158 protein-coding genes and 2 tRNA genes are annotated in these 187,360 nt (G+C 45.0%); 72 read left to right on the top strand and 88 right to left on the bottom strand.

Annotated elements, in window-relative coordinates:
* Positions 1-347 precede the first annotated feature (347 nt).
* Positions 348-497: a hypothetical protein gene (locus K9J17_06530; protein ID MCF8276376.1), complete on the bottom strand. Its 150-nt coding sequence runs from the start codon at positions 495-497 to the stop codon at positions 348-350.
* Between the two features lie 410 nt (positions 498-907).
* Between K9J17_06530 and K9J17_06525 the strand changes: the two genes are divergently transcribed.
* The 4 genes from K9J17_06525 to K9J17_06510 are packed head-to-tail and all read left to right on the top strand — an operon-like array spanning position 908 to position 5,402.
* A complete protein-coding gene (locus K9J17_06525; GenBank protein MCF8276375.1) occupies positions 908-1,537 on the top strand; it encodes a response regulator transcription factor in 630 nt (209 codons plus the stop codon).
* A gap of 28 nt (positions 1,538-1,565) precedes the next feature.
* On the top strand, positions 1,566-3,326 hold the full coding sequence (locus K9J17_06520; GenBank protein MCF8276374.1) for a hypothetical protein: 1,761 nt from the start codon (positions 1,566-1,568) through the stop codon (positions 3,324-3,326).
* A gap of 37 nt (positions 3,327-3,363) precedes the next feature.
* Positions 3,364-4,656 carry a glutamate-1-semialdehyde 2,1-aminomutase gene (gene hemL / locus K9J17_06515; protein ID MCF8276373.1) on the top strand — a complete coding sequence of 431 codons (1,293 nt, stop codon included), beginning with the start codon at positions 3,364-3,366 and terminating at the stop codon, positions 4,654-4,656.
* The gene (locus tag K9J17_06510) at positions 4,653-5,402 is read left to right on the top strand and encodes a gamma-glutamyl-gamma-aminobutyrate hydrolase family protein (protein ID MCF8276372.1); all 750 of its coding nucleotides are present in this window, start codon (positions 4,653-4,655) and stop codon (positions 5,400-5,402) included. The genes hemL and K9J17_06510 overlap by 4 nt, the downstream gene beginning before the upstream one ends.
* A gap of 3 nt (positions 5,403-5,405) precedes the next feature.
* On the opposite strand, the gene K9J17_06505 is transcribed toward K9J17_06510, so the two are convergent.
* From K9J17_06505 to K9J17_06495, 3 genes are all read right to left on the bottom strand, one after another.
* Positions 5,406-6,029, bottom strand: a complete 624-nt coding sequence (locus K9J17_06505; GenBank protein ID MCF8276371.1) for a T9SS type A sorting domain-containing protein — start codon at positions 6,027-6,029, stop codon at positions 5,406-5,408.
* Positions 6,030-6,194: 165 nt separating this feature from the next.
* The gene (locus tag K9J17_06500) at positions 6,195-7,061 is read right to left on the bottom strand and encodes a hypothetical protein (protein MCF8276370.1); all 867 of its coding nucleotides are present in this window, start codon (positions 7,059-7,061) and stop codon (positions 6,195-6,197) included.
* Between the two features lie 30 nt (positions 7,062-7,091).
* The gene (locus K9J17_06495) at positions 7,092-8,075 is read right to left on the bottom strand and encodes a hypothetical protein (protein MCF8276369.1); all 984 of its coding nucleotides are present in this window, start codon (positions 8,073-8,075) and stop codon (positions 7,092-7,094) included.
* A 153-nt stretch (positions 8,076-8,228) separates the two neighbouring features.
* On the opposite strand from K9J17_06495, the gene gcvP reads away from it, so the two are divergent.
* From gcvP to K9J17_06460, 7 genes are all read left to right on the top strand, one after another.
* Positions 8,229-11,123 (top strand): aminomethyl-transferring glycine dehydrogenase, encoded by a 2,895-nt coding sequence (gene gcvP, locus K9J17_06490; GenBank protein ID MCF8276368.1) that lies wholly within the window; start codon positions 8,229-8,231, stop codon positions 11,121-11,123.
* A 117-nt stretch (positions 11,124-11,240) separates the two neighbouring features.
* On the top strand, positions 11,241-12,248 hold the full coding sequence (locus tag K9J17_06485) for a choice-of-anchor J domain-containing protein (GenBank protein ID MCF8276367.1): 1,008 nt from the start codon (positions 11,241-11,243) through the stop codon (positions 12,246-12,248).
* A gap of 101 nt (positions 12,249-12,349) precedes the next feature.
* Positions 12,350-14,188, top strand: a complete 1,839-nt coding sequence (locus K9J17_06480; GenBank protein ID MCF8276366.1) for a T9SS type A sorting domain-containing protein — start codon at positions 12,350-12,352, stop codon at positions 14,186-14,188.
* A 124-nt stretch (positions 14,189-14,312) separates the two neighbouring features.
* On the top strand, positions 14,313-16,238 hold the full coding sequence (locus K9J17_06475) for a T9SS type A sorting domain-containing protein (GenBank protein MCF8276365.1): 1,926 nt from the start codon (positions 14,313-14,315) through the stop codon (positions 16,236-16,238).
* Positions 16,239-16,313: 75 nt separating this feature from the next.
* Positions 16,314-17,225: a T9SS type A sorting domain-containing protein gene (locus tag K9J17_06470; GenBank protein MCF8276364.1), complete on the top strand. Its 912-nt coding sequence runs from the start codon at positions 16,314-16,316 to the stop codon at positions 17,223-17,225.
* Positions 17,226-17,381: 156 nt separating this feature from the next.
* A complete protein-coding gene (locus K9J17_06465) occupies positions 17,382-17,807 on the top strand; it encodes a phosphatase PAP2 family protein (protein MCF8276363.1) in 426 nt (141 codons plus the stop codon).
* A complete protein-coding gene (locus K9J17_06460) occupies positions 17,804-18,160 on the top strand; it encodes a CrcB family protein (protein MCF8276362.1) in 357 nt (118 codons plus the stop codon). The genes K9J17_06465 and K9J17_06460 overlap by 4 nt, the downstream gene beginning before the upstream one ends.
* A gap of 3 nt (positions 18,161-18,163) precedes the next feature.
* Here K9J17_06460 and K9J17_06455 read toward each other — a convergent pair whose 3' ends face one another.
* The 4 genes from K9J17_06455 to K9J17_06440 all read right to left on the bottom strand — a co-directional run bounded on the left by K9J17_06455 (position 18,164) and on the right by K9J17_06440 (position 19,410).
* A complete protein-coding gene (locus K9J17_06455; protein MCF8276361.1) occupies positions 18,164-18,436 on the bottom strand; it encodes a hypothetical protein in 273 nt (90 codons plus the stop codon).
* Between the two features lie 32 nt (positions 18,437-18,468).
* Positions 18,469-18,822, bottom strand: coding sequence for a hypothetical protein (locus K9J17_06450; protein MCF8276360.1), 354 nt, complete (start codon positions 18,820-18,822; stop codon positions 18,469-18,471).
* A 255-nt stretch (positions 18,823-19,077) separates the two neighbouring features.
* On the bottom strand, positions 19,078-19,230 hold the full coding sequence (locus K9J17_06445) for a hypothetical protein (GenBank protein ID MCF8276359.1): 153 nt from the start codon (positions 19,228-19,230) through the stop codon (positions 19,078-19,080).
* Between the two features lie 27 nt (positions 19,231-19,257).
* Positions 19,258-19,410: a hypothetical protein gene (locus K9J17_06440; protein MCF8276358.1), complete on the bottom strand. Its 153-nt coding sequence runs from the start codon at positions 19,408-19,410 to the stop codon at positions 19,258-19,260.
* A 587-nt stretch (positions 19,411-19,997) separates the two neighbouring features.
* Between K9J17_06440 and K9J17_06435 the strand changes: the two genes are divergently transcribed.
* A complete protein-coding gene (locus K9J17_06435; GenBank protein ID MCF8276357.1) occupies positions 19,998-21,176 on the top strand; it encodes a hypothetical protein in 1,179 nt (392 codons plus the stop codon).
* Here K9J17_06435 and K9J17_06430 read toward each other — a convergent pair.
* The 4 genes from K9J17_06430 to mutS form a co-directional block, all read right to left on the bottom strand.
* A complete protein-coding gene (locus K9J17_06430; protein ID MCF8276356.1) occupies positions 21,158-22,186 on the bottom strand; it encodes an aminotransferase class I/II-fold pyridoxal phosphate-dependent enzyme in 1,029 nt (342 codons plus the stop codon). The two genes, K9J17_06435 and K9J17_06430, sit on opposite strands and share 19 nt — an antisense overlap.
* Before the next feature lie 15 nt (positions 22,187-22,201).
* Positions 22,202-22,286 (bottom strand) — tRNA-Leu (locus K9J17_06425).
* A 45-nt stretch (positions 22,287-22,331) separates the two neighbouring features.
* Positions 22,332-22,404: transfer RNA gene (locus K9J17_06420), tRNA-Gly, on the bottom strand.
* A 43-nt stretch (positions 22,405-22,447) separates the two neighbouring features.
* Positions 22,448-25,030 carry a DNA mismatch repair protein MutS gene (mutS, locus tag K9J17_06415; GenBank protein ID MCF8276355.1) on the bottom strand — a complete coding sequence of 861 codons (2,583 nt, stop codon included), beginning with the start codon at positions 25,028-25,030 and terminating at the stop codon, positions 22,448-22,450.
* Positions 25,031-25,142: 112 nt separating this feature from the next.
* On the opposite strand from mutS, the gene K9J17_06410 reads away from it, so the two are divergent.
* The 4 genes from K9J17_06410 to K9J17_06395 all read left to right on the top strand — a co-directional run bounded on the left by K9J17_06410 (position 25,143) and on the right by K9J17_06395 (position 29,484).
* The gene (locus K9J17_06410) at positions 25,143-25,691 is read left to right on the top strand and encodes an RNA methyltransferase (protein ID MCF8276354.1); all 549 of its coding nucleotides are present in this window, start codon (positions 25,143-25,145) and stop codon (positions 25,689-25,691) included.
* Positions 25,692-25,883: 192 nt separating this feature from the next.
* On the top strand, positions 25,884-26,747 hold the full coding sequence (locus K9J17_06405; protein ID MCF8276353.1) for an RNA polymerase sigma factor RpoD/SigA: 864 nt from the start codon (positions 25,884-25,886) through the stop codon (positions 26,745-26,747).
* A gap of 21 nt (positions 26,748-26,768) precedes the next feature.
* Entirely contained in the window at positions 26,769-28,244 is a 1,476-nt protein-coding gene (locus K9J17_06400; protein MCF8276352.1) for a glyceraldehyde-3-phosphate dehydrogenase, read from the top strand.
* Positions 28,245-28,485: 241 nt separating this feature from the next.
* Positions 28,486-29,484 carry an acyl-CoA desaturase gene (locus K9J17_06395; protein MCF8276351.1) on the top strand — a complete coding sequence of 333 codons (999 nt, stop codon included), beginning with the start codon at positions 28,486-28,488 and terminating at the stop codon, positions 29,482-29,484.
* 238 nt (positions 29,485-29,722) lie between these two features.
* On the opposite strand, the gene K9J17_06390 is transcribed toward K9J17_06395, so the two are convergent.
* From K9J17_06390 to K9J17_06315, 16 genes are all read right to left on the bottom strand, one after another.
* Positions 29,723-32,098 carry a TonB-dependent receptor gene (locus tag K9J17_06390; protein ID MCF8276350.1) on the bottom strand — a complete coding sequence of 792 codons (2,376 nt, stop codon included), beginning with the start codon at positions 32,096-32,098 and terminating at the stop codon, positions 29,723-29,725.
* A 44-nt stretch (positions 32,099-32,142) separates the two neighbouring features.
* Complete coding sequence (locus K9J17_06385) at positions 32,143-33,231, bottom strand: AI-2E family transporter (GenBank protein ID MCF8276349.1); 1,089 nt, start codon at positions 33,229-33,231, stop codon at positions 32,143-32,145.
* 113 nt (positions 33,232-33,344) lie between these two features.
* Positions 33,345-35,396 (bottom strand): cell division protein FtsZ, encoded by a 2,052-nt coding sequence (ftsZ, locus tag K9J17_06380; protein MCF8276348.1) that lies wholly within the window; start codon positions 35,394-35,396, stop codon positions 33,345-33,347.
* A gap of 138 nt (positions 35,397-35,534) precedes the next feature.
* Positions 35,535-36,917, bottom strand: a complete 1,383-nt coding sequence (gene ftsA, locus K9J17_06375) for a cell division protein FtsA (GenBank protein MCF8276347.1) — start codon at positions 36,915-36,917, stop codon at positions 35,535-35,537.
* Positions 36,917-37,714: a hypothetical protein gene (locus K9J17_06370; protein MCF8276346.1), complete on the bottom strand. Its 798-nt coding sequence runs from the start codon at positions 37,712-37,714 to the stop codon at positions 36,917-36,919. The genes ftsA and K9J17_06370 overlap by 1 nt, the downstream gene beginning before the upstream one ends.
* Positions 37,711-39,078 carry a UDP-N-acetylmuramate--L-alanine ligase gene (murC, locus tag K9J17_06365; GenBank protein MCF8276345.1) on the bottom strand — a complete coding sequence of 456 codons (1,368 nt, stop codon included), beginning with the start codon at positions 39,076-39,078 and terminating at the stop codon, positions 37,711-37,713. The genes K9J17_06370 and murC overlap by 4 nt, the downstream gene beginning before the upstream one ends.
* Positions 39,075-40,181: an undecaprenyldiphospho-muramoylpentapeptide beta-N-acetylglucosaminyltransferase gene (gene murG, locus K9J17_06360; GenBank protein ID MCF8276344.1), complete on the bottom strand. Its 1,107-nt coding sequence runs from the start codon at positions 40,179-40,181 to the stop codon at positions 39,075-39,077. The genes murC and murG overlap by 4 nt, the downstream gene beginning before the upstream one ends.
* Positions 40,168-41,352, bottom strand: coding sequence for an FtsW/RodA/SpoVE family cell cycle protein (locus tag K9J17_06355; GenBank protein ID MCF8276343.1), 1,185 nt, complete (start codon positions 41,350-41,352; stop codon positions 40,168-40,170). The genes murG and K9J17_06355 overlap by 14 nt, the downstream gene beginning before the upstream one ends.
* A 200-nt stretch (positions 41,353-41,552) precedes the next feature.
* Complete coding sequence (locus K9J17_06350; GenBank protein MCF8276342.1) at positions 41,553-42,095, bottom strand: hypothetical protein; 543 nt, start codon at positions 42,093-42,095, stop codon at positions 41,553-41,555.
* Positions 42,096-42,115: 20 nt separating this feature from the next.
* Positions 42,116-43,447: a UDP-N-acetylmuramoyl-L-alanine--D-glutamate ligase gene (gene murD, locus K9J17_06345; protein MCF8276341.1), complete on the bottom strand. Its 1,332-nt coding sequence runs from the start codon at positions 43,445-43,447 to the stop codon at positions 42,116-42,118.
* Positions 43,447-44,697, bottom strand: a complete 1,251-nt coding sequence (mraY, locus tag K9J17_06340) for a phospho-N-acetylmuramoyl-pentapeptide-transferase (protein ID MCF8276340.1) — start codon at positions 44,695-44,697, stop codon at positions 43,447-43,449. The genes murD and mraY overlap by 1 nt, the downstream gene beginning before the upstream one ends.
* Positions 44,697-46,157 (bottom strand): UDP-N-acetylmuramoyl-L-alanyl-D-glutamate--2,6-diaminopimelate ligase, encoded by a 1,461-nt coding sequence (locus K9J17_06335; GenBank protein ID MCF8276339.1) that lies wholly within the window; start codon positions 46,155-46,157, stop codon positions 44,697-44,699. Before K9J17_06335 ends, mraY begins: the two co-directional genes overlap by 1 nt.
* Positions 46,154-48,253, bottom strand: coding sequence for a transpeptidase family protein (locus K9J17_06330; protein MCF8276338.1), 2,100 nt, complete (start codon positions 48,251-48,253; stop codon positions 46,154-46,156). The genes K9J17_06335 and K9J17_06330 overlap by 4 nt, the downstream gene beginning before the upstream one ends.
* Positions 48,250-48,618, bottom strand: coding sequence for an S-adenosyl-methyltransferase (locus tag K9J17_06325; GenBank protein ID MCF8276337.1), 369 nt, complete (start codon positions 48,616-48,618; stop codon positions 48,250-48,252). The genes K9J17_06330 and K9J17_06325 overlap by 4 nt, the downstream gene beginning before the upstream one ends.
* Positions 48,618-49,514, bottom strand: a complete 897-nt coding sequence (rsmH, locus tag K9J17_06320) for a 16S rRNA (cytosine(1402)-N(4))-methyltransferase RsmH (GenBank protein ID MCF8276336.1) — start codon at positions 49,512-49,514, stop codon at positions 48,618-48,620. The genes K9J17_06325 and rsmH overlap by 1 nt, the downstream gene beginning before the upstream one ends.
* Complete coding sequence (locus tag K9J17_06315; GenBank protein ID MCF8276335.1) at positions 49,501-49,974, bottom strand: division/cell wall cluster transcriptional repressor MraZ; 474 nt, start codon at positions 49,972-49,974, stop codon at positions 49,501-49,503. Before K9J17_06315 ends, rsmH begins: the two co-directional genes overlap by 14 nt.
* A gap of 248 nt (positions 49,975-50,222) precedes the next feature.
* Between K9J17_06315 and K9J17_06310 the strand changes: the two genes are divergently transcribed.
* Both K9J17_06310 and yihA read left to right on the top strand, forming a co-directional pair.
* On the top strand, positions 50,223-50,987 hold the full coding sequence (locus K9J17_06310; protein ID MCF8276334.1) for an alpha/beta hydrolase: 765 nt from the start codon (positions 50,223-50,225) through the stop codon (positions 50,985-50,987).
* A gap of 4 nt (positions 50,988-50,991) precedes the next feature.
* Positions 50,992-51,606 carry a ribosome biogenesis GTP-binding protein YihA/YsxC gene (gene yihA / locus K9J17_06305; protein ID MCF8276333.1) on the top strand — a complete coding sequence of 205 codons (615 nt, stop codon included), beginning with the start codon at positions 50,992-50,994 and terminating at the stop codon, positions 51,604-51,606.
* A gap of 51 nt (positions 51,607-51,657) precedes the next feature.
* Here yihA and K9J17_06300 read toward each other — a convergent pair whose 3' ends face one another.
* The 3 genes from K9J17_06300 to K9J17_06290 form a co-directional block, all read right to left on the bottom strand.
* Entirely contained in the window at positions 51,658-53,559 is a 1,902-nt protein-coding gene (locus tag K9J17_06300) for a gliding motility-associated C-terminal domain-containing protein (protein MCF8276332.1), read from the bottom strand.
* Between the two features lie 131 nt (positions 53,560-53,690).
* A complete protein-coding gene (gene gldC / locus K9J17_06295; protein MCF8276331.1) occupies positions 53,691-54,017 on the bottom strand; it encodes a gliding motility protein GldC in 327 nt (108 codons plus the stop codon).
* 1 nt (position 54,018) lies between these two features.
* Positions 54,019-55,032, bottom strand: coding sequence for a DUF2268 domain-containing putative Zn-dependent protease (locus tag K9J17_06290; GenBank protein MCF8276330.1), 1,014 nt, complete (start codon positions 55,030-55,032; stop codon positions 54,019-54,021).
* A 49-nt stretch (positions 55,033-55,081) separates the two neighbouring features.
* Between K9J17_06290 and K9J17_06285 the strand changes: the two genes are divergently transcribed.
* The 3 genes from K9J17_06285 to K9J17_06275 are packed head-to-tail and all read left to right on the top strand — an operon-like array spanning position 55,082 to position 58,003.
* Positions 55,082-55,903 carry a PorT family protein gene (locus K9J17_06285; protein MCF8276329.1) on the top strand — a complete coding sequence of 274 codons (822 nt, stop codon included), beginning with the start codon at positions 55,082-55,084 and terminating at the stop codon, positions 55,901-55,903.
* Between the two features lie 48 nt (positions 55,904-55,951).
* Entirely contained in the window at positions 55,952-57,592 is a 1,641-nt protein-coding gene (locus tag K9J17_06280) for an NAD+ synthase (protein MCF8276328.1), read from the top strand.
* 12 nt (positions 57,593-57,604) lie between these two features.
* Complete coding sequence (locus K9J17_06275; GenBank protein MCF8276327.1) at positions 57,605-58,003, top strand: hypothetical protein; 399 nt, start codon at positions 57,605-57,607, stop codon at positions 58,001-58,003.
* A 6-nt stretch (positions 58,004-58,009) separates the two neighbouring features.
* On the opposite strand, the gene K9J17_06270 is transcribed toward K9J17_06275, so the two are convergent.
* The 5 genes from K9J17_06270 to K9J17_06250 all read right to left on the bottom strand — a co-directional run bounded on the left by K9J17_06270 (position 58,010) and on the right by K9J17_06250 (position 62,799).
* A complete protein-coding gene (locus tag K9J17_06270; protein MCF8276326.1) occupies positions 58,010-59,035 on the bottom strand; it encodes a 2-oxoacid:ferredoxin oxidoreductase subunit beta in 1,026 nt (341 codons plus the stop codon).
* Between the two features lie 4 nt (positions 59,036-59,039).
* Positions 59,040-59,510, bottom strand: a complete 471-nt coding sequence (locus K9J17_06265; protein MCF8276325.1) for a hypothetical protein — start codon at positions 59,508-59,510, stop codon at positions 59,040-59,042.
* A gap of 1 nt (position 59,511) precedes the next feature.
* On the bottom strand, positions 59,512-61,368 hold the full coding sequence (locus K9J17_06260; GenBank protein MCF8276324.1) for a 2-oxoacid:acceptor oxidoreductase subunit alpha: 1,857 nt from the start codon (positions 61,366-61,368) through the stop codon (positions 59,512-59,514).
* Positions 61,369-61,448: 80 nt separating this feature from the next.
* Entirely contained in the window at positions 61,449-61,688 is a 240-nt protein-coding gene (locus K9J17_06255; protein MCF8276323.1) for a NifU family protein, read from the bottom strand.
* A 10-nt stretch (positions 61,689-61,698) separates the two neighbouring features.
* On the bottom strand, positions 61,699-62,799 hold the full coding sequence (locus K9J17_06250; protein MCF8276322.1) for an Mrp/NBP35 family ATP-binding protein: 1,101 nt from the start codon (positions 62,797-62,799) through the stop codon (positions 61,699-61,701).
* 390 nt (positions 62,800-63,189) lie between these two features.
* Here K9J17_06250 and K9J17_06245 point away from each other — a divergent pair, with 390 nt between their 5' ends.
* The 8 genes from K9J17_06245 (at position 63,190) to K9J17_06210 (ending at position 77,995) form a co-directional block, all read left to right on the top strand.
* Positions 63,190-63,534: a helix-turn-helix transcriptional regulator gene (locus K9J17_06245; protein ID MCF8276321.1), complete on the top strand. Its 345-nt coding sequence runs from the start codon at positions 63,190-63,192 to the stop codon at positions 63,532-63,534.
* Between the two features lie 71 nt (positions 63,535-63,605).
* Positions 63,606-64,586: a T9SS type A sorting domain-containing protein gene (locus K9J17_06240; protein ID MCF8276320.1), complete on the top strand. Its 981-nt coding sequence runs from the start codon at positions 63,606-63,608 to the stop codon at positions 64,584-64,586.
* 342 nt (positions 64,587-64,928) lie between these two features.
* Positions 64,929-66,620: a tetratricopeptide repeat protein gene (locus tag K9J17_06235; protein MCF8276319.1), complete on the top strand. Its 1,692-nt coding sequence runs from the start codon at positions 64,929-64,931 to the stop codon at positions 66,618-66,620.
* A gap of 88 nt (positions 66,621-66,708) precedes the next feature.
* A complete protein-coding gene (locus K9J17_06230; protein MCF8276318.1) occupies positions 66,709-66,879 on the top strand; it encodes a hypothetical protein in 171 nt (56 codons plus the stop codon).
* Between the two features lie 15 nt (positions 66,880-66,894).
* Positions 66,895-72,684 carry a T9SS type A sorting domain-containing protein gene (locus K9J17_06225; GenBank protein MCF8276317.1) on the top strand — a complete coding sequence of 1,930 codons (5,790 nt, stop codon included), beginning with the start codon at positions 66,895-66,897 and terminating at the stop codon, positions 72,682-72,684.
* A gap of 44 nt (positions 72,685-72,728) precedes the next feature.
* A complete protein-coding gene (locus tag K9J17_06220; protein ID MCF8276316.1) occupies positions 72,729-76,622 on the top strand; it encodes a T9SS type A sorting domain-containing protein in 3,894 nt (1,297 codons plus the stop codon).
* A 67-nt stretch (positions 76,623-76,689) separates the two neighbouring features.
* A complete protein-coding gene (locus K9J17_06215; GenBank protein ID MCF8276315.1) occupies positions 76,690-76,833 on the top strand; it encodes a hypothetical protein in 144 nt (47 codons plus the stop codon).
* A 127-nt stretch (positions 76,834-76,960) separates the two neighbouring features.
* Positions 76,961-77,995 carry a cytochrome c gene (locus tag K9J17_06210; GenBank protein ID MCF8276314.1) on the top strand — a complete coding sequence of 345 codons (1,035 nt, stop codon included), beginning with the start codon at positions 76,961-76,963 and terminating at the stop codon, positions 77,993-77,995.
* A gap of 10 nt (positions 77,996-78,005) precedes the next feature.
* Here the strand turns inward: K9J17_06210 and K9J17_06205 are convergent, their stop codons facing one another.
* The 5 genes from K9J17_06205 to K9J17_06185 form a co-directional block, all read right to left on the bottom strand.
* Positions 78,006-78,353: an MGMT family protein gene (locus tag K9J17_06205; GenBank protein ID MCF8276313.1), complete on the bottom strand. Its 348-nt coding sequence runs from the start codon at positions 78,351-78,353 to the stop codon at positions 78,006-78,008.
* 3 nt (positions 78,354-78,356) lie between these two features.
* A complete protein-coding gene (trmB, locus tag K9J17_06200) occupies positions 78,357-79,076 on the bottom strand; it encodes a tRNA (guanosine(46)-N7)-methyltransferase TrmB (protein MCF8276312.1) in 720 nt (239 codons plus the stop codon).
* Positions 79,051-80,619 carry an Rne/Rng family ribonuclease gene (locus K9J17_06195; GenBank protein ID MCF8276311.1) on the bottom strand — a complete coding sequence of 523 codons (1,569 nt, stop codon included), beginning with the start codon at positions 80,617-80,619 and terminating at the stop codon, positions 79,051-79,053. The genes trmB and K9J17_06195 overlap by 26 nt, the downstream gene beginning before the upstream one ends.
* 232 nt (positions 80,620-80,851) lie before the next feature.
* Positions 80,852-81,676, bottom strand: coding sequence for a tetratricopeptide repeat protein (locus K9J17_06190; GenBank protein MCF8276310.1), 825 nt, complete (start codon positions 81,674-81,676; stop codon positions 80,852-80,854).
* The gene (locus K9J17_06185) at positions 81,677-81,961 is read right to left on the bottom strand and encodes an integration host factor subunit beta (protein MCF8276309.1); all 285 of its coding nucleotides are present in this window, start codon (positions 81,959-81,961) and stop codon (positions 81,677-81,679) included.
* A gap of 106 nt (positions 81,962-82,067) precedes the next feature.
* Here K9J17_06185 and mutY point away from each other — a divergent pair, with 106 nt between their 5' ends.
* The 4 genes from mutY to gldD all read left to right on the top strand — a co-directional run bounded on the left by mutY (position 82,068) and on the right by gldD (position 85,599).
* Positions 82,068-83,132, top strand: a complete 1,065-nt coding sequence (gene mutY, locus K9J17_06180) for an A/G-specific adenine glycosylase (protein ID MCF8276308.1) — start codon at positions 82,068-82,070, stop codon at positions 83,130-83,132.
* Between the two features lie 34 nt (positions 83,133-83,166).
* A complete protein-coding gene (locus tag K9J17_06175; GenBank protein ID MCF8276307.1) occupies positions 83,167-83,613 on the top strand; it encodes a single-stranded DNA-binding protein in 447 nt (148 codons plus the stop codon).
* Between the two features lie 83 nt (positions 83,614-83,696).
* Positions 83,697-85,019 (top strand): gliding motility-associated protein GldE, encoded by a 1,323-nt coding sequence (gldE, locus tag K9J17_06170; GenBank protein MCF8276306.1) that lies wholly within the window; start codon positions 83,697-83,699, stop codon positions 85,017-85,019.
* 1 nt (position 85,020) lies between these two features.
* Entirely contained in the window at positions 85,021-85,599 is a 579-nt protein-coding gene (gldD, locus tag K9J17_06165) for a gliding motility lipoprotein GldD (GenBank protein MCF8276305.1), read from the top strand.
* Here the strand turns inward: gldD and K9J17_06160 are convergent.
* Positions 85,571-86,620 carry a COX15/CtaA family protein gene (locus tag K9J17_06160; protein MCF8276304.1) on the bottom strand — a complete coding sequence of 350 codons (1,050 nt, stop codon included), beginning with the start codon at positions 86,618-86,620 and terminating at the stop codon, positions 85,571-85,573. The genes gldD and K9J17_06160 overlap by 29 nt on opposite strands.
* 132 nt (positions 86,621-86,752) lie before the next feature.
* Entirely contained in the window at positions 86,753-88,957 is a 2,205-nt protein-coding gene (gene recQ, locus K9J17_06155) for a DNA helicase RecQ (protein MCF8276303.1), read from the bottom strand.
* 262 nt (positions 88,958-89,219) lie between these two features.
* Here recQ and K9J17_06150 point away from each other — a divergent pair, with 262 nt between their 5' ends.
* Together K9J17_06150 and K9J17_06145 are read left to right on the top strand one after the other, a co-directional pair.
* Positions 89,220-90,098 (top strand): glycosyltransferase family 2 protein, encoded by an 879-nt coding sequence (locus tag K9J17_06150; GenBank protein ID MCF8276302.1) that lies wholly within the window; start codon positions 89,220-89,222, stop codon positions 90,096-90,098.
* Entirely contained in the window at positions 90,091-91,014 is a 924-nt protein-coding gene (locus K9J17_06145; protein ID MCF8276301.1) for a sulfotransferase, read from the top strand. The genes K9J17_06150 and K9J17_06145 overlap by 8 nt, the downstream gene beginning before the upstream one ends.
* Here K9J17_06145 and K9J17_06140 read toward each other — a convergent pair.
* The 3 genes from K9J17_06140 to K9J17_06130 are packed head-to-tail and all read right to left on the bottom strand — an operon-like array spanning position 91,008 to position 95,889.
* Positions 91,008-92,981, bottom strand: a complete 1,974-nt coding sequence (locus K9J17_06140; GenBank protein MCF8276300.1) for a tetratricopeptide repeat protein — start codon at positions 92,979-92,981, stop codon at positions 91,008-91,010. The genes K9J17_06145 and K9J17_06140 overlap by 7 nt on opposite strands.
* A complete protein-coding gene (locus tag K9J17_06135; GenBank protein ID MCF8276299.1) occupies positions 92,978-94,912 on the bottom strand; it encodes a tetratricopeptide repeat protein in 1,935 nt (644 codons plus the stop codon). The genes K9J17_06140 and K9J17_06135 overlap by 4 nt, the downstream gene beginning before the upstream one ends.
* Before the next feature lie 2 nt (positions 94,913-94,914).
* Positions 94,915-95,889 carry a flippase-like domain-containing protein gene (locus tag K9J17_06130; GenBank protein MCF8276298.1) on the bottom strand — a complete coding sequence of 325 codons (975 nt, stop codon included), beginning with the start codon at positions 95,887-95,889 and terminating at the stop codon, positions 94,915-94,917.
* A 120-nt stretch (positions 95,890-96,009) separates the two neighbouring features.
* Here K9J17_06130 and tatC point away from each other — a divergent pair, with 120 nt between their 5' ends.
* Genes tatC through lptB form a run of 3 tightly spaced genes read left to right on the top strand, consistent with a single transcriptional unit; the run spans position 96,010 to position 100,160 of the window.
* Entirely contained in the window at positions 96,010-96,807 is a 798-nt protein-coding gene (gene tatC, locus K9J17_06125) for a twin-arginine translocase subunit TatC (GenBank protein MCF8276297.1), read from the top strand.
* 27 nt (positions 96,808-96,834) lie between these two features.
* Entirely contained in the window at positions 96,835-99,438 is a 2,604-nt protein-coding gene (locus K9J17_06120) for a DUF5686 and carboxypeptidase regulatory-like domain-containing protein (GenBank protein ID MCF8276296.1), read from the top strand.
* Positions 99,438-100,160, top strand: a complete 723-nt coding sequence (gene lptB, locus K9J17_06115; protein MCF8276295.1) for an LPS export ABC transporter ATP-binding protein — start codon at positions 99,438-99,440, stop codon at positions 100,158-100,160. The genes K9J17_06120 and lptB overlap by 1 nt, the downstream gene beginning before the upstream one ends.
* A 2-nt stretch (positions 100,161-100,162) precedes the next feature.
* Here lptB and K9J17_06110 read toward each other — a convergent pair whose 3' ends face one another.
* The 3 genes from K9J17_06110 to pssA are packed head-to-tail and all read right to left on the bottom strand — an operon-like array spanning position 100,163 to position 102,696.
* Complete coding sequence (locus tag K9J17_06110; protein ID MCF8276294.1) at positions 100,163-101,728, bottom strand: glycosyltransferase family 39 protein; 1,566 nt, start codon at positions 101,726-101,728, stop codon at positions 100,163-100,165.
* Complete coding sequence (purS, locus tag K9J17_06105; GenBank protein ID MCF8276293.1) at positions 101,709-101,960, bottom strand: phosphoribosylformylglycinamidine synthase subunit PurS; 252 nt, start codon at positions 101,958-101,960, stop codon at positions 101,709-101,711. Before purS ends, K9J17_06110 begins: the two co-directional genes overlap by 20 nt.
* A complete protein-coding gene (pssA, locus tag K9J17_06100; GenBank protein MCF8276292.1) occupies positions 101,944-102,696 on the bottom strand; it encodes a CDP-diacylglycerol--serine O-phosphatidyltransferase in 753 nt (250 codons plus the stop codon). The genes purS and pssA overlap by 17 nt, the downstream gene beginning before the upstream one ends.
* A 109-nt stretch (positions 102,697-102,805) precedes the next feature.
* On the opposite strand from pssA, the gene K9J17_06095 reads away from it, so the two are divergent.
* On the top strand, positions 102,806-103,762 hold the full coding sequence (locus K9J17_06095; GenBank protein MCF8276291.1) for a tetratricopeptide repeat protein: 957 nt from the start codon (positions 102,806-102,808) through the stop codon (positions 103,760-103,762).
* Positions 103,763-103,769: 7 nt separating this feature from the next.
* On the opposite strand, the gene K9J17_06090 is transcribed toward K9J17_06095, so the two are convergent.
* On the bottom strand, positions 103,770-104,900 hold the full coding sequence (locus tag K9J17_06090; protein MCF8276290.1) for an acyltransferase: 1,131 nt from the start codon (positions 104,898-104,900) through the stop codon (positions 103,770-103,772).
* Positions 104,901-105,058: 158 nt separating this feature from the next.
* Here K9J17_06090 and K9J17_06085 point away from each other — a divergent pair, with 158 nt between their 5' ends.
* From K9J17_06085 to K9J17_06070, 4 genes are all read left to right on the top strand, one after another.
* Positions 105,059-106,171, top strand: coding sequence for a hypothetical protein (locus K9J17_06085; protein MCF8276289.1), 1,113 nt, complete (start codon positions 105,059-105,061; stop codon positions 106,169-106,171).
* A complete protein-coding gene (locus K9J17_06080; protein ID MCF8276288.1) occupies positions 106,168-111,210 on the top strand; it encodes a hypothetical protein in 5,043 nt (1,680 codons plus the stop codon). The genes K9J17_06085 and K9J17_06080 overlap by 4 nt, the downstream gene beginning before the upstream one ends.
* Positions 111,211-111,381: 171 nt before the next feature.
* Positions 111,382-112,206, top strand: coding sequence for a T9SS type A sorting domain-containing protein (locus tag K9J17_06075; protein ID MCF8276287.1), 825 nt, complete (start codon positions 111,382-111,384; stop codon positions 112,204-112,206).
* Positions 112,207-112,267: 61 nt separating this feature from the next.
* The gene (locus K9J17_06070; protein MCF8276286.1) at positions 112,268-112,864 is read left to right on the top strand and encodes a YceI family protein; all 597 of its coding nucleotides are present in this window, start codon (positions 112,268-112,270) and stop codon (positions 112,862-112,864) included.
* Here K9J17_06070 and K9J17_06065 read toward each other — a convergent pair whose 3' ends face one another.
* The 7 genes from K9J17_06065 to K9J17_06035 form a co-directional block, all read right to left on the bottom strand.
* The gene (locus K9J17_06065; GenBank protein ID MCF8276285.1) at positions 112,865-113,305 is read right to left on the bottom strand and encodes a hypothetical protein; all 441 of its coding nucleotides are present in this window, start codon (positions 113,303-113,305) and stop codon (positions 112,865-112,867) included.
* Positions 113,305-114,294 carry a hypothetical protein gene (locus tag K9J17_06060; GenBank protein ID MCF8276284.1) on the bottom strand — a complete coding sequence of 330 codons (990 nt, stop codon included), beginning with the start codon at positions 114,292-114,294 and terminating at the stop codon, positions 113,305-113,307. Before K9J17_06060 ends, K9J17_06065 begins: the two co-directional genes overlap by 1 nt.
* On the bottom strand, positions 114,294-115,589 hold the full coding sequence (locus tag K9J17_06055; protein MCF8276283.1) for a hypothetical protein: 1,296 nt from the start codon (positions 115,587-115,589) through the stop codon (positions 114,294-114,296). Before K9J17_06055 ends, K9J17_06060 begins: the two co-directional genes overlap by 1 nt.
* Before the next feature lie 10 nt (positions 115,590-115,599).
* Positions 115,600-116,097, bottom strand: a complete 498-nt coding sequence (locus K9J17_06050) for a hypothetical protein (GenBank protein ID MCF8276282.1) — start codon at positions 116,095-116,097, stop codon at positions 115,600-115,602.
* A 2-nt stretch (positions 116,098-116,099) separates the two neighbouring features.
* Complete coding sequence (locus K9J17_06045) at positions 116,100-116,978, bottom strand: hypothetical protein (protein ID MCF8276281.1); 879 nt, start codon at positions 116,976-116,978, stop codon at positions 116,100-116,102.
* 105 nt (positions 116,979-117,083) lie between these two features.
* Positions 117,084-117,659 carry a hypothetical protein gene (locus tag K9J17_06040; protein MCF8276280.1) on the bottom strand — a complete coding sequence of 192 codons (576 nt, stop codon included), beginning with the start codon at positions 117,657-117,659 and terminating at the stop codon, positions 117,084-117,086.
* 111 nt (positions 117,660-117,770) lie between these two features.
* The gene (locus tag K9J17_06035) at positions 117,771-119,135 is read right to left on the bottom strand and encodes a dipeptidase (protein ID MCF8276279.1); all 1,365 of its coding nucleotides are present in this window, start codon (positions 119,133-119,135) and stop codon (positions 117,771-117,773) included.
* A gap of 156 nt (positions 119,136-119,291) precedes the next feature.
* Here K9J17_06035 and K9J17_06030 point away from each other — a divergent pair, with 156 nt between their 5' ends.
* From K9J17_06030 to K9J17_06020, 3 genes are read left to right on the top strand one after another with little or no spacing between them, the layout of a single operon-like run.
* Positions 119,292-121,364: a choice-of-anchor L domain-containing protein gene (locus K9J17_06030; protein ID MCF8276278.1), complete on the top strand. Its 2,073-nt coding sequence runs from the start codon at positions 119,292-119,294 to the stop codon at positions 121,362-121,364.
* Positions 121,365-121,379: 15 nt separating this feature from the next.
* On the top strand, positions 121,380-123,554 hold the full coding sequence (locus tag K9J17_06025) for a gliding motility-associated C-terminal domain-containing protein (GenBank protein ID MCF8276277.1): 2,175 nt from the start codon (positions 121,380-121,382) through the stop codon (positions 123,552-123,554).
* Positions 123,555-123,600: 46 nt separating this feature from the next.
* Complete coding sequence (locus tag K9J17_06020) at positions 123,601-126,720, top strand: choice-of-anchor L domain-containing protein (protein ID MCF8276276.1); 3,120 nt, start codon at positions 123,601-123,603, stop codon at positions 126,718-126,720.
* Here K9J17_06020 and K9J17_06015 read toward each other — a convergent pair.
* From K9J17_06015 to K9J17_06005, 3 genes are read right to left on the bottom strand one after another with little or no spacing between them, the layout of a single operon-like run.
* Positions 126,717-127,997, bottom strand: coding sequence for a hypothetical protein (locus K9J17_06015; GenBank protein MCF8276275.1), 1,281 nt, complete (start codon positions 127,995-127,997; stop codon positions 126,717-126,719). The genes K9J17_06020 and K9J17_06015 overlap by 4 nt on opposite strands.
* A gap of 1 nt (position 127,998) precedes the next feature.
* Positions 127,999-130,230 carry a hypothetical protein gene (locus K9J17_06010; protein ID MCF8276274.1) on the bottom strand — a complete coding sequence of 744 codons (2,232 nt, stop codon included), beginning with the start codon at positions 130,228-130,230 and terminating at the stop codon, positions 127,999-128,001.
* A complete protein-coding gene (locus K9J17_06005; protein MCF8276273.1) occupies positions 130,230-130,946 on the bottom strand; it encodes a glycosyltransferase family 2 protein in 717 nt (238 codons plus the stop codon). Before K9J17_06005 ends, K9J17_06010 begins: the two co-directional genes overlap by 1 nt.
* A 248-nt stretch (positions 130,947-131,194) precedes the next feature.
* Here K9J17_06005 and miaB point away from each other — a divergent pair, with 248 nt between their 5' ends.
* The 8 genes from miaB to K9J17_05965 all read left to right on the top strand — a co-directional run bounded on the left by miaB (position 131,195) and on the right by K9J17_05965 (position 138,919).
* A complete protein-coding gene (gene miaB / locus K9J17_06000; protein MCF8276272.1) occupies positions 131,195-132,637 on the top strand; it encodes a tRNA (N6-isopentenyl adenosine(37)-C2)-methylthiotransferase MiaB in 1,443 nt (480 codons plus the stop codon).
* Positions 132,638-132,647: 10 nt separating this feature from the next.
* A complete protein-coding gene (locus K9J17_05995; GenBank protein ID MCF8276271.1) occupies positions 132,648-133,895 on the top strand; it encodes a sigma-54 dependent transcriptional regulator in 1,248 nt (415 codons plus the stop codon).
* The gene (locus K9J17_05990; GenBank protein MCF8276270.1) at positions 133,896-134,537 is read left to right on the top strand and encodes a hypothetical protein; all 642 of its coding nucleotides are present in this window, start codon (positions 133,896-133,898) and stop codon (positions 134,535-134,537) included.
* On the top strand, positions 134,537-135,367 hold the full coding sequence (locus K9J17_05985; protein ID MCF8276269.1) for a hypothetical protein: 831 nt from the start codon (positions 134,537-134,539) through the stop codon (positions 135,365-135,367). Before K9J17_05990 ends, K9J17_05985 begins: the two co-directional genes overlap by 1 nt.
* A 1-nt stretch (position 135,368) precedes the next feature.
* Positions 135,369-135,689: a preprotein translocase subunit SecG gene (gene secG / locus K9J17_05980; protein ID MCF8276268.1), complete on the top strand. Its 321-nt coding sequence runs from the start codon at positions 135,369-135,371 to the stop codon at positions 135,687-135,689.
* A gap of 163 nt (positions 135,690-135,852) precedes the next feature.
* Entirely contained in the window at positions 135,853-136,131 is a 279-nt protein-coding gene (locus tag K9J17_05975; protein MCF8276267.1) for a co-chaperone GroES, read from the top strand.
* A 28-nt stretch (positions 136,132-136,159) separates the two neighbouring features.
* Positions 136,160-137,800, top strand: a complete 1,641-nt coding sequence (gene groL, locus K9J17_05970) for a chaperonin GroEL (protein ID MCF8276266.1) — start codon at positions 136,160-136,162, stop codon at positions 137,798-137,800.
* A gap of 129 nt (positions 137,801-137,929) precedes the next feature.
* A complete protein-coding gene (locus K9J17_05965; GenBank protein MCF8276265.1) occupies positions 137,930-138,919 on the top strand; it encodes a class A beta-lactamase-related serine hydrolase in 990 nt (329 codons plus the stop codon).
* Positions 138,920-138,931: 12 nt separating this feature from the next.
* Here K9J17_05965 and K9J17_05960 read toward each other — a convergent pair whose 3' ends face one another.
* From K9J17_05960 to K9J17_05950, 3 genes are read right to left on the bottom strand one after another with little or no spacing between them, the layout of a single operon-like run.
* On the bottom strand, positions 138,932-140,809 hold the full coding sequence (locus K9J17_05960) for a glycosyltransferase family 39 protein (GenBank protein ID MCF8276264.1): 1,878 nt from the start codon (positions 140,807-140,809) through the stop codon (positions 138,932-138,934).
* A complete protein-coding gene (locus tag K9J17_05955) occupies positions 140,802-141,098 on the bottom strand; it encodes a hypothetical protein (protein MCF8276263.1) in 297 nt (98 codons plus the stop codon). The genes K9J17_05960 and K9J17_05955 overlap by 8 nt, the downstream gene beginning before the upstream one ends.
* 58 nt (positions 141,099-141,156) lie before the next feature.
* On the bottom strand, positions 141,157-143,538 hold the full coding sequence (locus K9J17_05950; protein ID MCF8276262.1) for a TonB-dependent receptor: 2,382 nt from the start codon (positions 143,536-143,538) through the stop codon (positions 141,157-141,159).
* A 97-nt stretch (positions 143,539-143,635) separates the two neighbouring features.
* Here K9J17_05950 and K9J17_05945 point away from each other — a divergent pair, with 97 nt between their 5' ends.
* The 4 genes from K9J17_05945 to K9J17_05930 all read left to right on the top strand — a co-directional run bounded on the left by K9J17_05945 (position 143,636) and on the right by K9J17_05930 (position 145,850).
* Positions 143,636-143,923 carry a hypothetical protein gene (locus K9J17_05945; GenBank protein ID MCF8276261.1) on the top strand — a complete coding sequence of 96 codons (288 nt, stop codon included), beginning with the start codon at positions 143,636-143,638 and terminating at the stop codon, positions 143,921-143,923.
* Positions 143,920-144,288 carry a hypothetical protein gene (locus K9J17_05940; protein MCF8276260.1) on the top strand — a complete coding sequence of 123 codons (369 nt, stop codon included), beginning with the start codon at positions 143,920-143,922 and terminating at the stop codon, positions 144,286-144,288. Before K9J17_05945 ends, K9J17_05940 begins: the two co-directional genes overlap by 4 nt.
* Before the next feature lie 17 nt (positions 144,289-144,305).
* Complete coding sequence (locus K9J17_05935) at positions 144,306-144,752, top strand: hypothetical protein (protein ID MCF8276259.1); 447 nt, start codon at positions 144,306-144,308, stop codon at positions 144,750-144,752.
* Positions 144,753-145,031: 279 nt separating this feature from the next.
* Positions 145,032-145,850, top strand: coding sequence for a hypothetical protein (locus K9J17_05930; protein MCF8276258.1), 819 nt, complete (start codon positions 145,032-145,034; stop codon positions 145,848-145,850).
* Here K9J17_05930 and K9J17_05925 read toward each other — a convergent pair.
* The 4 genes from K9J17_05925 to dapF all read right to left on the bottom strand — a co-directional run bounded on the left by K9J17_05925 (position 145,813) and on the right by dapF (position 149,746).
* On the bottom strand, positions 145,813-147,222 hold the full coding sequence (locus K9J17_05925) for a phosphoglucomutase/phosphomannomutase family protein (GenBank protein MCF8276257.1): 1,410 nt from the start codon (positions 147,220-147,222) through the stop codon (positions 145,813-145,815). The genes K9J17_05930 and K9J17_05925 overlap by 38 nt on opposite strands.
* Positions 147,223-147,250: 28 nt before the next feature.
* Positions 147,251-148,315, bottom strand: coding sequence for an endolytic transglycosylase MltG (mltG, locus tag K9J17_05920; GenBank protein ID MCF8276256.1), 1,065 nt, complete (start codon positions 148,313-148,315; stop codon positions 147,251-147,253).
* A complete protein-coding gene (locus tag K9J17_05915) occupies positions 148,308-148,835 on the bottom strand; it encodes a GNAT family N-acetyltransferase (protein ID MCF8276255.1) in 528 nt (175 codons plus the stop codon). Before K9J17_05915 ends, mltG begins: the two co-directional genes overlap by 8 nt.
* 131 nt (positions 148,836-148,966) lie before the next feature.
* Positions 148,967-149,746: a diaminopimelate epimerase gene (gene dapF, locus K9J17_05910; GenBank protein ID MCF8276254.1), complete on the bottom strand. Its 780-nt coding sequence runs from the start codon at positions 149,744-149,746 to the stop codon at positions 148,967-148,969.
* Positions 149,747-149,851: 105 nt separating this feature from the next.
* Here dapF and K9J17_05905 point away from each other — a divergent pair, with 105 nt between their 5' ends.
* The 4 genes from K9J17_05905 to K9J17_05890 all read left to right on the top strand — a co-directional run bounded on the left by K9J17_05905 (position 149,852) and on the right by K9J17_05890 (position 153,449).
* On the top strand, positions 149,852-151,282 hold the full coding sequence (locus tag K9J17_05905; protein MCF8276253.1) for a Do family serine endopeptidase: 1,431 nt from the start codon (positions 149,852-149,854) through the stop codon (positions 151,280-151,282).
* Positions 151,283-151,393: 111 nt separating this feature from the next.
* The gene (locus tag K9J17_05900) at positions 151,394-152,662 is read left to right on the top strand and encodes a dipeptidase (protein MCF8276252.1); all 1,269 of its coding nucleotides are present in this window, start codon (positions 151,394-151,396) and stop codon (positions 152,660-152,662) included.
* Between the two features lie 3 nt (positions 152,663-152,665).
* Positions 152,666-153,043, top strand: coding sequence for a DUF1801 domain-containing protein (locus tag K9J17_05895; protein ID MCF8276251.1), 378 nt, complete (start codon positions 152,666-152,668; stop codon positions 153,041-153,043).
* Positions 153,033-153,449: an OsmC family protein gene (locus K9J17_05890; GenBank protein MCF8276250.1), complete on the top strand. Its 417-nt coding sequence runs from the start codon at positions 153,033-153,035 to the stop codon at positions 153,447-153,449. The genes K9J17_05895 and K9J17_05890 overlap by 11 nt, the downstream gene beginning before the upstream one ends.
* Here K9J17_05890 and K9J17_05885 read toward each other — a convergent pair.
* From K9J17_05885 to K9J17_05840, 10 genes are all read right to left on the bottom strand, one after another.
* Positions 153,443-153,913, bottom strand: a complete 471-nt coding sequence (locus K9J17_05885; protein ID MCF8276249.1) for a YdeI/OmpD-associated family protein — start codon at positions 153,911-153,913, stop codon at positions 153,443-153,445. The two genes, K9J17_05890 and K9J17_05885, sit on opposite strands and share 7 nt — an antisense overlap.
* 23 nt (positions 153,914-153,936) lie before the next feature.
* Complete coding sequence (locus K9J17_05880; protein MCF8276248.1) at positions 153,937-154,266, bottom strand: DoxX family protein; 330 nt, start codon at positions 154,264-154,266, stop codon at positions 153,937-153,939.
* Positions 154,267-154,295: 29 nt separating this feature from the next.
* Positions 154,296-154,880, bottom strand: a complete 585-nt coding sequence (locus K9J17_05875) for a hypothetical protein (protein MCF8276247.1) — start codon at positions 154,878-154,880, stop codon at positions 154,296-154,298.
* A gap of 9 nt (positions 154,881-154,889) precedes the next feature.
* Positions 154,890-155,936 (bottom strand): SMP-30/gluconolactonase/LRE family protein, encoded by a 1,047-nt coding sequence (locus tag K9J17_05870; GenBank protein MCF8276246.1) that lies wholly within the window; start codon positions 155,934-155,936, stop codon positions 154,890-154,892.
* A 35-nt stretch (positions 155,937-155,971) separates the two neighbouring features.
* Positions 155,972-156,325: a hypothetical protein gene (locus tag K9J17_05865; GenBank protein ID MCF8276245.1), complete on the bottom strand. Its 354-nt coding sequence runs from the start codon at positions 156,323-156,325 to the stop codon at positions 155,972-155,974.
* A gap of 27 nt (positions 156,326-156,352) precedes the next feature.
* A complete protein-coding gene (locus K9J17_05860) occupies positions 156,353-156,745 on the bottom strand; it encodes a hypothetical protein (GenBank protein ID MCF8276244.1) in 393 nt (130 codons plus the stop codon).
* Positions 156,746-156,854: 109 nt separating this feature from the next.
* Positions 156,855-157,730 (bottom strand): pirin family protein, encoded by an 876-nt coding sequence (locus K9J17_05855; protein ID MCF8276243.1) that lies wholly within the window; start codon positions 157,728-157,730, stop codon positions 156,855-156,857.
* A gap of 65 nt (positions 157,731-157,795) precedes the next feature.
* Positions 157,796-158,230, bottom strand: a complete 435-nt coding sequence (locus K9J17_05850; GenBank protein ID MCF8276242.1) for a nuclear transport factor 2 family protein — start codon at positions 158,228-158,230, stop codon at positions 157,796-157,798.
* Positions 158,231-158,320: 90 nt separating this feature from the next.
* On the bottom strand, positions 158,321-158,803 hold the full coding sequence (locus K9J17_05845; GenBank protein MCF8276241.1) for a Spy/CpxP family protein refolding chaperone: 483 nt from the start codon (positions 158,801-158,803) through the stop codon (positions 158,321-158,323).
* A 53-nt stretch (positions 158,804-158,856) separates the two neighbouring features.
* Positions 158,857-162,012 (bottom strand): hypothetical protein, encoded by a 3,156-nt coding sequence (locus K9J17_05840; protein MCF8276240.1) that lies wholly within the window; start codon positions 162,010-162,012, stop codon positions 158,857-158,859.
* A 184-nt stretch (positions 162,013-162,196) separates the two neighbouring features.
* Here K9J17_05840 and dnaE point away from each other — a divergent pair, with 184 nt between their 5' ends.
* Positions 162,197-165,178, top strand: coding sequence for a DNA polymerase III subunit alpha (dnaE, locus tag K9J17_05835; protein MCF8276239.1), 2,982 nt, complete (start codon positions 162,197-162,199; stop codon positions 165,176-165,178).
* 188 nt (positions 165,179-165,366) lie between these two features.
* Here the strand turns inward: dnaE and K9J17_05830 are convergent, their stop codons facing one another.
* The 10 genes from K9J17_05830 to K9J17_05785 all read right to left on the bottom strand — a co-directional run bounded on the left by K9J17_05830 (position 165,367) and on the right by K9J17_05785 (position 175,899).
* A complete protein-coding gene (locus K9J17_05830) occupies positions 165,367-165,975 on the bottom strand; it encodes a tetratricopeptide repeat protein (protein MCF8276238.1) in 609 nt (202 codons plus the stop codon).
* A 2-nt stretch (positions 165,976-165,977) separates the two neighbouring features.
* Entirely contained in the window at positions 165,978-167,156 is a 1,179-nt protein-coding gene (locus tag K9J17_05825; GenBank protein MCF8276237.1) for a tetratricopeptide repeat protein, read from the bottom strand.
* Positions 167,141-169,279, bottom strand: coding sequence for an urea transporter (locus K9J17_05820; protein ID MCF8276236.1), 2,139 nt, complete (start codon positions 169,277-169,279; stop codon positions 167,141-167,143). The genes K9J17_05825 and K9J17_05820 overlap by 16 nt, the downstream gene beginning before the upstream one ends.
* A 232-nt stretch (positions 169,280-169,511) precedes the next feature.
* A complete protein-coding gene (locus tag K9J17_05815; protein MCF8276235.1) occupies positions 169,512-170,870 on the bottom strand; it encodes a hypothetical protein in 1,359 nt (452 codons plus the stop codon).
* A gap of 45 nt (positions 170,871-170,915) precedes the next feature.
* Entirely contained in the window at positions 170,916-171,278 is a 363-nt protein-coding gene (locus K9J17_05810) for a four helix bundle protein (GenBank protein MCF8276234.1), read from the bottom strand.
* A gap of 46 nt (positions 171,279-171,324) precedes the next feature.
* On the bottom strand, positions 171,325-172,395 hold the full coding sequence (locus tag K9J17_05805; GenBank protein ID MCF8276233.1) for an ATP-grasp domain-containing protein: 1,071 nt from the start codon (positions 172,393-172,395) through the stop codon (positions 171,325-171,327).
* Between the two features lie 2 nt (positions 172,396-172,397).
* Positions 172,398-172,646 carry a PqqD family protein gene (locus K9J17_05800; GenBank protein MCF8276232.1) on the bottom strand — a complete coding sequence of 83 codons (249 nt, stop codon included), beginning with the start codon at positions 172,644-172,646 and terminating at the stop codon, positions 172,398-172,400.
* A gap of 125 nt (positions 172,647-172,771) precedes the next feature.
* Positions 172,772-173,347 (bottom strand): helix-turn-helix transcriptional regulator, encoded by a 576-nt coding sequence (locus K9J17_05795; GenBank protein MCF8276231.1) that lies wholly within the window; start codon positions 173,345-173,347, stop codon positions 172,772-172,774.
* A 127-nt stretch (positions 173,348-173,474) separates the two neighbouring features.
* Positions 173,475-174,230, bottom strand: coding sequence for a hypothetical protein (locus K9J17_05790; GenBank protein ID MCF8276230.1), 756 nt, complete (start codon positions 174,228-174,230; stop codon positions 173,475-173,477).
* Positions 174,231-174,345: 115 nt separating this feature from the next.
* Complete coding sequence (locus K9J17_05785; GenBank protein MCF8276229.1) at positions 174,346-175,899, bottom strand: hypothetical protein; 1,554 nt, start codon at positions 175,897-175,899, stop codon at positions 174,346-174,348.
* Positions 175,900-175,942: 43 nt separating this feature from the next.
* On the opposite strand from K9J17_05785, the gene K9J17_05780 reads away from it, so the two are divergent.
* Complete coding sequence (locus K9J17_05780; GenBank protein MCF8276228.1) at positions 175,943-176,632, top strand: response regulator transcription factor; 690 nt, start codon at positions 175,943-175,945, stop codon at positions 176,630-176,632.
* Positions 176,633-176,749: 117 nt separating this feature from the next.
* The gene (locus tag K9J17_05775) at positions 176,750-178,834 is read left to right on the top strand and encodes a penicillin acylase family protein (GenBank protein MCF8276227.1); all 2,085 of its coding nucleotides are present in this window, start codon (positions 176,750-176,752) and stop codon (positions 178,832-178,834) included.
* Positions 178,835-178,880: 46 nt separating this feature from the next.
* Here K9J17_05775 and K9J17_05770 read toward each other — a convergent pair whose 3' ends face one another.
* A complete protein-coding gene (locus tag K9J17_05770; protein ID MCF8276226.1) occupies positions 178,881-180,620 on the bottom strand; it encodes a Na+:solute symporter in 1,740 nt (579 codons plus the stop codon).
* Between the two features lie 244 nt (positions 180,621-180,864).
* On the opposite strand from K9J17_05770, the gene K9J17_05765 reads away from it, so the two are divergent.
* The 7 genes from K9J17_05765 to K9J17_05735 all read left to right on the top strand — a co-directional run bounded on the left by K9J17_05765 (position 180,865) and on the right by K9J17_05735 (position 187,213).
* Positions 180,865-181,710, top strand: a complete 846-nt coding sequence (locus tag K9J17_05765; GenBank protein MCF8276225.1) for a transketolase — start codon at positions 180,865-180,867, stop codon at positions 181,708-181,710.
* Positions 181,711-181,818: 108 nt separating this feature from the next.
* Positions 181,819-183,207, top strand: coding sequence for a VWA domain-containing protein (locus K9J17_05760; protein MCF8276224.1), 1,389 nt, complete (start codon positions 181,819-181,821; stop codon positions 183,205-183,207).
* Position 183,208: 1 nt separating this feature from the next.
* Positions 183,209-184,162, top strand: a complete 954-nt coding sequence (locus K9J17_05755) for a transketolase family protein (GenBank protein ID MCF8276223.1) — start codon at positions 183,209-183,211, stop codon at positions 184,160-184,162.
* A 9-nt stretch (positions 184,163-184,171) separates the two neighbouring features.
* Positions 184,172-184,717: a sigma-70 family RNA polymerase sigma factor gene (locus tag K9J17_05750; protein ID MCF8276222.1), complete on the top strand. Its 546-nt coding sequence runs from the start codon at positions 184,172-184,174 to the stop codon at positions 184,715-184,717.
* 58 nt (positions 184,718-184,775) lie between these two features.
* The gene (locus K9J17_05745) at positions 184,776-185,249 is read left to right on the top strand and encodes a hypothetical protein (protein ID MCF8276221.1); all 474 of its coding nucleotides are present in this window, start codon (positions 184,776-184,778) and stop codon (positions 185,247-185,249) included.
* Position 185,250: 1 nt separating this feature from the next.
* The gene (locus K9J17_05740; GenBank protein MCF8276220.1) at positions 185,251-185,721 is read left to right on the top strand and encodes a hypothetical protein; all 471 of its coding nucleotides are present in this window, start codon (positions 185,251-185,253) and stop codon (positions 185,719-185,721) included.
* A gap of 205 nt (positions 185,722-185,926) precedes the next feature.
* Positions 185,927-187,213 (top strand): citrate synthase, encoded by a 1,287-nt coding sequence (locus K9J17_05735; protein MCF8276219.1) that lies wholly within the window; start codon positions 185,927-185,929, stop codon positions 187,211-187,213.
* The last annotated feature ends 147 nt before the right edge of the window (positions 187,214-187,360 follow it).

The following is a 187,360-nucleotide window of genomic DNA, read 5'->3' as shown; positions in this document are numbered from 1 at the left end:
GATGAGGTGAGGGTTGTTTGAGGGCATTCTCCTAAGACCTCCGGGGTTTTGAAAACCTCGGGGGTCTGCTGAAGGAAAACCCTCGGAGGTCTTACAAAACGACTCCTTTTTACACTCCCTTTACAGAGAATGGCACGGGACAACTGTTTTGCCCCAATCCTTTTATTAGGAACGCCAGGGAGTAACTGTTTTGCCTCAATCCTTTTATTAGGAATGGCGCGGGACAACTCCTTGCTCCAGTATCAACTGTTTTGAATTCCTCGGATATTCAGCAACTCCGTCAACAAACCATCTGGCAGCCACAAACTCCGTTTACCGCGCAAGTAAAGAACCCCTTGCACGTACTGCTACAGTTCCTGCTCCGTATCTCGGTGGCTCCAGTAGCGCAGCAGGTCGTTCACCACGCCATCATACACACTAGGACACTCGGCCTGCAAGGGGTCGTGCCTGTGGAATACGTCTAACACCAACTGACGGAATGTGGGGTTACTGTGCATGATGAGACTGAACACTATTGCCGTGGCGTTGGTTCATTCATCCTTTCCGTATCAGGTAGGCCAAGGCTCCAAGGAATAAGATGGTGATAATGAAGTAGAGGAGTCCAAGTATCAATCTGTCTAAGGGGTCTTTCATGAACGTTGGGTTCTTCCAGTACAAATGTCATCCTTATCACTTGGTGCCGAAATAGCCCTATGGGGCCATTTCTGTAGCGGTAAGAGGTGTTTTTTTTAGCAATGAATAACCTTTTGTGGTTGATCATTGCGGCTAATGATCAATTCACTTAACAGGCTTCGGTTGTGAATTAGTGTTGACGTTTTTGAGACGTACTGGGTTAACAGAACCAATTCTGCTGTTGTTTGCCAGTCCGTTATGTAAGCACGATCTTTGTCCCGAAAAAGCAAAACAAGTGAAGAGCGTTTATATATGTGAAGATCATCCGCTTTTCAGGCAATCGCTTGAGGGGTTGATCAACATGTCGGAGGGGTTTGAACTTGTAGGTTCTTGTGGAGATGGAGTTGCTGCAGTTGATGTACTCACAGAATTTGCTCCTGACCTCGTTCTTCTCGATCTTAACCTGCCGAAGAAAGATGGATTCCAAATTTTGGAGTTCTTAAGGCGACATGCTCCTAAAACACAGGTGGTAATTCTTACCAGTTACAACGACAGGATTCTTGCTGATAAGGCGCGAAAAGCAGGAGCTAATGCTTACCTGTTGAAAGATACCAGTGGCGAAGACCTCGTTGCTGCGCTTCAGAATTTAAACTCAGCAAAATTCTACACGAACGTTTCTACGGCTACATCGTTGGAGTTTAAACCTGACGAAGGGTTCAAGTCTATGTTGAAGCTGACCAAAACGGAGAAGAAATTATTGACCGCTCTGATAAAGGGCACGTCTGTAGAAAATCTTGCGGGGCAGTTTCACATTTCAGAGAATACGGTCAAAAATCACAAGAAGAACATTTACCGGAAACTTGGCGTGAGTACGCAGCCAGAACTCATTTTACTATGCCAGAAACATGGGTTGTTGGATCAGTAGGTTCGCTTCATCATTAATTCCGTTAGCCTTGTTGCTGGTTTTCAGTATGCAAGGTTTTGCCGAGAGTGTCGATCTTGTTCCATTTTCCAAGGCCATAGAAACAGCCGAGAAGCTCAAGCCCGAAGAAGCGCTCAATCAATTTGCCGGATCTTCTGAACTCATTTCAGGGGAAACCACCTTCGGATTTTCACAGAACTACTTCTGGATTCTGGTTGATCTACCGCCCGAGATAGATACTTCGGCCAATTATTTTCTCGACATCGATAATCCGCATATCGATCGGATCGAAGCTTACAGATACAGCAATGGTCTGTTGCGATTTGTAGGAAGATGTGGAGACCGAATGCCGTTTGCTGCACGCACTTATGAGAACAGACGCAACGTTTTTCCAATTCATTTCAACAGTAGCAGAGACCGAATACTGCTTTTTGTTGACAAGCGCAACGCCTCGGTGGCCGTACCTCTGAAATTGTGGGAAAGCCACGAGTTCATGCAGCACGAGGCGCGATCCAACATGATCCATGGGCTCTATTTCGGTATGCTGTTGGTCATTATGCTCTACTCGTTGCTGATCTACGCGATACAGCGGTCTTCCATCTACATCTGGTATCTGGTCTATGTGGTCAGTTTGTTTCTGTACCTGTTTACACATGTCGGATACGGTTTTCAGTTCTTGTTTCCTGATCAGTTCGAGTGGAATAACTACCTCCGATTGATAATGATCGTGATCATCGTCATCTCGCAGATACGGTTCACGCAACTTTTTCTTCCGATCAGATCGGTTGCACGATGGGTCAATCGAATGTTGAATTTCATCATACTAGGACTCGTTGGCATCCTGCTGTGGTGGTTGTTGGTTCCGGGTCTGTTCACTGCAAATACGATCATCGTTATCAATGTGATCTACAGTTTCATTGCAGCTTCTGTCATTTTATTGGTCGCTGCGCTGATACGTTCGTGGAAAGCAGACCGTACCTCAGTGCTTTTTTACGCGGCAGCATTCGGAATGAATGTGGTTGTCACATTGATGTTGATTGCGCAAGAATATGGCGCCATTCACTTGGCATGGCTTCCGCTATCGCCCATTTTCATCGGTTCACTTTTCGAGATCATAATTTTTGCCATCGGACTCAGCTATCGCTCTAAACTGATTGGCGATGACAGGAAAAAGTTGCTCAGCAACATCAACTCATTGCAGCAGCAGGCCATGCAAGCGTTTGTCCGAGGAATGGAAGAGGAGAAGGTGCGTGTTGCCAACGAATTGCACGATGATGTGGCATCGCGGTTGTCACTTCTAAAAATGAAAGCTGCTGGTGGCGCGGAAACAGAACTGGCCGAGCAGATTGCCGAAATATCTGATGGCGTACGGAGAATCTCTCATCAGTTGAATCCGGTTTCGCTAAACAGCGAGACGGTTTTGCAAAAGATCCAAGAACTTGTTTCCGAGCATCGTCAGGCAGGGACGAATATTGATTTTCAGTTTTTCGATGTGGAGAAGTCCATTTCCGAAGAGGTAGGTTTACAGTTGTACCGCATCCTACAAGAAGCATTGAACAACATCCAGAAACACGCCAAAGCGCAGCATGTTGATCTGCAAATATTCGTTCATGGTAACGAATTGGTCATGACCATTGAAGATGATGGTTCTGGTTTTGATATGGCAAAGCAACGCACCGGTTTGGGCACAAAAAACATGCGTTTGCGAACAGAACAGGTGGGTGGCGAGTTCAGTATATCATCGGCAGTTGATGATGGAACAAGCATTATGGTCACGGTTCCGCTCAGCTAAAAAGTCAGCATTACATTTGCGCCACAAAATGGAAGGTATGAGCACAGAACGATCAGAACAATTATTCGAGAAAGCGAAAACGCTTTTCCCCGGTGGAGTGAACAGTCCTGTACGGGCATTTGGCAGCGTGGGCGGAACGCCACGTTTCATCACGAAGGGAAAGGGAAGTCGGGTTTGGGATGCTGATGGAAATGAGTACATCGATTTCTGCGCTAGCTGGGGCCCATTAATTCTTGGTCATGCAAATGAGAAGGTAGAGAACGCCATTATAACTGCAGTAAAAGACGGAACATCATTTGGTGCGCCAACCGTACAGGAAAATGATTTGGCTGATCTGATTCTTTCAAATCATCGCTATGTGGAGCGCATCCGATTTGTGAGTTCTGGAACAGAAGCCGTTATGAGCGCTATCCGTTTGGCGCGAGGTTATACAGGAAGAAACAAGATCATCAAGTTTGAAGGCTGCTATCATGGTCATGTTGATTCACTTTTAGTGAAAGCAGGTTCGGGATTGGTCACATTTGGCAATTCCAGTTCTGCTGGTGTGCCAAAAAGTTTTGTGGACGAGACCATTGTTGTGGCACTGAACGACATCGAAGCGGTGAAAGATGCTTTTGAGCAATTCAAGAATGAAATTGCGGCCGTCATCATCGAGCCGATTCCAGCGAATAATGGATTGCTTCTTCAGGATGGAAAATTCCTTCGCGCGCTCCGCGAAATCTGTTCGGATGAAAATTCGTTGCTCATTTTTGATGAGGTGATCAGTGGTTTTAGAGTTGGATTTGAAGGAGCCGCAGGTTTGTACGACATCAAACCCGATATCATCACCTTAGGAAAAATCATCGGTGGTGGAATGCCAGTTGGCGCCTTTGCTTCCAGCGAAAAGATCATGAACTCCATTGCGCCACTTGGTCCCGTTTATCAGGCAGGAACACTTTCAGGAAATCCAGTGGCCATGGCTGCCGGAAAAGCAGCTTTGGAACAATTGCTCGAAGCTGATTTTTATCCAGCCATGGAAAAGAAAACCAAGAAATTGGTTTCTGCCGTGTTAGAACATGTCGAAGAGAAAGAATACAAGGTTCGCATGTTCTCAGTCGGTTCAATTTATTGGATTGCTTTCTCAGATCGTCCAAGCATTCGGTCTTCGGCTGAGATCGATCCAGAGAGCATGAACATCTACCGCAAGTTCTACCATGCCCTGTTGGACAATGGATTTTATATTGGACCTTCTGGTTACGAAGTCGGATTTGTGAGTGCCGCGCATACAGACGCGGAAATTGAGGAAGCGGCAAGGATCATCAACCTTTCTTTGGACAAAGCCTTGACTTGAGACTTCTGACTGCCATATCAATTGCCCTTTTCCTTTTTGGATGTAGCACCGTTCCAGAAAAAAGAAAATCCGTGCTTATTTCCAAGTATTATCCAAACAATGCTTATCAGAATTGGCTGCTTCATTTCGATAGCACGCTTACCTTCTATCAGGCGTACGGAATGTCTGCTGATTCGTTGGATAAAATACTGGCAGAAGTGGATGGCGTGATCCTGACAGGCGGAACGGACATTCATCCATCTTTCCATGGAAAAGACACTGCCGTTGCTCAGTGCGGAACCATTGACAAATACCGCGATTCGTTGGAATTGGCTTTGGTTGAACATTCTTTTGAATTGAAACTGCCCACATTGGGTGGATGCCGAGGAATGCAATTGCTGAACGTAGCAAAGGGCGGTTCGCTCATCATCGATATTCCCACTGAACGAAATTCAAGCATTCATCAGCAAGAAAATGGCGATGCGCACCACATGGTTTATTGCCATCCGTGGTTGGTCAAAATTTTGGAACGCGATAGTGCCGAGGTGAATTCAAATCACCATCAGGCAATTGATTCGCTTGCGGTTGGATTCAAAATAATGGCAATGGCCAAAGATTCAATTATTGAGGCTTTCTATTGGGAAGACAAGGCGATCCATCCTTTTATTTTAGGAGTTCAATGGCATCCTGAAAGAATGGATAGAGATGACCCGATGGCGGCCAATGTGGCGCGCATTTTTTTAGATAATCTCCGTTCAGATCATTGAATATCACTGTTTCAGAATCGGAATCTGCCGACCCGAAATCCTGAGAAGATACATTCCTGTCTGAAGTGCGGAAATATCTGTGTACGAAGCGCCTGAAGGAATTTCCATCACTTTTTTACCAGAAAGATCTGTGATGAACACGGTTTGGTCTAGCTGTGTTCTGAATTGCAGCAAGCCCGAAGTTGGATTCGGGTAGACAAATTGATGTTCAAGGTCAGATTCATCGATGCCTACACTTGAGGAAACGGTAAACGTCAATTGATCGTTGTCGTCAGGTACGATTCCTGCCGTGCAACCCGCGCCACCAAATCCAGAGGTGAGTGTCATATCGAAGGTGTAAGTGCCAGCAGCAAGCTGACCGACCTCAAAAACATCGGTTCTATTACATAAGGCAGTAAGCATGCCTACGCAATGATGCGCAGATGCACCGATGTTGAAACCATTGACTGAGTGAGCCTGATTATCGATCAGGCAGTCCGAACTAGTAAACATCACCTCAGCGTATATTTCAATGTCATCATTGACGGTTGGGTTTTCGGGCATAACGCTCAACGAAACAATTGTTCCTTGAGCGAAGATTGGCAAGCTTGAAATGGAGAAGAGTATGAATGCTACAATCGTTTTCATGATTGTTGATTTTAATTAACAATACAAATGTGCAGAGCAATTTCTTTCCATAGAAGTAGTTTGTTGATTTTTCTTACTCGTTCATATTTCATATCACACCTAATATTTCAACTATCTGTTCTTATTATTTGTAGATATTCCTTACGCTGAAATGACGGAATGGATTTAGAATAGTTGTCTGGATAACACGAGCACAAGTACGAATTGAACAATCATCGTTCCTTCTACCCAGAAAGAACAATACATGTCGTTTCGTTGCGGGTTAGAAAACGCAATAACTATCATGGCAATAATGGAACTGATCAGATAACCAAGAAAGAACGGGTGATGGATACCGATCCGAAGACCAACGAATGAGACGAACGCAAGTAAGAGAACTTCGGCCAGCACAACAGACTGTTTCCAGCCGAGAATGGAAGGAATGGTACGCACACTTTTTTTTGCATCGTTTATAAGGTCACGGATATCGAAGGGAATAGTGATAGCAAGAATAAAAATGGAACGTTCAATTGCCAATTCCCAACTGAGTTTTTCTACCAATTGATCCAATCCAAAATATTCAACGGATGGTAGAATCACGGTCATTCCAGACCAAACCCCTGCAATGATGAAGATTTTCCAAAGCCCGATCTCGCGGATTCGGATCTTGGAAGTTTGTCGCTTTACAATTGGAATTGTGTAAGCCAAGGCTACAAAGGCTAGTGGCAACATAAATAACCAAACAACGCTGCTGAGGAACGATACAGAAACGGTAGATAGAATCAGCCCGACAGCAAGTGTAGCCTTCATCAAAAGTTCGTTATTCATACACCAATGATGGCGTTCGGAATGCGTGCCGATTCTCCTGAGTTCGGCAAGGCCAGAAAGCATGTTGAGGTTGTAAACCACAAGGGTGGAACCAAGAATGAAAACGAAAAGCGCGGCATTCCACCACGCGCCTGTAAGTTCAAACCATGTTAGTAGCCCGAGCAATGCAGCACACAAAGCAACCCACCAACTTCCGTAAACGATATAATTGAAAAGAATCTTCACGCAGTGGTGAAGATACACTTACGCAATTTATTACTGAAGATATGGGCTAGTAATAACCGCTACGGTGCCACCAACCACCAGTCCGCCCACAGCACCCATTGTGAACGCGAAGATTTTTCGCCCTTTGGCAGAACGTTGGTATCCATCCATGTATGGGTCGGATTCCAGAAATTCCTTTGCAATACCCAATTTTGGGCTTGGTTTGAGATTACGTAATCCGGCCATCACCGCAATACAGATCGCGGGAGGAATTGGTGCATAAAAGATGTCCCATGTGTATGTGAGTAGAAGCGAGGATGCCAATCCAACAGTAGCACCAATGTAAACATCATGGAAGCTGTGTTTTCTTCCGTCTTGCCTCCCTTTAATGTACAAGCGCATTTCGGCCACGTTGTATTCAACGTCTGCATCACCATCGGTCAAAAATCCAAGTGTATCAGCACTATACACGATAAGTTCGGTGGCGTCTGATTTCAGAATGGAGAACACAAGATCTCTCGATACTTGATACGAGAATTTGGCTCGTTCTCGTGCTTCCTTTTTTGCTTTTTTCGCTTCTTTCAATTGCGCGTTCACAGCAATTTTCAGATTGCTTTCCTGCTCCAAAGATTTGATTTTGGCCAATTCTCGGTTTTTCCACTTTTCAAAATCGGCTGGAGGAAGCGTTTCCAGTTTTTGTTTGACGGCAACTTCAAAATCTTTCTTTCGGTCTTCCAGTTTTGCCAATTGCTTGGCTTCCTTTCTGCGCTCTTTCTCGGCCAGTTTTTCTTGTTTGGCTAACCATTTCGTACTCGTTTCAAGCTGCTTTTTTGCCGCATCACGCTTTGCAAGGTGCTTTTCCATCTTCTGGCGCTGCCGAGCATTCTGGTAAAGAACTTGATCGTGGTCGTAATAGATAACGGTTCCTTTCAGTTTTTTGATCTTGCCGTTGGTCAGCAATAGTCGATCTTGACCTTTAGCATTTGAAGCTAAAAGCAAGAGGAAAAGGAAAGAAATGATGGAAAAGAATCTCATCCGTAATTGTAGCTTTCAAATATATCCAAATGGCATTTGTGGTCAGGTCTATCACATATGTATTTATACAGTAAGCTGTGCATAAAATGAACAAACGTCAGCTTTCTACATTGATAGCTATGGTAAATTTGCGCGACCGCTCAAAAAACAAGCATGAAACAGGACATATTTGTCAATCGCCACATCGGCCCAAGGGAACAAGACCTTAAAGAAATGCTCACCACCGTTGGTGTTGCAAGTTTGGATGAACTTATCGAAAAGACCATTCCGGCATCCATCAGGATGAAAGCCGACTTGGACCTTCCGCCAGCGATGACAGAGGTGGAGTATTCGGAGCACATTCATGCTATTGGGAAGAAGAACAAATTGTACCGAACTTATATCGGTCTTGGTTACTACGATACGGTTGTTCCTAATGTGATCAAGCGTAACGTGTTGGAAAATCCGGGGTGGTATACGGCTTACACGCCATATCAGGCGGAGATTGCACAAGGAAGATTGGAAGCGCTTCTGAACTTCCAAACCATGGTGAGCGACCTCACAGGGTTGGAAATTGCCAATGCATCGCTATTGGATGAAGCAACAGCTGCAGCCGAAGCTATGATCATGTTGTTCAATTCGCGCTCTCGCGAAGCAACAAAAAGAGGCGTCAACAAATTTTTCGTTTCTGCCGATTGCTTCCCACAGACGATTGATCTGCTGCACACGCGTTCAGCTCCTCTTGGAATTGAATTGACCATTGGAGATCATAATGATGTTCATCTTTCGGATGAATTCTTTGGTGTATTGCTTCAGTACCCGTCAGTAAACGGAGAAGTAAAAGATCTTTCTGCCTTTGTTGAAAAGGTGCATGGAGTGGGAGCACACGTAGCTGTGGCGGCCGACCTTATGAGTTTGGTGCTTTTGAAAAGCCCAGGAAGTTGGGGTGCCGATGTTGTGGTTGGAAATACACAGCGATTCGGAGTTCCGTTAGGTTACGGAGGTCCGCATGCGGCATATTTTGCTACGAGAGATGAATTCAAACGTACCATTCCAGGTCGAATCATAGGAGTTTCGGTCGATTCGCAAGGAAATCCTGCTTTGCGTATGGCGCTCCAAACAAGAGAGCAGCACATAAAACGTGACCGTGCTACATCAAATATCTGCACCGCACAGGCGCTGTTGGCCATTATGGCAAGTATGTATGCCGTGTATCACGGACCAACTGGGCTGAAGAATATCGCCACGAATATTCATCGTAAAACGACTGTTCTTGCCAGTAAATTGAAGGCAATCGGATATGAGATAAAATCAGATCGTTATTTCGATACGATTCAATTGGTGCCACCAGCTGGGGTTACCGTTACTGGAATCAAAGAGATTGCTGAGAACGAGAACATCAATTTCCGATATATCGACAATCGTTCGGTTGGAATCAGCTTGGATGAGCGTACCGACCTAGGGAAGTTGCAGCAGATTCTCGAAGTTTTTGCCCGTGCAGCAGATTGCGATCCGGTTTATGTGAAACTGGAAGAATTGACGCAATTTGATTTTGCATTACCAGCAGATCTATTGCGTGGAGATGATTATCTGACGCATCCGGTTTTCAACTCGTATCACTCAGAAACGGAGATGATGCGTTACATCAAGCGATTGGAGAACAAGGATATTTCGCTGGTTCATTCCATGATATCCTTGGGTTCTTGCACCATGAAACTGAATGCTGCAAGCGAGTTGTATCCTATCAGTATGCCAGAGTTTGCCAACATTCACCCGTTTGTGCCATTGTATCAGACAAAAGGCTACCAGATCGTTTTCAACGAATTGGAAAAAGCACTTTGCGAAATCACAGGTTTCGAAGCAGTTTCTTTTCAACCAAATTCTGGGGCTCAAGGTGAGTATGCCGGATTGATGGTTATTGATCAATTTCACAAGAGTAGAGGAGATGCACACAGAAATGTGGCCTTGATTCCTTCTTCGGCCCATGGTACCAATCCAGCAAGTGCTGTAATGGCGGGGATGAAAGTGGTTGTAACGAAGTGTGACGAAAGTGGAAATATTGATGTAGAGGATCTTCGTGCAAGAGCAGAAGAATATGCTGATACCTTATCGTGCCTCATGGTCACATATCCATCAACGCATGGCGTCTTCGAGGAATCTATTCAGGAAGTAACCAAGATCATTCATGATAATGGAGGTCAGGTTTATATGGATGGAGCGAATATGAACGCGCAAGTAGGATTGACCAATCCAGGTTTGATCGGAGCGGACGTCTGCCATCTGAATTTGCATAAGACATTCGCTATTCCTCATGGTGGAGGTGGTCCCGGAATGGGACCGATCGGTGTTGCCAAGCACTTGGCCCCGTTTCTTCCTGGCCACGCGGTTGTTCCGATGGGTGGGAGCCAGCCGATTTCAGCCGTTTCGGCAGCTCCTTGGGGCAGCGCACTCATCCTTCTTATTTCCTACGGATATATTAAGATGTTGGGTGCGTACGGACTTAAGAGAAGCACGCAGTTTGCCATTCTTAATGCCAATTACTTGAAAACCAAATTATCAGGAACTTACAATATCCTGTATTCAGGTAAGCACGGGACAGTTGCTCACGAAATGATCCTCGATTGCAGAGATTTCAAGAAGAATTCAGGTGTTGAAGCAGGAGATATTGCGAAGCGTTTGATGGATTATGGGTATCACGCGCCAACGGTTTCGTTCCCGGTTGCAGGAACCTTGATGGTAGAGCCAACGGAAAGCGAATCGAAGGCGGAATTGGACAAGTTCGTTTCTGCGATGGTGGCCATCCGTAAGGAAATTGCCGAAGTCGAATCTGGAGTTGCTGACCTTACAGATAACGTGTTGCACAATGCTCCGCATACTGCGAAAATGGTCGTTTCAGACAGTTGGAATCATCTTTATTCGCGCGAAAAAGCGGCATTCCCTTTGCCATTTGTTTCTGAAGCTAAAGTTTGGCCCTCAGTTGGAAGAGTGGATAACGCTCAAGGTGATCGTAATTTGATCTGTACTTGCCCAAGCATTGAATCATATTCCACAGAAACGATTGTAGCGTAAAACAATCAAGACCTGTCCGTGTTTTGTCTTTGAGGCGTCATAATCCAATGATGCTTCTTGACTTTACTTTTCGGATAGGTCGGAAATGAAGAAATTCGACAAACCAAATACGTGAATATGAAAAACCTGTACCTGACTTTTTTAAGTTTTGCTTTTGTAATTGCTTCGGCAAGTGCTCAGAATGACACCTTACTTTGGGAGAATTTTGAAGCTGAAACCATTGATTACATTCAAATTGATTATCCAACCGGAGACCCGAATCTATACCCAACTTGGTTAAATTTTGATGTTGACGGACAAGGAGATGGAAGTGGAGCAGACCGTCCAGGAGAATGGTTCTTGACATTGGGATTTGCTGATGTTGATAGTACAAACACAGTTCTAGCCAGCAACTCTTGGTTGCAAGGCGAAGTGAACGGTGCCGAGAATTGGTTGATTTCTCCTCAAATTTTCATCCAAGACGGGTTGGCATCGCTGTATTGGAAATCAGCACCTTATCAATTGCCACGCTACCTTGATGGTTACCAAGTGCTTGTTTCCACAACAGATAATTTAGAGACTAGCTTTATGGATACGCTAACGGTATTCTCAGAATTTGATGGTGACCTTACAACAGATAAGGAAGATACTTCAACATATGTTTTCTCTCCAGGAATAATGCATACTGATATGGAAGCGGACGTAACGGATTTTACCCGAAATCGTGGAGTGCTTCAGCAGTGGCAAGCATCATTGGCCGATTTTGAAGGACAGAGTATTTTCATTGCCTTCAGACACCGAAGTGATGACGACAACTTGATATCGATAGATGATATTTTAGTGCTTGGTACAGGTTCGGTTGGAATTGACGAAGTCTCTGAGATCAACACCATAGAGGTTTATCCAAACCCAATTTCATCAGGTAACAGTTTGACAATTGAATATTCTCTTGCCCAAACATCTCCTGTGTCTTATTCGGTAATGACGCTTGAAGGTCAATTAGTAATTAGCCAAACAGGACATGTTCAAATGGCTGGTCAACAACGAACTATTATCGACATGAGCGGTATTGCTCCAGGAGCTTACTTGGTTACCGTGATGACTGGAGAGGACTCAGCTACTGAAAAAGTTGTTATTTCGGAGTGATAAAACTCCAAATCTGTCTTTTATCATAAATGTCACGATTCCTCATTCATTAACTTTACACGTAATATTCTTCACTTAAATTTTAATCAATTAATAATAAAATGAAAAAGATCTACACTACTTTGTTGGCCTTTTCTATTGCTGTTGGTGCGAGCGCTCAATTCACATCTGCTCCAGCGCAAAAGTCTAGGCTAGTTGACAACACGGTTGCATTAGGGCTTCCTACTGAAACGCCATCAGTTGCTGCAACTGGAGATACAATCAACGGTTTATACTGGGATTTTTCCGATCAGAATGCTTGGACATTCGGTAATGCCGGTACCCCGTCTGCTAACTGGGAATTTACCACCACAGGTCCTTACGGAGATTTCTCAGAATCTTATGGAGCATTGGAATCTACAACGGCAGCCAACGGTTGGGCAATGTTTGATAGTGACGCACTCGGAACAGGATCTTCTGTGCAAGATGCTTGGGTTCAATTGGCCAATTCTGTTGATCTTACAGGTTATTCATCTGTGGCTGTCTCTTTTCAGCAGTATTACGGAAAGTTCAATGGCTTCTCTTACTTAGAGGTAAGTACAGACGGAAGCACATGGACAACATTCGAGGTTAATGGAAATCAAGGTAATAATAGCTCCACGGACAATCCAGATTTGGTAGTGGTTAATATTTCTGGAGCTGTGGCTGCTAATCCTTCAACGGTTTGGATTCGTTTCCGTTATGAAGGATCTTGGGATTACTTCTGGCAAGTTGATGATGTTGCGATCGTAGAAGGCGCAACAAACGACCTTGCCGTTACTAAGGTTTGGCATGGAGATATCAATGCTGCATTTGAATATCAGCAAATTCCGTTGGATCAGGCACAGGAGGTAGTGATTGGAGTTGCATCAACCAATCAAGGCGGAACCGTTCAGAACAACTTAGTATACGATTACGATATTTCTTTGGGAGGTTCATCGGTAGCGTCTGGCTCGTTTGGAGCGACAAACACGATTCTTAATTCTACTTCTAGCGACACTACTTGGTACTCAACCGGCTATACTCCAAGCGCATTGGGAACATACACGGTAACAGTAACAGTTAGCGCAGATGAAACGGACGAGCTTCCTTCAAATGATCAAGGGACTTCGACATTCAAAGTCACAAATTTCATCTATGCTCATGATGATGAGGACAATATTGAGTTCCAGATCTACGGTGGATTGGACGCTTCGGATTCTCCTAATGAGTATAAAGCGGCTATGTATTACGAGATTTTCTCTGACGTAACGCTGACAAGTGTTCAAACTGCCTTTGGCGCAAATACAACTACAAGCTCTTGTTATGTAGAAGTGTTTGACGCTGTAAATGATCAATCTTTTTCTAATCCATTGGTTACTGAGGTTTACGACCTTCAAAATGGAGACATTAGTTCTGGGGCGAATATCAATCTCGTAAATATTCTATTGAACGATGGTGATGGGATTGACCTTCTTGCTGGTGGAGTTTACCTGATCAGTATTGGTAACACAGGAGCTGGAGAGGACCTTTGGATTCTTGCTAGTGATGGTGATGACGATAGAGCTCAACTTCGTTATGGCCCTTTCGGTGCAGGTTCTGCAATTGATTGGTACACTGGGTACACTACTTCTCCAATGATTAGAGCCAACACAGATCCAAGTGTTGGAATTACAGAAAACGAAGATGTTTCTGGGCTTAGTGTTTACCCAAATCCTACATCAGATCTATTAAACGTTGCTTTCGTTTCTAAAGACAATCAGAATATCACTGTAAACGTATTCAATGTAACGGGCGCTTTGGTTCAAACAGAACAGAGAACTGTAAAGGTTGGACAACGTAACTTGATCACTTTCGATACAGAAAAACTATCTTCTGGAATGTACATGGTACAATTGGTAGGAGCAAATTCAACTGTTACCGAGCAAGTTGTAGTTAGATAATAGATTCGTTAAACTGATTCATGTGGAAAGCCAGCTCAATTATTGAGCTGGCTTTTTTCATTAACTATAATTGTCAATCGTAATTTCTCCAAAACAGTAAATTCGTTCTAGAAATCCTTTAACCATGAAACACACTTACATTACCATTCTTTGTCTGCTTAGCGCAGCAACATTTTCTTTTGCGCAAAAGAAACCGCTCACTATCCCTGTACAGAATTTTCCTGAACACTACATGGAATCAATTCAAACCGGAAACGGAATATTGCCAGATATGCCTGCACAGCCAAATAATATTGAGCGGACTTCCAATAACTCGGTTCGTGGAGGGTCACCAGCGCTGTGGCAAGAAGATTTTGGTGGAGGATTTCCAAATGGTTGGGGTATTGATGATGTTACTGGTTTGAATCCTTGGAAATGGACTACGAATGGTTCACATGGCTATTTCAATGGAAATAATAATGGTGGCGGTTATGCTGATCCGATGAATTCTACCACTGCAGGAAATGGATTCTTGATATGCGATAACGATTCGGCCAATCATTTCAATTATGGTCAACCATCTGGTACAACCTACCAATATTTGGAGTCATATTTTGTTACTAACCAAATTGACCTTGGGGCAAGCTACAGTAGTTTATTGCTAGAATTTGAGCAAAGTTTCAGATTCAATAATAGTGTTGATTTGGTAGTACAGGTTAGCGCTGATTCTGTGAATTGGACATCGTATAAGGTTCAGGAAGGAGTTGATAATAATACAGCTTCGGACGACCCGGATCTGGTAAGTGTGAATATTTCGGCTGCGGTAGGAGCTTCGCAATTCGTGTATCTTAAAATAGGTTGGAATGCACGAGTATACTACTGGATGATTGATGACATGAAAATTGTGGAAGGCTTGGATAACGATCTAGAGTTAACTAAGGCTTACCACGGAGATGTTGTGAATGATTTTGTCTATTCAAAAATACCATTGGAGCAAGCTTCCGAAATGGTTGTTGGTGCTGCAGTAACCAATTTAGGAGGTCTCACACAGACAAATGTGACAGTTGATTACGAGATTCTTCGAGGTGGAACTTCAGTAGCTTCTGGCTCGTTCACTTTTCTAAATGATATTGTAGCTGCTGATACAGACACTGCATGGCACGCAACTAATTACACACCTGACCAAACAGGTGATTATGAGGTGTTCATGACGGTTTCGGCAGATAATACTGACGAGAATTTGGACAACCAGTCTAATTCGTCAAATATGGAAGTCACTGAGTTCGTCTTTGCACATGATTATGACGAATCATTCGAGCTTCAAGTATGGGGAAGAGACGATGATAATGGATCGGCAAACGCCTACGGTCACGGAAGCGTATACATTCCTTATAACAGCGGAAGTTCTATTTATGCTATTCAAGCAGCATTCGGATCCAACACAACTACTGGAACCTCCATCATTGCAGAAGTTCATGAGTTGGGGTCAAGTATTCAGGATATCGTAGATTCATACATTACTGTTTTCGACCTTGTTCCAGGTAATGTGAATGGCGGATCGGGTTTCTTCTTCACCACCATTGTTTTAGACGAAGAAGTACCACTGAATGCAGGAACCGGTTATACGATTGCTCTTCAATCTGATGGAGGCGATGATCAACTTTGGTTGCTTTCAAACTCTGGCAATGAAGATAATAGCACTACTTTATACGGACCTTACGGAACAGGTGGCGCTACTAATTGGTACAATGGCTGGAATCACACACCTGGTTTGAGAATGAACTTGAATCCAAACATAGCAGGAGTTGATGAGGATATTGAAAAACTTGGATTCGGAATGTATCCAAATCCTGCAGCGAACTCAGTTTCTTTCTTGTTCGCATCAGAATCAGACATTAATTCAATTACCATCACGGATATGAACGGAAAGCTTGTCTCAAGACTGGCCGTCAACTCATCAAACGGAAGCAAATTGGATGTGGACGTTTCAAATCTATCATCTGGAGTTTATTTGGTCAGTACTGTTGGAACACAAACAATCAGCTCCAACAAGCTGATAATTCAACACTGATAAGGATTTTCTTAATTGAATGGAGAAGGGCTTCGATGGAAGCCCTTTTTCATTTAGCTTAAGTACATTTGCTGAATGAGAAATTGGATTGTCGCTAGCTGTTTATCGATTGTATCGCTAAACCTTAGAGCTCAGGTTACTGATACCTTAGGCTTATCTCAGTATCAATCTGGAACAGCGGTGCTATATGATTCGCCAAATGGAGGATATGCATTTGGTACTAATGGATACCATGATGTTGCCAAGGCGCAAACATATCAAAATGAAGCAACTTTTGTGCTCAAGGAAGTTTTAATGATTTTCGGGAATGTGACTTTCGAATCTGGCGATTCAAGTTCTTTCGTCCGAGTAAACGTGTACGATAATTTCGGGTCAGGCGTACTGATATCTGGCCCAGCCGATTCAATAGCACCAGACAGTATTCTCAGTTTTGTGGACCTGCCTGTGTACAGTTTACTTGCAGACGGGAGTTTTACGGTTGCTGATTTCCGTTTTGATACGTTGGTTGTTTCAGCGGGCACAAGATTTTCCGTTGGTGTTGATTTTAGCGGAGTAGCGCAAGGCGACACGGTTGGCTTGATGTCCACTACCGATGGCGATGCTGTAGACAGGTATGATGCGTGGGAATTGACTTCGAATGGATACTGGTTTGTTGTTGGTCAAGCAGCGTATTCTTGGGGATTGGATGTTGATCTAGCTATTTTTCCGGTAATCGATGAAAACGACCCTGCTGGGGTTTCGGAGCATGAAGATTTTCAGGTTTCATTATACCCGAATCCGTGTAGCAATCAGTTGTATTTCGAGCTTCCTTCAAACTCGAATGTTGCAACAGTAGAGGTGTTTGATATGTCAGGAAAACAGGTGAATTTGAGCTCAGTCAACTGGAGCAATAATTCGCTGGATGTCTCAGCAATTCAGCCTGGAATGTATTTCGTCCAATTATCGTCTAAGAAAGGTTTCTGGACTGAACGTTTCATTAAGTATTAGCTTGTATTGAATGTCATCGGATCATTCGTAGAACTCGATCGACAAATTCTGTTAGCGATAAACGGTTTCGCTGGCAATCCGAATTTGGACAACCTGATGTTACTGGTCAGTTCAAAGTGGATTTCCATTCCATTTTACGGATACATAATATTGAGATTGTATAAAGCGTTTGGGCTTGATAAAACCCTTTGGTTAGTCTTAGCAGCCGCAGTAATGGTGGTGGTCACTGATCAAGGTTCTGTCCATTTTTTCAAAGAAGTGTTTCAGAGATCAAGACCTTGTCATAATTCAGACGTTTTGCCATTCCTCACTTTAATAAACAACAAGTGTGGCGGAAATTATGGGTTCATTTCATCACATGCATCCAACGTATTTGGACTCGCCACTTTTGTTAGTTGCTTGGTGCTGAATAAGGATGGCCAAGCATTGACGATTGCACTGTTTACTTGGGCTGCATTTGTTTCGTTCAGTAGGATTTACCTTGCGGTACATTATCCAAGCGATGTACTTTTTGGAGCGTTTTTTGGCATTCTTGTGGGGTATAGCGTGGCACGTATCACCAATAAAATAGGAGTACAATGACGTATGCTTTGGTTTTTTTTGGAGGAGGGTTAGGAAGTCTGGTTAGATATGCAATTTCAGTCTTTACAATCAAAAACTATAGTGGTTCACTTCCCCTTGCAACCTTTGCAACCAACATATTTAGTTGTCTGCTAATGGCTGCTATTTTTTCGGTGCTGTCAAAAGATGTAGTTGACCATAGATTTGTGAAGGCTGGATTGCTTATCGGGTTTTGTGGTGGCTTCAGTACGTTTTCGACATTCAGTTACGAGACAGTTCAGTTAATGAAAAACGGCAACCATTTGGTTGCCGCTGGAAACGTACTATTAAGTGTCGGAATAAGCCTGATTCTTCTTTACAAGCTGACCAAATAAGAATCAGGTATGAAATACCTCGATGGTAATTTTCCTAGTTTCACCCCCATAAGCGAGTCGGCACTTAATTTTTTTTCCGATCAATAGTTCTCCTTCTTCGTAGTCGTTCCAAATGCTGGTATCGTCACGTTGCACCTGAATTCTTACTTTATCTGCTAGATCAGTTTCTTTGATGGCGATGCTACATGGGTAATGACTGTCGGAAGCAAAGACTTCAGAGCCCGGGCCAAAACCATAATCTGAAACTGGTAACTGAAAGATATCTGAAGGACACATGATGAACTGATTAGCTATTCGTATGTAATTATTTAGGCTACTTTATTTGCGAAGTAGAAGTCTTCGTCATTGTTGATGAATGCGTGAAGACCGTATTCCAAGGCAATTTTCGAAGCGTCTTTAGCGCTTCTTGCGCAAGACATTTCAATCTCATCCATAATATCATTCAATAGTTCGTCAATTACTTGACGAGCCATGATTCGACTAGAAAGATCCTCAGTCGCACCATTCTCATTCTGAAGTTTTGAGATGAATGGCTTGACATACACCAGTTTGTCAGATGAAAATGCTAAAGCTTCTTTCGGTGTGCATAGACCTTTTTGGTAAATGCTATTCAAAGTATCAACTCTTTGCTTGTCTGTTACTGTTGTGAATATTGCTTCCATTTTGCCTTTTGTTTGTCGCTGTTAAATCAATAGCAGCATGATTACGGCATCAAATGTAGGCCTGTATATATAGGTGCACAAGGAAATAGAATTAACTTGATGACACGATTTAATTGATACGCAAAAGACCAAGAAGTTGGTATACAACATCTTAGCCTTGCTAAATGCAATTAAATTTGACTCGGCAGACGCTTCGTCAGAATGGCGAGAATTGACTCGCTATATCAATACCTGATACTTAATCAGGTAGGTAAATCAAAAATCGTCTCCTTCAGCCCCCCAAATAATATAGTCTTTTTCAAGACCAGACTTTTTCACCAACACAGATGCTTCATCTTTTGTGATTTTCTGAGCATCCTTGCTGTTCACTACTCCAAAGGCGATTAAAAAAGCTACTAACAGTTCCATGTGTTCTAGTTTTTTTTAGTTGTTAAATCAGAAATCGTCTCCTTCAGCACCCCAGATGATGTAGTCTTTTTCAAGACCGTTCTTCTTTACAAGTACAGATGCTTCATCTTTTGTGATTTTCTGAGCATCCTTGCTGTTTACTACTCCGAAAGCGATTAAAAAAGCTACTAACAGTTCCATGTGTTCTAGGTTTTTTGGTTACAGTTTCAATTATTGGTTCTTTATGAATCTATCGATGAATCCTGATATTCTGTCGATAAGACTCATCAAATTTACGACAAACGAATCTTAATAACCAAACATTTTATGGTCGAGACGTGGTTTAAATGCTTAACTAACTGATTATCAGGTAGAAAAATTTTATATTATTTCGATGAATAGGGCACATTTGACGATAATGTTGATAAAATCAGTGATGAATCGATGAAAATAACCCATGAACAGAGGTGAGAAGTGTGATATTTGGAGCAATGGATGACTTGATGACTTTGGTCAAGATTCTAAGGACAGGAGAAAGGCGGATGCTGATTCATCTACTGTCTAGAACAACGAACGCAGAGGACAATCTGCGGCTGCAGTTGTTCAAACTTCTTGAAGTTGGTAATACAGATGAGCAATTTATTAAACGAAAATTAGGTGAGACTAGCTCTGCATCTTCGTTCGCGCACCTGAAGAGTCGATTGAAAGAAGATATTCTTAGTGTTCTATTGGTCAAGGAGTCATCGAAGAGAATTGCCCAAGCAAACAGAGCTGCTGAGTTCGAGTGTATGAAGAAAATTGCTCAGGCACATGTGATGATTTTTCGAGGAGCATTGGTTGAAGGGATAAAGGTTCTGAGGAAATCAATGCAAACTGCCGAAAGATTTGAGCTTGTAGGCGAAAAGCTTCAAATGAATCATTTACTGAGGGAATGTCTTATTAGCTCTGCGACTTCAGAGGAGTTAAAGTTGTTGAATGAAGAGATTACCAATGACTTTCAACGCTACGAAGCTTTGTTGTACGTGGAGGAGCAATCCATGCTCTTGTCCAGCCCTGAAATGAGTAAAACGCTGAAGGGCAAGAATAACGAGAAGAAATATGTCGAGTTGATATCCAGTTTGGGGCAATTATACAAGAAGCACAAATTAGCTCGAATTGGATTTTGGTACTATATGGCAGCCACTGAGTACGGAACCAGTAGAAAGGACTTTAACTCAGTCGTTGAATTAGGATTGAAATTCTTGAAACTCGTTGAAAAGAATCCGGCAGTACGTTCGAAGAACAACATTGCAGGGGTAAATCAAACGGTGGGTTTTGCGCAAATGGAGCTCCGGAATTTTAATGAAGCTACCAACCACTTATCTAAGTCAGAAAAATTCTTCCCTGCGGCAGGGTTCAATCGACTTCAGTGTCTGCAATTCCTTGTGCAAGCGCAACTTGCTTCAGGCAATTACTGTGGAGCAGAAGAAACGATCAGTCTTGCCTTGAGCCACCCTCGAATTGCAGCAAGAGAGCATCTTTTGCCACGATGGATTTATATCAACGGATGTGCTCAATTTCTACATTCTGACATGAGTGCGTCCTTCAAATCGTTAAATGCTGAAGGATACTTGCTTAAGCAGCAAGATACTTGGAATATGCAATTCCGATTGCTTGAAATGATGCTTTTGGTTGAAATGAAAGATGAGGAATGGTTGGAGTTTAAATTGGATACGACCCGGAAATTCGTGACGAGACACAAAGAACTTGGCACGCTAAGAGTTCAAGCAGCTCTTGATATTTTAGGTAATTTGCTTCGGAAAGAGTTGAATTTCGATGAACTAAGTCCCAAAAGTCTGACTGCGCTTAAAAATTGTTTGGATGAAACTGAAGGGTATGCTTGGGATCCTGGTGGTCCAGAAATTGTCAGGCTAGATAAATGGGTTGAAAGAAAGATGTCTCCTTCTATTTATCCTGCAGATGAATAAGAAGCTAAGGCCTTCTCTATAATAGAAAAACAATCCTGTGGAAGGTTCAGATGCGTTACAAAACGAATTCGTTGCTTGCCAACTTCAAACGCGTAAATGTCAGAATTACGCAGATGTTCTAAGAAATGAGGCGTTTTGACGCCCTCATTCAGTTTGAACACAACAATATTTGTTTCTACTTCAAGGACCGAGGAAACGAATTCGCAACCTTTCAACGACTTCTCCAGACTTTTCGCAAGAACATGGTCTTCCTGTAGCCGATTTACATTCTGAGATAATGCATACAGCCCAGCAGCGGCCATAAATCCGGCTTGACGCATACCTCCTCCAAGTACTTTCCGTATCCGTGTGGCTTGATGAATGAATGGTTGGTTTCCTATTAAAAGAGAGCCAACGGGAGCGCCCAGTCCTTTGCTCAAGCAGATAGAAATGGAATCAAATACATTTCCGAAATCTTTGGGGCTTCTGTTTTCTACTACTACGGCATTGAATAACCTTGCTCCGTCCAAATGAAGTTTGAGCTTGTTTCTTTGGCAGACATCCTTTATTCTTTCAATCTCATGAAAGTCAAAGATTTTGCCGCCTCCTCGGTTACAAGTATTCTCCATGCAAACCAAAGATGTTCTTGGGAAATGGACATTTTCAGGACGCAGAGAATCTAAAACTTGTTCTGCAGTGAAAACTCCTCTTTGACCAACGAGCGTTTTTGTTGAGGCTCCTGAGTTGAATGCAATACCACCGCCTTCATAATAGTGAACGTGTGCTCCCTCTTCACAGATTACTTCGTCTCCTGGTTGCGTGTGAGCTTTAATCGCGATTTGATTTGTCATTGTCCCGCTGGGACAGAATAGAGCGGCTTCCATTCCAAACATTTCCGCTGCAAAAGCTTGAAGCTCATTTACAGTCGGGTCTTCACCAAAAACATCATCGCCAACTTTAGCGCTGAACATGAACTCCAACATTTGTGGTGTTGGCCTCGTCACTGTATCGCTACGCAGATCGATGATCATGTTCGAGAAGTAATGTACCCGGGACGGGGGTCGAACCCGTACGGCCTCAACGGCCACAGGATTTTAAGTCCTGCGTGTCTACCAATTCCACCACCCGGGCCCAATGCACAAAATCCTCCCGTAGGAGGATTTTGGTTTGAGAGTGAGCGAGAAACGGGATTCGAACCCGCGACCCCGACCTTGGCAAGGTCGTGCTCTACCAACTGAGCTATTCTCGCGAAACTGGATTGCAAAACTAAATATTTTCCCGATTGAACAAAATCACTTTCTACTACCCAAAACTTTCTTGATTTCGTGCAATTTGAGAAGTGCCTCAACTGGCGTAAGTGTATCTATATCAATCTCTTCAATCTCTTCTTTTATCTGTTCCAGTACTGGGTCATCTAATTGAAAGAAACTCAACTGCATGTTATCGACTGAGGTTGTTTTGCTTGATTTCGACTTTTTGGCTCCCGTTACGTGAGATTCTTCAAGTTTAAGCAGTAATTCCTTTGCCCGATTAACAACCGTAGATGGCATGCCGGCCATTTTCGCAACATGGATTCCGAAGCTGTGCTCGGTTCCTCCCGGGACCAATTTTCGTAGGAAAAGAACTTTCTTGCCAACTTCTTTTACACTTACATTGAAATTCTTAACGCGCTCTAAGCGAGTTTCCAGTTCATTTAATTCATGATAGTGTGTAGCGAAAAGCACATTTGGATTCGCCTTGTTTCCCTCGTGCATGAATTCAACAATGGCCATGGCGATGGATATTCCATCATACGTACTTGTTCCACGACCGATTTCATCTAATATGACAAGGCTTTGCGAAGTCATATTATTCAGGATGCTGGCCGCCTCATTCATTTCAACCATGAAGGTAGATTCACCTTGAGCTATGTTGTCTGATGCTCCTACGCGACTGAACACCTTATCTACAATTCCTAACGTGGCACTTTTTGCTGGAACAAAGCAACCCATTTGGGCCATGATGGAAATAAGAGCAGTTTGTCTCAGTAGTGCGGATTTACCAGACATGTTTGGACCGGTAATTACCAAAATCTGCTGAGTTTGGTTGTTCAAATAAACGTCATTCGAAACATAGCTTTCCCCGATTGGAAGCGATTTTTCAATTACTGGATGCCTTCCATCTTGAATTTGAATAATGCTTTCGTCCGTAAATTTTGGTTGAACGTAATGATTGGCATCGCTAACTTCTGCAAATGATAACAGGCAATCGATCTGTGCGAGTAACGTGGCGTTCTGCTGAAGCGAAATGACGTATTTCCCCAAAGTGGCCGCAACTTCTTGATAAAGCCGTGTTTCAAGCGCTTGTATCTTCTCTTCAGCACCAAGTATTTTCTCCTCGTATTCCTTTAGTTCTTCGGTAATGTAGCGTTCGCAATTTACGAGCGTCTGCTTTCTGACCCAGCTTTCGGGAATCTTGTCTTTGTGTGCGTTGGTAGCTTCTAGAAAGTACCCGAAAACGTTATTGAATCCGATTTTCAAGCTCGTGATTCCAGTTGCTTCAGATTCTCGTTTCTGGATTCCAACCAAGTAGTCTTTGCCAGAATAAGCGAGGCTTCGTAATTGATCCAATTCTAAGGAGAAGCCACTTTTTATTACGGAACCTTTGTTAATGTTAATTGACGCTTCTTCCGAGATACTTGTAGCAATGGTATCCAAAGCATGCGAACACGGATTGATGAGGCTGGTTATTTCCGAAAGGCCATGGCTTTTAAGTTCAGCTATCGTTTCAATAACTGAAGGGATTTCAGCGAGTGATCGTCCTAGAGACAATAGTTCGCGAGGATTTACCCGACCAGTAGATAACTTGGATGCCAATCGCTCTAGGTCAGAAATGTTGTTCAGACTTTGAGCAAGTTGTCTTCTGACACTTTCCGACCGAAGGAGTTTGTCAACACTTTCAAGCCTTTTGGTAATCAGCGTTTTCTCTTTTAAAGGAAAAGAAACCCAACGTTTCATCATTCGAGAACCCATTGGAGTTTGGGTCTTGTCCAGAATGTCAATCAGGCACTTTCCATCGCGTTGGTTGGGCCGAAGAATTTCTAAGTTGGCAGCGGTAAACCCATCAACCCACATGTATTTTTCCTCTTCGATCCTTGAAAGGGAATTGATGTGCTCGGTTTTATTATGCTGAGTATCCGACAAGTACTGTAAAGCTGCTCCTGCTGCAACTATTCCCTCTTCTAGATGAGAGATGCCAAATCCCTTCAGGTTTTTTGTTCCAAAGTGATTATTGAGCGTTTCTGTTCCAAACTGAACGGTGTAAACCCAATCTTCCATGGTGAATGTGCAATGACCGTCACCGAACATTTCATGAAACTGGCTACGATAACTTTTTCTAAAAAGCACCTCGCTCGGCTCAAAGTTCTTGATCAGCTTTTTGATGTACAATTCATTCCCTCGAGCAACGAGAAATTCTCCGGTGGAAATGTCGAGGAAGGCGATGCCAATATTCGTTGGACTGAAATGCAAGCTGCACAGAAAGTTGTTTGACCGCTGTTCTAGAACATTATCGTTAAAGGAAACGCCAGGAGTTACCAATTCCGTTACGCCACGTTTTACAATTCCTATCGCCTGTTTAGGGTCTTCGAGTTGATCGCAGATTGCAACTCTGTGCCCCGCACGAACCAATTTTGGTAGGTAGGTTTCCAAAGAATGATGCGGAAATCCTGCCAATTCTATGTGAGAAGCCTTCCCATTTGCCCGCTTTGTAAGGACAATTCCCAAAACGCGAGATGCGCGAATGGCATCTTCTCCGAAGGTCTCGTAAAAATCACCAACTCTGAAAAGCAATAGTGCATCAGGGTATTTCGCCTTGATTGCATTGTATTGCTTCATCAAGGGTGTTTCCTGATCTTTTGTTCCAGATGTTTTGGCCAAGATTATCTGTTTTACTTTGCGTTCAGAATCGCGCTAAGTTAACCATATACGCAAGGCATCAAACAGTACAATGGCTAAAGAGAAAGGTAGAAAATTGACGATGCAGGAACTTGGCAGAAAGTCAGTTTCCGAGTTTCAAGGAGCTGATAAGATTCCGGTTGTGGTTGTTCTTGATGATGTAAGAAGCCTTCATAATGTCGGATCTGTTTTCAGAACCGCTGATGCATTTTCTGTTCAGAAGATTTTGCTTTGCGGAATTACAGCACAGCCACCGCATCGGGAGATTGAAAAAACAGCCTTAGGCGCCACTGAATCAGTAGAGTGGGAGTATGCAGATCGTTGCAGTGATGCCGTAGCGAAACTCAAATTAGATGGCTTTCGAATATTAGGTATAGAACAAGTTGCCGGAAGCATAGAACTAGGTAATTTTCAGTTTGCGAATGATGCTAAACTGGCACTAATTTTCGGCAACGAAGTAAAAGGAGTATCGCAAGATGTTTTGGATATTTGCGATGATTTCATTGAAATACCACAGACAGGAACCAAACATTCGTTGAATATTTCTGTCTCAGCGGGAATTGTTATTTGGGAGCTTTATCGGAAATCACGCCCTGATTGATCGTTTACTATCTTTCTAGCAGATTGGTCGTGCCACAAAAAAGAAACAATTGAGGCGATTTGTCGTTTGAATTATGACGGTTGCACAGCCTGTCTCTTTTATATTGTATAAAATAGCCTTTCTGTGTATCTTTGCAGCCCTTTTTGGGGATGGTGTAAAGAGCCGTCAGATCACTTAACTGAAATAGACAATATGAGACAACTTAAGATCACCAAATCGATTACTAATCGTGAGAGTGCTTCGCTTGACAAATACCTACAGGAAATTGGCAAGGAAGATCTTATCACTGCGGACATGGAAGTAATTCTGGCGCAGCGAATTAAAGCTGGTGATCAAGCTGCTTTGGAAAAATTGACCAAAGCGAATCTTCGTTTCGTTGTCTCTGTTGCGAAGCAATACCAAAATCAAGGGTTGAGCCTACCGGATTTGATCAACGAAGGAAACTTAGGATTGATCAAAGCAGCTCAACGTTTTGACGAAACACGCGGTTTCAAGTTCATTTCTTACGCTGTTTGGTGGATTCGTCAATCGATTCTACAAGCGTTGGCAGAGCAATCAAGAATTGTTCGTTTGCCTTTGAACCAAGTAGGTTCTTTAAATAAGATCAACAAGGCTTTTTCTAAATTGGAGCAGGAGTTTGAGCGCGAGCCATCTGCTGAGGAACTTTCTGAAGTTCTAGAAATTCCAGAAGAGAAAATTGCTGATACAATGCGCGTTTCTGGACGTCACGTATCAATGGACGCACCGTTCGTTCAAGGAGAAGACAACAGCCTTTTGGACGTGTTGGTGAATCACGATTCGCCACGTGCCGATAGTACGCTGATGAACGAGTCGCTTCAAAAAGAAATTGAGCGTTCACTTTCCACGCTGACAGAGCGCGAAAGAGATGTGGTGAAACTGTTCTTCGGAATTGGAATGAACCACGGATTGACCTTGGAAGAGATCGGAGCAAAATTCGACCTTACGAGAGAGCGTGTTCGTCAGATAAAGGAAAAAGCTATCAGAAGACTGCGTCACACTTCGCGCAGCAAACTGCTGAAAGCATATCTAGGATAATCTAACCACAAATCCATTTTCATGAGTATTGATACGATTGCTTCAAATTCCAAAGGGACTTTTGAGGCAGAGTTGAACAATTGGATCGGCCGAGAAAAAGCCGCTATCCAGTTGATGTCTATTGTCGGAACTTTGCGTTTTGACCGAGCTGTTGAATTGGTCATTTTCCGCCAGCAGTTGCATGACTGCAACGTGGGAGAAATTTTGGCCCATCACGAATATGCTCGTAAAATGGTGCGGAAACCGATCACCATTTTCGATAGTCTCCAAGTTGCCCAAGGATTGGTAAGCATGAATTTGGCACCTGCCAAAATCGACCTTGGAAAATTGACACATGAGTGGTTAGAAGCCCGCACCAAGGGTGAAACCATCGAGACCTTTTTAGGAGGAACTATTGGCACAATGGTAGCCGATGGTCGTGAACCATCAGCTCCGCAAGATGTAGTGCTTTACGGATTCGGACGTATCGGTCGATTGGCAGCTAGAGAGTTGATCTCTCAATCTGCTAAAGGCGATCAGCTGCGACTTCGTGCTATTGTTACGCGTTCAAACTCTGAACACGATATTTACAAGCGTGCCGATCTTCTCAGAACGGATTCCATTCACGGTCCGTTTCCTGGTACCATCGAAGCAGATGTTGAGAAAAAGGCGTTGATCGTAAACGGTCACACGATTCTTCTAATTGCAGCCAACAATCCTTCAGAGATTGATTACACTCAATATGGCATCAACGATGCGCTGATCATTGATAACACTGGTGTTTGGAGAGATGCAGACGGATTGGGTCAGCATTTGAAATCGAAAGGCGCGAGTAAAGTAATGTTGACTGCTCCTGGCAAGGGTGATATTCCAAACATTGTTCATGGCGTAAATCACTTGAATTTCAATCCAGATGATCACAATATCTGGTCAGCGGCTTCTTGTACGACCAATGCCATTTCTCCAGTTTTGGCTGTAATTGAAGCTAAATTCGGAGTGGAGAAAGGTCATATTGAGACCATTCATGCCTACACCAACGACCAGAATTTGTTGGATAACTACCACAAGAAATATCGTAGAGGACGTTCTGCCGCTTCAAATATGGTTATCACCGAAACTGGTGCCGGAAGTGCTGTTGCAAAGGTAATTCCAACACTTGGAGGCAAGTTGACCTCGAATGCCGTTCGTGTTCCGGTGCCAGATGGTTCGTTGGCTATTTTGAATCTTACTTTGAAGACAAAGGTTTCATTGGACGATATTGATGCTGCAATGAAAGATGCTGCATTGAACGGAAGCCTTGTTGAGCAGATTCGTTATTCGACTTCACACGAATTGGTTTCTTCGGATATTGTTGGCGACAGCTGCGCTTCTATCTATGATAGCAAGGCAACGATTGTTTCTCCTGATGGAATGAATGTGGTGATCTATGCTTGGTACGATAATGAGTATGGATATACACGACAAGTACTACGACTTTCAAAGTACGTGAGCAAGGTGCGAAGACTGCACTATTATTAAGAAAACAGACTTTTAAAGTAAAGCCGATGTGAATTTTCACATCGGCTTTTTTGTTTCTGTTATTCGTCAAGTGGCGTTCCATGCAAGTGCCTATCTTCATCGTCTTACAAACAAGAACATGACCCAATTACAGAGATTGAAATTTTCGCGCACTGCCGATGTGGAATTTGTGAAGACCCTTAAAGCACGTGTTGCTGATTATTTTGAAGACAAGCAGGTTTCTAAACAGGGGAATGCTGGAATGGTCGTGAAAACGGTTTCTCTTCTATTGCTTTATCTCGTGCCGCTCGGATTGATCATTTCAGGAGTGGTTTCACATTGGGCCATTCTGTTCGTGATGTGGGTGATGATGGCGGTTGGAATGATCGGCATTGGTATGTCTATTATGCACGATGCAAACCATGGGTCCTATTCAAAGAACCCGAAGGTGAATAAAGCTTTGGGCTATTTGATCAATATTGTTGGCGGCAGCGCTATTGTGTGGAAGATTCAGCATAATGTGCTCCATCATTCTTTTACCAATATTGATGGACACGATGGCGATATTGATACAGGCGGAATCCTTCGACTTTCGCCAAATACTAAGCGTCTTTGGATTCACAGATTGCAGGCATTCTATGCTTGGTTTCTATACGGAATGATGACCATCAATTGGGCAACGTTCAAGGATTTCCTGCAGATGTTGGATTTCCGTAAAAAAGGATTGACAGTGAAAGGTCGCGGTAAATTCACCATGCAGCTAACAAGAATGACCATTGCCAAATTGCTCTATTGGGGAATTGTACTTGCGCTTCCGATGTGGCTCAATCCAGCTTCGTGGTGGTTGACGTTGATCTTCTTCTTTACCATGCATTTTATTGCTGGCGTATTCAGTGCAACTGTATTTCAATCGGCACACGTGGTGCCGGATGCTGCATATCCGGTTGCTCCAGAAGATGGTAGAGTAGAGGAAAGTTGGTTTGTTCACCAATTGCGAACCACATGCAATTTCTCACCCAAGAGTCGCATTTTCTCTTGGTTTGTGGGTGGTTTGAATTACCAGATCGAGCATCATCTATTTCCTAGTATTAGCCATGTGCATTATCGCAAGCTGTCGCAGATAGTGCAGCAAACCGCCAAGGAGTATGGCATTCCATATCATGTGTACCCCAATTTTATGGTTGTGGTATGGCAACACACCAAGCATTTATGGCGATTGGGCAATTCTCCAAGACCAATCTTGGTACCAATACGTGAATAACATAGTTGTGCAGATAGTAGTTTGCGTAGAATTGGGCTACGTGATACACTGAAATTCAATCTTCGTTGTTAAAATGACCATTTTTGGTCATTAATAAGTTGGTAACATTGGTTAGGTTTGAATTAACATTCAACCCCCATTGATGAAACCAGAAGAACTATTGGTACTACGCGTCCTACGATTTGTGATTGTTATGAGCTTGGCAGCTGCTCTTATGTGGATGGCTTATAAAGGATAATCAGCCTTTCGCTTTTTTAGTGCCTCCTTTGCTGGCATAAAAATCGACCTGAAATGCCAAAATTGGAATCAATCCCATCTGATATTTGTACGCCAATTTATTATTCTGTTTATCGTAGTACTGACGCAAGATGTTCTTGTGGTCAATGAAGTTTCCAAGATTGAGCGAAAGTGTCCAAGAGTATTTGGGTTTGTTCTGCCTGTACGAAATTTGAAGGTCGGGTCGTATGTAGGTAGGATATGTTTTGGTAAAGGCCAACGAATCGATGGTGATGGCTTCTCGCGCAGCAGTGGAAGCCGCCAGATCGATAGGTGTGTAACGAAATCCGCCCATTACACCTAATCGGAATCCGAATTCCAAAGCGCTGTTCTTGAACTGAACTTCGTAACCGCCCATAACGGAAACAGTGAATCTGCTATCATAGGCTCCAGAGTAGGTTTTACCATTGAGCGGTGTATACGATGATCGGAACACCGAGCCATTGACCACAAAAAACCAGTGTTTGGCATAGTATCGTTGTATGGAAACATCCAGGCCATAATTCATGCCTATGCCTTTGTTTACCAAAGAATCTTTGGCGTAGCCAGAGCGCTCATTCAAGATCATGTAGGTGCTTGATGGGTCGGAACTCACCGGCAAATGATAGAGGTATTGGAAATAGGGCTCTATCTTGAATTTGTAATTGTGCAGAAAACTAAGCTCATAACTGAGCACGAAATGATGACTTTGCACCATTTTCAGGTCTTTGTTCGGGAAGTATATTGACCCGTCTGGCCGTGTGAATTGCGTGAAATAGGAACCCAATGGCAGATACTGGCCGTGCAAACCATAGCCAAAGGACAACTGCTGTCCGTTGTCCATTTTTTGAGTGATGCTCAATCGTGGTTCGATGGAGTAGGTATTGTTCAGTGATAGATATGTGGCATGCACGCCTCCAACGAGAGTGGTGTTTGCTGTTGGCCGATACTTGGCCTGAACGTAGGGCTGTAAGGTGGTGGCAGCACCCGATCCATCAATTAAAACCAAGGTTTGGTTAAGCGAATCGACAAATTTTGATTCGTGGAAGGAGTAGAAATTCTCATCGGCATGTAGTCCTGCCCGTAAGCTCAATTTACTGCTCAGTTTACGATTGTAATAACTGTGAATAACGGCTCGCGTATTATTGAAATGGGTGTCTCGCGTGGGATGTAGCACATAATTGAGGTCTAAAGTGTCATCTCCATCCACCACATCGTTGTAGGTGATGGCCATTACGGTTTTCAGGTACGAACGTTCATTGAGCAACTGGGTCCACGAAACACCCATCACACCCAAATTGGTTTTAAGTGTGGTCTTGAACCTGTTCACGTAATCAACCCATTGGGCTGTGTCTTTCTTCACAATGCCCTCTTCTTTGCTCAATCCACCAATGCCGAAAATGCTGATACGTGATTTTTTGCTGTTCGGTAAATTGATCTTGAATGAAAGATCCTGATAGGTATTGTTGGTGTTGGCATCAACCACATATAGCCCCATGGCGCCCAAAATCCCCAAGGTGGAATAGCGGTAGTTGAAGATATAGGAAGAGCCATCATTCTTTTTGGTGAGCGGTCCTTCTGCACCAGCATTGATGCCCAAAACCCCGGCCCGCACCATGAATTCGTGTCGTTCCGTATTTCCATTTCTGAAGCTGATGTCGAACACACCTGCAAATGCGTTTCCGTACTCGGCAGGGAATGCACCTGTGCTAAAATCGGTATTGCCCATCACGTGCGGAGAAAGGGCTGTGATGCCTCCGCCCGAAGAACCTGGTCGCGAAAAGTGGTTGAGATTGGGAACATCAATGCCTTCCAATCGCCATAGGATACCAGCTGCGGAGTTCCCGCGCACGATCACGTCATTATCATTATCCTGCGCTGCCGTTACTCCAGGAACATTTAGTGCCACACGGCCAGGGTCGTTGATGCTACCCGCAAAACGCTGGGTTTCCTTAATGCTGAACGAGCGTGAACTGATGGTCATCATTTCGTTTTTGGTCTGTCCATCCTGTGTGGCTACAACCTTTACTTCATCGGTCATGTGCACGCTTTCAGACAAGTCAATATCAATGCTCATTTCCTTGCCCGAACTGAGGGTTATGAGGCCACTGCTCCAAGGTTCATATCCGATGTAAGAGCACTTTACTTCCAATCGGCCAACCGGAACGTTTTCAATCTCAAACTTTCCATCAATATCGGTAGACGAGCCCAACACGCCATCCATCTCTACAAACACGGTAGCGCCTATAAGTGGCTGTTTGGAGTCTGCATCTACCACGGTTCCAATAATGCGCTGGTTGCGTTGGGCCATGGCCGAGAACGAAAGCAACAGAGCGGTAAGAAAGATCAACTGCTTCATGCAGGCAATTTAGTCAAAAGCGCTAGCTGTACAGATCTTTGGAATCAACCCTCCCCTGTAAGCGCCTTCACCACTTTGAACTGATTGAAGAATTCGCCCACGAACACGCGGCCGATGCTGTAGGTTGGTACTGCGAGGATCATTCCAGCAATACCTGCCACGTTGCCAGCCATCAGAATCACAAGGAAGATTTCCAACGGATGTGCCTTCACGCTTTGTGAGTAGATGTAGGGTTGTAACAAGAAATTGTCGAGCATTTGCGCGGCTGCATAAACGATGGCCATTTGTCCGGTAAGGGAAAGCATAGAAGCAAAGTCGAGGCCTTCGGTGTTGGTGCTTATTCCGATGATGATACCGATGGCTGCACCAATAATTGGACCCACGTACGGAATGACGTTGAAGAGACCTGCAAGGAAGCCGATGAGCAACGCATTATCAATTCCAACAATGGCAAGGCCAACGGAAACGATGGTCATGACAATGGCTACTTCGATGATCACGCCAATGAAGTAGCGCGTAAGTAGTTCTTTGCTTTTATGCAGCACCTTTCCAATGCGTTCTTCGTACTGGTCGGGCACGAGGGTCATGATCATGTTTTTGAACAGACCTTGGTCTTTTAGGAAGAAAAAGGTGATGAAGGTAATGGCGAAGAAAGCGATGAATATATCGCCTGTGAGGCCAAGTGCATATTGCACGCTATCGCCCACCGCAGAAATATCGAAAAGGTTGGTAAGCAGTTTTTTGAGTTCGGTTTGCAACACGATAGGTGCTTCAGTCAATTGGAATTGATTGAGGTAATCCTGCGCCAATTGAACGGGACCTTGGATGTTGACGAGTGTTTCTTCAACACTTACATTAGAAAGCTTGCGCGCTTCATCGGCCACCATTGGAATGAACGCACTAATGATTCCTCCGAAGAAGGAAAGTAAACCCAAAATGGTGAATGTTGCGGCCAACGCCCGTGGCATGTGACGTCCTTTGAAATTGATCTTTAGCAAGAATCGAATGATAGGTTCGCCAATAAGCGAGATGATGCCAGCGATTAGAATGTAGGTGATGATGGTGTGGAAATACCACGCCAGTAGTACCAGAATAATGATGATGGGAAGATAAATCCAGTTACTGAATTTCATGATTTGGAGCTGCGATTGGTCTACGAACTTAACAAAGCAAGCGTTAGAAGCAAAAAAAGAAGCAACCCCCATTTGATGGAGATTGCTTCACTTTAGTTGCTACCAGATGTTTCTTAATCTACCGATTGATGAAGGAAATCGTTTCCATCACTCAGTGCACCACGTCTGTTGCCGTTCTCATCGGTCTCGTCCGTGTCGCGTACGTCAAATCGTGTAACAGAACTTTCAGACGAATGTGGCGTGTCTGCAAGGTTCACGTTTCGTCTTTTAAAAGCAGGAACGTTCTCCAATTCGGCCAAACTGTTTGGCGAACGGAATCGTGCATTCATGCTTTTCAGACGCTCCATGCGCTCTTGTTGTTTGCGCTGCATTTCCTCTGTGTCGATTGAATTTTCGAACGGAAGACTGCGTGTCATCAACTTTGGCTCTTCTACAAGATTGCTGTTTGTAGTGCTGCTTGCAGTAGTCGGTTCGTCATCATACAAACTGAAGGTTTTGATCTCCGTATCAGCTGTTGGTGTCACGCTTTTTAGCTCAAATTCGATCTCTGTAGCTGTTTCTGTTGTAATGATGTTGTCATCAAAAGTGTCTTCTTCCTCTTCTTCAAATAACTCGTTCGTTAACTCTTGAACGGGTTTATCTCGGAATAGGCTGAAAGGCTGCATCGCAGGAGTTTCAGTCAACTCTTCTTCTTCCGTTTCTTCAGCTACTGGAAGTTCGTTCACTTCCTCTTTGGCTTCAACAGTAAGATTGGTATCGAACGTTGCAGCTATTTCAAAATCATCTTCGTCTTCTTCCTCATTGTAAAGCGGAAACTCTTCGCCTTCCTTAATTCCGATCATCTCAGGAGCTTCTGCATCAAGCAATGCGTTCAGTTCAAGGTCTGTTTCATCTACCTTGAAAGCCATAAGTGAAGCTGAAGCTACTTCGTCTTCCAACGTATGCTTGATCACAGGTTCTGTTGGTGTGATCTCCGCCTTCATGTTGGTGGTTGGAGGCGTTAGAAGATCTGCGTGGTCGGTAACCGTGGTCTTGTTCAATGGCGAATTGAACAGAACTGGTCGAGCTGTAAGGCCAGAAGGAATGGAGGATTTCTCTTCTGTTGTTGCCTTTGGTGCTTCGGCCATTGGTTTTGGAGCTTCTGTTCTAGTTGGGCGTGTGTCCAAGGTATGGCGGATCACATTCTCCTTTCCAGTAACTCTTTCCAGTTTTTCGCCAGAAAATCCAGTGGCGATGATTGTCAGTGTCAACTCATCGTTCAGGTCTTCATCGGTGCCGTTACCCCAAATAACATCAGCATCCATTCCAGCTTCATCCTGAATGTAATCAGTGATCTCTGCCACTTCGTCCATCGTAACTTCATCTTTACCAGAGCTGATGTAGAGGAGGATATTGCTAGCTCCAAAGATGTTGTTGTCGTTGAGAAGAGGAGAGGCCAATGCTTGCTCCACGGCTTTGATGGCGCGGTCTGGACCAGAAGTAGTTGCCGATCCCATGATGGCCACACCAGATTTGGTCATAACGGTACGGACGTCTTCAAAATCCACGTTCACATAACCTTCTACGGTAATGATCTCGGCAATGCCTTTAGCGGCAATGGTCAATACATCATCTGCCTGACCGAATGCTTCGCTAAGTTTCAGGTTTCCGTACATCTCGCGCAGTTTGTCATTAGAAATGATAAGCACAGTATCAACGTGCTTTTTCAATTCTTCCAGACCAAAATCTGCCTGCAGCTTACGTTTCTTTCCTTCGAAACCGAACGGAATGGTAACGATACCTACAGTTAAGATACCTAGTTCACGAGCGGCTTCAGCAATTACTGGAGCAGCACCTGTTCCGGTTCCACCGCCCATACCAGCAGTAATGAAAACCATTTTGGTACCGTGCAATACCTCTTTGATATCGTCTAGGTTTTCGATGGCAGCGTTGCGACCGACTTCCGCCTGTGCGCCTGCACCACGACCTTCCGTTAGACTCGATCCCAGCGCGATCTTCTTCGGCACAGGGCTCATGTCCAGCGCTTGTTGGTCTGTATTACAGACCACGAAGTCGACACCTCTGATTCCTTGTTTGTACATGTGGTTTACGGCATTTGAGCCGCCTCCACCTACTCCTATCACCTTGATGATAGAGGTTTCCTCTTTGGGGAGATTGAAATTCATCATTTCCTTAGCCATTTTTCCTCCGATTTTGGTTATGGGTTAATTGGGTTTCTGTTTAGGTTTTAGGTCTTAGGCGTTAGCCTTTAGGCCATTTTCTTTTTCATTTTACTTGTAGCAGAAGCTTAATACTTGCAGCTATTAATCTATTCCTTCATTCATCCATTTTTCGAGCTTGCTTCTGAAATTGGCAAGACCTGAAAATGGGCTGCTTGAGCTTTTTTCCTCGGCCACTTCTCGCGCCACTTCTTCTGCTTCAGAAATGGTATCGGTCGGTGCTTCTTCTTTCGGAATTTCCTTCTTCACAACTGGTGCGCCTTCGCGGCCTTCAGCCCAATCGTCAATGGTCAATCCGCGGGCGGCCAGTTCATCTCTGAACTCCAATCCTTTCATAACCAGACCAACGCCAGTAGAGAAGATCGGGCTCGTGACGTCATCCGGATTTCCAGCTGCTAGATGTTCATTCGGGTAACCAACACGCACATCCATTCCCGTGATGTATTCCATCAATTGTGGCAAGTGACGCAGGTTGGCGCCACCACCCGTGACCACGATTCCTCCGATGAGTTTTTTCTCGTATCCGGAATTCTTGATCTCGTAATACACATGCTCGATGATCTCTTCCATCCGTGCTTGGATGATGCTGGCCAGATTCTTCAGGCTGATTTCGCGTGGTTCACGTCCGCGCAATCCTGGAATGGAAACAATCTCGTTGTCTTTGGCTTCCGTAGCTAGTGCAGAACCGAATTTCACCTTCAGCAATTCTGCTTGATGCTTGATGATGGTGCATCCTTCTTTAATGTCTTCTGAAATGATATTTCCACCAAACGGAATCACAGCCGTGTGTCGAATAATGTTGTCTTGGAAAATGGCGATGTCTGTCGTTCCACCACCAATGTCAACCAAGGCAACACCAGCTTCCATTTCTTCATCGTTCAGTACAGCGGCAGAAGACGCCAATGGCTCCAGAATCAATTCGGTAACCGAAAGACCAGCCTTGTATGCACAACGATGAATGTTCTTTGCAGCAGCAACCTGACCAGTGATGATGTGGAAATTGGCCTCTAAACGGATACCGCTCATCCCTACAGGGTCTTTGATTCCTTGCTCGTTATCCACGATGTATTCTTGCGGAAGCACGTGAATGATCTCTTCGCCAGGTAGCATTTGCAGCTTGTACATGTCGCGGATCAGGTTGCGAACATCTTCCTTGCTGATCTCTGTTTCCAACGAATCACGTGTGTAAATACCACGGTGTTGCAGCGATTTGATGTGCTGTCCAGCAATGCCCACATTCACATACTTGATCTCAATTCCGGTCTTGTTCTGCGCTTCTTCCACAGCTGCTTGAATCGACTGAACCGTTTTATCAATATTGGCCACAACGCCACGGCTCACGCCTAGCGATTCTGATTTGCCGATGCCAAGAATCTCAATCTTGCCATGCGCATCTCGTCTACCAACAATGCAAGCAATTTTGGTTGTTCCGATGTCAAGTCCTACTACGATGTCTGAATTTTCCATTAGCTGTTCTTTTTGGTACAGATGACCTGGTCTTTGTATTTAAGATTGATGTGGGAATATTGATCCCATCCGGTTTTGTTGAGTCCTTTTCGATAGAACAAAAGCAGTTTGTTGAATTTCTGTTCCATCATATCCGTTCTTCCCAGTAGAATGTGGTGGTCGCCAACAGTCGGGATCAATGTCAGTTCACCATTCGGTTCCACTCTGATTTGTTGGATCTGCGCTTTCCAGAAAGCATCTTTTCGGATGAATGTGGCCAGTTCGAATAGCTCGTCCAAGCACGAACGTTTTTTCAAACTGTCGCTCATTTCAGCCACATTATAACGTTGCATGTCATATTGCTTTTCCATGATGAAACCGTTGGCAACGGGCACGCGTGCCGTGTAATTCTCGCTGGTCGGCATCACCGAACCCTCCTTATCCAAGTAGAAACTTTCGCCATCAGCGGTCATCACGCGGATGATCGGTTCGCGCTGATACACTTTCACGGCAAACACGCCATTGTGTTTGGTGTAAACTTCGGCCCGTTTCACAGAAGGATTGGCAGCAATGTGTCGTTCGTAAACCGCAATAGGAATAGAAGTGATCGGTCTTCCAACCAAACTATCGCCTTTGCTCCAGATCATCTCCAGCACATCATCATTTGTCACAAAGAAGTTGCCGCTGTTATTGTCAACCTCAATGCGAATATTCGAACACGGAATCTTGTCCGATTCGCGCGCGCTGAATGCCAACGAAACGAAGAGGCCAATCACCGCCAGAACGTAAACCGATATGTTCAGGATCTTCTTGATCATGACAGTAGTTTATGTTTAATAGGTGCAACCAATTGGTCAATATCGCCTGCGCCCATGGTCAAAAGCACATCTGTGTTTGCTGCCGAGATGGAATCTAAAACAGCCGTTTTGCTTTGTAGATTTTTGTGCTCCGCACTCATCCTTTCAAGCAATGCGCTTGAAGTAATTCCAGCAATTGGTTCTTCGCGTGCCGGATATATTTCGAGCAACGTCACTTCATCCAACTGCGAAAGGCTGTTGGCGAATTCTTGCATGTGATCTTTTGTTCGGCTGAAAAGATGTGGTTGGAAAATGCCTTTCACTTTTCTTCCTGGGTAGAGTTCGCGAACGGAACCGATGCAAGCCGATATCTCTGTTGGATGATGCGCGTAATCATCAATGTAAACCAACTCATCTGTGTTGATGTGCACTTCAAATCTGCGTTTTACGCCTTTGTAAGAAGCCAATCCAGTTCTGATCTCGTCTTCCGAAAGCCCCAATTGATCGGCTGCTGCGAATGCTGCCACTGCGTTCTCCATGTTATGCAAACCTGGCATTCCGAATGTCAGATCCTTCAGAATTCTTGAAGGAGAATGCAGGTCGAATTTGTATTGACCAGACTCAATTGAAAGTGCTGATGTGTAGTAATCGCACTTCTCGCTCAGCGAATACGTAAAGTTTCGTTTTTGCGTGTCGGAAAACGGAAGTCCAAGCCGGTAAATGAGCGTTCCATTTTCCACAAGGCACTCAGTGAAATCTCGGAACGAATTGAGCATTTCATCAGCAGAACCGTAAATGTCCAAGTGGTCGGCATCAACCGAAGTCACAATCGCAATTTCTGGCGATAGCGTGAGGAATGAACGGTCGAATTCATCGGCTTCAACCACCATCAAATTGCTGCTTGTGGATGTGAGCAGATTTGTGTTGTAATTCGTTGAAATTCCACCCAAGAATGCATTGCAATCTTTTGAAGAAGATTTCAGTAAATGCGCAATGATGGAACTTGTAGTCGTCTTGCCATGTGTTCCTGCAACAGCTACTGTATTGTAAGTTCTAGATAGTTCACCTAACACTTGCGAACGCTTTAGTACTTCAAAACCATTTGCGCGGAAATAATTTAATTCAGCATGGTTGGCGGGAACCGCAGGTGTGAAGATTATCAAGGTGTTTGCCGCATCCTTGAATGCATCTGAAATCGCGCTCACATCATCTTTAAAATGAACAGGAATGCCAGCAACTTCCAATTCCTTGGTAAGATCTGTTGGCGTGCGATCATAACCGGCTACGCGTTTGCCTTGCACCGCAAAATAACGGGCAAGTGCGCTCATACCGATACCACCGATACCGATCAGATAGACAGCTTGTATGTCTTTTAGCGCTTTCATGCAGCTTTCGCGATTTTCAAAATTTCCTTGGCTATTTCCTCATCCGCATTCGGAAGCGCAAGCTTCTTGATGTTGGTTCGGAATTTTGCCTGCGTTGCCTCATCTGACATGAGTTTCAGTGATTCTTCGCATGCTCTCGTTCCTGCTTCGCTGTCAGGCACAAGAATCGCTGCGTCAACATCCACAAGCGCTTGCGCATTCTTGGTCTGATGGTCTTCGGCAGCAAACGGGAACGGAACCAGAACAGATGGCTTCGCAACGATGCACAGTTCAGAAATGGAACTTGCTCCAGCACGCGAAAGCACCACATCGGCAACAGCATACGCCTGATCCATCGTGTAGATGAAATCAGACACGAAGAAGTTGCTTGCATTGGCATCAGCAACAGCTTTTTTGGCCTCTTCAATAAAGAGTTTGCCCGTTTGCCAAACCACTTGTACGTCCGCTTTTTTGAAAGCTTCGATGTGAGATTTGACAGCCAAGTTGATGGAACGAGCTCCCAAACTTCCACCAATTACCAGCAATGTTTTCTTGCTTGGGTCGAGGTTGAAGGTCTTTTGTCCTTGCTCGCGTTTTCCTTCCAAATTCAGAATGTCCTGACGAACGGGATTTCCTGTTCGGATGATGTTCTTGGCAGGGAAGAATTTATCCATGCCATCGTAGGCAACGCAAACTTTTTTGGCCTTTGCACCAAGCATTTTATTGGTGATGCCAGCGTAAGAATTCTGTTCCTGAATGACCGTTGGAATACTCATCGAGCTGGCTGCATACATCACAGGACCAGAAGCAAAACCACCAACTCCAACTACCACATCTGGTTTGAACTCCTTGACGATTTTCCGAGCTTTCATCAAGCTACCTATCAGTTTGAGTGGGAAGCCCAGATTCTTGAGCATGTTGCTGCGGTTGATTCCAGCAATATTGAGCCCCTCGATTTCGTATCCGGCAGCAGGAACTTTTTCCATTTCCATCTTGCCCAACGCACCGACAAACAGAATTTCCACATCCGATTGCAGCTTCTTAAGCGCATTGGCAATAGCAATGGCCGGGAAGATGTGTCCGCCCGTGCCGCCTCCTGATATGATCACCTTAACCTTCGACATTGACAAGTTCTGGTTGAGGTTCTTTTTCATTCAAAGAGCGACTTACGCTCAAAATCATTCCGATAGCGATGGAAGTGAACCAGATGGAAGTTCCGCCCATACTCAACAGCGGTAGCGGCTGACCTGTTACAGGGAACAGATTGACAGCCACGGCCATGTTTATGAATGCTTGGAAAATGAGGCTGAATGTGCAGCCAAAAGCCAAGAGCGTTCCGAAAACAGTTGTGCCTTTGTGCACAATTCTCAATCCACGGAAAAGCAGAATTAGGTAGAGAAATAGGATTCCCATTCCACCCACGAATCCCCATTCTTCAATGATGATGGCGTAGATGAAATCTGCGTAAGCACTTGGCAAACGATTTCGTTGAACGCTATTTCCTGGGCCAACGCCTGTTATTCCGCCTGTGGCGATGGCGATTTTTGCCTGCTCGGTTTGGTAATTGGCATCTGCTGTTTCTGGCGTTTCCTCGTTGCTGAAATACGTTTCAACGCGCTGCTTCCAAGTACCGAAACGAGGAAGGACTTTTTCTATTGGAAGGGCGAAGGAAAGAAGGAAAACGAAGGCGCCAGCCAAAGAAATGGCACCTATTAGACCAGCAATGTATTTCAGTTTAACCCGACCGATGAAAAGCACAACTAAAGATGTAGTGAAGAGTACGGCTGAAGTGGAGAAGTTGGCTGGTAGGATCAATGCGCATACCACCAACACGGGCCAAATGATCTGAAGGAATCCTTCCTTGAAATCATCCATTGAATCCTGTCGTTTAGAAAGTTGACGGGCAAGGAACGCGATGAGCGCCAATTTGGCCAAATCGGATGTTTGGAACGAAATATTGATGATCGGCAACGTCAACCATCTGGAAGCGGAGTTTACCGAAGTTCCAGCAATCAACGTTACGGCCAAAAGTGGTATCGAAACCCAGATAAAAATCTGCGCAACGCGCGAAAAGTAATTGTACGGAACCTTGTGTATTCCGTAGATCATGGCCCAACCCAGCACAATGATCATGAAGTGTTTGAATAGATAATATTCGGTGTTGCCACCGTGCTTGTAATGCGCCAAGTTGTTGGTGGCACTATAAACCGCAAGTATGGAAACCAGCGACAGCAGAAACACCACGGCCCAAATGACCATGTCTCCCTGTAGATATTTCCTTACAAATGCGTTCATTTCTTTAATGAGTAATTAGGAATGATGAATTAGGTGATTCATTAGTTCTTTTTCGTGTACATGGTTTTTGTAATTGATGCTAATATTTTCAAATCCTCCGTCTCGTTCCTCGACACCTCCTTTACAAAGGAGGAACCGCATTTGAGCAGCGCGAATCCCCCTTTTAAAGGGGGTGCCGAAGGCGGGGGATTTTTTCATTCCTAATTATTAATTAGCCGCAATACGGCTTTCGTGAATTGATTTCCTCGGTCTTCGTAGCTCTCAAAAAGGTCATGCGAAGAACATGCTGGAGATAGAATGACTTTGTCGCCTGGCTTTGCCAAAGCCACTGCGGCTTTCACGGCTTCATCGGCAGTACTTGCACCAACAATCACTTCAGCATCAGTCAAGAATGTTTTAAAAACCTGCCCATTTTCTCTTCCAAGACAAACCACTGCACGAACCTTGTCAGCCACAAGTTCTTTCAGCATGCTGTAGTCTTGGCCTGCTTGCAAACCGCCCACAATCCAAACTGCAGTTCCTTGCAAGCGCTCCAATGAATACCATGTCAGATCCACATTGGTAGCCTTAGAATCGTTGATGAATTCAATGTCGTTCCAAACACCGATCAACTCTTGACGATGCCGCGTGCTCTGCACATCAGACACACTTTCCTCAATGATCTGCTTTCTCAACTCAAGCAGGCTATTGAACATGGTCTGTTCTGGCGATTGCACTTCCTTATTCCAGTTTTTATCCTTCATTTCTGTTGGTTTTCCTTGGTTTATAGTGATCTGACAGCAGCTTTGAACTGGCGTCCTCGGTCTTCGTAATTTTCGAAAAGGTCGAAGCTGGCGCACGCTGGAGAAAGCAATACTGCGTCTCCTTTCTTACCCAAATAGTAGCTTGCTTTCACAGCTTCCTGTGCGCTTTGCGTATCTACAATGGTTTCAATTATTCCTTCGAATGCTTTATGTATTTTTTCGTTATCCGTTCCAAGACAGATGATGGCCTTCACCTTGTCTTTGACCAATTCCGCAACCATTGAATAGTCATTGCCTTTATCAACTCCGCCCACGATCCAGATCACTGGCTGGTTCATGCACTCTAGCGCATACCATGTAGAGTTGATGTTTGTGGCCTTACTATCGTTGATGAACTCGATTCCTTGAACCTTTCCAACTGGCTCAAGTCGATGCTCAACAGCGCTGAAATCGCTCAGACTTTCTCGGACGGTTTCTTTTCGAAGCTCCAAGAGGCGTCCAACAATTCCTGCGGCCATTGAATTGTAGGAATTGTGTTTGCCTTGTAGTGCAAGTTCGTGGATTGACATGGTAAGGTTTGAGTTATTTAGGTTTATGTTGAGATTATTCTGATCAATAAATGCTCCTTCGGCAACGGTGCCGTTGAGGGTAAAAGGGAATCGTTTTGCTTTTTGCGAGTCGTTCAGCGCAGCAAGGATGTTTGCGTCATCAGCGCAGTAGATGAAGGCATCTTCTTCGGTCTGATTTTGCGTGATTCGCATCTTGGAAGCGATGTACGCTTCCATGGTTCTATATCGGTCCAAATGATCTGGTGTGATGTTCATCAACACGGCCAGATTGATGCGGCTATCGAACATGTCATCCAGCTGAAAGCTGCTTAGCTCAAGCACGATGTAATCAAACTCCGTATCGGCCACTTGCCAAGCGAGGCTTTTGCCCACATTACCTGCCAATCCCACATTCAAGCCTGCTTTTGCAAGCATGTGATGAGTGAGAAGCGTGGTTGTGGTCTTGCCATTGGTCCCAGTTATGCCGATGGTTTTCGCGTTAGTGTATTTCATTCCGAACTCGATCTCAGAAACCACTTGAACACCCTTTGCGCGAAGTGCCTGAACCAAAGGAGCAGTCTCAGGAATTCCTGGACTTTTTATAACGAGGTCAGCGTTTAGGATTTTCTCCTCAGTATGCACACCTTCTTCAAAGTCAATATTCCAGCTACGAAGATTTTCGGCATACTTCTCCTTCAGCTTTCCTTTGTCTGAAAGGAATACTTCGTAGCCTTTTTTCTGACCCAAGTAAGCTGCGCCAGCACCGCTTTCGCCTCCACCCAATATGACCAATCGCTCCGCCATTATCTGAGTTTGAGGGTTACCACGGTGATTACTGCAAGCATGATTCCTACAATCCAAAATCGCCCTACGATCTTGGCTTCGTGCATGCCTTTTTTCTGGTAATGATGATGCAGTGGAGACATCAAGAAGATTCTTCTTCCTTCACCAAACTTCTTTTTGGTGTATTTGAAGTAGCTCACTTGCATAACCACGGAGAGGTTTTCCATGAGGAAAATGCCGCACAGAATCGGAATCAGAAGTTCCTTTCTGATGGCAAGTGCGAAGACTGCAATGATGCCTCCCAAAGCCAAGCTTCCGGTATCGCCCATAAAAACCTGCGCTGGATACTGATTGTACCACAAGAAGCCTACACAAGCACCAACAAATGCCGCGATGTATACAACCAATTCTCCCGAACCGGGGATGTACATGATATTGAGGTAATCGGCAAAAATGATGTTACCCGACACGTAAGCCAATATGCCCAAGGTGACGCCTGCAATGGCCGATGTTCCAGTTGCAAGTCCGTCCAAACCATCGGTAAGATTTGCTCCGTTGGAAACGGCTGTTACGATGAAAATGACGATTGGGATGAAGACCAACCAGCCCCAGTCTTTCGCTTTTTCTCCTAGGAAGAATAGGAGTGAGCTGTAATCGAATTCGTTGTCTTTTACGAACGGAATGGTGGTGACAAGGGAATGTTTTGCTTCGTCATAAACGGGAGTGCGTTGGAGCTCTACCGTTTTTCCATCAATAACTGTTTCAACCGTTTCGCCACCGCGAATCAATCGGTCTTTGATAGCTACATCATCATTGAAATAAAGCGTGCAGCCAACGATGATTCCAATGCCGATCTGCCCCATTATCTTGAACCTTCCGGCCAAACCTTCCTTGTCTTTTTTAAAGACCTTGATGTAGTCATCTGCAAAGCCAATGAGGCCCAACCAAACGGTGGAAACCAACATCAGAATGACATAGACGTTATTTAGTTGTGCAAATAGTAGCGTTGGAATTACTATGGATGACAGAATGATAATTCCGCCCATGGTCGGTGTTCCCTGCTTGGCTACTTGTCCGGCTAGGTCAAGGTCTCGGACAATCTCACCCACTTGCTTTAGTTGCAAGAATTGAATCACCTTTTTGCCAATAAGCATGGAAATGATCAGCGAGGTGATTATGCTTGCAGCAGCTCGGAATGAAATGTATTGGAACACGCCTGCTCCTGGCAGGTGGTAATGTGATTCTAGGAAGTCGAACAGATAGTATAGCATCAGTAGATCTGTTTCAGGTTTGTGGTCAATACTTCCATGTCGTCAAATGGCGTTTTCACACCTTTCACTTCTTGGTATTTCTCGTGGCCTTTGCCAGCAACGAGAATGATATCGCCTGGTTGAGCCAACATGCAAGCCGTGCGAATTGCTTCTGCGCGGTCAATGATGGTCACGGCCTTGCGGATAAGCACAGGGTCAAGACCCGCTTTCATCTCATCAATGATGGTTTGCGGATCTTCGCTTCGCGGATTGTCTGAAGTAAGTATCACCTTATCGCTTCCTTCAGCAGCGATGCGCGCCATTTCAGGTCGCTTGGTTTTGTCGCGATCGCCACCGCAACCCACAAGTGTCACCAGTTTCTCATTACCAGTTCGCAGTTCGTGAATGGTCGAAAGCACATTTTCCAGAGCATCTGGTGTGTGTGCATAATCCACAATTCCTAGAATATTGTTCTCGGTTTTAATGAACTGGAATCGACCATCTGGAGAATGGAGATTACTGAGTGTGGTCAGAATCTGCAACTTCTCTTCTTTTAGTTCTAGCGCTGCGCCATAAACGCTGAGAATATTGTAAGCATTAAAAGAGCCGATCAATCTTGTGATCACTTCCTGTCCGTCAATGTTTAGAATAAGTCCGGTAAGGTTGTTCTCAAGGATCTTTGCTTTGCGACCAGCCATCGATTTCAAACCGTAGGTCACAATCTTGGCTTTGGTGTTCTGTACCATCACCTCACCGTTCTTGTCGTCCATATTCACCACAGCAAAAGCCTTAGATGAAAGCCCATCGAACAGCATTTTCTTGGCAGCGATGTAATTCTTGAATGTCTCGTGATAATCGAGGTGGTCGTGAGTGATGTTGGTGAAAATTGCACCCGTGAATTCCAACCCGGCAACGCGATGCTGATGCAACGCATGCGAGCTCACCTCCATGAAACAGAACTCACAGCCAGCATCGACCATTTCGGCCAATAACTTGTTCAGGTTTACTGGGTCTGGAGTTGTGTGCGTAGCAGCCACAACCGTATTGTTGATGAGATTCCTTACCGTTGATATCAGGCCAACTTTGTAGCCCAATCCTTTGAAAAGTTCGTAAAGAAGCGTGGCCGTGGTTGTTTTTCCGTTTGTTCCCGTCACGCCAACCAGTTTCAGGTTCCGCGATGGATTGTCGTAGAAATTCGAAGCAATCACGCCTGCTGCGTAGCGGCTGTTCTTCACTTGAACGTAGTTGACGTCTTTCTTCAATACATCTGGAAGTACTTCGCAAACGATGGCTACAGAACCTTGCTCTATTGCTTTCTGGATGAATTCGTGTCCATCCGTCAATGTGCCTTTTACTGCAACGAAGAGCGAAAATTTCTTCGCTTGTCTCGAATCAATGCAAACGTTCTCGATGGCCACGTTTGTGGAACCGACCACTTCCTCAATGCCCGCCCTGTACAATATGTCTTTCAGTAATTTCATGATAGACGAATGATGATTTCGCGACCTTCGGTCACGCGGGTTCCAGGAATGATAGATTGATTGCGGACCACACCAGAACCTTGCATGTTCACTTTCAGCCCCGCATTTTCTAGTAGGAAAAGGGCATCCATTGCACCCATTCCAACCACGCGCGGAACAAGGTTTTCGATAACCTCTTGCTCGGTTATTTTAATCGATGAAGAATCTGATGAAGCGATTGCCCATTGAGCATCTGGATCTTTGATCTCAGTTTTGATGTTCAGTGTTTCGAATGCTTTTACCAGGTCTCGTTTCTCAGATACTTTCGAGAAAGGAAGGAGTTCGTTGTCTGAAGTCGGATCAGCTGCAATTTCATCCAACATTTTAACCTGAGTGGAGTAGACCTTGTCTGAAATTTCTTTGAAGATCGGGCCAGCCACCAAGTTGCCGTAATAGACAGAACTCGTTGGTGAATCCACCACTACAATGCAGGTGTATCGTGGTTTCTCAGCAGGGAAATAGCCTACGAAAGAAGCTTGGTAGCTCTTGTCGCGATGGTAGCTTCCGCCTTTGGAAATCTGTGCAGTTCCGGTTTTTCCGGCAATCTTATAATTGGCGTGTTTAAGGTTGCTTGCGGTGCCATGTTCCACAACTCCCTCCATCATTATTTTCAGCTTGTCAACCGTGCTCTGAGAGCAGATCTGCTTGTTAAGCACAACGGTTGGGAATTCCTTTTCAACGGTTCCGTGGTTGGTAATGTAATCCACAAATTTTGGACGCACCTTCACTCCGTTGTTGGCAATCGCATTATACATGGTCAAGATCTGCAAAGGCGTTTGCAGCACTTCGTAGCCGATACTCATCCAAGGCAACGATATACCTGACCAACTTGGGTCTTTTGGCGAAGGGATGGACGACACACCTTCTCCATTTATTTCAAGACCCAACGGTTCATTTAACCCCATGGCTACCAAGCGGTCAACAAACTTTTGCGGGTCTTTTTGGTAATACTGATTTACCAATTTGGATACACCGACATTTGAAGAAATCTCGAACACTTTTGCTACAGTGATCTTGTTGTAGACGCCTGTTTTGGAGTCTTTCATTGTGGCGTTGTAATACTTTTTGATGCCACCTTCTATGTCAACAGAATCCGTTAGGTCGATGTATCCATCTTCCAATAAACAAAGCAGGCTTGCCAACTTGAATGTTGACCCAGGTTCGGTGGCCGAGCCGATGGCATAATTGTAAGTTTCTGCGTATGATCCATCTTCTTGCTCGGTCAGATTTGCGATGGCTTTTATTGCACCCGTTTCAACCTCCATTAAGATGGCACAACCATGATGAGCGCGATGCTTTTCCAATTGCGTCTGTAGTGCATGCTCTGCAACGTCCTGAATATTGATGTCAATGGTTGTGACCAGATCCGATCCATCTTCTGGTTCTACTTCGTTCTCGTCATTCAGTGGTTTCCAGTTTCCACCGGCAATCTTTTGCATCAGACGTTTTCCGCCAACACCCGAAAGTTCCTCAGAGTATGCACCTTCCAGTCCAACACTAAAACCTGGTCGGTCGTAACCGATGGTTCTTGCTGCAAGCTGCTTGAACGGCTTCGCACGTTTGTTGTGCTGATTATAGATGAGTCCACCGCTGTATTTTCCAAGATTGAAAATCTCAAACTCGCGAAGCGCTTTCAACTCCTTGTGTCCAACTTGTCTCTTTAAAAGGTAATACTGGCTTTTGTTAAGTCGAGCCTGAGTTAGTTCGCGCCTGTAAGCAGTGGCCGATTTGTCCTTAAATAGGTTAGCTAATTGTTGTGATAGTTTATCGATATGGTCGTTAAAGTATTCGTCTTTTAACGATGGAACGGCTGCATCCCAGCGTATCTCATAAATGGGTTCTGAGGTTGCCAATAGACTTCCGTCAATAGCGAAAATATTACCTCTGGCAGCCTCAATGTTGCGAAATGCAGTGGTTTGAGTTTCTGCTTTTTGCTTCCATTGTTCGCCTTGAACGAATTGAATTTGAGCAACGCGAGCCACAATGGCAATCGCGAAAAGGCACATCAATCCATACGATAGATAAACGCGGTTTTTTATTTCCTTCTCGTGGCTCAAATCTCAGGATGTTCGTCTTGTTTAACCACGATTTTCTTTGGTGGAACCACGCTTTCGTAAATTCCCATTGGAGCAACTGCCTTTGCAACTTCGCTTTGCTTACTCAAAAACATCAGTTCTGAACGAGTTGAGATGAATTCAGATCGCAGTTCCTTGATCTCTCGGTTCAGTTTTTCCATGCCTATCACTGTACCTTCTCCAAAATGGCTGTTGCCGATATAGAAGATGCCAATGCCGAATAGGTATAGCAGGAACGGGATGTTGTTCAACACGTTATCGCGTGTCAGAAAACTTCCGTCAAGCACACCAAGAATGCGTTTTGCAACGCCTCTTTCCTCTGTGGTATTTTCTACTTCCTCACTCATCAGATTCGTTCTGCAATTCTGAGTTTTGCACTTCGTGCACGTGGATTCCGAGCTATTTCTTCATCGCTTGGAATAATCGGTTTTCTTGAAATCGCATTGAATGGAACAAGTGGTTTTCCGAAGAAATCCTTTTCCACTTTTCCCTCAATATTTCCGCTTCTTACAAGGTTTTTAACCATTCGGTCTTCCAACGAGTGGTAAGAAATTACCACTAAGCGACCTCCTTCATCTAAAATGTCTGGCATCTGTAGGAGCATATCCTTCAGCGCGTTCATTTCATCGTTCACTTCTATTCTAATGGCCTGAAACACGCGTGACAGGAAGCTGTTCTCTTTTCCCCATTGTGCCATTGGAGTGATCAGCGTTTTGAACGCTTCAATCGTCTCAATCGGCCTGGTGGCACGTTCAGCCACAATGGCTTTCGAAAGTTTCCAAGCTTCCTGTAGGTCAGCGTTGTCTCTGAAGATGCGAGAAAGTTCTTCAACTGAATATTCGTTGATGATCTTGTAAGCGGTGAGCTCAATCCCTTCGGACATGCGCATGTCTAACGGACCATCGGCACGTGTACTGAAACCTCTACTTGGCTCATCTATTTGAAAGGATGAAATACCAAGATCGGCAAGAACTCCATTGACAGGAATCGCCTTAAAATACCGCAGGAAGTTGCGCACAAACCTAAAGTTGTGTGGTATGAAAGTAAAACGTGCGTCCTGCAGCAGGTTCATTTGTGCGTCTTTGTCTTGGTCGAAGGCATACAGATGCCCGTCTTTCAAGTGCTTTAAAATCTCTCGCGAATGCCCACCCCCACCGAAGGTGAGATCCACGTAAATCCCGTTGGGATCGATCTTTAAACCGTCAACGCATTCCTGTAACAGGACGGGGTCATGGTAGGTCATCAGCCCCGTCTTTAAGGCTGCCCATGACTTCTTCAGCCAGTGTGGCAATGTCTGTTTCAGGATTGCTCAACGCTTTCTCATATGCATCCTTGTCCCATATTTCCACATAGGTTCCAGCGGATGCGAGAACGATGCTGTTGGTGATTGAGCTGAATCCCATCAGATCTTTTGGGATTAGCAACCGGCCAGTAACATCAAGTTCAACGATCTTGACCCCAGCGGTGAACAATCGAATGAACTCGACATTCTTGCGCACAAACCTGTTCAGTCTGTTCACCTTACTCATCTTGTCGTTCCACTCGCTCATCGGGTACAGTTCAATGCATTTCTCGAACATGCCGCGCTTCATCACGAAGCCGCTTTCGAGCTCAGACATCAATTGCTTCTTCAATGCTGTTGGCAGCATGAGTCGGCCCTTGGCGTCCACTTTGCATTCATATGTGCCGATAATATTGGTCACTCTACACTAGGATTTATCAGGTAAAGTAATGGATTATCTCCCACTCTTTACCACAGTTTACCACAACTGTTGAAAACTTTATAGCTCAAAAGTAGCTAAAGGTTACGATTTGCTGAAAAATGAATTCAGTTGAGATTGAAAGTGTGGTGGTAAAAAGTGGAGGTAATGTTGATAAACAAGCCATTTTCTGCTTGATCAAATCGATTCTTGCCCCCTTCATTTTTGGTTAATTTTGGCCATCAATCAAATTGGGAGTGGTAAAGGCGGAATCTGGACATAGATATATAGAGCAAGGCGAAGGCCCGGTTCTGCTTGTGCTCCACGGTCTCTTCGGAGCGCTGAGCAATTTTCAGGATGTGTTGGATGAATTCTCGAAAGATTATCGAGTGGTAATTCCGATCATGCCGATCTACGAATTGCCATTGCTCAAGACGAATGTGAGAGAATTGGCCGGATATATCCACGAATTCGTGGTTTTCAAAGGCTTCGAGCACATCACCCTTTTAGGAAATTCACTTGGCGGTCATGTATCTCTCGTGTATGTGGTGATGCATCCAGAGAAGGTTAAAGCGTTGATTTTGACAGGAAGTTCCGGGTTGTACGAAAATGCCTTTGGTGGTTCATTCCCAAGGCGCGAAGACCGAGAGTATATTCGCAAAAAGGTAGAAGCAACCTTTTATGATCCAGCCAATGCCACTGAACCTTTAATAGAAGAGGTGTTCGGAATCATCAACGATAGGAACAAGTTGATTCGTGTGTTGGCCATTGCCAAATCGGCTATTCGCCATAATATGAAGGATGATCTGCCGAGCATCCAAGTACCAGTTTGCCTGATCTGGGGAAAGAACGATGGCGTAACGCCACCAGAGGTTGCGCAGGAGTTCCATGACCTACTTCCCAATTCGGAATTGCACTGGATAGATAAATGCGGACATGCACCAATGATGGAGCATCCGAAAGAGTTCAATGGGATTTTGTCTCCTTGGCTAAAATCACATGTTCTGAAGGACTGACGCGATGATAATAAAGGAAATAGAGTTTGTGATGAGCAACTCTGATGTGCGAAAATGTCCGAAACCAGATAGACCAGAGTTTGCTTTTATCGGACGGTCAAATGTTGGTAAATCATCGCTTATAAATATGTTGGTGGGAAAGAAGAACCTGGCTAAAACCAGTTCTACTCCTGGAAAAACGCAATTGATCAATCATTACTCAGTGAATGACCAATGGTATTTGGTGGATCTTCCTGGCTACGGTTATGCGAAAGTGCCAAAGGCACAGAAGGTGAAGTTTGAAAAAATGATTGCCGATTATGTTCTACAGCGGGAAAACTTGGTGAATATGTTCGTGCTGATCGATATTAGGCATGACCCACAGCAGATCGATCTCGAATTTATGGAGTGGTTAGGCGTGTCTGGAATTCCGTTCGCGATGGTCTTTACGAAACTGGATAAGTTGAAGCGTGGCGAAATTGAGCCCAAACTCAAGAAGTACCGAAACAAAATGCTGGAAACGTGGGAGCAGCTTCCTATTCAGGTGTTGACCTCGGCAGAAAAGTTGGATGGCCGTGATGAGCTCCTCGAATACATCGGTTCGCTTAATTCTGATTTTCAATCAAAATTTTCAGCATAAAAAAAGGCTCCAATCATGGAGCCTTTTTTATTAATGACATTATTTCAGCGATTATCTGATCAACTGCAACCAACCTGTTTCTTTGAAATTAAAGTTCTCTTGTTGGTTATCAATAGCGTTACCTGAATTCATTTCGGCTTTAGAAATTACGTAGAAGTAGGTTCCAGCTGATGCCTCAACACCTGTTGAAGTTGAACCATCCCAAGAGATAAGTGGAGAAGAGTTCTCGAACACCACATTTCCCCATCTATTATATATCTCCAATTTGAAAGGACCAACAGCACTGGTTCGTACATCGAACACATCATTCCAACCATCTCCATTTGGAGTAAACACGTTTGGAACGATAAGACCTTCAACCACATTAACTTCAATTGCAAGTGTATCAAGACATTCCAATCCACTTCGAGTTACAAGTTGAATAGTGTAGGTTCCTGTTTCAGAATAAGAATGGTCAGGGCTTACAAGCTCGCTTGTAAATCCATCGCCAAAATCCCAATACCATTCTGATGTGTTGATACTGCTATCAACGGTGCTTACAATATCATAGACGAATATTCCTCCAGGAAGGGTTGTGTCAGTTGCAATTCCAAAGGCGGCAACTGGTAGTGGCCAAATTTCAATAGAGTAATTTCCTTCAAGCGATGAGCAGCCACCATTGATGTTGTTGGGAACTGTCTCAGTTACTTGAATTGTGCCGAATACAGCTGCTAGCGTATCGTTACTCCAAATTACCGTTACTGAAGTGGGAGTAGAATCTACCACGGTTCCTCCAGTAACTGTGAAAACGTAGTCAGAGCCATTGTCTGGAACGGAATAAACTGATGGAATACTTGCACATAGCGCGGTATCTCCGGTTACAACTGGTTCAGATGGAACGTTGAACCCTAAGATGTAAGCATCTTCTGGAAAAGGTTGGAAATCGTCCCAATCGTATCGTACCGTCTGATACAGGAAGCCAACAACTCCTGTAGCTGAATTTCCCATATTCTCCCAAAGGCTTGCAGTTGCATTCCAGTTAGCGAACGTGTTGTAATATGGGTCTCCTTCGAAAGGATTTGACAAGGTGCTTATTTCTGCAGTGAGGTTCGCTCCACCTGTTTGGTTCACACGGTGATACCACCAAGGATTTACGTAGCAAATGGTAGTATCCGTTTGGCTGATAGGAAGACCGAAGGTTGTAGCGTTCTGATTTACGAAACGAACATGGTACCAGTCGGCTGCGGCCGTTTCTGGCTTTATTGTCAAGGGTCTATAACGCTCAAAGTTGTTAGGGTCGGTCGGGGCATTGATGCTTGAACCAACAGGAAATAGGTAAACGGCATCTTGAGCGGTTGCGCGAGCTAAATTTCCATTATCTAAACTTGAAACAAAACCGCAGGTATCGCACGGGCTGTGACGTTGAATTGCTCCCAAAGCCGTATTGAAAACCCAAAGCGTATCAAAATCGGTTGCCCATTCGCCCTTGTTAAGTTTCAATGTTCCGTCCACGCCAACTTCTGAGTTTATGTCTAATTGAACTCTTCGGGAGAATCCCATCAGTTCTACATCGTGGAATCGGGTTACCGAAGTCCCTAAGATTGTATCTGATTCCATGAACTTCACCTTACCCTGGCCAGCACGGTAAATCCCGTTGTTTTCCCAGTTTCCATAAACTTCGAACAAACCATTATTCGCAGGAATCTGAGCAGGGAAAAGGTTATCCCCACCGCATTGGGCATTGTTCACGAAATCACCTTTGATGATGAACTTGCCAAGGTTCACCATGATGCTGTCATTGTTCGTAACGCCACCATCAACCCAAACAATCGCAGAATCGTTGGGGCCTCCATTGACGTAGAACATGGCTCCGTTGTTGAAGATGAGGGGATCTTGCTGGGCTATGACTTGACCAACCATTCCGAGCATTACAAGAAGCGAAAGGAATAGTCCACTAGGGGTTGAAATTTTCATCGATTGAGATAGAATTTGATCTATACGTTTTACTGTAAGCACACAAATATAGACGCGCGAGACCAATTGTTCAAATTATTTAGATCGTTGTTGATCCATGATCGCGTTTTGTGCTTGATAAATGTTTGCGTTCAGCTGAACATTTGCTTCGCGAAATGCTGTCCGAATTCGCGCATGTCAGATGCCATGGCGTCTTCGTTGGTTGCACGCTGCAACGTATCGGCCATGGAAATGATGGTCTGATGGAAGAATCGCTTCATTTCATCCACCCGCATTTCTTTGGTCCAAAGGTCCATGCGCAACGTTTCTTCACTTTCCGTGTCGTAAACAGAAATCATAATGGCTTTCGTGTCCAACTGTTTTTCCATGCCAGCGTCTGTAGCTAGCCAATTGATCTTTTCTGGGATATGGTTTTCGTCAAGCGTAACGTTGAATTTTATTTCTGATGATTTGCTCATGCTAAAGTTTGGGTTTGTATTTGGAGCGTGAAAGAATATCCTGGGCATTCTGATTTTTCATCAGATCTTGAACGCTAATGGTAGGATTTTCATCCATGTACTTTCGAACGATCTGCCAGCCAACCCATTGTCCAAGTCTTCCTGGAGAGTCTTTGGGAATGCCAGCAACAAATGGAGCTTGATTTATCCATTTGTTGATGGTCATGTATTCGGTTGTGTACAGAAGTTCCTGATCTACAAGATGTGCCCAAACATTCGCTTCATATTCCTTGCACCAGCTCATAGCAATAGGACTGAATCCGATTTTGGTTGAATCGGCTGATTGCCGCAAAACTGCATCCAGCACATACAATAATTTACCTTCAAAGATCATGTAATCCAGCAATGTGTTGCGTTTGGCCTCTGTTTCGTATGTGGCCTGTAGCCAACCTTTCATGGCCTGCGGTACCATCTGACCCGGTTTCATGTTGTCGTACATGTACTTAGGCAATCCGACCATTGGGTAAACAGGATAATCTGCACCAAGAAACATGTCGAGGCCAATGGCCAAAGTGGTTGGTGTGGCAACAATGGCGTAGTTCATTGCCGATATTTCGAAGACAACATCTGGAATTGTACTGTCGGGGAAATGATATTTAAGGTATTTGAATGCTTCGGTTAGTTCAGATTCAAATAGAGAAAGGTCAGGATATTCTGCCTGCACATCTTGGTAAAGCGTTTTCATGCTTTCATCCGTAATGAATTGAGCAACAGAATAATTGAACGATTCTGAACCAGGAAGCCCTAAACGCAAAACGCCTTGGCAGTAATCCACAAAGAAATCCCCGTATTTTTCTTGAAGAGCGTCTGTATTGACCTGATCGTATGATGGATCGAGAGAGAACAGGTCTTGGTCCAAGCGTTTGAACTGAAGATCAACTTCCACATTGCTTACATCCACATCCAATGGATCTTGCTTGCAACCCGAAAATGCCAGCACTAGGAAAGTCAGCACAGACCAAAGGTGAATTCTCATGCCCGAATATTCATGTATTTTCGCGTTCGCAATTGAAGCGGTCGAAATTATGAAAAACCTACTTCTCACTTTAATGGTTCTCGCCTTGGGAACAGAAGCTTTTGCACAGGATCAAGCAGTCGGTCCTAATTCGCGCAAAAAGTTTCGGATCGGATTCAATCTGTCTCCGTCAGTCGATTTTTTTCAACCTAATACCGATGGTGTGAAATTGGATGCGGCTAAGATGAAATTCGGCTACGGCATGATGGCGGAATATGCCTTCACAAACAATTATGCACTAGGTTTTGGACTGGAGCATAAAATGGGCGGAGCGGCACTCGATTTCGCTGGTGCTGACGTTCGGTACATCGCTAAAAATGACACTGCTGAATACAGATTGATGAGCCGAACGTATCGTTATGATTATGTGAATCTGCCTATTACTCTGAAGTTGATGACGAACGAGATCGGTTATTTCACCTATTTCGGACAGTTTGGAGTGGATATTTCTGTGCTTGCTTCGTCCAAAACAAGAGATCAACGTCAATTGCTTCAGTCAAGTTCTGTCGACACTTCTGGAGTGGTTACAGAGGTTTTTGGAAGCACTGAAAAAGGTGATTTTCAAGGACGATACAATCAAAGCACGTTTGCAAATGTAAAACTGCGGATTGGTGCTGGTTTTGAATGGAATTTCTCGGGAAACACATCCTTGGTTGTCAGTGTTTCATACCACAACGGATTCATCGATCTGATGAAAGATGCGAAGGCCAGTCAGGTTGATAAGGAAGAGGGATTGTTTAAGCATGATGGAGCAGATAATTCTAAGCGCGTTCCTTTTGAGTTGAACGCCAATCTGCATCATGTAGCTTTGAACGTTGGGATTCTATTCTGATCCGCTTCATCCCATTACATTTGCCGAGCATAATACCTCGGCTTTTTCATGATGCAGATTCGCCTTTCTCAGCTCAATTATCACATCGGAAACTTCGAACAGAACGTTCTGAAAATCGTTGGTGAGATTGGAAAAGCCAAGAAAGACGCTGTTGATCTGATTGTTTTCTCCGAGCTTTCGGTCTGTGGTTATCCACCAAGAGATTTTCTCGAATTTGAAGATTTCATCCTTCGTTGCGAGCAAGCCGTTGCGAACATTGCAGTCGAATGTGTTGGGATTACAGCCGTTGTCGGTGCGCCATTGCGCAACGCTGATGTGAGTGGGAAAAGGCTTTACAACGCAGCTTTTGTTTTGGCAGATGGCCAGATAAAACAAGTGGTGAAGAAGTCGCTTTTGCCCAACTACGACATTTTTGACGAGTACCGATATTTTGAGCCGAACCGCGAATTTGATGTAGTTGAGGTGAACGGAATTCGGATTGCGCTTACCATTTGCGAGGATCTTTGGAACATCGAAGATCCATTGTACATCACTAGTCCGATGGATGAACTGATGAGGTACGAGCCACAATTGATGGTAAACATCGCGGCTTCGCCTTTTGATTTTTCACATCGGGAAGATCGCATTCGAATTCTAGAAAAGAATTGCCTGAAATATGGTTTACCTATCGTTTACACCAATCATGTTGGCGCTCAAACGGAATTGATTTTTGATGGTGGATCGATGGCACTCAGTTCCAGCGGAGAATTGTTGCACGAATTGGACTATTTCGAAGAGGATTCAGCAACCTTCCATTTTGATGGGAACCTGAAATTGACAGGAGAGAAAAAGAAGATTGATGGTCGGTCGAAGATTGAGCGAATTCATGATGCGATCGTTCTGGGAATAAGTGATTATTTCTCCAAATTAGGTTTTACTAAGGCGGTTATCGGACTTTCTGGAGGAATCGATTCTGCCGTAGTTCTTTACTTAGCGCAGAAAGCTTTGGGCGCAGAAAATGTCCGCTCGTTGCTGATGCCTTCCGAATTCTCTTCGGAGCATTCCATAGGCGATTCAATAACCCTTTCGCAGCATCTTGGAACGCAATACGAGATCGTATCTATCGAGAATCTCTTCAACAATTTCCGACAAGATCTTTTACCCGTTTTTGGCGATCTGCCATTCAATTTGGCAGAAGAGAACCTTCAGGCAAGAATCCGTGGTGTGCTTTTGATGGCAGTTTCGAACAAGTTTGGAAACATCCTGTTGAATACATCAAACAAGAGCGAGTGCGCGGTCGGCTATTCGACCATTTACGGTGATATGAATGGGGGACTTTCGGTGATTGCTGACCTTTATAAAACAGAAGTGTACGAATTGGCGCGATGGATCAATCGGAACGGAGAAGTGATCCCTGAGAATATCATCACCAAAGCGCCCAGTGCCGAATTGAGACCGGATCAAAAAGACTCTGATTCTCTTCCTGAATACCACATATTGGATGAGATTCTGATCGAGTACATTGAAAAGCGTAAAGGTCCTGCCGAGATCATTGCCATGGGATTTGACCAAAGCTTAGTGAATAGAATTCTCAGACTTGTAAATTTGAACGAATACAAGCGGTATCAAACACCGCCAATACTACGTGTAAGTAAAAAAGCGTTCGGCATGGGCCGAAGAGTACCAATAGTGGGTAAGTATCTTTGCTAAAAGGATTGAAGGATGAGAAAGACGGTAATGTTTTTATTGGTAACGATGGCAAGTATTGGTTGCGCTACAAAGTTGGAGCAGGCCAGAACGCACATTGCTCAAACTTGGACAATCTCCAAAGTATTTACGAATGGCCAGGACGTTACTTCCAGCTATTTGGACGTGCATGTGAATTACACGCTGAACTTCGGAAGTACAGGTCAGTTTACAGAAATGTTCAAGCCATCAGTGGGCGAGAATCTTGTAACCAATACAGGCTCGTGGGATTTTTCGGATGGTATCAATCAAGTGACGATGAGCGACAACAATCAGACGCGCGTTTTCAAGGTCAACCGTTTGGATGAGGACCATTTTAATGTTACTGACCTTGGGTCTAGTAACGAGCGTCAGTTCGAGTTCGTTCCGAATTGATGTCGATCAACTGATCGTCCAGGTATTATTTCCTCTCAACAGAGCGTTCAGATCTCCTTTGCCAAGCTTTTGTTTTGCCATGCCGATCTGCTCAATGAGCTGATCTTCGTAGCAATGTCTTTCTTCAGTATAGAAAATTCCGAATGGCCGTGGGAAGTTTCCTTCCAAGGTTGGGTCTCCGTAAAAGCGAATTAGAATGTTTGCCTTGGCACGATCGGTTTCGTCATGGATCCAAAGGTCGTTCTCGCTGACAGAATCCATATTTACGATAACTGGTTTGAACCCATCTAGTTTGATTCCGAATTCTCTGTTCTCTCCAAAGATCAATGGCTTTCCGTGTTCCACAAAAAGTGTCTGTTGTCCTTTTGTCGCCTTATCGGTCATACCGAAAAAGGCGCCATCATTGAACACATTACAGTTCTGATAGATCTCTACCATCGAAGTGCCCTTGTGTGCGTTGGCACGAGAAAGCACATCGCGCAAATGAATCGGGTCGCGATCCATTGTTCTGGCGTAGAACGTAGAATCAGCACCAATACACAGCGCTGCCGGATTGAACGGATGATCCAACGAACCCATTGGGGTAGACTTGGTGGTTTTTCCTTCTTCCGAAGTGGGCGAATATTGCCCTTTTGTCAGACCATATATCTGGTTATTGAAAAGAAGTATGTTGATGTTGAAGTTTCTTCTCAACATGTGGATCAAATGGTTTCCACCGATGGAAAGGGCGTCACCATCACCCGTGATCATCCAAACACTCAGGTCAGGATTTGTGGCTTTCAACCCACTTACCACAGCCGGGGCACGACCGTGGATGCTGTGCATTCCGTAGGTATTCATATAATAAGGAAAGCGGCTGCTGCAACCGATGCCTGAAATGAAAACTACGTCTTCGCGCTTTACACCAAGCTCTGGAATTACTTTTTGCACTTGCTTCAGGATGGAGTAATCGCCACAACCTGGGCACCATCTTACTTCCTGATCCGTTTCAAAATCTTTGGCGGTCAATTCGCCATTCAATACTTCTGCCATTTAATTACAAATTATTGGTCGCGACCAATATGAATAAAACTACTGCTGAAATAAGCGTCAGAAAGGATAGGAATTGAACCTTTCCTTTCAATATCTCCATCGCAACAAAATTTGTTATTGGAATTGATAGGGTCAAGACAATCCCAAATTTCCAGCCCATCAAATAAAATGTGCTCAAAACGCTGCCGATGAAAATTCCGACTCCCAACCTTTGAATCCGTGGATGCGCAAAGAAAGTTCCAACAGGCCATAATCCAGACTTTCTTCCAAATTCTCTAACATCCTCATCCGACCAGTCCGAAATGTCAGTGGGTAAAGAAGTTTTTAGTTCACCAACTTCAACCTTCTCCTCCGGGTATCGCTGGCTAATTTGTTGCTCAAAGCTCAATATTTTCCCAGCCTGAATTTTTGCGTACAAGAAGAATGTCATGCCACTAAAACCAAATAAGAAAAATGTCAAAAACTTGAGCCACATTTTACGCTGGGTGTGCCAGTATTTCCAGAACCTTATTCTTAACCTCGTCTTTGCTAAAAGGAATTCCCTTCACCTTATTTAGTGACTCCGTTGGAATAAGGAATTGGCTGCGAATCATCATGTTCAATTGTCCCATGTTCATTTCGGGAATAAGAACGGTGTCAAAACTTCTTAATACCTCTTCAATATTCTTTGGGAAAGGGAATAAATAGCGGATGTGGGCGTGCGAAACGGAATGTCCTTCCGCGATAAGTTCTTTGGTAGCCGCTTTAATTGCTCCAAATGTTGATCCCCAACCGAGAATCAGCACTTTTCCTTTTGCTTCACCTAATTCAATATCCTGCAGTGGAATATTATTGGCGATGTTACCGATCTTTTTTGCCCGTGTATTCACCATGTGCTGGTGATTGTCTGGGTCGTAGCTGATGTTGCCCGTTCCGTCCTGCTTTTCAATTCCACCCACACGATGCTCCAATCCAACTGTTCCTGGAATAGCCCATTTGCGGACAAGGTTCTCATCTCGCTCATAAGGCAGATATTCTCCGTCTTTCAGATCGCTTGGAGTGGCGAAATTTCCGTGGAATGCAGGTAATTCATCTTCTGTTGGGAAACGCCAAGGCTCTGCGCCATTGGCCAAATAGCCATCAGACAGGAAGAAAACCGGTGTCATGTGTTCCACAGCCAATCTGCAGGCTTCGAATGCCATGTTGAAGCAATCTGCTGGTGTTGCTGCGGCAATCACAGCCACTGGAGATTCGCCATTTCGGCCATAAACGGCCTGCAAAAGGTCTGCTTGTTCCGTTTTAGTTGGAAGTCCAGTTGATGGACCACCACGCTGTACGTTTACGATTACCAATGGCAATTCCAACATCAACGCCAATCCGATGGCTTCGCCTTTCAAGGCAATACCAGGACCGCTTGATGCGGTGATTCCCAACGCGCCACCAAACGAAGCGCCAATGGCCGAAGCCACCGCTGCAATTTCATCTTCGGCCTGAAAGGTTTTTACGCCAAAATTCTTGCGTTTGGCCAATTCATGCAGAATATCTGAAGCAGGTGTGATCGGATAACTACCGTAAAAAAGCTCCAATCCGGCACGTTGCGTAGCCGCAATCAAACCGAGGGCAGTTGCTTCGTTGCCCATGATATTGCGGTAAACGCCTTTTGGCATTTGCGCCTTTTCGACACTGAAGCGCGTGGTTGGCGTTTCGGTCGTATCGCCAAAATTGTATCCAGCTCGCAGTACTTTGCTGTTGGCTTCTACAATTTCTGGTTTCTTCTTAAATTTTTCTGAAAGGTATTTTAGGGTCGGATCCAATGATCGGTCGAACATCCACAACACGTAGCCAAGTACAAACATGTTCTTGGTTCTGTCGATATCTTTCTGACCGAGGCCGCTGTCTTTTAAGCATTCTTTGGTCAGTTTGGTCACCTCTATCGGGTAAACCTTGTAGTTGCTGAGCGAACCGTCTTCCAATGCGCTGATGCCGCTTTCCACCTTCGCCAAACGCAGATTCTTTGGGTCGAATCCATCGATGTTGGCGATAATGATACCACCTTTTTTAAGGCTCTTCAGGTTGGCTTTGAGGGCTGCAGCATTCATCACAACCAAGGCATCGCACTCATCACCAGGGGTAAAGATCTCGATGCTTCCGTAATGCAGTTGGAAACCGGAAACTCCGGCCAAAGTGCCTTGCGGGGCGCGTATTTCGGCAGGGAAATTCGGGAACGTACTCAGGTCATTTCCGAAGAGTGCGTTCGTATCGGTGAATTGCGTTCCTGTAAGTTGAATTCCGTCTCCGGAATCGCCCGCAAACAGGATCGTTATTTCTTTGGCTTTTTCTAAAGTGGCAGACATACGTTTTATTGAGGGCGCAAAGGTAGTTTGCTAAACGAGGAAAACCTTGACGGTTATCAGTAAAATGATGAGTAATTGAATCAGTGATCGATGGCTTCTACGGCAGTTATTTGAGGTACAGAACGTTTTACGGCTTCTTCAACACCTGCTTTCAACGTCATTTCGCTCATGTTACAGCTTTTGCAAGAACCGAGCAGACGTAATTGAACCACCATATCATCGGTTATGTTCACCAGTTCCATGTCGCCACCATCGGCAGCAAGAAAAGGACGCATCGTTTCCAATGCTTCCTCCACTTTATCTCGTAGTTCCATATCCATCTTACTTTGTTTATCGTGTAGTGATTTCTACACGCTTGGTGGCTTCGCGTGTTGCGTTGCGCTTTTCAACTTCGTGATTGACAGCAAGGGCAAGGTCTTTGAAAACCTGTGCAATCGGGGTTGAATCCTGAAGCAGGGCAGGTCTTCCTACGTCTCCCGCTTCGCGAACGGACTGAACCAACGGAATCTGTCCGAGTAAAGGAACATTGATCTGTTCTGCCAAGCCTTTTACGCCATCTTTTCCGAAGATGTAATACTTGTTGTCGGGCAATTCGGCAGGGGTGAACCACGCCATATTCTCTATCAATCCCAGAACGGGCACGTTGATGCTATCAAGGCGGAACATCGCCACACCTTTACGGGCATCCGTTAATGCAACTTCCTGTGGCGTGCTAACAACAACGGCTCCCGTTACAGGAACTGCTTGCACAATGGTCAAGTGCACATCTCCCGTTCCGGGAGGCAGGTCGAGTAGGAGGTAGTCGAGTTCATCCCACCACACATCGCCAAACATTTGCTTGAGGGCTTTGGTAGCCATGGGTCCGCGCCACACAATGGCCTGTGTTGGGTCGGAAAAGAAGCCGATGCTCATCACCTTCACGCCATAACTTTCTACAGGAAGCATGTATTGCTTGCCTTCGATGACCGTAACTTTTGGTTTTTCGCTGACGATATCGAACATCAGCGGCATGCTTGGTCCGTAGATGTCTGCATCTATCAATCCGACCTTAAAGCCCTGCTTTGCGAGGCCAACGGACAAGTTGGCTGTGACGGTGCTTTTTCCCACTCCGCCCTTGCCCGAAGCAACAGCAATGATGTTTTTGACCTTGCTTAATGTGGGTGGTCCTTGCGGTCCTTGCTGAATGGGTTTGGCAGCAATGTTTATACGGACCGTCACATTACCAAATGCTTCGAAAAGCACGGTATTGATGTCGCTTTCGAGTTTCTTCCGAATGTTGAGTGCTGGACTCTTTACTTCCAGATCAATGTCGATCTCTTTTCCGAAAACTTGAATATTCTTCAATTCGCCACTTTCTGTAATGCTGACATTACCAGCTGGCGACTTTACGGCCTGAAGGGCCTCTGCTACACTCTGCTTATTTAGATTCATTCTAAAGGCAAAGGTAGTGATCGGTTTGAAGTGGTGAGGACCTGAAGTGATGAAGATTTGAACTGTAATGATGATGACGAAATGATGATGTGACGGGTGGAAGTGGGGAGGCTAAGAACGTCTATGGCCAGGCATTGAGCAGAAGTGGCGAGGCAATAAGTAGAAATTCCGAGGCAAAGAGTATGAGTGGCGAGGCAGAAAGCATCGGTAGGGAGGCAGAAAGAATCTGTGGTGAGACTTAAAGTGTCTTTAGCGAGGCACTGAGCAGAAGTGGATTGGCAAAGAGTGGCCCATAAGAGGCAAGTGCCATCTTTTGGGAGACAGGAAGCGTTGGTTGAGCACACTAAAGAAGGGGGTGGGCCGTTGTATTTGTGTTTAAATGATACTGTTATGATACGATTGGATGTGAATAGACTACTAAAAATGCGCGGAGTAAAATTTGGAAACGTGTGGCTTTCCAAACGTGGATTCAGCTACAAACAGGCTAGAAGACTACTTGATGGATCTGCGAAATCGGTTGGAATTGACCATTTGTTTAAACTGTGCAAGGCCTTTGAATGCACACCGAATGAATTGTTCAGGTATGAACCTGACGGGAATGAGCAGTTGTCTTACCTCGCAGGGCTAATGCGAGGTCCGATTGTTCACAGTCCACAGGATCTATTGGAGAACCTTTCTCAGGCAGAGGTGGAACGGCTGATGAAACAGCTGGAGGAGATGAGGAGCCGGAAGTGACGGGTGGGTTTTGCGAAAGAGATAGATACAAGCAATAACAACTCGTTCTAAGATTGAGTATTTTTGACTGTATGAGACTTCTTACATCGGTATTTCTTTTTGTTTTTTGTTTTACAACAGTCAAATCCCAAACATGGTATCACGTTAATCCCGGAGATGTTCCGTTGGTTGAAATTGATGGTTATGATGGCGGAATTGCTGCCAATATTTCTCCGATCAATGAACCGCACCTGTTTTCGGTGAACACGAGTGATTCGAGTAATGCATGGGTCTATGGAACCACATCGAAGTCGTTTTTTGATAACGAAATCGGCTGGGTAACCGATTCAGTTAATTCCTATGCTGATAGTCTTAGAAGTGAATTGGTGGTGATGATTCCGTCTAACGATAATTATTCCTATCAAACCTCGTGGATTGCGTTTGAACATAAGTATTCTACAGATACATTGGTGGATGGTGGTTATCTGGAATATTCTTGTGATAGTGTCAATTGGCAATCGATTGCTTGGACGTGGTCTCAGTTAAATCTACCTCTGGAGACAGAAATATTCAATTTCCCGAGTATCATTCACGACACAGTTTATGGTTTTTCTGGGAATCAATCGGAATGGACCTGGAGTGCTGTTCAGTTTATCTGGTACGTTTCTGTTTTTCAGGGAAATGAAAGCCGTTCTAATGGATGTGATTGGGAAAATATGGATACTGTTTACGTTCGCTTTGTCTTTGAAAGCGATAGTATGGAAACCGGTAAGGATGGCTGGATGATCAGGAATATGATCATTGGGCTTGATAATTTCCCAGGGGCAGTTGGTGAATACGTGAAGAGTCCGATTGATGTTTATCCCAATCCGGCTTCTGACATGGTTCGTTTCCTAATTCCAGATGGGATAGAAACACCAACCAGTACTTTGGTTTATGATATGGCGGGGAGAGTTGTTCTATCTGTCCCATTTCATTTGAACTTAGACGTTTCGATGCTTGATGCAGGAAACTACATCATAGCTTTGGTTACTGATAAAGCTGTGTTCAGACAGAAGCTTCTAGTGAAGTAATTCGTTCAGCGCTAACGCGTGGTCCAATTGTTCACAGTCCACAGGATCTATTGGAGAACCTTTCTCAGGCAGAGGTGGAACGGCTGATGAAACAGCTGGAGGAGATGAGGAAAGGGAATGGGAGGTAGGTTGAAGAAAGTTGAAGGTGCCGAGTTCAAAGTTTAAGGTTGGAATTACTTTGAACAGACCCTGAACAGATAAAGGATGGCTGAATGAAGTTGTAAGCCGCAAACTATAAGTGGTGAGCCAATGGTCTCCCGTAATACCAAGGTGGAGGCACGGCTTCTTTTTTTCGCTTATTCCTTAATACCTCATCTCAGATGTTGGCTTATTTTAGCCGAAATGAAGCGTTTTACCATCCTACTTCTCTTCATATCCCTTTGGCAAGCCACTCTTGCCCAATCACCCATTGATTTTACGCAGCTTGTAGGGAAAACCCACACGGAGCGCACCTTGGCGCTGTTCGATTATTACGAGCAATTTGTGCGCTATCAGGATTCGGTGGCGATCTTCAATGACCTCCAACGCGTTAGAGAACTTGCAGAGAAACACAATGATCCGGATTTTGCTCTTGAAGCCGACCTCATTGAACTTCATTATTACAATTACCGGTCTGACGACCGATTACCAGAGCTCACTGAAAAGGCATTGGAACTCATCCAAAAAGCAAGAGAAGTCAACGCCATTTGGCTGGAAGCGCGCTGCGAAAGTCTGATAGGTACGCGGCTCTATGACCGAGGACAATACGAGTCGGGACTCCTGCACATCCGCAATTCTGTCCGTCTGCTTGAGGACAAGGATCCGGCCGAATATCCCATCAAAAGCATTTGCCTTACCCAGTTGGGGCATGTTCATTACGATTTCAGGGAATATGATGAGGCAATAAGGAGATACCAACAGGCGGTGGAAAGCATGTCTGTCGGTTACAGGCATTACTACCGCATGTTTGCGCTCAACATGATGGGAATTACCTATAGAAGGTTGGGACAATTGGATTCATCCAACGCTTGGTTTCAGCGGGTTTATGACTTTGCGCTGGAGACCAAGGACACGGTCTATCCGATACTTTCCAAAGGGAATTTGGGAGAGAACTACTACCTGCAGGGTGATATTGCTAGAGCCGAGCTGCTGTTGCTAGAGGACATGAAAGAGGCTAAAAGGGTGAATGATCTAGGTCGAGCATCAAACGCGCTGACCATTTTGGCGGATATCGCCCTCCAGACAGGGAGAACCAAACTCGCTACAGGTTATTTGACAGAAGCTTTGCAGCACGCCTGTTCCACGGGCGAACTCACACGCAAGGCATTCGTGTATCCGATAGCCGCCAAGCTATATGGCGCATTGGGCAATGCAGAAATGGTGAAGGCATACGTGGATTCCTCCCTATTGATGAAGGATGGCATTGAGCGCGAATACGACCGTGTGATGCTGGCCCGAGCGGAGCAGAAACTGGAACTGGAACGCATTGCCACCCAGACCGCCAAATTGGAAGGAGAACGGAAGCTGCAGATACAGCGCAGGAATGTGCTTATCGGTCTGATGGTGCTGGTGCTCACCGTGCTTTCCGTGATGTTCATCCGTTTCCGCGCAAAGCGAAACAGGCAGCGGGCATTACTGGTTCAAGAAAAGGAAGATGCGGAGCACGAACTGAAGCTGGCCAAGCAACAATTGCTCGAGTTTGTTCAGGAAATGGAAACGAAGAACATTCCATTGGGGGATGTGACTGAAAACGATTCCAACCTGCAACAACTACAAGAGGCCAAGATCCTGACTGATGAAGATTGGGCCCGTTTCAAACAACTGTTCGAGAACGTGCATGCCGGATACATCGAACGGTTGGAGGCAAAGTATCCCAACATCAGCGAGGCGGAAAAGCGTTTCATCCTATTGACGAAAATGGACGTATCTGCTAAACAGATGACCCAGATCCTTGGTGTTGGCGACAACACCATCCGCCAGACGCGCTCCAGACTGAGGCGTAAATTGAACATCGAAACGGTGGAGGAACTGCTTGAGCTTATCGCTCGGATTTAAGCGGTTCTGAGTTCAAAAAGAGCGTTGTCACGCTCTTGTCACACCTGAATTTCGTTTTCTTCCGGACCTCCTTTCCACCTTTGGGCACATGGATTCGAGCGCACTCCACGGACACTTCCCACTGACCAAAGGAACCATCCTTTTCATCGGTATGCTGATGGTCTTCTTGGCCATCGTGCTTGGGATCTATCTGTGGTATGAATTGCGTTTGGAGGAGATCGAAAACTCCATGAACCTTCTATCCAAACAAACATTCTGATCAACTCCCGCTATGATGATGAATGCAACCCGTCTTATTGCAATTCTGCTTTTCCCAGTACTTGCTAGTGCGCAGATAACCACCGAATTAGATAACGGAGTTTTGAGCAATTCTGTTACTACGCCAATAGAATTCTCAAATGGTGACCCGTGGGTGCGATCGACAGCAACTGGAACAATACCGCTTCTCTCCACAGGCGCAACCGATATTGTATTCACCGTTAAAGGTGCCGATGGCGGAACGGCCACATGGGACGGGATATTCGTTGACCTGATGGCCAAAGGTGGCCAGGGAGGAACAGTCACTTTTCAAATACCGATAACTGTTGACAACGAAGGTCGGGAGTTCACTTTCTATCAAGGTAAACGGGGATCATCCGACATACATGATCGGATAGCAAGCGGTGGCGGTGGCGCCTCAACGGCAATTGTCGATCACAATGGGTCGCTGTTGTGCATTGCTGGTGGCGGTGGCGGTGGCAGTGCTGTTGAGACCCACCAGTCGCACGGATTACCTGGAGGTGGAGAATATCCTTCAAATGGAATTGATGGCTGCGGAGACGGTGGTTTAGGTGGGGATCCTTACTCCACGGGCGGTCCTGCTCTTACTCTCGTCAATTATATTGTCAACGAATACTCCAATAGATTATTTATAGGAGCTGGAGGTGGTGGGGGTTACTATGGCTCTGTCTGCCAATCATCACCCGATCTGCACCAATGTGAAATTCAAGGGAAAACACCTGCGATTGGGGGTGCAGGAGGTCATCACCCAGAGGCAACCTATCAATACGGAAATGCCTGCGACCCATTGAACCCGTTTGGAGTCGGATGTACAACGGTGACAACTCGTGATGCATGTAGAGGTGGTACGGGTTATAGTGGTGGTGGAGCTGGAGGACCATTTCATTCTGGTATAACTCCATACACAGAATGCACAATGGAATTTGTTGGTTTCTATGGAGGAGGAGGCGGTGGCGCTGGGTATGAAGGCGGTGGCGGTGGCGGACAGGAATATGGCGGAGGAGGAGGGTCATCGTGGGTTGCGAATGAGGTATTGATCTATACCTACATTTTGGGCGGCACCACATCAACCAACACAAACGCCAACAACGGAAGCATAGGTTATCGGGTAATCTATGACTCACAACCACCAGTGGCTGTTTGTCAGAGCGCATCAGTCACCCTTGGTGTCGGACAATACTTTGATGAGAATGGAAATATCGTCCTAGCATCAGGAATTGCTGGTCAGGCAACGCTGCTGGTATCGGCAGTCAACGGTGGCTCAACAGACAATACAGGAATCGCTAGCATATCGGTATCGCCCAGCAGCTTCAATTGTTCCAATTTGGGGGCAAACACCGTTACGCTTACCGTTACCGATTACGTGGGATTGACCAGCACCTGTCAGGCACAGGTTACGGTTGTTGACGACTTTGCACCAACCCCGACATATGCTTCGTGGAACACCATTAGCGCACCCAATTTCGGTGTCATAGACCTCACTGGAAACACACAACTTACCGTCATTCCGCCAACGTTAACATTCGAAGACAACTGCTCCGTTTCAAGCGTGGTATCGGAGCCCTTCACAGTTACCTGCGAAGATGTTGGCACCAATATTACAAGGCAGGTAACGGCAACCGATCAGAGCGGCAATCAGCGGGTCATTGACCTCGAATACACGGTTGTCTCCTCCACTCCATATTACAGCCTATATGTTGACCCGGATGCAACTGGAACCAACACGGGCCTGAGTTGGGCAAATGCATTCACCTCTTTGGAAAGTGCACTGGAGATCAGCGATTGCGCAACGGAGATACTGGTGGCATCGGGCACCTACACGCCCTCGGCCTCGCGGTTGTGCAGCACTTGCAGCGGCAATCTCGATCATTATTTCCTGCTGAACGATGGCATCGTGCTCAAAGGAGGCTATAACCCATCTACAGGGCTTCAGGATTATTCGAACCCGAGCATTCTGGATGGCGATTTGGGCGGAGGACAAAAGGTCTATTCGGTAGTTCTTTCAAAAAGTTCAACCGGAACCAATGTGTTGGATGGTTTTGCCATTCGCAACGGAAGTGCTTCGGGGGCAGGTACCGACCGAATGGTTGATGGCGTAGCCTTCAGAAGATACAACGGAGGTGGCGTCTATTCGGCTTCGGGCAATTTGCAGATAAAGAACTGTGTAGTTAGCGGTAATCGGTCCACCAACCTTGGGGGTGGCTTGCACGTGACGAATACAACTTGCACAATCACCAACGCGCTGATAAGCGGAAACGTTAGCGCATCGCAAGGGGGTGGAGTAATGAAGGGTGCAGGAGGTTCACTTACGCTTGTCAATACGACCATTGCAGGTAACTATGCCTTGGGAGGCGGAGGCATTGCGGGCAACTTCACTTCGAGGAACAGCGTTGTTTGGGGCAATGGTGCTTCATCCTTTTCGCCCGATGCTTTTGGTATCATTACTGCAACCTATTCGCTCATCAAGGATGAAACCCCCACGGGAACTGGTAACCTTGACGGGACCCTTTCATCAAACGACCCACTTTTCGTAAATCCGATCACGGCAAGCTCAACTCCTACCACGGCCGGAGATTATCGGGTAAGTTCCTGCCCAGCATCGGTTGTGATCGATGCAGGAAGCAATGCCCTGAATGCAACCGCCAATGACCTGGACGGAAATGCGCGAATTGTTGATGGTGATAATATCGGAATGACCACCATCGATATGGGTGCTTTCGAATCGTCAGAATTGCCAGAGGTCAATGCAAGTTTCAGCGTTTCAACCTGCACTGATTATACCGTGCCAAGTGGCGATGAGACTTACACCGTTTCAGGCGTTTATTCCGATACGCTCACTACCATTTGTGGAGCCGATAGCATCCTGACCATCACGCTCACCGTTCTCGAAACAGTAGGAGTTGTAAGCAACACCAACGATTCGGGTCCCGGTTCGCTGCGCGATGCCGTTGCCTCAACCTGCGATGGCGATACGATCATTTTCGATGCGAGTACGAATGGCAATCCGATAGTGCTTACGTCAGGAGATATTTCTTTCAGCAACAATCTGGTGATCATCGGAAATGGACCTGACAACACCATCATTGATGGAAATGCCTCGTCAAGAATATTCGAGATAACGGGGACGGACAGTACGATTCTCAGAAATCTAACCGTACAGAATGGACAAGCCACGGGTTCGGGTACAGCTGCTATGGGCGGTGGAATCTTCTCATCCAATACCGCAAAACTTATTCTTGAGAATGTGGTCATCAACAACAACATGGCCGATGGTTTCGGTGGTGGCCTGGCATTTCAGGGTGGTGTGGAATTGCGTGTGTCGAATTCAACCATTGATGGAAATTCATCAGGCACCAACGGTGGTGGCATTCAGGCCTCATTCGGCACGGGGACTTCGTCCGTATCGTTGTCCAGTTCAACCGTTTCCAACAATCAGGCGACCTTCAATGGCGGTGGTATGTTCATTAACAGTGGCTCGGTCAGTACCGCAACGGTTGCCACTGTCAATATCCATACAAGCACTATAACAGGAAATGCCGCTGGTAGCAACGGAGGTGGCATATTCTCTTCGGTCTCATCATCAAACCAAACGGCCACGCAAGCGCTTACAGTAACCAATTCTACGCTCACGGACAATTCCGCATCCTCCAACGGTGGCGGTATTTACGCCAATACCATTGCATCGGCAGGTACAACCTCCAACCTCAATCTGCAAAGCAGCATTGTGGCGCTCAACGGTTCTAGCAACATTTACCACAGTCACAGCCCGACCATCACTTCCCTGGGCCACAACATTTTTGATGATGTATCCATTAGCGGCAGCACGGCAACGGACATTCTGGGTGCAACCGATCTGCAATTGAACCTCGGAACGTTGCAAAACAATGGAGGATTAACTTTTACGATGGTTCCAGGCTGCGGAAGTATTGCCATCAATTCAGGCAATCCGGCAGATGCTTCTGATGCTCAGAATGTGTCACTTTCAGATGGAAGAAGAGACGTTGGTGCAGCGGAGAATCAACTCCAAACGACCTCAACTTTCAGCGTAACGGAAACGGTATCATACACCGTTCCGAGCGGAAACCAGACCATTACCAACCTCGGCACGCAAGTGGTAATGGACACGATTGCCAACGTTGCTGGTTGCGATAGCGTGATGGCCATCAACGTAACTATTCTTCCAATTGCCATTTCTTGGTTGGGCGTTACTTCAACAGATTGGAACGATGCCACCAACTGGGGTTCAGGTCTTGTGCCTGGTCTTCTGGATGTGGCAAGCATTTCTTCTATTCCAGTCAATCAACCACATATCACGTCATTGCCTGCTTCACCGGTACAATGTCAGTCTATTCTTCTCGATGCAGGGGCAATTCTGACCATTGATGCAGGCAAAGCGCTTACTGTAACGGGAGATATTGTGAACAATGGAACCATTCTGGTGAAAGCAGACGCCACGGGCATCGGCTCGCTCATTACCCAAGGAACCATTTCCGGAAGTGGTGCCTCCAAAATGGAGCAATACCTAACGGGTTCTGGAGGAGCAACCCCTAACGGTGTTTTCTACTACGTGAGTAGTCCAGTTAACGGAAATTACATCTACGATTATAATGTGGATACGGGCGATAAACTTTGGACGGCAAACGAAACAACGCAATCCTATACTCTGCAAACCGTGGGTGCAGTTCCAATGGTGCCAACGGTTGGGTATGTTGCCCGAATGGGAAGCACGCAGACAATCACATTCAATGAGGTGGACCAGAACATTCACTTCAACAGCGGCAATCTAAGCGCTTCAGGTCTCACAAGAACAGGCACAACGGCCGCGAACCGAGGATACAACTTGGTAGGCAATCCGTATCCATCAACCGTAAGTTGGGACAATGCCGTAAAGACCAACCTCGAAACCACCCTTTGGTACCGCACACACCAAGGCAGCACCATGCTTTACGATACCTACAACGCGAGTGGTATGATCGGGACCAACAATAACGGTGGTGGTGCTGTGGATGGAAGTATTCCGCCTACTCAGGCGTTCTGGGTACGTGTTTCGGCAGACGGACTTACAGGCCAATTGGACTTTGCGAATGCAGACCGAAGCCACGGAACATTGGCGGGTATTTACAAGACGGAAGCGCAAGAAGGTTTGGTGAGAATAGCACTGAGCAATGAGACCGTTTCTGACGAGGCCATCATCCTATTCGAGGTGGCTGCCCAAGATGGTTTCGATGATTACGATAGCCACAAGTATTGGTCGAGTAACGTTCCTCAGCTGTACATGAATTTACAGGAAGATACGCTGGTGATCAACGGATTGTACAGCTCGAATACCAACCCAACAGTTCCATTAGGGATGAAGCTACCCGCACAGGGCAGCTACACCATCAACGCCAACGACATCACCGTTGTTGGAGAAAGCATTCACTTGGAAGACACCTACCTCAATCATTTCCAAGACCTGAACGTGGAACCTAACTACAGCTTCAATTCAGCTGCAGGCAACATCGGTGACCGCTTTGTTCTTCATTTCGGAATGAGTGTTACGGGAATTGACGAGTTGACGCAGTATTCACGGGTATATGTTTCCAACCATCAGTTGAATATCATCCTTCCTGAAAATGTAGATAATGGGAATGTTCAGGTGCTTGACCTCACGGGCCGTGTTGTTGCAGCAACTGCTATGAATGCAACAAGAACGGTTCTTGATCTGAGTGTGAACACTGGAGTTTACCTCGTGCAAATAGCATCGCTAAACGGAACTGAAACGCACCGCGTGTTCTTGAATTGATGCGCTCTATTCTAAAGTCCTTCAAAAAGTAAAAACCAATTGAAATGAAACATACCAATCCAACCCGAAAAAGTATGCACGTTATCGCAGTCTTTGTGCTGTTGTTGGCCACTTGTTTTTCATCCATAGCTCAGAACATTGAGGTAGAACCCAAATGGTGGGAGCCCGATGGCCCGGTGCACGCCATTCACAAAGCAGATGGCATTGTTTACGTTGGTGGCGATTTTGATAACGTAGCGGCCAATCGACCTTATGGTGTTCCCATCAGTTTGAATTCGGGTAATCCCAATATGGGGTTTCCGGTAACCAATGGAAACATTTACGTGGCCGAGAAGGACGGAAACGGTGGTTGGTACATTGGTGGCGATTTCACCAACATTGATGGACAAACGCGCAACAGGCTGGCGCATATCGATGGAGATGGCCAACTCACATCTTGGAATCCGAACGTATCATCTGGCTTCGTGTATGATATTGCGGTGAGTGGAAGCACCGTTTATGTTGGAGGTCAGTTTGTGAATATAGGCGGCAGTTCTAGAATGAATATTGCTTCGTTGAACGCCACAACAGGGGCGGTCAATTCTTGGAATCCTGGAGCAAACTTGGCAGTGCGCACCATTGCGGTGAGTGGAACCACAGTTTATGTGGGTGGCAACTTTGCCCAGTTGGCGGGGGTGAGCAGATTCAAACTGGGGGCAGTGAGCGCAACTACGGGAGTTGCCACATCTTGGGATCCTCAGGTTATCGGAGACGTTTACGATGTCATTGTTGACGGAAGTACAGTCTATGCCTGCGGTTCATTCAATATCGCATCAGGCGTAACGCGCAATAATATTGCAGCATTCTCCACCACAGGTGTGGGTAACGAAACCAGCTGGAATCCGAACGCGAATGGAGCGGTTTACGACATGGAATTGGTGAACGATACGCTCTATTTCGGGGGTGCTTTCAACTCCGTTGGATTCTCTGCACGTAACCGAATTGCAGCGATCAAGACAGATGGAACGGTTACCACATTCAATCCTAATTCGAACGGCATTGTGCGAACGGTTCAGGTTTCTGGCGGCAACGCATATTTCGGAGGCGAGTTCAACGTTGTAGGTGGATGGGACCGTAATCGATTGGCCGCGGCCAACCGTGTTTCAGGAACGGTTCAGAGTTGGGATCCCCGGGCAAACAATACCGTTCACACGCTATCGGTGGACGGAGATCGTGTGTATGCAGGTGGTGAATTCACCAATCTTGGCCTAACCGAAAGACAAGGAATCGTAGCGCTGGATGAAGCAACTGGAGTTCCGATCAGCTGGAATCCGCAAGTGATCGGTGCCGTTTACGCCATCGAAAAGCGAAATGGAATCGTCTATGTGGGCGGAGCTTTCAATAATGTCGATTTCACTTCGCGTAATAACCTTGCAGCCATTAATGCATCAGGAAATCTGGTTTTTTGGATGCCGGCTGGGGCAAATGATGATGTGCGCGCGCTGAAGTTCAGTCAGGACACGCTCTACATTGGCGGTAATTTCACATCCATTGGCGGTCAGTCTAGAAACTACTTGGCTGCTGCTTTGACAAACAGCATCAACCCAATTGCTTGGAATCCGAATCCGAATGGCCTTGTACGCAGCTTGGAAGTTGCCAGCAACCGTGTTTTTGCTGGAGGCGAATTCACAACTATGAACGGAACGGGCAGAACATGTCTGGCCGCTTTTGAATTGGGTACGGGAACGTTGGATGCATTTTCCAAGAACATTACGGGGATGGTTCCAAGTGTTTACGCCATGGATGCAAGCGATTCCAAGCTCTTCATTGCCGGATCATTCAGTAGTGTCGATTTCAACACAAGGAACAACACGGCTGCCATCGATCTTGCAACAGATGGTCTGGATTCTTGGAACCCGAACGCTTCCAGTGTAGCTCGGGCAGTTGCATCTGGAGATAGAAGCGTGTTTGTGGGCGGTGCTTTTGACGCGATTGGAGGCCAGTCTCGCGATTGGTTGGCCGAGTTGGATTCGACAACGGCTGCAGCACAGACTTGGAATCCGAGCCCATACAATCAGGTTACGGTATTGATGGCAGATGAGAACATCATCTACATTGGCGGTCTCTTCGTTCGGGACGTTTCTTCCCCATTCAAACACGATTATTTCGCGGTCTATTCGCGATGCGTGGATAACAGTTCCGCATATTCCGTTACGGCCATCAACTCGTACACGGTACCAAGTGGAGACGAGACCTACACAATATCGGGAACGTATATGGATACCATTCCGAACCAATGCGGTTTGGACAGTGTAATGACGATCACTGTTGATGTTCTGGTTTACAATGAATGGACGGGAGCAACGAACTCTACGTGGTCAAATACAGGAAACTGGAGTTTTGGTACAGTGCCCAACGGTTCGGAGAACGCGTTCATTCCGAGTTCAGCGGTCAATCAGCCGAGTATCGAAAACGACCCCGCTTCGCCTGCCACATGTGCGGATCTTCTGGTTGAGAACGGTGCGGTGCTTACCGTAAATGCTGGAAAAGCTTTGACCATCACTGGCAATACGGATAACGATGGAACCATTATGGTGAAAGCAGATGCTACAGGAATCGGTTCGCTCATCACCGAAGGAACAATAACAGGTTCAGGTTCTTGCCAGATGGAGCAGTACCTGACCGGTTCGGGAGGGTTTGTACCTGATGGGCTTTTCTGGTACGTAAGCACTCCGGTAACGGGAGCCGATGCCGAAACTTACGACCTACTGAATGGCAACAAACTGTGGAGTGCGAACGAAACATCGCAAAGCTATACTCAGATAACCGATGGAAGTACAACGCTGCAGCCAACAACTGGCTACGTTGCCAGAATGGGGGTAACCGGAACAGTCACTTTTGAAGGAACAACCTTCAACAACGGAGCGCAGACCGCATCAGGTCTTACCAGAACAGGTACAACGGCCACGAACAGAGGCTACAATCTGGTTGGTAATCCTTACCCAAGCACATTAAGTTGGAACACCGCCAATCGTACCAACTTGGAACCGACCATCTGGTATCGCACCCACAATGGAAGCACCATGCTTTACGATACGTACAATGCCACCAGCGGCATTGGCACTAACAACAATGGCAATGGTGATGTAACGGGCGATATTCCGCCTACACAGTCATTCTGGGTTCGGGTAGATGCAGATGGCAACACGGGCTCGCTCGGCTTCGATCTGAACGATAGAAGCCACGGAACCCAAGCAGGTATTTACAAGACCTCCGTACAGGAAGGTCTGGTAAGAATGACCCTCAGTAACGGAACGGTAAGCGATGAGACCATCGTAATGTTCGATGCTGCTGCACAGGATGCGTATGATGATTACGACTCGCGTAAATATTGGGCAGGAGCAAACGTACCGCAGCTTTATACCGCCATTCCGCAATTGTACACCACAGAGGACAACGACACCTTGGTGATCAACGGACTGACCAGCACCGAGAACAACCCTACTGTTCCGTTGGGAGTAAAGATTCCATCTCAGGGAAACTACACGCTCAACGCAAACGATATCACCGTAGTGGGTGAAACGGTTCACCTCGAAGACACCTACCTCAATATCTTCCAAGATCTGAATGTGGAACAGAACTACGCTTTCACGTCAGATGCTGGCAACATCGGAGACCGTTTTGTGCTGCATTTTGGGATGACCGCAGTTGGAATTGAAGATGGAGCAGAGGCAAGCTCTCGCGTTTACACTTCCAACGGAAACCAACTGAACATTATTCTTTCTGAGAATATCGAGAAAGGAAACGTTCAGGTGCTGGAAATGACTGGACGAATCGTTCATACGTCTAACCTAAACACCAACCGAACCACCTTCGGATTGAACGCGAACGCTGGCGTTTTCCTCATTCGCATAGAAACCGAAAAAGGAACAGATACACACCGCGTAATACTTAACTAAACAATTGTCCGTAAGGGCGTATCGCCATACGCCCCTACTCGTAACTCGTAACTTGAAACTGACAACTATGAAAAGGAAATACACAAAACCCGCTATCAAAAAAGTAACCATCGACAACGAGATCAGCATGGTAATGATGTCCTTCGGCCCGAGTGGCGACCCTGAAGCATCAGTCATCAAAAAGCTGAATCCGCTGAGGTGGTGGAGGTGAGTTAAGGAATAATGGACAAAAAAAGGGGTTACAACTATCGTTGCCCCTTTTTTTAGTTTAAATCTGATATCGGAATAGAGAATGGCTACAAATTGATTAAAATTGATGTTCAAACAAACGATTGATCATGTATAGATTTTCGATAGCCATTATTGCATTTGTGGTGTGCACTGGATTTACCGCCAGCCTGTTTTTAAATCCTGCTAATAGTTATGATGAGAACATGCCTGTAAGCAGTGTGCTTCTTGCTTTGGGCGATGAGGCTCCTGAGCATTATGTCGGAACCCAGGATATGGAAAAGATAGGCCTTGGAAAAGACTTGATTCAATCGGGCGGTCCGTTTATGAATGGCACAACGCAATACCGTTTATCTCAGCATTTTGTGTGTGTCGATTGTCATAATGTGCTGCCAGAGGCACCTTTTGCAGACGATAATGATCCAGACAGCCGCTTACAATATTCGAAAGAGTTCAATCAACCATATTTACCTGGATCTACTTTCTATGGTATTACCAACAGAACGAGTTGGTTCAATGGCGACAATGAGAAAAAATACGGCATAGAGTTGATCGGTCCTGCACGTCATAGCTTGAAGAACGCGATTCAACTATGTTCTAAAGAATGTTCGGTTGGACGCGAACTGACTGATGATGAAATGGAGGCTGTGTTGCACTATTTGGGCGCCATGGAATTGAAGATGAGAGACCTGAACTTAAACGAACTGGAATTGGACCAGATCACCAAGGTTGGTCAGACGGAAGAGGAGAAGCTTGCCAGTATTGCTCTGATCAAATCCAAGTATATTCAAGGCTATCCGGCCACTTTTGTAGATGAGTTACCTGTTGCAGAGCGAAAAATGGGCGTGGAAGGGAATCTCGAAAACGGCAAATGGGTTTATGAAAAGAGCTGCTTGCATTGCCACGGAGAAGGAAAAGTGACCAAGAAAACTGTTTTTGGACCAAAGGATGGTCAGAAAGGTTTTGATTGGTTGGTGAAGTATTTCAAGAAGAGCAATGGCGGGTCGGTTTACTTTATCACACGTCATGGTACATCTTCCTCAGAGAAAACGCCTGAGTACATGCCGATCTACTCTAAAGAGAAATTGAGCGATTCGCAGATAGAGGATCTGGCAGCTTATATTCTTGCAGAGAGCAAGAAGTAGCACTTAGGTTTTAGCGGTCCAGGTCCAATTCAACCATCGGGTCCCAAAAGTGTTTTTGGAAATCGACCACTTGGTTGTTTTCTACTTTCAGGCCTTCGCTTTCGAGTAATTCCTGCATGAGGTTCGGTCCTTGGAAGTGTGTTTTTCCGGAGAGCATTCCGATGCGGTTAACTACACGCTGGGCTGGAATGCTTTCGCTAGCGGCATGGCTCGCATTCATGGCCCAGCCAACCATCCGTGCCGCACCAGGACTTCCCAGGTATTTGGCAATGGCACCGTAAGACGTAACACGACCTTTGGGAATAAGCTTTACGATATCCCAAACATCTTGGAAGAAACTGTCTTTCTTCTCAGCCACGGCTTAAAGCGTAAAGGCGATGTAATTGATCTTGCGGCCTTCGTTCAGCCAGAGTCCTTCGTAGTAAGTTCGTATGCGAAGTTCGCGTTCGCGTTCGCAGAGGAATTTGTTCTCGCCTTTTTCCAGATCAGCGTACACATCGGTTGATTCGCAAAGGGTTTTCAAACCCAACTCAGCAATCACATCCTGTGTGTATTGAAACAAGGGGAAGTTGTCGGTTTTAAGTTGAATGATGCCATCCTTTTTCAGAATCTGACGATAGCGCTCGATGAAGTTGGCTGAAGTAAGTCGGTTGCGTTCGCGATTTGCCTGCAACTGCGGATCGGGGAAGATGATCCAGATTTCGGCTATTTCTTCTGCAGCAAACAGATTGGCAATATGGTCGATGCGCGTTCGAAGAAAACCAACGTTCGTCAAGTTGTTCTCCAGGGCATGTTTGGCACCTATCCAAATACGATTGCCCTTGATATCGACTCCGAGAAAATTCCGTTCAGGATAAAGCGTTGCCTGTCCAATAGAATATTCGCCTTTTCCGCAGGCCAATTCCAAGGTGATGGGATTATCGTTCTTGAAATGGTCGGTGGCCCACTTTCCCTTTAGCGGGAAATCCTGAAGTTCATGTGCAAGCGGAACCTCCACACAATTGGAGAACTTACCAATGTCTGCAAAGCGCGCGAGCTTTTTGGTGAGGTTCGGTTTAGTTAAGTCGAATCTCCTCGCCACGACTATTGTAAATGTGATATTCCATAAAGTGATAATTGGTAGATGATTCCACCTTTATCTCTCCACCGAATTGTTTTTTCCATTCTTTGATCACACTATTTGACCAAGGCAGCCAACTTTCTGTTTTGGTAAGATAGGCTGCGATGTATGGATGCACTTTCAGCGTGATGCTCTTCTCGTTCTGCTCTTTCATCACAAAACTGACGTTATTCTCAATTTCGGTGTCAAAAAGTACGGAAGCTTCAATCTCGCCAGATCCATCACAACTCGGGCATTTCTCCTTTGTCTTCACATTCATTTCCGGACGCACACGTTGCCGCGTTATCTGGATCAATCCGAATTTGGAAGGAGGGAGGATATTGTGCTTAGCACGGTCGTCCTTCATTTCTTCCTTCAACACGTTGAACAGCTCTTTGCGGTTCTCGCCTTTATGAAGGTCAATAAAATCGACCACGATGATGCCGCCCATATCGCGCAAGCGCAGTTGGCGTGCTACTTCTCTTGCAGCTTCAATGTTGCATTCCAGCGCGTTCGTTTCCTGGTCTTGTCCAGCATTGGTACGCGGGCCAGAATTCACATCAATGACGTGCAAGGCTTCGGTATGCTCTATAACGAGGTATGAACCACTCCTAAATGTGACATGCTTGCCGAATGATGCCTTGATCTGCTTGTTCAGTCCAAGCGTTTCGAACAACGGCTGCGTGCCTTTGTGGAACTTCAGTTTCTTGAGTTTGTCTGGTGAGCCGGCCAAATACTTGCTGATCTCATCATGAACTTCGTTGCTGTCCACATGAATGCTATCGAAGTTTGAGCTGAGCATATCACGGATCATGGAAGATGTTCGGCTCAATTCGCCCATAACGCGATGTGGCGGAGCGGCATCTCTTACCTTTTCAACCATTTTCACCCATCGGTCAACAAGATCGTTCAGGTCGGCCTCTAGGTCTTGCACCTTTTTGTTTTCAGCAGCTGTTCGTACAATCAGTCCAAACCCTTTTGGCTTGATGTCTCTGAAGATGTCTTTCAGCCGCTTGCTTTCGTCCTTGCTCTTTATCTTCTGAGAGATGTTGACCTTATCAGAAAAAGGAACAAGCACCATGAATTTTCCAGCGAAGGAAAGTTCGGTGGTCAATCTTGGTCCTTTAGTAGAGATGGGCTCTTTCGCAACTTGGATCAGGATCTCTTTTCCCTGCTTCATCACATCATCGATCTTCCCATTCTTCTCAATTTCAGCTTCTAGTCTGAATTTCTCGAGCATAGGGGATTTGAGTTTACCGGCCCTTGTGAGGTCAATAAACTTCATGAGTGTCTTCACCTTCGGACCAAGGTCCAAATAGTGAAGGAAGCCGTCTTTTTCGTAACCAACGTTAACGAAAGCAGCATTTAGGCCGGGCATCACTTTTTGGATGCGGCCTAGGTATAGGTCTCCAACCTGAAACGCGCTGTTGCCCGTCTCCTCGTGTAGCTCTACTAGTTTTTTGTCCTTTAAAAGGGCAATATCAACCTTAGAAGGTTGTGATGAGATTACCAGGTCGTAATTCACGGATAGCGTTTTAATGCCGCCTACCGCATAGCGTACAACAGAGCATCGGGCGCTTTCGCAACCCAATGCTCTAAAAGGTGTTGGCACTGCCGCGTGAGGCGGCCTGTGAACCTTATCTCAAAGGTTGATTATTTTTTCTTCTTATGACGATTCTTTCTCAAACGCTTTTTACGCTTGTGAGTGGCCATCTTATGTCGCTTTCTTTTCTTACCGCAAGGCATGATCGTGAGTTTTAAATGTTCTTATTAAGTTCTAATATGTAATCGTCCACCTCTTGAGACTTTTTAGGGTCATCAATAAGTGTTTTGAATTTCTCTAGGTCGGCAACTGCCTCTTTGTACATCTTTTGACGTTCGTGTAGATCGGCCAAATAGAGGTACGCTTCTGCATACGCGCCATCAATTGCAAGTACTTGATTGAACCGTTCTTCCGCTTTGTCGAACTGACCAGAACGGATGGCGAAGTAACCAAGATTGATCAATGCTTTGATGTTCTTAGGGTCTTTTTGCTCAACGCCCTTAAGGATACCAATTCCTTCCATCGGAGGAGTGCCAAGGAATGTGGCACTTTCCATCAGGCAAACTCCTAGGTCAACTTGAATGTCAAGATCCTCAGGGTCAAGTTCTACTGCTTTTTCAAAACAGCTTCTGGCTTGCGTAAACCAACTTGCTTTTCGCGGCTGGTCGCCCATGTATTTGGCGTTCAGAAGAAAACGTTCGCCTGCTTCTGTCCAAGCTTCTGCCGTGTTGCTGGCTTCGGCTCTCTTTAGAGAATGGAAAGCAGCTCCAACTGGCTTTCTGAGCATATCGTAGAAAGCAATGATGCTGTCGTTGGCAGATTCGCTATCGGAAACTTCCCACTTGTTGACCTCGGCCAACGAAGCACTGTCCAATCCGTTTTTTATCTCGGTTATATCGTCAAGAATATCGTAGGCCACTTCTGTAGAAGCAGCTTCGGTTTCTTCTGTTTCGTGTGCAATTGGAGCTATAGGAGTTAAATACAGGATAACACCCACCGCTACTGCCAACAAAACCAATATGACCTGAGGTAATTTCAACTATTTCACGCTCTTTTTAACCTTGCTCACGAAGGTTTTTGCAGGCTTGAATGCCGGAACGTTGTGTTCAGGAATCACAATGGTTGTGTTTCTGGAAATGATACGTCCCGTTTTTTGGGCGCGTTTCTTTACCACAAAACTTCCGAAACCTCTCAGATAAACGTTGTTTCCTTTGGTCAAGGAACTCTTAACGGAGGTCATAAAGGCTTCAACGGTGTGTTGTACCTGTAGCTTTTCGATCCCTGTCTGTTCGGAGATCTCGTTTACGATGTCAGCTTTTGTCATTAGTGCTTGATTATGAGCCGATTACTGCTTCTTTAAAAGGGCGGGCAAAGGTATATTAATATTTTAAACTTGAAACAGTTGGCTTCTTAATTTTGAGGGACTGAAATTGAAAGACGAAATAAACCTATTTCCAAGAACAAAGCTACTTGAATGGTATCATTCGGTAAAGCGCGACCTGCCTTGGCGCGAAAGCAAAAACGCTTATTCGGTGTGGCTTTCTGAGATCATACTGCAGCAAACAAGAGTTGATCAAGGACTTCCATACTATGAGCGATTCGTGACGGCTTTTCCGACTGTTGAAGCGCTTGCAAGTGCATCGGAGGATGAAGTTCTCAAACTCTGGGAAGGGTTGGGATACTATTCTAGGGCTCGTAATCTTCATTACACCGCAAAGCACATCACCAGCAATTTGGGTAGAAAATTTCCGGACAGTTACGATGGTTTACTTAGTTTGAAAGGAGTTGGACCATATACTGCAGCAGCGATCGGTTCCATTTCGTTCGGACTTCCAAATGCCGCAGTAGACGGTAATGTCTTCCGTGTGTTGTCTAGGTATTATGGCATTTTGGAATCAATTGATGAAACTGCTACTAAGAATGCCATTACGAAGATGGCGAATGATGTATTGCCTAAAGAAAATTCCGGAGATCATAATCAGGCAATGATGGAGTTGGGCGCTATTATCTGTACGCCCACAAAGCCTCGATGTGAAGTGTGCCCGTTGGCCATTGGTTGCTCCGCTTTTTCAAATCAAAATCAGAACGAATTGCCAGTTCGTTCCAAGAAAACAAAGGTTCGAGAGCGTTTCTTCTATTATATGGTTGTGCTTTCAGATGCAGGAGTGCCCATCACCAGACGCGGATCAGGAGATATTTGGCATGGGCTTTATGAATTCCCGTTGCTTGAAACAGCAAGGAGACTTGACGAAACTGAAATGCTTTCGGAACTTAATTTGAGGAATGATGACGTGGTAATGGAAGTATCGAATGAGTACAAGCACATCCTTTCACATCAGCGCATCTTTGCGAAGTTTATATTGGTGAAAAGCAATAGCTTTGAACTCGCGAATTTTGTGAGTGTGGAAGTTGAAAAATTGAAAGATTTTGCCTTTCCAAGGTTGATAAATCGCTATTTGGATCAGCAAAACCTTGTTATTTACGGAGAAGTTTAGAATCTTTGAGTATTAACCAAAAAAATCAAACATCATGGCAGGAGTAAATAAAGTGATTTTGGTGGGCAATTTGGGCTCAGATCCTGAAACAAGAACCATCGAAAGTGGGGCTAAAGTGGCCAATTTTAGCATTGCTACCACAGAAAGATTCAAAGATAAAAATGGTAATGCAGTTGATCGGACGGAATGGCACAACATCGTTATGTGGCGCGGTTTGGCTGAAATTGCCGAGAAGTACCTGAAAAAAGGTTCGCAGGTTTTTATAGAAGGTAAACTCAGAACGCGTTCTTGGGATGATCAGAATGGAAACAAGCGATACACAACAGAAGTGCTTGCAGATAATATGACAATGCTTGGTGGCCCAGCGGGTTCGTCATCTGGTAGCGCGCAATCATCTTCGCCATCTCAACCACAGCAAAATCAGGTAAACGAACCACACGCATCTTCTTTAGACGATATTGACGATGACCTTCCGTTTTAATACCTTGAACGGTTCTGTTTTAACGAATCCATCCTGAATTGGAAGAACCTCCGGAACCGGTTTACAATTTCATTCATCTGGTCATGCTTTCGAGTTGGCTTCAGATTGATCTGATTCTAGGGCTTGCGGTCCTTGTTGCGCTATTGGCATGTTCGGCCATGATCTCTGGTGCTGAGGTTGCTTATTTCTCGCTATCTCGAACAGAACTTGATGAAATGGAAGAATCTGATCTTAAGATCAGGAAGCAGGCACTTACGCTGCTTAAGAAACCAAAGAAACTGTTGGCAACCATTTTGGTGGCGAACAACTTCGTCAATGTGGGAATCGTTATCCTTTCCACTTTCTTAACGGCCAAGTACATTGGGCCTGAGATTCTGAATTACCAACTTGCTGGAATCATTCCGATAGGTAGAGTAATTGAGGTTTTCGGAATTACACTGATCGTTCTGCTGGTTGGCGAGATCATACCGAAGGTGTACGCTAATCAATACGCCATCATGTTTTCAAGCATCATGTCGTTCCCTTTGTATTATCTATCCATCGCGTTTACTTTTTTAAGCGTGCCGCTTATTAAATTGACCACAGTGGTTGATCGCTTGGCATCAGCCAATAATGGGCAGATTTCGGTTGATGAGCTAAGCCATGCGCTTGATCTCACAAAGGCCGAATCCATTCGAGAGAAGGAAGATCGGAAGATATTGGAAGGTATTGTCAAGTTCGGTAACACGGATGTAAAGCAGATAATGAAGCCGCGGACCGATGTGGAAGCGGTAGAAAGTTCATGTGGATACCACGAACTGCTTGCTGATATGTTGGAGTCTGGCTTTTCGCGCGTTCCGATTTATCAGGAAAGCTTAGATAGAATCGTTGGAATCATCCACGTCAAAGACCTGTTGGTTCACATGGATCAACCGGACGATTTTAAATGGCAAGACCTTATGCGACCACCTTTCTTCGTTCCTGAAAGCAAGATGATCGATGATCTTTTGGAGGAATTCCGAGCTAGAAAGGTGCACTTGGCCATTGTTGTGGATGAATATGGCGGATGTGAAGGATTGGTGACTCTCGAAGACATCATCGAAGAAATTGTGGGTGATATTTCGGATGAGTTTGATGATGACGAAGTGGTATATTCCAAGTTGGATAACGACAACTTCATATTTGAAGGAAAGACAAATTTGAAGCAATTCTATCGTGCCATTAAGATTGATGGTGAATCGTTTGAGAAGCACAAAGGCGAAGCCGACACATTAGCGGGCTTTATTTTGGAACAGGTAGGGAAAATGCCCGGAAAGAATCAGAAAGTAGGATTCGAGAATTTTGAATTCACTATTGAAAGTGTGGATAAAAGGCGCATCAAACGGGTAAAGGTTACGCGCTTTCAACATGAGAATGAAAACGTTTAAGATGAGAGCGATAACCTTTGTCGGGATGTTGGCCACGGTAATTGCTTTGGCTTCCTGCAATCAGGATTACACGCCAAAACCAAGAGGTTACATCCGAATTGATCTGCCCCAAAAGGAGTATGCGCTCATAGAAACGCCTTGTCCGTATTCGTTTGAAATGGCCACATATTCTAAGTTCATACCTGATACCAGACCAGAATCAGAGTCATGTTGGTTTGATATCGAGTATCCTCAATTCAAGGCAAAACTCTATTTCAGTTATAAGGAGATTGATGGCAATTTGGCAGCCTTTCTTGAAGATTCGCGCGAGCTTACAAATAAGCACATCAGTAAGGCTTCGGGGATTGACGAAACCTTGATCCTAAAGGATGATACGCACGTTTACGGCACGCTTTACACCGTTGAAGGAAGCCGTGCAGCGTCACCTTTACAATTTCACCTTACCGATAGCACAAAGCATTTTCTTCGCGGAGCACTCTATTTCAATGTGGTGCCCAACAACGACTCGTTGGCACCGGTCATAGACTTCTTAAAGGAAGATGTGATGCATCTTATCGAGACCTTGCAGTGGAAGTCATAGAAACCGTCTGAATACGGGTCTTTCTTCCAATTGCAACAAACAGGTACACCTGAGCCCCGAATATCAGGCAAGAAAGCACTAGATGAATTGGTTGTGCCCATGCTGGAACGCCAAAGTAGGCCATGATAATTCCGGAAATGGTGGCTACTCCAACAAATACAGCCAAATAGACTCCTGCTCTAAAAACGGCAAAGTAGTGATGAAGATATTTAAAGATCTGATAGCAGATCCACGCATTGCCCAGTAGAATCAGAATAGAGAACGACCGATGGACTTTGAATATCCAATCGAGCTGAGAAATCCAAAGGCCGCGTTGCTGAAGGTCAAAACTCTTTGCAATCACATCTATTTGTTGTCGCACTTGCGTTCCGAGTAGCACCTGCACCAATGTCAGTCCGATAAGAACACCAAGTGCGTAGCGCATTGTATTATCCATGTTGAAACTCGAGGCAGTTCGAATACCAGGAGCAGTTTTCACATAGAGATAAATGAGACCTGCAATCAGCACAAATGCTAATACCATGTGAGCCGTTAGTACTCCAGGAAGCAGGTTGGTGCTTACAACCACAGATCCCATCCAACCCTGAAACCCTGTGACGATGATAATGCCCAAAACGATCAATGGAATTTTTTTTCGCTTTTTCCAGTAAAGCAGTGATGTGAAAAAAGCGGCCAAAAGGAAAATGCCGAGTGCTGCTCCTGCCAATCGATTCACATATTCAATCCACGTTTTCTGCCACACGAACTCAGTGCCTTCATAAACTGCAGGGTCTTCGCTGATCTTGGTGGCCAATTCGTCCCAACCTAGTGGACGGATCATTTTGGCCAGCTTCTCATTTTTAGACTTTCGTAGTTCAATGTAGTGCTGCTCGTAGCCGTCTGGAAGCGCACTTATGTCGGTAGGCGGAATGTAACTTCCGAAGCACTTGGGCCAATCTGGACAGCCCATTCCAGAACCTGTCATTCGGACCACAGCACCTGCCAATATCACCAGATATGTGCAGAAGATGGATATTTTCAAAAGACTTCGAAAGCGATTTTGCTTTCTGCGTGTAGATGAAACGGTCATGAAGACAAAGCTATTAATTAGGCGATCTGACAAATGAAAAAGGACGGCATTGCCGTCCTTTTTCTTGATTCAAAACTGAGTTTATCAATGTCCGAATTCGGAAATGAATTTGATGCGGACCAATCGAATCTCTTCTTCAGTGTAGTCCTCATTGCCAAGTTCTGCAAGTGCTTCTTCAATACCTTCTGTTTCGGCCTCTTGGAAATACTCGTAGATCTCATCCTGCTTGTCTTCATCAACGGCATCATCAATGTAGTAGTCGATGTTCACTTTTGTGCCTGAACTTACGATGTGTTCGATCTCCGTTAAAAGGTCATCCATTGTAAGACCTTTCGCGTCTGCTACATCTTCTAGGTCCAGTTTGCGGTCAATACTTTGGATGATGTAAACCTTATTGCTCGATTTGTTCACAACCGTTTTTACGATCATGTCCTGCTCTCGCTCAATTTCATTCTCTTCTACATATTCCTGAATAAGTTCCAAGAATGGTTCACCGTATTTTCTGGCTTTTCCAGCTCCAACACCGGTGATGTCTTTCAACTCATCCATCGTGATCGGATAGCGGAACGCCATATCTTCTAGCGAAGGATCTTGGAAAATGACAAACGGAGGCAGGTTTTCTTCTTTGGAAATATCCTTTCTCAGGTCCTTAAGCATTTTCAGCAAGACTTCATCTGAAGCGCCACCACCTTTCATGGCTCCCATCGGCATGGCATCTTCTGCTTCTGTAGCAGCTTCAAAATCATGGTCAATGGTCAACATGAACGAAGTTGGTTTGGCCAAGTAGGCGTGACCGGCATCCGTTACCTTCAAAAGACCGTAATTCTCAATGTCTTTTGACAAGAAACCATTGATGATAGCTTGACGTCCAAGCGATTGCCAGTAGCGCTCTCCCTTATCAGCACCTTCTCCAAATGCTTCAAGCGTATCGTGCTTGTACGATTTGATCTGTGTTGAATTCACACCAAGCATGATGTTCACTAAGTGCTTGATCTTGAACTTCTCCTTCACGTCTGCAACAGTTTGGATGAACGTGGTGAGTTCTGCTTGTGCTTCTTCCTGCTTTTTCGGATGCTTGCAATTATCGCAATGTTCATCGCATCGTTTTGCATCAAATTCTTCCCCGAAATAGTGAAGGATGAATTTCCTTCTGCAAACAGATGTTTCTACGTAAGAAACAACTTCTCCAAGTAGTTGCTTGCCGATTTCTTGCTCCGAGATCGGTTTGCCTTGCATGAATTTCTCAAGCTTGGTAATGTCGTCATAGCTGTAAAAGGCAACGCAATTTCCTTCTCCGCCATCTCTTCCGGCTCTTCCAGTTTCTTGGTAGTAGCCTTCCAAACTTTTTGGAATGTCGTGGTGAATGACAAATCGAACGTCTGGTTTATCAATGCCCATTCCGAAAGCAATGGTAGCACAGATCACATCCGCGTCTTCCATTAGGAATGCATCCTGATTTTTAGCCCTTGACGAAGCATCTAATCCTGCGTGATATGGAAGCGCTTTGATTCCATTTACTTGCAGTGTTTCTGCCATTTCCTCTACCTTTTTTCGGCTGAGACAATAGACAATACCTGACTTTCCTTCGTGCTGCTTGATGTAGCGAATGATATCGCGCGCCACATTTTTCGATTTCGGACGAATCTCGTAGTACAGGTTATCTCTATTGAAAGATGACTTGAATACACTCGCATCCGTCATTCCCAAATTCTTCTGGATATCCTGCTGCACCTTAGGAGTGGCCGTGGCGGTCAGGGCCATCACAGGTACATTTCCAATCGCCTCAATCATTGGGCGCAGTTTGCGGTATTCAGGTCTGAAATCGTGACCCCATTCGGAGATGCAATGCGCTTCATCAATGGCGACAAGCGAAATATTCACATCTCTGAAAAAATCGATGTTCTCTTGCTTGTTCAATGATTCAGGAGCAACATAAAGCAATTTGGTCACACCGTTCTTTATGTCTGTGCGAACTTTTTCTGCCTCACTCTTATTTAATGATGAGTTGAGAAAATGTGCGATTCCGTCTTCGCTGCCAAAGCTTCTGATGGAGTCCACCTGATTCTTCATCAAGGCAATAAGTGGAGAAACGATGATAGCTGTTCCTTCCGAAAGCAATGCAGGTAATTGATAACACAACGATTTGCCACCGCCAGTTGGCATGATGACAAATGTGTCCTTTCCTTCGAGCACACTTTTAATAATGAGCTCTTGCTCCCCTTTAAATTTGTTAAAGCCGAAGTGCTTCTTAAGCGCTTCCTTTAGATCTGATCCAACTTCTATTTCCATTCAATTTTTTCCCGTGTTGTCTAAAGATAGGGATTTACGTAAAACCGTGATTCGATAATTTTTGTTTTTATCCGAAGCGGCTATTTTGCCCGATAAACCCCTGAAATTTGGCGCGCAAAATTGGTTATTAAACTCCATTTCTAGTCGTAAATGCAAGCATGTAACGCCTACTTTTATGATTATTGCAACGAGAACTACATTTACTGCCTCTAAACAAATTGAATACAACGGCTTTGCGAGTTGAGAAACCCTTTTTTGATAGATGAACGACCTTTCAATTATCATTCCTGCGTACAACGAAGAAGCTTCATTACGTGTGCTTCTGCCCGAACTTTTGATTTTTGTAAAAGCGAACGGGATGAAGTTGATCATTGTAAATGACGGGTCAAAAGACAACACGCTTCAGGTGCTGAAGGAGCATGAAGGTGCTGATGCGTTTCGGTTTTATTCGCACAAGGTGAACAGAGGTTATGGAGGTGCAATAAAAACAGGTGTCAGAAATGCGGATACCACTTATGTGATCACCATTGATGCCGATGGACAGCATGATCTGAAAGACGTTCTGGCATTGCATCAAAGCATCCAGAACTCAGATGCTGACATGGTCGTTGGTAGTCGATTGGCACACAAAGATGCATCCTTATATAGAGGTCTTGGAAAAAGGCTGATCCGTTGGTTTGCCAAATTGCTGTTGCCTATTCACATAAATGATATCAACTCGGGCATGAAAATTTACAATACGGAAATGGCCAAGCGCTATATCCGATTGTGTCCAGATCACATGGCTTACAGCGATATTATCGCAATGGTGTTTATCAGTAAGCGGCATTTGGTTTTAGAACAACCAATAAATATCAAACCAAGAACTGCCGGGGTGAGCACGATAAGTACACTAACTGCCATTGAAACCGTAAAGGAAATTCTGAACATCGTTATTCTGTTCAATCCAATGCGTGTTTTCTTTCCAATAGCGTTTTTAAGCATTGCGGTGGCGCTTACGTGGGGAATTCCGATTGCATTGAGAGGTAGAGGAGTAAGTACTGGAGCTATGCTCGGTTTTACAACGGGCCTTTTGTTCTTTTTTCTTGGACTGATTGCCGAACAACTTTCACAGATAAGAAAGGATAGCGTTGATGAGTGACGAAAATCCGCAGGTAAAAAAGCGGTTTTATACACGGTTGATGGACGTGTACCGCCACAACGATATTTATATTCCCGGATTCAACTTCGCAGCTCGTTCCATGTTGCGGATGAAGGCAGAATCGCATGTCGAAAGCACTTCTAAACAAGGTCAATTGCTGCAAAACGAAATTGACGCTTGGCTTGATTCAAAGCGATTTTTTTTCGGGTACGGAGTTTTCAGGAGTGGCACCACTTTCTTGGCCGATTTTCTCAATCGCCATGCGCAAAATGCGATAGTGCAACACGAAGCGAATGTGAATGATTACTGGTATTATGCCAAAGCCATGCATTCAGATTCTGCAGCAAAGGAATATGCTTCTGAGTACCGAAAGGCAGAAATATATTTTAGAATCAAAGACAACGATTTTGATGTGTACGGAGAAATCAATCCGTTTTTGAGAAGGCATTGTGTGGCTATGAAAGAAGTATTTCCGAATGCGAAGCAATTTCAACTGGTACGCGACCCGAAAAATGTACTTCGGTCTCTGATGTCGCGCGAACTTTTTAATCGGAAAGACCCAATGGGCGATGTGATATTTCCGCCAGAAAACGATCCTTTTTCCGGTGAATGGAAAACCATGTCCCGTTTCGAAAAACTATGTTGGCTTTGGGCTGCCGATAATCGTTTCATCCGTGAGAATACCGATCATCTCATTCTCTTCGAAAATCTGAGAAAAGACTTTGATTATTTCGATGAGAACGTCCTTCAGTTTCTAGAGCTCAAAATGAATCCTGACGATTGGTATGCAGAGATTAATCAGGTTTATAATTCAACTCCTCGTTATACTTTCCCTTCATACGCAGATTGGAGTACGGAGCAGAAGAATCAGTTTGAGCGAATCTGTGGGGAAGAAATGGCCATTTACGGCTATTGATTTTTCGCCAATTGAGATTTTGCCCAGTTCAAATTGCCTTTGGCAAGTTCATAATTAGGCTTCAGTTCAATCGACCGATTGCAAGCTTCAATCGCTTCATTGAACATCTTCAACTGATTGTAAGCGCTACATATATTATTGTATGCTTCCGCGTAATCCGGTTTCAGTTGAAGCGCTTCGTTGCAGGCTTTTATGCAGTTTTCGTACTGACCCAAATTGTAATATTTGAGGCTTAGGTCTAAGTAAGCTTCTGGCGTTTTGAGACGTGCTGCTTCCGTTTCCATGTTCTTAATTCGGTCTTCGGCCGTGGTGGTAAGCGATGCCAATAACGATTTTGCCTGTTGATGCGCTGGACTCAATTCCAAGGCTTTGCTCAAATGCTTAACTGCTTCATCGACTCGGCCATTATTGGCAAGCCAAAATGCGTAATAATAGTGGCAATCGGGGTATCCTGGGCCTATCTGCACTGCTTGTTTCAGGTACGTTTCGCCCTCATTTTTCAGTTTCTGGTCGTTGATTCTCATGCCTAGTGCATTCTTGGCAATGCCCATATTCAGATACACATATGGATGTCTACCGTAGGAAGTGTTCATCGTCCTTTGAAAATAAGAGATGGCCGATTCCGTGTTGCCATTTTGCATTTCAGTGAGGCCGTAATTCATCAGTCCACGGCCATTTTTTGGGCTTTTCACCGTCACGTCATACCAAAGCGTTTCTTCATTGTCCCAAACCTCATTACGTTGGTAAGTGCCATAGGCATGCGCTCCGAACAGTCCTAGCAACAAAACGGTAACAATGGCACGAGACATTGCTGACGGTTTTCCCTTCGTGATTTTCTGAACAAGTAGAAACCCGGCCCAAACAACAGCCATCACCAAACCGATGTATGGAAAAAACGTGCGGTGATGATTCATAACTTCCGCAAGAGGAATAACGCTAGAGCTTGGAACCAGCGCTACGTAAAACCACAATATTCCGAAGGCAATAGGCAAGGTTTTGCGGAAGGTGGCGAATTTGAAAGCCAGCCCAATGCTTGCTGCAATTACCAGAAGTCCCCACAAAACCTGAGGCGAAAAGTATTCGCTAATCAGTTTAAGGTCCGTATCGGCCGAAAGACCGGTCGGAAGAAAGAAGGTTTTAATGTAAACCCAGAAAATGTAAGGTTGAGTGTTCAGATACTTGAGAGCTGAGATATCGCTTGGCTTCCATGTAGCTGAGAACATGGAGCGAGTGAACAAGTACATCGCAACTCCCACAACAAAAAAGCTGAAAGTGCCTTTCAGCGCGCTTGCCATCTTCGGAATAAGTTTTGCTTGCTCATCCTTCACCAGCAATGAAGGCTTTTGAAGCAATAGTTCGTACATAAATAAAATAGGTGCCAGCATGAGCGTGGTCGGTTTTGCCAAGCATCCTATAATAAAAGGAATCAGCGCTAGCTGCTTGAAATTGCCTTTCGCTTTCATGTAAATCAAGGCGGAAACGAGCACCATCAGCGTGGAAAATCCATCCGAGCGCGCAATGATGTAATTGATGGTTTCGGCCGTGGCTGTATGAAAGGCAAAGAATCCGACACCGAGAATAGCTAACAAATAGTGTTTTTGGCCATCGGCCATTTCAAACAGATGAAGAAACACCAAGTACAATATTGCAAGAAGAAGCAGGAATTCGAGGTAAATGTGCCAATGGAATACCGTTGGGTCGAGCGAATCTGCAATCCAAAAATCAATCGCATTCAAACTGGTTATCATGGGACGATAGGCCTGATTGAGAGGCAGACTGCTCGTAGTTCGCGCATCCTGAAAGATCAGCGGCAAATTGTGGATGTCTTTGATGAAGCCATTGTTTTGGATCGTGTGGCTGTCATCAAAATGGAAACCGTTATCAAAATGATTCCAATATACTGCTGTAAGTGCAACGACCATCAAGGCAGCAAGGACAGATGCAAAAGTCTTTGAATTCAGGTTCATTGCGTCAACTGCTGTTTGCTCCAGTTCAAATTATTCTTTGCCAGTTCAAAATCTGGTTTGATGGCCAATGCCTTTTCGCAGGATTCCGCAGCCTTCTCAAATTGTTTCAATCTGTTGTATGCCGAACACATATTATTGTAAGCGTCCGCATAATCTGGTCGTAATGAAATGGCCTTCTCACACATGGCAATGCAATCTTCAAACTGGTTCATTCGATAATACTGCAAACTTAAGGCAAGGTATTTTTCTGCCGAAACGGAAGAAGCATTTTGTGCCGCGCGTTTAGCCAATTCTTGTTCAATCTGTTGCACAAACATTCGCGCATCTTGGTGTGATGGACTTATCCTTAATAGTTCTTCAAATTGCTTTTTCGCTCCCAGAAGATCGCCTTGCGCAGCCAACCAGATCCCAAAATGGTAATGACATTCGGGGAAGTTATCTCCAGCGGTCAAAGCAAGTTCAAAATGCTGTTTGGCGAGTTCATTATTCCCCAGCGAAGCGTAGCATCTGCCCAAATTTGAAATGAGATACGGATGGTTTCCGAAAGATGTTTTCTGAGCCTTGAGTAGATTTTCCAAGGCTGCTTGCCGTTCCCCTTTCCCAAGCAACTGCATTCCATAGGCCATCAGTCCACGGCCTTTGTTTGGGTTTTTCTCGGCTACATCTTTCCAAAGCGATTCTTCACTGTCCCATACCTCGTTGCGCTGGTATGTTGCGTACGCATTTCCAGCCAAAACAATGATAGTTACTGTTGTGAACACCGTTCTGAGAAGAGTTGAAGGAATTACCCCGCTCAGTTTCTGATAAAGCAGGTAACCACTCCAACTCAAAGCGACAACCAGACCCAGATAAGGAAAGAACGTGCGGTGATGGTTCATTACATCTGCCAAAGGCACCACACTCGAACTTGGAATAAGCGCCACGAAAAACCACAGAATCCCGAATGAAATGGGCAGCATGGTACGTTTCCTAGAAGTTCGATAGGCCACGGCCAACAACAACAGAATCACAAACAGACCGCAAATCACTTTCGGAGCAAAAGGCTGTTGGATAAGCTCAAGTCCAGGATCCGCTGAAAGCTGAGTTGGGAGAAGGAAAGTCTTCAGGTACAGCGCAATCACATAGAATTGGGTGTTCAGATAATCCCATGGCGAGGCCGTGGTGCTGCGGACCCACGTATCCGAAGCCATCGACTGCGTGAAAAAATACATGGCCAGACCAGATCCGAAATAGAGCCACGTGTTCTTGAAGGCCATTACAAGTTTGGGCAGCCATTTTCCTTTTTCTTCTTTGATCAAAATTGAAGGTGATTCCAGCAGAAGATCGTAGATGAAAAGGATTGGAGCGAGCATCAGCGTGGTCGGCTTTGTGAGGCATCCGAAGACGAACGGGAGCAACCCCAGCTTCTTCTTCCAACCGCTGTTTGATACATGGATCAGTATTCCGATTACCACCATCAGCGTGGAGAATTCATCAGACCGTGCAATGATGTAATTGATGGTTTCTGCTGTGGCGGCATGAAATGCGAAAAAGGCCGTTCCCAGCAATGCAACCAGCCTGTGTTTTTGTCCATCTGCCTTTTCAAAGATTTTGAGTAGGAGAAGATAGAACATCCCAAGCAGCAACAGGAATTCGATGAAAATGTGCCAATGGAATGTCTTGGGGTCGATGGAACCACCGATCCAACAATCGATGGTGTTGAGTGCAGTGACCATCGGTCGGTAGGTCTGGTTCGTGGGCAGGGTGCTTGTCGTTCGTGCATCCTGAAAAAACAAAGGTAGATTCGCGATGTCGCGGATATAACCGTTGTTGACTATCGTATGGCTATCATCGAAATGATAACCGTTGTCGAAATGATTCCAATAAACTGCGGTAAGCCCGATTAGGAGAAAAGCGGCTGCTGCTGCAAATGTCTTTGAATTCGGGTTCATTTTCACTCTCTCTTGATTCTATCAATAAGCCCACTCAAACTTGGCGAGCCGAAATAATGAAGATTCGAATATAGTGCCGGCAGTCCAATTGTGGCCGACCAAAAAACGGAGATCAATCGAGTGATTACGCCTATCAGAAGTCCATCTTCCAATTGAAATCCTGCCGCAGCGAATACAACACCGATCATCACTTCTTGGACTCCAAGGTTTCCTGGTAGAAATCGTATCAGAAGAATGATGCGCAGAACGAGCACGACAAGTAGAACAGCGGGAAATGAACTCTGTATGTCAATGACTTGAGCCGTTTTCCAGAACCAGAATGCTTGAATCAATGTCGAGATCAATGTTGTGGTCGCAAGTCCGATAAACAATTTTCCGTTTTTGATCTGTTCTCCCAATTGAACGCGAACATTGATAAGAAAATTGACGAGACGTGTTGCAAATCCACTTCCTGATTTACCTGTAGATGGTAGAAAATTGATTCCAACGATAAACCCGGTTAACGCTAAACCCATGCCCCAAATGGCAATTTTCAGTTCGGTCGAATCGACTGGAATGAGGTAGATAAGCGCGAGACCCAGAATGATGGTCAGTATAAGGCTGTTCAAGAAAACCATCATGCCTAAAGAAAAACCTTTGCTCAGGTCTAGACCATACTTGTGCTTTGAATAGAATACCTGAAAAAGCATTCCACCTTTCACGGGCATCAAGTACAAGAAAAGGTGCATCATCAGTGGTAGTACAAGGATTTCACTTCGTTTCAATATGAGGTGATAATGCAGTTTAAACCCAACCCACATGATCAGCCCGAACGAGATGTGAAATAGCAAACCAACTCCGAACAATTGTAGAACCTGTGGTATTGAAGCATGTTGCATCAGCAAACTGAGTTCAACATCCTTAAACGTGAATGCTGCAACTGCAAAGAATAGCGCAGCTGCTATGGCGAAGACCGATATGGAAACTAGTTTGTTCAATCTGTTGGCAACCTTGCGCAAATTACCAAGATCATGGTCGAAAATTACAGCAATGGGGCATTACCTTTGCGCCACATGACCAAGGAGCTTCCAGAAGACGAGTTGATTGAAGAAGGCGAGATGTCCTTTTTGGAGCATCTCGAAGTTTTGCGTTGGCACTTGGTGCGTTCGGTTGCTGCGGTTTTTGTTTTTGCAATCGTTGCTTTCATTGCAAAAGAGTTTGTGTTCGATACCGTTCTGCTCGGACCAAAACACGGTGATTTTTGGACTTATCGAATGCTTTGTAAGTTGTCCGATAAGTTTGGACTCTCAGACCTGTTGTGTATTACCGATATCCCGTTCAGTTTGATCAACATCTCAATGGCTGGGCAGTTCAGTACACATATTGTGGTTTCCATTATTGCAGGTTTTGTGATCGCGTTCCCTTATGTGGTCTTCGAGATCTGGCGGTTTGTGAAACCCGGTCTGCACCGCACAGAGCGCAAATATGCCCGTGGAATGGTTTTCTATGTTTCCTTTCTTTTCATCATAGGAGTGTTGTTCGGATATTATCTGATTGCTCCGCTTTCGGTCAACTTCTTGGGCAGCTATCATGTTAGCGATATGGTCGTGAATCAGATCGATCTGAACAGTTATTTCTCTACCATCGCTACATTGGTTTTGGCAAGTGGAGTTGTTTTCGAACTTCCTGTGCTGATCTATTTTCTGACCAAGATCGGTTTTGTAACGCCATCATCGCTACGGCAATATCGTAAGCATGCGGTCGTTGGTACGCTTATTCTTGCAGCGGTCATAACTCCGCCTGATGTTTCTAGTCAAATACTCGTATTTTTCCCACTTATGTTATTATACGAATTGAGCATTTGGGTTTCTGCGTTGGTAGTGAGAGGAGAGAACAAGGCAAACACCGATAGTTGAATTTAGATTGAGAGCGCGGCCAACCTTATGACCAATTTCCGATATTACCTATTAGCGCTTTCTGTCCTGTTTTCCACAGTCGTTTTCGCGCAGGAGAAAACCAAGGTGAAAGGAACCATTACCGATGCACAAACCGGTGAGCCATTGCCTTTTGTAAATGTGGCTTTTGTGGGGAAAAGCGTGGGAACCACCACGGATTTCAACGGCAAGTATCAGATGGACACCAAATGGGGTTCAGATAAAGTTCAGGCTTCTTTCATGGGCTACGAGATGATGGAGAAAGCTGTGGTTCAGGGGCAATCCAACACCATCGATTTTGCCTTAGAACCTAAACAGATCAAGCTCGATGAGGTGGTTGTTCAAGCCAAAGGCCGCTATAAGAACAAGGAAAATCCAGCAGTTGCCTTGATTCAAAAGGTGGTTGATAATCGCGACAAGAACAGAAAAGAAGGTTTCGATTTCTATCAATACGATAAGTACGAGAAGATGCAACTCGACATCAACAACATCACAGAGGAATTCATGAACCGAAAGGCCTTCAAGAAATTCGCTTTCATGTGGGAATATGTTGATACTTCTACCGTAAACGGAAAGCCTTACTTGCCACTCTACCTCACCGAAACCAAATCGAAGGTTTATTTGAAGAAGGAGCCCAAGGCTGAAAAAGAGATCACCTACGGATTGAAAACCGTTGGTTTCGAAGATTTCATGGATGCGGAAGGGATAGATTATTTCATGGAAAAGATCTATCAGGACATTGATATTTATGACAATACCATTGTAATGATGGAGAAGCAATTCAAAAGCCCCATCGCCAATATTGCTCCTATTTCTTACAAGTATTTCATTCTCGATACGGTAGATGTGAGTGGAATGCAATGCGTACAACTTGCTTTCCAACCACGGAACAGTGCCGATCTGGCCTTCCGTGGCGATCTATGGATTGCGCTCGACTCATCTTACGCTGTGAAAAAAGTGCAGATGTCAATTACGCGAAGCGCCAACATCAACTTCGTTAGTGCATTGGAAATTCTTCAGGAATTCGATTATTCGCCAGAATTGAATTGGCATTTGGTCAAAGATCAAATGACCATCGATTACAATCTCCTCACAAATAACATGGGTATGTACGGTAAGAAGACCGTTACCTACAAGGATATTATTGTCAACCAACCCGCGCCCGATTCGGTTTGGGCAAATCCTGCTAGATACGTTGTGGTGGAAGATGCCAAGCAGAAAGGAGAAGAATTTTGGGATACTGAACGTCATGAGGATCTGAATAAGAACGAGCAGGGCGTTTACGATATGACCAAGGAAATGAAGGAATTGCCCGCCTTCAAGCGTGCCATGAACATCTTGTTCCTGCTCATTTCTGGATATTATGAGGTTGGTCCGGTAGATATTGGTCCACTCTACAACGCGGTGAGTTTGAACTCGGTTGAGCATTGGCGATTCAGATTGAGCGTGAAAACCAACAAGAAATTCAGCGAGCACTGGCATCTTCAAACCTATGTTGCCTATGGTTTGGATGATCGCAAAGACAAACGACTGAAAGGTGGTGGAGGTGTAACGTACCTGTTCAAACAGCGCCCGTACCATCAGATCACAGCCGAGTTTCAGCGCGACATCCAAATGCCTGGTCAAGCGTTGCTGTTGGCCAGCGATGACAATATTTTCCTTTCGTTCCGTAGAGGTATTGCCAACCTGATGATCTATTACGATTCGTATCGACTCAATTACCTGAAGGAGTGGAATTTCGGTCTTGGTGTTGGGTTAAATCTCGAACACAGAAGGAGGGAAGTGGCTGGAGCTTTGACCTTCGACCCGATTGATGCGACCATTCCTGATCCGAAGCAAGTAGTTACAAACGAGGTTGGCATTTCTTTACGATATGCACCCAACGTAAAGTATTATGAAGGCCGCTCGTCTCGTGTGCCAATGCTTAATAAATACCCGATCATCGACTTCAATTATACCTATGCAATTCCAGGTTTGCTAGGGTCACAATACGAGTATCACAAGTTCGGACTCCGTATTTTCAAACGGTTTTATATGAGTCCGCTTGGTTTTGCCGACACACAATGGGAAGCGGGCTACATGCTTGGCAGCATACCTTTTCCACTGCTTTTCATACATCGTGGCAATCAGACCTTCTTTCACGATCCCAACACATTTAACATGATGAATTGGTTCGAATTCGTGAGCGACAAGTACATCTCAATAGATTATTACCATCATTTCAATGGCTTCTTTTTCAATAAGATTCCATTCATGAAAAAGTTGAAATGGCGTCTCACAAGTGGAGTGAAAGCCGTTTGGGGTGGCGTTTCAGTAGCAAATACGCCTGGACTTACTACCGATAATAGCATCTTCAATTTTCCAAGTCGAGAGATACAGGACAAGAAGGGAAATCCGATTCTCGATCAGTATGGAGAAAAGCAATATCAGCAGGTGACTTATACGCTTGAAAAAATGCCTTATGTAGAGGCAAGTGTTGGTATAGAGAATATTTTCAAGGTGATAAGCGTTGACCTCGTTAAACGATTCACGTATCTCGATAATCCTAATGTGTCTACGCTGGGTTCAGCACGTGGTTGGGGTTTCCGAGTAAGGGCTGGAATCCGATTCTAATGAAACTACGGGCCGAGAACATCAAGAAGAAGTATGGCAGCCGAGTGGTTGTAAAGGGTGTTTCCATTGAAGTAAGTCAAGGCGAAATTGTTGGACTTCTTGGTCCGAACGGAGCAGGTAAGACCACGTCTTTCTATATGATAGTTGGCTTGATCAGACCGAACGAAGGTGCCATTTACCTCGATGATAAGGACATTACATCCTTGCCTATGTATAAGCGAGCTCAGCTCGGTATTGGTTACTTGCCGCAAGAAGCGTCTGTGTTCCGAAAGCTTACTGTGGAAGACAATATTCTGGCAGTTCTCGAGATGATTGGGGTTTCGAAAGAAGAACAGCACCGAAAACTTGAATCGCTACTGGATGAATTCGGTCTTCAGCATGTTCGCACGAACCGTGGCGACCTGCTTTCTGGAGGCGAGCGCAGACGGACAGAAATTGCTCGTTGCTTGGCTGTCAATCCTCACTTTATTCTGCTAGATGAACCCTTTGCTGGAGTAGATCCGATTGCGGTGGAAGATATCCAAGAGATTGTGGCGAAACTCAAAAAGAAGAACATCGGCATCCTAATAACCGATCACAACGTTCACGAAACGCTTCGCATCACCGACCGCGCCTACCTGCTTTTTGAAGGTGATATTCTGAAAGCGGGTTCAGCCGAAGATCTTGCCAACGATGAGCAGGTTCGAAGAGTTTATTTGGGGCAGAATTTTGTGCTGAGATAGCTTTACTTTCTCTTGTAAACCCACGAGCGGAAATCTCCGTGACGGCTTTCGAATGTCATTTCGAAGTCTTGGTCGGTTTTTACTGCTTCCAACTCAGCATTCGTTTCAAAGCTTAATAGCATAACGTTATCCACGTCATCAGGAATTGAACTCAATAAACAGCGAGGCTTAAAGTTTTCTACCACATAGCCTTGTACTGGATGGCCAAGAGCTTCTTGAACCAAAAAGCTGCCAACGATACATTCTTCAAAAAGCCCGTTTTCTCTCAAATAGCCGATGCCATCTTGTAAGACCATGATCTGATCTACATATTTCAAATTGTTGCTGGTACTCATGCGAGCATCTGCCTTATTGGCCAAGTGATAGAACATCAATCCAAGGCAAAGCATAAGAACGTGAAAAAGCCATTTCGAACGTTTCAGTACTAAATGTGCTACCAACACCAGACTCAACAGTACCAACGGAAGCAGGTAAAGTAGATATCGCCCAATTACAAAATGGGTGGAGGTGAACAGCAGCATCACCGTACAGATCAGTCCTGTGTAGGGAAGAAAGAGGTGGTTTTTTGTGCCTTGTTTGAAAAGAAACACGCCTGTCCAAATCAAGGATATGGCAATAATTACCGGAAAAACGTAATAGTAATACCATCCGGGAAGCCAACTGTCCAATCCTGTCATGGTGGCCAAAGTCAACAAACAGAATAGGAAAAGTATACGCAGTAGTTTAGGTCCGTCAACCCATGCAAATACCGCTGAAGCTAATACCGTACTAATGATAATGGGCCGTTGTTGTTCCAGAAAAACGGAACTATACACAAGTCCACGTTTCCACTCCCAAACGGAAGGCTCTAGTTCAAACATATTTACGTGCTCTGGAAACATGAACCAGCCGAATTGCAGGTATTGCACACCGAAATAAACCGCAGCCAATCCAACGGGAATACCTACCGATACGAATTCCCAAATTCGTTTGCGCGTTAAAGTGCGTTCCCGCAAGAAGTCTACAAGTTCCAAAATGCCGATTACGGCAATCACCAAGATTCCGGTTTCCTTAGTAAGGAGCAAAGCTGAAGCACTTGCTATGTACCACCACGGTTTTCGCTTCAGATAGAATAGAATGGTAAGTGTGGCAAAGAGTGCCAATTGGACCTCTGGAAGTAGAAATCCAGATTGCTGGATCAGAATTGGTTGTAGAGCAAGAAGCGCGGCAGCCCAAAAGCCAACCTGTTCATTAGCAAGTGAACTTCCTAGTTTGTAGATCGTCCAAAGGAGCAATACAGATTGAAAGAGCGGAAAAAGATGCACTACCGTGAAACTTGTTCCGAAAATCGTCATCCAGCAAACGGCCAAGAAATGAAACAAGATAGGATGGCCTCGAGATAGCTCTGGTGCTATCGAATCGGGAGAAAGGCTTGGGCCATTCTCATACATGTCGAAAACAGCCGGGGCATAAACCCAAGCTTCATCCCAGAAATACGGAAGATTAAGATATGGTATCTTGATCAGAACAAAGAAGATCCCGATCAGCGCAACAGCTAAATCCCAAAGGCTAAGCTTCCGAAAGCTCAAATTCAAAGCTTTCCATGATCTGATTGGCCAATAGTTCCTTGCAGGCTTTTTCCACTTTCAATTTGGCCGAAGCTTCATTGTCAGCTTCCACTTCTAATGAAATGTGTTTTCCGATGCGAACGTTCCCAACCTCAGGCAGACCAAGATTTTTCATACTTGAACTCACTGCTTTTCCCTGTGGATCCAGTAGTTCTTTTTTAGGCATTACATCAATCTCAGCTCTGAACTTCATCTTTAGAAAAAAATAGGTTGTCAATAATGGAAACAATCACGTACAAAGATAGGATGATAGGGATGGCAACTGGTCGCAGAATTATCAACAGAACCAGCGAAATTATCAAGAAACCATAACGCATTCTGTTGCCTTTCCATCCAAAGTGTTTGAATTTCATGGCCATAAGTGGAATGTCAGACACCATCAATGCCGATAGTCCGATGGATGATCCGATAATGAACCATTTGTCTACGATCACTTGGCTTGGGTTCCACCATAAATGAAATGGCATGTATTCAATCATCAACGGAATGGAAATGACCCACATGGCACTGGCAGGTGTTGGCAACCCACGAAAACTATCTGTCTGTCGTGTGTCTATGTTGAACTTGGCCAATCGAAGAGCCGAAAACACGGGAATCGCAAAAGGAACTATCAACATCGGATGTTCAACAAAACTCGTAAGTTCAGTAAACATCCAACCGGTACTCTCTTCCAAATAACTCAATAACATCAGACCAGGAACAACTCCGAATGTCACCATATCGGCAAGCGAATCCAATTCCTTTCCAATAGGAGAAGAAACCTTCAGTAGTCGTGCTGCGAAACCATCAAAAAAGTCGAACACTGCAGCAGCTATAACCAAAAAAGCAGCAAGCAACGGATTGCCTGATACAACACAGATGATGGCGATGCAGCCACAAAGCAGATTCAGGCTGGTAAGGAAGTTCGGAATATGCTTTATCGGATTCATTTGCCGAAGGTAGCAAAGCCCTTTTTATCCGATTCAGGACAATTGCTTGATTAGCCCATAAATGCTGAAACTTTTTCATCTCTTTCTACATAAAACCAATCAATCAGGAATGGAACGAGATATTATTGAGTTGGAAAAATCCCTCGGGGAACCGTTGGGTGATAGCGCGCGATTGGAAACATTGCTTCGGCTAGTGGAATTGCTGAAGGATGATGATTACGTGGAGGGATGGAAGCGCGCGAATGAAGCGCTAGAACTTGCAACTATGCTGAAGGACAGATATTCCATGGCAAGTGCGCGCGAAAGCATGGCCAATATGCTATGGAAATTGGCCGAATTCTCTAGCAGTATTGAGAATTTTGAACGGGCTTTAGATAAATATCTTGGTCTTGGAGATCTATATGGTGCGGCTCGTTGCTATTGCGGAATGGGCATCATTTCGGGTACCATGGAAGAATATCGGATTGCGCTTGAGTATTTTGATGAGGGGCTTTCGGCTGCCAGACGTGCAGACAAACAGCATTTCGCTGCTACCATCACTGGAAATATCGGTCATATCTACTTTAAACTGGGTAGATATGACGAGGCCATGGAATGCTTTGAGCACGCACTCGATTTTTACAAGGAGATCAACCAAAATCAAGGAGCTGCAAACATGTTGGGCGGCATGGCCGGAGTTTACGTGTATCAGGGTCAGTATGATAAAGGATTGGAACTGGTGCGTAGAGCGCTTGAGTTGCATAAACGAGAACAACACAAACGGGGAATTTCCACTTCTCTGATGAATATTGGAGTGACCTTGCACCGAATGGGAAAGCTCGAAAAAGCAAAAGTGGAACTTAAAAGTGCGCTCAACTATTCAAGGTCAATCGGCTTGAAATTCTCTGAGTACGAAATTCTCAAATGTTTGAGCCAAGTTTGTCATGATCTGGGAGAAGACAACGAGGGTAATGAATACCTGCAGCGCTACATGGATGGTCAGAAAGAAGAACAACAGCTATCGGTTCAACGCAAAAACGAACAGTTTCGTCAGCGTCAGTTGATCAAGGAATTTCAACGAAAATAAAGAGCTGCTACTTGGTGTAGAAGTAGCGTTTCATTCCTAGAATTGGAAGCTCGAAATAATGCCAGCTCAATGCGGCAAAAGGGGCAATGGCAACGAAAGCGAACAGCGGTTTCATCATCAGAAAAGCCCACACATCATTATTAAGGTCTAGCCATAGTAGAATTCGGTTTGCCACCAGCAAACCGATTTCATGAAAACAGAACAGGCCGTAACTAATGGTGCCCAAATAGCTCAAGGTTTTTAGCTTCCCAAACTTGAAAAAACTGTTTTCGCAGAAATTCTGTTCAAAAATGAAGAACGATAGTAAGACTGCATAGAACAGCTTTTCTGTAATAAGACTGATGGTTCCTGAAAGCCAAATGCCATCAAATAAAAAGTGATAGAACAGAAGCGAAAGGACGAAAAGAGCATAGATGGAAATGATGACAGTTCGATTCAATGACCGTAAGCTTTCAAATCCGCAATTACGATTGAATGATATGAAAGCGAAAAAGGCTCCAAGGCAGATGTCGCCCAGAAGGAATAGCGTGTGAAACCACAGATTCACATCTGTTCCGAATAAACGGACAGTTGTGCTAATGAAAATGGTGAGCATCAAAGCAAACAGCCACTTTTCATTTTTGCGAAAAACGATGAGCAGAAAGGGCCAGAAAATGTAAAACTGTTCTTCCACCGAGACACTCCAAAGCACACTGATAATGGGGGAATGAGTCCAACCGTGTTCAATCAGAAAGAAATTGCCAACGAAAAGGATGAAATACCACGGGTTTCCAATTTCCTTGTAAGGTTCTCCTATCAACTCCATTCCTAGAGGGATAAGCACGAACCCGATGAAAAGAACGAGGAAGTAAAGCGGCCAGATCCGAAGCGCACGTCTTATATAGTAAAGCCATGGTTTGAAAGTGCCCGCTTGGTGTCGTTCTTCCAAAATAACCCATGTGTTGATGTAGCTCGACAGCACAAAAGCAAAGCTAAATCCGGTTTTTCCGAAAATATAAACGTAGTTTTTTACCCAACCATATGCCCCTGAATCACGTATTACGCTACTGTCCGTGTCAAGCGCATGTCCAAGGAAAATGAACAGAAACGCAATGAACCGAAGTGCATCAAGGTTTTTGAAGAATACTTTCTGTCCCATTGGCGGCCTCTAAAATGGGCACATTTTTACAACTTCAAACCGATGTCGTTAAAACCTAAGAACTACTTTCGACACAATTTTCAGAAAGGTATTCCGTTAGCGGTGTCGGCAACCATTTGGAATGCCATTTTTGATAACTTTAATTCCTCATTGCACACATGACGAGATCCCTCCAAGTCTCCCTTCTTTTTTCACTCTTTTTCATGGCTGTTGGTAGCGCTTTTGCTCAGGCACCTAAATACAGCAACGAGTTCCTCGCAATCGGAGTAGGAGCCCGAGGCATGGGAATGGCAAACAGCATGATTGCTAGCGTTAACGATGTCACGGGTGGATATTGGAACCCAGCAGCCTTGCCATTGGCCGAGCAGAAATGGCAAGTGTCGTTGATGCACTCCGAATATTTTGCAGGCATTGCCAAATACGATTATGCGGCTGTTTCTGCACCTATCGTGGATGAGAACACGCAAGCAGCCTTCAGTTTTATCCGTTTTGGTGTTGATGATATTCCTAATACAACCCAGTTGTTGGATGATGAAGGAAATATCAATTACGATAAGGTCACGTCATTCACCGCGGCAGATTACGCCTTTCTTATCAGTATTGGCCGAAGAAGCACCAAGATTCCGGGGCTCCGCTATGGCGGAACGGTAAAAGTTGTCTACCGTCACGTGGGGAAATTTGCCCATTCGTGGGGTTTCGGATTGGATGGTGGCGTGCAATACGATCGCGGAAAATGGAAATTCGGTCTGATGGCGCGAGACGTAACCTCAACGTTCAATGCTTGGAATTTCACGCTAGATGATAAGACCAAGGAAGTTTGGCAACAGACAGGTAACGAAATCCCGAAAAATTCGCTGGAGGTAACTCTTCCGAAGTTGATTCTTGCAGCAGGACGCAGATTCAATATTTACAAGAAATTCGGTCTTTACACAGAGTTTGATTTCGATTTCACTTTTGACGGAAAAAGATCCGTGCTCATAAAAGGCGACCCAATAAGCATTGAACCACATTGGGGAATGGAAATGTTCTACTCCGATTTTGTTTTTGTAAGGTTTGGCGTGACCAACATTCAGGATTACACCAACGATACGGGCGATAAAGTTTGGACATGGCAGCCCAACGTTGGTATTGGTGTTCGTATAAAAGATTTCTACATTGATTACGCACTGACCGATGTAGGTAATCAGTCGGTAGCGTTGTTCAGTAACGTGTTTTCCTTGCGAGCTGACATTCACAAGGATATGTTTAAGAAGAAACCGAAGGCTGAATGAGAAAACTTTTACTGATTGCCTTTTTGCTTCAGTCCGTATTTGCCCTTTCACAACCTTATGGTAATGAATGGGTGAATGCTTCTCAACCTCATTTCAAGTTTAAAATTTATCAAGAAGGCGTTTACCGCATCAGCTTCCAAGCGCTGAATGATGCCTTAGCGGCTCAAGGCATCAGTTTGAGTAATATCGACCCAAGGAATCTTCAGGTTTTTGCCCGTGGCGAACAACAGTTCATTTATGTAGAGGGAGAATCGGATGGCGTGTTCGATCCAACCGATTTCGTTGAATTCTACGCTCGAAAGAATGATGGTGTTTTTGATACCGATGTGTATTTCGACAATCCATTGAATAACGCCAATCCGTACCACAGTTTATTCAACGATACCATTTGGTACTTCATTACATGGAATAATTTGTTGACGAATGCCCGAATGACAACTGAATCGGATGTCAATTTCAGTGCTTACACAGCATCGCAATACATTTTACGGGACGAGATAGACGAGCTGCACGACACGTATTACTATGGATTGACCTACGCGCAGACAAGCAGCACCAGTCCGTTGTACACAGGTGGCGAAGGATTTTACGGTTACTACTTTGATGCAGGTTGGACAGATAGTTTCTGGAATTTGGCCACACCTTATAGATATGCTACTGGGCCAGATGCTGAAGTGGAGGTTAGCATTGTAGGTCAGTCATCCGATAATAAGAACCTACGGATAGTTGGACCATCCATCAACTTCGATACAGTGATGGTCGGTTATAATGCCTACCGATACAATTTTACAGTGCCGACTTCTTCGCTTGGCGCCAACACATCCAATTTCACGTTCTCAATGAACAATACACCGGCCAACTTCGCCTATCGGGCAACGGTGGCTTATGTGAAAGTTCGCTATCCGCAAACTCCCAATGTTGGCAATGGACAAACGGCCAGTTTCATTGTGGATGATAATCCGAGTTATCCAACGCAGGCAAAAAGTCGTATTCAGTTGAGTGGATTTTCGCAGGCCAATCCACGCTTGTACGATCTTACAAATCACAGACGCATCGATGTTGGCGGTACATCTGGCAATTATCAATTTTTGATTCCTGATAATGGTTCGCTCAAGCAATGCTATCTTACCAACGAAGCACTGATCGTATCAAATGCCATTACCGAAATTGAACCTGCTGGATCCAATGGTTCGGTCTTTTTTACCGATTTCAATGCCCTAGATCCAAATACAGATTACTTCGCCATTGGGCATCCTTCCTTTTATTCTGAAGTGCAGCAATATGCGGCTTACAGGAATATTTCAGGTCACACGGCCATTGGAATTGATGTGAACGAACTTTACGCTCAATTCGGTTGGGGAATCGAAAAACACCCGCTAGCCATTCGCAAATTTGCCGATTGGGCCTTGGCAAACCTCAGCGCTCCGAAGCATATTTTCCTCGTAGGAAAGGCGGTAAATGCTGTTTCCTCACGAACAAATCCAGCGCTTTTTTCACAGATACTCGTGCCTTCTTTCGGTTATCCACCAAGCGATAATATGTTGACTTCATTTCTTGGTACAGGAACGTATTTGGAAGAAACCGGAATTCCAGTTGGACGTTTGGCTGCCAAAACCCCACAGCAGGTTTCAGATTATATGGATAAGGTTCAGGAATTTGAAGCCTTGGACAATGCCTTTTGGATGAAGAAGATCCTTCATTTTTCTGGTGGAACAGCTGGAACCGAATTATTGCAGATTCGTGCATTCATGGATTCGTATAAGTACATCATTGAAGACACACTCTTTGGTGGAAGCGTTCAGACTTTTCAAAAAACAAGTTCGCAGCCCTTCCAAATTACGCAGGTCGATTCCATTACGCAGCTGATAAACAATGGCGTTCAGCTCATCAATTTCTTTGGTCACGGTTCAGCTGTTGGATTCGATGTCAGCATCGATCATCCATCCCTGTTCGGAAACGACAATGGAAAATATCCAGTGATGATGGCCAACTCGTGCTATGCTGGAGACATTCATCAACCTGCAAGTGTGCCAACTTCCATTTCGGAAGAATGGGTGTTGGAGCCACAGGGAGGAGCTTTGGCGTTTTTGGCCACCATCGGACCAGGCAGCAAGTTCTACCTCAATAGTTACTGCACCAATTTCTATCATAGCCTGAGCCATTTAGAATATGCTAATACGATCGGCTGGCAGGTGAAACGCACGATAAAAGAAAATGCGCAGCCATTCAACGACATAACCAAGATTCATGATCTCGAATACACGCTGCATGGCGACCCGGCCATCAATATTTCTGATAGGCCATTGCCCGATCTGATGGTGGATCAGCAGAGTGTGTGGTTTGAGCCCGAAGAGATCACCACCGAGATGCAGGAGTTTGAGATGAACATCAAGATCACCAACCTTGGTGCTGCCTTCACGGACACATTCGCCATTGAAATTGCGCGGCAATTACCAACTGGTGAAACCGATACGACCATCACTATTTTCCATCCGCCTGTTTATTATCTCGATACGGTAACGGTTTTCATTCCGATCGATCTGATTGATGGACTCGGCATCAACACGCTTTGCATTTCGCTCGATAATACGCAGCTGATCGAAGAACTTTTGGAAGTGAATAATGATGTGTGTGTGGATGTGAATGTGCTTTCGCCAGATATTGTTCCTATTTGGCCATACAAATTTGCAGTGATTCCCGATCAAGGACCAACACTGAAGTGTTCTACTGGTAATCCGTTTGCACCCGTCAAAACCTACAGAATAGAATTGGATACCACCGATCTATTCAATAGCCCGTTGATGCAATTCACCACCATCACGCAGGGTGGGGGAGTGGTAAATTGGACTCCTTCATTGCTTCAGAATATGCCAGATAGCACGGTCTATTTCTGGCGCGCCAGCATCGATTCGGCCACCTACGGTTACTACAAATGGCGCGAAAGTTCGTTTCAGTACATCATCGATAAGTATGGTTGGGGTCAAGCGCATTATTTCCAATACAAGGAAGATGTTCATGTGAATATGATCTACGATCGCCCACAACGAGATTGGGATTTTGTACAAACAGCCAAACAGTTCAAGATCAACAATTTCGGGAATCCGACCACCTTAGCTCAAGGCGAAGCCATCAACTTCTTCATAGATAACGGAAGAGAGGAATATTTAGGCTGTACGGGCGGAAACGTCTACACGCCACAGTTACTTACTGCCGTAATGGATGCTTGCACGCTGGCACCTTGGCAAACTCCAGGTAACGACCCGATAACTGGTGATTTCTACCCTGGAAACGGAGCTCAAGGACAGTTGGAGCCGTGCCGTACACGTCCCGAAAAATGGTACCAATGGGCTACGCCAAACAGTACTTCCATGAACAACATGGTCACCTTTTTGTCCACTACGGTTCCTGATAGCAACTATATTGGCATCGCCACTTGGCTCAATGTGAACTTGGCAGGATTGCCGGCAAACGTATTGCAAACGCTTCACGATCTGGGCGCCACCGCCATCGATACACTTTCAGGTGTGCCTTATGCCTTCTTCTGCAAGAAAGGTGATCCGTCAACAGCCATCGAGGTGTTCGGTAGCCAACTAAGCGATGTGATCAGCCTAACGGCCGAAATGAAAGGTTGCTACAACCAAGGCACCATCACCACCAAATACATTGGACCAACATCTCAATGGAAATCGCTGCATGTGCGATCTCATCCGAAAGAAACCCCTACGCTCGATAGCATTGCCATCAACGTGATTGGTGTGCGGCCAAGTGGGGCAGAAGAAGTGGTGATGAGCGGTATAGATGGCAACAGCACCGACATCTTAGACCTTTTCAACTCCATTGATGCCACTGAATTCCCACGATTGAAACTCAATGCCTACTGTCAGGACGATAGCTCAGCAAGCACGCCTCCGCAAATGGATCGTTGGCAAGTGCTGTTTGCTGGAGTTCCGGAGGCTGCACTCAATCCACACATTTCCTATTCTTTCGAAAGCGATACAATCAATGATGGCGACCTGCTCAAATTCCACGTGGCCATTGAGAATATCAGCGAGTTCGACATGGACAGTCTGCTGGTGCATTATTGGATAGAGGATGCGCAGGGAAATCGGAATTACATTCCTTACCCACGCCAAGCGCCCCTGCTTGTAGGAGACATTCTACTCGATACCATCGTCACCAACCCAATCCAATTTTTGGGCGGAAACGTCTTCTGGGTAGAGGTAAACCCCCGCAGACCAGACCAGCAATATGGCTATGATCAATTGGAGCAATACCATTTCAACAACTTGGCAAGCGTACAATTTGCGGTAAATGGAGATGGCATCAATCCGATTATGGATGTCACTTTCGATGGAATCCATATTCTCGATGGAGATATCGTTTCGGCCAAGCCATATGTGGTCATTGAGCTGGATGACGAAAGCCAATTCCGATTACTCAACGATACCTCCGATTTTCAGGTATTCCTCAAAATGCCCGACACCGAGTCGCTCAAGCGTATCTGGTTCAAGAATTTCACCAACATGCAATTTTATCCAGGACAGGCACCCGACAATAAGGCACGCATCGAATGGCCTGCCGAGTTTGCGGTAGATGGTGTGTACGAACTTTGGGTGCAGGGCTACGACCAGTCGAACAATGCGGCTGGTGATCAGTATTACCGAATCAGTTTCGAGGTGATCAACGAAGCAACGGTATCCAACGTGCTCAATTACCCTAATCCGTTCTCGACCTCAACACAATTCGTGTTTACACTTACAGGTTCACAACAGCCAGATTATTTCAAGATCCAGATCATGACAATTACAGGCAAAGTGGTCAGAGAAATTACGATGGACGATCTTGGGCAGATGAACATTGGCCGAAACGTGACCCAATATGCATGGGACGGGAAAGACACCTACGGAGACCAACTCGCCAATGGTGTTTACCTCTACCGTATGGTGGCACGCCTCCAAGGCGATTACATCAAACACCGCGATAGTGGTGCCGATAAATGGATTGAAAGCGGCTTTGGCAAGATGATGTTGATCAGGTGATGTATTGTGCCATCCCAATGCCAAAGTTCTTTGATATGAAAGCGTGCTTCTCAAAGCAACCTTGCCATTTAATTCATGTCTACCCCCAAACATTTTGTGAATTTGTCCGTACTGCGGCTTTCAAAAAATTAATTTAACTTTTACTTTAACCAGAAATCTTAAACCATCAACATGAAGAAAAAATTTACCCTTATACTATCGTTGCTCTTGACGACAGGAATGGTCTACGACTACAATTTTAGAATGGCGCACACCAACAATGCGGGAGGACCTCCAGGTCACACCGGATCACCAGCAGATGGTCAGACCTGTGCACGGTCGGGATGTCATATCGGTGGCCCTGCTTTGACGAATGAGACCATTGAACTTTCATCGGATGTGCCGGGAACAGGCTATGTGGGAGGAACAACTTACAATATGACTCTTACGCTGATCAAGGTGGGTGGCGCAAAATTCGGATTTCAACTCTCTCCACAGAATTCACTTGGAACTGTCTTGGGTGACCTTGTTGCTGGCACAGGTTCGCAGATTGTTGGAGGAGACTACTTGACGCACAGCTTCAATGGAACCTCGGGTTCTGGTTCAAGGTCGTGGGATTTTCAATGGACTGCACCAATTTCTGGTTCAGGTGCAGTTACGTTCTATGCAGTTGGAAATTTTGCTAACAACAATGGTTCTACAGATGGTGATGTCATTGCTACAGAATCGCTTACGATCAATGAAGCCACTGGTGTGGGTCTCAGCGAAGCAGCTTTAGCTTCGCTTTCTGTTTATCCAAATCCAGTAATTGATGAGATCACCGTTGCAGCTAAGGATGTAGACGAAGAAATTATGATCACCATGTTTGATGTAGAAGGCCGAAAAGTGTTGGAAGAAAAACATCAGGGTGGTAACATCAAGATTGATGTGAAATCTAAGAGCTTAAATACTGGCGTTTACTTCATGCAAATAGAGGCTGGAGGAAAATCTACCGTGAAAAAGCTATTGGTGAAATAAGTGATACAAATTGCAAAACAAGAAAGGTGCTTAACGGCACCTTTTTTGTTTTTTAGCAGTCATGTTTCAGCCGCACTCATCTGTTGTTCCAGTTGCACAGAAAATCCATTTTTGGATGGCAGGTTTGCTGCTGTTCGCGTGGGTCGATCGAGCGTCCGGCCAGTCGGTTTATACGAGCGATACCAGCTCGGTAAGCTTTTTTTCCAGCACACCTTTGGAAGATATCAAGGCACACAATGAGGCTTCTACCGCCATCATCGAGATGTCTACCAGAACGCTAAGGTTTCAGGTTCCGATAGCAGCGTTTCAGTTTGACAATACATTGATGCAAGAGCATTTCAATGAAGGTTATCTGGAGCCGAGTAAATTTCCCTATGCCACATTCCGAGGTAAACTTTCAGACTCGCTAGATCTTTCCATTGATACGGTTTATAAGATTGAGGCCACAGGAATGCTGAATGTGCATGGAATTGACCGAGTGGGAACGTATAACGGAGTAATAAGCTGCGAAGACAGTATTGCTACGCTTGTCACAGATTTTAAGATCCTACTCGCTGATCACGCTGTGAAAATCCCAGGCGTGGTGTTCGACAATGTGGCGAAAGAAGTGGAAGTGAAAATGTTCTTCCGCTTTATTCCTTACAGAAAACAGGATTAGTTACTGGGCATTCACCGTAACGGTGCTTGAACTTACACGGTTGCTTTCATTTCCAGCCCTATCCACAACCCAAATTGTATAGGTTACAGACTCGCTTGCTCCTCCATTTATGATGGCCGTATTTGCCAGAGTCACGTTGATTGTTCCTTGAATGGTAATGGTTGCATTTTCAGGTGCCAATTGCTGAATACGGAATCCGTAAGTAACCTGATTGCGCGAATCCTGAATGAAAAGATTGTTTTCTTCCGTGTTGTTTTCGCCCAAGTCGCCATCGCCATCGCGATAAGAAATGCTGAAATACAGCGAATCCTGATATTCGCTAACCACATTAGGAACCACGCTTTGGAAGGAAATCTCTGGGATTTCGCTAATGCTTGTATCCTTCTGGCAAGCTGCAAGAAGAACAACAGAACTCAATAATACCCAAACGGAATTTTTCATCATGGTAGAATATAAAACGACCAGAAGGTCTTGTATTGAATTACCATTTCATCGCGCGGCATTTCTGTTTCATTTTCGCCATCACTCACATAATAGCGCATGTAAACAACATTATCTGAGTTGAATAAAGATGCGTTGAACTGAACGTACCAATATTGAAATCCTGGGTAATTGACGAACTGCGCATTTAACTGATGGAAACCCGGTGCGCTTGGCGAAAAATCGTCTGGATCGTACGAGAATTTCATCTTCGATCCTTGCAAATTGGCAAGGCTGGTACTGTCATCTTCAACCACTATGACCAATGCCGCATTTTGGCTTGATGTAAGTATGAAAGGATTGTAATACACGCCATCAATTCGATTTCCGGCCGAGGTCAATGGAAAGTTCAGATTGGCCGCAGCAATCACTGCGTCAACACTCATCGTGTCTGCGCCAACATAAAACGTGACCTGTGGTGCTTGATTGGGATAGCTCGGTACTTCTCCGAACATGTTTTTGGCGCCACTCATTATCCAATTCTCAATGCGCTTAATAAATGCACTTTCGAGAGGCACGCCTATATTATCCTGAGGCATTCTGTCGTTGGTATTGGCAAAGCAGCAGTTGGTTAATCGTTCGTGCAATACCGATTGGGCCGTATCAAACGGAATGACCCGATATGCAAATGTTGAGTCAGCGTTGTTCTTTATGAGCCGCGCATACACCAAAGTAGAGCTTGAACTTTGAACCGTTCTGAAATCTGGTTCAAAATTACCATCATGACAACCGGGAACCGCACATCTAGGTTGAAGAATGTCGCGGTGAATGGCCACAATCGTATTCGGGTCGAGGGTATCGATAGGAGATGGCGGAGTAGGGTAAACGATATCGTCATACGGGTTTGGTGGGATAACGGTATCTTCCTTGCAACCAACAACGGATATGACTATTCCGCTCATCATCAGAAGAGTGAAACCCAGTAAGCTGTTTTTTAAGCGTGCTTTCATCATGCTAAAGCTGCGTTTAGTGGTTGGCCAGGCAAGAATCCTGAAACATCATCATAGAAACCAAGAATTTTGGCAATGGTCGGAACCACATCGATACTTTGTCCCTGAACCTGACTGATCACTTGGTTCTGAACAACCTTGCCGTTTGGCCCCACAACTAAGCAGAAGATCTCTCGCGACATGTCATCATTCGTATGGTCTAGCGCATAGCGTCCATATGGGTCAATCACCGTGTTTGGCAGTAAGTTTCGTCCGTGTTCCGGCAAAGCGATCATAATGGTATTGTTGGCCATTCCTGCTGTTGATTGAATGGTTTGCCACAAATGCGCCAATGCGTAATCCGCTCGCATCAAGTTGTTGGCGTAAGACGTGAAATTGCCATGACACACATCCACGTCTTGCATGTTTACTACCAACAGTTCAGGCTGAAAACGCTGAATCACCTTTTCAGCAAAGAAGATGTTGAACATGTCTGGGCTCATACCGCCTAAACCCCACGGGTTTTCGTATTGTCCTCCGGCTGCTTCCTGCAACGAATCCAAGAGAAACTGTTGCACTTCCGGAATATCTGACTTGGCATTGGAAATACCCGCTGAACCTGCAATGGTCTGACTTTCGAAATTGTTGTCAAAGAATCCACGCATTTGGCCAACCAGATTATTTTGATTTTGCGTGAACGTTTTCGGATTGCCCAATGCTTGATATCCTGCATTGCTGATAATGGATGCAGGTTGAATGTAGTTGGCGCCATAAAGCGCACCATATTCCGGATGCGAACTGTAATTCAGTGCTGGATAAGGCCCCAAGGCATTGCTTACCCACCAAGCGTTGAGCGCGTTGGCTGCAGGATCGCTGTGCTTGCGGTAATACTCAAAAACCGTTGGCGTTTGCGGCCGTTGGCGAATGTTGATGTCGTTGAGATTGTAAACTCCGGTCATCACCGAAGAATGTCCGCTAAAGTGACCTGTCGGGCCTTGCGCAAATCGGAATTCCTTGTAAAGCGTTCCCATTTCTTGCAAGCGAGTGGTGCCAACCTGTCCAAGCGATTGAACTCCAGAAGCAATATCGGTAGAAATGCTTTCGTTGCCTACAAGTGTGTTTGGCATAAGATTTCCATCTGCTTTGTGCACAGATTCCAGATTTCGAACGCCACCGGCAAACAGGCAGAAAACCACGTGATCCACAACGCGAGCTCCAGTTGCTGCAAACAATCTTCCCGAAGGAAGTATGTATGGAGCCATGAATGCGCCCGCAGTTGCAGCCGTTGCCTTTTTAATGAATCCTCTTCTTTTCATGGCGATGGAATTAATAATATCGGTACTCGTTTGATGTCATAATCGCGTAATACACCAACTCGGGCGTGATGTCTGCATTCTCGGTAATGAGATTGTTCATATACCACAGCTCAAATTCATTCGGGTTTCGATTGAAAAACTTCTGATACGTATCAGCAAGAAACTGATTGATGTTTTCCCGCATGTTGGCATCTGTCGGAACATTTACCGAGGAAGAATTCAAGAAATTCTTGATGATGAGGTCTTCAATCAATTTCAGATCTCCAAAACCAGAATAAGGAACGGCCAGTGTTTGCAATTGAGCCTGACTGATATTCTGTCCGAACAGATCAGCATAGGCAATGGAGATGAACTCCGAAAGGCTTTTTACATAATCCTTGTTGGCGTCAGGCTTGTTAACATTCACATCATTCACATTATAAATGATGTCTTTCTCTTTTTGGCAGCTTGAAAATAGGATCAGGCTAAGCGTGCCTGCGAGCAGCAGTTGTGGTATGATTTTACGCATGGTCATAGTCCGGCAAATTCATCTGATGATAGAATGTCCTCTTGCAATCTTTCGTAATCTGACGATTCCTTGTATCTGGTTGAGTGATAGCTTTGTTCTTCAGAACTCGGCTCGCGGAAGAGGTAGCGTTGGTAAAGCTCTCTTACCTGTCCTTCATAATAATCGTCTGAATGAAGGAAGATGTCGATGAACGCTTCCTTCGAATTTCCTGTCTGATAAAAGAGAACTGCCACAAACCCATCTACCATGGTAATGCCCGAATTGTGCTCATCTTCTGTTGGGTCGCGGAAAAGGAAATTATTGAACAGACTAAGTACATAATTGTACGAACCCATGTTTATTTGATCGTAAATTTCGTTGTACACCAATCTGCGCTGCATTTCCTGCATGCCAATGGTGCCGTTTCTGAATTCGGTTGGCGTGGTCAAAAGCACTTCCAGATTATCAATGCCTTCTTGTATGATGTCCACAAAATCAGCGTATTGTGGGTCCAAAATGATCAAGTTATATAGGTAAAGCTGTTCTTGAACGGCCGAAGTGTCGAAAGGGCCATTCAGCAGTTTCAGCGAATTGATCTCCAAAACCTTGTCTAGATATTCTTGATTGTCCATGATGTCTTCGAGCATGGACTTGCGGCTTGCAACGCTCAGATTATTTGCATCAAGCAACGCAATTCCATCTTGCTGTTCTTGCGCATGTGGCTCGCGGCCAAGGAGGCTTATGTAGCATTTGGTCACATAATTCTTGATGACCAAGGCTGAAATGGTTGAATCTGGTGGTGCGGTATTGTCGTCAATAATGATCTCGTCTTTGGTGCAGCCAGAAACCAGCGCAATTACAATTGAGAACAAAATCAACGAACGTCCCATTACATGTTTCATAGTATCAACAGAGAAGGTTGAACCAAAAATAACAAGTCTAAGCTTCGGACGGCTTGATTCAACAAAGGTTTAACATTGGATTCGTTTCAATCCAATTTCTCGTAGTCAGTCAATTACCTCAATCTGAAAGGTAGCTTCTGCGTCTGTTTTTCCACCTACTCGCACATCAATTCCAGCTGCTGCGCCAATGGCAGATTTATTGGGTTCATGTACGATTCGAATTTTCAGTTCTCCTTTTGAAGTGGATTCAGAGCTGAAAATGGTGTTCATCCCAACGGGGAATCCATTTGCGTCAGCATCATCATAAGCCACATGTAGGTTCAATTCGTTTGATACGGTAAAGAAAATTTGGTGCGTTTCGGGCAGTGCTTCTACTGAGGTGCTGTCAATTATGTGTTCGAGTTTAGCGGACGATATCGGAATTTGATTCCCTAAGATGAGTTGACCTCGATAAACGGTATTTGCGCGAATGCGAACGTTATTCACATACGGAGGATTGCCGCTTGGACCATCGTTATCAAGGCAGCTCAGCACTACCACCTGTCCAGAATCCGGAGTCAGGGTCAGAAACATGGATGTAACAGGTTTCTCAACCACAACCAACTGATTGTCTTCGCAAGAAGCGAGTGCAAAAAGTAGTGGCAAGAATACCAGAAATCGAACGTGAGAAGCAGCTACCATCGGCTTGGAATTGGTAGTTATTCTAACAGTAGGATTACCACGATTATTGCGTGGCTTTCTTATTTCAAGGACAATTTTTTTGCGAAGTTTTCAGATCGCAGAGCTTCCAATTTACCCTTCGGCCAAATATTGGTAGAAGAACGGAATGGTCTGAATGCCTTTCAAATAATTGAAAACGCCAAAATGCTCGTTTGGTGAGTGGATGGCATCTGAATCGAGTCCGAATCCCATCAACACAGATTTCAATCCGAGTTCTTCTTCAAACATCGCAACAATAGGAATACTTCCACCGCTGCGCATCGGAAGAGGCGCTTTTCCAAACGTGGTTTCCATTGCCTTGTGTGCTGCTTGATAACCTGGAAAGTCGGTTGGAGTAAGGTATGGTTGTCCGCCATGGTGAGGCGTTGCTTTTACTTTCACCGAAGATGGTGCAATAGACACCAAATGCTTCAATACGAGTTCAGTGATCTTATCAGGGTCTTGTCCTGGCACCAAACGGCAAGAGATTTTGGCGTGCGCTTTTGACGGCAACACTGTTTTGGCTCCTTGGCCAATGTAGCCGCCCCAAATTCCATTTACATCCAACGTTGGACGGATGGTTGCTCGCTCCAGTGTGGAATAACCCGCTTCTCCTTGAGTTGCTTTCATGTCCAGTTCATCGCAGTAATTCTGCTCGCTGAAAGGCGCTTTGGCCATTTGAGCGCGTTCTTCCGTGCTTACTTCAATCACATCATCATAAAATCCAGGAATGGTGATCTTCTTGTTTTCGTCATGCAGCGAAGCAATCATGTCGCAAAGAATGTTGATCGGATTGCCGACCGCGCCACCGTAAAGTCCAGAATGTAGGTCACGTTTTGGGCCGGTAACTTCCACTTCAATGTAACTCAATCCTCTAAGACCGACCGTTATCGAAGGAATGTCGTTGGCAATCATTCCTGTATCAGAAATAAGTACCAGATCGGCTTTCAAACGTTCTTTGTTCGACTTAACGAATAAGCCAAGATTGTCAGATCCGACTTCTTCTTCGCCTTCAATCATGAACTTGACGTTGCATGGAAGCCCAGTGGTTTTTATCATCAATTCCACTGCTTTCACATGCATGTACATTTGGCCTTTATCATCGCAGGCACCGCGCGCATAGATCTTTCCGTCTTTGATCACAGGTTCAAATGGAGGAGAAGTCCAAAGTTCAATAGGATCAGCTGGTTGCACATCGTAATGTCCATAGACCAACACTGTAGGTAAGCTTGAATCCAAGATCTTTTCTCCATAAACGATAGGATAACCTGCTGTTGGGCAGATTTCCACCGCATCAATCCCAATTTCTGTAAGTCGCGATGCGAGCAACTCAGCAGCGCGGTGCACGTCCTTACTAAACGCTGGATCGGCACTGACAGACGGAACCTTGAGAAGGTCTACCAGTTCGTCTAAAAATCGGTCTTTGTTGGATTCAATGTAATTGTCAACTGTTCTGATGTCCATTTCACACATTTTGATTCGCCCAAATTTAGTTTTTAATGATTGCGAAACATCTGCGGCAGAATGGAGTTCAAAGCTGGAAACGCGCGTAGCTATCTTTGTTCGTTCTAAATGACGTTTATTCGTTCATATTGTCTTTTGCTGATCTTGGTCATGACCGTTCAAACGGCCTTGGCGCAGCTTCAGATAGATGCCAGTTACACACCACAGCAGCTTGTAGAGAACGTATTGATCGGACAAGGCGTCCAGGTAAGTAATTTTCAATTCACAGGAAATGCTGCTTCGCGAGGATTTTTTGATGGATCAGCTTCCAACATCGGTCTCTCATCTGGAGTTATCCTCTCTACTGGACGTGTAATAGATGCAATAGGCCCGAATAACACACAAGCTGGATCCTTGGCAGAAGATGGGACAGGTTTTTCAACCCCTGGCGATGCGGCACTTACCGCCATTTCTGGTCTTTCGGTCGGAACCTACGATGCGTCCATTCTTGAATTCGATTTTATCCCTTCGTCAGATACAGTTCAGTTCAGATACGTATTTGCGTCAGATGAATACATGGTTTGGGTTGATACTTCAGTCTCTATCAACGATGTTTTTGCCTTCTTGATCAGCGGGCCTGGAATTTCGGGAGAATCGAATATTGCGCTTCTGCCGGGTACAACGTTGCCCATAACGATGTTGAACGTGAACGCATCCACCAATTCTCAGTATTACATAGATAATGGAGATGATCCAGGCGAATCAGGCGGTGCAACGGTAAGTTACAATGGATTTACGAAGGTACTTACAGCGCAGGCCGTACTAACCCCTTGCCAATCCTATCATATTCGTTTGGCAATTGCAGATGGTGGTGATGGCACCTATGATAGTGCCGTTTTTCTAGAGGCCGGAAGTTTTAGCAGCCCAACGGTAAGTATGAGTGCGGAGTCAAGTTTTTCAGCTACTTCCGGAGGTCAAGATCTTGTAGAGGGATGTAGTTCTACGACACTGACCTTCGAGCGGTCTGCTCCTTTCGATGCGCCTTTGACTGTTGGACTTGCGTTCAGCGGCACGGCAACTGTTGGTGCCGATATTTCGAACTTGCCGAGTTCAATCACGTTTCCTGCAGGACAAGCTACCACAACAATTAGCTTCAACGTAATAGAAGATGGTGTTTTGGAAGGTACCGAAAACTTGACCATTGTTCTCGATCAGCTTAACCCGTGTGCAACCGGACCAGCCACATCTGTCACCATCACCATTCAAGATGCATTGCCATTGACCTTGCAGATATCTCCAGACGTATCGCTTATCTGTCCGGAGGAAAGGATCATAAGTGTTGTCCCTACTGGGGGATATCCAACTTATCAGTACCAATGGGCAGGAACATCTTCAAGCACTGGTAGCGTCACGGTAAATCCGTTTTCAAGCAGTACGTACACGGTTATGGTGACCGATACTTGCGGCTTTACAGCTACGGCTTCCACTTCCATCACTATTCCAAATTATCAACCCATTCAAGTGAATGTAACAGACGCGATCATTTGTAATGGCGAAGAGGCCATTCTTGAAGCGCAGGTTTCGGGCGGTCTTGGCAATATCACCTATCTCTGGGATGGTTCTGGAACCGATGCCACATACGCGGTCAGTCCTGTTGCGAGCACAACCGTTCTGCTGCAAGTAACCGATAGCTGCGGCATTACAGAAGACGGTCAGGCAAACGTGATCGTTGATGAGGTGGATGTTTCCTTCACGAGTAAGTTGACTGCTCACAGTACTGTTCAGTTCACTAGCAGCTCCACAGATATAACCGATTTTGCATGGGATTTTGGAGATGGAACCTTTGGTTTTCGAGAATCGCCATTGCACGAATATCTTGAAGAAGGAACTTACATAGTAACCTTGACCGTTACAAACAGCAATGGTTGCGAGGCTACGGTGGAAGACACCGTTACCGTTTATCCTCCGTTGCACGTCTATGTTCCGAATTCGTTTACGCCAAATGGCGATGGTATCAATGACGAGTTCGGAATGATCGGAGAAGGTTACCTTTATTACGATATGGAGATCTTTGATAGATGGGGAAACAGGCTGAAGTTCGGTCGTTTTAAAGACGATACAGTTTGGGATGGCACCTACAAAGGAAGTCTGGTTCCTGCTGGAATGTACATCTACAGCATTGTGGTTCATCCGCCAATTGGGATTGATGTGAGGGAAAAAGGGTCTCTGTTCGTGCTTCCGTGAGAATGACCTCAGCCCATGCGATTGAAATTTTTCTTCGTTCTGTTCATCTGCCTTTCATCTGCCAGCTTTGTTAAAGCAGAGCACTTGGTTGGTGGAGAAATTTTCTACGAATGTTTGGGAAGTGATGATTATCGGATAACGCTTAAAGTTTACCGTGATTGTTATAGTTCTGGTGCACCTTTCGATGACCCAGCTGCCATTGGCATTTTCAATGCTGCTGGAGCACTTGTCACCACCCTTTCAGCACCTTACAATGGTTCTCAGTTGTTGGATGTGGTCATCAACAACCCATGTTTGCAGGCACCGCCTGATATTTGTGTGGAAGAGGCTATTTACACCATAACGGCACATCTGCCGTTTATCGCAGGAGGATATTATGTGGCTTACCAGCGTTGCTGCCGAAACCAAAGTATCATCAATCTAACTTCGCCAGGGTCTCAAGGCTCCACGTATTACGTTGAAATCCCAGAAGAAGCCCTGAATTCCTGCAACAGCAGTCCGTATTTCAACAATTTCCCGCCTTTGGCGCTATGCATTGGAGATGAATTGATCTTTGATCATTCAGCTACGGATCCTGATGGAGATCAACTTGTTTATTCGCTTTGCACGCCTTTTCATGGTGGTAGTCAGGCAATGCCTGCACCAGTTCCACCCGATGCACCGCCATATACCAACATCAATTGGAATTCGGGCTATTCGAATGCCTATCCGATAGATGCCTCACCTGCATTGACCATTGATCCCGTGACTGGAGAACTTACGGGCGTTCCAACTCAGGCAGGACAATACGTGGTGGGTGTTTGTGTGGAAGAATATCGAAATGGACAGCTCATCAGCATTAATAAGCGCGATTTTCAGTTCAACGTGGTCAATTGTTCATCTAATATTCAAGCGGTCATTCCGGTGCAATCTTCGTTTCACGACCCATGCAGCGGATTGCAGGTTTCATTTGGCAACAACAGCATCAACGCTCAATACTTTCATTGGGATTTTGGAATTGAAGGCATATTAAGCGATACCTCCAATTTGGAAGATCCTGTTTTTACTTATCCGGATACGGGTTCTTATGTGGTAACGCTGGTCGCCAATCCAGGGTTTGGCTGCGCTGATTCAACCGTGGCAATCGTTGAAGTTTTTGAACAGATTGTTGCCGATATCGTGATTGATGGCGATGTCTGTTCAGATTCCAATGAATTTGATTTTCAGGCTTCGGGTACGTTTGGCGGAGGCGCCACATTCCAGTGGGAATTCACCAATGGGTTGCCAGCCACAAGCACCGATCAAAATCCAACTGGAATTTCATTCGAAGCTTTGGGAACGTTTCAAATATCGCTGACGGTGACGGACAATATTTGTTCCGACCAGACAAGCACCACCATTCAGACCTTGCCGCGACCAGATGCATATTTCCCATCGGGCGATCTGCGTGGATGCGCCCCGTTGGGGATTTTGTTTCTCGATAGTTCGTATGCCGCAACCAGTTATGAGTTGAGCTGGGATTTTGGAGATGGAACATCTGCAACAGGCGAACGTGAGCTGCATCAATATTTAGAATCGGGAATTTATGATGTTTCGCTGACCATTTGGACTTCGAATGGCTGCGTGGACACTTCAACTTATCTTGTTCAGCAGCCTGTGGAAGTTTGGCCAATACCAGATGGCGAATTGACAGTGGATACCAATATTCAATTCGTATTCGATCCTGTTTTCAACTTCACAGGAACGACTTCCAGCGCTACAGAATGCGCTCTTTTTACTGGAGATGGCGCTTCGTTTTCTGATCAGGTGCCCATGTGTGAATACGAGCATTTCTATACTGACACAGGGAACTATGAAGCCATCATGATCTTCACCGATGACAATGGTTGCCAAACTTCAGACACGGTTTGGATTCGAGTGGAACCGGAAGTGCGGTTTTGGATTCCAAACGCATTTACTCCGAATGACGATCGCATTAACGATACGTGGGGGCCGAAGGCTTTCGGTTTCAGCGAATACGAAATGTGGGTTTATGACCGATGGGGCAAGCTGATTTTTCACTCAACTGACCCATTTGAAAAATGGAATGGAACATTGAATAATCGAGGCAACCAGATCATGCCTTTGGGCGTCTATGCCTATCGAATACTAGCCCGTTCCGTGAAAAACACGATCATCAAGGAATCCGGGCACGTAACATTGCTGAAGTAGCATTATCGTAAACGATTAAGTAAATTCGCGCGCCAAAATTTTGACCTTGAGGTTCAACAGATTCATCCTTTTTATTCTTGTCTCATTGCTTTTGCTTGTGGCCAATGTTTCTGCGCAAATGGTGGTGACAACAGGTCAGACTGCACAGCAATTAGCAGAGATCATTGCCGGCCCTGGAGTTGTGGTTAGTAACGCTTCCATTACAGGTTCGCCACTGGCTATTGGCGCGTTTACAACAGCAGCCAATCCAACTGGTCTGGGGATTTCTTCAGGCGTTGGATTAAGCAATGGCGATGTCACGGAAGCAGCTCAACCTGAGATCAATTTTGCTTCAACCGATCTTGGAACACCTGGAAGTGCCTATTTAGACAACCTTACTGGGGAAACATCTGGAGATGCCATTATTCTTGAGTTTGATTTCGTTCCAAATGCAGATTACGTACAGTTCAAGTATGTCTTCTGTTCAGAAGAGCATCCAAATTTTTCTTGTTCTAATTATGTAGATCCTTTTGCCATCACGATAACTGGCGTAAGTGTCCCGTTGGCAGAGACTAATATTGCCCTCATCCCTGGCACTTCAACCCCAATTCAGATCACGACCATCAACAACCAAGGTTGCGGAAATCCCGCCTATTACATTGATAATGTAGGTAATCCTCTTTTGGTGTTCGGAGGAATAACAACTGTGATGACAGCATCAAGAGATGTGATCTGCGGAGAAACGTATCATCTAAGGTTTTTGCAATCTGATGGTGGATTTGATCAGAGCTTCGACACGAGTTGTTTTATTGAGGAGAATAGTTTGACGACAGGAAGTATCGTGGTTGAAACAGCCACTGCCGCTGCAGATTCTACAGCTTACGAAGGCTGTAACGATGCTACAGTGACCCTTACGCTCAATGGCTCGGTTATCACACAGGATTTCCCTGTGCCTATTTGGATTTCTGGCTCGACCGCAGGTTGGGGAATTGACTACGATCCGATACCAGAACTTAATCAGACCGACAGCACGATCATTATTCCTGCTGGGCAGAATAGCGTCTCGTTTACCATTTCTCCTATCAACGATAATGTTGCTGAAGGAATAGAGTACGTTGAATTTGTGGTGGTCACATCCACGTGTGGCCTTACAGATACATTTCGAATCTACATTAATGACCTTTCTCCCATCAGTACCACCACAAGTAATGACACGACCATTTGTGTTGGAAACGCCATTTCATGGTGCGTTGCAGAAGGTGGCGGAGGTCTCTTTACATATACGTGGGACAATGGACTTGGAGTGTCGCAGAATATCACTCCAGCACCAACGCAAACTACGGTCTATCACGTTTCGGTAACCGATAACTGCGGTTCTGCTGCGGTTTCAGATTCCGTAACCGTAACCGTAGATGACGGCCCAACGCCTTTTGCAGGAAACGATGTTTCGGTATGCATTGGTGGAAGTGTGCTACTCAATGCGAGTTCCAGCGCTCCGAACAGTACATTTCAATGGAGTCCAGCTACCGATCTTTCCAATACGGGAATTTACAATCCGCTTTGTACGCCTCAAGTGGATATGGAATACATCGTAACAGTTACCCGAAGCGATGGCTGTTCCAATGATGATACGGTGCTTGTAACCATTACGCCACCACCAACGGCCGATTTCAATCTTCCAGCTGTGGGTTGCGCGGGCACTCCTATGTTGGTAAATTATACAGGAAATGCGAATGCTGCAGCTCAGTTTCAATGGAATTTTGTGGGTGGAACAATTACCAACGGAAATGGAATTGGACCGTTGGCTGTGCTTTGGGCTGCTCCTGGTATTTACGATGTAGATCTGACCGTGGCTTGGAACGGATGCGTTTCCATCAATCAAACGGCACAGATAGAAATATTAGGGCCGCCAGCCGTGAATGCTGGCTCAGATATTTCTTTTTGTTCTGGCGATTCTGGTCCTATCGGTTCAGCACCAATAGCTGGTGTCAATTACAGTTGGACACCGATCAATGGAGTGTTGGATCCAACTGCTTCTCTCACCACAGTTCAATTGGTCAATCCAACACATGATGTTCAGGTCTTGAATTACGTGTTGAAAGCAGAAGAGCAAGGGTGTAAGAACTACGATACGGTTCAGGTAACCGTTTTCCCAACGCCAACTGCTGAGTTTGCCATTCCAGATGGAAAGTGTTTTAACGTGAATTCTTTCAATCTACTTGCTAGCGGATATTTTGGGCCGAATGCCAGTTTTTCTTGGAATTTCGGTCCCGTAGGATTTCCTACTGGTTCCATACTTCGTCAGCCACAAGGCATCATTTTCAATGCACCAGGGCCGCAAAATGTCACCTTGATCATCGAAGATAATGGTTGCATCAGCGAACCATTTGTAGGAACAATTCAAGTCTATGAAATGCCGGTTGCTAATTTCTCAAGCGATGTGTTGGAAGGATGTGAGCCGTTGCTCGTTAGCTTCGAAGATCAATCTTATAACGGTAACAGCTCTTTGTACCGTACTTGGACGTTCGGAAATGGTACTTCTTCAAGCCTTCGAAATCCCACGAGTATGTTCGAAGCTGGTACTTACACCGTTCGTTTAAATGTAGTAACGGCACAAGGTTGCGCAGATAGTGAAGTGAAAAACAACTATCTACAGGTTTATAAGAAGCCAACGGCTTTGTTTTCGTTGAGTTCTCAGCATCTGGACATCATTGATCCAGTTGTCACTGTCACCAACTTGGCAGATAGTATTGTGAGCAGCGAATTCACATTTCATCCTTTCGAAGATCACGTGATTTCAATGGAAACCATCTACGAATACCCCGACACTGGAATGTATTCGATTACGCAGATTGTAGCAACGCAGCACGGATGTTTGGATACTACTTATGGCACTTTGCAGGTCGATCCGCATTACACCTTGTATATCCCTAACGCGTTTACGCCAAACAACAACGGAGTGAATGAAGTGTGGGTTCCACAGGGTCAAAGCCTCATGTCATTCAACATGACCATTTACAATCGATGGGATCAAGAATTGTTCTTCTCATCCAGTTTAGATAATGGTTGGGATGGTAAGTTCCATGGGAAATTAGTTCCTCAGGGAATTTATATTTATAAGATTGAAACAGTTGATCTACTGGGCGAGCCGCATCTTTATCACGGCACTTTCTCGATGGTCCGTTAGCGGAAGAAAGCCTGTTTTAGTTTTCCGATATAATCGTACCAGCCCCAATTCGGGCCGTCCCACATCCCTTCGTAAACGTAACTCATTCTGAGGTTGACGTAGAGGGCGAGTATTGCCATTATTGCGAAGCCAAGCGCAACTATACGGTTTGATTTTCCTATTTCAGCGACCGCGAAAGCTGATGGCAACGCAAGTATTGGAAGAAAATCGACATAACAGCGGTGACCGAAAGCGCCACCAAACCACCAAGCCCACCAACTTCCGAAAATGTATGTTGCAAGCGACAAAGTAACAATCGGAAGTAGCCATCCTTTTTGATGGCGTTTGATCATCATTCCAATTCCCAATAGTCCTAATAGAGCAATTGGTGAATAGATCAACCAGCCATTTTGTGGGCTGAACAGGACTTTCAACATTTTCGGACGGTTCCAGAAAACGAAACCTTCACTTCCGTATGAATAGAAAATATAACTGCCCGTCATGTGCTTCCAGTAAAGCATTTGTGGCAGAAAAAGGATAGCAAGTGTCAAACCAAACAACAGGAACCATCGAAAATCGCTGAACCATTTTTTGAGGTGGTTTTTAAAGTTTTTCGTGTCAATTCCCCAAAGCATTGGAATGAGAATGGCAATTACGTTGGTTGGTCGAATAAGGATGATAAGCGCTAAACTAACGGCAGTCATTAACCGCCACTTCAGATGCTCGGAATTCAATTTTCGATGCGAGCCATAGATCAACGCAGAAAACAGGAAAAACGAATAAACATGCGACATTCCCGATTCTCGGAAAGTGTAATGGAAAAGGTTTGTTCCGAACAACATTCCAAGGGAAACAAGCCACGAAACAAGGCGACTGAACCCAAGTTCTGAAAGCAATTTGGCGAGCAACCGCAAACCTGCAAGCATGTAAAAAATGGCAGCTATCATTACTGCCCACACGTATGGCATGGAACGGCCGTCTCTTGGATATCCAAGAACATGCGCCATTGCATTGGCGACCAGAAAGAACGGACTTTCTAAAAGCGCCACACCATAAGTGTACTTAGTAAAAGCACGTGTTCCGTTCGCGGTTTCTACAATGTCACAACCGGAAATACATTCTACGTGTTCGAATCCACCGTGGATGAAAATGGCAGGTAAATAGACGTAATACCCTTCTTGATCGGACCAGATCACGTCATCCATCCGATCTCCAAAGTGATACATTTTGGTGATGAACAAACAGACTCCAACAGCAAATAGCCAAGCAAGCGTCTTTCGGAAACCAGAAAATTCCATTTCAGTGTAGCGGAATATTGTTCAAGTAGACCTGTTCTCCTTCGCGGTGAATGATCGTCTGATCGGCTGCCCGTAATTGTATTCGGCTCAGTGTTCCGCCTCGTGCATAGATCGTATAAACATGACGCTTGCCAGCTTCTGTTATCAGGTTTTCAGAAACGAAAAGCCAGCCGTCTTGAAGGTTCGGAGTTCTATCAATTCCTCTGTCGGATTGCCACACACGATCAATAGAATAAACTCGGTTTGGCAACAGTTCTGCATTCGGGTCAACCTTAACCCAATAGCTGATATTCAACGTATCCGACTGGCTAAAAACCGTGTCGATGATCTTGTCGGACGAGCTCATTTCATAGCTTGGTGAACCCCAAAGTTCTTCCGCATGATCTTCAAATTCCAAAGGTTTGATGTAGCAGTTGCTCAGCGAAAATTCAACTGAATCAGGAAGTGATGAAGCGTGCTCGTACAGTGAGCGAATATTGGAAATCGTGGTAGAGTAGAGACGATAATCGGCATTCTGAAACACCAATTCTGCGTTGGATAGTAGCAGTTGTTCTTCCGCAGTAAGAGGTTCGTCAGATTGCAGAAACAACAGCTTTTTGTTCTGATCAAATGCGTCCAGAATTGGTCGTGGAAAAAGGATATTGCTGACAAGTTGCGCAGACTTTTGAGTCACATCCAATGAAGTTCTTGATAAAGCACCGCCAACTATTGGGAGACCCGAAGAGAACGAAGCTTTTATGGCGTGTAACGAACTGTTGTGACCCACTTGCAGGCTTATCTTTTCAGAACCGATCAGCGCAAAGGGCAAAGGCATAATGGCTTGATGATCTTCAATAACAACACCAGCCGTCTTCCATTGGGATACATATTTATCTGAAAATGCTTCATGTGCCGTCTGGTCGATCATCTGCAGCTTATTGTGCTTGATATTTACAATGGCGTCCAACATCCAAAGGAAGGCGCACAATCCAATGATCAATGAAATGTGATACGCGTACTTGCCCTTGTTCACCGAGCGGAAATGGCGGAACATGACATAGAGATGATAAACCGTCCAAATGGAGAGCGTGTAGTAGAAGATCCATGCAATTCTACCAAGTGACCGGAACTGCTTTATAGGCGTGATGAAATCTGAAAGCCAATAAAGTCCGAGTTTGTGAAACAAACCCATTGCAAACAGCAAGGTTAGGATTCCAGGAATGAAAACGATTTTGAGTGTTTCCGGCAATATCGGATGCGAGAGCGTTTTCCACTTACGATGAAATAATCGCTTGCCCATTGCCAAGAAAGACGCAAATGCTGTGAACGAAGCCACCATGCCGATGTAAGCGTTGCCTTCCCAGCTTCCAGGAATGAAAATTCGGAAGAAGTATGAATTGAAAAGAGTTCGGAATGGATCGGCCACCGGAACAAACACACTCTGAAATGTGGTTACGTAATCGAAAATGCCCGAAGGAGCTGTTGGTCTATCAGTATACGGGTCAACCCATTTTTGATAAAGCATGAAAAGGACAAGCGGAGCAACCAATGCAAACAGTTGTGGTAGCAGGTTTTTAACGTCAGCGATTCGGAACTTCTTTATCAGCAATTCCCAACCCAATACGGAACCTAGAAAAATCACAAAAATGAATTCGTAATAAGGATGAAGGAAAGCGAAACCCAACACGACAACCGAAGTGAAAGCCGAAAGCAACCACGGCCAATTGGTTCGAGCGAATCCTGCAATCAGCAGCCAACTCATCGGCACGAAAAAAGTGTAAGCCAAAGCGTAATGGCCGATGAAACGCGCCAGCTGTGGACTTAGAAAGGCGATGGTCAACGAGAAAGGAACCGCAAACCACGGATTCACATAATTCCAAACCAGCAGCCGATGCACGGACCAAGCGGTGATAACGAGGCTGCCGATCATCAGCAGATTCATAATGGCAATGATCTGCGGGCCATTGTTCACATCCGGTTCTATGAACCACGAAAGAATTTTTGTGAGAAGCGGTTGGCCATCTGCAAAGATCAAATGATCGCCATACGGATAAAGCATACCACGGAACCAAGTTCCTTCGCCATGAATTACTTGATAGGCAACCGAGAAATAATTCTTCAATCCATCGCCCGATGCACCGAATAGAAATTCATCTGGATGCATGATCACATCACCAAAAAACCGGAAACAGACCAGAACGGCCAGCAATACAACCGCAAGAGCAGAAAAGAAAACGTGTTTGTCGAACCGCACTATCTCGAGAATAGAAGTCGAACGAAATTATTCAATTCCTTCAGCAAGATCGTTGGGCTTGGCGATGGCAGTATAATGTCTGGTTTCAGTTTCACGTCAATTGCTTTCAGCCTCAGACCAACTTTCGAAGCCTGTTGAATGAATTCCAGATCAAACAGGTAACGGTTCACGCGCGTTTGCAAAAACACCTCGCGACCAGCAGCATTGAATCCCTTCAAACCACCTTGCGTATCCTTTATTTTCAGCCCAAACAGCAAACCGTTCAGCCAACGCAACGATTTCGATAATATTCTACGGAAAGCCGAAAGCGAATCATAATACGTCTGTCCGCGGCTCGCCACCACCACATCCGTTTCATTCTCCGACAAGACTCCGTAAAACTCAAATATCGAAGTCTCCACATACGGAAAATCCACATCTGTATAAATCTGAAGATCAGCTTCGCTCGATCGAATTCCCATCCGCACCGCGTAGCCTTTGCCCATATTTTTCGGGTATTCGATCAATTTCAGTTCAGGCGTTCGCGCCATCAGCTGCGCCACCACATCTTCCGAAATGCCGCTTGTCGAACCATCATTTACCAGAATCACCAAGCCCAGCGCGCCTTCAGGCAGGCCATTTTTCAGCTTTGTCACGCTCTCCGAAAGAATCGTTTCCCAACCGCTTCTTGGGTTGAAGCAAGGCACAACAATATCAACAGTTTTCGGTGAGCTCATTCGCAGGGCGAAAATAGCGAAACCCTTTGTTGAGCATCTTCGCCTTCAGTCCGTTCGTTCACGAAAGAGGGCGTGTCCCTCGCCACCGCACAAACCCAGCGCAAATTCGGGTCGGGCAGTCCGCTATATCTTTTTTGTGAAAAACAAAAAAGGATGCCGCTTCCGTCCCTCACGCAGCGCTATCAATCGTCTGCCAAACTGACAGATTCGTATTTCTTTTAAGTACCTTTGCGCTCCAATTTTTTAAGATGCGGAACCAAGATATTTCAGTTAAAGACATAGACGAGACCAGACAAGGCGAAGCTTTGGACATGCCTATAAAAACAGGCACAGGCAAGAAACTCTACATAGAATCATACGGCTGCGCCATGAATTTCTCCGATAGCGAGATCGTAGCATCCGTGCTTATTGATGAAGGTTTTGAAACCACCAAAGTGATGGAAGAGGCCGATGTCATTTTCGTAAACACTTGCGCCATCCGCGACAATGCCGAAGTGCGCGTCCGTGGTCGATTGAATATCTTCCGTAAAGCCAAAAGGAACAATCCCGATATGGTTATCGGTGTAATGGGCTGCATGGCAGAGCGTCTCAAAACCAAACTGCTCGAAGAAGAAAAACTCGTAGATATTGTCGTTGGACCAGATAGTTACCGCGATCTTCCAAACCTCGTTCGTGTAGCCGAATCAGGTCAGAAAGCAGTCAACGTTTTGCTTTCCAGAGAAGAAACCTATGCCGATATCAGTCCAGTCCGTTTGGGCGGAAATGGCGTCAGTGCTTTCGTTTCCATTACACGTGGATGCGATAATATGTGCAGTTTCTGCGTGGTTCCATTCACTAGAGGAAGGGAACGCAGCCGCGATCCAGAATCCATTGTTCAGGAGTGCACTCAACTTTTTGCCGATGGCTACAAGGAAGTAACCCTTCTAGGTCAAAACGTAGATAGCTATTTGTGGGGCGGAGGAGGCCTCAAAAAAGACATTCTTGCTCGAAACGACCTTAGCGGAACAGTCAGTTTTGCAGAACTATTGGTGATGGTTGCCAAGATCAATCCTGATCTGCGTGTTCGTTTCTCTACATCTCATCCTAAGGATATGCACGATGATGTGCTGTATGCGATGGCGGAATACGAGAATATCTGCTCCTACATTCACTTGCCTGTTCAATCTGGCAGCACGCGCTTGCTTGAATTGATGAATCGTGGTTATAGCCGCGAATGGTACTTCGAGCGCATGGCCAAGATCAAAGAGATCGTTCCAGATTGCGGACTTTCAACGGATATTATCACGGGTTTCTGTACAGAAACGGAAGAAGACCATCAAGACACTTTGAGTTTGATGGAACAGGTAGGTTTCGATTTTGCCTATATGTTCAAATACTCTGAACGACCAGGAACTGCCGCGGCCAAGAAAATGGAAGATGATATTCCTGAAGAAGTGAAGGGAAGACGGCTTTCTGAGGTAATTGAAGTGCAGGCCAAAAGCTCGCATGAAAGCAATAAGAAAGATCTCGGAAAAACCTTCCGAGTCTTGGTTGAAGGAACATCCAAAAAGTCGGACGATATGCTTCAGGGAAGAAATCCTCAGAATAAAGTGATTGTTTTTCCGAAGGAAAATTTCAAAAAAGGCGATTACGTGGATGTTTTCGTGAACGATTGTACATCGGCCACGCTATTGGGAACAGCCGTAAAATGAAATTTGAGTAATGACAGTTGATCAGATAAAACAGCGTTTCGGCATCATTGGGCATTCACCTTTGCTCAATCATGCAATCAATACAGCCATGCAAGTGGCACCAACCGATATTTCGGTGTTGGTGACAGGAGAAAGCGGAACGGGGAAGGAAGCTTTGCCGCAGATCATCCATCAGATGGGCTCGCGCAAGCATGGTTCTTACATCGCTGTAAACTGTGGAGCCATACCAGAAGGAACCATCGACTCAGAGCTATTCGGCCACGAAAAAGGTTCGTTTACTGGAGCGCACGAAGCACGAAAAGGTTATTTCGAAGTAGCAGATGGCGGTACCATCTTTTTGGATGAAGTGGCCGAATTGCCAATGTCAACACAAGTACGATTGCTGCGTGTGCTGGAAACAGGCGAGTTCATAAAGGTTGGTTCTTCCAAACCATTGAAAACCAATGTTCGGATTGTGGCTGCAACCAATGTCAATATTCCAGATGCTATCAGCAAAGGCAAATTCAGAGAAGACCTTTATTACCGTTTGAATACGGTGCCGATCATCATTCCGAGCCTGCGCGAACGCCAAGAAGATGTGCCATTGTTGTTCAGGAAATTTGCGGGCGACTTTGCCGAGAAGTACAGAATGCCAGGTGTTCGACTGACGGAAGAGGCGCGAGTGATGCTCATGAATTATCGCTGGCCAGGAAATATCCGTCAGCTGCGAAATATTACAGAGCAGATTTCCATCATCGAAAAGGAGCGCGAGATAGGAGTGGATGTGCTGCGCAATTATTTGCCAGATCATGGCAAGACTAATCTTCCAGCAGTTAGAACTGCATCAGGTTCATCTGGAAGTGGAGATGCACAAACAGATTTCTCTGAACGCGAATTGATGTATAAGGTGCTTTTCGATATGAAACGCGACATCAACGACCTGAAAAAATTGGTGCTTGATGTCGTGTCGGGTCAGAATGACGAGGACATAACGGAGCATCACGCGTCTACCATCAGAAGATTGCATCAAGATGTTGCACCGGCAGGCGCTTCCGATTTTGGGCCAAGCGTTCACGAAGTACAGGTTCATAGAGCTGGAGAACAGCCTTACGAAGAACACGAAGAGGTGGAAGAATCACTTTCGCTCGAAGACCGTGAAATAGAATTGATCAAGAAAGCGTTGGAGCGTCATCGTGGAAAGCGAAAAGCGGCTTCTCAAGAATTGGGAATCTCCGAACGAACGCTCTATCGAAAGATAAAAGAGTACAACCTTGGATAAATGAAAATCCGAAATCCGAAATATGAAATCCGAAACGGAAAGCCTAATACACAGTGCGTCATTGCGAGGAACGAAGCAATCTCTTTCTATCACACAGATCACCACGGTTGTTCCTCCCTCGCAGTGACGAGGTTTTCACTTGTTTCGTATTTCAAGGTTTTAGTGCTTCTAATTTTCCCGCTTTGGGCGGGTTGCGGAGTCTATTCCTTCACAGGTGCTAGCATCTCACCAGAGGTCAAATCTGTCAGCATCGATTTCTTCCCTTCTTACGCACCATTGGCACCGGCCAATATGCCTCAGGCATTTACCGAAGCCTTGCGCCAATTGTTCATTAGTAGATCCAATCTTGATCTATTGAATAAGGGTGGAGATATTCGATTTGAAGGCTACATTTCTGCCTATCAGACTAAGCCAGTTGCCATCCAAGGCAACGAAACAGCCGCCAAAAACCGACTCACCATCAGTGTAAATGTCAATTACACTGACACGAAGGATGATTCCAAGAGCTTCGAAAAATCGTTCACACGATTTGCCGATTTTGATGCCACACAAAACATTACGGATGTAGAGCAGTCGTTAATTGAAGAAATTAACGACCAATTGATATTGGACATTTTCAACGAAGCAGTTGTAAACTGGTAATGACGCAAGATCAATTCTACCATTGGCTCGAGAACCCGGCTTTGATGAATGCGGATAGCATTGCGCAATTGCGCGAAGTGATCAGTCGTTATCCATACTTCCAAGCGGCACAGATGATGCTTGCGAAAAATCTGCAGATCGAAAATCACATCGACCAATTGAATCAGTTGCAGTTGGCTGCGGTAATGGCATCAGACAGAAAGTTGCTGCACGATTATTTGCACGACAGAAAGAAAACGAAGCCGAAACCGATTGAACCTGTTGAAGGGGAAATTCCGGAGCTAGTGCCACTTGAAATTGTACGCGATGAGCAGCTTGAAACGGTAGAAGTTGAACACGAATCGTTGTATGACCTCATTCCTGAACCGATCATCTATCAACTAGAAACAGCCGATCTTCCTGAATTGGTTCAATCCAATGAATTGGAAGAACCTGAGCAAACCGGACCAGACGAACTCAGTTTCAGCGAATGGTTGGCTTTTACCGAATCGGGAAAAAGCAGTTCCAAACAAGAGACAAAGGCAGATGCTAAAAGCACAAGATCGGTGCCTGCACGAAGCAATATTGAGCTGATAGAGCACTTCTTAACGCAGCAATCAGATGCTCCGAGAAAGCGGGCAGAATTCTTCAATCCGCAGAAAGTTGCATCCAAAAGCATGGAAGAAGATTTCACGGTTGTTTCAGAAACACTGGCCGATATTTATTTCCAACAAGAGAAATACGAATTGGCAAGTCAAGCCTATGCATCACTTAGCTTGAAATATCCAGAGAAAAGCGTTTACTTTGCCGCCCGTTTAAAAGAAATAGACGATAAACTGAATTCATTATAAAATGTACACACTCGTTATCATTTTGATCATTGTTGTTTGCCTTCTACTGGTTGGCGTAGTAATGGTTCAAAACAGCAAAGGTGGAGGTTTGGCCTCCGATTTTTCATCGTCAAACCAAATTATCGGAGTTCAAAGAACTGGCGATTTCCTAGAAAAAGCCACTTGGTATCTTACCATTGCCCTTATGGTTCTTACGCTTGGTTCAAACTTCTTTATTGAAAGAGGAGAGACTCAAGAAGAATCTGCCATTCAAGAGCAAGTAGAGAACGCAGCCATGCCAGCGCAAAGCGAAGATGCAGGCGAGCCACTTCCGGTGGAATAATCTCCAAATACACATTTTAAGAAATGTCAGGATGTCACACATTCTGACATTTTTTTTGTGCCTATGCCATCATTTCAGCCCTATTGTCTGCAATTGGTCGATGGCACAAAATGTGACAGGGGCGAGTCACCAAAACAATATTCACTAAATCAATAATTATAAAATGGGAGCTATTAAAATCAAACCATTGGCCGACAGAGTTGTGGTTCAAGCAGCGGTTGCCGAAGAAAAAACAGCTTCAGGAATTTACATTCCAGATACGGCTAAAGAAAAGCCACAAAAAGGGAAGGTGGTTGCTGTAGGAACAGGTAAAAAAGACGAGCCAATGACTGTGAAAGTTGGTGATACGGTCCTTTACGGAAAGTATGCGGGAACAGAAATTACTGTTGACGGAACCGATGTGCTCATCATGCGTGAGTCTGATATTTTCGCAATCGTTTAATTCATCAAATCAAAAAATCTAAAATAAAATGGCAAAGCAAATATTGTTCGATCTGGACGCTAGAGACAGATTGAAAAAAGGGGTTGACGCCCTTGCAAATGCAGTAAAAGTGACCTTGGGACCAAAAGGTCGAAACGTGATCATCGACAAGAAATTCGGTGCTCCACAAGTGACCAAAGACGGTGTGACCGTGGCAAAAGAGATCGAGTTGAAAGACGCGGTTGAAAACATGGGCGCGCAAATGGTGAAGGAAGTTGCTTCTAAGACCAATGATGTTGCCGGTGATGGAACTACAACCGCTACCGTTCTTGCGCAAGCAATCGTTACAACTGGTTTGAAGAATGTGGCTGCTGGTGCAAACCCAATGGACTTGAAAAGAGGTATCGACAAAGCAGTTGAAGCTGTTGTTGCTGAGCTTCATAAAATGTCTAAATCTGTTGGTGATGACATAGCTAAGATTGAGCAAGTTGCTTCAATCTCTGCAAATAGCGATGCAACAATCGGTAAACTGATTGCTGAGGCAATGAGTAAAGTTGGAAAAGAAGGCGTTATCACTGTTGAAGAAGCAAAAGGAACTGAAACAACTGTTGATGTTGTGGAAGGAATGCAATTCGATCGTGGTTACCAATCGCCATATTTTGTAACAGATGCTGAGAAGATGGAAGCGGTTCTTGAGAATCCATACATCCTTATCCACGATAAGAAGATCAGCAACATGAAGGAAATGCTTCCTGTGTTGGAAAAAGCTGCTCAAAGTGGAAGACCATTGTTGATCATCTGCGAAGAAGTGGAAGGTGAGGCATTGGCCACATTGGTGGTGAACAAGATCAGAGGGTCGCTGAAAGTTGCTGCTGTGAAGGCTCCAGGATTCGGTGACAGAAGAAAAGCCATGTTGGAAGACATCGCCATTCTTACAGGTGGAACCGTTATCAGCGAAGAGAAAGGTCTGAAGTTGGAAGACGCTACACTTGCTGACCTTGGAACGGCTGAAAAAATCACCATCGACAAAGACAACACAACTGTTGTGAACGGTGGAGGAGAAGCTGCTGGAATCAAAGCCCGTGTTGGACAAATAAAAGCACAGATTGAATCAACTACTTCAGATTACGACAAGGAGAAATTGCAAGAGCGTTTGGCCAAGTTGGCTGGAGGTGTTGCTGTGCTTTATGTTGGCGCTGCAACTGAGGTTGAAATGAAAGAGAAGAAAGACCGTGTGGATGATGCACTTCATGCAACCCGTGCTGCGGTTGAAGAAGGAATCGTTCCTGGTGGAGGAGTTGCTTACCTGAGAACCATTGCAGCTATCGGCAAGATCAAGCCAGTGAATGCTGATGAGAAGACAGGTATCGATATCGTTCTTCGTTCAATTGAAGAACCACTTCGTCAGATCGTTGCTAATGCAGGTTTGGAAGGAAGTATCGTAGTTCAGAAGGTGAAAGAAGGAAAAGACGATTTCGGTTACAATGCACGTACAGATGAGTACGGAAGCATGTATAAATTCGGAATCATTGACCCGACCAAAGTAAGCCGTGTAGCGCTTGAGAATGCTGCTTCCATTGCAGGAATGTTGCTGACAACCGAGTGTGTGTTGGCTGATGAACCTGAAGAAGGTGGAGGTATGCCAGGTGGTATGCCAGGAGGAATGGGCGGTATGGGAGGAATGATGTAATCCTATCAGTCGAAAATTGGAAAAGCCTCTTCGCATTTGCGAAGATGCTTTTTTTATTTCCATTGGTTAATTGGCTGTCAAAATCGTTGAGAAACCTGCATTAATTTCGCATTATATTTTCTTGGTAGAATGGCTAGATGGATTGGAGTGGTAGGGTTAATTGTCGCAGTAGCGATAGCCTCGTTTTACGTTGGGCATTCGGGAGTGCTGCTTAAGAAAGAAAACGTTGAATCTCGGCCTGTTTCTGCACAAACTCAAGAGACGCGCGTTCCTGGAAAACATAAGTTCATCAATCCCTTGCTCGAGTGTGACAGCTACACTCCGTCTGATGCGCTGAAAGACAAACAGCTTAGATCCAAGTTGAATGAATTCACTAAGGAGATAATTCATGATGGTCGAGTGAACTCTATTTCTGTTTATTACAGAGACTTGAACAATGGACCGTGGATAGGGATAAATGAGAAAGAAGTATTTTCTCCAGCCAGCCTTCTTAAAGTCACTTTTCTGATTGGAGCCTTAAAATATTCAGAAGTTAAACCTGAATTCCTACAAAAGCAAATTGTTTTTGATTCGGAGTCTATTGATGAATATACGGCCAACATCAGCGATGAAATGATTGAATTAGGCAAAAGTTATCGCGTGCTTGATTTGTTGGAGCGTATGATTATAAAATCTGATAATAATGCCAAGAATCTTATTTTGAGGGAGTTGGTTTCCGCTGGATTCACAAAAGTTCTCTGGGCTGATCTTGGTATGGAAGAACCGAATGCTTCAACACCTGATGATTTCCTTACTATAAAGGAGTATTCGTCATTTTTCAGAATACTCTATAACTCAACTTATCTGTCGCAGGAAAATTCACAATTGGCGCTTGAAATATTGTCTCGTTCCAACTTCAAAGATGGATTAAGGGCTGGTCTTCCTGAGGGAACTATCGTTTCAAGTAAGTTCGGAGAACGCGGTTCGGTAGACTCAGATATAAAACAATTGCACGATTGTGGAATCATATACGATGACAAATCTCCTTATCTGTTATGCGTTATGACCAGAGGAAATGATTGGCAACAACAGGCTCAGGTAATCAAAGATATTTCAACAATCGTCTTCGAAAATCGTTGAGAGTCAGTTTGGTCAGTTAGGTTGATCTGGTGGCTGATGGAAGCCCTTTAAATTCATCGACACAAATTCAAAATCAGTTAATTCCAACTTTGCTTTTTGTGGGTTGAATAGATATATGTTCAAATAACCCGTGTGCAGACTCCGTGATTGTCTGTAGAATGCATTTAGCTCGTGGAATCCGTTCGTATCCTTTTGCGATGAGCAATTTTCGACAACAATCCGTTGTTGGTCAATTTCGCAGACCAACCATATTTCACTCAGGTCTGAAGAACATTTTGGTTTTAGTTTCAGCGTAACACGAAAGTTCAATAAGGAATCTGTGTTCCACGCTTCACTAAGGTTGGTGTTGTACAGCGTCACATATTCCTCACCATCAATGAATTCGTTATTCGATTGCCATTTGCGCGCAACCACTTTCTCCGTTACATCAGGCTTTCTGTGTGTCAAAAGCCATAATCCGTTGCCAAACTGAAGGCGTTTTTCAATGCTGGTTTTGATCGATGGCCGTGAAGTGTCCGTTACCAATTCTACGTCTACATGATCAATCGATAACTTATCTTCTTCGGGAATCCTGTACGGTAGCGAGCTCGGATTTTCTACAACTTTCAGCCAAGAATACCCAAGCAATTCTCTGTAAAACTGACAACTTACGCCATAAGGCCAGTCCACTACAAAGTTGGTTTGATATGGTCGCTTTTCGTTCTCAATTTGGTGCATAAGGAATTTAATGTCTGCTTCGTGACTCCAATCGAGTGTGTGGTTGCGATTGGCGCTAGCAAGCGTATTTGAAAACATGATAAAGGCAAATATTCCAACCATGGTATTCTTCACCCATGAGTGCAAAAATGTTGATTCATGAATGGAAAAAATTACAGTTGAGATGAATAGCGGATAGAGGAAAAGTGCCGTGCGCTCCTGAATGAATCTTGTTCCAAAAAGCATGTTTTGCGCCAACAGTCCAAATAGAATAATGGAGATGAGGAGTAAAAGTTTAAGCCCGAAATTGTTTCGAGAAGTTACTTGCGGTAATGCTAAGATCCACGATAAACCCAACATGACTAGGAAAACCAATACAGCCAAGGAGTTTTTCTGCTGATCATCGCTGTAAGTGGATTTTTGGATCACGGACAGTAAGGTGTTTTGCCATATTCCGGTTTCGCCTCCGAAGAACAGTTCGTTCTTTGAAACGAGCTCATGGATGGGAGAATAGATTATTAACGAAAGAAAGAACACCGTTAGAAGGACGAAACCTGCATTTATGACCAACGATGAAAATCGTCTGCCGTTGTATGTTTTAAAGCATTCGTCAATAAATATGAAGCAGCTAATAGCAAGAAGGAAATTGAGTAAGGTAAAATTGCTCAGTACTGCCAAACTGCAGGAAATCAAACATGCAAATAGCGGTGATCGATTGGACGATTGATGATAGCGGAAGAGAAAGTAGATTGCTGCCATCGTAAAACATGCCGCAAGACCGTAGCCGCGTGCTAACGAAAAGAAATCCAGTAGATATGGATTGAAGTTCAGCAGAACGAAACCAAAGATCTTGAAAGTGTTTTCTGCAGTACGTAAGCGGGAAACTAGAAGTGCCGAAAACAGCATGTAAACCAAATGCGCCAACAGATTTGGAAGACGATAAACAAATTCGCTGGCAGGAAAGATTGAACTGAAGAATTTCGCTGACGCGGAGTTCAGCAGATGGTTTGTAGCTGTTGGAGCCCGCGTGAAAATGTAGGCGTATGTTCGCCCTACATATTCTAAAACGGTCGAACTTTCGTCATACGTAAACGATAGGTTTGCAGTGCGATAACTTGTGTACGTAAAGAGACCGAGCGCTATACAGAACACGATGGTTTGCCACGATTGAAGTAGGCTGAAATATTTACGCATATATCAATATGACTACCACAACGAGGATAAACATGGCAATCATGACACCAACGGTTTTTGTCATAACCAATTTGCGTTCAAAAGTCTTGCTTTTACGAATCTCCTGAAATACTTCAATCAAATCCGTATCAGTCAAATTGGAATCTGAGTGGATTGATTTTTCCGAATATGTTGCATCAGAGTTATATGCGCTAATCACTTTCTTCCTTTTTTCCCTTTTGGCAAGGAGCAAAGCGCGATTTTCACGCATTCTGCGAACCATGTCCATCATGTGTCCTCCTGCACTCATAGCGGAAGAAGGTATGAAAATTTAGTGATTTTCTTAGGAAAGAGCGCCAACTGACATTCTAAATTTCAATAATTATCCCGAACGAAGGTAGCACTGTTCCCGTGGTGTTTTTGACCTTATCCAACTGATAGCGAGATGAATCGTTCGGGTCGATAAGAGCATTTCCGTCAGCATCTTTTCTTAGAACATAACTAGGCGGTTGCTGCGCCTTGAAAGCGTACACATTCTGAACGTCCAAATACAAATTGAGCGCCCATTTTTTGAAGAACCATTTCTTGTCTACTCGCAGATCAAGGAAGTGCGCAGGTTTTAGTCTTTCACCGTTCAGCTGCGAATAATCGCGAATGGCGCCTCGGTTCAAATTCCAAACGGGAATTATGGCAGATGTTTCTTCGTCAGCAGGTGTGTACGGAGAACCTCCTGTGAAGCGCCATCTTAAACCTAACTCCCAGTTTCGCTTGAATTTGTATCCACCTGTGAGCGAAATCAAATGTTGCGCATCCCAAGATGACGGAATGAAATCGCCTTTGTAATCCTGAAACTCGCTGCGAACCCATGTGTAAGCAAGAATTCCGTAGAAATTCTTCCAGAGTTTTTGTTGGACCAAAACTTCCACTCCGTAAGCGCGGCCTTGATTATCGGACTTGACCTCTGCATTCCCGATCACACCAAAATCAGCTCCAAGGTTGGCCAATGAAATGCTGTCGCGAACCAAAAACGGATAATTCTCCCAGTATTTGAAGAATCCTTCAACCGAGACCTTTAGTCCCGTTTTGGTGACGAATTCTCCACCTAAAACTGCATGATTAGAAGCAATGTATTTGAGTCCATTGTCCTTGTTTGCAAGCGTTCCGCTATTATTTCTGAAACCAAGCGTGGTGTATGGCGGCAACTGAAAATAGCGTCCAACATTCGCGTTCAAATTGAGTTGATCGTTGATGGCGTAGGAGATGGAGAAACGGGGCGAAAATGTTTCATATGTCTTCGCCATTTGAGTAGAGTAGCTGTTTCCATCAACTCGAGCGCCCAATGAAAGCAGCAATCGTCCTTGAACAAATGAGTGACTTACCTGACCGAAAGCACCCCATTTGTGAATATCAACCGCTGAACTGAAATCGACAGTGCCCGTTGAACCATCTGGTAAGGTGATTTTAGAGAAAGTGGAATTGTTGTATCGCGCAAATTCATAAAGGACACCGTAATTTATCTTCCAACCTTTATCGAGCCAATTGTTTTCATAACGCAACTTGTTCTCAATTTCTTGGCTTTTGTAGTTAAGGATCAGGTTCGTGTCAACCTCAATATTGTCGGCATATTTGAATGCTTCGTTGTTGAGCATGTTACGGCTAACGACCAATTCTGAATAGCCTTTTTCACGATAGTTTTTCCAGTTAACGCCAAGTGCGTAATTCCATTGATTGTTAACGGGAAGTATCTCAACCAGTCGTTTCTGATCTTCATCAAGTTTATCACTCAAATTGAGTTTGAACTGATCGATGGCCCCAAGCCCGATAACGGTTATCTCGTTCTTATCGTTGATCTTAGCTTTATACTTCAGCTGGAAATCATCATAAGTTGGCAGGAAAGGCAAGCCGATTGCTTGGAAAAGAAACTGCAAATAGCTTCTTCGATATGAGAACATGAACGAATGACCTTTTGCAATTGGTCCTTCAATCGTTATTCCGGCATCACTAGAACCAAGCGTGAAATTCCCACCGATCCGATCCTGACGCGGATCTTTCATCTTGAAGTTCAAAACGGAACTCAATGTGTTGCCGCGGTTCGCAGGAAAAGCACCGGAGAAGAATTCCACTTCGCGGATGAAGTTTACATTGATCAACCCGTTCGGTCCGCCAGAAGAACCTTGCGTAGCAAAGTGGTTTATGTTCGGAATTTCGATGCCATCGAGGTAAAAACGGTTCTCATTCGGAGCACCACCACGGATAATAAGATCATTACGGAAAGCCACCGAACTGGCCACACCTGGCAATGATTGCAGGGCTTTTGAAATATCTCTGTTTCCGCCAGGATTCCGCTGAATTTCGTTTACACCAATGGTTCGCAACGAAACAGGGCTTTCTTCTTTCTTCTGGAACGGATTGGCCTTCACAACAACAGCTTCCAACGTTTTGCTGTCCTCTTCAAGATTGAAATTGACCTGTGCCGGTTTGTTATTGAAAACCTCTACCTCGTACTCAACCTTGCTTTTGTATCCGAGAAAAGAAACCTCCACGTTGTAAAGCCCCGGAGTAATATTCTTGATCTCATACTTTCCATCCAGATCAGAAGATGCACCGATGGTTGTCCCTTGAATGACAACGTTGGCGAACGGAATCGGTTCGTTGTTTTTTGCGTCCGCAATTCTACCACTAACGATGCCTGTTTGGGCATTTACTCCAATGCTGATAATCAGCATTACTGCTGTGATAAATAATCTCATAAAACGTTAAATGGTTGACAGAATTGCAGAAACACAAATATGTGTCAATTGTTCGCAAGACTGCATCTTGGCAGCTATTTTTAACAAATTGTTTTCAATGAAGACTGAAAAAAAATGTCCGCATTGCGGAGTTTGGACCGAATGGAACAAACAGCCTACGGACCGCTGCAGCAATTGCAACGAGCTATTGGATCAGCGTTCTCTTGATGAGAAAATAGAGCGCGAACGGCATGCAGATGAGGCTTTTGCAAATGACTATCTCAGAATTAGAGAAGATGATGGTTTTATGATGCGAATTGTTCGAAGGGCCGCTTGGGTCGTTCACATCATATTCGCAGCTATTACGTGGTTTTTTCTTTGGATGGTAGCAACAACACCAGGATGAAACGAACGCTTTCAAATCCGATTTTTCTTTTGGCTGTCTTGCTTGCCGCAATCAATCAGACCTTGGAAAAAGGCTTTGGGATTTTCCTTCCTGTTATTCACAGCTATTTAGATGATCTGCTTTGCTTGCCCATTGTGCTCACCTTGGGTTTGGCCGTGTACCGCTATTTCTGGCCGAATTATCGTTTGACTCATTCGCACACCTTGCCGGTGCTAGTAGTTTATTCGGTTTATTTCGAATGGTATCTTCCAAAAGGTTGCTTACTTGTAACTTCCGATATCTTTGACCTGATTGCTTACATAATTGGATGGGCTATTTTTAACTATTCCATAAACGAAAAGAAGTCCGTAAGTTTGAATGTGTAAACTACAATCTAATCGCTATGAAAAAAATAATTTTTATGACATTCTCTTCAATCTTAACTGTGAGTATGCTTTTCGCTCAGAATAGCGTAAAAGATAATTCGATTGATTTGAACACAATCCACCAGCTAGTAGGTAATGATGCTGACGTGCGATTACTGTTTATTAACGACAAAGTTGTTGCAAACGATTTGAAAGGTGGATTTTTGGAAGATTTTTGTAGCGAATTGACAGGTAAAGTGGATGTGGTGGCCGTTTTTTCCAAAAAAATCAAGAAAAAGGTCGAAAAGCTTTTCAAAGGTACGGTCGTTATCTCAGAAGAATACGGGAATTATTTTGACGCTAGTTATGAGCTATCTGATGGCTATACTTTTTTGGCAATAAAAGAAAACCATTTCAGTGGCTTTCTAACAACCGAAAATAGATCTGATATTCTTACTGCCCTTGGTGAACACAAGGTGCGATAATGATTAGGTCCGCTTGTTTCTTATTGTATGCCGTGCATTTATTTGGCAGCGATGTGGTTTTGAGCCGGTTATTGGTTTGAATTTTCGTAAATTTTGGTATTACTGTGATCGAAATATTGAGTTGGCTTAGTTGAGTTCGTGATCCTTATGGCCAGTTGTTCTCTTGTTTCATTTGTCTTGGAAGGAGCTTTAAACAACGATTAAATTGACCATTTTTGGCTATTTCCATAACGATACATATGATTTAGGTTTGGAATCACCAACTCAAAGCCATTTACCATGAATCACATCTGGAGTGTAATAATTCTTGTTTCGGCTCTTTCGTTAAACTCACAAGCGCAAGCTCCGAACAACAGCATCAACGTTAAAGAGCTAAGGAGTACAATAGGGAGCGAAGCAGAAAATGTCCGAGTTCTATTTGTTGGGGATGATATTCGAAAGCATTTCGATGGTACTTCCAGTAGGCTAAGCGCTTGGAACAAATACACTAAGAAAACAGACGTTTTCATTGTTTTCTCGGAAGAAACAAAAAAGGCGGTTGAAGAGAAAGCGAAGAAAAAGGTGGTTTTAGCAAAAAGCCATTCTGAGTTTTTCACCCGCTCTTGGCGAGACCAAGACTTCCTTACTTGGATAGAACTTAAAGGTGATACTGTTGCGTTTGTTGAAACCAGTGGACGAGAAGTGCCTCAAACGAGCGGAAATCCAGCTAAGCACGAGCAAGCCCCATCGGACACGGAGCTGGCAGAATACGTTACAGGTCTTACAGACTCTAAGAATCTAGTGGAGGTTCTGGTGGTTGGGCCGAAGGTATCAGTAGCAATGTTGGATACACTCGATCTGACTGAAGAATTCAGCGCACTTAAAAAGAGACTTACCCATATCGTTATTTACTCAGAAGATGTTCAGAAAGCGCTTGCTGCTCAAACAGATGTTCCGATGGTTCTCACTGACAAAACCTATGCGGAAAGTTCAGCACTTGGAAGAGTCGATTGGACTATTGTGGAAGCAAAAGGTTCGGACTTGATCAGAGTACGAGCATCAGGAATTTTGAAAAGCATTCTCACGCCCCGATCTGAACACGGCAAGCCTCAAGAATAGCTAAGGCATCTTCTCTCGTTTTCGCTTCGGCATAAGTTCTCAGCACAGGTTCGGTTCCAGACGGGCGGATCATTACCCATTCTGAATCGCTGAGCCAATATTTCCAACCATCCATGTCGTCAATCCGCTGAACTTTGTAAGGTCCGAAATGGTCGTATCTGCCCGCTTCGCAATTGGCTACAATTTCTTCTTTCAGCGATTGTGCTATGCGCAGATCGTTACGCTCAAAGGCGAATTCACCGACAAGATCATCGATTTCTTGAATAAGCTGACGAAGGCTTTTTCCAGACTTCGCCATGAATTCCCAAAGAATCAGTCCGTTCCAAATGCCATCTCGTTCAGGAATATGACCTTTTACAGCAATGCCGCCACTTTCTTCACCGCCAACAAGCACATCTTCCTTGATCATGATTCCGCACAAATGCTTGAAACCGATCTTCACCACTTCCAATTCCAATCCGTACTTCTCGCAAAGCTGATTGATCTTTACGGTGGATGAAAAACCCGTTCCGACCTTTCCATTCCAACCTTTCACTTTATGCAGATAATGAATGAGAAGTAGCAGAATGTGGTGACTATCCACGTAATTCCCTTCGCCATCAAAAAGTGCAATTCGGTCAGCATCGCCATCAGTTGCCAGACCGCAATCGATGTCGCCCGAAACTTTGATCACATCGGCAAACTCACCCAGGTTTTTCAAAATCGGTTCTGGCGAAATGCCATCGAACAACGGATTGTGCTCGCAGTGCAGTAACGTGATGTCTGGAAATAATCTCCGCATCACAAATTGCCCTGAACCGTACATTGCATCATAGGCGAATTCCATCTTTGAATTGCGGATGGCATCCAGATCAAAATTGGCTTCAACCTTCTGAACGTACATATCCTCCAGTTCAGCCGTTTTCAGTTTACCGCTTTCACGATAACTGTCCAAATCGATGGCATCCAATTCGAAATCTATGCTGTCAGGAATAAGTTTCTCCACAGCTTTCACGTCAGCTTCTAGCAGCGGTCCACCATGGTTTCCCTTCAATTTGTAGCCGTTATCGGCAGGCGGGTTGTGACTTGCAGTTATGATAACTCCAATTCCCGTTTTCAATTCTTTGGCTCCCAACGAAACCATTGGAGTGGTTACGGGACCTTCAGCCACATGAACCTCAAATCCATTCTGAAGGAAAACCTTAGCCGTGGTTTCGGCAAAAAGCGGTCCGCCAAAACGGCAATCGTGTCCTACAACGGCCACCTTTGGCAAGCTTTGCGAAATAACCCAAGTGGCCGTTCCTTGCGCTACGCGTGCCACGTTTTCTACCGTGAATTCCTTGGCGATCATTGCGCGCCAACCGTCCGTTCCGAATTTAATTGGGAGTGCCATTGTGTTTGATTTTGGGCGAAGATAGAATCTACCTGTAAACCTTTCTTCTGTTCAGTTCGCGCTGAAACTCGCGTGCATTCTGAAGATGCTGAGAGTAGGTTGTGGCAAACGAATGGTAACCGGAATTATCTGCCTTGGCGCAGAAATAAAGATAGCTGTGCGATTTGGCGTTGAGCACCGCATCAATGCTTTCAATACTCGGTAGGCAAATCGGGCCGGGCGGTAACCCTTTGTATTTGTAGGTGTTGTAAGGCGAGTCAATCGCTTTGTGGCTATTGAGTACACGTCTTGCTTCAAAATCGCGGTTTGCGTAAACGAGAGTCGGGTCGGCCTGAAGCAACATGCCTTTTCTCAAACGGTTGAGATAAACGCCTGCAACGGTCGGTTTCTCATCGTTCTTGTTGGTTTCTTTTTGAACGATCGAAGCCAAAATGCTCACTTCAGATTGACTCAATCCGAGGTTTTTCGCTTTTTGTTTCCGTTCAGCTGTCCAGAATTTCTTGTACTCGGAAGTCATTCGTTCTAGAAATTGCTCTGCGGAAGTGTTCCACCAGAATTCGTAGGTGTTTGGAAGGAAAATAGTGAGGAAAGTGGTGGTGTTGAAACCGTACTTGGAAACGAACGAATTGCTATTCAGTAGGTTGATGATCTGCGTGCTGTCGGCTTCAATGAACTTACCCACCTTTCCGGCCAGATCTTCCTTAAAACGCACATTATTGAATGTGACCATCACAGGTTCTTGCAATCCTGCTCGCAACATATTGACCAGTTCGTTATTGCTCATTCCATTCTTTAGTCGATAACAACCTGCTCTCACGTTGAGCTTGTATTTTTTCTGTTCTGAGACCCAATCAAATGTGGCTTGGCTTTCTATGAATCCCTGCTCGACCAACGCGTTTGAAACATCCTGAAACTTTGAGCCAGTGGGAATGTAGAAATACACCTTATCCGTGCTAAGACCCACATTAGAGCCATAAATGATGGAATACATTTCCCACGCTGAAGCACCTCCAAGACACATCAGAATAACCACAACGATGGCAAGAGGTTTTTTCCAAGAACCGCTTTTTTTAGAACTCTTTTTCTTAGCCATTTAGCTTCTGCATAAACATTGCGTCAATAAATGCATTTCCCTTTTTTACCCAATCGCGATTGGTGCCCGATTGTTCAAATCCACACGTTATGAATAACTGCAAACTTGCCTTGTTGTCAATGGTTATGTGGCAGTACAATTGCCTCAGATTCAGCACATCAAAGCAGTAATTCGTTATAAGATCGAGCGCTTCTTTTGCGCTGCCTTTTTTTCGGTCTTCAGGTTCTGCAATAAGAATGCCCACGCCAGCTCGAAGGTTGAATTTATCGAACTCGAATAGATCGATGCAACCTACAGTTCGATTATCAGCGTCAATCATCAATCGCAGCTGACCGTCTGTATAAATATCTCCTGAGGAATGATTGATGAAATTGGAGATTTCAGCTTCGGTCAGCGGTTCGTGCACATCGCCCAAATACCATAATTCCGAACGGTTTTCCCAATCGTATATGAGCTCAAGGTCGTCATCGCGCATTTCGCGCAAGGTCACTTTTTCACCTTTTAAAAGTTCGTATTTCATTTAAGCACTGGTCAGTTCGAGTGATCTGAGGGACGAAGATCGTATCGAGAACCCCGCGCACACCTTTCGATACAATTCCGATTGACATCGGAACCACTCAAGATGACCCGCCCGCGATGTAGCAACACGTATCATGCGTGCAATTCGATTGTTCCGTCAAAAACGTGCTTGCTTGGGCCAGTAAGCCAAATGTCGGTGTACGAACCATTGGCCTGCAGCTTGAAGGAAATGCTCAGTTTTCCGCCCAACACTTTTATCGGAACATCTGTTTCAGACACGTTGCCCAAATGATGCATAGCAATGGCACAAGCTGTGGCTCCAGTTCCGCACGAAAGCGTTTCGTCTTCTACGCCACGCTCGTAAGTTCGGATGTGGGCCGTTCCATCCATCATTTCCACAAAATTGACGTTGGTGCCTTTCTCCGCGAAGCGATCATTGTAGCGCACTTTTCGTGCATCAGAAATCAGATCAATGTCAAGCACTTCATCAACCATGGTTACGTAATGCGGAGATCCGGTGTCAAGATAAACCGCATCACCGATTGCTTCAATTGAAGAAACATCACCCATTTTCAAACTGACGAGCTCATGCTCCATTTTGAAATCATGCAAACCATCAACTGCCATGAAAGAGCCGCTGTCGCGAAGCACATTCAGATTCTGGGCAAAATCCACGAAGCAACGGCCTCCATTTCCACACATGCTGCTTGGCGCGCCATCAGAGTTGAAATAAACCATGCGCACTATCCGTTCTTCAACTTCAAGTAGAATGAGGCCATCGGCACCAATTCCGAATCTTCGATTGCAGAGTTGCGCAATTTGAGTTTGTGAAAGTTCTAGGCCGAGTTCGCGATTGTCTATCATCACAAAGTCGTTGCCTGTGCCGTGGTATTTGCTAAATGGGATTAACATTTTTTAGAAAACTGGATACAACGATCAGATTTTGGTGGCGTTAATTTTGAAACCTCTCGGCAACGGGAAATAGAAATCCAAAGTTAAATCAAAATCGAAGCAGCAATGAAAAACGTAACAGGAGTGATAGTGGCGGCCCTTACAGGAGCAATTGTTTCGGTAGGAACCTACACGTATTTAGAAAAGAAGAACGGAACAATCGTTGAGCAGGTTTACACGGCTCCGGTTCAGCGGGTCAGCTACCCGATGGAGGCACCAGAAGGCAGTGTCAATTTTGTGGAAGCGGCCAACAATTCCATTCATTCGGTGGTGCACATCAAAACAAAAGTGGTCAGAAGTGGAGTTTCCAGCGCCAACCCATTTTACCAGTTCTTTTTCGACCGCGGAATGCAGCCTGAAGCGCAGCAGGGTAGTGGTTCAGGTGTGATCATTTCGGGCGATGGATACATTTTGACGAATAACCACGTGGTGAACAATGCCGATGAGGTGGAGGTTGTGCTTGACGACCAGCGAAGCTACAGGGCAGAAGTGCTTGGCACTGACCCAAACACCGACCTTGCATTGCTTAAAATCGATGAGGAAGGTTTGGCTTACATTCCGTACGGCAATTCGGAAAACGTGCAAGTGGGCGAGTGGGTATTGGCAGTTGGAAATCCCTTCAATTTGAACTCAACCGTTACAGCTGGAATTGTTAGTGCCAAAGGCAGAAACATCAATATTCTTAGAGAAGAATTAGCCATAGAAAGCTTCATTCAGACCGATGCAGCCGTCAATCCAGGTAACAGTGGTGGAGCCTTGGTCAACACACGTGGAGAGCTCATTGGAATCAACACAGCTATTGCATCAACAACTGGTAGTTATGCTGGTTATTCGTTCGCAGTACCTGTAAATATTGCCCGAAAAGTGGTGGATGATATTCTCGAATTCGGAACGGTGCAACGGGCCTTCATTGGCGTAAGTATCCGTGATCTGAATGGAAAACTAGCGTCTGAAAAAGGTCTAAGTGTGTCAGAAGGCGCTTACGTCAACGGATTATCTAAAGATGGCGCGGCTCATGATGCTGGAATCAGGGAAGGGGACATTATTGTGGCCGTGAATGGAGTGAAAGTGAAGAATGTGCCTGAACTTCAGGAGAAAATCGGGGAATATCGTCCTGGCGATGTGGCCCAGATCACGGTGCTGAGGGATGATGAACTGCGCAAATTCGATGTGGAGCTTCGCAACAGAAATGGCGATACAGAATTGATCTCTAAAGAAGCTGACCTGATGGTTCAGCTTGGAGCCGATCTACAACCGCTCAATTCAGAGCAATTGACCAAACTCGGTCTTCGTAGCGGATTGCAAGTGCGGAACCTCAGCAGCGGGAAACTGAAAGGAGCAGGCATTAAGGAAGGATTCATCATTACAAGAGTGGATAGAAAACCAGTGCAATCATCAACAGATGTGATGAGTGCATTGAGCAAGAAAGACGGTGGGGTATTAATTGAGGGAGTGTACCCCAACGGATTGACCGCCTATTACGGGTTTGGTATGTAGGGAAGAAGTGGGATAGGTTGGTTGATGGGGGCGTTTCCGAAAGGGGCGCCCTTTTTCTTTCGACTGGTAAGCAATTATGCGCATTTATTAAAACCTTAGTATTGTTCTGCAATGCGCTGGCTTAAATTTTTCCTTTTCCCGTTTCTCTTTTTCTCCGCGAAAGCGCAGGAAATCCACGAATACATCGATCTGCAGATTCATCCGTGCATGCACGTTCCGTATTCCTTTTTTGGGGATGGATTGGAAATATTTGATGAAGCAAATCCGCCTGACCTGAGTTGGAAACACCAGTTCACCAATGTGAATTATGCCAACTACTTGCGCAAGAATAAAGGCGCGCGCATTCTTTGCGTTGGGGCGTTGACCCAAGAGAATATCGCTTCTGCTAAGCGCGGCCGTAAGGTGATCATGAAGCAGATCAAGTATGTGAATGATTTTGTGGCAGCCAATTCGGAAGATTTCGCGGTGGCACGCACGCCAAAGGAAGCTCGCGAGCTTGTTCATGCAACAGACAAAACCATCATCATTCATTCCATTGAAGGCGGAAAACGCTTGATCAATTCGCAGGAAGACGCCAATTTTTGGGCTGAACAGGGCGTGGCATTCATCACCTTGGTGCATTTGGTAGACAGCAAGTATGGCGCAGCAGCCAATCAGCCTGTGTTTGCACTGAAATTTCTGAACCTCTCAAGTCTGTTTAAAAAGGAGAAGAACCGAAGACTGACCGAGAAAGGCAGGAATGCCATTCTGTGGCTGGCCAATGCAGGCATCATGACCGACATTACCCACATGAGCGACAACACGCGGAAAGACGCGTTGGCGCTGATGGAAGAAAAGCACATTCCGCCTTTGGTAACACATGATATGTTCAAACCCATTCAGAACCAGCCACGCGGAATGGAGGAAGAAGATGTGCTTAAAGTGTACGCCAACAATGGTTTTATTTCGCTGCCTGTGAGTGGCGAGAGTTGCAGACCGTATAAGTCGAGAGCGGATTATCAGGCCAAGATTGATGCCTTAGAAAGGTATTGTGATGGCTCAATTGACAGTTATAAGTTCACTTACTTGGAAGTGAAAGCATTTTTGGAACAGCATCTTTCGGAGGAAGAAGTCGCGAATCTTTCCATCGGATTTCAGACTGATTTTAACGGATGGCTCAATCATCATCATCCACGATACGGAGAAGAAGGTTGCTATCAAGCAAACCCTGACAGTACCTACGAAGCCATCGAACTGCAAGGCTTGGCGCATCCCGGATTGCTGGAATCGCATTGGCGCCTGCTGGAGAAAGAAGGCGTTGACCTTGAACCGATTAAACGTTCTTCGGAGAAGTTTCTTCAGATGTGGGAGTACTTCCTTGAGAAGAAAGGCGCGTTCTAGCTAATGGAAAAACTTCAGCAGTTTTATTTGTCTCAACCAGAACCGAATCGATCTTGCTTTCTAGCGATGAGAAACATCATATTGAAAGTTGACAAGAGGATAGAAGAAACACTGAAATATGGCTCACCTTGCTTCACGTATGGCGGCAAAGTGTTTTGCTATCTGTGGAAAGACAAGAAACTGAATGAACCCTATTTTCTGATGGTGGAAGGAAAACACCTTGACCATCCGCAGTTGGAAACAGGAGATAGAAAGCGAATGAAGATTCTGAGAGTCAATCCGAATGATGATCTGCCAATTGCAGTTATACATTCTGTGCTAACGGATGCCATAGAATTGTATGAGAACGGAATAATCAAAACAAAACGACATGGAATATAAAGTGAACACAGTTTGGAAGGATAAGATGGCATTTGATAGCCATCTAGGGAATCATACGGTGCGAATGGATACAACCCCTGAAATGGGAGATGATTCTGGACCAAGCCCCAAGGAATTGGTGCTTGCCGGACTAACCGGTTGTACAGGAATGGATGTTGTTTCGTTGTTTCGAAAAATGCGCGTGGATTTCACACATTTTGAGATGAAAGCAGAGACGCAATTAACGGAAGAGCATCCCAAGGTTTTTTCTGATATCACGTTGATCTACATAGTTGGAGGAAACGACCTGGATCATGAAAAAGTTGAAAAAGCCATCTCGCTTTCGTTCGAAAAGTACTGCGGTGTTGCAGCAATGCTTAAGAAAAACGGCCCGATCAACTACAAGATCGAATATTCTGATCAATAGGTGGCCAATTCCTCAATCAGTTTAAGAATCCGATTGGCTTTTTCCTCTTCGGTTTTAGCATCCTGCAACCAACCTAAGTAATTGTCCTGCAGGAAATCGCTCAAATGGTAGAAAGTGTCTCGTATTTCCTCTGGCTCATTCTCTAAACACAATCGCAATTCCAGACGAATCTGTTCCGATATTTCTTCCTCAAAAAGGATGATATGCACCGTATCACCGGCTTCCTTTCCTATTTTCTTGCGAATGGTAGCGTTAACTGGCAAAAACAACTGACCGTTGCCCATTGGCTGGAGTTTACATTTTTCCAATCGAAAGCCGTCAATACTACCTCGTACCCGAACCCAACCAAAAGGCGTGTGTGGGTTCTTTGGCACTTCCGGAATGGCAGCATAGGTCCAGCCGCCCTTCCCAGAGAATTTCTGTAGCAGATAGTTCTTATCTACAAGTGGCTTGTCAGTCAGCATTTTTTAAGTTCGGCAATGCGAAGTTAAAACGTATGCCACCACGCCCATGCGATAAATACCGCTTGAAAAGGCAGCCTTAACCACAATCCCCAAATGGGAAATTTACCATTCGGTTTGGCCGAGGTAAGATGGTAGATGTTGGCAGGGAAAACAGCAATCAGCAAAGCAATGATTCCCCATGCTGCGTAGGTAGAATAGGCAGGGCAGAACAACAGCAGTCCGAGAAAGATCTCAATCGCACCGCTCAATTTATTCACCATTTCGTGCCACGGAATAAATGGCGGCATCATGTGCAGGTAGAATTTGGGCATTCGGAAGTGATTGACCCCAGCGTAGATGTAAAATCCGGCCATGATGTAAAGGCTGATGTCTTTCATGAAAATTATCCTTTAGAATAAACGAAATAGCGCATTCCTTCTCTGAGGGCCAAGGCTCCGTGCATGTACACGCCACCGAGCCAAAACGGAACGCCAAAAATCTCCGGTTGGCGATAATGCACCAGATCAATCTGTGTCATTGCTCCTTCCACCACCATGCCGCCAATTCCCAAAAGAATGGCAAAAAGCAGGATGAAAAAGCGTTCGTAGGTGAAGAGCCACCGCAGCAGAAAACTTGCATAAAAGATGATAGAAAGCATTACGGGTTCATCATTTCCGAATCCGCTCATGAGGTAAACCATCATAAAAAGAATGAGGCTATCGGCAAAGACCGGAAGGCTTCCTGCACTGGTGCTTTGGGTGCTGGTGGCAGCTTTGGGGAAAAAGAAGGGTGCATAGATGTAATTCAATCCCATAAAGGAGAATGCGACCACAAACCCGGGAAACACAAACCATGCTTGTCCGAACAAAAAGGGCTTCGGATAACTGAGCGTTTCGGTAAAAACATGGTTGGCATCGCAAAGCGTGGCCACCACTGCTCCTACCAAAGCAAAGAGTAAAATTCTAGGAAAAACAGCCTTGATAGACATCAGGAAGGCTTAGTTGTCTCGCTTCAGAATCAGCATCTCGTCATCTTTCACATTTCCCACAAAAAGCAGATTGCCAAATGGTGCAGCTACCGAAGTGGCCGATACCTGCGAACCATCATTAGTATACATGCTTTCTACCGTGTAATCGCCTTTGCCTCGATACGCGATCTTCAATACTTCGGATGGCGAAGTTTCCTTTTTGCCTGTGGCGTAAGCCGTAAAACGCAAGAGGTTGGGATGGCAACCAACCCAGAGATTTCCTTCGTTGTCGAATTCAATATTATCTACACCCGTTCCACACGGAATGTCTTCTACGAAAGAGAGCGAATTGTCATCGGCCTTCGCATAAACCTTGATCAGGAACCTTCGGGGCGAAGCCACAAACACCAAGTTGCGCTTGGGGTCGAAGTTGATGCCGTTGGCAAAGGAAATGCCCTCGGCAGCTTCGGTAAATTGCTGCCCGTCAAAATAGAGCACGTTTGATGCTGCCCAATTGCCATAATCTTCCAGCAAACGGCCAAAGCCGTGGGCATTGCCGTGGTCGTTGGTTACGTAAAAACGGTTTTCATCCAGCAGCACAACATCGTTGGGACTCACCAATTTGGTTGATTTTTCGGTGCGGATGTGCGTCAGTTTCTTGCCGACAAGCGTAAAGATCTCGATGGAATGTTCGTCCATCATGTGGTTGACAACCGCAATGGTATAGACGCTATCGCGCTTGAACATGGAAATGCCATGAGGTGCAAAATCCTTCCCAAAATCGGGTGTCAAGTGGGTAAGAACGAAGTTCCCGCTCTTCAATTCCATGTAATACAGACCACCATGTTCCTGCTCGCTGGGCGGAAAGGCCAAACGGGCTGTGGCCGAAACAATGGCAAAGCTGTCTGCCGCGCTTATGGTAATGTCTTCTGCTCCTTTTATCGGAATTTCCAGCACGGTTTGTCCATTGAAGTCATTCTCCACACTTCTGAAAAAACCAGTGGAGATGAAAGTGTAAAGGGCGAAGCCGATGATGGTAAGAAGGACGAAGAGGAGGAGTTTTTTGGTTGGAGACATGGCTGACTGTTTAGGTTCTCAAAGTAAGTGAAGTTCTAAATAGACATCATAATCACCCCAACGGTAACCACGCCCGCACCTACTAATCGGAGGAGTGTGATCGGCTCATCGAACCAGAACACCGAAACGCCATAAAGCCCCACAATGGTCAGCGAGAAGAAAACCGTGCTGGCCACTTGCAAGGAAACGAAGCGCAACGATTCGGTAAAGAGCACGGAATTAATGAGGCCGAAGACGAGCCCAAGGGCGAGAAAGCCCCATTTTTTGGCAGGAATGGCTTCGTTGAGTGCGGAATATTTAAAACCGATGTTGGTAAGGATGTTGGCGATGATGGCGCCTGTGAGCAATAAGGTGTTCATGAGCTGTGCGATGGTTAAATTATGAACCATCAATGTACACAACTCAAGCAATTGAAATCACTTTTCGGACAGCGTAAAAAACTGGCAATCTGGCGAAGTGACTTCGATACTTAGTCCTGTGATCTCGCCTTCTGTGTGCATCTTCCCATCTGAAGTGCATGAAATGAAGAGGAATTGATCGCCTCGTCTGAACGAACTGACCGTAAGGTCGTGAGCAGATGACTCGATTCCGTTGCGCATAAAATGTTGAACACTGCACTCCAATCCATATTCAGGAATGATCAATTTTTCCAATTCCATTGTGGCAAAATTCCCGTGGGGAATGTGAATGACTGGCTTTGGCAGCGCAAAGGTCTTTCCGGTTAGATCGGCTGAAAGGAGCTTCCTAGGAGCAAGGCTGAACCCTACTCCTAGGAAGCTGATCTTTTGTATGAAGGTGTTTCGTTTCATGCGTTGCAATTAAGTTTCGTCATTCCGACCGCAGTGGAGTAATCTACTAGATGTCTCGACTCGTTCCTCGCTCGACATGACGGATGCTTCGGGAATGACGCGTGGCGCTTTACGAATCAAACTCCTCTATCAACACGCCCATTTTACCCATTTGGTAATCGCGTAGCGCTTCCATAATCTGCGTTTGGTTGTTCATTACGAAAGGTCCGTAGGTGGCCAATGGCTCGTTGATGGGTTCACCGGCCAACAGAATGGCACGGGTTTCTTCCAAGCCTTCAAACGAAATGCTTTCGCCATCATTCTTAAACCAAACGAGGTCTTTTGCTCCCGCGTGGCGTTCGCCATTTACCTCAAGTTTACCGTCAAGCAGATAAAATATCGCATTGAAATCTTTCGGGATCGGAACTTCCATCTTTCCGTCTTTCCCGATCTCGAAACGCATCACGAGCATTGGCGTCATCAATTCAATCGGACCGGTCTTACCCAATGTTTCTCCTGCCACAACACCTGCTTTCACTTTTCCATCTTCGGAAGTGATCCAAGGTGTTTTTTCTGCGGTGAGTGGTTGATACTTGGCTGGTTCCATCTTTCGGTCGGCAGGCGTGTTTGCCCAGAACTGAATGAGTTCGAAATCGCCACCCGCTTCGGCCAATTCTTTTGGAGGTCGCTCGCTGTGAACGATGCCTTTTCCGCTGTTCATCCATTGCGCGCCACCTGCCTTGATCACGCTTTTGGTTCCCAAGGAATCGCGGTGATGCACTGCACCTTTAAATATCAGTGTAACCGGTGAGAAGCCGCGGTGTGGATGCGGCCCCACGCCAAGGTCTTTTTCTCTTTCGCCACCCGGCAATTTATTGGCCCAATGGTGAATTAATAGGAATGGATCGATCTGCTCTACGCCATGCACAGGCAGCGATTGATCTAATATGATGCCGCCCATATTTACCTTTTGGGCTGGTATGATCTTGTGGATTGAACGTTTCATTGTATAAATTTAATGTTTGAACATTGATTTAACAAGGGTTGAGAAAAAGAGTTCAATTCCTAAAATTAGCTCGAATGATCATAAATGATCTTCCACTCATCGCCAAAGCGTTTCCAGATGAGGGTGAACAGGCCATTCGGTTCATCCGTTTCGCGGGTCAGTTTCCACTTTCCGGTGACGAGGTAATTGTCAGTTCCGATGGGTTCTAGATCCAAGAGTTCGAAGTTCAAAGTGCCCATCGCAGCTTTGTCAGGATATGACTTCTTGTAATTATCCAATGTTGCTTGCCAGCCATAGTTGATACCCGACTTTCCTATAAATCGCAGCGAATCGGAGTTCCAGTAGCCCTGCATAAAGCAGTCGATGTCGCCTTTGTTCCAACATTCCTGTTGCTCGGCAAGCACGGTTCTGATCTTTTCTTCGGCTTTCATGTCTGGTGGAGTAGGATTGTGGCAGGCCAAAAGAAAGAGGCTGGCCAGTATTGGTAAGAGTGATTTCATTGGATAAAAATAAGCCCGCAACTCAATTGAGTGCGGGCTTCAAGATAAAAGACCTATTAGGTTTTGAAAACCTAGTAGGTCTGGTCCAATTTATTTCGCGTCTTTCATTTCCTTACGCTCCATTTGCTTTTTCTCGCGCATTTCTATGTGTTCCTTTTGCTTTGCATCTACCACTTTGCGTTGCTCGGGAGTAAGAATGCTTCTAACTTTCAATTCAGAAGCTGTTCTTGATTTTTCCATTTCAGCTTTCAACAAAGCTGATTTGTCAATCAGTTGGTTGATCTGTTTTTGATCTGGATTTTCAGCCGCCTTCAATTCCTGCAATTTTGAACGCAGTTCTTTCATTTCCTTTTGCTGGGGTTCTGATTGCTTGCGTCCTTCTTCGCGGATTGCTTTTATCTGTGACTTCTGCTCTTCCGTCAAATTTGGAATATCGGCCATCATATCACGATGCTTCCCCTCTTTCATTTGTGCTCTTTCTGGTGCTGGACCGCGCTTTACGGAATTATCCTGCGCAAATCCAGTTCCTGCCAAAAGTGCCACTACCGCTGCTGTTGCCATTAACTTTTTCATGAGTTCTTGTTTTAATGTGTGTGATGCTCTGATGCCAAATATGCTGCCAAGGTTTAATTGGCCTCTGAATTTTTTTCTGCCTTGCCTGAAACAAGCTCCATGAACGCGTCATTCGGTACGCATCCATCCTCCTCTGCGCTGAACTCGGACTTCAGTCGGTCTACGAAATACATCTCAATCTCTCCTTTATTTTTCGCCTTGATCTTTCCGCGAGGCGTGCATTCGAAATAGTCCTTTACCAACGCGTATGTCGATCCGCTGATATTCACTTTCATTATCTCGCCACTGCTTTCCATTCGCGCAGCGGTGTTCACGGCATCTCCCCAAATATCGAAGGCGAATTTGTTCTTACCCACAACTCCTGAGATCACACTTCCGGTGTGAATTCCCAAGCGAAGATTCCACGCAATGGCGCCCTTTGCTTCTTTTTTTCGGTTGAGCTCTTTCAAACGATGGATCATTTCCAAACCGGCTGCCACCACAGATATCGGATTGGTGATGGTTCGTGTTGGAATGCCGCCAGCAGCCATGTATGCATCGCCAATGGTTTTGATCTTCTCTATGCCGTATTTGTCCATGATTCCATCGAACAGGCGAAAGTGCTCATCTAACGAACGCACCAGTTCTTCGTTGGTTATTCCCTCCGTGATGTTGGTGAAACCGACAAAATCGGTGAACAATACCGATACCATGTCGTATTGCTGAACTGATGCATAGCCGTTCTTTTTCAACTCTTCGGCTGTTTCCAGCGGAAGAATATTCAGCAATAATTGATCGGAACGCTCCATTTCTGCGCGTAACTCAACCGTACGTTCGTCCACCATTTTCTGAAGTCGTAAACGTTCGGCTAAATGACGTTTCTCGCGGATCTTTACAATTCCCCAAACCAAAGCGATCAACAGAAGAACACAAAGAGCAATGAACCACCATCGCATCCAGAATGGAGGAATGATCATGAACGAAAAACGGGCTGGGATTTCATTCCAAACGCCTTCTGCGTTTACCGAACGGACCAGAAAAGTATAATCGCCCGGTTGTAGATTGGTGAACGAATGACTGCTCTTGGATTCGACCATCGACCATTCATCGCTATATCCTTCCAATTTCCATTGGTATTGAACCTTGCTCGGATTCCGCAGGTCGATGGCATTGTATTCTATTGTAAGGCTGTTAGATGCGTACGGAAGTTGCAGTTCATTCGGCAAATTGAAGTAAGCGGTGGTGCCGTTGGCGTAGTTGCTTGTGGTCCAATCAGCTTGTTCAAATTCTAAGTGCACACCGGTGATGTGAAGCTTATTTTCAACCTCGCGGTTCCTGTTTGAAGATGCTTCATGTCGTGTTATTCCATGGACGGTGCCAAACCAAAGGCTTCTATTTTTGGCGAGGCAAGCAGCATTTTCGTTTGTTTCTGTTCCAGTAAATCCTTCTGTGCGACCAAAGTGCTTAACCCCAATTATCTCACCTCGATTGTTCAGATCCACACGGTCAACGCCTGAGCTTGTGCCTAGCCAAAGATCATTTTCTGCATCGAACAACAACTGGCGCAGATCCAAAGATGTAAGACCATCTTTCTTCCCGAAATGTGTAAAATCGGAAGCTTTTATCGGTTCTGGAGAAAGTTGGTGCCTAAAAAGCCCGTTGCCCTCTGTGCCAATCCACATAAAACCATCAGGACCTTGCTTTACCGTTGCAATTTTGGTGATGGCTGCTGGCAGGTTCGGAACAATGAATTCATCGTTCTCAAAAATCACGAGTTCGGCATTCAGGTAACTCACCCAAATTCTACCAAGCGCATCGCGTTCAATGGCAGAAACAGCACTTTCGTTGATGTTCGGATTGCTATGATATTGGTCGAATACAAAGCCCGTTTCGGTCTTTTTGAAACGCGTAACGCCCTGATTGGTGCCTGCCCAAAAATGGCCTTCGGGTTCAATCAGAATGGCTTTGACGTTTTCTTCAAACGGCTGTCCATCCGTTTCCAAATTGGAGAGATGCGTTTCATCTTTTACAAAGATGCCGTGGTTCGTTCCTATCCAAAGCTCATCATTTGGGGCTGTGACAATGACGTTGATGGCTTCATCAAAAAACATGAGCCCGATCGGATCACGTTCTATTTTCCAATTGCCGTTTGTATCACGTCTTATTTCGGTCACGCCTTCCAACGTTCCCAGTAAAATGGAGCCATCTGCTGTTTCATAAACAGATAACAGTTGATTGCTACTGATTCCGTCCTGTTCTGTAAAATGGATGAATTCTTCCCCGGAAAATCGGCAGATACCACCGAAATACGTTGCAAACCACATGTTGCCCGAACGGTCGGTGATGATATGACGAATACGATCGTTGCTCAGTCCGTTCTTTTCGGTGAATGAGAGGAAGCGTTTTCCGTCAAATCGCGAAACGCCATCCTGCGTACCGAACCACATGTTTCCGAGGTCATCCTGCGAAATTCCACGGATACGATCACTGATCAATCCATCCTTTTCTGTGTAATTCAGAAATCCGTTAGCTGTTTTTTTCGCAGCTCCGTTCTCTGTGCCGATCCATAGATTGTTCGATTGATCTTGGTAAAGCGCCAGAATGCGATTACCTGGCAAGCCTGAAGAGTCATCGAAAAGCGTCCATTTTTCATCTTTCAGCTGATACAATCCAGCATCTGTTCCAAACCATAGTTCGTTCTTTTCGGTCTTCAGGCAGGAGCGCACATTATTGCTTTTCAGCGGTCCGTCAGTATCAAAAACAGCTACGGTTAGCGAGTCTTTATCGAAGTGCAACCGATTTAATCCGCCACCGTAGGTTCCAATCCAGATATCGCCCTTTCCATCTTGCGTTATGCAGCGCACGTAGTCGTTACTGAGGCCATTTTCTTGCGTGAATGTTTTGAAATTCTGTCCGTCATATCGACACAGTCCATCGCCATCGGTTCCGATCCACAGCATGCCATTTTCATCTTCGAATAACGACCGGACCGTGTTTCCAGAAAGCCCATTTCCATTGGTGAATGTCACGAACTCACGACCGTCAAATCGTACCAATCCGCCACCTTCGGTTCCAACCCATAAAAACCCGCGACTATCTTCCAGTAGGCAGTAAACCCCGCTGCGTGGCAAGCCTTCCTCAATCGAAAATTTCTTGAAATTGTATTGCTGCGCGAAGTTCTGACCCAAGGTCAGCATCGAGATAATAAAGGCTACGATGAATTGGCGCAAGGCTTAAGCTTTGGGTAAAAATAGAAATACGCTGGAAGCAGTCACCGAAAAACAGTTATTGATGCCTGACAGAAATAAATATGGTCTATATTATGAACTAAAGTATGTCGATAATATAGACTTAATGAAGCGTTGAAGTGATGAAGCCTCATGTCTTAATACTAAAATCTAACATCTGCACTAAGTGCTCACCAACTGCCACTCATATTACAGTTTCCATTACGGAACGGTAAGACCTGAAGAACTGCTCAAGATCGCGGTTCGAGCGGGAGCACGGTCTGTGGCGTTGACCGATGTGAATTCTTCAGCCGCGTGTTTGGAGTTTCTGCGCCACGCCCGCGAGTTCGATCTTCATCCTGTTGTTGGTGTCGATTTCAAAGTAAAAACACAGACCAAGTATGTGGCGCTGGCGCGAAATAATGAAGGCTACAGAGAGATCAACAAGCATCTTTCGCAGCAGTTGATGTATAACGAAGAGGTTTTAAACGAAGCGCCAGAATTCTCCCACGCTTACACCATTTATCCGCTTGCGAACGCTACAAAAAGAAAGCTGAAGGAAAACGAATTTGTGGGTGTTGCACCAAGCGAACTGATGCGCCTGCGGTTTTCGCCATGGGTAGATCAGAAGGAAAAACTGGTGGTGCTACAACCGATGACTTTCCGTAGCAAGCACGATTTCAACACACATCGACTGCTACGCGCCATCGACCAGAATTGCCTTCTGAGCCGATTGCCTATTGAACAGCAAGCCACCGAGAAAGACACGTTCTGGAGTTGCGATATGCTGCGCGATGCCTTTGCCGAATTCCCACACATCATCCAAAACACTGAACGGCTTTTGCAGGATTGCAAGGTGAATTTCGAGTTCGGCAATTATGCTGTTTCGAACAATCAACGGCATTTTTTGGGTTCGTTTCAAGAGGACAAAGAGAGACTGGAACAACTCTGCCAAGACAATTTGAAATACCGATATCCGAACGTGAACCGAACGGTTTTGGAGCGCTTGCAAAAGGAGTTGGACATTATCGAACAGAAAAAGTTCTTCAGCTACTTTCTCATCAACCACGACATTGTCAACTACGCCAAGCGACAGGGTTATTTCCACATTGGGCGCGGCAGCGGTGCCAACAGCATGGTAGCCTATATAATAGGTATCACCGATGTGGACCCCATCGAGCTCGACCTCTATTTCGAGCGTTTCATCAATCCATCGCGGAAAAATCCGCCCGATTTCGACATCGATTTCTCGTGGCGCGACCGCGAGGATGTGACACGCTACATTTTCGAGCGTTATCCGAAAGCCGCGTTGCAGGGTTCTTATTCGACCTTCAAAGACCGTTCGGTGAACCGTGAATTGGGAAAGGTTCTTGGCCTTCCGGCCGAAGAGATTGACCGACTGAATGATCGCTATTTGGATGTGAATTCGCTCGACCATCTCTCGAAATTGGTGTTGAAATACGGTTTCCGAATTCAAAGTTTCCCCAACCACACCACGGTGCATTCCAGCGGAATTCTCATTCCCGAACTCGATATTCATTCGTACAGCGCCACGTTTTTGCCGCCCAAAGGTTTTCCTACCACGCAGTTCGATATGCACGTGGCAGAAGATGTAGGATTGCACAAATTCGACATTCTCGGACAGCGCGGTTTGGGCAAGATCAAAGATTCTATTTCCATCATCAGGGAGAACCAAGGTGTGGAAGTGGATGTGCACGACATTCCACGTTTCAAGGAAGATCCGTCCATCAAAAAACTACTGAAACACGGCAAAACGGTCGGTGCCTTCTATGTGGAATCGCCCGCCATGCGGATGTTGCTCACAAAATTGAAAGCAGAAGACTACAACCGTTTGGTGGCGGCCAGTTCCATCATTCGTCCGGGTGTTTCTAAAAGTGGCATGATGCGCGAGTACATTCTGCGGTTTCAGGATGAAGCAAGACGAAAAGCAGCCGAGGCCGAATTGCCCGAAATGTATGCCATTCTGCACGACACTTTTGGCGTAATGGTCTACCAGGAAGATGTGCTGAAAGTGGCGCACATTTTTGCAGGTCTTACGCTTGAAGAGGCCGATGTGCTGCGCAGAGGTATGTCGTGGAAATTCCGTGAGCGCAACGAATTCGGAAAGATCAAAGACCGGTTTTTCAATAATTGTATTGCCAAAGGTCATCCGCAGGAAACCATTCAGAAAATCTGGGAACAGATTATGAGTTTCGGAAATTTTGCTTTTGCTAAAGGCCACTCGGCCAGTTATGCCGTGGAGAGTTTCCAAGCGCTTTTCCTCAAGGCACATTATCCGCTCGAATACATGGTGGCCACCGTGAACAACGGTGGCGGTTTCTACTCGCAGGAACTCTACTTGCACGAAGCAAAAATGCACGGAGCAATCATCAATCTGCCCTGCGTGAATCGCAGCAATAGCGGAGCAACTATCTACGGAAAGGACATTTTCATTGGCTTGGAAATGATTGCTGGTTTTGAAGCCGGAACGATGAAACAGTTACTCATTGAACGCCACCAGAATGGTGTATTTCAAGACCTACGCGATGTAGCAAAACGTGTTCCTATTTCATTGGAACAGTTGCGAATTCTCATCCGAGTTGGAGCGCTTCGTTTTACTGGGTTGGATAAAAAGGCGCTGCTGTGGGATGCTCATTTTCTGCTCGGTCACACCAAGGTTTCTAAACCAGAAAAGAAGTTGTTTGATGCCGATGTGAAGGAATTCAAATTGCCCGAACTCTGGTATCACAAACTCGAAAACGCGTATGATGAAATGGAATTGTTAGGTTTTCTGGTCACCATTTCGCCTTTCGATTTGATTGACCGAACGGGATTGCCGACCACAACCGCAGCTGAAATTCATCAGCGCGTGAACGAAACGGTAGAGATCATCGGTTATCGCGTTCACATTCGCGGCACGCACACAAGCGATGGCAAGTACATGACCTTCGGCAATCTCATCGACCTAGAAGGGCAATGGATCAATAGCGTTCAGTTTCCGAATGTTGCTACGCGCTATCCGTTCCGTGGACCGGGCATTTACAAACTGCGTGGCAAAGTGACCGAGGAATTCGGGCATATCAGTCTGGAAACAAGCTATGTGGAACGTATTCCGAATTTGAGCATTGAAACTCCGAATACGCGTGTGGCAGATTCGGCTTTGGCTTGAAAAAGCGAAGGTGTTTCAGACCGGGCTGCGTTAGGGATGGAAGCGGCATCCTTTTTCCCAAAACCACTCGATCGTTCTTCGATACGCCATTAGCTTACGACAATCGGTACTCAGAATGACCACCTCGTGTTTTGGGAAAAAGATAAAGCGGACAGCCCGACCTGATCTTTTATCGGGAACGCCCTGAATTACTTTATCAAAGAAAGTCCTTCGATGGCTGATTGATCGTCTGGTGAAAGCAGCAAAACCTTATTGAAAAGCACTTTTGCTTCGCGCATTTTACCCATTTTGAGGCTTGTCCAAGCCATCATGAGATTGAAGTCGTAATCGAATGGATAGAGGTTGAAACCGACCTGAAAATGCTGCAATGCTTTATCAAATTCTTCCCGTCCGTAATAGATCAGGCCAAGACGATAATGTGCCTGTGAATTCTTGGCATCAATGCGAAGAATGCTCTCATACTGGTTTTTAACCTGATCCCAATTTCCGACCGCTGCAGCTGGGTAAACGTAGCCGAATTTGGCTTCAACAGAAGCAGGCATCAGGTCGATGGCTTTGGTGTAATAGGCCATGGATTCGGTGAAGAGTCCGGCCGAATAATGCAGCCAGCCCAAACGCAAATTGGTTTCGTATGAGGTTTCGGAATACACTGCTTTCAGGTCTTTGATAGCAGCTGTGAAATCGCTTTTGGTCTCGTTGGCGTAGCTCTTCTTAAAAGCAACCTGCAGATCAGTTGATTGAGCCAAGCTACCAAAGGAAATACCGATGCAAACTGCGAATAAAACGATGTTTTTCATGTTCAGAAATTATAGTTCAAACCTACATAGAATGAGTGGAAATTGTACGGATCGGAAATGTTGGCAATGCCCAATTCGCCCAAGCGGTAATATTGACGGGATTCGATAGAATACGTCAGAGAAAGCGCAAGTTTAGGAAGAGGATAGAAAACGGGGCTCAGTGACCATTTCCAATTCAATCTGTCAACACTATTATTGGCAAAATCAAGGCCGATATCTTCAAATACCAATACCTGATGATTCCAGTTGAAGGATGAACTCAACCAAACTTTTTTGAACAACTGTCCGCCAATGGTTTGCTTCACGAATGGATTTGGGGCCGCACCGCCAAAATTGTAACCACCAGATGTGATGGAATACAATTTCAAGTTGTGCAGCGGATACCAGGTAAAAGAACCACCAACCATGTATTTAGTCGTGTCCGTATCTTGGAAATAGCCACCGATAAGTGTGGTATTCATGTTTCCGAATTGCTGACGGACCGCTAAGGTTGCACTCAGGTCGTAAACCTTAAAGCCATCTGTTTGCCAGTATTGCATAACGAACGAAGGCGCGATGGTGGTGTGTTTCGCGACTTGAATTCCCACCGTGGCCAAATACCCGACCTGCCAAACGGTTGAGTTCAATCTATTGATAAAAGAAGTGCGTGTTTGGTTGAGATAACTGACACCATGATGGAGCGTAATTCGCTTCCCGATCTGATGGTCGAGGTAAGCAGAAACATACGGCATGTTGCCTACAAAATTCTGCGAAGTGGACACGCGGTAACCTCCCAACGCAGAAATGGCCGTGAAGAATTTCGGTTTAATTACTTGAATCGTGTCTTGCTCCGGTGGCGACATCTGACCGCTTTTGACCAAAGCGGTGGAAACATTGCCTGCATAATAAGAAGACCAGTAGCTGTAGCGCTTGGAAAAGACATCGCCACTATTGAACTCCAGCGCTTTTTCAAATTCCTTTTCGGCCTGATGAAACCTACCCAATTGATAGTTGGCATAACCATTCCGAACGCGGATATAGTAGTAATCGGCTCCTGCTTTTCTGGCCAGTTTTCCTAGCTCAATCACCTGCTGCCAATCGCCTTTCATGTAGGCATCATACTGCGCCTTATCCGACCATTCCTGAGAATGGCCAAGCAATGCAAAAAGCACAAATAATAAGGTGACTACCGCACTTCGCATGAGTACACTTTTTCTTTACCGTTCTGAGATATAGCGAACTTGGAAATACCTACGTGAGAGAACTCGATGTGAAAGTTTTTCTTAAGTCTTGTACCTCCTAATGCTTTCACGGAAAGCTCGGAATTGAGCTTGGCCCATTCAGGCTCGATGGCATCATCCATTTCTGAATAGCTCAATTCGTAATCTGCTTTTACAACAGGATAAAATGGCGAAACCAGATCGAGCATTCCTTTCAGAACTCCCGAATAGATGGCATCTACAGGAAAATGGTCTGTGATCTTCAGATCCTGATAAAATCCGAGCATCACTTTATAGAGTCCAGTATAGAATTGGAACAGCGGTGAAGCGTGATTGCCGATGTATTTGGTAAAATAGAACAGCGTCTCGTTGTTCACGAAATAAGCAACCGCCTCCGTTTGATGGCAATAGATATAAGTATAGTTGTAAGCATCCGTAAACACTTCCCACTCAAACTTTTCGCCTTCCGATTCGAGATGAATATGCATTCCTGGAATGAAGGCAAATGCCTTTTTAAGCAGCGGATTCACTTTCACATTGGAAATGATCTGTCCTTCTTTCGGATAATCGTATGAATGAAACCGTTGACCATCAGCCGTTTTCTCCATGTAGTAAGCAAGCGGGTATTTCAAGGTCTTGCTACCGATGTATGGCGTGGTCTGCATTTGGAAATGAATATGCGGTTCTGGCGAACGGCCAGAATTTCCTAATGCGGCCAACACTTGTCCTTTCTTGATATGCTCTCCAACTTCCACTTTCACACTTCCGTGCTTCAAGTGGCTGAGTTTGGTGTATAAACCTTCTCCGTGCTGAATAACAACCGTGTTTCCCCAATTCTGCTTTAGGTTCACTTCACCGATCTGGTTATCGTCCACATCGTTCTCAACCGAAACCACCCAACCCGCCTGTGGCGCCATCACCGGACGACCGTAACCGTAAAAATCCTCCAGTCTCGTTCCCGAATCCTTATAGGTTTTGTGCTGCTCATCTTCCACAACAAAATCAAAGGCTTCTTTCCATTCTCCCTTATGCGTTATATCGCCATCATGTCCTTGCGAAATGGTCCATTCGCCATAAAAAGGAAGGTAAATATGGAAGTAGGTATCGTTGGCATAACGCTCTTTCTGATTGAGGAATCGGTACAGATTTACTTCTGGAGAATAGGACTGTTCCACGATGGGAGTCAGACCTCGCGGAGCCAACCTCAACTTCAGAACATATAATGTAATAAGTACAAGTACGTTATATGGAAGTGAATAAATCGGGAGTTGAACCACGGTGAAAAGATTGCCGATGGCAGCAATCAGAATGGCGATGATAGGAGATGCCAATGCCACAAGCAAAAACGATCCGCGCGATGGAATGATGAAAAATCCGCCCAAAGCAATGGCCGACAGAATGAAGTTGAACCCAATGTAACTGTAGTGCAAATGCGAGAACTGCCCTTGCATGAAACCGAAGAACAGGTAGCCGCTAAAAAAACCGACCAGCGATAGCAGAAATGCGATGCGCGAAAAGCGAATGAGGCCGACCATGATCACCAATCCGGCCAAGATGTTAAACTGAAAGAAGATGGCGCCCAGCGATCGGAGGTACACATCTATAATGTCTGGAATTGGCAGATTCTCCATCATATCATAGAAGTTGACCAGCGTTTCGCCTCCGTACGACCACAACTCGTTGATGGTGTAAATGCCGCGTTCGGTAAGATGCAATCCAGCAAATTCGCGACCTACCAAATGGATTGTCCAAACACCGAAAAGGAACGGAATGCTCATTATCGGCAATCCGTAGACCTTCAGTTGTGCATTGATAGCCAATGTGAAAAAGAGCGTGAACACGGACATCAGCACGAGCAAGAGCATGAACGGCACATTCATGTCGAAATACACGGCCATCACCATTCCAACCATGACGCTGTTGAAACTGTACATTCCTTCGCGAATGTTCTTGTGATCAAAGCCCAAGAAATATGCAGTCAGAATAGCGATTACGCCAGCAATAATGGCGCTTATGCCTACATAAGGATCAATGAACGAGCATAAGAGTAGAACAACGGCAAATACCTTATCGAGGCTGAAAAAAATCTGGGAGTAACTGTGCAACAGTCCCTCCCAGATCAATTTCCAAGTGTATCTATTAGAATCTCTCAAGTTTAGAAATCAACTAATTGAATATCTGATGAAAATCCTCCGCCTCGTTCCTCGGCACCTCCTTTAAAAGGAGGATGGAGTTCAGTCCCCGTTTCAAAGGGGGTGACGCAAAAGTGGAGCTTGCAGAACTTTTGGGACGGGGGATTGACATCTCGCAACTGGAAACTCGCAACTCGTAGCTCATTCATAATTTAAACTCTTTCAGGTACGCAGGCATTTGCTCCTGCTGATCGATATTGTCGAGCGTTTCGCGCTTTCGGATAATGTGCGGTTTGCCGTCAAGGTCAATCATCACAACTGCTGGACGCAATGCAATAAATTGCATCCATTGGGTCATGTTGTAAGCACCTACGGTATGCACAACCACATGGTCGCCTCGTTTCAATGGCGGAAGCGTCACATTCTCGCGCACCACGTCAATGTTCATACACAGCGGGCCGTACATAACCGAATCTTCGGTATGATGGCTGAACTCCTGCGCAGGACTGATCTTGTGGTCATACCAGAACGAAGTGAACAGAATATTTACGCCAAAGTCCATGATCGTGGCTTTTCGTCCATCGCTCAATCGCTTATTTGAAATAACCGAACCAAGCAAAGAACCAGCTTCATCAATCATTGCCCGACCTGTTTCCAGAATCAACAATGGCAATTCGTCCTCCACAAAACCAGCATTCATGATGGCGGTTGAAATCGCCTCAGCATAATCATCAAAGCTTGGTGATGTATCTGTTCCTGAAAGAAAAGAACCCTTCAGCGTATTGGTAGAGGCAAAACCTCCGCCCATATCTATGTACTGGATCTTCTTATCGTATTTTTTCTGAATGCTCAAGGCCAATTCAGAGAGTTTTCTGGCAGCAACCCCGTAAGCATTGGCAGTAAGCATAAACGTTCCGATATGTGCATGCAATCCTACCAGATCCATTCTATCGCTAAGAACTATCTTATTGATAGCGTCCCAAGCTTGTCCGTTCTCATAATTGAAACCGAATCGGTCCCACATTGGGTAGATTCCTGTGTCCATGTTTACACGTATGGCCACTTTGGGACGAATTCCTGTCTCCTCGCACATTTCTGTGAGCGTGTAAAGCTCATCCAAGTGATCGATGTGAATGAGTGATTTATTCTCAATTGCCAACTTCAACTCTTCAACAGTTTTGTCTGGTCCGTTGAAGATGATCTTCGAACCAGGAACTCCATTCTTCAGCGCTTTCAGGTATTCAAATCCAGAAACTACTTCTGCCCACGAACCCAACTTGTGGTAAACGTTGCAAACCGCATTGATGTAGTTGGTCTTGTAGCTCCAGGCAAATTGAACCTTTGGATAGCGTGTATTGAAAGCACGATTTGCCGCTTGGTACGTTTCGTGAATCGTTTTCTGTGAGATTACAAACAACGGAGAACCGTACTCTGCCATCAGATCTTTCACGGCACAATCATCGATATGCGTTACTGGTTCGTACTCCGTCTTAGTACCGAACTTGTTCATCACTCCAGTATTCAGCCTTCTGATTATTGGCCTTTCATAGCGCTGCTTTTCCATGTTTTCTGAGTTTCTAGTTGCGAGTTTCCAGTTGCGAGAATGCGTTTAATCTTGTTTTGCGCGAACTGCTTTTTGCAGTCCAATTATCATTTTCTGTATTTCCAATACTTCCTGTATCATTCCGTTCAGGTCTGTTTGGGCGAGCGATTTTCTTCTTTGACAAATAAGCAGTTGCGTTTCCAATTCAAAACTTGAACCTAAGGCAATGTCTAAAAAGTGGGCAAAATCCTTACTTGTCTTTCTTCCAGCACCTTCCGCAATATTTGATGGAATGGAGACGGAACAACGACCGACCTGGTTTGACAGAATCCATTGTTCTGCTCGCGTCATATTTTCAATCAGGTCGAAAACCTTATCCACAACATCCATTGACCTTTGCCAAACAATCAATTTCTTGAAATCTTTCATCTTTCTTCGGTTAATTCTCGTGACTCGAAACTCGCAACTCGTTACTCTAAGAAGCCTTTCGCTTCTTTGGTCCAAGCTCTCCAGTTGTAGAAATCTCCTCGAACTCCTTCATGTCTACGATCATGTCCCACGAATAGCGGATGAACATTTTTCCGACTTCGTAACTGTCATACGGTTTCACCTTTTCTCCTAATGACATTTTTACCAATGCTTCGGGAAGGTTCTGACCGCAACCATTTGCGAGGTAAACCCATGCTGGGAATCGTGGATTGATCTCGAGCAGGTAATATTCATCATCGCTGGTTTTGATGTACTCGAGCTCCATTCCGCCTCGCCATTTTGAACTTGCTATCATCGATTTAGCTTCGGATAGTAAGCCTTCATCATCCAAACTCACTCCTGCCCAAGCTTTGCCTTTGTCAGTAATGTATTGCTTGCGCATGGGCACCGCGCCTATCATATTGCCTTCGCCATCGCCAAGAGCAATGATGTTCACTTCTGTTCCATAAACGAACTGTTGAATGACAATCGGCAGTCCCCACTTGGCAGCTATCTTGTTGAAATACGTGGCCACCTGTTCTTGATTGTAGGCAATATGGGCATCGTAAAACTGACCTTTCACTACAATCGGATAGGTAAAATCCTGTGCCAACTTTGGAATTTCCGCGGTGGAAAAGATCATTTTGCTTTTCGGAACAAGCATGCCATGCTTCTCTCCGAACTCTTCGAGATTCACCTTATGGCGCGCCTCAAATTGCTCTAAGGTTGGAAGGAAGGTTTTGATTCCCAATTCGCTTTCCATCCGATCTGACAACTTGATGAAGTTGAACAGTTCTGCATCGAAGTTTGGAATCAGCACATCAATATTCTCTAATGAGTTGATGTAAGCGATTCGTCCGAAGATCACTTCTGTTCCAGATTTCGGAAATGGAATCTGATAAACATGATCCACCATTTCGTGCATGTAAATGCCCGGTTCAAGGGTTTCGTAGCTCAGACCAATAATCCGAACCTCGAATTCTTCGCTGTCGCGCAAGGCCCTGATCACGGGAATTCCCGGTCCTGGACTATCGATGTTGTTCAGCCCCGTAACGGCTATGGTCAGTTGCTTTTTCATGATTACGATGCGTCAAGAAGTTTGTATTGGCCCAACATTTTCAGGAAGTCGTAATAATCCTTGTCAAAGGTTTCTTCGTCCACGTCATACCTGTCGATAACGGTAGTTTTCACCTCTTTTTCGCCCTTACCGTCTTTCAACAATTTGAGAATGTCGGTTCCGACAGAATTAAGGGAGAACGAATCGCCAGTGGTAGGGTTGAAAACGAACCCTGACTCGCTGATTGCAATGTTTTTCTTTAGGCTTATCATGACTTCTGATTTTTAGTTGTCCGATTGTATTAGGTCAAAGTAACAGACTTGAAATCGGACGGGAATTACAGTTTTATAACTTGGTTGTGTAAGATTCACACAAGCAGATGATTGAGGTTAATCCTTTAAATGAGCTTGTCCAGCGGAATACGCTGACCACCTTGTCCATCCTTGAACTGTTTAGGCGTTACATCGGTAACCTGCTTGAATTGATTACTCAGATACTGAACACTACTGTATCCCATTTGATAGGATATTTCACTGAGCGTTAAATCTTTGTAACTCAAGAGTTCCTTTACCCGCTCAATCTTAAGTAGAATGATGTACTTCTCGAGCGTTGTGCCGGTCTGTTCAGAAAAAATGCGACTAAGTTGATGATAAGGCATTCCAGTGCGTTCGCTCAAGTGATCTGAATTACGGATAAGCGAATTGGCATTATTTCCATGATAGAACAGCTCGATTGAAGCAGCTTTTATCATCTCCAGTTGTTTCTGTCCATCGTCTTCCACCAATAGAAATCCAATGGATGGAAGTGCATCGATGAACTGTGCCAATTGTCTTTCATCTTCGTAACCTACCACTGCACGGCCAAGCGAAATACGTTCCACTTCTTCCATATCCAACGAACGCAACATTTGCCTAACGGCTAGAATGCAACGACTGCTGACCATGTTCCTGATGAAGAGCTCCTCCGTTTTCATTTGAGGACAAATTAAACCCTATTACTTAAAACACGGTTTATAAAATTTGAATGTAACTTAATGGTTTCTGCAAAAAAAAGAGGCCGACCTCCGAAGAAGCCGACCTCACCCACATTGTTCCAATCAATTATTCGATAGTAATAGATTGTGTTTTTACTGTTTCAGTTACGAAATAGAAATCCTTGCCCGATTTTGTGGCCATCTCCCATCTGTAAGGAGCCACTTGCATGAAGCTTGCACCTGTTCCCATGGTATTGATCTCTGCTTCCGTGAAGGTGCTGGAGGTTGAGTTTCCAGGTTCGGTATGAGAAATTCCACCAAGCATGAAGAAGACCGAATCGGCACCAGAAATATTGGCAACCGTGAGCACGTAATCTCCTGTTCCGGGAATGGTGGTTGCGCTAGTGATCGCACCAAGCGTTGGAAAACCGATATTGGTCGTGTGCGAGAATGCCGGTACACCGGAAGAACCGCCTACTTCCCAGCTTGGATTTCCGCTGAAATCAATTCCTGTTGGGTTTGTCTGCGTGGGAGAGTTGTAGTAAGCATTGTTTTCTGCCCGCGTCAAAGTTTCGCCTTCCAGCGTAATGGTTCCAGCATCGATCAGATTACTGTAATCCAACGCATTGGTAAAGCCTGCCGAACCCAAACCAAGCACGATCTCCTGAATTGGCACACCAAATCCAGGATCGAATGTGGTAACGGTTTTTATAGCGGCTAGCGTGCCGTATCCTACTCCGAAAGTAGGAGTTGGCGGGTTGCTTGCTGGGTCAGTCGGTGTTTCGGGTGTTTCATCTGTATTACAAGACGTAATTGAAAAAGAAACGGCTCCTGCCAAGACAAGGAATCGTCCCCATTTTAAAGTGCTACTTAGTGCGCTCATGTTGGTTTATTTAGGGTTAGATTTTTAGTTTGAGCTGCAAATTTGAGAATGCATGAGAACGTGCGATTACGAGTTTGACCGTAATCGCCTACGTAAATAACCGTAGTTGCCTTTGCTAAAGTGCTTGGAATTCGGTAAGAACCAAGCTTCCTTGCTGATGTATAATTGGACCCAATTCTGAGCTGAATTGGCAGGTTTCGAGGTTGTCCAACCTCAGGTCGATGTGCTTACTTGTGCCGCGATAATTTCTATTCTCATAGCGCTTGATCGCATTTTCGCGGGCATCAATTCCTTCGATATTATCCAAAGAAACTCCGTAGATCTCTTTGAAATCTTCATACCAAGGCAGCATGAAAAACGGCTCGTGAATAATGGCCCTGAAATGAATAGGCATGCTTCGTTTGGCTTCGCACGAGAAACTATCATCAACTGGCGAAACCAGAACAGTAACATCCTTTGCTGTATTGTCAGCTATCCACAAGTGCATCTTTTCAAGATCCGTTTGAACCCGATTTCCGACCACATACTTATGCTGAAATTTCTCGGGCAGGTATTTTGAGTTTGTGATTGCCACTATCAACACCGTAAATAGGACAACCGAAAAAGGTAAAACGTAGTTCCTCACTTTATGAAAGGGAAAAAATCCCGAAAGCAATTGTCCGAGCAAGCCTGCTACCATAATGGCGTTGAATGCCCCGATCCAAACGGTTGTCTTAAACCATTGCGTCTTTCCAAAAGCGTGTATTCCAATCAATTCCAAACCAACCCAATAGACGAACATGCCGAGCACCGCAAGCCCTACGAAAGACACGTAAAGGCCACGGTCTTTAGGTCTTGCAATTACGTAGCTGACGAGTCCAAGCACCAGCAATCCTACAAACTTGATGTAATGCGTTACTGGGAAAAGCGAAGGCAGAAAGTGATGATAGTTGCGGAAACGATAGAGGATTTCGTAGTAAAGTTCTTTGTCAAATCCTTCTTCGCCCAGTAATTGGTGTTGAACGGCAGGAATAAGGATTGTCAGCGCCAAGGCCAAGTAAGGCAAACTCAAGTTCAGCACATTTCTCACATTTCGACAAACGAAAAGCTCATATCCAGAGAGGAGAAGAAAAACCTGCAAACCCACCAATGGCTGAAACAGCGAGGCCAATCCGAGTAGCAATCCTGCAAAAACCCGTTTATGCCGAAGAAATTGCAGCATAGCAAAACTCGATACTCCTTTTGCAATGGTGCTTGAAATGAAGCTTGCGTACATCACATGGTTGCCACCAACCGTGAAGTTGTAAAACACTAACAAGGCAAGTAACGGAGCCAAAATCATGGCCCATCGGTCGTTAAAAAACGCCTCGGCAATACAAGAAAACGAGTAAGCCATTAAGGCAACAAAACAGAAATTGAGAATGAAAAGTCCCCATTCTAAACCGATTGTCTGCGCTACATGCAAGACAAGTTTCTCGTAATAGATGCGTATGGTGAAAATGGAATTGCTTGCGTTCACAAAATAATCGTGCGGATAAAGTTCCGAGTCGAGCATTTGGTAAACCTGCGGCAAATGTTCCGCTTGGTCTGCCGTATTGAACTGGTAACCTTGAACAAATAGAAATAGGGCAGCCAAAAAGCAAGCGTACCCTAAAACAGGTAAAGAACTTCCGAAAAGGCGTTGGCTCATTCTGCGGTTAAAATTACCGTTAATTTTAGCGGACAAGATGAGCATGAACAAACGCATTCTTCTGGTAGAGGACGAAGAAAGCCTCCAAGACATCATCAAGCTGAACTTGGAGTTGGAGGGCTACGAAGTATCGGCTGTTTCCAACGGCAAGATTGCATTGGAAGAGTTTGCCCGAAAACGATTTGATCTGGTGATTTTGGACGTGATGTTGCCCGAAGTGGACGGATTCACTATTTGTCAGACCATCAGGCTGGAAAACACGAAGGTTCCGATACTCTTCTTAACGGCAAAAAGTTCGGTGGAAGATCGCGTATTCGGCCTCAAGATCGGTGGCGATGACTACCTCACAAAACCCTTCAATCTGGATGAGTTCCTGTTGCGTGTTCAAGCATTGCTGAAACGCGGTGGAAATGATCTGGACCGTTCGGTCAGTTCCTTCCAATTTGGGAGCTGCAGCATCGATTTCGGTTCTTATACCATTACGGATAAAGACGGGAACGATCATCCGCTCTCGAAACGTGAAATGAAACTCCTTCGTCTTTTTGTTGAACGCAGAAACGAGGTGCTTTCTCGCGAGACGATCTTAGAAACTGTTTGGGGTTATGATGCGTTTCCATCCACGCGCACCATCGATAATTATATCCTCGCCTTCCGAAAGTACTTTGAGGCAGACCCGAAATATCCGAAGCACTTTCTCTCGGTTCGGAGCGTAGGCTACAAGTTTGTAGCTTAGTAGCATTTCGCGGTTATCTCATTAACCTAGCGTTAAGATTCTAAGTTCATTCAGCAATCTGTTGGTCGTAGAGATCAAGGACTTATTTTCACGCATCATTAAACAACCCCTTATTCTATGTTGATCAGAATTCTTCTTTGCCTTTCCTTCATTGGTTGGCTCCCTGTATTTTCTCAGACCATCAACCCCAAAGATGTTACCATTATCAGAGACACCTTTGGTGTTCCGCACATTTATGGCAAGACCGATGCAGATGCCGCTTACGGATTGGCCTACGCGCATTCTGAAGACAACTTTGCAGACATTCAGGAAGCAGTAATGGCCGGAAAAGGACTGTTGGGCAGTTTTAAAGGCAAAGACGGAGTGCTGTTCGATTTTGGCTTGCAATTGCTACGGGTAGATTCGTTGGTGGATGCCACATTTGAAAGAGACCTGTCGCCTGCTTTCCGTGCTGTGCTCGAAGGTTACGCGCAAGGATTGAACGACTATGCAACGGCACATCCTAAAGAAGTTCTGTTAAAAAAGGCATTTCCGGTAACAGCCAAAGACCTGACAAAAAGTTCAACATTAAGCGTGGCGCTGATGGCAGGAACTGGCATGGCACTAAAGGCGATAAACGAGAATCGTATTGAGGAATTTTTTGGTTCGAACGAATTCTTCGGCACGGGTTCCAACGCTTTTGCAATAGATGCAAAACACATGGATGATGGGAACGGATATCTGCTCGTCAACTCGCATCAGCCCATTGAAGGAAGATTTGCCTGGTACGAAGCACACATGGTAAGCGAAGAAGGTTGGAATATGGTTGGCGGAACATTTGCTGGAGGCTCCACCATTTTTGTGGGCTCGAACCCAAAATTGGGATGGGCGCACACAACCAATTACCATCAGTTTGGCGATGTGTACAAACTGCAGATCAATCCAGAAAACAAGGATCAATATCGATACGATGGTAAATGGGTCAACTTCAGACACGATAAAGTACAACTGAAGGTGAAAGTGATCGGAATGGTGATTCCCGTTTCCAAAAAAGTGAAATACAGTACTTACGGACCTGTTTGGGAAACGAAGCACGGCACGTTTGCCTTCCGTTTTCCTGGATATATGCACATAGCTGCTGGGCAACAGTGGTACGAAATGAACAAGGCGCAAAACTTCGATGAGTTCAAAACGGCCATAGAAAAGCAGTCGATTCCACTTTTCAATATCATTTACGCAGATGCAGAAGGAAACATCATGATGCACTCTGGTGGTCAGGTTCCAGACCGAGACCCGAAGCTGAATTGGTCACCTCCGATTACATCAGATAATCCTGCGTACAAATGGACCAAGCTGCTTGACTTTGATAAGATTCCAAATGCAACGAATCCGGATTGCGGATACGTATACAATGCAAATAATACTCCGCTGCATTGCACTGGTGAGAGTTGCAATTGGGATCAAATGTTTCCTGGGGTGCAGACCTTCGAGTATAATCGTGGCGAGCGATTCGGCTATTTGTTCGAACAACATGGCGATGCCAAATACACCGAGTACGATCTTACTAAGATCAAGTATGATGCAGCTTATCATCCCGATGGAAGTTACAGCACGCACTTTGCGGAAATGTATGCCCTTGACGAGGCAAAGTATCCAGACATTGCTGATGCCATCCGTTCGCTAAAAGCGTGGAATTGGAAAGGAGATGACATTACAGATGTGCATGCTGGATTGGCCATGGTGGTGCACGACAACTTGATGCATGAACTCGATGGCCCGTTTGCGCTGCTGATGATTCGGAAAGAACACGTTTCAGAAGAAATGGCTGTGGAAGCCATTCGAAAAGCCAAGAAATTTCTAATAAAAACGCACGGAACCATCGATGTGCCGCTTGGCGAACTTCAGCGTTTGGTGCGCGGAAACAAGAGTTTTCCGGCACACGGACTTCGCGAAGTGCCTCGTGCTACGGACACCAAATTATATGATAAGAAGAATGGGATTTACAAGGTAACTGGTGGTGATGGCTACATTCAAGAAGTGCGTTTCGTAAACGGAAAAGCAGAAGTGAAAACAGTCAACGCTTATGGTGCTTCAAGTCATCCAGAAAGCAAACACTATACTGATCAGATGGAACTGTTCACCAATCATGAATACAAATCCATGCCATTGTATAGAGCGTCAGTCGAGAAGATGGCAGAACGAACCTACCATCCTGGAGAATAACGGTTTAGTCGTGCCGTGATACTTCTGATAGGAAATAAAAAGCTCGTCAGAACTTCTTCCACAATTTAGCCAATAGCGCAAGGCAAAGGGCCGAGGAAAGACCTAAGGAAAAACCAGCGATTGTGTTGCCATAAATGAACGAACCCGTGGCGAAAAGCGCGGTGTAAACCACCACACAACCAAGGAACATCCCGAAAATCTGTAGAGGAAGATTTCCCGTGACTACTGCTTGAGAAGATCGGAAATTTTTCCATCCAACTGTTGGATTGACATGGACACAGAATGCACGAAGCGTTTCGTCCGTTTCGGGTTGCGTTAGAAAAGTAACGGCAAGCCAACCAACGGTGGTGATGCCTACACCTACAACCAATTTGAAATTCGCTGGTACGAGTTCAGGAGCAATTATTTCGAGTACAATCGCCACGATGAATGAAATGACCATTCCACTAATTTCTGTCCAAGCATTGATGCGCCACCAGAACCAACGGAGAATGAAGATCAAACCTGTTCCAGCACCGATCTGCATCAGAATATTGAAGGCCTGCAAGGCATTGGTCAGCAACAGCGCCATCAGCGCAGCAAAAACCATCAGCAGTACAGTAGAAATTCTACCTACCATCACAAGTTCTTTTTGCGAAGCCTCTGGCTTTACAAAGCGCTGATAAAAATCGTTGACCACATACGAACTTCCCCAATTGAGATGTGTGGAAATGGTACTCATAAAAGCTGCAACCAACGAGGCGATCACCAAGCCAAGTAATCCGGCAGGCAGCAACGTTAGCATGGCAGGATAAGCAAGGTCATCATTGATAATGTTTGCATCGATGTTGGGAAATGCGTTTTGAATGCTATCCAAGGTTGGAAAAACCACCACAGAACAAAGCGCAATGATGATCCACGGCCAAGGTCGCAAAGCATAATGCGCCATATTGAAAAATAGCGTGGCGCCCATCGCATTCTGTTCGTCTTTTGCGGCCAACATACGCTGCGCGATATAGCCACCGCCACCAGGCTCAGAACCAGGATACCACACGCTCCACCATTGCACCGCAAGGGGAATGATCAGTAGCGGAATAAGACTTTCTGTGTCTGAAAAATCGGGTAGGAAGTTCGTGAGCGAAGCCACTTCTTCGTGTGCTAGTAGCGCGTCCAATCCGCCAACTTGCGGTAGGTCAAGCAAAACCACTGCTGCCCAAATAGTGCCGATCATGGCCAAAATAAACTGAAAGAAATCGGTGATGAGAACACCACGCAAACCACCCATCGAGCTATATGCAACAGTAACAACACTGGCAATAAGCAAGGTCTGTGCTGGCGTAAGACCAAGCATGACCCCGCCAATTTTAATTGCCGCTAAACACACCGTGGCCATGATCATCACGTTGAAAAACACACCTAGATAAATGGCTCGGAAACCACGAAGGAACGCTGCGCTTTTTCCGCCATAGCGTATTTCGTAGAATTCCAGATCGGTGAGCACACCCGACCTGCGCCAGAGTTTGGAATAAACAAAAACCGTCAGCATTCCAGTAAGAAGAAATGCCCACCAGACCCAGTTGCCCGATACACCGTTCTTTCGGACAATATCAGTTACAAGGTTGGGTGTATCGGCAGAAAATGTGGTTGCCACCATCGAAACGCCCAAAAGCCACCAAGGCATATTTCTTCCCGATAGGAAAAACTCAGCCGAACTGGAACCCGCTTTGCGCGAAACAAGAATTCCAATTACGAGCGAAACGAAGAAGAAGGCCGCGATGATGGACCAGTCGAGGGTGGATAGTTGCATGATGAAAAGTAGCAGTAAGAAATGGATCGGTTTGGGCGGAAAAGGTCAAAGTTTCAACAACGGATGTTGAATTAGGCTGGGCAGAAAAATGCTCGAATATGAGCATATGAAATGCAGTCTTGAATACCTTCATACACCGTTCAATCATCAAAAATAGACTGATTCCGATTTTCAAAAGTTATCAACGTTGCTTTGCCTGCCCTGTGGCTTCGGCTACTTTTGAACCGAACCAATCTGAAGCCCCATGCCATCTACTGAAGAACTGAATCGTATTTGTTCTCAAACACGAAGAGATATTGTCAGAATGGTTCATGCTCCGGCCTCTGGTCATCCTGGAGGTTCGTTGGGTTGCGTTGAATTCTTCGTGTCGCTGTATTACGAGATCATGAAGCCGAATCCATCCAATTTTGAAATGGATGGAACGGGCGAAGACCTATTCTTCCTTTCAAACGGTCATATTTCACCAGTTTGGTACAGCGTTTTAGCGCGCTACGGATATTTCCCTGTGAAAGAACTTTCCACATTTCGTTTTCTGAACACGCGTCTTCAAGGTCATCCAACCACACACGAAGGTTTGCCAGGTATACGAATGTCGTCCGGCTCGTTGGGTCAAGGACTTTCTGTGGCAATCGGTGCTGCACATGCCAAGAAACTCAATGGCGAATCCAAGTTGGTTTACACGCTTCATGGAGATGGCGAATTGCAAGAAGGTCAAATTTGGGAAGCGCTGATGTACGCTTCAGCCAAAAAGGTTGACAATATCATTGCTACGGTTGACGTTAATGGAAAGCAGATCGATGGCAGCACGGATCATGTCTTGAACATGGGAAGTTTGAAAGCGAAATTCGAAGCATTTGGCTGGAAGGTTTTCTCTTGCGATGGAAACAACATGGACGATCTGCTTAAAACAATGGCTGAATGTAACGCAGCTACTGGCAAAGGAGTTCCGGTTATCAATCTCATGAAAACTGAAATGGGTATGGGAGTTGATTACATGATGGGAACGCACAAGTGGCACGGAGTAGCACCAAATGATGCCCAACTGGAAGTGGCGCTGGCTCAACTGGAAGAAACACTGGGAGATTATTGAAAGGGAGGTGTAAGGCGTAAGTATGGAGTGGTCGTGCTTCAAAAGCTAATTTTGAAACGGTAATTATTAATTCTTCATTTCTAACTTTTCATTAAATCCGTGTTCCTTTTGAGGAAACATATTTCTGTTCTGATGTTAGGTCTTGGGTTGCTACTCATAGCTAGCTCCAATTCGCTTGCGCAGGAAAAAGAGAAGCCACTCAACCGAATTTTATTTGTTTTTGATGGTTCCCAAAGCATGTTTGGCCATTGGGAAAGTGGGATGAAAATTGACATTGCCAAGCAACTTCTGAACGAGCTGTTGGACAGCTTGAAAAATGTTGATAATCTGGAGCTTGCGCTTCGTGCTTATGGACATCAAAGTCCATTCATTTCAAGCACCCAGCGCGATTGTAAGGACACAAAATTGGAAGTGCCGTTCAATGGTGGAGGTGCTTGGGAGATCAAAAAAGCCTTAGAAAGAATTCAGCCGAAAGGCACCACGCCAATTGCGTACAGTTTAGAACAATCTGCCAAGGATTTCCCGCCATGTAGCAACTGCCGCAACATGATCATTTTGATCACTGATGGCATTGAGGAATGTGCTGGCGACCCATGCGCTGTATCATTGGCACTCCAATCCAAAGGTATTGTGCTGAAACCATTCGTGATCGGTATTGGGCTTGACCTTGAACTCGTTGATCGATTCAAGTGCATCGGCAATTACTTTAATGCACAGAACGAACGCTCGTTCAAAGACATTCTGAACGTGGTTATCTCGCAGGCGTTGAACCCAACATCGGTACAAGTAAACCTACTTGATTCGAACGGAGAACCAACAGAAACGGATTTGAACATGACGTTCTACGATCTGCATTCGGGCAAAATGATCTACAACCTTATTCACACAATGAACCACAGAGGAGTTCCAGATACTTTGAGTATCGATCCGCTTGCTTCATATCGTATGAAAGTTCACACAATTCCTTCTGTTACCAAAGACAGTATTGAGTTGATTCCTGGCATTCATAACGTCATTGCATTGGATGCTCCACAAGGAGATCTGGTCGTTAAAGTACAAGGCAAGCACGATTATGAGAATCTACAGGCCATTGTGCGGCAAAAAGATGACATGAATACCTTGAATATTCAGCGCATTGATGACAAGCAACGCTACTTGGTTGGAACTTATGATCTGGAAATACTCACACTTCCAAGAATGTACGTTCCGGGTGTGAATGTGGGACAAAGCCACACAACAACCGTAGAAATTCCTCAACCTGGAATGGCGCACATCATGCGAAAAACGAAAGGCGTAGGCGATGTGTTTTTGAAAGAAGGTACGGGTCTAACCTGGCTTTATTCGCTTGATCCTGAATTAACTACAGAAAGCATTCCGTTACAGCCGGGAAGCTATAAAGTGGTTTTCAGACCAACAGGATCAAAGCGCGCTTTTTATACGACTGAACAGGATTTCACAATTTTCTCTGGCAAATCTCAACTTGTAGAACTACGATAACATGGTAATAGAAAAACTAACTGAAGACCGCGATACGCGCTCTGGATTTGGAGACGGACTGTTCGAGTTGGGACAGAAGAATGAGAACGTGGTAGCGCTTTGCGCTGACCTTATCGGGTCACTCAAAATGAATGCCTTTCAGGATGCGTTTCCTGACCGTTTTTTCCAAGTTGGAATTGCAGAAGCGAACATGATCGGAATTGCGGCAGGATTGACCATTGGTGGAAAGATTCCGTTCACCGGCACCTTTGCCAATTTCAGTACTGGCCGTGTGTACGATCAGATTCGGCAGTCAGTTGCTTACTCTGGCAAAAACGTAAAGATCTGTGCTTCTCACGCTGGTCTTACTTTGGGAGAAGATGGCGCAACGCATCAGATATTGGAAGATATTGGGCTGATGAAAATGTTGCCTGGAATGACCGTCATCAATCCTTGCGATTACAATCAAACCAAAGCAGCAACGCTTGCAATTGCCGATTATGAAGGCCCAGTTTACCTCCGTTTTGGCCGACCAAAAGTTCCGAATTTCACTCCAGAAAACGTAAAATTTGAAATTGGAAAAGCTTGGAAAATAGCAGATGGTTCTGATGTAAGCATCTTCGCTACAGGTCATTTGGTATGGAAGGCCATTGAGGCGCAGGCCATTTTGGCCGATAAAGGCGTGAGTGCCGAAATAATCAACATCCACACAATTAAACCTTTGGACGTGGATGCCATCTTAGCTTCCGTTAACAAAACAGGTTGCGCGGTGACTGCCGAAGAACACCAACGTAATGGTGGCCTTGGCGATAGTGTTGCACAAACGCTTGCTTTGCACAATCCAGCACCAATGGAAATGGTGGCAGTGAACGACAGCTTTGGAGAAAGTGGAACACCAGAACAACTGTTGGAAAAATACGGATTGAGCACAGAAAGCATTGTTGAAGCTGCATTGAAAGCCATCGCGAGGAAGTAAAACTCGCACATGACGGACGAATCGGACAGGAAATTGCTTGAACAGTTCCGAGATCCTTCGTCTCGTAATTGGGCTTTCAGTCAGCTCGTAAACAAGTATCAGGAGCGGCTGTATTGGCACATCCGCAGGATCGTCATTGAACACGATGACGCGGACGATGTGCTCCAGAATACATTCATCAAAGCCTTCAAAAATCTTGAGGGATTTCGTGCAGATAGCCAACTTTTTACGTGGCTTTATCGCATTGCAACGAACGAATCGTTGACCTTTCTAAAGAAAAAACGAAAGAACATATTCGTTTCACTTGATGATGTTTCAAACTCGCTGTCATCCAATTTGGAAGCTGACCTAGAAATGAGTGGAGACGCCATTCAATTGAAATTGCAAAGCGCCATTCTTTCGTTGCCAACCAAACAGCGATTGGTGTTTAACATGAAGTATTTTGATGAAATGAAGTATGAAGAAATTGCCGAAGTGACGGGAACTTCGGTTGGCGCACTAAAAGCATCGTATCATCACGCAGTGAAGAAAATAGAAGCATTTGTTAAGCGGTAATTCTACAGTAGGATTCAAAAATTAAACCTTTCCCAAAAATCGTTGTCAATCAATCGAAATGAAAAACACAACGGAACCAAACGAATCAACGCTTCATTTTGAAGGAGCTTCAGAATCAGATCTGACGCGGAATCCTTTCAAAGTTCCTGCTGGATATTTTGAGAACCTGGCTCCACGGGTTATGGAGAATGTTCGAGCTTCAGAAGTTGATGTTGAAAAACCCGCTATCCGTTTGACTCGATGGTTGGTTCCAAGTTTTGGAATTGCAGCAATGGCTTTAGCTGCTTGGTTCTTTTTTCTTCCAAACAAAAGCGCCACGCCTGATTTTGATACCGTCTTAGCCTCAATCTCGGTTCAAGAACTTACTTACTACGCAGATCTTCAACCCACAGAATTGGTCGGCTATGATCTGGTTGATTATAGCGATGCAACAATGACGCAAAACACTCTTTCAGAAGAAGACGTCATTGATTATCTAAACGCTGAAGAAGAAATGGAATGGAACACAATTATTGATGAAATAGAAATCTGACATGAAGAAGCTGATATTATTGACAATTGCCGTATTGCTGAACTCCATTCAGTTGGTGAAGGCTCAAGAAGAACTTGAACCATCTAAAAGAGAAAGATTGGAGGCGCTCAAAGTAGCTTATCTGACCAGCGAATTGAATCTAACGCCTGAGGAAGCTCAGCAATTTTGGCCTCTTTACAACGAGTTGGAAGGTAAGATGCAGTCGATTCGGTCAAAAAGACGCGACAATAGAATTAGCACGAAAAAGAATCAAGCAGAACTATCTGATGCGGAATTATCGGCTGCGGTAGATAAAGAACTGGCGTTTGAGCAACAAGAGCTGGACCTGAAAAAGGAATACAACGAACGATTTAAGAAGATACTCCCAATGCAAAAAGTGGTTCTATTACATGGAGCAGAGCAAGGTTTTAGAAAGGAACTACTGCGTGGTGCCAAAGACCGCACTAAAATCCCTGGTGGCCCGCCACATTAAATGGAAGGAAAATGAAGAAGACGCTGAACGATCAGCGTCTTTTTTTGTTGTAACCAAGAGGACAGGACTTGAGTAAAAAGCATTGTTAAAACATTGGTTATTCGATTGCAAAACTTGTTCAGATCAAAGGTTTATGACAATTTGAATGATTGAATTTTTCGTATAATCGCAGGACAGAAACAAAACCTTTTATTGACACAAACAAATGAGCGACAAAGCTGAGATCCGTGTAGGAGATCAAGTAATTGAACTACCGGTAATTACCGGAACGGAGAACGAACAAGGAATTGATATTCGCAAGTTGCGAGATATGACGGGTCTCATCACATTTGATAGTGGCTACAAGAATACAGGGGCAACAAGTAGCGCCATCACATTTTTGGATGGCGAAAAGGGGATTCTGAGATACAGAGGTTATCCAATAGAACAGTTGGCTGAGAAGTCAACATTTTTGGAGGTAGCATACCTATTAATATACGGTGAACTTCCGTCTAAACCGGATTTCCAAGATTGGACGGAAAAAATCACTCGACACACACTCATTCATGAAGACATGAAAGAGTTTTTTGAAGCGTTTCCAAGAAAAGCCCATCCAATGGGAGTTCTTGCTTCAAACCTTATTTCGCTTTCAACTTTCTATCCAGAAAGTCTTGATCCAGATCGCGAAGAGGAAAAAGTTGATCTGACCATCATCAGACTTATTGCCAAGATCAGCACAATTGCTGCATGGTCTCACAAGAATTCTGTTGGTCATCCTGTTGTTTATCCAAAGAACAAATACAACTACTGCGAGAATTTCATGAATATGATGTTCTCTGTTCCAACTGAAGACTACGAACCAGATCCAGTTATCGTTAGAGCCTTGGATCAGCTGCTTATTCTTCATGCAGATCATGAGCAAAACTGCTCTACTTCAACTGTGAGAATAGTCGGTTCTTCAAGAGCTAATCTTTATGCTTCTATTGCTGCTGGTGTTTCTGCACTTTGGGGTCCGCTTCATGGTGGCGCCAATCAAGCTGTCATTGAAATGTTGGAGAACATCCAAAAGGATGGCGGCAACATGCAAAAGTGGATTGATAAAGCAAAAGATAAAGACGATCCATTCCGCATCATGGGATTCGGTCATCGTGTTTACAAGAACTTTGACCCTCGCGCAACCATCATCAAAAAATCTTGCGATGATGTATTGGAGAAATTAGGTGTGAGCGATCCAATTCTTGATCTGGCCAAGCAATTGGAGCATGTGGCTCTTAATGATGATTACTTTAAAGAGCGAAATCTTTACCCTAACGTGGATTTCTACTCTGGAATCATTTACAAGGCAATTGGTATTCCAACCGAGATGTTCACGGTAATGTTTGCTATGGGTCGTCTTCCAGGATGGATTGCTCAATGGAAAGAGATGATGGCCAATAAAGAGCCGATCGGTCGTCCTCGTCAGATCTATACTGGAGCCAACGAAAGACCTTACAATCCGATGTCAAATCGATAAGAGAAGCAGCGCGTTCATTTGAACCGTTCCTTCATTGGAAATAACGAAGCCCCTCAAGTCGTAGATTTGAGGGGCTTTTCATTTTAGAGCCAGTTTCGACTTAAGATTCTGGCATAAAAAAATCCCGTTTCGCATGCGAAACGGGAT

This window comes from Flavobacteriales bacterium, assembly GCA_021739695.1.
Classification (GTDB): Bacteria; Bacteroidota; Bacteroidia; order UBA10329; family UBA10329; genus UBA10329.
This window is presented reverse-complemented; position numbering and strand designations above follow the sequence as displayed.

Bases quoted from the DNA above. Each gene is read 5' to 3' on its own strand.
- K9J17_06530 (MCF8276376.1), bottom strand. From the start codon at position 497: ATGCACAGTAACCCCACATTCCGTCAGTTGGTGTTAGACGTATTCCAC.
- hemL (MCF8276373.1), top strand. From the start codon at position 3,364: ATGAGCACAGAACGATCAGAACAATTATTCGAGAAAGCGAAAACGCTT.
- K9J17_06505 (MCF8276371.1), bottom strand. From the start codon at position 6,029: ATGAAAACGATTGTAGCATTCATACTCTTCTCCATTTCAAGCTTGCCA.
- K9J17_06495 (MCF8276369.1), bottom strand. From the start codon at position 8,075: ATGAGATTCTTTTCCATCATTTCTTTCCTTTTCCTCTTGCTTTTAGCT.
- gcvP (MCF8276368.1), top strand. From the start codon at position 8,229: ATGAAACAGGACATATTTGTCAATCGCCACATCGGCCCAAGGGAACAA.
- K9J17_06485 (MCF8276367.1), top strand. From the start codon at position 11,241: ATGAAAAACCTGTACCTGACTTTTTTAAGTTTTGCTTTTGTAATTGCT.
- K9J17_06480 (MCF8276366.1), top strand. From the start codon at position 12,350: ATGAAAAAGATCTACACTACTTTGTTGGCCTTTTCTATTGCTGTTGGT.
- K9J17_06475 (MCF8276365.1), top strand. From the start codon at position 14,313: ATGAAACACACTTACATTACCATTCTTTGTCTGCTTAGCGCAGCAACA.
- K9J17_06470 (MCF8276364.1), top strand. From the start codon at position 16,314: ATGAGAAATTGGATTGTCGCTAGCTGTTTATCGATTGTATCGCTAAAC.
- K9J17_06460 (MCF8276362.1), top strand. From the start codon at position 17,804: ATGACGTATGCTTTGGTTTTTTTTGGAGGAGGGTTAGGAAGTCTGGTT.
- K9J17_06455 (MCF8276361.1), bottom strand. From the start codon at position 18,436: ATGTGTCCTTCAGATATCTTTCAGTTACCAGTTTCAGATTATGGTTTT.
- K9J17_06450 (MCF8276360.1), bottom strand. From the start codon at position 18,822: ATGGAAGCAATATTCACAACAGTAACAGACAAGCAAAGAGTTGATACT.
- K9J17_06445 (MCF8276359.1), bottom strand. From the start codon at position 19,230: ATGGAACTGTTAGTAGCTTTTTTAATCGCCTTTGGAGTAGTGAACAGC.
- K9J17_06440 (MCF8276358.1), bottom strand. From the start codon at position 19,410: ATGGAACTGTTAGTAGCTTTTTTAATCGCTTTCGGAGTAGTAAACAGC.
- K9J17_06435 (MCF8276357.1), top strand. From the start codon at position 19,998: ATGAAGAAAATTGCTCAGGCACATGTGATGATTTTTCGAGGAGCATTG.
- K9J17_06430 (MCF8276356.1), bottom strand. From the start codon at position 22,186: ATGATCATCGATCTGCGTAGCGATACAGTGACGAGGCCAACACCACAA.
- mutS (MCF8276355.1), bottom strand. From the start codon at position 25,030: ATGAAGCAATACAATGCAATCAAGGCGAAATACCCTGATGCACTATTG.
- K9J17_06410 (MCF8276354.1), top strand. From the start codon at position 25,143: ATGGCTAAAGAGAAAGGTAGAAAATTGACGATGCAGGAACTTGGCAGA.
- K9J17_06405 (MCF8276353.1), top strand. From the start codon at position 25,884: ATGAGACAACTTAAGATCACCAAATCGATTACTAATCGTGAGAGTGCT.
- K9J17_06400 (MCF8276352.1), top strand. From the start codon at position 26,769: ATGAGTATTGATACGATTGCTTCAAATTCCAAAGGGACTTTTGAGGCA.
- K9J17_06395 (MCF8276351.1), top strand. From the start codon at position 28,486: ATGGTCGTGAAAACGGTTTCTCTTCTATTGCTTTATCTCGTGCCGCTC.
- K9J17_06390 (MCF8276350.1), bottom strand. From the start codon at position 32,098: ATGAAGCAGTTGATCTTTCTTACCGCTCTGTTGCTTTCGTTCTCGGCC.
- K9J17_06385 (MCF8276349.1), bottom strand. From the start codon at position 33,231: ATGAAATTCAGTAACTGGATTTATCTTCCCATCATCATTATTCTGGTA.
- ftsZ (MCF8276348.1), bottom strand. From the start codon at position 35,396: ATGAATTTCAATCTCCCCAAAGAGGAAACCTCTATCATCAAGGTGATA.
- ftsA (MCF8276347.1), bottom strand. From the start codon at position 36,917: ATGGAAAATTCAGACATCGTAGTAGGACTTGACATCGGAACAACCAAA.
- K9J17_06370 (MCF8276346.1), bottom strand. From the start codon at position 37,714: ATGATCAAGAAGATCCTGAACATATCGGTTTACGTTCTGGCGGTGATT.
- murC (MCF8276345.1), bottom strand. From the start codon at position 39,078: ATGAAAGCGCTAAAAGACATACAAGCTGTCTATCTGATCGGTATCGGT.
- murG (MCF8276344.1), bottom strand. From the start codon at position 40,181: ATGTCGAAGGTTAAGGTGATCATATCAGGAGGCGGCACGGGCGGACAC.
- K9J17_06355 (MCF8276343.1), bottom strand. From the start codon at position 41,352: ATGAACGCATTTGTAAGGAAATATCTACAGGGAGACATGGTCATTTGG.
- K9J17_06350 (MCF8276342.1), bottom strand. From the start codon at position 42,095: ATGAAGGATAAAAACTGGAATAAGGAAGTGCAATCGCCAGAACAGACC.
- murD (MCF8276341.1), bottom strand. From the start codon at position 43,447: ATGGCGGAGCGATTGGTCATATTGGGTGGAGGCGAAAGCGGTGCTGGC.
- mraY (MCF8276340.1), bottom strand. From the start codon at position 44,697: ATGCTATACTATCTGTTCGACTTCCTAGAATCACATTACCACCTGCCA.
- K9J17_06335 (MCF8276339.1), bottom strand. From the start codon at position 46,157: ATGAAATTACTGAAAGACATATTGTACAGGGCGGGCATTGAGGAAGTG.
- K9J17_06325 (MCF8276337.1), bottom strand. From the start codon at position 48,618: ATGAGTGAGGAAGTAGAAAATACCACAGAGGAAAGAGGCGTTGCAAAA.
- rsmH (MCF8276336.1), bottom strand. From the start codon at position 49,514: ATGACCTACCATGACCCCGTCCTGTTACAGGAATGCGTTGACGGTTTA.
- yihA (MCF8276333.1), top strand. From the start codon at position 50,992: ATGATAATAAAGGAAATAGAGTTTGTGATGAGCAACTCTGATGTGCGA.
- K9J17_06300 (MCF8276332.1), bottom strand. From the start codon at position 53,559: ATGAAAATTTCAACCCCTAGTGGACTATTCCTTTCGCTTCTTGTAATG.
- gldC (MCF8276331.1), bottom strand. From the start codon at position 54,017: ATGAGCAAATCATCAGAAATAAAATTCAACGTTACGCTTGACGAAAAC.
- K9J17_06290 (MCF8276330.1), bottom strand. From the start codon at position 55,032: ATGAGAATTCACCTTTGGTCTGTGCTGACTTTCCTAGTGCTGGCATTT.
- K9J17_06285 (MCF8276329.1), top strand. From the start codon at position 55,082: ATGAAAAACCTACTTCTCACTTTAATGGTTCTCGCCTTGGGAACAGAA.
- K9J17_06280 (MCF8276328.1), top strand. From the start codon at position 55,952: ATGATGCAGATTCGCCTTTCTCAGCTCAATTATCACATCGGAAACTTC.
- K9J17_06275 (MCF8276327.1), top strand. From the start codon at position 57,605: ATGAGAAAGACGGTAATGTTTTTATTGGTAACGATGGCAAGTATTGGT.
- K9J17_06270 (MCF8276326.1), bottom strand. From the start codon at position 59,035: ATGGCAGAAGTATTGAATGGCGAATTGACCGCCAAAGATTTTGAAACG.
- K9J17_06265 (MCF8276325.1), bottom strand. From the start codon at position 59,510: ATGTGGCTCAAGTTTTTGACATTTTTCTTATTTGGTTTTAGTGGCATG.
- K9J17_06260 (MCF8276324.1), bottom strand. From the start codon at position 61,368: ATGTCTGCCACTTTAGAAAAAGCCAAAGAAATAACGATCCTGTTTGCG.
- K9J17_06255 (MCF8276323.1), bottom strand. From the start codon at position 61,688: ATGGATATGGAACTACGAGATAAAGTGGAGGAAGCATTGGAAACGATG.
- K9J17_06250 (MCF8276322.1), bottom strand. From the start codon at position 62,799: ATGAATCTAAATAAGCAGAGTGTAGCAGAGGCCCTTCAGGCCGTAAAG.
- K9J17_06245 (MCF8276321.1), top strand. From the start codon at position 63,190: ATGATACGATTGGATGTGAATAGACTACTAAAAATGCGCGGAGTAAAA.
- K9J17_06240 (MCF8276320.1), top strand. From the start codon at position 63,606: ATGAGACTTCTTACATCGGTATTTCTTTTTGTTTTTTGTTTTACAACA.
- K9J17_06235 (MCF8276319.1), top strand. From the start codon at position 64,929: ATGAAGCGTTTTACCATCCTACTTCTCTTCATATCCCTTTGGCAAGCC.
- K9J17_06230 (MCF8276318.1), top strand. From the start codon at position 66,709: ATGGATTCGAGCGCACTCCACGGACACTTCCCACTGACCAAAGGAACC.
- K9J17_06225 (MCF8276317.1), top strand. From the start codon at position 66,895: ATGATGAATGCAACCCGTCTTATTGCAATTCTGCTTTTCCCAGTACTT.
- K9J17_06220 (MCF8276316.1), top strand. From the start codon at position 72,729: ATGAAACATACCAATCCAACCCGAAAAAGTATGCACGTTATCGCAGTC.
- K9J17_06215 (MCF8276315.1), top strand. From the start codon at position 76,690: ATGAAAAGGAAATACACAAAACCCGCTATCAAAAAAGTAACCATCGAC.
- K9J17_06210 (MCF8276314.1), top strand. From the start codon at position 76,961: ATGTATAGATTTTCGATAGCCATTATTGCATTTGTGGTGTGCACTGGA.
- K9J17_06185 (MCF8276309.1), bottom strand. From the start codon at position 81,961: ATGACAAAAGCTGACATCGTAAACGAGATCTCCGAACAGACAGGGATC.
- K9J17_06175 (MCF8276307.1), top strand. From the start codon at position 83,167: ATGGCAGGAGTAAATAAAGTGATTTTGGTGGGCAATTTGGGCTCAGAT.
- gldE (MCF8276306.1), top strand. From the start codon at position 83,697: ATGCTTTCGAGTTGGCTTCAGATTGATCTGATTCTAGGGCTTGCGGTC.
- gldD (MCF8276305.1), top strand. From the start codon at position 85,021: ATGAGAGCGATAACCTTTGTCGGGATGTTGGCCACGGTAATTGCTTTG.
- recQ (MCF8276303.1), bottom strand. From the start codon at position 88,957: ATGGAAATAGAAGTTGGATCAGATCTAAAGGAAGCGCTTAAGAAGCAC.
- K9J17_06150 (MCF8276302.1), top strand. From the start codon at position 89,220: ATGAACGACCTTTCAATTATCATTCCTGCGTACAACGAAGAAGCTTCA.
- K9J17_06145 (MCF8276301.1), top strand. From the start codon at position 90,091: ATGAGTGACGAAAATCCGCAGGTAAAAAAGCGGTTTTATACACGGTTG.
- K9J17_06140 (MCF8276300.1), bottom strand. From the start codon at position 92,981: ATGAACCTGAATTCAAAGACTTTTGCATCTGTCCTTGCTGCCTTGATG.
- K9J17_06135 (MCF8276299.1), bottom strand. From the start codon at position 94,912: ATGAACCCGAATTCAAAGACATTTGCAGCAGCAGCCGCTTTTCTCCTA.
- tatC (MCF8276297.1), top strand. From the start codon at position 96,010: ATGTCCTTTTTGGAGCATCTCGAAGTTTTGCGTTGGCACTTGGTGCGT.
- K9J17_06120 (MCF8276296.1), top strand. From the start codon at position 96,835: ATGACCAATTTCCGATATTACCTATTAGCGCTTTCTGTCCTGTTTTCC.
- lptB (MCF8276295.1), top strand. From the start codon at position 99,438: ATGAAACTACGGGCCGAGAACATCAAGAAGAAGTATGGCAGCCGAGTG.
- purS (MCF8276293.1), bottom strand. From the start codon at position 101,960: ATGAAGTTCAGAGCTGAGATTGATGTAATGCCTAAAAAAGAACTACTG.
- pssA (MCF8276292.1), bottom strand. From the start codon at position 102,696: ATGAATCCGATAAAGCATATTCCGAACTTCCTTACCAGCCTGAATCTG.
- K9J17_06095 (MCF8276291.1), top strand. From the start codon at position 102,806: ATGGAACGAGATATTATTGAGTTGGAAAAATCCCTCGGGGAACCGTTG.
- K9J17_06090 (MCF8276290.1), bottom strand. From the start codon at position 104,900: ATGGGACAGAAAGTATTCTTCAAAAACCTTGATGCACTTCGGTTCATT.
- K9J17_06085 (MCF8276289.1), top strand. From the start codon at position 105,059: ATGACGAGATCCCTCCAAGTCTCCCTTCTTTTTTCACTCTTTTTCATG.
- K9J17_06080 (MCF8276288.1), top strand. From the start codon at position 106,168: ATGAGAAAACTTTTACTGATTGCCTTTTTGCTTCAGTCCGTATTTGCC.
- K9J17_06075 (MCF8276287.1), top strand. From the start codon at position 111,382: ATGAAGAAAAAATTTACCCTTATACTATCGTTGCTCTTGACGACAGGA.
- K9J17_06070 (MCF8276286.1), top strand. From the start codon at position 112,268: ATGTTTCAGCCGCACTCATCTGTTGTTCCAGTTGCACAGAAAATCCAT.
- K9J17_06065 (MCF8276285.1), bottom strand. From the start codon at position 113,305: ATGAAAAATTCCGTTTGGGTATTATTGAGTTCTGTTGTTCTTCTTGCA.
- K9J17_06060 (MCF8276284.1), bottom strand. From the start codon at position 114,294: ATGAAAGCACGCTTAAAAAACAGCTTACTGGGTTTCACTCTTCTGATG.
- K9J17_06055 (MCF8276283.1), bottom strand. From the start codon at position 115,589: ATGAAAAGAAGAGGATTCATTAAAAAGGCAACGGCTGCAACTGCGGGC.
- K9J17_06050 (MCF8276282.1), bottom strand. From the start codon at position 116,097: ATGCGTAAAATCATACCACAACTGCTGCTCGCAGGCACGCTTAGCCTG.
- K9J17_06045 (MCF8276281.1), bottom strand. From the start codon at position 116,978: ATGAAACATGTAATGGGACGTTCGTTGATTTTGTTCTCAATTGTAATT.
- K9J17_06040 (MCF8276280.1), bottom strand. From the start codon at position 117,659: ATGGTAGCTGCTTCTCACGTTCGATTTCTGGTATTCTTGCCACTACTT.
- K9J17_06030 (MCF8276278.1), top strand. From the start codon at position 119,292: ATGACCGTTCAAACGGCCTTGGCGCAGCTTCAGATAGATGCCAGTTAC.
- K9J17_06025 (MCF8276277.1), top strand. From the start codon at position 121,380: ATGCGATTGAAATTTTTCTTCGTTCTGTTCATCTGCCTTTCATCTGCC.
- K9J17_06015 (MCF8276275.1), bottom strand. From the start codon at position 127,997: ATGGAATTTTCTGGTTTCCGAAAGACGCTTGCTTGGCTATTTGCTGTT.
- K9J17_06005 (MCF8276273.1), bottom strand. From the start codon at position 130,946: ATGAGCTCACCGAAAACTGTTGATATTGTTGTGCCTTGCTTCAACCCA.
- miaB (MCF8276272.1), top strand. From the start codon at position 131,195: ATGCGGAACCAAGATATTTCAGTTAAAGACATAGACGAGACCAGACAA.
- K9J17_05995 (MCF8276271.1), top strand. From the start codon at position 132,648: ATGACAGTTGATCAGATAAAACAGCGTTTCGGCATCATTGGGCATTCA.
- K9J17_05990 (MCF8276270.1), top strand. From the start codon at position 133,896: ATGAAAATCCGAAATCCGAAATATGAAATCCGAAACGGAAAGCCTAAT.
- K9J17_05985 (MCF8276269.1), top strand. From the start codon at position 134,537: ATGACGCAAGATCAATTCTACCATTGGCTCGAGAACCCGGCTTTGATG.
- secG (MCF8276268.1), top strand. From the start codon at position 135,369: ATGTACACACTCGTTATCATTTTGATCATTGTTGTTTGCCTTCTACTG.
- K9J17_05975 (MCF8276267.1), top strand. From the start codon at position 135,853: ATGGGAGCTATTAAAATCAAACCATTGGCCGACAGAGTTGTGGTTCAA.
- groL (MCF8276266.1), top strand. From the start codon at position 136,160: ATGGCAAAGCAAATATTGTTCGATCTGGACGCTAGAGACAGATTGAAA.
- K9J17_05965 (MCF8276265.1), top strand. From the start codon at position 137,930: ATGGCTAGATGGATTGGAGTGGTAGGGTTAATTGTCGCAGTAGCGATA.
- K9J17_05960 (MCF8276264.1), bottom strand. From the start codon at position 140,809: ATGCGTAAATATTTCAGCCTACTTCAATCGTGGCAAACCATCGTGTTC.
- K9J17_05955 (MCF8276263.1), bottom strand. From the start codon at position 141,098: ATGAGTGCAGGAGGACACATGATGGACATGGTTCGCAGAATGCGTGAA.
- K9J17_05950 (MCF8276262.1), bottom strand. From the start codon at position 143,538: ATGAGATTATTTATCACAGCAGTAATGCTGATTATCAGCATTGGAGTA.
- K9J17_05945 (MCF8276261.1), top strand. From the start codon at position 143,636: ATGAAGACTGAAAAAAAATGTCCGCATTGCGGAGTTTGGACCGAATGG.
- K9J17_05940 (MCF8276260.1), top strand. From the start codon at position 143,920: ATGAAACGAACGCTTTCAAATCCGATTTTTCTTTTGGCTGTCTTGCTT.
- K9J17_05935 (MCF8276259.1), top strand. From the start codon at position 144,306: ATGAAAAAAATAATTTTTATGACATTCTCTTCAATCTTAACTGTGAGT.
- K9J17_05930 (MCF8276258.1), top strand. From the start codon at position 145,032: ATGAATCACATCTGGAGTGTAATAATTCTTGTTTCGGCTCTTTCGTTA.
- K9J17_05925 (MCF8276257.1), bottom strand. From the start codon at position 147,222: ATGGCACTCCCAATTAAATTCGGAACGGACGGTTGGCGCGCAATGATC.
- mltG (MCF8276256.1), bottom strand. From the start codon at position 148,315: ATGGCTAAGAAAAAGAGTTCTAAAAAAAGCGGTTCTTGGAAAAAACCT.
- K9J17_05915 (MCF8276255.1), bottom strand. From the start codon at position 148,835: ATGAAATACGAACTTTTAAAAGGTGAAAAAGTGACCTTGCGCGAAATG.
- dapF (MCF8276254.1), bottom strand. From the start codon at position 149,746: ATGTTAATCCCATTTAGCAAATACCACGGCACAGGCAACGACTTTGTG.
- K9J17_05905 (MCF8276253.1), top strand. From the start codon at position 149,852: ATGAAAAACGTAACAGGAGTGATAGTGGCGGCCCTTACAGGAGCAATT.
- K9J17_05900 (MCF8276252.1), top strand. From the start codon at position 151,394: ATGCGCTGGCTTAAATTTTTCCTTTTCCCGTTTCTCTTTTTCTCCGCG.
- K9J17_05895 (MCF8276251.1), top strand. From the start codon at position 152,666: ATGGAAAAACTTCAGCAGTTTTATTTGTCTCAACCAGAACCGAATCGA.
- K9J17_05890 (MCF8276250.1), top strand. From the start codon at position 153,033: ATGGAATATAAAGTGAACACAGTTTGGAAGGATAAGATGGCATTTGAT.
- K9J17_05885 (MCF8276249.1), bottom strand. From the start codon at position 153,913: ATGCTGACTGACAAGCCACTTGTAGATAAGAACTATCTGCTACAGAAA.
- K9J17_05880 (MCF8276248.1), bottom strand. From the start codon at position 154,266: ATGGCCGGATTTTACATCTACGCTGGGGTCAATCACTTCCGAATGCCC.
- K9J17_05875 (MCF8276247.1), bottom strand. From the start codon at position 154,880: ATGTCTATCAAGGCTGTTTTTCCTAGAATTTTACTCTTTGCTTTGGTA.
- K9J17_05870 (MCF8276246.1), bottom strand. From the start codon at position 155,936: ATGTCTCCAACCAAAAAACTCCTCCTCTTCGTCCTTCTTACCATCATC.
- K9J17_05865 (MCF8276245.1), bottom strand. From the start codon at position 156,325: ATGGTTCATAATTTAACCATCGCACAGCTCATGAACACCTTATTGCTC.
- K9J17_05860 (MCF8276244.1), bottom strand. From the start codon at position 156,745: ATGAAACGAAACACCTTCATACAAAAGATCAGCTTCCTAGGAGTAGGG.
- K9J17_05855 (MCF8276243.1), bottom strand. From the start codon at position 157,730: ATGAAACGTTCAATCCACAAGATCATACCAGCCCAAAAGGTAAATATG.
- K9J17_05850 (MCF8276242.1), bottom strand. From the start codon at position 158,230: ATGAAATCACTCTTACCAATACTGGCCAGCCTCTTTCTTTTGGCCTGC.
- K9J17_05845 (MCF8276241.1), bottom strand. From the start codon at position 158,803: ATGAAAAAGTTAATGGCAACAGCAGCGGTAGTGGCACTTTTGGCAGGA.
- K9J17_05830 (MCF8276238.1), bottom strand. From the start codon at position 165,975: ATGAAAAACATCGTTTTATTCGCAGTTTGCATCGGTATTTCCTTTGGT.
- K9J17_05825 (MCF8276237.1), bottom strand. From the start codon at position 167,156: ATGCGAAGTGCGGTAGTCACCTTATTATTTGTGCTTTTTGCATTGCTT.
- K9J17_05815 (MCF8276235.1), bottom strand. From the start codon at position 170,870: ATGGAAAAGCAGCGCTATGAAAGGCCAATAATCAGAAGGCTGAATACT.
- K9J17_05810 (MCF8276234.1), bottom strand. From the start codon at position 171,278: ATGAAAGATTTCAAGAAATTGATTGTTTGGCAAAGGTCAATGGATGTT.
- K9J17_05805 (MCF8276233.1), bottom strand. From the start codon at position 172,395: ATGAAAAAGCAACTGACCATAGCCGTTACGGGGCTGAACAACATCGAT.
- K9J17_05800 (MCF8276232.1), bottom strand. From the start codon at position 172,646: ATGATAAGCCTAAAGAAAAACATTGCAATCAGCGAGTCAGGGTTCGTT.
- K9J17_05795 (MCF8276231.1), bottom strand. From the start codon at position 173,347: ATGAAAACGGAGGAGCTCTTCATCAGGAACATGGTCAGCAGTCGTTGC.
- K9J17_05790 (MCF8276230.1), bottom strand. From the start codon at position 174,230: ATGAGCGCACTAAGTAGCACTTTAAAATGGGGACGATTCCTTGTCTTG.
- K9J17_05785 (MCF8276229.1), bottom strand. From the start codon at position 175,899: ATGAGCCAACGCCTTTTCGGAAGTTCTTTACCTGTTTTAGGGTACGCT.
- K9J17_05780 (MCF8276228.1), top strand. From the start codon at position 175,943: ATGAACAAACGCATTCTTCTGGTAGAGGACGAAGAAAGCCTCCAAGAC.
- K9J17_05775 (MCF8276227.1), top strand. From the start codon at position 176,750: ATGTTGATCAGAATTCTTCTTTGCCTTTCCTTCATTGGTTGGCTCCCT.
- K9J17_05770 (MCF8276226.1), bottom strand. From the start codon at position 180,620: ATGCAACTATCCACCCTCGACTGGTCCATCATCGCGGCCTTCTTCTTC.
- K9J17_05765 (MCF8276225.1), top strand. From the start codon at position 180,865: ATGCCATCTACTGAAGAACTGAATCGTATTTGTTCTCAAACACGAAGA.
- K9J17_05755 (MCF8276223.1), top strand. From the start codon at position 183,209: ATGGTAATAGAAAAACTAACTGAAGACCGCGATACGCGCTCTGGATTT.
- K9J17_05750 (MCF8276222.1), top strand. From the start codon at position 184,172: ATGACGGACGAATCGGACAGGAAATTGCTTGAACAGTTCCGAGATCCT.
- K9J17_05745 (MCF8276221.1), top strand. From the start codon at position 184,776: ATGAAAAACACAACGGAACCAAACGAATCAACGCTTCATTTTGAAGGA.
- K9J17_05740 (MCF8276220.1), top strand. From the start codon at position 185,251: ATGAAGAAGCTGATATTATTGACAATTGCCGTATTGCTGAACTCCATT.
- K9J17_05735 (MCF8276219.1), top strand. From the start codon at position 185,927: ATGAGCGACAAAGCTGAGATCCGTGTAGGAGATCAAGTAATTGAACTA.